Here is a 229,499-nt window from a genome sequence, read left to right on the forward strand (position 1 = left end):
CAACGACAGCAACACGTACACCTACCAGTTCTACCTGTGCCGTGAGTCGAGCTACAGCGCCGCCGGCGGGTACGTCCTGATCAACGACCGCGCCACCCTCCGCGCCTCCTACAGCTTGAACTATGGGAACACCGACATAGCCGAGTGCAAATACCCGGCCCAGCTGTACGGCACGACGGATTACGTCGGCAGCACCGTCAGGAACGTCACGGTCGAGGTGGAGGGCGTCAACTTCAACGGCCAGAACCAGGCCACCTGGAGGAGGAACTCCTCCATCTACGACAACCCCTTCAACTGACGATCCTCTCGCCCACCGATCCGCGCACCACGATGTGCGTGCCCAGGATGACGTGCTGCGGCTGGCCGAGGTCCAGGGCCAGCCGCACGGCGGTACGGCCCAGCTCCTCGGTGGGAATGTGCACCGTGGTGAGCCCGGGTACGAGGTCGGCGGCGAGCGGGATGTCGTCGTAGCCGGCGACCGACACGTCCTCGGGCACGCGCAGGCCCGCCTCGCGCAGCGCGGCCAGCACGCCGGCGGCGACCATGTCGGTGCCCGCGAAGATCGCGGTGAACTCCGTCCCCGTCGCCAGCAGCCGCCTGGTGCCCTCGTACCCGGCACTGCGGGAGAAGTCACCGGGCAGGACGAGGTCCGGATCGCAGGGGACGCCGTAGTCCTCGTGCGCGCGGCGGAAGCCGGCCACGCGGTCGATCTTGGTGGTGTTCTGGTCGTCGGCGGTGGCGGCGCCGAGGTAGACGATCCGGCGGTGGCCGCGTGAGAGCAGGTGGCCGGTCATCGCGTACGCGCCGGCCTCGTTGTCGTACTCGACGACGGTGGTCGGCACGTCGTCGCCGAGCGGCGGGCGCCCGCACAGCACGAGCCGGGAGCCCGCTTTGTCCAGGGCGTGCGCGAAGTGCGACATGCGCGCGCGGTAGGCGTCGTCGGCCGAGCCGCCGCCGACCAGGATGACCGCGTCGGCGCGCTGCTCGCGCATGGCCTCCACGACCGCCAGCTCGCGCGCCGGCTCGCCGTGCGTGGCGCACACCAGGCACAGCCGGCCCTCCTCGGTGGCCTGCTGCTCGACGCCCTTGGCGACATAGGCGAAGGAGGGGCCGGTGACGTCGTCGAGCACGAAGGCGACCATCTTGGTGCCGGCCCCGGACAGGGCGCGGGCGTGCACGTTGAGGACGTAGTCCAGCTCGCGCATGGCCCGCAGCACGCGGGCGCGGGTGGCCTGCGCGACCGGGTAGTCCCCCTTGAGCACCCGCGAGACGGTGGACGCGGAGACCCCGGCCCGGGCGGCGACGTCCCGGATGGTGGCCCGCTCGAGGTCATCCACGGGCGCGGCCCCCCGTGGCACCGCCTCCCGCGCGGGCTTCGGCGGCGTCATCTTTCGTGGCAAGGCGCACCTTTCGTCAGGCGGAGCAGCGCCGCGGAGTAGGGCTCGGGCAGCACGACGCTGAGCGTGCCCGCGTGCCAGCCGGCCTCGGCCGCGGCCGGGAAGAGCGGGGTCACCTGGCAGCCGGAGGGCCAGGGCAGCTCGATCGTCGCCGACGGCGCGCCCCTGCGCCACACGGCGAGGTAGGCGGTGTCCCCGCAGTCCACGGCCAGGGCGAGGCGGTCGTCCTGCCAGCCGGGCAGCCCGAGCGGCCAGCGCGGCAGGCCGTGCGCGAGCTCGCCGCGGTAGGACTTGTAGACGCCGATCGCCTCGGCGACCTCGGCCAGCCGTTCCGGGCTCAGCAGGTCGAGCCGGCCGCTGAGGTGGATGCGGCCGAGCATCGCGGTGACCATGGACCAGGTGACCCGCTCGGCGGGGTAGGCCCACATCGCGCCCTGCTCCGGCGGCACCGCGGCGGGCGCGGCGGCGGCGATGGCGGGCAGCAGCAGCTCGTCCTGCTGGTCGGTGAGCGAGGCGATGGAGTGCCTGGCCAGGGTGGCGCCGTCCAGCCGCATGCCGCCGGCCGCGCAGGACTCGATCACCAGGCCGGGGTGGCGCTCCAGCAGGCGCTCGACCCAGGCCAGGTAGGCGCGGTTGTGTTCGAGCAGCCGATCGGCCGGCCCGATGTCGATGTTGTAGTCGAACTTGAAGTAGCCGATGCCGTGCTCGTGGACCAGCCGGTCGACGACGGCGTCGAGGTGGGCGACGGCGGCCGGGTGGCTGAGGTCGAGCTGGTGGCGGCCCCACTCGGCCAGCCTGGTTCCGGCCCGCCGCAGGAACGCCTCCGCGGGCAGGACGACCCCGCTGCGTACGCCGATGACCTCGGGTTCCAGCCACAGCCCCGGGACCATGCCGTGGCCTCCGATCGCGTCGATGACCTCGCGGAGCCCGCCGGGGAAGCGCACACTGGACGGCTCCCACGCGCCGACCGTGTCCCACCAGCCCGGCACACCGCCGTCGCCGGGCCCGGCCAGCGAGTCGTCGTACCAGCCGGCGTCGATACAGAAGTACTCCGCGCCCACCCGGGAGGCCGCCTCGATCAGCGGCAGCAGGCGCTCGGTCGAGGGGTCGCCCATCAGGCAGTTCATGAAGTCGTTGAAGACCACCGGCAGCTCGGCGTTGTCGCGGTGCGGCCGGCGCACGGCCCGGCGGTAGGCGGTCATGGCGGCGACGGGGTCGCCGGCCACGGTGAACGCGGCGGTCGCGGTGGTGAAGCTCTCGCCCGGCGCCAGCCGCGCCGACCAGCCGTGCTCGCGCTGGGACGGCCCCGACAGCGCCAGGTAGACGTCGTCGAACCGGTCGGCCAGCTCGGCGTGCCAGGGGCCGTTGTGCTCGATCTGCCAGGCGAGCGTGCCGCCGGCGCACTCCAGCCAGCCCGTCGGCAGGTGCTCGGAGGAGGGCCACGAGCCGGTGCTGGTGAGCGCGACGCGGTTCTTCGTCCCGGTCTGGCCGAAACGCGTCATGCCGACGTCGTGCAGCTCCAGCGGCCGGCCCGACCAGCGGAACTCGCCGCTCCACGGATTGCGCGCGCTCCACACCGTCAGATCCCAGGGCAGTCCGGCGAACGCGAAGCTCGACACGTGCTCCAGGACCAGCTCGTCCACCGCGGTCACCGTCGACCAGCACCGGACGACCTGTCCGATCACTGGGCCGATCACTGGGCCGATCGCCTGGAACACGGTCGTCACGGAGACGCCGTCGCCGATGGAGCGGATCGTCAGGCGGTCGTCGTCGGCGCTGTGGCTCTCGTAGCGCAGCTTCAGCCCGTCCACGTGCCGCTCGCCCGCCGTGCCGCTCCTGCCCCGGCCGGTCACCTCGATCTGCACCACCGGCAGCGCCGAGCGGCCGTTGCCCTTGAACGGACCGATCGCCAGTAGCCGGGGCGGAGCGCCGGCGGTCAGGTCGAGGACGAGGTCGCGCCAGCTCACCTCCATCAGGCCACCCGGTCCAGGTCCTCGTGCGTCACTTGGTGCGCCAGCGGCAGCCCGGCGACGAGCCGTTCCAGCTCGTCCAGGGCGACGGCGCCCATCCGGGACAGCTCGTTGCCGTGCGAGCCGGCGATGTGCGGGGTGAGGAAGGCGTTGGGCAGGTCGAACAGGGGCGAGTCGGGCTGCAGCGGTTCGGGCTCGGTGACGTCAAGGACGGCCGACAGCCGCCCGGACTCCAGCTCGCCGATCAGCGCGTCGGTGTCGACCAGCGATCCGCGGGCGGTGTTGATCAGCATCGCGCCGTCCGGCATCAGCGCCAGCCGCGCCCGGTCGAGCATGTGCCTGGTCTCGGGGGTGGCGGGGGCGTGCAGGCTGACGATGTCGCTGCGGCGCAGCAGCTCCTCCAGCGAGACCTGCCGTACGCCGGGGACCCGGGTGTAGGGGTCGTACAGGCACAGGTCCAGGTCGTACGGCGCCAGCAGTTCGAGCACCTTGCGGCCGATGCGGGAGGCGCCCACGATGCCGACCGTGCGGCCGTTGTTGCCGATGCCGGACTCGATCTTGGCCAGGGTGAAGGAGCGGTCGCGCCGGTAGCGCTGGTTGAGGGCGAAGACCCCCTTGCCGGCCAGCAGGATCGCGCCGACGGTGTACTCGGCCACCGGGACGGCGTTGGCCTCGGCGGCCGAGGAGACCAGCAGGCCGCGTTCCCACCAGGCGGGGCTGATCATGCCCTTCACCGAGCCGGCCGCGTGCAGGACGGCGCGCAGGCGGGGGGCGGCGGCCAGCAGCGCCTCGTCGATCGGCGGGCAGCCCCAGCCGGTGATGAGGATCTCGACGTCGGCCAGGTCCAGGCGCGGGTCGTCGAACCGCTCGGCGACCAGGGCGACGTCGATGTCGGCCAGCGTGTCCAGCCGCCGCAGCAAGGGCGCGGGGAAGAGCAGAGCGAGATGTTCCTCGCGCATGGCGAACAGCGCCTTCGGGCGTGGGGACACGGGGGAAGCCCTCCATTCGATAGAGACCGGTTTCTAAAGTAGGAGCGCAGCCCCGCATGGTCAACGGGCAATCCCCGATTAACTTCGAAGGAGCTTCCTACCAGGATCTACCGGCTGGCCTGCGCCGATGTGTAACGTCTCTGTAACGCAGCCTTGAACGTGCTGGCCGCTCGGACGTAGCGTTCGCAGCGACCGGTTTCTATCAACCTTGACGAGCCACCTGCTGCCGCCTCAGACGGGACTTCGGTGATGAGCACGCTACAGACGAGGCCAGAGCCTCAGACGAGACCGCCTTCCGGGCCGCCGGACAGGCGCCGCGTCCGACGCAGGGCGGTCCGTACGAACTGGACGATCGGGCTGCTCGCACTGCCGGCCGTCGTCTTCTTCCTTGTCTTCAGCTACCTGCCGATGTCCGGCCTGGTGGTGGCGTTCAAGGAGTTCGACGTCAGCCTCGGGATCTTCGGCAGCCCGTGGAACGGGCTGGAGAACTTCACCTACTTCCTGGAGTCCGGGGACGCGGCGAGGATCCTGTTCAACACGCTCTTCCTGAACATCCTGTTCCTGGTCGCGACGCTGGCCGCCGGGATGGTTCTGGCGATCATGCTGAACGAGATCCGCAGCACCTTCTTCAAGCGGGTCTCCCAGTCCGTCGTCTTCTTCCCCTACTTCGTCTCCCCGGTCGTGATCAGCATCATCCTGCAGGTGCTGCTGGCCGGGGCCTCCGGTGGGGGCGGGGCGGTCAACGACGCCCTCGGGGGCCTCGGGTTCCCCTCGGTCGACTGGTACACGGAGCCGGGCCCGTGGCCGTGGATCCTCACCGTGGTGAAGATCTGGCAGCTCGGTGGCTACCTGAGCGTCATCTTCCTGGCCGCGATCACCGGCATCCCCGAGGAGGTCTACGAGGCCGGGATGATCGACGGGGCCTCGCGGGCCCAGATGGCCTGGCGCATCACCCTCCCGCTGCTGAAGCCCACCGCGGCGGTCCTGCTGGTGCTGGGGGTCGGCCGGATCTTCTACGGCGACTTCGGCACCATCTACGCGATCGTCGGGGACAACGGCACCCTGTTCGACAGCACGGACGTCATCGACACCTACGTCTTCCGCGCCCTGCGCCAGCTCGGCGACTTCGGCACCACCGCCGCGATCGGCCTGTTCCAGTCGGTGGTGGGTTTCGTCCTCGTGGTGATCGCGGTGCTGATCCAGCGCAAGTACTCGAAGGAGACCAGCATCCTATGAGCCGGAAGAAGCTGGAACCGTTCACGATCGTCAGCATCATCGGCGTCTCCCTCGCCGTGCTGGCCTGCGCGATCCCGTTCTGGATGATCATCTCGGGGTCGCTCACCAGCGAGTCCCAACTGGCCACGACGGGCTACAGCCTGTTCCCCGCGGCCTTCGACCTCACCGCGTACAAGATGATCTTCACGGGTCCCGCGGTGCTGGACGCCTACTTCGCCAGCGTCTTCATCACGGTCGTGGGCACGGCCCTGTCGCTGGCGGTGACCTCGGGGCTGAGCTGGGTGATCGCCCGCCGGTTGCCCGGCATCAGCCGCCCGCTGACCGTCTTCTCCTACCTGCCGATGCTGTTCTCCGGCGGTCTGGTGCCCCTCTACCTGCTGGTCACGCAGTACCTGAAGCTGCAGAACAGCTACTTCTCGGTGATCCTGCCGCTGCTGGTCATGCCGTTCCTGGTCTTCGTCCAGGTCAGCGCCTTCCGCCAGCTGCCGGAGTCGATCTTCGAGTCGGCCAAGATCGACGGTGCGGGGGAGCTGCGCATCTTCTTCACGATCGCGATCCCGCTGTCCAAGCCGATCCTCGCCGTCGTCGGCCTCTTCTACGCCGTGCACTACTGGAACGACTGGTTCATGGCGCTGCTGTTCATCGACGACGTGCACAAGTTCCCGCTGCCCCTCGTGCTGCAGAACCTCATCTCCAACATCTCGTTCACGCAGATGCTGCCGCAGCTGGCCGAGGCGGCCACCCCCGTCTACCAGCTCCGGCTGGCTCTCACCACCGTCGCCATCGGCCCGATCCTGCTCGCCTACCCCTTCGCCCAGCGCTACTTCGTCAAGGGCATCACCCTCGGTGCCACCAAGGGCTGATCCCGCTCCCCCCACCTCAGGAGTTACCGTGTCCCACCACCTCATGTCGCGGCGCCGCCTGCTGGCCACCGGAGGCGGCCTGTCCCTGGCCGCCCTCCTCGCCGCCTGCTCGGACGACTCCCAGAAGCCGCAGGCCACCGGCGGCGCCCAGAGCTCCGGCGCGCTCGCGCTGAGCCTGCTGCTCCCCGGCGACGTGCCGGCCGGCTGGGACGCCGTCCTGGCCGAGGCCAACAAGAAGCTGCAGGCTGACCTGGGCTTCACCATCAAGCCGCAGTTCATCCCGTGGACCAGCTACGGCCAGCAGGCGCTGCTGAAGTTCACCGCGGGGGAGAAGTTCGACACCGCGCTGCAGGCGCGCTGGCTCAACATGACCCAGCTGGCCGCCAGCGGCTCGATCGTCGAGCTGAGCAGCCTGCTGTCCAGCGGCAAGTACCCCAACCTGACCGCCACGATCGACCCGAAGATCATCGAGCTGAACCGGTGGAGCGGCAAGCTCTACGGCCTGCCCCAGATCAACTCGGTCGCCCGCTTCCACCACTTCAGCATCCGCCAGGACCTGGCGGAGAAGCTCGGCATGAGCGACATCACGGACTTCGCCGGGCTGGAGAAGTTCTGGTACGACGTCAAGCAGAAGAACAAGGACATCATCCCGATCGGGGTCAGCTCCCGGATGCCCAAGCTGCTGGTGGCGTGGAACCCGGTCGGCTGGCTCAACCCCTACATGTGGGACAACCCCACCATGAGCATCGCGTCCTTCACCGGCGACTCGCTCAACTTCGTCCTGGCCGCCGACGGCAAGCAGACCGGCTCGTCCAACCCGATCCCGTGGTGGGAGGCCCCGGGCATGGTGGACGCGCTGCGCAAGATCCGCAAGTACTACCAGGACGGACTGATCAACAAGAACGCCCTCACCCTGGACTCCAAGGCGCTGGACTCCCAGTTCAAGGCCGGCCGCGTCGCCACCGGCTGGGCCATGACCGACGGCCTGTCCTCCACGGCGCTGCCCGAGCTGACCAAGAACGTGCCGGGCGCGATGATCGCGAACGTGATGCCGCTCAAGGGCGGCGAGAGCGCCAAGCCGTACCAGACCTTCCAGAGTGACAACTTCGTCGTGCTCAACGCCAAGGGCGAGAGCAACGAGAAGGCCATGCAGCTGCAGGACTGGGTGTCGATCAAGGAGAACCACGACCTGCTCAACTACGGCCTCCCCGGCAAGGACTGGAACCCCGTCGGCGACGACAAGTACGAGAAGCTGTCCACCTACACCTTCCCCGGCTTCGCCCTCGCCTGGCGGGCCAAGCTGGAGCGCCGGGTCAAGGACATGACCGAGTCCGAGGCCAAGTGGTTCGACTGGGCGCAGGACATCGACAACTTCACCGTCGATCCCTACGCCAGCTTCGTCCCCGACCCGGAGCCGATCAAGCGGGAGAACACCCAGATCACCGCGGCCATGACGCAGTTCGCCAACCCGCTGTTCATCGGCGCCGTCGATGTCGACCAGGGGCTGGACAAGCTGAAGAAGGCGCTGGAGCGGGCGGGTCTGGCCAAGGTCCAGGCCGAGATGGCCAAGCAGGCCGACGCCTACCTGAAGGGCCAGTGACGATGGCGCTGCCCATCAGCCGGAGGACCGTGCTGGCGTCCTCCGGCGCCCTGGCCGCCGCCACGTGGTTATGGAACGGCGAGGCCGCCGCGACGAGTGGCCGCGAGGCCCCGCTGGACGTGGTGGTCTTCGGTGACGAGGCCTCCGAGAGCGCCCACGTGGTGACCGCCGACCGGTCGGCGGTCGTGGCCGGGGCGCTCGGCCGGTCCGCGCGCGTGCTCAACCCGCAGGAGCCCGCCGGGGTCTGGGGCGGCACGGTCTCCTTCACCGTCAAGTGCGCGCCGCACGGCACCACGTACGTCACGATCAAGCTGTGGGGCGGCGACCGGGCGGCGAGCGAGGCCGACCAGTCCCGGCTCCAGCTCTTCTGCGCGGGCGAGCAGGTCGGCCACTACCACCTGGGCGCGGTCGACCCGCTGGACATCCTCAGCCAGGACGCCCACTCGCCGGGCCGCTTCCACTACCACACGCTGCCGCTGCCCGAGGCGATGACCCGCGACCGCGAGCAGGTCACGCTGGAGATCCGATCGATGGGCCGGATCTGGGGCTACGGGCAGAACGCGGCCGAGTTCTACCGGTCGATGGACAAGCCCAGCCGCCCCTTCTACCGGATCTACACCCATACCGAGCCGTACTTCCCCGGCGACGGCATCCAGGGGCCGGCGCCCGACGGGCCCGTCCGGCCCGCGCCCGGCCCCGAGGTGCTGGCCGGCATCAAGGCCAGGGTGCTGCGCGAGCACCGCAACTGGCTCGACGGCAACCCCGCCTCGCTCGACTCCTGGGCCTTCCAGGGGCTGGCCGAGGGCTACTTCTGGCCCGAGAGCCCCGCCCACCAGAATCCGGACGCGATCGACCAGGTGCTGGCCGCCATCGACGCCCGCTACACCAAGTGGCTCACCGACCCGACCGTGCTGACCGCCTCCGACCAGCAGTGGGAGGGCTTCGCCAAGGTCGGCATGGCGCTCCTGCTGCTCCGCGACGTCCTGGGCGACCGGCTGGAACGCCCGGTCGGCGGGCGGCCCGTGGGCGCGCCCAACCCGGGCTTCGAGCGCGGCGGCACGGCTCCCGCCTCCTGGAACACCGCCCGGTGGGCCGGCACGGCCACTTGGCTCTGGGACGACACGGTCAAGCGCGGCGGCTCGCGTTCGGTCAAGGTCACCACCGCCGCCGGAGCCGCCGCCGGCTGGAACACCGCCCAGAACCGCACCCTCATCGGCCAGGGCCGGCACCGCTACGGCGTCTGGGTCAGGACCGAGGACGTGGTGGCCCCGGGCGCCTACCTCGACGTGCTCTTCTACGACGCCGCCGGGAAGATCGTCGGCACCGACAACAAGTTCTACGCCCCGGCCGGCACCCGGGACTGGACGCAGATCACCGCCGAGCTGACCACCCCGGCCACCGCGGTCGAGCTCCGGCTCGACGTCCGCGTCGAGGGCGGCGGCACCGCCTGGTTCGACGACGTCGAGGTCACGCCGCTGGACGGGGCTACCCCGCCGGTCCAGGGCGATCTCCCGGTGCGGCGGGACGCGTACACCAGGATGCTGGCCGAGTCGATCTCGTACTGGCGCCGGCACATGCCGCACTACAGCAACCAGACGATGATCTGCGCGCTCGGCATCTACCGCTGCAACCGCGCCCTGATGCTGATAAATCCGGAAAAGGCGCCGCTCACCGAGGAGAAGGCCCGCGACTACATCCACCAGTCCGTCGGCCTGAAGCCCTTCCTGGGCAGGGAGGACGCCTCCGGCACCCCCAGCAAGATCCTGGGCGAGCACTTCCACCAGGTCACCCGGAAGGGCCTGACCAGGGAGCTGGGGTACGTCGGCAACTACGGCGAGGTGACCGACTGGCTGATCCTGCTCTACGAGGCCGTCACCCGCTTCGACGGCGTCGAGGACCCCGAGCTGAAGGCGCACCTGATCAAGATGATCAACGCGCGGGCCGTCTTCCGCTACCCCGAGGTCGACAACGACGGCTACCGCACCATGCGCATGGAGGCCGCCGTCGGCTGGCGCGACGACCACTATCCCGGCGACGTCGTCTACGCCCAGCGCCTGGCCTGGGACGGCCACCCCGCCATGGCCGCCGCCGTCCTCGGCGACCCCGCGACCGCCGGGCACGCCCAGCGGATGATCGCCGACAATCAGTTCTTCGGCCACCTCGACCTGCTGCTCACCAACACCTGGCCGCGCGTGGGACTCAACGCCCTACGCCTCGTCCAGCGTGACTGGCCCGCCTTCCAGGCGCTGCCCGCGGGCGGCACGCGGTTCCCCATGGACTGGGACGCCCCCACCTTCGTCTTCTCCGACGAGGAGAACGGCGTCGTCGCGATCAAGAACGGCAAGGAGATCCTCTACGCCTCCCTCTACTGGCGCGCCCGGCAGGCCGTCAACAACCTGGCCCGCGTCCACCACATCACCCCGGACACCCACCGGGTCGCCACCGTACGGCAGCAGTGCCAGGTCACGCCCACCGGCGACACCTGGACCGAGGCCGACTGGGTCTGCTTCTCCTTCGCCATCAACGACCCCGCCGCCTCCCACATCCCGCCCGGCGGTTTCCCGCCGCCCGGTCCCCAGGTCCACCAGGCCTTCGCGGGCGAGGTCCTCAAGGTCGGGCCGCATCCCGCGGACGTCCCGGACCCCGCGCTCGGGGTGGACTTCCCGGGTGTGGAGAAGCTCTTCGTCGGGAAGGCACAGTTCTACCGCTGCTCCTACGGCCGCTACCTCATCGGCATGAACACCTCCGAAGACCGACCCCGCCGCCTGCACACCACCGGCCCCGGCCACGCCCGTGACCTCGTGACCGGCCGCCGCGTCCGCCTGGGAGAACCGATCGAGGTCGCGCCCCTCAGCACTGTGGTGCTCTTCCTGGAGGACTGATGCACTCCTTGCTCGGCCTGTCGCCCGCCCGTACGTGGGAAGACGCGTTCCTCTCCGGCAACGGCGAGGTCGGGATCATGGCGTACGGGGGCCCGCGGGAGGAACTGGTGGTCAACCACCACCGGTTCGTGCTGCCCAACGGCACCCGCGACCGCCGCCCGCCCGCCATCGCGCACCTCCTGCCCGAGATCCGCGCCCACGTGCTGGCCGGGCGGCCGGTCGAGGCCCAGGCGCTAGCGGCGGACGGCTGGTCGCACCGGGCGTTCGTCTCCCGCGCCGACGGGGTCGTCGTCCAGCGGCTCACCGGGGACGTCGCCCTCCGCCTGACCGGCGACCTGCCCGGGAAGCCGGACACAGTCCGGTACGAGACGGCGGCGGTCACGGGCGCGGCCGAGGTGCTGCTGCTCACGAAGGCGGTCCGCCACGAGCACCCCGCCTGGCCTGACGACGAGCGCATCCGGGCAGGAGACGAGCCGGACGGGCTCGCCGGGCTGCTCGGTCCGGCCGGGGCTGGGTACGACGGACTGCTGGACCGGCAGGTCGCCCGGCACCGCGGCCAGATCGACCACTGGCGCACCAACGCCAGGGAGATCTACGGCGCCAGGGGCATCCTCGCGCCCAGCCGCACGGACGGCGAGAACGGCCACCTGTTCCACCTCAACGCCGACTGGCCGTGGACGATGTGGCTGGCCGGGGCGGACTGGCTGCTGTATCCGCTCGTGGAGCACGCAGTGGTCACCGGCGAGCCGATCCCCGAGCTGGCGGGCCGGCTCGCGGAGAGCCGCCTGTTCTGGGAGGACTTCCTCGCCGGAACGGACGGGACCGTGGTGCCGTCGTTCTCGCCCGAGGTGGGGCCCGGCGGCGGGCCGTTCGCCTGCCACAACGCCACCATGGACGTCGCGGCGGCCAGGCACGCGCTCGGCGAAGAGGACCACCGGCACGTCAGCCACCTGTACCCAGTCCGCGCACGGCAGCCTGCATCGGGCGCTGGCGGCGGCGCGGTTGAAGGATGGCGAGCCGGCCTGGGCAAAGGGGATCGTCGAGCTGCTGCCCGCGCTCCCGCCGGCGCTGGCGAAGGACCGCGTGCGCGGCGTCCGCTGCCGGGGCCGGGTGACGGTCGAGGAGCTGTCCTGGGGCGACGGCGTCCGGGCCAGGCTCACCTCCCCGGTCGACCAGACCGTTACCGTTGTCCACCGTGCCTCGGGCCTGCGCCGAGAAGTTGAGCTGACTGCTGGAAAGAGTGTGGAGATCATATGATCCGCAATCCCGTCCTGCCCGGTTTCGACCCCGACCCCTCGATCCTGCGGGTGGGAGAGGACTACTACCTGGCCACCTCGACCTTCGAGTGGTGTCCGGGCGTCCGCGTGCACCACTCCCGTGACCTGGTGAACTGGCGTCCGCTGGGGGGCATCCTGACCGAGCGCAGGCTGCTCGACCTGTCCGGCGTGCCCGACTCCGGGGGCATCTGGGCGCCCGACCTGACCTATCACGACGGGTTGTTCCACCTGGTTTACGGCGTGATGGACAACTATGCCCTCGGCTACAAGGACATCGCCAACTACCTGATCACCGCGCCCTCGATCGAGGGGCCGTGGTCCGACCCGGTCCGGCTGCCGGGCCGCGGCTTCGACGCCTCCCTCTACCACGAGGACGGCCGGAGCTGGCTGCTCAACATGGTCTTCGACTCCCGGCCGGGCCGCGGGTTCGCCGGGATCGAGCTGCAGTCCCTCGACGGCGGCAAGCCCGAGCTGATCCTGCCCAACCGCAGCGTCACCGAGGGCCCGCACCTCTACAAGATCGACGGCTGGTACTACCTGATGGTGGCCGAGGGCGGCACCGGCTACGAGCACGGGGTCACGGTGCTGCGCTCCCGCTCGATGTCGGGGCCGTACGAGGAGGACCCGGCGGGGCCCATGCTCACCTCGCGCCACGACCGGAGCCTGGAGCTGCAGAAGGCCGGGCACGGCTGCCTGGTGCAGACGCAGACGGGGGAGTGGTACCTGTCCCACCTGATGGCCCGGCCGTACCACAACGACAGGTGCGTGCTCGGGCGCGAGACCGCGCTGCAGCGCGTGACCTGGGAGGACGGGTGGCCGCGCGTGGCGGGCGGCGTGCCCGCCGTGGAGGTGGCCGCGCCCGAGCTGCCCGCGCACCCGTGGCCGGCGACCGAGGGCTGGAACGGCTCGCCGGCCGCCGGCGGGCTCGGGCCTGACTGGAGCACGCTGCGCCGGCCCGCCTCGCCCGACTGGCTGGCCGCCGATGAGGGCGGGCTCACCGTCCAGGGCGGTCAGTCCCCGTACGGCCTGCGCACCCCGAGCCTGGTCGCCCGCCGGGTCACGGCTCAGAAGTGCTCCCTGGAAACGGTCATGCGGTTCGAGCCGGACAGCGTCCACCAGTGGGCGGGCATCGTCGCCTACTACAACTCGCGCAACTGGCACTACCTGGCCGTGACCGCCGACGGCCTGGTGCTGACCACCAGCGACCAGGGGACCCGCACCGAGCGCCTGCTCGGCCCCGCGGGAGGCGAGGTCGAGCTGCGCGTGGAGTTCGACGGGCCGGTCTTGCGCTTCAACCACGGCCCGGACCTGGACGCGACGATCCTGTCGGACGAGCACGCCGACGAGTTCATCGACGGGAAGGTGCGGGCCTTCGGCTTCACCGGCGCGTTCGTGGGGTTCTGGGTGCAGGACCTGGCGGGAGAGGGCTGCTCGGCACGCTTCGAGCAGATCCGCTACCGCGCATGAGCCACACCGGCCTCTTCAGCACCTCGGACAGTCCATGAGGGTGCACGTCGAGACCTGGGGCCACGGCGGTCCGCCGCTGCTCCTGGTGCACGGATGGGGCGGCGACCACCGGCTGTGGCGCTCCCTGGACTTCGGGGAACGCCGGGTGATCGCTCCCGACCTGCGCGGTCACGGCCGGTCCCCGGTTCCGGCGACCGGGTACCGGCCCGTCGACCTGGCCCGCGACCTGGTGCCGCTGCTGGACGAGCCGGTGCTGGCCATCGGGCACTCCATGGGCGCCCAGGTGGTCACCGCGCTGGCGGTCGAGCATCCGGAGCTGGTCAGCGGGCTGGTCGTGGTCGCTCCCGCCTACGGCGCCGACGAGGAGGAGGAACGGCTCATCCCCGGCCGCCTGGCGGCGTTGCGTGCCGACGGCGTGGCCGCCGCGCTGCGGCAGCTCGGGCCGCTGCCCGCGCCGATCACCGGGCAGTTGCTGGCCACGCCCGGTCACGTGCTGGCCGAGTGCTACGCCGGGATGTACACCGTGCCCGGTGCCTTCGGGGTGCGCCGGGAATCCGAGCGGTATCTGGCCAGACGGGCCTGCCCGGTGCTCGCCGTACACAATGTGCCGGAGGCCGCGCGGTGGGAGGCGGGCCTGCCCGGCCATCCGGGCTCCAGGACCGTGGTGTGGCCGGATGCCGGGCATTTCCTGCATGTGGAGCATCCGGCGAAGTTCGTGGAGCTGGTGGTCGGCTGGGACCGCTGAGCCTCCTGGGGTCCGCGTCGTCGCGGTGATTCCGGTCCTCACAACTCGGGTTCGGCAAAGGTGAAGCCCATCACATACACTTTGACCAGCGGTTACGCGGTGGCCGTTCGTGCCGTCGCCCGGTCTCAGCGCAGCGGCCGGGCGGTCACGGGTGCGTGTGGAGCGCGCCCGCCGCCCGCGTCGGTGCCCTTCCGCAGCGGGGCTGAGCCCAACGAGAAGAAGAATTATGCGAAGTCTCGTGTTCGTCATAGCCGGTGTCGCGCTGGCTGCGGCCGCCTGTGGTGCGCCCGCCAACGGCGACTCCGCGGAGGGCCTCACCATCGGCCTGGCGGTCTCGACGATGAGCAACCCGTACTTCGTCCAGTTCCGTGACGGGGCGGAGGCGGCCGCTCAGCGTTTCGGGGCCAAGCTGTCCGTCGCCGACGCCCAGAACGACGCCTCGCGGCAGGCGACGCAGGTCCACGGGTTCACCATCCGGAAGATGAAGGCGGTCATCATCAACCCGGTCGACTCCAACACGCTCGCCACGGAGGTCAGAGCCGCCAGCCTGGCCGGCATCCCGGTGATCGCGGCCGATCGCGCGATCAACAACGCCTCGGTGGCAGAGACGCTGACCTCGGACAACCTGGCTGGAGGCAGGCTCGGCGCGCAGGAACTGGCCAAGCAGATCGGCGGGAAGGGCCACGTGGTCGTGCTCCGCGGCACGGCCGGCACCTCCGCCTCCCGCGACCGCAGCAAGGGCTTCGCCGACGGCATCGCCGCGTACCCGAAGATCAAGGTCGTGGCCGCCCAGCGGGCCGACTTCGACCGGGCCAAGGGCCTGAACGTCATGACGAGCCTCATCCGGTCGCATCCCGACCTCGACGGGGTGTTCGCGGAGAACGACGAGATGGCGCTGGGCGCGATCCAGGCACTGGGGCCGAGGGCGGGCCACCACGTCAAGGTCGTCGGGTTCGACGGCACGCCGGACGGGATCAAGGCGGTGCGGGCTGGCAGCATGGCCGCCACGGTCACCCAGCAGCCGCGCCTGATCGGCTGGCAGGCGGTGCAGGACGCCATCAAGGCGGCCAAGGGCCAGACGGTCGCCAAGACGGTGGCGGTCCCGGTCAAGCTGGCGACCAAGGACAACGCGAACGAGTTCTGGACTTTCTGAGCCAGCGAGCGTAGTTAACGGTGCCTATCAGAGTGCGCTCAGCGTAGACGTGTGCCGGCGGGTCGACAAGAGGCGGAAAGCGCATTCCGTCATCGTGGATCGTCAATCATGTCTCTGAGCTGGTAAAACGTTCCTCTTGAGGCGAGCTTCTGTGTAACGCCTGGGTAACGGGTTCTTGTCGGGTGACTCACTGCGGCCTAATCTCCGGGGAGAACGTTTTCTATCGGGAGACCCGCCATGCTCGCTCGGCACCTGTTAGGCGGCCCGCTCGCCGCGATCCTGCTGCTGCCCTTCCTCGCCGCGCCCCCTGCGACGGCCGCCCCTTTGCCCGCCGGACACGTGGACGTGGTCACGTTCGGCGACACCGAGTCCGAGAGCGCGCACGCGCTGCAGGCGGCCTCCACCGCGGTGGTCGAAGGGGCGCTGGGGGAGCCCGCCCGAGTGGCCAGGCCGACCGCCCCGCCCACCGTCAAGGGCGGTGAGCTGCGGTTCAGGGTCGCGGTCGATCCGGTCGCGCAGAACTACTTCACGCTGAAGTTCTGGGGGAGCGACGTCTCGCCCTACAAGACGATCGCCTACGTCAACGGCGAGCAGATCGGCTACCGGCGCTCGGGCGACTACGAGGCGATCAACCTCGGCTCGAGCAAGGCGCTGCCCGGCCGGTTCTACTACAACACGATCATGCTGCCGCTCGGCCACACCCTGGGCCGGCGGGTCGTGGAGATGACGGTCCGGACGTACGACGCCGGGTTCAGCCAGCCCGTGACCGCCGACTCGCGCGGCTACTACCGGGCCTACACGCACACCACCGCGTACCTGGACGTCTCCGGCGAGAAGCAGGGGACGGTCACCCCGGACACCACGCCCGCCCCCGGGCCGACCGACGCCGAGAAGCAGGCGATGGTCGACCGCTACCGGAAGAGCCAGGTCGACCTGTTCAACCAGTACAGCGCGCAGCTCGACGCCTCGCCGACGGCGAAGCTGTCGGTCGTCCGCTACCAGGAGGACCTGCGCTTCTACGCCTCGGCGCTGCTGGAGCCCTGGGTGCCGGCGAACACGCCAGAGCTGAAGAAGGCGGCGCTGGGACGCCTGTTCAAGGCGATCGACAACCACGTCAAGGACTACTACGCCGACACCCGGCTGCTGCTGCGGGGCGGCCACCAGGGCGACTGGGGCGGCTACTACGGGGCCCTGGGCGAGGCGCTGTACATCGTGGAGAACCTGATCCCCGAGGTGTACGGCACGAAGGAGTTCGAGGCGTTCCTGGACGAGCCCTTCGTCACCGGCACGCAGGACGGGCCGTCCTCGCTCAAGGGCGTGGACTGGGACGGCGGGGAGCTGTCCCGGCGCGAGGCGTACGAGCGGGTGCTGAAGGCCAACTTCGACTTCGCCAGAGCGCGCCTGTCCTACATCTACAACCAGGTGATGTACACCTACGAGGGCGCGTGGGAGGCGCACGAGGGCCTGCGGGTGATCGGATCGCGCTTCTACGAGGGCAAGGCCAGGAGCCACCGGATCCTGCTGGAGGCGCTCGGCGTCGAGCCCTTCCTCGGCGAAGAGGTGCTGGTGGGGCCCGACGGCAAGGACCTGGACCTCTACCACTCGCTCTTCTACCACGACACCACCGCCCGCTTCACCGACGACTTCGCCCGGATCGTGGGCAAGGGCCTGGCCAGGAGCAAGCTCGGCGCCGACGGGAGGGTGGTGCGCCGCCTGCCGTACGGCGAGCACTACACCGGCATCACCAAAGCCGGGCTGACCAGGGAGAACACCTTCGTCGCCAACTACGGCGAGGCCACCAACTACCTGCCCGAGTACTTCTTCCGCACCTGGGGCCACAAGGGCGACGAGAAGCTCAACGACGAGATCCTCAAGCTGGCGCTGAAGAACCTGCACGCCCGCGGCTTCACCCGCTACACCGGCACGGACGACAACGGCAAGCGGGTGTCCCTGGCGGAGATGGCCGTCGACGAGCGCAACGCGGCCTACCCGGGCTGGCCCGCCTACGCCCTGCGCAACACCGAGGGCCGCACGATGGAGTACGTCACGCTGGACAAGCACATGGCCGAGCACGCCGAGCGTTACGCGAGCGCGGAGTGGGAGCCGTACCGGCGCTACGCGAACGAGGCGGCCGGGTTCGTCCAGCAGCAGATCGCCGACAACCAGTACTTCAACACGTTCTCCTCCGTGGAGGCGAAGCGGAAGTACGACATGTGGCTGCCCGAGACCTACGCCTACCTGCGCGCCCGCCCGGCGGCCGGGGCCGTGCTCCCGCAGACGGACTTCGCCGCGTACACGCCCGCGGAGCTCGCCGCCCTGGGCGTCGACCCGGCCCGCTACGAGCGGTTCGCGTTCGCGGACGTGGACGACATGTTCGTCTCCGTCCGCGACGGCGACACCCGGATCTTCGGCTCGCTGTTCGAACGGCAGCGCGGCGTCGCCGGGAACGGGCGGCTGCACGTCCTGGCCAAGGATCACCACAACGTCGTGCAGATCGCCACGGACACGCAGTTCGCCTACCGCGACTACAACGTGCGGATGGACAACATCGACGTCGACTTCATGGAGGACCAGCAGAAGGGCGACGGCGGCCTGCCGCAGGCGCTGGCCGGTGAGATCCTGCCCGCCGCCCACCAGCCGGGCGTCGGCACCGTGCGGCGGGAGAACTACGAGTTCGACACCCCCTACTCCGGATACGCGGACTTCCTGACCGCCCGCTACGGCGACTACGTGTTCGCCTTCAACACCACCCGGGACGACTACGGCAACAAGCGCTCGTTCTCCCTGGACGTGCCCGGCGACGCGGTGGACCTGGTCTCGGGCAGGCGGGTGGCCGGGGGCGCGGTGAGCGTGCCGCCCGAGACCGCGATGGTGCTGAGGCTGGACGGCGCCGCGGCCGAGCGGCCGAAGCCGCACCACGTGGACTTCGTCCAGGCGCTGCGCGACCGCGACGGCGTCACCCTCACCTGGAAGCCTGCCGCGGGCGCCGAGTCGTACACGATCAGGCGCGACGGCAAGGTGATCGCCGCCGGGGTCCGCGGCACGACGTTCGAGGCCGGCAAGCAGTCCGGCGCGTACACCGTGACCGGGGTGAACCGCCACGGTTCCGGCTGGGCCTCGCAGGCCGTCGAGCCGCCCGCCGCGCCGGTGGACCGCGTCGGAGAGGTCGCGGGCCGGGTCAAGGCGGACGGGCACCGCGTCGAGCTCACCGGGGGCGACGGCAAGGGCCTCGGCGAAGGCGACGACTACTACCTCGACAAGCGTGACATCCAGGACACCCTGCTCTTCTCGAACGAGGTGCTCACCGGCAGCGGGTCGGTCAGCGCCCGGATCGAGCAGGCAGGAGGCCCGGCCAGTGGCGTGATGCTCCGGGCCGACGCCCGCTACATCTACTTCGGCGCGGACGCCTCCGGCAGGCTCGTCCTGCGGAACCGCACCCGCGACTCCCGGCACGACTGGCAGGACGACCGGCGCAGCCCGATCGACGCCGGCATCCAGGGATACACCGCGGCCGAGTACCCGTTCGTCAAGCTCGTACGGGACGTCGACGCCCAGATCGTGCGGGCATGGGCGAGCAAGGACGGCCAGTCGTGGTCGTACGTGGCGGAGCTGTTCACGCCCTTCCCCGAAGGCGTGTACGCCGGGGTGGCGGCGGCCACGGCGGCCACGTTCACCCACGTCACGGTGTCGCCCGACCCCGAGGGGACGCTGTACGCCCGGGTGGAGCGGGCCAGGGACCAGGTGACGCTGCGCTGGAGCAAGCCGGACGCCGCCACCCGGTTCACCGTCTACCGCAAGGACGGCGCGAGCGCCGCCTGGCGCCCGGTGCTGTCGAACGCGCTGACCTTCGACTTCACCGACGAACCGCTGCGGCACGGCACCCGCTTCTACCGGATCGCGACGATCGGCGCGGACGGCGCCGAACGGCCGGGCTCGGGCCTGCTGATGGCGGCGGCCGAACCGCTCGCCACCGTGATCGCCGAGACGGAGAAGCTGCCCGCGGCCGACTACACCAAGGGCAGCTACTACCTGCTGACCAGGGCGATCGCCGAGGCGAAGGCGGGCGGCGACGAGGACGAGCTGATCGACCGGATCTACGCCGCCGTCGAGCAGCTCGTGCCGGTCGGCACGCTGCTGAAGAAGGTCACCGTCGAGCCGTCCATGGTGGAGGCGTCCACCGAGGCATGGGGAGGCGGCGGCACCAAGGCCCAGAACGGCTGGCGCGCCTTCGACGGCGACCTGGCCACCGCCACCGACACCACCACCTCGGCGGGCTGGATCGACGTGCGCCTGCCGGCGGCGGCGGCGCTGGACGCGATCCGCTACCACCCGCGCTCCACCCACGTCACGCGGCTGAACGGCGCCGTGTTCAGGGGATCCGCCGACGGTGGCGCCACCTGGACCGACCTGCACACGGTCAGCGGGGTCGACACGGCGCAGTGGTACTCCGTCCCGCTCCCGCGGACCGCGGCCTACCCGTGGCTGCGCGTCGCCTTCCCGTCGGGCAACGCCAACGTGGCCGAGATCGAGTTCCTGTTTATGGGCGACGACCGTACCCTGCTCGACCTGCTCATCGAGGAGGCCGAGGCCGTCGACCCGAGCCGCCGCACCCCCGAGCTGACCGCCGCGCTGGAGCACGCCCGCTCCGAGCCGGCCGGTCAGGAGCAGATCGACGCCGCGGCTGAGCGGCTGCGCGTCGCCCTCGCGAGCCTGTGACCCCCGCGGTACGGCTCGCGCCCGAGGAGCGAGCCGTACCGCACCCTCCAACACCCCCTAGGAGAGGTCATGTCCGCACGCACCCCCGTCGTCACCCGTCGCGGCGCCCTCAAGGTCGTGCTCGCCGCCGGCGCAGGCGCGGCCCTGCTGGGCCGCGCCGAGCCGGCCGCCGCGGCCAGCCACCCCGGCCTGCTGCACACGCAGGCCGACTTCGACCGCATGCGTTCGATGGTCAACGCCGGAGCCCAGCCCTGGAAGGCGGGCTGGGACCGGCTCGTGGCCAACTCCCACTCCCAGAGCACCTGGTCGCCCAATCCGCAGGCGACGATCATCCGCGGCGGCGACGGCCAGAACTACGGGATCCTCTACAACGACATCCACGCCGCCTACCAGAACGCGCTGCGCTGGAAGGTCAGCGGCAGCGCCGCGCACGGCGACAAGGCCCGCGACATCCTCAACGCCTGGTCCGCCACGCTCACCACGGTCACCGGCAACGCCGACCGGTTCCTCGCCGCGGGGATCTACGGCTACCAGTTCGCCAACGTCGCCGAGATCATGCGCGGTTACGGCGGCTTCGACCTGGCCCGCTTCCAGCGGATGATGCTCAACGTCTTCCACCCGCTCAACGAGAGCTTCCTGACCAACCACAACGACGCCTGCATCACCAACTACTGGGCCAACTGGGATCTGTGCACCATGAACTCGATCCTGGCCATCGGCGTGCTCTGCGACCGGCAGGACCTCATCGACCGGGCCGTCACGTACTTCAGGACGGGCGCGGGCAACGGCTCGATCGGGCACGCCATCCCGTTCCTGCACAGCGGCGGGCTGGCGCAGTGGCAGGAGAGCGGGCGCGACCAGGGCCACACCATGATGGGCGTCGGCCAGATGGGCGCCTTCTGCGAGATGGCCTGGAACCAGGGCATCGACCTGTACGGCTACGACGGCAACCGGTTCGCCAAGGCGTGCGAGTACATCGCCAAGTACAACCTGGGCGAGGACGTCCCGTTCACCGCCTACACCTGGGGCACCGGCCAGAACTGCGCCCAGCAGACGCACACCGCGATCTCCTCGGCGAGCCGCGGCGAGGTGCGGCCCGTCTGGGAGACGGTCTACAACCACTACGCCGTCAGGCGCGGCCTGGCCATGCCGTACTCGGCCGCGTTCGTCGCCAAGGTGCGGCCGGAGGGCGGCGGCGGCGACTACGGACCCAACAGCGGCGGCTTCGACCAGCTCGGGTTCGGGACGCTCACGCACGCCAGGGTCCCCGGCGCCGCCACCCTCCCGACGGGGACGACCCGGTCGCTGCGCTCGGTCAACTATCCCGCCCGCTTCGTCAGGCACCAGAACGACCTGGGCTACCTGCACGAGGTGAGCGCCTCCAGCGACGCCCAGACCCGTCAGGACGCCACCTTCACGATCGTGGCGGGGCTCGCCGCGCCGAACGGCTACTCCCTGCGCGCCGCCGACGGCCGGTATCTGCGCCACTCCGGCTGGCGGGCGCGCCTGGGCGCCGACGACGGCACCGCCCTGTTCAGGGCCGACGCCACCTTCTACGCCGGACCCGGCGCCGCGAGCGGCTCGGTGCGCCTCGAATCGAGCAACTACCCCGGCCGCTTCCTGCGCCACCGCGGCTTCGAGCTCTGGGTGGACGCCTACGACGGCACGGCCGGGTTCCGCGACGACAGCTCCTTCACGGCGGTCACGGCCTGGGCCTGACCCCGTCACGGGCGGGCGGCGTCACGGACCGGCGCACCACGGCATGCTGCTCCGAGGCGCTGCCCGCCCGGCCCTCCCTCAGCTCCAGCACCCTGGCGTATGGACAACGTTTTCTAGGGGCTACTGAAGGTGATCATGCCCCTCCTTTCCGGTTGTTTCCGGGAGATCAACGGATCTTCACCGCTACGATCCGGCTTTTCCGGCAGTCAACCCGAGAGAAAGAGAGACGGACCCCTATGTGGATCGCATTGGGCGTGATCGTCGCCCTGGTCGCCGGCGTGGCTCTGTGGTGGAAGTTCCGAGATCCGCTCAGAGGCGAGGACTTCTACAAGTTCCACGTCGAACGCAAGTGGGCCTGGGAGCTCATCCTCGACGACGAGCAGGAGCGGGCGTTCATGGCCGGGCTCGAGGCGTACGACGAGGAGAGCACGGTCTTCCTGCACCGCGAGGCCGGCGCGCTGCGCGTCTACGACCCGTCCATGATGATCTCGCTGTTCCTGCTCGCCGAGCAGTTCGCCGCGCTGGGCCCGCAGGCCCTGGGCGAACCGGCGGGCGCCGTACGCCACCTGATCGACCGCGCCGCGCAGAGCGAGACCGGCGGCGTGCTGCACCTCGACGACGACTGGATGGCCGAGCAGGTCGACGGCATGGACAAGTACGACTTCACCGGCGCGATGATGAGCGCCACGCACGCCCAGGGCGTGGACGGCGGCGTCGGCGGCTACGGCGACGAGGACGGCGGCTACGGCATGCTCACCGTGCTCGTGGAGATGCCGCAGCACGTGGCGCACATGTACGACGACGCCCACAGCCACGCCGCCCCCGGCGAGATCCGCAACCGGCTCGACGTCTACAAGGCCGTGATCGAGGAGCCGGAGCCCGAGTTCGTGGCGGGGCTGGAGAGCGCCGACGCCGAGCGCAGTCGCTTCACGAACACGCTGATGTACGACTACGGCCGGGTGCTCGCCGGATACCGGTCGATGCGCCCGCAGATGCCGCACGCGCAGCCGTCCGACGTCATGTCCATGGTCATGGCGCGCATGCTCTCGGACAGCCTGCCCGGCATGACCTGGACCCGGCAGCCGTCGACCGAGCAGTACCAGCGCGCCCTGGAGCTGATCTCAACGAGAGGCTGACCCGCTGCGGGCGAACCGGCCCGCGAAGGTCCGCACGTCCGCCGACCTGCCGGCCAGGTCGGCCGCCCACTTGACCGCCGTCTTCAGCGACGGCTCCGGGGCGTGGTAGGACCTGTCGACCGACCACCACCAGGCCCTCTCCCGGGGCGGCTCGGCGGCCAGTTCGGCCGCCGCCAGCCCCGCCGGATGGCCCGCCCGCTCCCAGAGCTCCTCCCACTGCGCGCGGCGCAGGCGCAGGTAGAGCAGGTTCTTCAGGTCGGCGAGCACGCCGAGGTCGTTGACGGCGGCCTGGGACAGGTCCAGCCCGTACAGGCGCGGGCACGACACGAGCGGCGCCAGGTCGACGGGGCTCGTGGTCCGCACCGTCAGCAGGCGGAGCGTGGCGTGGCCCGCCAGCGGCCACAGGTCGATCGCGTCCATGGACAGGTCGAGCAGCTCCACCGGCGTGTCGCGGAGCGGGCCCAGATCCGCTCCCGGCACGTTCTCCACGGTGATCTGCCACAACGTCGGCGTCCCGCGCAGGGGCCGGAAGTCGGCCCAGGGGGCGTTGAGCACCGTCAGGCGTTCGATCCCCGGGCGCATGCCGCGCATGGAGGCCGCGTCGGCGCCGGCGACGACCAGCGCGCGGGGCTCCTCCTCCGGCTCCTCGACGTCGATCCACAGCTCGCCCTCCTCGACCCGGTACGCGCCCGCCCGCAGCGCGGCGACGTGCCGCCGCAGCAGGGCGGTCACCGAGTCGGCGACGTAGACCGGGCCGTCGTCGTGGTGCACGCCCATGCGGATGACCTGGCCGGAGCGCCCGCCGGGGCCAGGCGCGAGGTCCACCGCCAGGAACTCGCCGCCGGTGCTGGTGGCGAACGGGATCCAGCCCGGGTGGTCCGATGCCCGGCGCACCGCCAGCCGCGGGCCGGTGCTGGTGATCAACGGGTTGAGCAGGTGGTCACGCCAGGCGCGTCCCGCAGTCCACCAGCGGTTCTCCGGGCGGCTCTGGCTCACCAGCCGCTCCAGGCCGAACCAGGGGTGCCGGTCCAGCAGCCCCTCGCCGCCGTCGCCGTCGATGTGCGCGTACAGGGCACGCAGGTCGTCGGGGAGCCCCATCGCGAGCTCGGCCCGGCGCGCCTCGGGCAGGGCGGGCGGCGGCGCGTACGTGTCCCGCCCCAGGATCCGGTCCCGCTCGCGTAAATAGGCGCCGAGCAGGGCGACCGCCTCCCGAGGGTCCCCCGCCTGCGTGGACTCCACCGGGCCCTGCTGGAACGCCGCCGGCTCGGCCGGGAGCGCGTGCCGATCGAGCACGTACAGGAAGCCGCCGTCGTGGGCACGCTCCAGCGACTCGCTGACCACCGCCTCGAACCGCCCCTTGGCCTCGACGACCAGCTCGACGGTCAGATGATCGCCGGTCGGCCCGGCCAGTGTGTGGACGGCGCACAGCTCGGCGTGCAGGTCGACGTCACCGTCGCCGGCGCCGGGCTCGTACGTCAGGCCGCTGTGCCCGGACCCGCCGCCGCCGGTCGCGAACCCCCGAAATTCGGCCCGGCGCCACTTCGGGGGCGCCGCGGCCGCGATCTTCTCGGCCATGGAACGGAGTACGTCGTCGATCACGTGGCCTTTCCAACACGACTCGATCTTGTGAACGGCCGGATCGGCACCCGGTCGCTTTGTCGGTGATGATCTCTAATCTCCCGCCCATGACACAAGTGACCCCCGTTACCCGTTTGGCAGGAGTTGCGCGACCTCGTCACCTAGGGCAGGACCGCGGACCTGGCCGGCCTCGTCCGCGTCGTCGTCTCCCGTCCCGTCGGGTGGCGGGCCGACGTGGTGGGACGGCGCCAGGCGCATCCGCACGCCCGATGACGTCCTCGTCCCGCCCGTGCCGGCGCTGCTGCGGGCCTGCGGCGGCGTGGCGGCCGCGCACGACCCGCTCGTGGCCGGCCGGCTGTCCGCCCGGGTGGTGGACGGTGACCCGCTGCTGCCGGGGATCTTCGAGGCGGAGGGAGCGGGCCGCGCGCTGTGCGGGGGCGCCCATGAGCGGCCCCGCTGGACGTCAGCCCTGAACGGCGTGGAAGCGGCGGGCATGGAGGTTGCATTTGCCTCCTGACGGCGATTACTGAACCGGATAAGCTTGGGTGGTGATCCTTGATCAAATCCTGATTTATCCGCTGAAATCGGGTCAGGGTTATGCGCTGTCCGAGGCGGTCGTACACCCCTGGGGTCTGGACGGGGACCGGCGGTGGGCGGTGGTCGACGAGCGCGGCGACAACCTGTGGCTGGGCGAGTTCCCGCGCCTGGCTTCCGTCGCCGCGCACCCCACCGCCGAGGGTGGTCTGCGGCTCGCGGCACGCGGGATGGAACCCCTGGCCGTGCCGCCCGCCGCCGGTGCGGCCACGCCGGTCGGCTTCACAGGTCTGGACAAGGCGGTGCTCGCCGACGACGCGGCGCACGCCTGGTTCAGCGAGCTGCTGGGGCGCCCGGCCAGGCTGGTGTGGCTGGACGACCCCGGGCGGCGGTCGATCGACCCGGCGCACGGCGGGTTGCCGGGTGAGGTGGTGAGCTTCGCGTGGGACGCGCCGCTCCTGCTCATCTCGGAGTCGTCCGCGCTCGCCCTGGACGGGTGGCTGGCCGAGGAGGCGGCCAGGTGCGGCGAGGATCCGCCCGGGCGGTTGTCGCGGGTACGGTTCCGTCCCAGCGCGATCGTCGAGGGCGCGGAGGCCTTCGCGGAGGACGGCTGGCGCGAGGTGCGGATCGGCGCCGTTCCCTTCCGGGTCTCGGAGATCTGCGACCGTTGCGCGGTGACGACGATCGATCCGGAGACCCAGGTGAAGGGCAAGGAGCCGCTGCGGACGCTGGCCCGGCACCGCAAGTGGGACGGCAAGACGTGGTTCGGCATCCGCCTCGTCCCCCGCGAACCGGGCACGATCCGGGTGGGCGATCCGGTCAGCGCCCGCTGATCGGATCGATCGCGCGCCGCGACCAGTGGACGCGCCCGGTCTCAGCAGTCGAGGTTCGGGCAGTTCACGGCCAGCACCAGGCGGTCGCTGTCGTAGATGGCGTCGTAATCGCCGCGGAACTCGTTGACCAGCCATAATTCTCCGCTGGCCGGCCAGTAGGCGACGTTCTGCGCGTTGCCCGGAGCGGTTGTCATGTAGTGGACGTCGAGCGTGTCGCGGTCGGCGGAGATCGTGACGCGGTGCAGGCAGGATTTCCGGAAATTTCCGTAGATGTTGGCCGTGCCGCCCGGCATGTAGGTGACGGCAGGCGCGCCGTCGGGGCACAACCCGACGAGGACGCCCTTGTCGCCGGTGAACACGCCGCCCTGCAGCTCCCAGACCGGGCTGGTCCAGCCCTCGGTGGGGTGTACGAGCCCGTCGGAGCCGGTCTTGAGCAGGGCGGTGGACGGGTCGAGGGGCCAGCGGAGGATCTTCCCGCCGGAGGCGTCCCTCTTGTATTCGACGGTGGTCAGGTGGTCGGCGCCGCTCCGGTCGAGCGAGACGCCGTTCAGGCAGGGCCTGGTCAGGTCGAGGCTGGCGCACACGGCGGGGGAGTTGAGCCGGTAGTAGCCGATCTGAGGCAGCGCGAAGCCGGAGTACGCCGCCGAACAGACACCGCCGACGCAGCCGACATTTCCTGACGTGGTGGAGTTCATCTGCCAGAAGTGGGTGAGGTCGAAGACGCGGACCAGCCGGTCGCCGCCGGACACGTTCGGGTCGCCGCCGGTGACGAGGAAGAGCTTGTTGCCGTACCACGAGATGCCGTCGGCGTGGGTGGCGATCTCGTGGAAGCCCTCGGTGGTGCCGTCGGGCTCGACCAGCACGACGTGGCGGTAGGGGGCGCCCGACAATCCGCCGGTGACGTCGACGAAGGTGACCCTGGCGAGCCGGTTGGCACCGTACTCGTGGGAGGCGCCGCTGCGCCAGCTCACGGCCACGATCTTCCGGCCGGCGCAGCCGTCGCAGGGCGGGTAGAGCACCGAGCCGTTCATGCCGTCGCCGCTGCCCGTGATCCCCTGCGGGAACCAGTTCGCGGTCGTGTCGTCGGTGGCGTTCCAGCAGAATCCGCTGACCTGGGCGGAGATGTGGAGGTCGGTGGGGTGGCAGATCGCGCGGGTGGTGTAGCCGCCGGCGATGACGGTGTCCATCCGCACCTTGGTCACCGGCAGCGTGGAGACCACCGCGTCACGCGCCGACATGGTCGAGGTGAACGCCAGCGGCCGGACCTGAGCCAGCTGCGCGGCCGTCAACGCGTGGCCGGTGGCCGCGTCGGCGGGCAGGGGGACGCCCAGCAATGCGGAGAGGAGCAGGACCAGTGCGGCTAATCGCGTGACCACAGGCGGCCTCCATCGTTATGAAGGTTTCCTGCATTACTAACATCAACTTGGGGGGTGGTCAACGAGATGACGCCGGAATCTGCGGCTACTTAGTGAGGGCTCCTCTTAATGTCAATATGGCCGGCGACGGCGGTGAGCCGGAGCTTGGTCTCGTCCTCGCTGCCCGGTACGGCGGTCATGATGACGATCTTGAGCTCGGAGTCGCCGTCGGTCAGGACGTCGCAGTCCACCGTGACCGGGCCCACCGACGGATGGTAGATCGTCTTGTGGTCCTCGCGGTGCGCGGCCACCTCTCCGGTCGCCCACAGCTCGGCGAACCTCCTGTTGCCCGCGTTCAGATCGCGGATCAGCGTGGCCAGGCGGCCGTCCTGGGGGAAGCGGCCGGTGGCGCGGCGCAGGTCGGAGACGACGGCGGCGTCGGTGGCGTCGCGGTCCCCCTCGGCCACCGGCCACAGAGCGAGGTACGCGGGGCCGGCGTCCACCGGAAACCTGTCGCGGGCGAAGTTGCGCAGCCGCGGCGGCGAGGCGGAGGGATCGCCCAGCAGGGCGGCCCACCCACGGTTCCACCACACCAGTTGCCAGTCCGCCGCGAACACGGCAACCGCCACGTCCCCGAGGCGGGCGAGCACCCGCTGCACGCCGGGCGGAAGGTGGTCGGAGATCGCGCCGCCCACCGGCGGTACGAGCTGGGCCCGCCGGTACAGGTGGTCCCGCTCGGCGGTGGACAGCTGCAGGGCGCGCGCCAGCGACGCCACCACCGACGCCGAGGGTGTCGTGGCCCGCCCCTGCTCCAGGCGCACGATGTAGTCGACCGATACGCCGGCCAGGTCGGCCAGTTCTTCGCGCCGCAGCCCGGTCGCCCGGCGCCCCCACGACCCCGGCCGGCCCGAGTCGCACGTCATCGCGCCGCTGTACACCTCCTCGAAGGCGGCGCTGACGATGTTGACCACGCAATACGCCAAGGGGCTCAAGGGCATCCGCGTCAACGCCGCTGATCCCGGCTACACCGCGACCGACCTCAACGGTCACAGCGGCCCCCAAACCGTTGCCGAGGGCACGGACGCGATCGTCGCCCTCGCCACCGAGGGGCCCGGCGCCGGCACCGGACGCTTCGTCTCCCGCCACGGCGAGATCGCCTGGTCCTGAGACCGGGCCATGCCGGAGTCACCCCGGCCTGCTGGCTCTTCTTTACGTGGCGCGAGCGCGACTGACGGACGAGGAGTGGGAGTTCGCCATCACCGCCCTGGAGAAGGTTGCCGCCGAGGAGGGCGGACGCTCCAGGGGTGGGCGGACCGGCGAGGTTCACCTCACCGCTGACCGCAAGCGCCGCCCGCCGGCCGCCCCCGCACCCGGCCGGACGCGGTCAGCCCGCCCGGGCCGCCGTGGTGACGGGCGGGCGGCCGGGGTGGGCGTTTCGACGGTGCTAGCGGGGGCGCGGGCCGGGTGGGGCGTTGAGCTGCTGGGTCACGTACTGGTGGGTGTTGGCGGGGTCCACGTTCTTCTCTGCGAACTTGGCGAGGACGGCGTTGTAGAACGCGGTCTCGCTGATGAGCTGGGGATTCTCATCCACGACCTCCTGCATCAGGTCGTCCCGCCTCGTGGTGAAGCTGGCGCCGCCCGCCTCGTCGGCCCAGGCGATGCCATGGGTGATCACCGAGTAGAAGGGGGCCAGCCTGGGGTCCGTCCGGTCCACCGGGATGGCGCCGGTGATCGCGTCGACGATCCGCTCTCCCACTCTGTCGGTGGCCGGGTCGGTGGCGTCGGTGGTGTAGTAGACGACGATCTTGTCACCCTTGGTGACCGGCTCCATCCGCTTGAAGCTCATGAGTACCTTGAATTTGGCGACGAACGGGCTGACGGTGGGGTCGTCGAATTGGGCGAGCAGGGCGTCGGCGATCTGGAGGGCTTGTTCCTGTGACCGGACGTTGACGACGATGCGCCGCCGCACGCCGTCCCGCAGGGACGGGTCCTTGCGGTTGTTGGTGAAGTGGAAGTAGTCGCCGCCGGCGAGCGCCTGGGGCCATTCGGAGTCCTGCGGTTCGAGATCGATGACTCCCTGCCTGGCCAGGTCGATGTAGGGATCCAGCATCGAGCGCCTGGACGGATTCATCATGTACGGGCTGTCGAAGTAGCTCATTTCAAAGTAATTCTCGGCCAGCGCGTCCTGGTAATCGTGTTTACGGGCTCCGGTGTTGTCGTAGAAATGCGAGTACTGGGCGGTGATGAACGCCTTGTCGGCTTTGAGTTTGTCGGCGAAGGGCGGTTCCGAAAGTTTTACCGCCCGTCTGAGCATCGGGGTCGCTCTGAAAGTCGGGGAGACGCCGACCTGCGTGGTCTGAGTCGGCTGGTTGGCGGTGTTCGTGGTGTTCGTGGTGGGTGGCGGGGTGCCGGTGTCCGGCGTGGGGGTGCGGGTCGATCCGGTGCCCTGGATCCGGTGGGTACCGATGCGGACCGGCTGGCGGGTCTGGGCGGCCGAACTGCCGCCTTTCTTTTTGCCGAACATGGCGAAACCTCCGATGTGATCCCCCGAACCGGCACCCATGGTTGCCCATGGTCCCGCCCGCTGAAAACTAACGAGGTGGACAGAGAAATGACTCCCGGCGGCCGGTCGCCGGCGGGCCGAATCAAATGGAGAGGTGCCGGGGGCCGGTCCTGATACATGCCCGCCTTTTTTGGACAGTCGCGTTGGATCTGTATCGATTTCCCGGGCGGCGGCTCCGCAAGAGTCGGCTCAGCAAAAGACCGACGGTATCCATCGGGGACCAAGCGAGGGGAGCGCCCCGTGTTCACAGACAAGTCCTTGCCCGACTACGAACTGCTCTTCGACGAAGAGGGTTCGCCCGTCTGGCAGGAGGACGAGGCCAGGTCGGTGTATTCGCCGGGCGCGTACCTGGCCGAACTGCTCGACCTGCTGGACGGCGTGTTCGAGCGGTCGTCGCTGCTCGACCCGGACCGCCGCCCGGACCTGGCCGGGATCCCGCTCGACGGCGAGAACACCTTCACCGCCGCGCCCTACCTCGACGTCGTCAACGAGGTGCTGGAGCGGCTCGTGGGCGACGACCCGTACGAGACGCTGAAGACCGAGCGGCACCCGCTGAACCTGCCGTTCTCACTGGACGAGACGCGGATCGCCACCTACCTGCGCCACCTCGGCGTCACCCCCGAGGAGTTCCACCGGCTCTTCACGCCGGAGCCCGACCCGGACGTCCTCGCCCGCGTGTGCCTGGGCCTGACCGCGAACGAGGCGGCACTGATCACGACGCCGGCCGACGGCGAGGCCGAGCTGGCGGCCCGCTACGGGCTCGCCGCCGACGAGCGGTTCGGCGTGCTGGAGGACGTCGAACGCTTCCTCGCCGCCACCGGGCTGACCGGGCTCGAACTGCACGACCTGCTGGAGAGGAGTGCGGTGGCGATCGGCGCGGACGGGACGCGGCTGGTGCCGCGCGACGGGGCGGCGGCGGTGGCGTTCGCCTGGTTCGAGCACGTCAACCGGCTCGTACGGCTGGCCCGCAGGACCGGGCTCACCCCGGCCGACCTCGACCACGTCCTGACCACGTGCTGTGCCGGCCGCCTGGACGGGGCGGCGCTGCGGATCGTCGCCGTGACCCTGCGCCTGCAGCGCGACTACGAGCTGCCCGTCGCCGACGTGTGCGCCCTGGCCGCGCCCGTCGAGACCACGGCGCCCGCCTTCTCCGGCGACCTGCTCGCCGCGCACAACAAGGAGCGGCTGCGCCTGCTGGCCCGCGCCATCGAGACGTCAGAGGGCGACATCACCGAGACGGTGCTGCGCTACCGCGCCCGCTACGCGTCGCTGGAGCCGAGCCCGTTCGACCGCGCCGGGTCCCCGCTGCCGGTGCCCATGCTGCTGCGGCGGGTCGGGCTGTACACGGCGGCGCTCGGCCTCACCGCCGGTGAGCTGTTCGACCTGCTGGAGGTGCTGGAGAGCGACCCCTCGCTGTGGCGGCACACCGCGTTCGCGGTCATGGTGCGGGCGCGGGTCCAGGACTGCTACCGGCTCCTGGCCGGTACGGACCCCGCCGACGGCCTGTGGCTGGCCCAGACCCTGCACACCGTGACGCGGTGGGCGCGCGACGGCGGGCTCGGCGGCAAGGACCTGCAGGAGATCCTGGGCGGCGAGGCGGCCGGGTACGGCGAGATCGCGCAGACGCTCGACGGCCTGAACCGCGGCTTCGCCCCCCTCGCGATGGCGCCGGACCTGTTCGTCTCCCAGCGGTTCGGCCCGCGGGCCTCGCGCGCCGTCCACGACGCGCTGAAGGCCCGCGGCGACGGGATCGTCTCCGCGCGCGACGGCCGGATCCTCCGCCTCGACCCGGCCAAGCTCCTCCCGGCCGCCTACGACGCGGTCACCGCGCTCGGCGTGCCCGTCAAGGCCGATTTCCGCGGGATCGGGCTCGGCGACCGGCCGGCCGGGAAGATCTTCGCCAACCTGGTCTTCGCCGGTCACCTGCGGCCCGACGGGACGCTCGTCACGCCGGTCCCGAAGGACCTGCGACCGGCCACGGACTTCGGCTCGTTCACCGAGCCGCTCTTCAAGCTGATCGCCGGCCTGCTCGACCGCGCCACCGCCTGCTACCCGTCCGACCTCGCCGCCCTCGACGGCGGCCTCACGGACGAGCTCCGGGCCGAGCTGTACGACAACCTGATCTACCTCGGGTACGTGGACGCCGAGGGCGAGGTGCTCGACCCCGGCTTCTTCGCCGACGAGACCAACGTGGAGCGGTTCACGACCGACGCCGGCCTCGGCGACCTCGCGGGACGCGTCCAGGCCGAACTGCTGCGCCGGGTCGAGCGCTTCAGGACGGCGCGGCCCGAGCTCGACCCGGGGATCTTCGCCGACCTGCGGCTGGACGCGGCCGAGCTGATCGAGAGCCTGCGCTTCAACGGCTACCTGGACGCCACCGGACGCTACACGGACATCGCGGCGCTGGCCGGGCTGCCGCTGGCGGAGTTCGGCCTGGCGCTGGAGTTCCACCCGCACCGCAAGGCCGTGCTGGAGGCGATGAAGGCGCAGATCGCGGCCTTCCGGACGGAGCTGTACACGTTCGTGCCGGCGGACTTCGCCGAGCTGGCCGACGACGCGACGGCGCAGCGCGTGATCGAGGCGCTGGCCACGGGGCTCCCGATCGGCGAGCGGTTCTCGGCCGAGGAGGCCGCGATCGTGACCGCCCGGCTGGAGGAGATCACCGAGGACGGGCGGCCGTACCGGATCGACAGGGAGGCGATCGCCGGGCTGGGCTTCACCGAGGAGGAACTCCCGCTGCTGATCGACCGGCTGGTAACGGCCGGGCACCTCTCGCCCGGCCTGGCCGTGCCGCGCGACAGGCTCGGCTACTTCCGCACCGTCACCAACGCGCTGGACTTCGCGCTGCCGGGGCTGGAGGACTACGAGCGGGACCTGTTCTTCCTGCTGAACGCCGTCGCGGTGGAGATCCACGCGGCGGTCGAGGAGATCGGCGCGACGCTGGAGCGGCGGGCGAGCGGGCAGCGGCAGGCCCTGTACGACGCGCTCGCGGACGCCTTCGGCGTGCCCGCGGCCACCGCGGAGGCCATCTGCGCGGCGGTGACGGGCAGCGCGGAGGAGGCCCTGGACGTGCTCGTCGCCCCCGTCCTCACCACGGTGAGCGGGAGCGGCGAGGAGCCGTCGGCGGGCGGGAGCGGCGAGGCCGCGGATCCGCGCCTGCGCCAGGCCTACCGGCGGATCCGCTCCTTCGCGCTGCTGGCCGGCCGGGTCGGCCTGGACGCCGCCGAGGTCACCGCCGTCTTCGACGACCAGGACCTGACCGGCAAATACCCCGAGCCGCTGGCGCTGCCGCCCGGCGTCGACCGGTTCGACGCGCTGCTGGAGAGCTCCGACGGCTCGGTCTACATGTTCGGGGAGGGCGGCTACTGGGTCTATTCGGCCGCCACCCACGCGCTGTCCGGCCCGCGTCCCAAGCCGCTGGCCGAGCTGTCGCCCCGCTTCACCGGGCTGACCGGCGTGGACGCCGCGTTCGCGCTGCCCGGCGGCGCCGAGTGGATCGTCGGGCGCGGCCGCGACGGCGCCTCCCGGGTGTTCGTCAAGGACGCGGGCAGCACCCGCTGGGCGGAACGGGAACAGGCCTGGGGCAAGGTGCGCAACGCCTTCGACCGCCCCCGGCGGATCGACGCCGCGTTCGTGGACGAGGACGGCCGCACGTACCTGTTCTGCGGCGACCAGTACGTCCGCTACACGGCCGGCGACCACACGGCCGTGGACGAGGGGTACCCGCGCGGCATCCACGAGTGGTGGGAGCGGGAGGGCCACGGCGCCCCGCTGCCCGCGGCCTTCCGCCGGTCGCCGGACGCGGTCTTCCAGGACACCGACGGGCGCGTGCACCTGTTCGCCGGCGACCGGTACCTGACGGCCGGCAAGGACTCGCAGCCCATCGACGGCACGTGGGGCAGGGTGCGCAACGCCTTCGAGGTGGCCCGCCGGATCGACGCCGCCTACGTCGACGCGGGCGGCGGCCTGTGCCTGCTCTCCGGGGACCAACTGGTCCGCTACTCCGACAGCGTCGAGAACGACGGCGTGTTCGTGGACGACGGCTATCCCCGGCTGCTGGCCACGGCCTTCCCCGCCGGGTTCACGCAGGACGTCGAGGCGGCGTTCGTGGACAGGTCCGGCGTCCTGCACGTGTTCAAGGGCGGCAGGACGGTCGCCGGCGACGGGGCCGCCGTGGCGACGGCCGAGCGGTGGGGCGCCCTGCCCCCGGCGTTGCCGAGCGGCGGCGTGGACGCGGCGTTCGTCGGGCTGGACGGCAAGACGTACCTGTTCAGCGGCGAGACCTACCTCAGGTACTCCAGCGCGGACTACTCGGTGGCCGACCTCGGCTACCCGCGGGTGATCGCCGGCGACTGGGGAGGGCTGCGGCGCGTGGACGCCTCCTTCGTCATGGACGGCAAGACGTACCTGTTCGGGACGGGCGGGCTGCTGTTCGAGCTGCCGCTGGAGCAGGCGGCAGAGCTGGACGCCGGGCGGCTGTCGCCCGCGCTGCGCCGCCGCTTCCAGGAGCACGGCCTGTCCTTCGCCGAGGACGCGGCCCCCTACGGCTCGTCGCCCGGGTGGCTGCTCGGCACCGAGCAGGGGATCACGGTCACGCTCCGACGCGACCCGGCGAGCATCAAGGTCCACGCCGACGGCGGCGCCTTCTACGTCCGCTACTCCGGCAGGGACTACACCACGCCCGACGCCGGCCACCCCCGCCCGCTGTCCGACAACTGGTGGAACCTGCCCGGCGGCCCCATCGCGGTCGACGCCGTCTTCACCGGCGGCGACGGCCGGACGTACCTCTTCTCCGGTGACCGTTTCGTCGTCTTCGACCACAAGAACCGCTGGTGGTCCGAGCCGCGCTCGACGCGCGAGCACTGGGACAGCATCCCCTTCGACCGGGTGGACGCCGCGTTCGTCGGCAAGGACGGCCGGACGTACGTCTTCAGCGGCGACCGGTACGTCAGGTACTCCACCTCCGACTACACGCGGGTCGACGACCGTTATCCGGCCGTCGTGTCCGCCTTCTGGGGCAACGTCGTCAGCAACGTGGCCAGGACGGGCCGGGTGGACGCCGTGCTCGTCATGGACGCCACCGAGACCGTGAACGGCGCCGAGGTGACGCGCGCCTACACGTACCTGTTCTCCGGCGACCAGTTCCTGCGCTACGAGGGCGACGACTTCTCCAGGCCGCAGCCCGGATACCCGCGCTCCCTGGCCGAGCTGTCCAAGGAGCCGCGGCTGGCGAGCCTGCCGGTCACGCTCGACGGCGTGGACGCGGCCGTCGCCGACCGGCGCAACGTCTACCTGTTCAGGGGCTCGTCGTGCTACGTCGTGTCCGACTCGCTGCACCGCGAGTACCACCTGGACGACGTGCGGTGCGCCTTCCTGGAGGACGGCTCGCTGCTGGTCGAGCACCAGGACGGCTGGCGCCGGCACGCCTCCGTCGAGGCCACCGTGCCCCGCTCCGCCCAGGCGAGCCCGCGCACGCTGCACGCGGCGCCCGAGCGGTTCAGGACCGGCCTCGACGCGGTGCTGGAAGGCGCGGACGAGCACACGTACCTGTTCAAGGGCCCGGCCTGCTTCGACACGCGGCTCGGCCGCGAGTACCCGCTGGCGGCCGAATGGGGCATGCCGCGCAACACGATCCAGCAGGAGAACACGGTCGACGCCGCCTTCACCGGCAGGGACGGCAGGACGTACCTGTTCAGCGGCGACCAGTTCGTGGTCTATTCGCCGGACGACCCGGCGCGGATCGAGGGCGACGCGCTGCCCATCGCGCCCCACTGGGGCGGGCTGACCGGCGTGGCGCTGGCGTACGTGCGGGGCGAGGAGACCTACCTGTTCGAGCCCCCCGGCCCGGACGGCTCGGTGCGCTACCTGCTCTGCTCCGGCGACGACTACCGCGTCCCCGGCCGCCTCCTGACCGCGGACGCGGGCTTCTGGGAGGTGCCCGACGGCTACCGCCCCGCGGGCGCGGGCCTGCCCGACGCGGTGCTGACCGAGGGCCAGACCCTGTTCCTGCTGTACGGCGAGCGCTGCGTGCGCTTCGACGAGACCACCCGCGAGTGGTCCTACCCGCGCCCCGCCGAGCGTATCTGGCCGGGCCTGACCGTCGAGACCGGCGACCGGCTCAAGACCGCCTTCACGGCCCCCGACGGCGCCACGTACTTCTTCTTCGAGCACCGCTACACCAGGTATGCCGAAGGATCCTGCTCCCCGCCGGCCCCCGTCAAGGACAGATGGGGCAGATCACGCAACCCCTTCGTGGCCGACGACGGCACGGCCAAGGTGGACGCGGCGTTCGTGGACGCCGACGAGCGCACGTTCCTGTTCTCCGGCGACCGGTACGTCCGCTACACCGGCTCCGAATACCGCTACATCGACGCCGGCTACCCCAAGAAGATCGTCGGCAACCTGCGGCGCGAGGAGGCGTTCGCGAACCTGCCGGAGTCGTTCGACGACGCGGTGGCCGACCGGATCGCGAGCGGCACCCGCAAGGTGATCGACGCGGTGGTGGGCAACCGGCGCACCGCGTACGTCTTCCTCGGCGGCGCCGTGCACGCCGTCTCCCGCACCAGGGCGGTCACCGACGACCTGGAGGGCTGCGGCCGGGTCCGCAACGAGCTCGCCGAGCGGCACAGGGTTGACGCGACCCTGGTCAGGGGCGGGCGCACGTACCTGTTCTGCGGCGACCAGTACGTGCGCTATACCGGCACCGCCTACGAGTACGCCGACGACGGCTACCCGCGCACCATCGAAGGCTCGCTGGCCGCCGAGTTCGACGTCCCCGCGCTGCCGGCGGACTTCGCCACCGGGCTCGACGCGGCCTTCCACGCCGCCGACGGCCGCACGTACCTGTTCAAGGGGGAGCAGTACCTGCTGGGAGACACGGTCGCGCCGATCGCCGGCACGTGGGGCAGGGTGAACAACGCCTTCACCGCCGCGCCCGCCATCGACGCCGCCTTCGCCACACCCGACGGGGACGTGTACGCCTTCAGGTCCGGCCAGTACGTCCGCTACCTGCCGGGCGAGCTGGAGTTCGTGGCGGAGGGCTACCCGCGCACGGTCGAGGACGACTGGGGCGACCTGCCCGCCGCCTTCGAGGAGGGGCCCGACGCGGCGTTCGTCCTGCGAGGCCGCACCTACCTCGGCAAGGGCGAGTCGTACGTGCGCTATTCGGGCGGCGGCCACGACGCGGTGGACCGCACGTTCCCGCAGCTGTTCCGAAACCGCTGGTCGGAGGCGGCCGACTACCGCCTCAGCGACGTGCACACGGTCATCAGGTTCGCCGCCCTGGCGCACTCCCGCCGCGACGGGCTCGCCGCGTTCCTCGCCGGCCCCGTCGAGGACCCCTACGGACGCCTGTCGGAGCTGTTCGGGTGGGACCCGGACGAGATCAGGTGGGCCAGGCGCAACGCCCACCTGCTGACGGCCGGCACGCCGGAGGAGGAGCGCTTCGAGATCGAGTTCCTGCTCAGGCTGGCCGACGTGTTCGCCGTCGCCGCCCGGATGGGAGCCGGGCCGTCCGCGATCCACGACGAGATCTGGTCCCGCGATCCGCGGCAGGCCGCCGACGGCCTGTATGCGCTGCTCGGACGCCGGCGCACCGACGAGGAGTGGACGGCGCTGTCGGGCCGGATCCACGACGAGCTCAACGTGCTCAAGCGCGACGCGCTCCTCGGGGCGGCGCTGCGGCGGGCGGGCGCGGCCACCTCGCGCGACCTGTACGAACGCTTCCTCGTCGACGTGGACATGGGCGGCGAGGGCCGCACGTCGCGCGTCCGCGAGGCCATCGCGGCCACGCAGCTCTACCTGCACCGCTACCTCCTCGACCTGGAGCCGGTCACCGTGCCGGCGAACCAGGACGCCGAGGAGATCAGGCGCCGGGTGAAGACCTGGTGGGCCTGGATGCGGAACTACCGGCTCTGGGAGGCCAACAGGAAGGTCTTCCTCTATCCGGAGAACTACCTGCGGCCCGAGCTGCGCTCCGCCAAGACCCCGGCCTTCGGGGCGCTGCAGAACGACCTGCTCCAGGGCGAGCTCACCGAGGAGTCGGCGCAGCGGGCCTACAAGCGCTACCTCGACGAGTACACCGAGGTGTCCCGGCTGGCGATCGCGGGCGGCTACGTCTACGAGGCCGACGGGGCGAAGCCGGGCGAGCGGCGGCTGGTGCTGTTCGGCCGCACCAGGACCGAGCCGCGGCGCTACTACTGCAGGCAGGCCGAGTTCAGGGACGGCGACCGGCTGTCGGCCACCTGGGAGCCGTGGCGCAAGGTCGACGTGCAGATCGACGCCGACAGGGTGCACCCGGTGCACGCCTTCGCCCGCGTGTTCGTGTTCTGGGCGGTCCCCGAGGCGGTCGCCCCGGACAACCCGGCCCAGACGGCCGCCGGCGAGTCGCCCCAGCCCGTCTACCAGATCAAGATCTTCTACTCGTTCCTCAACCTCAACCAGGAGTGGGTGCCCGCGCAGCAGCTCCCGCAGGGCGACCGGCACAACCAGCCGATCTCCGACATCACCCTCTACGTGCAGGCGTCCAGCACCGTGCCCGGCGGCGGCGACCACGACTCGATCGCCGTCACCTGCTCCTACCTGGCCGGCCAGGACCGGAAGGGGTACACCTTCACGCTCACCCCCGAGCTGTACGCCACCCGCGCGCCGGACACCGCCGAGCGGCCCAAGGTCGCCGACGTGCGCCGCATCTTCGACGAGCCGGTCGCCGAGTCCGGCGTGGTGCCCTTCAACATGCCGGTGAAGAGCCAGGACGGCCCGTGGATGAGCGTGGACCACAAGGGCGGCAGCTTCCTGTGCCGCCCGATCCTCCCGGACCAGCAGGAGGGGGCCGCTCTCACGCTCCGGAACAACGTGGACCGGCTGCCCACCACCTGGAGCCGCATCGACGCCGGCGTCCAGCTCCCCGACGGCACCCGCTACTTCTTCGACAACTCCCAGCAGCGCTACATCCTCACCCCTCCGGACGGGCAGAGCGCCGGCCAGACCCGCCGGGTCACCTCCGACCGGTGGGGCCTGCTGGACAACCCGCTCCACCGGACGGGACGGGTGGACGCCGCCCTGCTCCGCGGCAAGAAGATCTACCTGTTCTCCGGCACCGACTACTACTGCTACTCCGGCGAGCCGTTCGGGCCGCCCGACGCGGGCTACCCGAAGAAGATCGCGACGAACACCGAGGGCTTCCCCGCCTGGGACAAGGTGGACGCCGCCTTCGCCGGTCCCGACGGCAAGGAGTGGTTCGTCTCCTTCAGCCGGGGATACCAGCAGGGGGCCACCGGCCAGCTCAAGCCCATCCGCGACCGCTGGACGCTGCCCGACAAGACCGACATCGACGCGATCTTCTCCCTTGAAGGTCACGTCTACATCGTCTTCGGCGACCGCTACACCCGCTTCACCGGCGACCACGACCCGGACCGGCAGCCCCGGGGGCCCCAGCGCCCCGACAAGGACTATCCGCGGGCTCTGGCCGACAACGAGGACCGCCTGCCCGAGTCGGGGAACATCTCGGCCGCCGTGCCGTACGGCGACGGCGCCTACTTCTTCGACGGCTCCGCCAAGACCTACGCCTACCTCGGCAGGCCGGCCCGGCCGGGCGGCGACAGCAGGGACCTCGGCAGGGTCGGGACCGCCATCACCGCGGCGGGCGCGGTGGACGCCGCGTACGTGGCCGACGGCAGGCTCTACCTCACCAGGGACCGGGAGCTGGTCCGCTACACGCTGGGCGCCGGCTCGTCGGTGCCCGAGACGATCGACGAGGGCTACCCCAAGCGGCTGTCCGCCCCGATCAGGGCCGTCTTCGTCCGGGGCGGGCGGCGCTTCGTCCTGGGCGACGGCGGCTACGCCGTGCTGGCGGCGGGCGCGGAGCCGGACGCGAACCTCGTCCTCAGCCCGGTCGACGGCAACTGGGGCGGCCTGCCCGACGGCTTCCCCGGACGGTTCACGGGCGCGATGGACGACGGGTCACGGCTGTTCCTGTTCCTCGGCGCCCAGTACACGGTCTCGGACGAGCTGCCGTACGAGTACGCGACGCTGCCGCACGAGATCGTGCGCCTCACCTCCAGCACCGCGTACAAGCTCAACAGGCAGCTCCTCACGGCCGGGGTCGCCGGCCTGCTCGCCCCCGAGACGCAGGAGACCGACGAGCTGCCCGGCTTCAGCTCCGAGAGGTCCGGTCCCACCACCATCAAGGTCACCTCGCAGGTGCCCGAGACCGGCCGGCCGACGAGCTCGCACCTCGACTTCCAGAGCGCCAACGGCATCTACCACTGGGAGATCTTCTTCCACGCGCCGCTGCTCATCGCCGGGGCGCTCAACGAGGCCCAGCGCTTCGACGAGGCGCGCCGGTGGTACGAGTACGTCTTCGACCCCACCCAGCCGACCAGGTACTGGCGCTTCCTGCCGTTCCTGGCCGCCGACCTGCGCGCGCTGGCCGGGAGCTGCCGCGCCGACCTGCGGGAGCTGGCCGAGCGCGGGGTGGACGTGACGACGCTGACGGCCCGGTTCGGCCCGGTGCTGGACGCCCTGGGCACCCTGGCCCCGGCCTTCCTGCACGGCGGCAGGCTCACCGACGCCGAGGAGGCGGCCCTGACCGGTCTGGAGCGCGCGCTCCGCCCGGTCGAGGACGCGTTGAACGCCGTCCAGAACCAGCCCCAGGTGAACAACCTGCGCGAACGCGTCGCCATGATCGCCCGGCTGCGCGGCTGGCACGACCTCATGGGCGACCACGACGCGCTGCTCGACGCGTACCTGGAGGATCCGTTCGACCCGCACGCCATCGCCGGGCTGCGCCCCGCCGCCTACCGGCGGGCCGTCGTGATGGCGTACATCGACAACCTGCTCGACTGGGGCGACCTGCTCTTCCGCCAGTACACGGCCGAGAGCGTGGACGAGGCGCGCATGCTCTACGTCTTCGCCTACGACCTGCTCGGCCCCAGGCCGGAGGCGCTCGGCGCCCGGGCGTTGCCGCCGGCCCGCTCCTACCGCGAGCTCGACGGCGGCGGGAGCGAGCTGGCGGAGCTGACCGACGGCGGGGCGATGCTGGAGGGCCCCGGCGCGGTGCACGCCGGGGTCGAGAGCGGCTACTTCCACGTTCCGGCCAACGGCGTGTTCCTCGACTACTGGACACGGGTGGAGGACCGGCTGAGGAAGATCCGGCAGTCGCTGGACATCATGGGCATCAGCCGGCCGCTGCCGCTGTTCGAGCCGCCGGCCGACGTCATGGCGCTGGTCGCCAGCGTCGCCAGCGGCGCGTCGCTCGACCGGATCGCCGCCGCCCCGGCCGCCGTCATGCCGAACCACCGCTTCTCCTTCCTCTTCAGGCGCGCGGAGGAGCTGGTCGACAAGCTGCGGCAGCTCGGCAACGACCTGCTCGGCGTCCTGGAGCGGCGCGACTCCGAGGAGCTGGCGCTGCTGCAGAACCGGCAGGAAGGCGAGGTCCTCGGCATGACCCGGGCCATCAAGGAGGCGGAGGTCACGATCGCCGCCGAGCGGGTGCGGGAGCTCGAGTCCGGCCGCGACGGCGCGGTCGAGCGGGCCCGCCACTACGAGAAGCTCATCGCCGACGGGCTGTCCGCGCTGCAGAAGGCCCAGATCGACAGCATGGGGGACGCCGCGACGGCACACTTCGTGGCGGGCGGCCTCAAGATCGCCTCCGGGATCGCGATGGCGTTCCCGCAGGTCAAGCTGGGGCCGTTCATCATCGGCTCCGAGACCGGCGGCATCCAGGTCAGCGAGGCCCTCGACCGGGGCGCCGACACGGCGTCGATCATAGGTGAGGGGCTGAGCCTGCAGGGCGAGCTGTTCGGCGTGCAGGCCGAGCAGGAGCGCATGGAGCAGGACTGGCAGCTCCAGCTCGCCACCGCCCGCAACGACAAGGCGCAGCTCGACCACCAGGTGGCCGCCGCCGAGATCGGGCTGGCCAACGCGCGGCGCGAGCTCGACGTCGCCACCCGGCAGATCGCGCACCACGACGCCGTCACGACGTTCATGAAGGAGAAGTTCACCGGGGCCGAGCTGTACGGCTGGATGTCGGGGCGGATGTCCGCCCTCTACTACCAGGCCTACAACCTCGCCTATGAGCTGGCCAGGTCCGCCCAGCGCGCCTACCACTACGAGAAGGGAGCCGGCGAGGAGATCATCCGTCCGGCGTACTGGGAGAGCCGGCGCAACGGCCTGCTGGCCGGCGACGGCCTCTCCCTGGACCTGGAACGGCTGGGCCAGGCCTACCTCGGCCAGGACGCCCGCGGCCTGGAGATCATCAAGCGGGTGTCGCTGCGGGAGCTGGACCCGCTGGCCCTGCTGGCCCTGCGGGATGAGGGGCGGTGCGAGTTCGCGCTGACCGAGGCGCTGTTCGACCGCGACTTCCCGGGCCACTACCGGCGGCGCGTCAAGACGCTGTCGGTGACGTTCGAGGGCGCGGAGGGGCCGGTCGGGCTGAACGCCACGCTGACCCAGCTCGACAGCAAGACCGTGCTCGCGGCCGACCCCAAGGCCGTCAAGCACCTGCTCGACCCGAAGGGCTCGCCGCCGGACACGCTGCGCGCGGAATGGCGGCCCGGCCAGCAGATCGCGCTGTCGGACCTCGAACCGTACAAGGACAACAACGGGCTGTTCGAGCTGCGCTTCGACGACGACCGCTACCTGCCGTTCGAGGGCACCGGCGCCGTCTCGCGGTGGCGGCTGGAGCTGGCGGGGCGGCCGGCGCCCGAGCTCGCGGACGTGACCGTCGTGCTCAAGTACGTCGCCGAGCAGGGCGGGGAGACCTTCGCGGGCGCGGTGAAGGGGCTGCTCAAGCCGTATCCGGCGGCGCGGTTCTTCGACGTGGCCGCGACGTTCCCGCAGGAGTGGGCGCAGTTCATGGAGGGGCCGGACGACGTGCTGGTGCTGCCGTTCACGGCGGAGATGTTCCCCGGCATGAGCGGGCGCCAGATCACCGGCGTGCACGCCACGTACGGGTCGGCCAACGGCGGCGGTCCGGCCCGCTTCCTGCTCCACGGGGACCGGCGGCTCGCGCTCGACCAGGGCACGACGCTGGCCACGCCGGGGCTCACCGTCGGCGGCCAGGGCTGGGAGCTGGTCCTCGACGGGGACAAGACGGCGCTGACCGGCGTGGGCCTGGTGCTCACCTATCGGGCGAACGCCCGATAGGGCTCACTCGGGGCTGTTGCCGGCAGAGCCGTCGGCGCTGCCGCCGATGGTGAACCTGGTGGTGACTCCCTCGTACATCAGATGGGCCGTGAGCCCTTCGGAGGCATGGGGCAGGTTGTGGCAGTGGTCCATCCAGACGCCGGGGTTGTCGGCGACGAACGCGATCTCGTACGTCTGGCCGATCCCGACCTCGAGGGAGTCCACCCACCAGGGGCTGCCGGTGGCGGCCACGCCGTCGCGCGTGAGCACCACCGCGTGGTGGCCGTGCAGGTGCATGGGATGCGCCTCGCCGCTGTTGTTGGAGATGCGCATCCGCACCACGTCACCCTCGGTCACGTGGAACATGGGCACGTCGGGGTAGAGGTGGCCGTTGATCGTCCACCACACTCCGGGGACCCCGTCGAGGAAGCCGGGGCGGCGGCCCATGTCGTACTCGAAGCGCCGGTCGGGCTTGGCGGGGTCGAACCCGAGCGGCGCCCGGGTGCCGTACGTGAGCGGGTCGAGCGTCTTGGCCGGCCGCGGCCCTGGGGGCGCGTCGTACGACTTCGAGCCGAGCACGACGCCGGCGGGCCCGCCGAGGTGGATCCGCACGGGGGAGCCGTCCGCGGGCATGGTGACCTCGAGGTCGGCGCGTCCGCCCGCGGCCACCGCGACCGCCTGGTCCCGCACCGGCGCGGGCCCGTCGACCTCGGTGCCGTCCACGGCCACGAGCCGGTACGGCGCGCCGCTCACCCAGGCCGGCATGACGCCGTACTCGGTGTTGATCACGCGTACCCGCGCCCGCGCGCCGGGTGGCGCCTCGACGTGGAGGTCGCCCTCGCGCCCGTTGACGGTGCGGATGCCGCCGTACAGGTGCACCAGCGCCACGACGTCCTTCGCCTGCTCCGTCTTGGCCGGCGCGACGACCAGCGCTCCGAGCAGGCCGCCCCGGACCTGTTCGTGCGACATCTGGTGCGAGTGGTACCAGAAGGTGCCCGCGCGGTCGGCGACGAACCGGTAGGTGAACTCCTTGCCGATGCCGACCGCGTCCTGGGTGACGCCCGCGACGCCGTCCGCGGCGTTGGGCACGTCGACGCCGTGCCAGTGCAGCGTGATGCCGCCCGGCACGGACTCGTTGACCAGCCGGACCTGGACCAGCTGGCCCTGGACGGCCTTGATGACCGGGCCGGGCGACTGGCCGTTGAGCGTGTAGCCGTCGAAGTCGCGGCCGGAGGCCAGCCGGAACCGCTGCCTGCGGGCCACCACGGTCACCGTGACGTCGGCCGGGCGGTCCGCGTCGGCGATCAGTTCCGTCACGTCGCGCCCGCCGGTGTGGATCGAAGCGTGGGCCGAGGCGCCTCCCATCGAATGGCCTCCGTGGGAGCCCTGCGGCCCGCCGCCGTAGTCCGCGTACCCCATGTCCATGACGGAGTACGCGGACGGCAGCAGGCTGTCCTGCCAGAGCCAGATCAGCGGCCCGAGCACGGCCGCCGTCGCGGCGCACGCGACGGCGGTGCGGACCCGGCCGCGACCCGGGCGATTGCGACGCATGAGCCCTCCGTCAGCCGCGAACCGCGTGCTGCGACCCCGGCACGGCGGCCGGGCTCACGGCCGCGCCCCGGCGTGCCGCGTAGAGCGCCGCGGTGAACAGCAGCAGCGCGTTGAGGCCGTGCACGAGGCCCACCAGCGGGATGCTGTGGCCGACGAGGCCGAAGGCGACCTGCAGGACGACCAGCAGCAGCACCAGCCCGGCCGCCTTCACCGCTCCCGGGACCTTCGCCCAGAACGAGGAGACCAGCAGGAGCAGCGCGAGGACCGGGATGACCAACATCCCGTTCATGCCGTGGATCATGAGCCCGAGGGCCTCGGCGAACGGCGTCTCGCCGCTCTCCATGAGCGTCTTGTCGACCACGCCGCCCCCTTCGACCCACAGGCCGAGCCCGGCGTCGGCCCAGACCACCATCGCCGCCTGCACGGCCACCTCGATCGCCACCAGGTAGGCCAAGACCTTGTAGACGTTTCTCATCGCACCCTCCCTGTCCGGTGTTGTCGCGAGTCACGTTAGGGAGGGCGACTTGGGGGGGAATGGTGGCCGACTTGGGACGGACTGAGAAGGGGTCAGACCGGTCTTGCCAGTCGATACTGGGTGGGCGTGACGCCGTACGAGCGGGTGAACCAGCGGGTGAGATGGGCCTGGTCGGTGAACCCGGCCTCGACGGCCACCCGGGCCGCCGGGTGGCCCCGGGCGAGCAGGCGGCGGGCGGCGCGCAGCCGCAGCTGGCGCTGATACTCGCTGGGCGCGAGCCCGTAGGCCGCGCGGAAGGCCCGGTAGACGGCGTACCGGCTGGAGCCGGTCCAGGCCGCGAGGTCGTCGGCGCTGATCGGCTCGGCGTGGCGGTCGTGGATCAGCTCGCGCGCCCTGGCGGCCAGCCGCGTGACGGCGGGCGCGCGGAGGGCGGCGGGCGGTCCGGGCGGCCTGCGCGCGGCCAGGTGTACGAGGGCGGCGACGGTGGAGGAGAGCAGCTCGTCGCGTTCGAGCGGGCCGGCGCCGTGCTGCAGCGCGGTGTGCAGCCGGCGCAGCCGCTCCGCGAGCACGGGTGAGCCGAGGACCGGCGCGGCGAACAGGGGCAGCCCGACGGGCCGCCCGGCCATGTCCTGGAGCACGTCGGCGATCAGGTCCTGGCCGATGTGCACGATCCGGTACGTGAAGCCCAGCTCGTGGGCCGCGTGGCCGTCGTGCACCTCGTCGGGGTTGAACGCCATCACCATCCCGGCCGCGCTCGTGTGCCCGGCGCCACGGCAGGTGAAGGTCTGCGCGCCGTGCTCGGTGACGCCGAAGGAGTAGGTCTCGTGGCTGTGCCGGTGGTAGCGGTGGCGCAGGAAGCTCGCGTACATGGCCTCCAGCGGCATCCCGTCCGCGCGCCAGTAGCTGGCCCACTCCCGGGACTTGCGGCCCTCGCCCGCCGCCGCCGCGCACGAGCGTACAAGACCGGCGGTGGGCGCCGGGCCCAGGCTGATCGCTGCCGCCGCGCCCGTCTCCTCTGTTCTCCGGCGCGGAACGGCGTGTTGCGGAGGTGAAACCATGGCAAGCACTGTAACGAGCGGCACCCGGCCGTACCTCCTGCTGGTCACGACGATGCTGCTGTGGGGGAGCGGCTTCAGCGCCTCCAAGGTGATCGTCGACCACCTGCCCCACTCCGTGGTGGCGACCCTGCGGTTCGGCGGCGGGGCCCTGGCGCTGCTGGTCGCCCTGCGGCTCTCCCGGCAGGCCGGCGAACGCCGGCGCGCGTCGGCGCGTGACTGGGCGCGGGCGGCCGGGGCGGGCGTGCTGGGTGTCTTCGTCTACAACGTGCTGTTCTTCTGGGGGCTGTCGCTGGCTCCGGCGATCGACGGGAGCACCATCGTCCCGGTCATGAGCCCGGTGCTGACCACGTCCTTCCTGCTGGTCATGGGCCGGGAGCGGGCGTCGGTGGCACGGGTGGCGGGGCTGGCGATCGGTGCGATCGGCGCCGTGGTCTTCTTCGTGGGCTCGGGCGGGGAGGCGGGCGCGGGCCAGGGCCGGCTCGCCGGGGACCTGCTCTTCCTGCTGAGCGCCTGCTGCTGGGCGGCGTTCACGCTGACCGGCCGCCGCGTGCTCGCGGGCATCGACCCGCTCAAGGCGACGACGTACGCGACGGTGAGCGGGGCGGTGCTCCTGGCGATCTACAGCGCGCCCTCGGCCGCCGAGGTCGCCTGGCACGACGTGCCCGCCTACGTCTGGCTGAACGTGATCTTCGTGGCGCTCGGCCCGACCGCGGTCGCCAACCTGCTGTACTACCGGGGCATCCGCGATGTGGGGCCGGCGTCGGCGTCGATCATGATGTTCGTCGTGCCCGTCGTCGGGACCGCGTGCTCCGCCCTGTTCCTGGGCGAGTCGTTCGGCACCGTGCAGGCGGCGGGCGCGGCCGTGCTGCTCGCCGGCGCCGTCCTCGCCGTCACCCAGGGCAGGTTCCCGGTACGGCGGCGCGCTATCGTTCAAGAACCCGCCGGGGCCCGAACGTCGACGGGTCCGCCTGGCACGATTGAGGACGCATGACCATCTACCGGCTGCCCGCCAACACACCGCGCTCGTTCTACCGGGGCGAGGGGCGCATCGGCAGGTTCCGCGGCGTCCGTCCCGCCGATGATCCGTACTATCCGGAGGACTGGATCGCCTCGACCACGAGCCGGCACGGCGCGGCGCCCGCGGGGCTGACCACGCTGCCCGACGGCCGGTCACTGGCCGAGGCGGTCGCCGCCGATCCCCTGTGGTGGCTGGGGGAGCGGCACGTCGCGGAGCACGGCGCCGACCCGGCGATCCTGGTGAAGCTGCTCGACGCGGGCGAGCGCCTGCCGCTGCACGTGCACCCCGACCGCCGCTTCGCCGCCGCCCACCTGGCCTCGCCGTACGGGAAGACCGAGGCGTGGGTGATCGTCTCGGCCGAGCCGGGGGCGGCGGTGCACCTCGGCTTCGCCAGGGACGTCGAGCCGGGCGAGCTGGCCGGCTGGGTCGCGGACCAGCGCATCGACCGGATGCTCGACGCCACCAACCGGGTGCCGGTGCGGGCCGGCGACGCCATCGTGTGTCCCGCGGGCCTGCCGCACGCCATCGGGGCCGGGGTCCTCATGGTCGAGGTGCAGGAGCCGACCGACTTCTCCGTGCTGCTGGAGTGGGAGGGCTTCGACGTCGACGGCCCGGCCGTCGGGCACCTCGGGCTCGGCTACGACCAGGCGCTCGCCTGCGTCGACAGGAGCGGCTGGGGCGCCGAGCAGCTCGTCGAGCTGCGCCGCGACCGCCTTCCGGCGGCCGACGCCCGGCCCGGGGTCCACCGGCTCTTCGCCGACCTGGCCGACGAGTTCTTCGCGGCCGAGCGGCTGCGCCCCGATCCGGTCAGCGTGCTGGAGCCGGCGTACTCCGTCGTCGTGATCACGGCCGGTGCCGGCTCCGTCGAGTGCGAGCACGGCGCGCCGGTCCCGGTCGCCGCCGGTGACACGCTGCTGATCCCGTACGCGGCCGGGAAGTGCACGCTGCGCGGCGACGTCACGGCGGTGCGCTGCAAACCGGCGTGAACCGGCGGGAGTCAGGCGATCCGCGGCAGGTCGGCGAGGCGGACCTGCCCGTGCAGCGGCCGTCCCGTGACGAACCGTTCGACCTCGCCCACCGCGTACTCTCCCAGCGCGCGCAGCTCCCTGCCCCGGGCGCCGCTGACGTGCGGGGTCACCCAGACGCCGGGCGCGGCCAGCAGGGGATGGCCCGCCGGGAGGGGCTCAGGGTCGGTGACGTCGAGGATCGCGTTGAGCCTGCCGGACACGCACTCGCCGGTGAGCGCCTCGGTGTCGACGAGCGTGCCGCGGGCGGTGTTGATCAGCGTGGCGCCGTCCGGCATCAACCCGAGGCGGCGCTTGTCCAGCAGCCGGTACGTCTCGGGCAGGGCGGGCGCGTGCACCGTCACCAGGTCGGCGCGGCGGCACAGGTCGTCGAGGCCGACGGGCTCGCAGCCGAGCTCGCGGGCCTGGCGGGCGTCCAGGTAGGGGTCGTGGAGCAGCGGGGTCACGCCGTACGGTCTGAGCCGCTCGATCACCAGCCGGCCGACGCGTGAGGCGCCGATGACGCCGACGGTGGCGGCGCCGAGCCCCGCGCGTTCGCCGGGAGCCGGCACGCCGCCGGGGTGGGGGCCGTCCGGCCAGCCGCCCTTGGCGTAGGCGTGGATCCGGCGCGGCACCGACTTGGCGGCCAGGACCAGCATCGAGACCGTGTAGTCGGCCACCGGCACCGCGTTCGCCGCGGCGGCCGACGACACCACGATGCCCCGCCGGAACACCTCGGCGGTGACGTGCTCCTTGACGCTGCCGGCGGCGTGCGCGATGGCCCGCAGCCTGGGCGCGCGCTCCAGCACGGCCGCGTCGATGCGAGGGCATCCCCATCCGGTGATCAGCACGTCCACGTCGGCGAGCGTCCCCCCGAGGTGGGGCAGCACGGCGTCGGGGGCGTCGACCAGCCCGGCCAGCCGTTCGCGCACGTCATCGGGGAAGATCTCGCCGAACAACGCGCCGTGCATCGCGAAGGCGGCCCTCACCGCACGCTCCGCAGGCGCCCCACCGAACTCCTGACCACGATGTGGGTGCCGAGCGTGATCGGCGGCTCGGCCAGCGGGTCCTTGCCGGACAGGGCGAGGCGTACGGCGGCCCGGCCCAGCTCGGCGTGCGGCAGGTGGACGGTGGTCAGCCCGATGTCCTCGGCCGGGGGCACGTCGTCGTAGCCGACGATGGAGATGTCCTCGGGAACGCGCAGGCCGTGCTCGTGGATCGCCTGGACGGCCCCGGCGGCGATCACGTCGGTGGCGGCGAAGACCGCGGTGAAGTCGTCGTGCCCGGCGGCGAGCCGCCGCTTCATCGCCGCGTAGCCGCTGGCCCGGTCGAAGTCGCAGCGCACCTCGAGCGCCGGGTCGTGGCCGATCCCGTGGTCGGTGAGGGCCGCCCGGTAACCCGCCACCCGGCTGTCGGACGTGGTGTGGCCGGGGCGCAGCCCCAGATAGAGGATGCGCCGGTGCCCGGCCGACAGCAGGTGGGCGGTGACCGCGTGGGCTCCGCCCATGTTGTCGAAGCCGACGGTGAGCGCGGGGACCCCCTCGCCGAGCGGCGGCCGGCCGCACAGCACCAGGCGCGAGCCCGAGGAGGCCAGCCCGTGGGCGTAGCGCGTCATGCGTTCGCGGTAGTCGTCGTCCAGGATCACGCTGCCCACCAGGATCACCGCCTCGGCGCGCTGCTCGCGCATCATCTGGACGATGCTGAGCTCGCGTTCCATGTCGCCGCCGGTGGTGCAGATGAGCGACAGGCGCCCCTCGGCGGCGGCCTGCTCCTCCACGCCCTGGGCGATGTAGGCGTAATAAGGCATGGACACCGAGTTGACGACGATGGCCACGGCTCCGGGCGAGGCCACGGACAGCGCCCTGGCCTGGGCGTTCGGCACGTAGTCCAGCTCGCGCACCGCGCGCAGCACCTTGTGCCTGGTGCTCGGCTGCACCGGGTAGTCACCGGCCAGGGTGCGCGAGACGGTCGCCACCGAGACCCCGGCGTGCTTGGCGACGTCGCGGATGGTGACGCGTTTAGCCGGTCCAGACAACGCGCTCCCCCACGGGTCCGTTGCGGGTGTAGCCGGGCTCGCGGCCGAGCGCGACCGTGATCCGCGATCCAGCGGCATCATTCCACGAGACCCGGTCGCCCTCCACGTGGATATCCGGCGCCTGCGCAGAGGAGCCGCGGCCCAGCCGCACCGCCGAGACGTACACCACGGCGCCGCCCGGGTGGGCGCCGACCAGGTACGGCGTGGCGGAGTGCGGGCCGATCGCGTTCTCGTCCTGGCGCAGCGCCGCCTGGGCGGTGCGCCAGCCGTGCAGCCCGGCGATCTCGCTCACCAGGCCGGTCACCGGGCCGCTCACTGGGCCGGTCCCCACGGACGCGGTGAGCCCGGCCAGGGTGACCGCGCAGGGCTCGCCGGAGGCGAGGGCGTGACCGCCGTCGCGGACCACGCTGCCCGCCGGGGCGGTGACGCGGTGCACGCGTACCTCCCACGGGCCGTCGAGCACGGAGGCGGTCTCCACGACGACCTCGCCGTCGGCGTAGCGGGAGGCGGCGAAGCCGTGGGCGATGCCGATGCGCTCGATGCGGCGGCGGCGGGTGGCGCGCCCGTCGGGGAGGAGCACGGCGAGGTGGTTGTCGACGTTCTCGGCCCGGCCGCCGGGGCCGGTCTCGGGCGCGGTGTGGGTGGAGTAGCCGAGCTTGGCGTAGTGCGGGTCGTCCTTGGCGGAGTCGGGGTCGTTGCCGTCGCTGCCGTGGTTGACCAGGCGGGTGACGCCGTCGGTGCGGTGCAGGAGCCAGCCGGGCGCGGGCAGGGTCAGGGCGAGGTCGCCGTCGGCGGGCGCGGTGGCCGGAGCCGTCCAGACCGGGTGGTCCGGGCCGAGCAGCAGGCCCAGGAATCCCTTGCTCGCCCAGTACGGCGACGCCGGCCCCGAGTAGCCCTGGGTCGCCGGCAGGTGCGGCCGGTGCCATCCCAGGGTGAGCAGGCCGCGCTCGTCGGGCGCGCCGTGGGCGGCGAAGTGGTCGAGCGTGCGGCCCGCCATCAGGCGCGTGGTCCCCGGCTCGACGGGGGAGGCGTCGAAGATCGCGCCCAGCCAGAGCGGGGCCAGGCTCGCCATGCGGTACGTGAGCGACCGGCCCTGGTGCATCGGGGCGCCGTCGGGGGCGAAGAAGTGCCGGTAGCCCTCCAGGAACGTGCGCAGCCGCTGCTTGTGGACGGTGGCGTCGGCGCCCGACATCCTGGCCCACCACAGCGTGTAGAGGTGGATGGCCCAGCCGCAGTAGTAGTCGTAGTTCTGCCCGGCGCCGTCGGTGTACCAGCCGTCGCCGACGTACCAGCGCTCCACGTCCGCGAGGTGCCCGTCGATCTCGCCCTGGTCGTACGGCCCGCCGACCCCGGCCAGGAACTGCTCGACGATCACCTTGAACAGCACCCAGTTGCACGGCCAGGCGCGCTTGCCCACGATCCCGCCCAGCCAGGACACCACCCGCTCCTGGACACCGGGATCGAGCCGGTCGAACAGCAGCGGCCGGGTCTCGTGCAGCGCGATCGCGATCGAGGCGGCCTCCACGATCGTCTGGTTCAGATCGGTGATGGCCGGCCAGGCGTACTCGTGGCCGGGGTCCGTGCCGTGCGCGAGCCCGTCGGCGTAGCGCTCCAGCAGGCCGGCGGGCGCGTCGGCCGGGTCGCCCGCGAGGCGGAACGCGGCGAGCAGGAAGGTGCGCGCGAACCCTTCCAGCCCGTCGGAGGCGGCTCCCGACCAGCTCGTACGGCCCGGCAGCCGGTACTGCGCGAAGCCAGGGGAGGCGTACGGCACCACGGCGTCGAGCAGCCCGTCCGCCACCTTCACCCAGTGCTCGCGAGGGCGGTCAGCGCGCACGACTACCTCCTGGTAATCGGTTACTAGTCGGCTCCGGCCGAACATAAGCGTGCTCCACAACCGCCGTCAAGAGCCGTCCTCGGCGAAGGTAACGAGATGCTAACAACTCCACCGAGCCCTCCCGTGAAACCCCTGGTAAGCAGGGAATTTCCGGAACCGGCGCCACGTGGACGGGTCTTGACGGCCGTGTAATCGGCTCTTAGCGTTCAGCGCAACTTGTCGAGTAACCGGTTACCAAGCCATTCGCCCCCAGCCGTTCTTGGAGTCTCGACATGGCCTATCGAATCGATCCCTCCAGCCTCAGCCGTCGCGACCTGATCAGGCTCGGCGGCGGCGCCCTCCTCGTCACCACGTCGCTGTCGGCGTGCACCGGCGGCGGATCGCAGGGCGGCGCGCAGCCGTCCAGGAGCGCACCGCCGGCCGATCGCCCGCTGGAGGCCCCGGCGCTCGCCGAGCAGGTCAAGGCGGGCAAACTCCCCGCGCTCGCCGAACGGCTGCCCGAGATGGCGGACCGCCTGGTCGTGGACGGGCCCGAGGGCCTGGGCGGCTACGGCGGCACGTACCACGGCGCCTGTCTCGGCGAGGGCGACGACCCGTGGCTGGAGCGCCTGATCGCCTACGAGCCGATGCTGCGCGTGGACCCGGCCGGCAAGACGACGCTGCCCGGCACGTTCAAGGAGATCACCGCCAACGCCGACGGCACCGAGTACACCCTGCACATGCGCAAGGGCATGCGCTGGTCGGACGGCGAGCCGTTCACCGCGGACGACGTGATGTTCGCGATCGAGGACGTCTACTTCAACGAGAAGGTCACCGTGACGGGGCCGCCGCCGCTGCTGCACGTGAACGGCGAGCGGGCCAAGGCCGAGAAGGTCGACGACCACACCGTGAAGCTCACCTTCCCCAAGCCCAAGGGCGACTTCCTCGACGGCTGCCGCGGCGGCACCTGGTGGGCGACCAACTTCGGCTTCTTCCCCAAGCACTACCTGAAGGACTTCCATCCGACGTACAACAAGGACGTCGAGAAGGACATGAAGAAGAAGGGGTTCGGCGAGTTCGCGCCCTACTGGGAGGACAGGATCAAGTGGTGGAACAATCCTGACCGCCCGACCCTGCACGCGTGGGTGGTGACCGACCCGCTCAACACCGGGGACCGGGCGGTGGCCGAGCGCAACCCGTACTACTGGAAGGTCGACTCCGGCGGCGCCCAGCTGCCCTACATCGACAAGCTGGAGTTCGCGATCATCCAGGAGACCGAGGTGATGCTGCTCCAGGGCGTGGACGGCAAGCTCGACTTCCACGCCCGGCACATCAACTCCGACGTGAACAAGCCGGTGCTGGCCGAGGGACGCCAGAAGGGCGGCTACCACTTCATCAAGGTCGAGCCGACCACGATGAACCGGATGATCATCTCCCTGAACCTCTGCCACAAGAACAAGGAGCTGCGCGAGGTCTTCAGGAACAAGGACTTCCGCGTCGGCCTGTCCCACGCCATCGACCGGCAGAACATCATCAACACCGCCTACCAGCGCCAGGGCGAGCCCTGGCAGGCCGCGCCGCACCGCAACTCGGAGTTCTTCGACGAGCAGATGGCCAAGCAGTACACACAGTACGACGTGAACCTGGCCAACCAGCACCTCGACAAGGCCGGGCTGAGCAAGAAGGACGACGAGGGCTTCCGCCTGCTGCCGGGCGGCGACCGGCTGCGCTTCTCCCTCGACCTGATCACGCTGTTCCCCGAGTGGGCCAACGCGGCCGAGCTGGTCCGCCAGAACTGGGCGGCGGTCGGCGTCGAGATGAAGGTCAACCCGATCGAGCGCACCCTGTTCTACGACCGCAAGCTGGCCAAGACCAACGACCACGACGCGAACGTCTGGGCCGGGGACGGCGGCCTGCGCATCGAGATCGACGAGCCGCGCTGGTGGTTCCCCAACGGGGAGGAGTCCAACTACGCCACCCGCTGGGGCATGTACTTCCAGACCCGCGGCAAGAGCGAGGACGGGGAGAAGCCGCCCGCGGAGACGCTGCGCCAGATGGAGCTCTACTGGCAGATGCAGACCGAGCCGGACCAGGCCAAGCGCAAGGAGCTGTTCCGGCAGGTCCTCGCGATCGCCAAGGAGCAGTTCTACGCCATCGGGATCGTCCTGCCCACCGACGGCTACGCGATCGTCAGCAACAAGCTGAAGAACGTGCCGGCGAGCTACCCCGACGCGTTCCAGTTCCTCTCGCCCGGGCCCGTCAACGTGCCGACCTGGTACTTCGGGGCCTGAGACGATGCTGCGCTACATCGGCAGGCGCGTCCTCGTCCTCATCCCGACGCTGGTCGCCATCTCCGTCATCACGTTCGTGGTGATCCAGCTCCCGCCGGGCGACTACCTGACCACGCTGACCGCGCAGCGGGCCGCCCAGGGCGACGCCGTGCCCACGGGCGAGCTGGCCCGGCTGACCGAGCGCTACGGCCTGGACCAGCCGGTCATCGTGCAGTACTGGCAGTGGATCTCCAACATCCTGTTCCACGGCGACTTCGGCGAGTCCTTCGACTACGCCCGGCCGGTCACCGCGCTGCTCGCCGAACGGCTGCCGCTGACGATCACGCTGTCGCTGGTCACGCTCGTCTTCATCTGGGCGGTGTCGTTCCCCATCGGGGTCTACTCCGCGATCCGGCAGTACTCCGCGGGCGACTACACCTTCACCTTCCTCGGCTATCTCGGGCTCGCCGTGCCCAACTTCCTGATCGCGCTGGTGCTGATGTGGATCGGGCTCAAGTTCTTCGGCCTGAACGCGGGCGGGATCCTCTCGCCGGAGTACCGCGACGCCCCGTGGAGCCCGGCCAAGGTCGGCGACCTGATGGCCCATCTGTGGATCCCGATCGTGATCTGGGGCACGGCCGGCACCGCGGGCAACATCCGCGTGCTGCGCGCCAACCTGCTGGACGAGCTGCGCAAGCCGTACGTGGTCGCGGCCAGGGCGCGCGGCATGCCCGAACGGAAGATGACGATCATGTATCCGGTGCGGGTGGCGATGAACCCGTTCTTCTCCACCATCGGCTGGGTCCTGCCCGGACTGATCGCGGCCGACGCGATCACCTCCAAGGTGCTCAACCTGCAGACCACCGGGCCGCTGATGCTGCGCGCGCTGCTCGCCCAGGACATGTACCTGGCCGGGGCGATCCTGCTGATCAGCGCGGTGCTGGTGGTGGTGGGGACGCTGGTCTCCGACGTCGCGCTCGGCTGGCTGGACCCGCGCGTCCGGCTCAGGTATTAGGGAGGGCCCGAACGTGAAGGATGAGACCCTCGCCGTCGCGTCGCAGTGGAAGCTCGTCTGGTGGGGCTTCAAGCGGCATCGGGTCGCGCTGGTCTGCGGCTTCGTCACCGTCGCCATCTACCTGGTGGCGGTCTTCGCGCCGTTCCTCGCCCCCGGCTCCGGCCAGAAGACGAACGCCGACTACACCTACGCGCCGCCGCAGGCGCTGCGCTTCGACACCGGCACCGGGCTGTACGTCCACCCGTACACCTTCAAGCAGGACCCGGAGACGCTGGCGCTGTCGTTCGAGGCCGACGAGGGCAAGAAGGTGCCGGTCGGGTTCTTCGTCAAGGGCGAGCCGTACGAGCTGCTCGGGTTCATCCCCTGGGACCGGCACCTGATCGGCCCGGAGAACCCGGGCGGGCCGCCCATGTACCTGCTGGGCACCGACTCGGTGGGCCGCGACCTGCTGTCCAGGATCATCAGGGGCACCACGGTCTCCATGTCGATCGGGCTGGTCGGCGTGCTGCTCTCGCTGGTGCTGGGCGTCGTGCTCGGCGGCGTGTCGGGGTACGTGGGCGGCCGGACCGACACGGTGATCCAGCGCGTCATCGAGATCATCATGTCGATTCCGACGATCCCGCTGTGGATGGCGCTGTTCGCGGCCGTGCCGGCCTCGTGGAGCCAGCTCGAACGCTACTTCGCGCTCACCGTCGTCATCTCGCTGGTGGGCTGGACCGGCATGGCCAGGGAGGTGCGGGGCAAGTTCTTCGCGGTACGCGGCGAGGAGTACGTCATGGCCGCGACCGCCGACGGCGCCGGGCGCTTCCGCATCATGTTCCGGCACATGCTGCCGTCGTTCACCAGCCACATCATCGCCAACCTGTCGCTGTCGATCCCGTCGGTGATCCTGGCCGAGACCGCCCTGTCGTTCATCGGGCTCGGCCTGCAGACGCCGATGATCAGCTGGGGCGTGCTGCTGCAGGAGGCGCAGAACATCCGGGCGGTGTCCACCGCGCCCTGGATGCTGATCCCCGGCATCGCGGTCGTGGTGACCGTGCTGGCCATGAACTTCTTCGGCGACGGCCTGCGGGACGCGGCCGACCCGTACAAGCACTGACGCCCCTTTCGGGAGGACCTCGTGGAAGAGCCGCTGCTCAGGATCGAAGGGCTGCGCACCCACTTCTTCACCTCGGAAGGCGTGCTCAAGGCCGTGGACGGGGTGGACCTGTCGGTGCCGGCGGGCAGGACCGTCTGCCTGGTCGGCGAGTCGGGGTGCGGCAAGTCCGTCACCGCGCGCTCGATCCTGCAGCTCGTGGACCGGCCGGGCCGGATCGTCGAGGGCTCGATCCGCTGGAAGGGCGCGACCGACCTGGCCGGGCTCGACCCGGCCGGGGAGGAGCTCCGGCGGGTGCGCGGCGGCGAGATCGGCATGATCTTCCAGGAGCCGATGGCGTCCCTGTCGCCCATGTACACGGTGGGCGCGCAGCTCTCCCAGGCCCTGCGGCTGCATCGCGACCTGACCAGGCAGGAGGCCCGGCAGGAAGGCGTCGCGCTGCTGCGCAAGGTCGGCATCCCCAACGCCGAGCAGCGCTTCGACGCCTACCCGTTCCAGCTGTCGGGCGGCATGTGCCAGCGTGTCATGATCGCGATCGCGCTGTGCTGCGACCCGGCGCTGCTGATCGCCGACGAGCCGACCACCGCGCTCGACGTCACCACCCAGGCGCGCATCCTCGACCTGATGATGGACCTGCGCGCGCAGAACGACATGGCGATCCTGTTCATCACCCACGACCTCGGCGTGGTCGCGGAGATCGCCGACGAGGTCGCCGTGATGTACCTCGGCAAGGTCGTCGAGCACGGCACCGTGGAGGAGATCTTCTCCGACCCCCGCCACCCGTACACGCGTGCCCTGCTCCGCTCGATCCCGGAGCTGCGGGGCGGCGGCGCCCGCCGAAGGCTGACCGCGATCCGCGGCATGGTGCCGTCGCTGCACCGGGTGCCGGACGGGTGCCCGTTCCACACCCGCTGCGACCACGCGATCGACGGGCTCTGCGACAGCACGCCACCCCCGCTCAAGAGGTACGGCGAGGCGCACGTGGCCTCCTGCCACCTCGACGAGGTCCCGGCCGAGCCCCTGGCCCCGGCGCTCCAGGTCGCCGAGCGGGCCGCCCCCGCCGCCGAGGCGGCCGGACCCCTGCTCAGGGTCGAGGGGCTGGCCAAGCACTACCCGATCGGCGCCGGCCTGTTCCGCAAGCCGATCGGGGTCGTCCGCGCCGTGGACGGGGTCGATCTGACGATCCTGCCCGGACAGACGCTCGGCCTGGTGGGGGAGTCGGGCTGCGGGAAGACCACGCTCGGCCGCTGCGTCGCGCGGCTGGCCGACCCGACCGCGGGGCGGATCCTCTACCGGACCGCGCCGGGGGACGAGGTCGATCTCGCCACGGTGACCGGGTCCCGGCTGAAGGAGTTCAGGAGGCAGATCCGGGTGATCTTCCAGGACCCGTTCTCCTCGCTCAACCCCCGGATGACGCTCCAGCAGATCGTCGGCGAACCCCTCAGGACGCACGGCATCGCCTCCGGCGGCGAGCTGAGGGACCGGGTGGCGGACATGCTGGCCCGCGTCGGGCTCCGCCCGGAGTACATGCGGCGCTATCCGCACGCCTTCTCCGGCGGCCAGCGGCAGCGCATCAACATCGCGCGGGCCCTGATCACCGGGCCCCGGCTCGTGGTCGCCGACGAACCGGTCTCCGCGCTGGACGTGTCCGTCCGCGCCCAGATCCTGAACCTGCTCACCGACCTGCAGGAGGAGCTCGGGCTGACGTACCTGTTCATCTCGCACGACCTGTCCGTGGTGGAGCACATCAGCGACCGGGTCACCGTCATGTACCTGGGCAAGGTCGTGGAGGACGCCGACACGGCCGACCTCTACCGGGAGCCGCGCCACCCGTACACCGAGGCGCTGTTGCACGCCGTGCCGGTGCCCGACCCGGCGCGGCGGCGGGAGCGGCACGCGTACGAGATCGCCGACGACCTGCCCGACCCGGCAGCGCCGCCGCCCGGGTGCCGCTTCCACACCCGGTGCGCGCACGTCCGCGCCGGGTTGTGCCACACCGACGTGCCCGACCTGCGGGTGTACGGTGAGCGGCGGCGGGCGGCCTGCCACCACGCGGCCGAGCTCACCCTCGCCGGGGTGGGGTCAATGGCACGTGAAGCGGAGGTCGACGGCCGGATGGCCGGGCGGGACGCGTAGCCGCAGGCGGTGGACGGTGTCGGGGCGGCCGTAGTGGTCGCGCGTGTCGAGCGTCTCGACCGTCGCCGCGAACCCGGGATGGTCGAGGGTGACCAGGCCGTCCCAGCTCACCCGGCCGCCATGCGGTTCGGGCCGGATCCGGCTGATGAACACCTCCTCGACCGGGACCTCGCCGCTGAACTCGTCACGCAGGTCGAGCCGGCCGTCCCGGTGCCAGTGGAACCGGCGGACCACGGGCGCCGGGTAGGCGGAGCTGAGGTCGAGCGCGAAGGTCAGGCCGTCGGGCGTCTCGGCGTACTCCAGCACCTCGGCGCGCCCGCCGCGCTGCGGGACGCCGCCGACGACCGGGAGCGAGTGGCCCTCCGCCGAGGGGTGTAGGAAGGTGTGGCGCCTGTCGCCGAAGTAGTCCCGCGTGTACTCGCCGGCCCCCAGGTCGTCCAGCACGTTGCGGCCGCCGGCCCTGAGGACGAAGTGGCCGAGGTCGTCGTGGTTGTGCGGCTCGTCGTTGTGCCCGCCCTTGGCTGCGAAGCCGTAGCCGTGCTCCCCCCGGTCCACCACCCAGGCCAGGTCGGGCAGGTAGCTGGTGTTCTCCACCGGACGCGACCGCACCGGGCGGTACCAGGAGAGCGTCCTGGACAGGTGGGCCCACCGGTAGCAGTGGTCGGCGTGGAACGAGGGCACGCCGTCCGGCCCCGGCGTGCCGAAACGCTCGGCCAGCCGGGTCAGCAGCCCGGCCGGGAGGAACGGGTCGTCCGTCGTGTCCGAGAACGGCACGTGCCCGCCGTCGGCGAAGCGCACCCGGTGCGGGAACGCGGCCATCGCGGCCACCTTGGGATCGTCGAGCAGATCCTCCCCGGTGCGCTCGCGCAGCGCCTCGGCGAAGTAGACGAAGTAGCCGAACCCGTAGACCCAGTACGCGACGCCTTCGACGCATCCGCCGTCGTCCCCGTACCCGTCCAGGAAGCGCCGCATCGCGGCCCGGCACCGCGCCAGCACCGGCTCGGGGTCGTCCAGCACGGCGAGCGCCGCCATCCCGGCGGCGCCCCCGCACACCGCCTCCCAGTTGTTGCCGAACCCCTCCCACTCCATGGGACGCGGATCCAGGAACCGGTCGAGGACCCGTTTCATCACCTCTGCGCGGGCCCGTTCGCCGACCACCGGATCCACCTCCCCGGCGAGCTCGGCCAGCGTGTGGGCGGTCTCGCAGGCGAACAGGTCGACGGGCATCGACTGGTGGGCGGGCAGCACCCACGTGTACTCGTCGCAGGTCGCCCACACCACGTCGTCGAGCGCGTCCCCAGGGGGATCGAGCAGGGTGGGATCGAGCAGGCCGAGAGCCGCGAGCCTGGCGCGGCGGGCGAAGTAGCGCCGCTCGTAGCCCAGCCGCTCGCCCGTGCGCCCGAACTCGCGGAAGGCCGTGTAGGGCAGGCCGGGCAGCGGCTCGTCGCTCGCCGCGACCTCGCGGATCTCGCGTTCCAGACCGGACAGCACGGGTCCGATCATAAAGAAACGGGCGGTCCGGCATCTCGCCGGGCCGCCCGCTTTGCGGGATCAGCCGCTGGTGAGCGTGAAGCCCTGTTCGGTGCCGAAGGCGGTGATGCGGTCCTGCCAGGACTTCAGCGCGCTGGCCAGGTCGCCGTTGCCGTCGATGGCCTGGCCCACGGTGTCCTTGAAGACGCTGTTGGCGTACACCTGGAACGGCAGGTACTGCCAGTCGGGGCGGACGGCGGCCGAGGCGTCGCCCAGGACCTGGTTGATCTTCTGCCCGCCGAAGAAGTCCTGCGGCGCGTCACGGAAGGCCGGGTCGTCGAGCAGCGCCTTCGTGGCGGGGAACAGCCCGGCCTCGGTGTTCAGCGACTTGACGGCCTCCGGGTCGGAGTTGAGCCACTCGGCGAAGGCGACGGCGGCCGGGATGTTCTTGCTCTGCGGGATGACCGCGACCGACGAGCCGCCGTTCTCGGAGTTCATCGGCTTGGCCGCGTCGAACTGCGGCATCGGGGCGACCGCCCACTTGCCCTTCGTCTTGGGGATGGAGTTGATGATGCCGTTCGGGGCCCAGGCGCCGGTCAGCCAGGCCGCGTACTTGCCGGAGCCCATGCCCTTCCACCACTCGTCCGTCCAGCCGGGCTGCGGGTCGACCAGCTTGTCGCCGAGCAGGGTGCTCCAGGTGCTGACCCACTGCTTGGCGCCGGGGTCGGAGGACAGCGTGACGCTGACCGAGCTCTCGCCCGAGGTCTTGAACGGCGTGCCGCCCGCCTGCCAGATCATGCTGTCCACGCCGCCGGCGTCACCGGGGTCGATCGTGGTGATGAAGTTGTCCGGGTTGTCGGCCTTGATCTTCTTGGCCGCGTCCACGAACTCCGCCCACGTGGTCGGGGGCTTGATCTTCAGCTTGTCGAAGATGTCCTTGCGGTAGAACATCGCCATCGGTCCGGTGTCCTGCGGGATGCCGTAGACGCCGCCGTTGATCGCCACCTGGCCCCACGCCGCGGGGGCGAACTTGTCCTTCAACGAGGCGGCGCCGTAGTCCGCCAGGTTGACGACCTGCTTGGCCAGCGCGAACTGGGGAAGCGCGAAATACTCGACCTGCGCCACGTCGGGCGCGCCGGAGCCGGCCTTGATCGCGGTCTGCAACTTGGTGTACTGGTCGGCGGACTGCCCCGCGTTCACCACGTTGACCTTGATGTTCGGATATTTCGCCTGGAAACGGGCGACGGTCTTCTCGATCCCCGTGACCCAGGTCCAGAACGTCAGCTCGGCCGGCTTGCTCAGCGCGTCCTGGACGGCCGCCGTCGCGCTCGGGGCGGCGGCCGGTGCGGTGGCGCCCCCTCCAGAACCGCCACCGCACGCGGCCAGTGCCAGCGACAGGGCCGCGGCCACACCGGCGGTCATCGCATGTCTTCTCATGATGTTTCCTCACTCACGGGGGTTACTGCTTGACGCTTCCGGTGGCCAGGCCCGACTGCCAGTACCGCTGGAGCACCAGGAAGGCGACGATCAACGGCACGATCGACAGCAGGCTGCCGGTCAGGATGAGCTGGTAGCTGGCGTCGCCGGCGCCCGAGGTGCCGCTGTTGGCCTGGGCGTTCCACTGGTTGAGCCCCACGGTGAGCGGGAACCAGTCCGGCGTGTTCAGCACGATCAGCGGCAGGAAGTAGTTGTTCCAGGTCGCGACCAGCGCGAAGAGCAGGACCGTGACGAACCCGGGGGCCAGCAGCCGCAGGGCGATGGTGCGGAAGATCCTGAACTCGCCCGCGCCGTCGATGCGGGCCGACTCCAGGATCGAGTCGGGCACGGCGTCGGCCGCGTAGACCCGCATCAGATACAGGCCGAACGGGCTGCACAGCGCCGGGATGAGCACCGCCCACGGCGTGTCGACGAGGCCGACCTGGCTGAAGAGCAGGTACGTCGGCACCGCCAGGGCCGTGCCCGGGATGGAGATCGCGCCGAGCACCATCGCGAACAGCAGCTTGCGGCCCGGGAAGTCGTACTTCGCCAGGGCGTACCCGCCGAGGGTGGCCAGCAGGGCGGCACCGCCCGCGCCCACCACGGCGTAGAGCACGGTGTTGCCGAACCAGCGCAGGAAGATGCCGTTCTGGTAGCTCAGGGTGTCGCCGATGTTGGCGAACAGGTGGAAGTCCCCGCCGAACCAGAGCCCGAAGGTCGAGAACAGGTCGGCGCCGCTCTTGCTGGCGTTGGCCAGCAGCCAGAACAGCGGGAGCACCGCGTACCCGAACATCACCAGCATGATCACGGTGAGGGTGGCGCTCTTCCTGCGGCGCCTGGCGGCAGGGGATCGGTGCTGGCCGGGCCTGCGCGTGGCGACGCCGGCCACAGGGGCGGTCACAGGGTCTGCTCCCTTCTCGCCGTGATGAGCTGCACGGCGTACGCGACCACGACGGTGACGAGGCCGAGAAGCACGGCGACGGCGGCCGAGTAGTTGATCTGCTGGCCGTTGAAGGCGAGGTTGTAGGCGTACATGTTGGGCGTGTAGCCGGTCGAGATCACCGCGGGCGCGAGCTTCTGCAGGATGTTGGGCTCGTTGAAGAGCTGGAAGCTGCCGATGATCGAGAAGATCGTCGCCACGAGCAGCGCGGGGCGCAGGGCGGGCAGCTTGATGCTCCAGGCGACGCGGATGGCGCCCGCCCCGTCCATCTCGGCGGCCTCGTAGAGCTCCTCGGGGATGGCCCGGAGCGCGGCGTACAGGATGATCATGTTGTAGCCGACGTACTCCCAGGTCACCATGTTGCCGATGGAGGTCAGCATCCAGGAGCGCGACAGCAGGTCGGGGACCGCGACGCCGAGCGCGTCGCCGATCTGGCCCGTCAGGCCGAACTGGTCGCCGTACATGTAGCCCCACATGAGGGCCGCCACCACGGCCGGCACCGCGTACGGCATGAAGATCGAGATGCGGAACAGCGACGGCCAGCGCAGCCGGCCGCTGTCGATGGCGAGCGCGCACCCCAGGGCGATGAGCAGCATGATCGGCACCTGCACGACCAGGAAGAGCGCCACGCGGAGCAGGCCCGCTCCGAACAGCGCGTCGCCCAGGGCGCGGGTGTAGTTGGCCAGCCCGGAGAAGACCGTGCCGCCGATGAGGCGGTCCTGGAAGAAGCTGAGGTAGATCGCGTACACCAGCGGCGCGACCACCGCGACCAGGAAGATCACGAAGAACGGCAGGAAGAAGGCGTAGCCGGCGACCTGCAGACGCAGGAGCGGCCGACCGAGGCCGGGCCGCGCGGCCCGCGCGGTCATGTCGCGCTCCTCTGCGATGTTCGCGCTGCCACGAATACTGGCACTGAGCTCTCCTTGTCGGGGGCCATCTGCGGCGGGTGAGCCGCGCTGCTACCTGCGCCACCGTGGGCCTGCACGCTGCGGTAGCTGCGATGATCGTGTGTTTACGTAAACATGAAGAAGGTGTCCCGTAGTCTGAAGCCGCCGCAGGATCATGTCAATAGGTAACCGTCAGTTAACACATGTGGCGATTTAGTGGTGTTTTGTGTCGACCGCTCGCGGCCATTGACGAGTAGGGCATGTTTACGTAAACATCTGGCGAGAGCATCGGACGATCAGAGGTGGCAGTTGGACGGGACGACCCAGGAATCACCGGCGGGACGGCGCTCTCGCAGACGGCCGTCCATGGCCGACGTCGCCGCGATGGCCGGGGTGTCCAGCCAGACGGTCTCCCGGGTGGTCAACAACCGCAGCAACGTCGAGGAGGAGACCCGCCAGCGCGTGCTGTCGGCCATGCGGGTCCTCGGCTACCGGCCCAACACCGCCGCGCGTGCCCTGGTCACCGGCCAGTTCCGCACCCTGGGCCTGATCAGCTTCGGGCTCTCCAGCTTCGGCAACGCCCGCACCGTCGACGCCGTCACCCGGGCGGCGCAGCGCGCCGGCTACACCGTGAACATGATCGCCGTCGAGTCGCAGACCGAGCAGGCCGTGCACGAGGCGTTCGACCAGCTCACGCTGCAGGCGGTCGACGGCATCGTGCTCATCGAGGCGCAGATCCTCGACACCCCCTCGCTCCGGCTGCCGCCGGGCGTCCCGGTCGTGATGGCCGACGGCGACGTCAGCCACCGCCACCCCATGGTGGACACCGACCAGTCGCTCGGCGCCCGGCTCATCACCAGCCACCTGCTCGACCTCGGTCACGAGACCGTCTGGCACGTCGCCGGGCCCGAGGACTCCTACGCCGCGCGGCGCCGGGCCGAGTCCTGGCACGCCACCCTCAAGGAGGCGGGAGCCGCCACTCCCCAGTTACTCTTCGGCGACTGGAGCGCGGCCAGCGGATACAAGGCGGGACGCGAACTGGCGCGGCGGCCCGGCGTGACGGCCGTCTTCGCCGCCAACGACCAGATGGCCCTCGGCGTGATGCGCGCGATGATCGAGGCGGGCCACCGCATCCCCGACGACGTCAGCGTCGCCGGCTTCGACGACCTCGACGAGTCGGCCTATCTCTCCCCGCCGCTCACCACCGTCCGCCAGGACTTCGACGTGGTGGCCGAGAAGATCGTGTCGCTCATGATCGGCCAGATCGAGACCGGGGCGGCCCCCTCCGCCACCGCTTTCGTCGCCCCCGAGCTGATCGTCCGGCAGAGCACCGGCGCGCCGCCCCGCCCATGACGACGGGTTCGTAACCAGAAAGAAGGGAGGAGCGGCGGACCTCGCCAGACGAGGCCGCCGCGCCCGACGATGAACGCCGTACCTCGCGATGTCAGGCCGGTCTCCGGGACCGCCGGCGCCCCGTCCCCGGCCGACCGGCTCCGGCGCCGGCTCGGCGGCGTGGCCTTCGGCGGCGACTACAACCCCGAGCAGTGGCCGGCCGAGACCAGGGCGGAGGACCTGCGCCTCATGGCCGAGGCCCGGGTGAACCTCGTCACCGTCGGCGTGTTCGGCTGGGCCCGCGTGGAGCCGGCGCGCGGCGCGTACGACTTCTCCCTCTTCGACCAGGTCCTGGATGACCTGCACGCGCACGGGATCACCGCCGACCTCGCCACCATGACGGCCTCGCCGCCGCCCTGGCTGGTCCACGAGCACCCCGAGATCCTGCCGGTCACCGCTGACGGGACCGTGCTCGGCCCCGGCGGGCGGCAGCACTTCTGCCCGTCCAGCCCGGTCTACCGCGAACGCGCCGCGCTCCTGGCGGAGCGGCTGGCCGAGCACTATCGCGACCACCCGGCCCTCGGCCTGTGGCACGTCGGCAACGAGTACGGCTGCCACATCCCCGCCTGCTACTGCGAGGTGTCGGCGGACGACTTCCGCCGCTGGCTGCGCGAGCGGTACGGCGACGACATCGAGGCGCTGAACGACGCCTGGTCGACGGACTTCTGGGCGCAGCGCTACGCCACCTTCGACCACATCCGGCCGCCCCGGGTGGCTCCGACGTACCCCAATCCGGCCCAGCAGCTCGACTACCTGCGCTTCAGCAACGAGGCGCTGCGCGCCTGCTACGACTTGGAGGCCGCCATCCTGCGGCGCGTCACCCCCGACGTGCCGATCACCACGAACTTCCTGGCAGGTCTGAAGGCCGTGGACGTCTTCGACTGGGCGCCGGGCGTGGACGTCGTGGCGGTCGACTCCTACCCCGACCCCCACGACGAGCGGCCGCACCTCGCCCCCGGCCTGGTGTACGACACGATGCGCGGCGCCGGCGGCGGGGACCCGTGGATCCTCATGGAGCAGGCGCCGAGCGCGGTGAACTGGCGGGCCAGGAACGCCATCAAGCAGCCGGGCCAGATGCGGCTGTGGAGCTGGCAGGCGGTCGCGCACGGCGCCGACGCGATCCTCTACTTCCAGTGGCGGCAGTCACGGGGCGGCGCCGAGAAGTTCCACTCCGGGATGGTGCCGCACGCGGGCGCCGACAGCAGGGTCTACCGGGAGATCGTGGCGCTGGGCACGGAACTGGCCTCGGTGCCCGACCTGGCCGGCACCCGGGTGCGCAACCAGGTGGCGATCCTGCTCGACTGGAACAGCTGGTGGGCGCTCGAGCTCGACTCCCACCCCTCCGACGGCGTACGCCAGCAGGACCGCCTGCTCGACCACTACGGGCCCCTGTTCGAGCTCGGCGCGGGCATGGACGTGGTGCCGCCCTCCGCCGATCTGACCGGCTACAAGCTGGTCGTCGTGCCCAACCTGTACCTGCTGGCGGGCGAGGACGCGCGGCGCGTCTCGGCGTACGTCTCCGGCGGCGGCGCGCTGGTCGTCTCGTTCTTCAGCGGGATCGTGGACGAGCACGACCGGGTCCACCTGGGCGGCTATCCCGGGCCGCTGCGCGAGGTTCTCGGGGTGCGGGTCGAGGAGTTCTGGCCGGCGGCCGAGCACGAGACCTTCCCCGTCCGGGGCTGCGGGGAGCTGTCGCACCTCGAGGGGACGGCCGACCTGTGGCGCGAGGACCTGCGGCTCACCGGGGCCGAGCCCGAGCTGGTCTTCGACGGTCCCGACGGCCGCCCGGCCGTGACCAGGCACGAGTTCGGCGCGGGAACCGCCCGCTACCTGTCGACCCGCCTCGACGGGGCCGCCATGCGGGCGGTCCTCGCGCGGGCGCTCGACGAGGCGGGCGTCACCCCCGCCGTCGAAGGGCTGCCTCCCGGGGTCCAGGCGAGCGTGCGCGACGGAGCCGACCGCCGCTTCCTGATCCTGCTCAACCACACCGGCGAGAAGCACGACGTCACCCCCGGCGGAGAGTGGACCGACGCTCTCTCGGGCGAGGACGTCGAGTCCGTCACGCTGCCGCCCTCGGGCGTCGCCGTGCTCCGCTCCCCGGCGGGTCAGTAGACGAACGGCCAGCCCGCGCTGTCGTACCCGAGGAGGTTGATGCCCAGCAGGGGCGCGCCGTTGTCGGCGTAGTAGTGGTAGTAGAGCACCTCGGCGTCGCTGTCGGGGACCACCGCCTGGTGGCCCGGCCCGTGCACGCTCCCGTGCCCGGCCAGGACCTGGGTGCCGCCGCCCGAGGTCATGGCGACGCCGTTGCGGTCCACGTACGGGCCGGTGACGCTGGTCGAACGGCCGACCATGATCCGGTAGGTGCTGCTCGCCCCCTGGCAGCAGGCGTCGAACGACACCCACAGGTAGTAGTACGAGCCGTGCCGGAAGATGAACGGCGCCTCGATCGCGGTCGTGCCGCCGGTGCGCTGGGCCAGGCCGGTGATCGAGGTGCCGAGGCGCCTGCCGGTGGCGGGGTCGAGCTGGATGAGCTTGATCCCGGTCCAGAACGACCCGAAGGAGAGCCACCAGCGGCCCTGGGCGTCCACGACGAGGTTCGGGTCGATGGCGTTGTAGTTGCTCGACGAGGTGGTGGAGATGATCAGGCCCTGGTTCGTCCAGGAGCCTGACGCGCCCGTGGTGCTGGTGGCCAGGAAGATGGCCGAATTGCGCGAGCCGAACGTCGACGCCGAGTAGTAGAGGTAGTAACGCCCGTTGCGGTAGGAGATGTCGGGCGCCCACAGGCTGGCGCTGCCGCCGGTGTAGGACGTGGTCCACGGCGCGCCGCCGGGGAAGACCACGCCTGCGTTGTGCCAGGCGGTCCGGTCGGTCGAGGTCTTGATCGTGATGTTGTCGCCGGTGTGCACCAGCAGGTAGGAGCCGTCGGGTCGCTTGACCACGCTCGGGTCGTGCACGCCGATGTCACCCGTCACCCGCCCGGGGTTGGGATAGGACGACGGGGGAGTGGTCGGCGTGGCCAGGGGCACGGGCTCGGGCCGCACCGCGGCGGCGCCGAGCAGGAGGGCGACGAGAGCTCGTTTCCACATGACGTGACAGTCTCTGTGAGCACCAACACTTGACTGGCCAGAGTTACCGTTCACATGGGGGGTGTCAAGCACGCCTGCCGCCGCCGCAGGTCGGGTGCCTGAAACTTTCACACCCGACCTGCGCGCTCATGACGAGGGCGGCTCGGTGCGCTCGGTCAGCTCGCGCAGGCGGCGCAGCAGCGCGGCCTGGCGGGCATGCGCGCGTACGGCCAGCACGAGCGCCGCCGCGACGAACAGCACCCCGACCACCAGCGGCAGCCCCGGCCCGGTGCCGCGCTGGACGGCGACGGCGGCCAGCACTCCGGTGGTGGTGAGCGAGGCCGCCAGGCCAAGCCAGGCGGCGATCACCCGGTCGGCGGCGAACAGCGGCACCCGGCGCGTCACCAGCCAGCCGCCGTAGCCCGCCCAGGCCAGGCAGAACACGGTGAGCATCCCGAAGGCCAGGTGGGTACGCCCCGGCAGCGGCCCGGGCTCGCTCCACCACAGCGCGCCCGCGAACAGCGCCCCGGCCAGTCCGGCCAGCAGCGCCACCATTGCCCGGAGCCGCCGCTTCGGCGACAGGGCGGGCTCCAGCCGCTCGATCAACTCTCGCGCCGACAGGCGTGGTCCGTCCTCGGTCATGCCCGGGATCCCTTCTCCTCGAGGTGTTCACGCAGCAGGCGACGGGCACGGTTGAGCCGGGACTTGACCGTGCCTGCGGGGATCCGGCAGATCTGCGCGCAGTCCTCCACCGACAGGTCCTCCAGGTAGAACAGGACGAGGATCTCCCGCTCCAGCACCGGCAGCTCCGACAGGGCGCTCACCAGCTCGGCCCGGTCCGCGATGGCGTCCACCATGGCCTCCACCGGGTCCTCGGCGGCCACGGCGGGGGCCGCGAGCTCCTCCCGGGCGTACTGGCTGCGCAGGCGGTCGGTCACCGACCGGCGGGCGATCGTGAACAGCCAGGGCGCGAACCTGGCGGGCTCCCGCAGCCGGGGCAGGCCCCGGATCACGGCCAGCCACACCTCCTGGCTCACGTCGTCGGCCCGCTCGGCGTCCAGCATGCGCCGTACGTACGTCCACACCGGCACCCGCCAGCGGTCCACCAGCTCGGCCAGTGCCGCCCGCTCACCCAACTGGGCGCGGACCACCAGCAGCTCATCGGTCATTTCGTCCTCCCGTCACCCAGCACAGTCGGACGGGAAGCCGACGAGGTTCACGGTCCGCTCCCTCCCACGCGGCACAGCCGGTTCGACGGCCAAAAGTACTACCCCGCCGGCGGCCGAAAGGCGGAACGAGCACGAGCCCTTACGCCGATGAACCGGCCCCGCCCCCGTTGCCACCATCGAGCCATGACCCCCACGACGAAGGCGGGCCGGCTCATCCCGGCCGGACTGCTCGCCCTCAGCGCCGTCCCCGTGATCGCGGGCGCCGTCCGCGTGGCCGAGCTGACCGGCGGCGCCGCCGTCACCCCGGACAACGCCCGCTTCTTCGCCGCCCCCGCGCCCGTGCTGCTGCACATCGCCGGCGTCACCGTCTACACCGTCCTGGGCGCCTTCCAGTTCGCGCCCGGCTTCCGCCGCCGCAGGCCCGCCTGGCATCGGGCGGCCGGGCGGCTGCTGGTGCCGGCCGGCCTGGTCGCGGCGCTCGCCGGTCTCTGGATGACGCTGTTCTCCGACCTGCCCGCCGGCGACACCGGACTCCTGACCGTCTTCCGCCTCGCGGCCGGCTCGGCCATGGCCGGCTCCCTCGCCCTCGGCCTCGCCGCGATCCTGCGCCGCGACGTCGCCCGGCACCGCGCCTGGATGATCCGGGCGTACGCGCTCGGCATGGGCGCGGGCACGCAGGCGGTGCTCCTGTCCGCCTGGTACGCGGCCACGGGCGGCGACGCCCACACCGACGCCAGGGCACTGCTGCAGGCCGTAGGCTGGGGCCTCAACCTCGCCGTGGCCGAATGGGCCATCCGCAGGCGCCCCCGGAGGACGGCCGGCCGGTCGTCCGTGACCGGTTGAGCCTCCGGGGCCGGCGGCCAGGGGATCACCGCATCGGTGGTTCAATTGGCGGAAATGGTCGGGACGTTGGGTTTGCCGCGCGCCGGTGCCATCGACGCGGCCTCTCGCGCGCCGTTCGGGTGGGCGCCGCTGGTGGTCCTGTTCATCGTCGGATTCGTGGACCGGATCGAGCACAACCTCCTCTCCGGCGTGCTCCCGGCAGTCCAGGGCGAATGGGGCTTCAGCGACACCGCCGCCGGCTCGATCCCGACGGCCGCCGCCCTGGCCGCGGCGGTCGTGGCCCTACCCGCCGGGTATCTGGCGGACCGGCTCAGCCGTACCCGGATCATCGCGGTCGTCGTCCTCGTCTGGGCGGTCGCCACGCTCGGCTCCGGCCTGGCCACCGGCTTCCTGATGTTCTACCTGACGCGGGTGCTCCTGGCCGCGGCCGAGAACATCGACAACCCCGCCGCCGGCAGCCTCCTCGCCGACTACTACCCGCCGGTCAGCCGGGCGAAGGCGTACGGGCTCACGCGGGTCACCACGCACCTCGGGGGCATTGGGACGCTGCTCGGCGGGGTGCTGGCGGAGGCGTTCTCCTGGCGTACGGCGTTCCTCGTCATGGTCGTCCCCGGCGTGCTCACGGCCCTGCTCGTCTGGTTGCTCCGCGAGCCGCCCCGTGGCCGGCTGGACCGGCTGCTGGCCGCAGGCGACGCTGCCCCGGTCTCCGCGGTGCGTGGTGTCCTGGTCGTTCCCGCGCACGCTCGCGCCGCGTCCCCGGCGTCCGCGCCCATGTCTCCGGCCGTGGCGGAGTTGCCGTTCCGGCGGCGGTTGCGGCAGGTCCTCGCCATCCCCACCCTGGTCTTCGTCTGCGCCGGCCTCTGCCTCCTGACGCTCGGCCTGTCCGGGATCTTCTACTGGCTGCCCACGTTCATGGTGCGCAGCCTCGGCGCCGGCACGGGCACGGCAGGCTCGCTGGTCGGGCTCATCCCGGTCGTGGGCACGCTGACCGGCACCCTGGTCGGCTCGTGGCTGGGCCGGAGGTGGCACGGCACGCGCGAGGGCGGCCGGCTGCTGGCCGGTGGCAGCGGCCTGACGGCCGGCTCGCTGGTCCTGGCCGTGGCGCTGTCGATGGAGTCGCTCGGCGCGATGGCCGTGCTGGTCCTGCTGGCCTGCTCGCTGCTGGCGATCGCGATGCCCAACCTGACGGCGTCCCTGGCGGACGTGGTCCCGGCCGCCTCGCGCGGGCTCGGCTTCGCCGTCCTGCAGCTGCTGACCACGGGCGGCGGCGCCTTCGGCTCCCTGGTCGTCGGCATCGCCTCGGACCGGTTCGGGTCACTGCTGGCCGGGATGTACATCCTGGTGCCCCCGATGATCGCGGGCGGGCTCCTCACGCTCAGGGCCCGGACGTCGTACGAACGCGACGCACGCAAGGTCATGAGGGACGCCGCCCGAGGCTGAGCATCCGGTGGTTCAGTCGTTCGGCCGACCGGGATCGTACTTCCGGCCGATGATCTCCATTGACGCGGCCGGGAACCATGCCTTGGTGTGAAGCGATATGTGATGACCGGCCTCGCGGTGTCGGTCGCTGTACCGGTGCTGGCGGGCGGCGCGTCCGCCTCGGCCCGGGCCTTTGATTCCGGCGTGTCCTGGCATGCCTGCGCGGACCGGCCAGGCGCCGAGTGCGGCGTGGTGGAGGTGCCGCTGGACTGGGACGCCCCGTCGGGGGCCAAGATCAAGCTGTCGGTCGTGCGCCGGAAGGCCACGGATCCCTCGGTGCGGGTGGGCACCCTCTTCTACAACCCCGGTGGCCCGGGAGTGCCCGCCGCTCAGCTGGTGCGCGACTACGCCGCCGACACCTTCTCCGAACAGCTACGCCGCCGCTTCGACATCGTGGGCATCGACCCGCGTGGAGTGGGGGAAAGCACCCCGGCGCTGCGATGCGGGCAGCCCGTCCACAATCCTGAGATCAGCCAGTTCCCGAAGAACCAGGCCGGATACGACCGGCTCGTCGACTGGAACGTGGCCGTCGGCCGCAGTTGCCTCAAGTCCACCGGACCGTTGCCGGCCCACCTGGACACGGCGAACGTCGCGCGCGACTTCGACGCGGTGCGGGCCGCCCTCGGCGAGACGAAGATCAGTTTCTTCGGCAAGTCCTACGGCAGCATGCTCGGGGCACAGTACGCCCGCCTGTTCCCCGGCAGGGTACGCACGATGGCACTGGACGGCGTCGTCGATCGGGCCATACCCGCATCACGGCTGGTCACCGATGCCGCCATGGCCGTGGAGGACTCCTTCGACCGGTTCACCGCCTGGTGCGACCGCACCGCGACGTGCGCCCTGCACGGTCGCGACGTCAGCCAGGTGTGGGACCGCCTGGTCGCCGCGGCCGAGCGCGCGCCGATCGGCGTGTCGGGCGGCCGGCCACTGACCGCAGAGGAGCTGCGCTACTCCGCCTACGCCTTCCTCACCATGACTCCAGAGTTCGCCGGTGGCCTCGCCACCGCGATCACGCAGGCCGAGCAGGGCGACGCCCAACTCTTCGCGACCATCCGGGCCCAAGCGCTGGACGATCCGGTGAGCACGGCCGCCTACCGGTCGATCCTCTGCCAGGACATCGATCCCGGGATCCGCGGCTACGCTGACGTCCGCGAACGTATGCGGCAGATCCGCAGCGCAGCCCCTCATATGCTCGGTACGTCCGAATTCTGGGACATGACCGTGGGGTGCGCGGGCTGGCCGATCCCTCCGGCGCGCTCGCGGCGTCACAGCCCGATCAGGGACGTGCCGCCGATCCTCCTGATCGGCAACACCCACGACCCCGCCACCCCGCTCCGCTGGGCGCGCAGCCTTTCGGCACGCATCCAGGGTTCGGGCCTGCTGATCAACGACGGCGACGGCCACACCGCCTACCGGCGGTCCGCCTGCGCGACCGAGCACATCGACGCCTACCTCGTGACCGGCACGCTGCCCGCCACCGGATCGGTGTGCGCGCAACCCCGTTGAACCGCCCGTCGCCAGAACCCGCCGCATCTCCGCCCCCCAAGCCCTCCTGCGGCCCCGGTCCCGGGTGAGAGCACGGCCGCCGTCAGCCGATCGGTGGGGCCGGTCAGCCGTTCGGCGGGGCGGAGGGCTCAGCCGCCGATTCATGACATAGACGGATGTGCGGCTTGCTGCCGGATTGAGAGGCTGACGGCCTTCAGCGGGAAGGGAGCCAGACACATGCCAGAAGTGAGCGACGGGAGTACGAGCGCGGCGGTGAGCCGTCGTGGGGTGCTCGCCGGTGCGGGTGCCGCCGCGGTCACCCTGCTGGGCACAAGCGGGGCCGAGGCCGAGGCGGCACCGGCGGTGTTCGGGCCGGTGACCGTACGTCCGGGCGACATTCGTTACGACAACCTGTTGCGCGGCAACAACTTCCGCTTCGCCGGCCGCCCCGACGAGATCCGCGTGGTCGGGTCGACCGACCAGGTGGTGCGCGCGGTGCAGGAGGCGGTGCGGTCCGGCCGGCGGGTCGCGGTGCGCAGCGGCGGGCACTGCTTCGAGAACTTCACCGCCGACCCGGCGGTGCGGATGCTGCTGGACCTGTCACCGATGGACGCGGTCGGCTATGACGCCGGTCGGCGGGCGTTCGCCGTGCAACCCGGGGCCACCCTCGGTCACGTGTACCGGACGCTGCTCACCGGCTGGGGCGTGACCATCCCCGGGGGCAGCTGCCCGGAGGTGGGCGCCGGTGGGCACTTCGCGGGCGGCGGGTACGGGGCGCTGTCCCGGCGGTACGGCTCGGTGGTGGATCACCTGTACGGCGTGGAGGTCGTGGTGGTCGACCGCGACGGCACCGCCCGCGCGGTGGTCGCCACCCGCGAGCCGGACGACCCGCACCGCGACCTGTGGTGGGCGCACACCGGCGGTGGCGGCGGCAACTTCGGCGTGGTCACCCGGTACTGGCTGCGCTCGCCCGGCGTGACCGGCGCCGACCCGTCCCGGCTGCTGCCCCGGGCGCCGGGGCGGATGTTGCAGCACGTGGTCATCTGGTCCTGGGAGCACATGACCGAGCAGGCGCTCACCGGGCTGCTGCGTAACTTCGGGAACTGGCACGAGCGCAACAGCGCGCCCGGCTCCCCGTACGCTGGCTTGTACGGGATCCTCCTGGTTTCGCACCGCGCCGGCGGGACCGTCACGCTGGTCACGCAGATCGACGCGGACCTCCCCGGCGCCGACAGCATGGTGACCGGCTTCGTGTCCGCGGTGACCGCCGGCGTCGACCTCACACCGGCGCTCGACCTCCGGCGGACGATGCCGTGGTTGCACCGGATGACCTGGCCGGGCAGCGGCGAGCCGGGTGACGTGATCAACCGGCGGTACAAGATCAAGGCCGGCTACCTGCGGCGCTCGTTCACCGAGACCCAGCTCGCGGCGCTCTACCGCAACCTGACGAACTCCACCGGCGGGCCGGACGCCGGCATGCTGCTCATCGGCTACGGCGGCCAGGTCCGCGCGGTGGCGCCCGGCGCCACCGCGATCGCCCAGCGGGACGTGGTGATGAAGGCGGTCTACCAGACGATCTGGCGCGACGAGGCGGACGACGCGGCCAACCTCGCCTGGGTCCGCGAGCTCTACCGCGACGTGTACGCCGGCACCGGCGGCGTGCCCGTGCCGGGCGAGGTGAACGACGGCTCCTACATCAACTACCCGGACGCCGACCTGGCCGACCCGGCGTGGAACACCTCGGGCGTGCCCGCGCACACGCTCTACTACAAGGACAACTACCCGCGCCTCCAGCGGGTCAAGGCCCGGTGGGACCCGCGCAACGTCTTCCGGCACGCCCTGGCCGTCGAACCTCCCCAGGCCGGTTGACCGGCATCCGGGCTAGATTGTCGGCCGGGGGGAAGCGCCGGGGAGGAGGACGCGGATGAGCGATCCGGCGGCACGGTGGCCCGTGGCGTTGACCGCCGGGCCGTACGCGTTGCTGGCGCTTCTGACCGGTCTCACCGTGGCCGTCAAGAGCTCGGCGGGCGCGCCTCTGATCGTCGACCTGGTCCTTTGCGCACTGATGGCGGCGTGGATGCTGGGCGTCTTCACGCTCCGTCCCGCCTGGCGCGAGCGGGCACCGGTGATGGCGGTGTTCTTCGCGGTGCTGATCCTGCTCACGGCGATCCTGGTGATCAGAAACCCGTGGTTCGGATTCTTCACCCCCGCCGGTTACGTCTACGCCTTCCGGCTCCTGCGCTGGCCGTGGCAGCCGGTCGGCGTCGGCGCGGTGGCGGTGGTGGCGGGCACGGCGCAGGCGTACGCCGTGGACAGGACCACAGCCGTCGGCCTGCTCACCTACGGCGCCGTCGTGGCCGCGAACGTCCTGCCCATGTGCGCCTTCGCCTGGTTCGCCCGGCGCGCCGCCCGGCAGAACGAGGAGCGGGAGCGTGCGCTCCAGGAGGCCCGCGAGGCGAACCGCAGGCTGGCGGCGTCACTGGCGGAGAACGCGGCCCTGCACGAGCGGCTGCTGGCGCAGGCACGGAACGCCGGCGTGCAGGACGAGCGGCAGCGCATGGCGCGGGAGATCCACGACACCCTGGCGCAGGGGCTGACCGGCATCGTCAGCCAGCTGCGCGCGGCCGAGCACGCCGGCGACGAGCCGGCGGCCTGGCGCAGGCACGTCGCCGCGGCGACCAGGCTGGCCAGGGAGAGCCTGTCGGAGGCGCGGCGGTCGGTGCACGCGCTGCGTCCCGAGCCGCTGCGATCGGCCATGCTGAGCGAGGCGCTGGCGGGCGTCGCCGAGCGCTGGTCGGCGCTGCACGAGATCCCGGTCCAGGTCACGACGACCGGTACGGCGCGGCCGATCCGGCCCGAGGCGGAGGCCGCGCTGCTCAGGATCGCGCAGGAAGCCCTGGCCAACGTGGCCAAGCACGCTCGGGCGACCAGGGTGGGGGTGACGCTGTCGTACCTGGAGCACGAGGCGGCCCTGGACGTCCGCGACGACGGCGGCGGCTTCGACCCGGCCGGGCTCGATGCCGCCGCGATCGGTCCGCGGGCCGATCAGGGCGGGTTCGGCCTGATCGCGATGCGGCAGCGGATCGAGAGCCTGTCCGGCACGCTGCAGGTCGAGTCGGAGCCGGGCGCCGGCACGGGCATCTCGGCCCGCGTCCCCATCGAGCGGGCGGAGGCGTGCGCGTGAGCCGCCCCGCCCGTCCGATCGGGCTGCTGATCGTGGATGATCATCCGGTGGTCAGGGACGGGCTGGCCGGCATGTTCGCCCGCGACCCGGAGTTCGAGGTGCTCGGCGAGGCCGCCGACGGGGCCGAGGCGGTCCGGCTGGCCGAGGCATTGCGCCCGGACGTGATCCTCATGGACCTGCGGATGCCCGGCATGGACGGGGTGAGCGCGACCAGGGAGCTCGCCGAGCGGGGGAGCGAGGCCCGCGTGCTGGTGCTGACCACGTACGACACCGACAGCCACGTGCTCCCCGCGATCGAGGCCGGCGCCACCGGATACCTCCTCAAGGACGCTCCCCGCGACGAGCTGTTGCGCGCGGTCCGGGCGGCGGCCCGGGGCGAGGCGGTGCTCGCGCCGTCGGTGGCGGCCCTGCTGATGAGCCGGGTACGCCGGCCCGCCCCGGGGCCGCTCAGCCCGCGCGAGATCGAAGTGCTGCAACTGGTGGCGGCCGGAGCCACGAACCGGGAGGCGGCGGCCAGGCTGTTCCTCACCGAGGCCACCGTCAAGTCCCACATGCTGAACATCTACGCCAAGCTCGGGGTGAACGACCGCGCCGCCGCCGTCACCGAGGCGTTCAACCGAGGGCTGCTCGTCCCGCGAAATCCCGGGTCCTGACGGGCCATCGCCGGATACGGTCTGATCATGCGCGTTCATCGACCTGGATTCGTGGCACTCATCGTTTCGGCCGCGTTGTCCAGTGGGTGCGGTGGCGCCGCGCCGGCTCCGGGAGGGGCGGGGCTGCCCGCGCCGCCGGGCGCGGGCAAGGGGCCGCTGGCAGGCAAGGTCGTGGTGCTCGATCCCGGGCACAACGGCGGGAACGCCACGCACCCCAATGAGATCAACCGCCAGGTCGACATCATCACCAAGAGCAAAGCGTGCAACGCCGTCGGCTTCAAGACCGCCGACGGATACGAGGAGAACGCCTTCGCCTGGAGCGTCACCCAGCACCTCAGGCCGCTCCTGGAGGAGATGGGCGCCAAGGTCGTGCTGACCCGGCCCAACGACGAGGGCGTCGGCCCGTGCGTCACCGAGCGGGCGGCCATCGCGAACGACGCCAGGGCGGACGCGGTGGTGTCCATCCACGGCGACAGCGGCAAGCCGAGCGGGCACGGGTTCCACGTGATCGTCCCCGGGCTGATCCCCGGGCGCAACGACGAGGTCATCGAGCCGTCCCGCAAGCTCGGGCTGGCGATCCGCGACGCGTACCGGGCCGGCACCGGCATGCCGTACGCGAACTACAGAGGCGAGGAGGGCCTGCGCTCCCGCACCGACCTGGGCGGGCTCAACCTGTCGACGCGGCCGGTCGTGTTCATCCAGTGCGGCAACATGCGTAACGCGGGCGACGCCGCCAAGATGACCGACGTCGCCTTCCGCAAGCGCGTCGCCGGCTCGCTGGCGGACGGGATCAAGAACTATCTCACCGGCTCCTGACAGAGCCGCGCGGTGCCTGCGACGTCAGCCACCGAGGGCGCGGACCGGATGGTCGCCCAGGCTGCCCGCGCCGAGGGCCAGGCCGGTCAGTACGTGGCGGGCATCTGGGTGGTCAGGCCGGCGGTCACGGCGAACGGAACGGACGTGACGCTCGCGGTGGCGGCGGCCAGGCCGGTGGCGGTGGCGCGCAGGGCGATGGTGCCCGGCGTGCGGGAGGCCCGGATGAAGACCCGGTTCACGCCCGCCTCGGTGTCTAAATAGGGCTTGTGGACGCTGCCGGGTCTGCCCGGGTTGAAGCCGCCCAGGAAGGCGGCCGGACCGGTGAGGGTGAAGTCGACCCGGGCCTGGTGGGTGGGCATCCGGCGGCCCTGCGCGTCCACGGCCTCGACGTCGAAGAAGGCGATGTCGCTGCCGTCCGCGCGTAACCCGCCGGGCGCGGTGCGCGGCGTCAGCCGGAGCGCGGCGGCGGCGCCGGTGGTCGTCTTGGAGGTGCGAGTCCTGGGTCGCGGAGGTGTCGTCGCCCACCTGGGTGCCGTTGACGAGCAGCCGCACGCGGCGGACGTGGGAGGAGGCCATGACGTACTGGCGGCCGTGCTGGTTGGAGTCGGCCCAGCTGAGGGCGGCGGCGCCGGAGTAGCGGCGCTCGCCGGGCCCCTGGATGCGCTGCCCCCAGAACTCGTAGCGGGTGGCGGCGGCGTGCGGGCCGGCGAAGTCCTCGGAGGTCAGGTGGTACGCGGTCACATAGCCGAAGTCCGGGGGAGAGTAGTTGTCCCAGACGCGCCGCGGCGCCTCGTCTCGCGTGTACTCGCATGGTGGGAGCCGGGAGGCGGGCCTGCTGGGCCGGGGAATGCCCGCTGAAAATTTCATGCGGTGTGAAAGCGTTTCCGTGCTCAGGAGGCCCGGGGGTCGAGGGCGACGGAAGTTCGGACCATCGGCGGTTCCGACGCCATGCCGGGCACAGGAATGTGATCCAGCGCACTATTCCCGTTAACTTCTCTGACGGGCGAATGTCGGCTTTATCGACATACTGTCGGCGAGGCCGCACCCCCTCAAGGAGGTTTCGTCGATGGAACGCCGTAATTTCCTGCGCGCGACGGTGCTCGGTGCGAGCACCGTCGCCTTCTCCGGCAGCCTGTGGCAGGGCGCCGCCCTGGCCGCACCGGCCCAGAACGCCCCCGGCCCCTACGGCCCGTTGCAGGCCGCCGACGCCAACGGCATCCAGCTGCCGGCCGGCTTCACCAGCCAGGTGGTCGCCCGCTCCGGCCAGTCCGTCCCGGGCACGTCCTACACCTGGCACAACGCCCCTGACGGAGGCGCCTGCTTCGCCGACGGCAGCGGCTGGATCTACGTCTCCAACTCCGAGATCAACCCCGGCGGCGGCGCCTCGGCCATCCGTTTCGACGCCGGCGGGGCCGTCACCTCGGCCAACCGGATCCTGTCCGGCACCCGGCAGAACTGCGCGGGCGGGAAGACCCCCTGGAACACGTGGCTGTCGTGCGAGGAGGTCAGCCTGGGCTTCGTCTACGAGACCTACCCGTTCGGCGGCACCGCCGTGCAGCGCCCCGCGATGGGCCGCTTCAAGCACGAGGCGGCCGCCGCCGACCCCGTACGGCAGGTGATCTACCTCACCGAGGACGAGACCAACGGGCGTTTCTACCGGTTCGTCCCCACGACGTGGGGCGACCTGTCCTCCGGCACCCTTCAGGTGCTGGTGGCGGGATCCGCCACGTCGGGCTCGTTCACCTGGGCGAACGTCCCGGACCCGGACGGCTCGCCGACGGCGACGCGCAGCCAGGTGTCGGGCTCCAAGTCGTTCAACGGCGGCGAGGGCTGCCACTACGCCGACGACACGGTCTGGTTCACCACGAAGGGCGACAACCGGGTGTGGCAGGTCAACCTGAGCAACAACACCTACGAACTCGCCTACGACGACAGCCTCGTCAGCCCCGGCACCCCGCCGCTCACCGGCGTCGACAACGTCACCGGCTCCACTTACGGCGACCTCTACGTGGCCGAGGACGGCGGCAACATGGAGATCTGCCTGATCACTCCCGATGACAAGATCTCCCCGTTCCTGCGGATCAACGGCCAGAGCTCGTCGGAGATCACCGGCCCGGCCTTCAACCCCGCGGGCAACCGGCTGTACTTCTCCTCCCAGCGCGGCACCTCGGGGTCGTCGTCCGGCGGCATCACCTACTGCGTGACCGGCCCGTTCCGGACCTGATCCGACACGGCAGCGCGCCCGTCACGGCTCGTGCGTGACGGGCGCCAGCCACATCCCCACGAGCGCGTCGATCAGCCCGGTCGCGGCGTCGTGCCAGGTGGCACGGGGTGTGGGGGCGCCTTCGGCGAGCGCGCGCTCACGGTCGGCGCACGTGAGCACGATCAGCTGCCGGGCCATGTCGCCGCGCTCGGCCCGCACCTCGGCGGGCAGTTCGGGCAGGCACCGGTTGAATCCCTCGACGGTCTGCCGCAGCGAGGGGGAGGAGCGGGTCTCGTCACCCATGATCGCGCGGAGCGCGGGGTCGGTCACCACCTGGGCGACGAAGCGGGCGTACCAGGTGGGGGAGCCGAGGTCCGCCAGATGCTCGGTGACCGGGCGCACCATGCAGGCGACCCAGTCGCGAACGTCGGCGGAGTCGCCGAGCTCGGCCACCATCCGCTCGCGGATCTGCTCGATCGGCTCGGCGTGTTTGCGGGCGATCGCGCGTACGAGGTGGGTCTTGGTGCCGAAGTGGTAGCCGACGGCGGCGTTGTTGCCCTGCCCGGCGGCCTCGCTGACCTGGCGGTTGGAGACGGCGAGCACGCCGTGCTCGGCGAACAGCTGCTCCGCCGCCGCGAGGATCCGCTCGCGGGTCACTCCGGCGCGCTCGGCGCGTACGGTCTTGCCGGTCATCGGCACCACCGTACCGGAACGTCACGCCTGCTCACGATGGCCTCCTTCGGGGCCTGGACCGTCGGTTGTGCTCAGTAAATCGACGCTGTTAGCCTTAAGTCAAGCGACTGATTTACTAATACCTCGTCGTTTGCTTCCCCCAACCCCGCAACGGAGACCTCGCATGGCCAACATCCCCGCCCGCCGCGCCCACGCGGCCGATCCCCCGCGGTCGAGCACCTTCGTGGTGGTGCTCGCCTTCGCCGGGATCGTGGTGTCGTTGATGCAGACCCTGGTGATCCCGCTGGTCCCCGAGCTGCCCAAGCTCCTGGGAGCCCCGGCTTCCGACGCCACCTGGGCGGTCACCGCCACGCTGCTCGCCAGCGCGGTCGCCACGCCGGTGGTGGGACGGCTGGGCGACATGTACGGCAAGCGGCGGATGCTCCTGTTCAGCCTGATCCTGCTGGTCGCCGGGTCGGTCGTGTGCGCCCTCAGCGACTCCCTGACGCCCATGATCGTCGGGCGGGCCCTGCAGGGCCTGGCCTCCGGCGTGATCCCGCTCGGCATCAGCATCATGCGCGACGAACTGCCCGCCGAACGGCTCGGCTCCGCGACCGCGCTCATGAGCGCCTCGCTCGGCGTGGGCGGCGCCCTGGGCCTGCCCGCCGCCGCCCTCATCGCCGAGAACGCCGACTGGCACGCGCTGTTCTGGACCGCGGCCGGTCTCGGCGCCGCGGCCCTGGTCCTGGTGCTGACCCTCGTGCCCGAGTCCGCGGTGCGCAGCGGCGGGCGCTTCGACCTCGTCGGCGCCGCCGGGCTGTCGGCCGCGCTGGTGTGCCTGCTCCTGGCGATCTCCAAGGGCGCCGGCTGGGGCTGGGACGACCCGCTCACGATCGGCCTGTTCGCCGCGGCGGTCGTGGTGCTGCTGCTGTGGGGCTGGTGGGAGCTGAGCACCCGGGAGCCGATGGTGGACCTGCGCACCACCGCCCGGCGTCAGGTGCTGTTCACCAACCTCGCCTCCACCATGATGGGCTTCTCGATGTTCGCCATGTCCCTGGTGCTGCCGCAGTTGCTGCAGCTGCCGGAGGCCACCGGCTACGGACTGGGCCAGTCGATGCTGGCCGTGGGCCTGGTGATGGCGCCGTCCGGCCTGGTGATGATGGTGCTGGCGCCGCTGTCGGCCCGGCTGTCCGCGGCCAAGGGGCCCAAGGTGACCCTGATGATCGGCGCCGTCATCGTGGCCGCCGGTTACGCGCTCAACATCGGGCTGATGTCCGAGATCTGGCACCTCGTCCTGGTCTCCTGCATCATCGGGGCCGGCATCGGATTCGCCTACGCCTCCATGCCCGCCCTCGTCATGGGGGCCGTGCCGGTGTCCGAGACGGCCGCCGCCAACAGCCTCAACACCCTCATGCGCGCCGTCGGCACCTCCGTCTCCAGCGCCGTGGCGGGCGTCGTCCTGTCACAGCTGACCACCACGTTCGGCCCCGTCGCCCTCCCCTCCGAGGACGGTTTCCGCGTCGTCATGGGCATCGGCGCCGGCGCCGCCCTGCTCGCCTTCGTCCTGGCCGCCTTCCTCCCGCGCCGCAGCGCCGCCGCCACTACGGCGCACGCGGCCACTACGGCGCACGCGGCCGCCCCGGCGCCTTCCGCGCATGAGCCTGTGGACGAGCCGGTGAGGGGCTTCCGGGCGGACGCGCCGGACGGCGGCGTCGAGATCCGCGGCATCGTCAGTGGCGACGACGGCCGCGCGGTCGGTCACGCCACGCTGACGCTGATCGACGCGCGTGGACACCAGCTCTCCCGGGCCGTGACCCTGGCCGACGGCGGGTACGCCATCTGGACGCCCGGCATGGGCACCTACGTCCTGATCGCGTCGGCCGCCGAACGTGACCCGCAGGTGGCCACCCTCGTCGTGGGCGACCAGCCGGTCGACTTCAACCTGATCCTCACCGGCTCGAACAAGCTGAGCGGGGTGGTGCGCGACCTGGAGGGCAAGCCGGTGCCCGGGGCGGTCGTCGTGCTGACCGACGTCCGCGGCGAGGTCGTCACCACGGGCACGACCGACGCGGAGGGCTCCTACAGCCTGTCCGGCGTGAGCTCGGGCGGCTACACGCTCGCGGTCAGCGCGGACTCCTTCCGCCCGGCCGCCGTCCCGGTCGAGTTCGCCGGCGCCGGCCAGACCAGGCAGGACGTCGAGCTGCGGCCCGGCGCCCGGATCCGTGGCACCGTACGGGTGCGCGACGGCGGCCCGCTGAACGACGCGCGGGTGACGCTGCTGGACGCGGCCGGGAACGTGGTCGGCGCCACGACGACCGGCGAGGACGGCGCGTACGCCTTCGCCGACCTGACCGGCGGCCAGTACACGCTCATCGCCACCGGATACCCGCCCGTGGCCGACACCGTGAGCATCAACGGCCGCGACGACGACCGCGACCTGTGGCTGGTCCACGCCGACTGACAAAGGGACGAGCAGGGAGAGCAGGAGCACCATGTACACCAGCCAAGAGCAGGCCGAGCGGAGCACCACGGCGAGCCGGCCCGCGCAGCCGAGCGCCCCGGCCGGACGCCGGGGCCTGCACGCCCTGATCCGCACCAAGGACGGGTGGGCCGTGCGGCATGCGATCGTCACGGTGACCGACATGACCGGGCAGCAGGTCGCACGGGCCGAGGCCGACGACGACGGCGTCGTGTCGACCGGTCCGCTGGCGCCCGGCGTCTACACGGCCGTCGCCACCGCGGCCGGATACACGCCGGCCGCGATGACGGCCATCGCGACCGGATCCGGCGCCGCCGAACTGGGCACGGTGGTGCTGGCCCGGCAGGGCGGAGTCGACCTTCCCCCGCCCGGGATCTGGACGCTCGACCCGGCCCACTGCACGATCGCGGCGACGGCCCAGCATCTGGGGCTCAGCACCGTACGGGGCCGGTTCACCCAGTTCGCCGGGCGGATCGAGGTCGGCCCGGACCCCGAGACCTCATCGGTGGCCGCCGACATCGTGGCCGCGTCGATCGACACGGGGAACGGCACCCGGGACGACCATCTCCGCTCGGCCGACTTCCTGCACGCCGACGCGTACCGGATGATCTCCTACCGCAGCACCGGGCTCACGCCCGCGGGCCCCGACCGGTGGATCGTGCACGGGACGCTGACGCTCGCCGGGGTGAAGCGGCCCGTCGACCTCGACCTGGCCTACCTCGGCACCGGCCCCGACCCGTGGGGCGGCCTGCGGGCGGCGTTCCGGGCCGGGACGGAGTTGCGCCGCGAGGACTTCGCGATGACGTACAACCAGGTCGTGCGGGCCGGAGTCAACCTCATCGGCTCGACGCTGAAGGTGGAGCTGGACATCCAGGCCGTACAGGGGGCGTCCGCGCCTTAGGGCCTGTTCTGAGTGCCGCGACCTTTCTTCGGACGGCAGCGCAGGGACACCCCGAAGCGCGTCAACTTCGGCGCCAGCCGCCGCCTACACCAGGCCGAGGTCGTGCAGGCTCTGCGCCATCTGCACAATCGTCGTCTCGGCGGGCCGCGGACGCCAGCCGAGCTCGCTGCGGGCCCGGTCGTTGTGGATGATCGGCCGTGGCGGGTCCTCCCCCCGCACCTCCTGCGTGGGTACGCGTGCGCCCGCCGGGCCGAGTCGTCGGCGCAGAATCCGGGCCACCTCCAGGAAGCTCAGCGTCGGGCCGTCGGCGACGGCCAGGAAGCGCCTGCCCGCGGCTTTGGGCTCCGCCATGGCGCGAAGGTGCAGGTCGGCCACATCGCGCACGTCGACGACGCCGAAGCGCCGGCGGGGCGCGAGGCTCATCGTCCCGTCGAGCATCGCCTTGATCAGCTGCGTCGAGGAACGCAGGTCGGTCGTGAGGGTGGGCCCGAGGATGGCCGTCGGGTTGACCACGACGAGTTCGGTGTCGCCGCCGTCGCGTTCCATCAGATCCCATGCGGCCCGCTCGGCGATCGCCTTGGAACGCGGGTATGGCTCCAGGCCCGGCGTGTCGGGATCGGTCCAATCGTCTTCGGTGAACTCGCCGCCCGGCTTGGGCGTGTATCCGACCGCGGCGAAGGACGAGGTGAGCACGACGCGCCGGGCACCCGCGTCGCGCGCGGCACGCAGCACCCGCAACGTACCCTCCCGGGCGGGGACGATCAGCTCGTCGGGGTTGTCGGGCTGGGCGACCGGGATGGGCGAGGCGACGTGATGAACCTCCTCGCACCCGGCCACCGCGGCGGGCCAGCCGTCGTCGGCCATCAGGTCGGCGGCGACGATCTCCAGAGCGGCGTCGTCGGCGTCGCCGCGGCGCACCGCCGCGCGCAGCTCGGTTTCCTGAGCCGTCGAGCGCACCGTGGCGCGTACCGGTCTCCCGGCTCGCAGCAGTGCGGCGATCAGGTGCGTCCCCACGTAGCCGGCCCCGCCGGTGACCAGGACCCGGCTCATCACAGCACCCCCAAGCGACCGGCCGCATCGATGGAACGCCGCATCGCCTCGGACTCCGCGGCCGTGTCGCCGCGGTCGCGGGCGTCCCACAGCGCCGCTTTCTCCCGCAGATAGGCCAGCCGGGCATGCTGGGCGACGATCTCGGCCTCGATGCGCTCCGCGTGACGCAGCAGCAGATCGCGCTGTTCGGCCGCCGCCACCCGCCCGCGGGTGCGGTTGGCCAGGTAGGTGCGCATGTCCTCGATGCCCACGCCGACCGCGCGAAGGCAGGCCAGCGCCTCGATCACGTGAAGATCCTCGTCGCGGTAACGCCTGTGCCCGCTGTTCTCGTCACGGTCGATCGGGCCGACCAGCCCGACCTCCTCGTAGTAGCGCAGGGTCGGCTCGCTCAGCCCGCTGCGCCGGGACACCTCATGGATGGTCAAAACTGACATGCGGCCAGCGAAACACACCTCAAGCGCTTGAGGTCAAACGCGGGGTCTACCAGGGCATCGGCATCCCGTCCCAGCGGACGGACGCTGCGGCCTCGGCGTGCCGCCCGGTCCGGCGCACCGAGCGGAGAGCGACAGGGTCAACGTCGGGTCACACGGTCTCGGCGCGGGTCAGGTCGCTGATGGCGGCGAGACCTTCGCGTTGCAGTTCGAGCAGATCGCGGGTCTCATCGGGCGCGATCCACCGGGCGAAGGCCGTTTTGAACACCAGAACGCTCAGCTCACCGGCCAGGGAAGCGGTCACCTGGGCGACGCCGCGGGCGACGAGCGCGGAGGCCACGGCGTGGGAGAGCTTGGCCAGCTTGAGCAGCTCGCGCTCCCGCAACTGCTCGTTCGACGTGATGATCCCGTTCCGCATGCGGGAGAAATCCCGGCCCCGTACGTCCTGCAGGGCCCGGCCCCCGCCGTCGAGCGCCGCGGCGAGCAGGCCGGCCACGGACGCGTCCGCCGGGGCGGCGGCGATCGCGCCCACGAAGGCGGCTTCGAGCTGCTCCCCGCCGGCGAACAGCACCTCGCGCTTGTCCGCGAAATGCCGGAAGAACGTCCGCTCGGTCACCCCGGCCCGCCCGGCGATCCCGGCCACGGTCGTCGCCTCGAAGCCGTCCTCGGCGAACAGCTCCATCGCCGCCCGCTGCAGACGATCCGACGCTCCAGGTGCCCAACGTGCCATGTCCGGATCGTAGCCGGAATCGAGGTGATGACAGAGCCTGACATCACGGCTATGCTGCTGATGTCAGTCCCTGACATCAGAATGGGAAGCGAGCCCACCATGCACGTTTTCGTCACCGGAGCATCCGGATTCATCGGTCGCGCCGTCGTCGCCGAGCTCATCGCCGCCGGTCACGAGGTGACCGGCCTGGCCCGTTCCGAGGCATCGGCATCCGTCATCAAGGACCTCGGGGCGGACGTCCACCTCGGCGACCTCGACGACCTCGACCGGATCCGCCAGGGCGCGAACGCGGCCGACGGCGTCGTCCACCTCGCGAACAAGCACGACTGGGCCCACCCCGAGATCTCCAACCGCGCCGAGCGGGCCGCGGTCCAGACCGTCAGCGACACGCTCGCCGGGTCCGATCGGCCCTTCGTGCTCGCGGCCGGCCTCGCTCTGCCCGGTCTCGGACGTCCGTCGACAGAGCGGGATCCCAATCCCGCGGTCGGCCCGGACTCACCGCGCGGCGGCGCCGAGAACCTCGCCCTCACCTACGCCGACCGTGGCGTACGGGTGATTTCCGCACGCTTCGCCCCGACCGTCCACGGCGAAGGCGACCACGGCTTCATCTCCGTCATCGCCCAAGCCGCCCGACGGCGCGGAGCCTCCGTCTACCCCGGCGAGGGGCGCAACCGCTGGCCCGCCGTCCACCGCTCCGACGCCGCGCGCCTGGTCCGGCTCGGGCTCGAGAACGCCCCCGCCGGCACGATCCTGCACGTCGCCGCCGAAGAGGGCGTGCCCGTCCGGCGGATCGCCGAAGCGCTCGCCGACCGCCTCGGCGTGCCGGCGAAGTCCGCCCCGGCGGAGCAGATCGCCGACGAGATCCCGTTCATCGGCGGGTTCCTGGCGGCCGACTTCCCCGCCACGAGCACGATCACGCGCGACCTGCTCGGCTGGCGGCCCACCGGCCCCACCCTCCTGGAGGACATCGCCGCGGGCCACTACGACCAGCCCTGAACCGACCGTGATCACGGGCGGCAGCGGCGGGCGTGACGGTCTCCCGGGGTACTCCGGGATGGCCGGACGGCCTAACGTGCCCTGGGCACCGAGTCGAGCAGCAGCCTGGTGTAGGGATGCTCAGGCTCGGCCAGCACCCTCGCGACGGGCCCCCGCTCGACGACCACCCCTCTGTGCAGCACCAGCGTGTCCTCGCACAGGTGGCGAACGACGGCCAGGTCGTGGCTGACGAACAGCAGCGCGACGCCGGATTCGGCGCGCACCCGGTTGAGCAGTTCGAGAATCTGCGCCTGGATGGAGACGTCCAGTGCGGCCACGGCCTCGTCGAGCACGAGGACCGACGGTTCCACGGCCAGCGCCCTGGCGATGGCCAGGCGCTGCCGCTGCCCGCCGCTGAGCTGGTGCGGCCGGGCCCCGGCCTCGCGCGTGCCCAGCCCGACCTGGTCGAGCAGCTCGGCGACGCGCGAGCGGTCCCCGCCGTGCAGCCTGAGGGCCACCTGCAGGCATTCGGCGGCGGTGAGCCGCGGGTCGAGCGACAGGTAGGGGTCCTGGAAGACCATCTGGATCTCGCGGGCCCGCCGGAGCCGCGCCGCCCGGCCGCGCTCCTTGGCCGAGCGCGCCCGCCCGTCCACGGTGATCGTGCCGGAGTCGGGGGTGACGAGGCCGACGAGCATGCGCGCGATCGTCGTCTTCCCCGACCCGGACTCCCCGACCAGGCCCAGCGAGCCGCCCGGCGGCAGCTCGAAGGACACCTTGTCGGCGGCCACCGAGCCGTGGAAGGACTTGCACAGATCGTGTACGCCGAGCATCACGCCTCCACCAGACGGCAGGCGGCGGAGCCGCCGGACACGGGCACGGGCCGCGGCGACCACTCCTCGCAGGCGTCCGAGGCCCGCGGGCACCGCGGCGCGAACGGGCAGCCGGCGAACGTGTCGTCCAGCGAGGGCGGGCGCCCGGGGATGGGCCGGAGGGGACGGGGATCGTCCAGCTCCGGCGTGCAGGCCAGCAACCCGGCCGTGTAGGGGTGCCGGGGGTCCTCGAACAGCTCCTTGGCCGGTCGCGACTCGACCACCGTGCCCGCGTACAGCACGTGCACCCGGTCGCAGAAGGACGCCGCGAGGTGCAGGTCGTGGGTGATGAACAACATGCCGAGCTCCCGCTCCGCCTGGACCTCGCGCAGCAGGGCGAGCGTCTCGGCCTGGGTGGTGACGTCGAGCGCGCTCGTCGCCTCGTCGGCCAGCAGCAGCGCCGGGTCGGCGGCCAGCGCGGCGGCGACGACCACCCGTTGCAGAATGCCGCCGGACAACTCGTGCGGGTATTGCCGCATGCGCAGCTCGGGATCGCGCAGGCCGACGGCGGCCAGCAGCTCCACCGCCCGGGCACGGGCCTCGGCCTTGGGGCGGCCCAGCGTGTGCACCATGCGCTCGGTCAGGAAGTCGCCGACCCGGCGGACCGGGTTGAGCGAGGAGCGCGGGTCCTGGTAGATCATCGACACTTGCGAGGCCCGCAGGTGCCTGAGCGCGCCCGGGTCCATCGCGAGCACGTCCTCGCCCGAGACCAGCACCCTGCCGGAGGCCGCCGCCCCGGCGGGCAGCAGCCGCAACACCGCCCGGGCCAGAGTGGACTTGCCCGACCCCGACTCGCCGACCAGGCCCACGATCTCGCCCCTGCCGACGGCCAGCGACACCTCGCGCAGGATCGGCCGCCGGCCGCCCGCCGTGATCGTCAGCTCTTCCACGGAGAGCAGCATCAGGTCCCCCTCACGCCCATGCGGTCGGCCAGGCGTACGCCGATCACGTTGAACGACACGACCACCAGCGCGATGGCCGCGCCCGGCACCAGCACCGGCAGGAACGCGCCCTGCACGATCGCCGGTTGCCCCTCCTTGACCATGAGCCCCCAGTCGGACGACGGCGGCTGTGCCCCGAACCCGAGGAAGCTCAGCGTGGCCAGGCTCATCAGCCCCTCGCCGAACAGCACGACCAGGTAGCCCACGATCGAGCGCGCCATGTTGGGCACCAGGTGCCGCACGCAGATCGCGAACCCGCCCATGCCCTGGACCCGGTAGGCGTCGATGTACGGCTTGCCGCACTCGCCCAGCGCCACGCTCCTGGTGTAGCGGGCGATCGTCGGCGTGTACGCCAGCCCGAGCGCGACCACCGCCGTGGTCATCCCGTTGCCGGACACCGCGACGACCAGCACCACGAACAGCAGCCCGGGGAAGGCGTACATGACGTCGGTCAGCCTGGACACGACGGCGTCCACCCAGCCGCGGTGCCAGGCCGCCAGCGTGCCGAGCGCGACGCCGAGCACGGAGGCGATGGCCAGCAGCGTCAGGGGGCCGATCAGGGAGGTGCGGGCGCCGTACAGGACCCTGGTGAACAGGTCGCGGCCCGACTGGTCGGCGCCGAGCAGGTGCTCGGGCGACATCGGCGCGAGCGTGGCGGCGAAGTCGACCGCGTCCGGCTCGTACGGGGCCACCAGCGGCGCGACCACCGCCGCCACCACGACCAGCACCAGGAAGGCGCCGGCCAGCCGGTAGCCGAGCGGCCGGGCGGCCCTCGGCGAGAGAGTGGCGACCATCGTGGTCATGCGCGCCTCCGCACCCTGGGGTCGATCAGCGGCTGGGCGAGATCGACAAGCGTGGTCACGAGGATGTACGCGCTCACCATGAGCAACATCACCGCCTGCGTCACCGGGAAGTCGTGCGTGTTGATCGCGTTGACCAGCAGCGAGCCGACGCCGTTGAGCCCGAACGCGGTCTCCACGGTCACCGTGCCCGCCAGCATGCCCGCCGTGACCAGTCCGCACATGGTCACGATCGGCCCCAGCGCGCCCCTGAGCACGTGTCTGACCACGATCAGCCGTTCGGACAGCCCGGACGCGCGGGCCACGGTCACGTGGTCGAGCTCGCGCTGCTCCACCATGGACTGCCGGGTCACCCGGCTGATGATGGCCAGCGCGCCGAGTGCCAGCGTCACGGCCGGCAGCGTCAGGTGCCACAGCGACCCGCCGCCCATGACCGGGAACCAGCCGAGCTGCACGCCGAACAGCGAGATCAGCGCCGTGGCCACCACGAAGGGCGGCACCGAGGTGGCGAACGTCGTGCCCGCCACCACCGCCGAGTCGGTGCGCCCGCCGCGCACCGCGGCCAGCACCCCGAGCGCGACGCCGAACACCACGAACAGCACAGCGGCGTACGCCACCAGCCCGAGCGTGCTCGGCAGCCGCGCCATCAGCAGGTCGAAGACCTGGTCGTTGTACTGGGTCGAACGCCCGAGGTCGCCGGTCACCGCGTCGCCGAGCCATCGTGCGTACTGCACCGGGAACGGGTCGTCCAGGTGGTATTCGGCCCGGACGGCGGCCAGGTATTCGGGCGTGAGGTTCTCCTTGCCGCCCGCCAGGAACGTGACCGGGTCGCCGGGCGCCGCGTAGGACGCCCCGAAGATCACGAACGAGGTGGCGAGCAGCGTGACGAGCAGCCCGGCCAGCTTGCGCACCACGGGCTCAGCCCTTGGCCCCGAGGTCGGCCGCCCACGGGTAGCCCATGTTCACCTGCGAGGCCGGGGGGCCGGTCACCTTGCTGCCGAGCACGACCGCGTTGGGCACCTCGACCAGCGAGATCCACACCATGTCGGCGGTGAAGCGGCGCTGCAGCTCGATGACGTCCTTGGCGCGGGCCGCGTCGTCGGTGGCGCTCAGCGCCTTGGCGACGAGCTCGTCGTAGTCGGGCGAGCTGAACTTGACCCAGTTGTTCGCCGAGCCGGTCAGGCCGTTGTCGTAGAAGCCGATCGGGTCGGACTTGGTGATGTACCAGTCGTCGGGCACCAGGTCCACCTGCGCGCGCAGCGACTCGTCGGTGTAGAAGCTGCCGAACTCCGAGGCCGGGACCGTCTTGATCTGCGCGGTCAGCCCGATCTTCTTCGCCGCGTCGACCACCGCGTTGGCGATCACCGTACGGGCCTGCTCGCCGTTGGTCGCCACGATGATCGGCTCCTTCGGCGACCCGGCCTCCTGCACGAGCTTCTTGGCCTCCTCGAGCCGCGGCGATTCCGGCGCGCCCTGCAGCTGGTCGTAGGCCGCCTGGAACGCCTCCTTCTCGTAGGACCACGCCCCCGCCCCGACCGGCACCTTCCACGGCCTGGCCAGCCCCGCGAACCCGGACTTGGCGATGCCCGCCCGGTCGACCGCCAGCGACAGCGCTCGCCGGATCCGCGCGTCCTTCATCACGCCGCGGTCGGTTGGCAGCAGCACGAACACGCGCGTGGTCGCGCCGTAGGCCACGCTCACCGCCTGGTTGCTCTGCAGTGCCACCGCGGGCCCGGTGTCCGACAGGTACGCCCCCTGCGCCGCCCCCGTGACCAGGCTGTTGACCAGCGCCGTGTCGTCGGCCCACTGGAAGGTGACGGTCTTGGTGAGCGGTTTGACGTCCTTGTTCCAGTACGCGTCATAGCGCTCGATCGTCAGCCGGCTGCCGGACTTCCACTCCTTGAGCCGGTAGGGTCCGCTGCAGGCGTCTTCGTGCCCGGGTGTGCCGAAGTCCTTGCCGAGCTCGTCCACGATCTTCTTGTTCAGGACGATGCCCGCGCCGCCCGCGAGGGCCTGCACGAACAGCGCGTTGGGCCGCTTGAACGCGATCGTGACCTCGTGGTCGCCGGTCTTGGTGACGGACTGCACGTCCTCGAACTCGTCGGACTCGTCCTTGCCCTCACCCGAGTGCCGCTTGAGGCTCCACACGACGTCGTCGGCGGTGACCGGCGAGCCGTCGTGGAAGGTGGCGTCCTGGCGCAGCGTGAGGACCATGGTCTTGGGGTCGGGTCGCTCGGCCTTCTCGGCCAGCCACGGCTTGACCGTCATGTCGGGCTGGGTCTGCATGAGGCGCTCGCAGACGTTGGCCATGACCGTGCGGTTGTCGGTGCCGCCGTCGAGGTCGAGGTCGAGGGTGCCGGGCTCCTGCCCGAGCAGCCAGACGGCGTCGTCGAGCGGGCCTGCCGCCTTCGGCGTGCGGTCGACCAGCGTGAGCGTGGCCGGGTCGGGCGCCTTGGTGGTGGCCGCGGGTCCGCCGCAGGCCGCGGTGAGACCGGCGAGCCCGAGCAGGGCGAGTGTCTTCTTCACGGGGTCACTTCTCCATGCGGTCCGTCGTAGAGGTTCCAGGGCGCGCGCTCGTACTCGTGGTCGCAGGGCGTGCCGGCCGCGATCAAGTAGTCGCCCGTGGTGAGGTCGACGCAGCTCGACAGCAGGGTCGCCCACCGTTTGACGGCGGGCTGGGTCTCGTCGGGGTGGGTGCAGAGGGACTCGGGGTAGCCCAGGTGGTCGGACATGGCGAGCTTGATGCGCTTGCGGGCCTCGTCGGTGCCGGACGCCTCGGCCACGGTACGCAGCCCGCCCTCGGCCCTGGGCACCCGGAACAGCGAGTCGGCCGAGCCGGGCCGGTAGGTCGCGGCCAGCTGCGGCGGCACGAACGCCTGGTAGTGGTTGCCGTGCACGAGCAGCCCGTCGGTCGGGTACATCCAGCCGATCGCGCCGGGCGTGGTCTCCAGGTCGATGGCGAAGCCGTCGCGGTGGGTGACCAGGGCGTTGCTGGCGATGTGGGCCCGCGACTTGGTCAGCGCCTCCAGCGCGGAGTTGAGGTTGCCGCTGTCGAGCACCTTGCGCCTGATCAGCGTCTGCGGCACGCCCACCGAGTCGTCGAAGCGCCCGCCGAGCCCGTTGGCGTTGAGGGCGATGCCCGCCGAGTTGGCCCCCTGCCGCCCGACCTGCCCCGCCTCCACGTGCATGATGACCGTCGGCCGGCCGGGCTGCACCACCCTCAGCACCATCACCGTGTCGGAGACGCCGTCGCGCCAGTCCCAGTTCTGGCCCGCGTAGACGTGGCCGTCGCCGGAGGCCTCCGGCATCAGCGCGAACGACGTGCACCCGTCGGGCTCCATGGAGCCGAACGTGGTGTCGTAGATGATCTCGCCGCGGGCGTTGAGCGCCAGGATGTCGAGGAAGCCGACGCCGGCGCCCTCGGCGATGCCCTCCATCTCCTCGACCAGCTCCGGCGCGAACTCCTTGCTGGGCTCGACCCAGCGCGCCGCCCGCGCGCCGACCTGCTCCCACGACAGGCCGCTGGAGTGCGCGAACGCCTCGGCGTAGTAGGCCAGCGCGTGGTGCACGCGGTCGCGGGCCTGCTCGCCGTACTGGCGGCCACGCTCGCGCGGGGCGCCGGAGATCTCGACGAGGGGCAGGGATGTGAGGCTCAATGGTGCTCCTTGGACCGGCCGGCGTCCTGTAACGTTCATTTCAAGGGACGGCAAGTCTGTAGCGGTCGTTTCCAAGAAAGAGTAATGAGCGCTACACGGGAGTCAAGAGTCGTAATGGAAAATACACACAGCCCAATCGAGCAGCTCAGAGCCATGGTCAGGCAGCTGTGGGACGAGCTGTCACCGGCCGAGCGGGCCGTGTGCCACTATCTGATCTCGGCCTCGCCCGAGCAGATCCTCTTCGCCAGCGCCCAGGAGTTGGGCAGCGCGACCGGCACCAGCAACGCCACCGTGGTGCGCACCATGCAGCGGCTGGGCTTCGGCGGCCTGCCCGGGCTCAAGCGGGCGCTGGCGGCCGAGTTCACCTCGTCCGTGGCCCCCGACGTCCGGCTCAAGCGGCGCATCGGCCACGTGGGCCAGGACCTGCCGGCCATCTGGGAACGGGTCTTCGACGAGGCCCGCGAACGCATCGACCACTGCCGCCGCCTGCTCGACCCCGAGGCGTACAAGAAGGCCGTCGAGCTGCTGGTCAACGCGCCAGGAGTGCTCGTCTACGGCGCCGGCGCGTCCGACCCGGCGGCCCGCCACCTGGCGCTCAAGCTGGGCCGGCGCGGCCACCGCGCCCGCGCCACCTCGGCGACCGGCTTCGCGCTCGCCGACGACCTGCTCTCACTGGCCCACGACGAGGTGCTCGTCATCTTCCAGCCCGGCCGCCGGCTCAAGGAGATCACCGTGCTGATCGAGCGGGCCCACGCGGTGGGCGCGGGCATCGTGCTGATCTCCGACGAGCTCGGCGGCGAGTTCGCCGAGCGCGTCGACGCGGTGCTGGCCGCGCCGCACACCCCCACCGGCATCACCGGCGAGCCGCTGGCCGGCATCCTCGTGGCCGACGCGCTGCTGCTGGCGCTCGACTCGCTCGACGAGTCGCGCTCCGTCGAGCATTCCCACCAGCTCAACGCTCTGCGCGAGCAGCTGCTCGGTCCCCGTTTCCGCTAGCTAGCGGAGCCGCAGGCCCACGAGCAGCGTCCAGGCGGGGAACATCGTCCAGACGACGGCGCCCGGGATGCCGCCGGCGGCCCAGGCCCACGACACGCCGGACACGATCGTGACGAGGAAGCCGATGCCGAACGCCCCGACGGCGACCGGCAGCCCGATCACGATGGCCCGGCCGAGGCGGGTCACCGCCGCGGGCAGGGCGCCGGTACGCGCCCCCGCGGCGCTGATCGCGCCCGCCCAGCACATGGCGGCGACGCCGCTCAGGCTCACCGGGACGACCTGGTACCCGAACGGCATCAGGCCCGTGAGCAGCAACGCCTGCAGCACGACGACCAGGACGGCGGCGACCAGGCCGATCCTGGTCCACACGCGGACGCGGGCGTCGCCGTCCATGAGGCGTCCCAGGCCGAGGACCACCGGCACGAGCGCGAGGTACTGGAGCAGGATGAGGACGTCGTTTGCCGGGCCGAGCCAGCTGTCGCCGGGGTCGTCGGCCCAGGGCTGCGCGACGACGTAGAACAGGACCAGGAAGGCGTTCGCGATCAGGCCCGTGACGCCGCCGGCCACCGCCTGCCGGCGCAGCCGGAGCAGGTCTGTCTTCACCGGGGTTCTCCTTCACTCTCGTGAGTTGCCCGCCGGGCCGCCGATGAGGAACGGGGTCGTGACGTTCTCGTACATGAGGTGGACGAGCAGCCCCTCACGCGCGTGCGGCAGGTTGTGGCAGTGATCGACCCAGATGCCCGGGTTGTCGGCGAGGAAGGCGACGTCGTAGGACTCGCCGTCCTCGACGTTCAGGGAGTCGACCCACCAGGGGCTCCCGGTGGCGGGCACGCCGTCGCGGGAGAGCACCACCGCGCGATGGCCGTGCAGGTGCATGGGGTGGACCTCGCCGCTGTCGTTGACGATCGTCATGCGGACGACGTCGCCGTCGGCGACCGTGAACATCGGCACGTCCGGGTACATGTGGCCGTTGACGGTCCAGTAGAGCCCGGGGACGCCGTCGAGGAAGCCCGGCCGGCGGCCCATCTCGTAGCGGACGGCGCGGTCGGGGCGCGCCGCGTCGAAGCCGAGGGGCGCGGGAGTGCCGTAGGTCAGCAGGTCCAGGGTGGCGGCGGGCCGGGCGCTCGCGGGCACGCCGGACGGGCGGCCGAGCACCACCGACAGGGGCCCGCCGATCTGCACCCGTACGGAGCCGCCGCCGGACGGCATGGTCACCTCGATGTCGGCCCGGCCGCCCGCCGTCACGAGGACGGCGGCGCGCTCGACCGTCGTGGGGCCGTGCAGCTCGGTGCCGTCCACGGCGACCAGGCGCCACGCGGCGCCGGTGACCCATACCGGGGTGGGGCCGTTGTCGGTGTTGACCACGCGGACCCGGGCCGTGGCGCCGGGCCGGGCCGGGACGGTGACGTCGGATTCGGATCCGTTGAGGGTGCGGATCCCGTGGTAGAGGTGGGCCAGGGCGACGACGTCGAGCGCGGCCGGCGGGTGCGCGGGCCGTACGACCAGGGCGCCGAAGAGGCCGCCCGCGACCTGCTCGTGCGACAGCTGGTGGGAGTGGTACCAGAACGTCCCGGCCCGGCGGACCACGAACCGGTAGACGTAGTCCCGGCCGATCTGGACCGCGTCCTGGGTGACCCCGGCGACGCCGTCCTCGCCGCCCGGGACTTCCACGCCGTGCCAGTGCGCCGTGACCCCGCCGGGTACCGACTCGTTGACCAGCCGCACCTGTACGAGCTGGCCCGCCACGGCCGTGATCTGGGGGCCGGGGGAGCGGCCGTTGAAGGTGTACCCGTCGACCTCGCGGCCCGACGCCAGCCGCAGCCGCTGCTTGCGCGCGGTCAGCGTCACCTCGACGTCCGGCCTGCGCGCCGGGTCGGCGACCAGCGAGGTGATGTCGCGGGTTGCCCCGCTCTGGTGATGGTGCGGCCCGCCTGCCTCCCGGCCGCCGTCGGCGTACCCCATGTCCATGACGGAGTACGCCTGAGGCAGCCGGCTGGCCTGCCACAGCCAGGCCAGCGGGGCGACGACGGCGAGCGTCGCGGCGCAGGCCGCGACGAGCCGCACGCGACGGGTGAGGACCATGACCCTCACACCGCCGCCGAGGCGGGCGCCTCGGCGGCCACGGGCCGGGCGCGCCGGGCGGCGTGCAGCGCGACGGCGAACAGCGCCATCGCGTTGAGCCCGTGCAGCGCGCCCAGCCACGGCAGGTCGTGGCCCGAGTAGCCGAGCATCGCCTGGACGGCGACGAGGAGCAGCACGAACGCGGCGAACTTGACCCCGCCGGGGATCCGGGCGAAGAACGAGACGATCAGGAGGAGGAGGGCGACGGCGGGAATGACGATCCCGCCGTTGATGCCGTGCACGATGATGCCGATGACCTCCGGGAAGGGCAGGGCGTCGCTCTCCATGACGGCCTTCTCGAACACGTTGCCGTCCGAGACCCACTTGCCGAGCCCCGCGATGGCGAGGACGATCACCGCCGCCTGGACGGCGACCTCGACGGCGACGGCGTACGCCAAGATCTTGTAGACGATTCTCATGGTGTCTGTCCTTTCGACGGGGAGCGGAGCGCCTTGACGAGCAGGGCGGCGCCGAGCGGGCCGGCGCCGAGGAGGTAGGGGGCGGCGAGGTCGGCGGTGAGCGCGCCGAGCAGCGTGGCCACCGCCGCGATCCCGCCGGCGACCGGGTGCGCCAGCCCGGCCCGGGCCGCCGCGTACGACAGGCCCGCGAGCCCGCAGGCCGCACCGACGGCCAGCGCGGGCGGCAGGATCGGGCCGGCGACGTGGAGCGCCGCTTCGACCGTCGCCGCCGAGGCGACCACACCCAGCAGGGCCAGGACCACGGCGGCCGGCGCGCGGCCGGCGTGCCGGGGCCCCCACGCGGACAGGTCGCGGTAGACCAGCGAGACGGCCACGACGGCCAGCCACGCCCCGGTGCTCCGGACGAGCCCGAGAGCCGGCTCGCCCGCCAGGCACCCGGCCAGGCAGAGCGCCGACGACGCCATCAGGCACAGCCCGCCGGCCACCCGCGTCCTCATGACCGTCAGCGTCGGCGCGCTCGCGTCCCGTCGTCACGGGGCAGATGTCCCTGCCTGACCGGGAGGCCGCACCGGGAGACTGGGCCGGGAGCGCGGGGCCGGGCGACCTCAAGGCTGGGCGACCTCAGGGCCGGGCGACCTTCCGGCCGGGGTTACCGGGGCTCGCCGCCGAGCCCGGCCTCGCGGGCCCGGACGATGGCCGCCGACCGGTCGGCGACGTGCAGCTTCGTCAGGACGTTAGAGACGTAGTTGCGTACGGTCTTGCCGCTCACGCCGAGCCGCTGGGCGATCGCCGTGTTGTCCAGGCCGCGCGCGACGAGCCCCAGGACCTCGTGCTCGCGCTCGGTGAGCTGCGGGAACGGCGATGCCACCGCGGCGCGGGCGAAGTGCGCCAGGATGCGCGCGGCCACGCCGGCGCCGAAGACCGCCTCGCCGCGGGCGACCGCGCGCACCGCGGCCACGATCTCCTCGGGCCCGGCGCCCTTGAGCGCGTACCCGTGGGCGCCCGCGCGCAGGGCGGCCAGCACGTTCTCGTCGTCGTCGTACATGGTCAGGATCAGCGAACGGGTGGGCAGGCCGGCGGCGCGCATCCGCGCGGCGACCGTGAGCCCGTCGCCGCCGGGCATGTTCAGATCGAGCACGGCGACGTCGGGCCGGTGCTCGAGGGCCAGGCGCAGGGCGTCCGCGCCGGTGGCGGCGACGGCCAGCACGGTCATCCCGGCCTCGGCGTCGAGCAGCGCCCGCAGGCCGGACACGAAGACGGGATGGTCATCGGCGAGCATCAGCCTGATCATGGTCCCCTCCCAGGCTCGTCGGCAGAAAGGCGCGGATGTGGGTGCCGCCGCCGGGCGGGGAGCGCATCGACCAGACCCCGCCCACCTCGGCGGCCCGTTCGCGCATCGAGCGGATCCCCACACCGGCCGTCCGATCGGTGTCGAGCCCGCGGCCGTTGTCCCGCACCGTCACCTCCACGCCGCCGTCCGACGGCGTGACCGTCGCGGTGCAGTGGGTCGCCTCGCTGTGGCGGACCGCGTTCGTGATCGCCTCGACGGCGATCCGGTAGGCCGCCGTCTCGACCGCGGCCGGCAGCGCCGGAAGCTGCTCGGCGCCGACGACCTCGATGGACATGGCGCCCGACAGGGCCGCCGCCCGCGCCCGGATCGCGCCGACGACGCCGAGCTCGTCCAGGGCGGGCGGGCGCAGCGCCTCGACCAGACGCCGCACGTCGGTCAGCGACGCGGCGGCCTCCGCGGAGATCTCGTCGAGCAGCGGACGCGCCGCCGAGCCGGGCGGTACGTCCCGCGCGGCGAGGCCGGCCTTGATCCGGATCGCGGCCAGGGTCGGGCCCAGACCGTCGTGCAGGTCGCGCCGTAACCGGCGGCGCTCGTCCTCGCGCGAGGCCACGACCTCGGCGCGGGACCTGACCAGGTCGTCATGCAGCCGTACCGCCTGCACCGCGGTGCCCACCTGCTGCGCCAGGGAGGCGATCAGGCCGAGGTCGACGGGGTCGAGCGGATCGTCGCTGCCGCGGGCCGAGACGCGCAGGTGCCCGATGAGCGTCCCGTGGTAGCGCAGCGGCTCGACGTGCACCTCGCCGACGGGGACGCCGTACTGCGTGGCCAGGTGACCGGCGCCGGATCCGTCCACCAGGTCGATCGCCGCGTGCGGGACGCGCAGCGACCGGGCCACGGTCTCGACGATCGCGGGCAGCACGTCGGCGGGCAGCAGCACCGCCTGTAACCGGGTGCCGAGGCGGGTCAGCGCCGCGGACGGGTCGCGGCGGTCGCCATACATCACCCGGTTGACCGTACTCTGCGCCAGCGCGCGCAGCGGCGCCAGCGCGAGCGCCGCACCGGCCGCGGTGAGTGCCGAGGCCACCGGCTGCGACAACCCCAGCCCGCTGACCAGCAGCGCCACGACGGCCGCGTACCCGGCGACCAGGATCGCGACCACGCTGGCGTACACCAGCGACCGGTTCGCCAGCCGCTCGATGTCGAACAGGCGATGGCGGCGCAACGCCACCCCGATCCCGGCCACGAACGGCAACCCCGACAGCCCGAGGGCCCCCGGCGGCAGGGGACGCGCCGCGGCGAGCAGTTCGGGAAGATGCCAGCCGGCCAGGCCCAGCAGCGTCGCGACCGCGCCGCCCGCCACCAGCCAGCGCATCCTCGCGCGCGTCAGCGGATCGGGGTTGCGGCGATAGCCGACGAAGCCCCACACCGTGCTGGTGACCAGGACGGCCGCCACGACCGCCGTCTGGCCGCCGTGCACCAGTCCGAGCCGGCCGAGCGCGTTGGGCGCCAGCGGCGCGGCGAGCGCGCTCCAGAGCGCCATCGCGGCCGGCGGCGCGGCGTACGCGACGGCCATGGCCCGGCGGCTGCGGGCCGGCAGCGGGCGGGGCGCGATGAACGCGATCGTGAAGGCCAGCAGCCCTCCCCAGGAGATCGAGTACGCCACGATCGTGTTGAGGTGGAACAGCCACAGCTGGGCGCCGCCGGTGGCCAGGGCGAGGACGGGCAGCCCGGCGGTGACGGTCAGCGTGCTGCCCAGCAGGCCCGCCGCGAGCACGAGCAGCGGAGCCGTCGCGGGCTCCTCGGGCCGCCGCAGGTACAGCGCGACGGCCAGCCCGGCCAGCGCGAGGACGAAGACCAGGTCGCCCCAGCCCGCCATGAGCAGCGGGTACGGATCGGGGCGGCCGACCCGGACCGCCACCGTCGTCGCCTGCTCGCGGACCACGTCGTAGACCAGGGTCGTGCCCGGCCGCGGACGGGGGACGACGCCCAGGCCGTCGGCGAGCCGATGCCCGGACACGCCGGTCACCAGGTCACCGGTCCGCAACCCCGCCCCGCCAGGCGCGCCCGCTGCGCCTGCGGGGGTGCGCGGTGCGTCCACGGGGGCGCCTGGGACGTTCACCACCACGCCGTCGGCGCGCCACCCCAGCGGCACCACGCTGCCGTCCGACGGCGCGTCCAGCCCGGCGGCGGTTGCCACCACGCCCAGCACCACCAGGACGATCGCCACTCCCGCCGGAATCCGGCGCGACCGCCCTGACGGGGCCGGCCACAGTCGCCACATGGACACGCACACATCGTGACCGACACCCGGGCGGGAAAACCATCACCCGGACGCCTACGGTTTGGATGGAAAGCCGTGTCAACGGCCGGTCAGGGGCTAGCCCGACTTCCCGGACAACGTGAGAGCCCAGGCCAGCAGGCCGAACGCGGTCGTGGAGGCGACCACGCGGACGAGGTTCCAGCTCCGCCACCGCATCTCGCCGAACGCCTCGCGGACCGCGGCCACGTCGATGCGGCCGGGATCGCCCGCCGCCTTGATCGCGTCGTTGAGCGGCACGTTGACGGCCAGGGTGATGACGACGGTGATCGCGTACAGGACGAGCGCGGCGACGATCCACGGCAGGGCCGGGCGGCCGAGATAGGCCACCGCGGCGAGGATCGTGAACAGCAGGGCGCCGAAGAAGCCGCCCGCCATGAACCACGGATTGATGATCGCCCGGTCGATCGACTGGAACGCGCCCACGAAGGTGCGGTCGTCGGTCCGCCCGAGGCCCGGCATGATCGTGTGCGCGTAGAGGCCGAAGACCCCCGCCACCAGGCCCATCGACAACGTCGCGGCCATCAGCGCCGTGATCCGCATGCCTTCCACAGAGTCCTCCCGGCGGGCTCGGCGATGTCGTGCGGCCCTCACGATCCCATCGGCCCCTTTCGCGGGCCTGTCGTGAGCCTGTCGCGCGTGCCACGCCGAACCCGGCGGCACCGGCGAAAGGGGCCGGTCCGCGCGGCGCAAGGTTTGTGCAAGAACGACGACATCGCCGGTGGCTACCGTCGTTCGTGCGGAGAAAGGTTCGCGTGCCGGCGTCGCGTCTCCCCCCACATGCCTCTGGTGGATGCGAAGGAGGTCGATGTGATCGTTTTCAGGGTGCTCGGCGCGTTGGAGGTGGAGCGCGACGGGAGGACGCTCCCGATCGGCGCCGGCAAGCAGCGGATCGCACTGGCGACGCTGCTGCTGCACGCAAATCAGCACGTGTCGATGGACCGCCTGGCCGAACGGCTGTGGCACGACGACGCCCCGCTCGACCCGCGGGCCGCGGTCCACACCCACATGACCCGGCTCCGATCTGCCCTGAACGAGGGCCGGGGCAGATCGGGGCCGATCGAGACCGGTGGCGGCGGCTACCTGCTGCGTGCGGTCCCGGAGTCGGTGGACCTGCTCCGGTTCCGGCAGCTGGTGGCCGGGGCGGCGGAGGCGGACGGGGAGGCGAAGGGCGTCCTGCTTCGGCAGGCGCTCGGGCTGTGGCGCGGGCCGATGCTCTCCGACGTGCCGTCGGACGTGCTGCACCGTGACGACGTGCCGTCCGTGCTGGCGGAGCGGGCGCACGCCCAAGAGGAGTGGTTCGAGCTCGCGTGGCGTTCCGGGCAGGGCCCGCAGATCATCGGGGAGCTGCGGGCCGCGCTGACCGGCTTCCCGCTGAGCGAGCGGCTGGGCACCCGGCTCATGCTCTGCCTCTACCAGGCCGGCCGTCAGGCGGAGGCGCTGGAGGTCTACGAGACCGTACGCAAGGGGCTCCGGGACGAGTTCGGCCTGGAGCCGGGGTCGGAGATGCGGCGGGTGCAGGCGCTCGTCCTGCGCCAGGAACCGGTGGAGCCCCTCGCCGCCCCTGCGCTCACGACCGCCCCCGCGCCGCAGGAACCGGTGGAGCCCGTGAACGTCCCCGCGCAGAAGGCGAGGCCCGAGGCGGCCGCGGCCCCGGGCCTCGGCCGGCTGCCGGTGGACGTGCGCGCCTTCACCGGGCGGGCGGCGCAGGTGGAGGCACTGACGGCGACGTTGGAGCGGGCGGGGGTGGCGGCGATCGCCGGGACGGGCGGCATCGGGAAGTCCGCGCTGGCCGTCCACGTCGCCCACCGGGTCGCGGGCCGGTTCCCCGACGGGCAGCTGTACGTCGATCTGCGGGGCGCCACTCCCGACGTGCCCCCGCTGGGGCCGCGTGAGGCACTGGGGCGCATCCTGCACGCGATGGGCGTGCCGGCCTCGGCGGTGCCCGACGACGTGGAGGCGGCGGCGAGCCTGTTCCGTTCGATGACGGGGACCAGACGCCTGCTCCTGCTGCTGGACAACGCGCGGGACGCCGGCCAGGTGCGTCCGCTGCTGCCCGGCGGCAAGGGGTGCGGCGTGCTGGTGACCAGCCGCCGGATGCTCACCTCGCTCGACGGGGTCCGGCACCTGCAGCTGGACGTGCTGCCCGAGGCAGACGCGCACGCGCTGCTCGGCCGGCTCGCCGGCGTCCGGCGGCTCACGGCCGAGCCCGAGGCGAGCGCGGAGATCGTACGGCGCTGCGGCGGCCTGCCGCTGGCGCTGTCCATCGTGGCCGCCCGGCTGGCCGGCCGCCCTGACTGGCCGGTGGCGGCCATGGCCGCCCGCATGCGGCGCGCCGAACCGTCGCCGGACGGCGGGCTGGAGGAGGACGACGACCGGACCATCCGCGCGAGCTTCATGGTGAGTTACGAGGATCTGCTCTCCTCGCCGGCCGGCGAGGCCGCCGCGCGCATGTTCCGGCTGCTCGGGCTCTTCGACGGCCACGACATCGGCGTGCCGACCGCCGCCGCGCTGGCCGACGTGCCCGCCGAGCAGGCCGAACGGCTGCTGGAGCTGCTGGTGGACGCGCAGCTGGTGCGGACGTACGCGCCCGGCCGGTATCGCATGCACGACCTGCTGCGCCTGTTCGCCCGCGAACTCTCGGCGCAGGACCGCGACGCGGCCCGGGCGGTGCGGCGGATGCTGCACTTCTACCTGGCCACCGCGCGCCGCGCCGTGGGCGTGCTCAGCCTGCCGCAGCTGTGGCGGGCCGAGGTCGGTCCGGCCATCCCGGCGGGCAGCGGCCTCCTGCTGGACACGCGTGAGGCGACGCTGGCCTGGACCGACGACGAGGCGTACAACGCGGTGGCCGTGGTGCGGCAGGCGGCCGGGGGCGAGGACGACGATCTGACCGTCGGGCTGGCCACGGCGCTGTCGTACGTGCTGTTCACCCGCGGGCGGTGGCGGCAGGAGCTGCAGATCTGCCGGACCGCGCTCGTCGCGGCCATCCGATCGCGCAACGCGCTGTACCGGGCGATCATCCATCAGAACCTGGGCACCGCGCTGTCGGCCCGGGAGCGGATGGCCGACGCCGTACCCCATCTGGAGCAGGCCCTGCGGGCCTATCGAGAGGTGGGCGTGCCCCGCCACGAAGCGACCCTGCTCGACGATCTGGGCAGCGCCAGGTGCCGCGAGGGCCGTTACGCCGAGAGCGTCGACTATCACCGGCAGGCGCTGAAGGTCCACCGCAGTCTGGGCAACCGGCTCGGCGAGGGGATCACGCTGTCCAACCTCGGGCTCGCCCACCAGCGGATGGAACATTACCCGGAGGCCTTCCACCTGCACGGCAAGGCCATCGCCATCTTCCGCTCCAGCGGCAACGGCCGGCTCCACGCGGCCGCGCTGGGCAACCTCGCCGAGGCCTGCCGCCTGTCCGGCCGGGCGGAACGTGCCATCCGCCATTTCGAGCAGGCCCTCGACATCGACCGCCGCGCGGGGCACGGCGGCTCGTACGGGCACGCCGAACGCCTGTGGGGACTCGGCAGGGCCCTACACGATCTGGGCAAGTCGTACGACGCCCGCCTGTGCTGGGACGAGGCCGCCACGATCCTGCACGACCTCGACCTCATCTCCGCCGGCGAGAAGCGCCACATCCAGACGAGCACCACACCCGAGACGCCAGAGGTCATCCAACGACAGCTATGACCTGGCGGACGCGCCCACGGCGAGAAAGGGCAGCCATGGAACTCGACGACGAGCCGCGTTTCCGCGTGCTCGGCCAGCTGGAGGTCGTCAGGCGGGGGAGCCCGGTCACCGTCGCGGCCGCCAAGCAGCGGGTCGCGCTGGCCGCCCTGCTGCTCCAGGCCAATCACCTGGTCACCAGGGACGAGCTGATCGAGCGGATCTGGGGGAGCGAACCGCCCGCCAACCCGTTCGCCTCCCTGTACACGCACATGGCCCGGCTGAGACGCACCTTGCGTGGCGGCCGGGAGCTGATCAGGACGCACGACCTGGGCTATTCGATCCAGGTCACCCCGGAGACGCTCGACGTCCTGCGGTTCCGCCGGCTCACGGAGCTGGCGGCCGAGGCGCGGACGCGCGACGACGCCGCGCGGGAGACGCGGCTGCTCCGCGAGGCCCTGGCGATGTGGCGGGGGCCCGTGCTCGCCGACGTCGCGTCGGCGTCCCTGCACCGCGACGTCGTGCCGATCCTGGAGGAGGAACGGCTGCGGGCGCAGGAACGCTGGTTCGAGGTGTCGATCAGCCGGGGGGAGCCCGCCGAGGTGATCCCGGACCTGCAGGCGGCCGTGGACGCGCACCCGTCGCACGAACGCTTCTGGGCCCAGCTGATGGTCGCCCTGTCGCGGGCCGGACGCCAGTCGGAGGCGCTGCGTACGTACCGGAAGGTGCGTGATCTGCTGGGCGAGCTCGGCCTGGACCCCGGCCCGAGGATCCAGCAGGCCCGCCGGGACATCACCGCACCACCCGAACCCGCCCCCGACCCGCCACCGCGGCGGCCCGCCGACGCCGCCCCGAGGCCCGCCGCCGCGCCCGCTTTCGTGCCGGTTGAGCGGCCCGCCGAGCTGCCCGCCGACAACGGCGCGTTCACCGGCCGGGCCGCCGACGTGGAGTTCCTGCGCGATCACATGACGGCCGGCACCCGGCACCCGGCGATCGTCGCGATCACCGGCGCCGGCGGCGTGGGCAAGTCGGCGCTGGCCGTCCACGTCGCCCACCGCGTCGCCGGGCACTTCCCCGACGGCCAGCTGTACGCGGACCTGCGCGGCGCCACCCTCGACGGCGAGCCGCCGCGACCCGCCGAGGTGCTGCGGCGGTTCCTGCGTTCCCTGGGCGTGGCGGAACCTGCCGTCCCGGCCTCGGCCGAGGAAGCCGGGGCCCGCTACCGATCGCTCACCAGCGCCAGGCGCATCCTGGTCGTCCTGGACGACGCCCGCGACGCGGACCAGGTACGCCTGCTCATCCCCGGCGGGCTCGGCTGCGGCGTCGTCATCACGTCCCGGCGCCTGCTCGCGCCCATCGGCGGGGTCGTCCACCGCGACCTCGGCGTCCTGCCCGGCGAGGACGCGGGCCTCCTGCTGTCGCGGCTCGTCGGCACGGAGCGCATCGAGGCCGAGCCGCAGGCGGTGGCCGACGTGGTACGCCTCTGCGGCGGCATGCCCCTGGCCCTGACCATCGTCGCCGCGCGCCTGGCCGCCCGGCCGGCCTGGACCGTGACCGCGATGCGCGACCGGCTCGCGACCGAGCAGCGCCGGCTGGCCGAGCTGCGGGTGGACGGCCGGGCGGTCCGGGCCGGCTTCGAGGCGAGCTACCGGGACCTCGTGGCAGGCGGGGACGGCGCGGCCGCGCGGCTGTTCCGGCTGCTGGGCGCGCTCGGCTGTGCGGACGTCGGCGCCGAGGCCGCCGCGGCCCTGGCCGGCCTGTCCGCCGGCCGCGCCGACGAGCTCCTGGAGAGCCTGGTCGAGTGCCGGCTGCTCGACACCCCCGGCCCCGGCCGGTATCACATGCACGACCTGCTCCGCCTCTACGCCCGGGAGTGCGCGCAGGCGTGGGACGCCGGCCAGTCCGTCGACGCGGCCGTGCGCCGGGTCCTGCACTGCTACCTGGCGACCGGGCGCTGCGCGACGTCGCTGCTCGACCCCGCGGCCGGGTGGCGCGCCACCCTGGGGCCCGCGACCGACGGCGACCGGAGGATGGTCCTGACCGGCCGGCGGGACGTGCACGCCTGGGTGGACGCGGAGGCCGCCAACATGGTCACCGTCGTACGGCAGGCGGCCGGCCGGGACGACGACCTGACCGTCGCGCTGGTCGCCGCGCTCGGCTACCCGCTCCACGTACGCGGCCGCTGGCGCCAGGAGCTCCTGATCTCCCAGCTCGGCGTGGAGAGCGCGGAACGCACGGGGAACGTGGCCCACCAGGCGTTCGCCTACACCGGCCTGGGCGTCGCCAGGTCCCAGCTGGGCTACCTGGCGGAGGCGGACCAGTGTTTCGAGCGGGCTCTCGTCGACTACCGCCGCATCGGCGACACCCGGCGGGCGGCGGTCGTGCTCGACCACGCCGGGACCGTGTGCCGGCGCATGGGGATGCCCGATCGGGCCGTGGAGCGCCACCTGGAGGCACTGCGCCTGCATCGCGCCCATGCCGACCGCCGCCACGAAGGCGTCACGCTGACGAACCTCGGCCTGGCCCACCAGCGCGCCGGGCGGTTCGGCGCGGCATTCGACGCCCACCGCCAGGCCGTGGCCGCCCTCCGGACCGGCGACGCCCTCCGGCCGCTGGCCGGCGCCATCGGGAACCTGGCCGAGGCCCACCGGCTCACGGGAGACCCGGGCACGGCGGTGGAGCGGTACCGGGAGGCGCTGGCGCTCGACGGCACGGGCGGGCACAGCGGCTCCTACGGCGAGGCCGAACGCCTGTGGGGGCTCGGCCGGGCCTACCACGACCTGCGCCGGGCAGGCGAGGCACGCGAGTGCTGGCGCGAGTCCGCGGAGATGCTGCGGCGCCTCGGCCTCATCTCGCCCGCCGAGCAGCTCGCCATCCACGCGAGCGCCACCCCCCGCACGCCGGACGTCATCGAACGCCACCTTTGAGCCTGCAGGGGGGTGCCGTTCAGCTCACAGGAACGCTCGTGGAAGCGGGCGATTCGCGATTCATGTCGTACCACGACATCGCCGCCAGGGCAGGGGGCGGGCGCACCACGGTCTACCGTCACTTCCCCAGCGAGGAGGAGCTGCTGGCCGCGTGCGGCGGGCGGTACTTCGCGGGCCATCCGCTGCCCCACGTCTGGCGCCAGGACGCGGATCTCGCCCCGGCCGCCCGGCTGCGTTCGCCATCGGCGACGGGGCCCGTCGTCGCGTGATCCGCGCGGCCATCGCGCTGGCCCTGTCCTTCCACAGCTGGCACAAGCTGATCCGCGACTGCCGCCTCACGGACGGCCAAGCGGTGGACCTCTGCTCGCGGCTGCTCTGATCGTGGCCGCGCGTAGCCGAACGGCCCGCATAGGATGGATGTAGATCCAAGGCGCGACGGGGGAAACGCCGCCTCCCCACCCGCCCGTGCTGTCGTCCATCACTTCGCGACGTCAGGATGAATGTGGATATAAGGTCAGATGCCGGATTCCGGTTCGGGATTTTGGGACCGCTCGAAGTCTTACGTGACGGCCGGCCGATCTCCCTTCCGGCGGCCAAGCAGCGGATCGTGCTCGCCACGCTGCTCCTGCGCGCCAACCAGAACGTCTCGCCGGACGAGCTGATCGAGCGGGTCTGGGCCGACGCCGTCCCCCACAACGCCCGCAGCGCGTTGTACACCCATGTGGCGCGGTTGCGGCGCGCGCTGGGGGAGGACGCGGGCGGTGACGGGTCCCACCGGCTGATCCGCACGTCCAACGACGGCTACGTCATCCACCTGCCGGCCGAGGCACTGGACCTGTCGCGGTTCCGGGATCTGGTCGCGCGGGCCGGCGTCGGCACGGACGCCGCCGGTGAGGCGGATCTCCTCGGCCGCGCGCTGGGGCTGTGGCGCGGCCCCGTGCTGGCCGGCGTTCCGTCGGAGTCGCTGCACCGTGACGAGGTGCCGCTGATCGTGGAGGAGCGGCTGCGGGTCGTCGACCGGTGGTTCCAGCTCGGCCTGCGGCTCGGCCGCGACGACGAGATGGTCAAGGTCCTCAAGGAGGCGACCGCGGAGCATCCGTTCCACGAGCGGCTGTGGGCGCAGCTCCTGATCGCGCTGCATCGGTCCGGCCGCCGGGCGGAGGCGCTGGAGACCTACCGGAGCGTCGTCACCCTCCTGCGCGACGAGCTGGGCGTCGACCCCGGCCAGGAGCTGGTCCGCCTGCACTCCGCCATCCTGGCCGACGACGCCGAGCCCGCCCGCGCACTCGATGACGGCCACCTCCCGCCGGCCGCTCAGCCGCTCGTCGAGGAGCACGACTCTCCGCCGAGCCTGGTACGCCCCCAGCAGCTGCCCTCCGACCTCGCCTCCTTCACCGGACGCCGCGGCGAGTTGGCGGCCCTGGACGCTCTCCTCGACCGCGAGGACGCGCACGCGTCGCCGCCGATCGTGATCGCCGCCATCAGCGGGATGGGCGGAGTGGGCAAGACGGCGCTGGCCGTGCACTGGGCGCACTCGGTCGTCGACCGGTTCCCCGACGGCGTGCTCTATCTCAATTTGCGCGGCTTCGGGCCTGGCACGCCCGTCGAGCCCCATGCCGCGCTGGAGCTGCTGCTCAACGCGCTGGGCGTGGTCGGGCAGCGGGTTCCCGCGGAGACGGACGCCCGCTCGGCGCTGCTGCGCAGCGTGCTGGCCGGGCGGCGGGTCCTGATGCTGCTCGACAACGCCCGCGACGCGGCCCAGGTGCGTCCGCTGCTGCCGGGCTCGCGCTCGTTCGTGCTGGTCACCAGCCGTAACCAGCTGCGCGGCCTGGCCGTACGGGAGGGGGCGCGGCTCATGGTTCTCGGCGAGTTCTCGCCCGGCGAGTCGACCGCCCTGCTGGCCACGATCCTCGGCCCGGAACGGATCGGCGCCGAGCCGTGGGCCGCCGCCGAGCTGGCTCGGTCGTGCGTCCACCTGCCGCTGGCGCTGACGATCGCGGCCGAACACGCGATGTACCGCCCGCACAGCCCGCTGCACAGCCTGGCCGAGGAGGTGCGGGCCCAGCGGACCCGGCTGGACGCGCTGGTCACCTCTGACGACCACGAGGCGAGTGTGCGGGCGGTGCTCTCCTGGTCGTATCTGGCGCTGGAGCCGCCGGCGGCGCGCATGTTCCGGCTGCTGAGCCTGCATCCCGGCCCCGACGTCGGCCCGGGGGCGGCGGCCGCGCTGGCGGGCGTCCCGGTCGCCGAGGCGCGGCGGCTGCTCGACGTCCTGGCCGACCGGTCGCTGCTGGAGCGACCCGGGCAGGAACGGCACCGCTTCCACGACCTGCTCCACGCGTACGCCGCCGAGCAGAGCGCCCTCACGGACGGCGCGGCCGAACGGACGGCCGCCGTCCGTCGCCTGCTCAACTGGTACCTCCACACCGCGACCCGCGCCGCGGACCTGGTCGAACCCACCAGGAGACGCTTCCCCGACGTGACCGACCGCACCCCCGCCGAGCCGCCCGCGCTGGACGGCCCGCAGGACGCGCCGGTGTGGGTGGAGGAGGAACGGGCCGGCCTCGTGGCGGCCGTCGCGCTGTCGGCCGAGCACGGATGGGACGACTTCACCTGGCGGCTGGCGCACGCTCTCTGGCGGTTCTTCCTCATCCGGGGGCACGTACGCGACTGGATCGACACGCATCTGCGGGCGCTCGACGCCGCGCGGAACACCGGTGACCCCCGCGTCCTGGCCGAGACGATGAAGAACCTCGGCTTCGCGTACTGGCGGGCCGGGCACCTCTCCGAGGCACTCGACTACCACGGCCGGGCGCTCGTCCTCGACCAGGAGAGCGGCGACGGCTGGGGCGAGGCCAAGACGCGCAACCACCTGGGGTTCATCCACGACCGCGCGGGCCACTTCGCCGAGGCGCTGCGCCAGCAGCAGCGCTCCCTGGCCCGCTACCGGGAGGCGGGCGACCTGTGCGGCCAGGGCCGCGCGCTCGTCGGCATCGGCAACGCCTACCGCCAGCTCGGGCATCTCAGCGCGAGCATGGTCCACCTCAAGAGGGCGCTGGCCATCACCCGCGAGATCGGCGACCAGTGGGGCGAGAGCCTGGCCCTCATCGCCACCGGCTTCACCCGGCTGACCGGCGGCTGCGGCGCGGAAGCCACCCGCCCTCTCTACCGGGCCCTGACGATCTCCCGTGCGATCGGCGACCGTTGGGGGGAGGGCATGGCCCTCATCGTGATCGGCCTCGGCCAGCTGATCGACGGCGAGTACGGGGACCCGTCCCACCCGCTGTGCCAGGCGCTCACCATCTCCCGCGAGATCGGCGACCGCTGGAGCGAAAGCCTCGCGCTCACCGCCATGGGGTTCGCCAGCCTGGCCTCGGGGCGGAACGCGGAGACCACGCGCTACCTCCGGCGCGCCCTCACCGTCAGCCACGAGATCAGGTGCATCGCCGGCGCCGACGACCTGCTCCACGAGGCGTTCCGCACCGCCATGCCGCGGGCCGGCCACCAGACGCTCGTCTCCACGCTGTCCTTCCACACCCGCCTGCAACTCAGGCTGGCCGCCGTGGACGCCCCCCGCGCGCTCGGCCCCTCCCCACGATGAGCACGGCGATCAGGGCGCTTCGCGCTCCCACTGCCGGTAGGCGGCGACCGCGGTCGGGAGCGTGGGGAAGAGCCGCTGCTCGCCGACCGCGGCGGTCAGGCCGTAGGCGTCCAGGTACGTGCGCAGGTCCTGCTTGACCCTGGCCATGGCGAAGACGATGCCGCGCCGCTCCAGCTCCTGGCGCAGGGAGTCGACGGCGTCCAGGGCGGTGATGTCCACCTCGACGTTGGCCTCGACGTTCAGGACGAACCAGTGGACGGGGTCGTCCTGCTGGTCGACGGCGGCCAGGGCGCGGCGGTGGAAGTCCTGGGCGTTGGCGAAGAACAGCGGCGAGTCGTAGCGGTAGATCACCAGGCCGGGGATGGTGCGGGCGGCCGGATAGTCGTCGATGTCGTGCATGCCCGCCAGGCCCGGCACCACGCCCAGGATCGCGTCATGGGGGCGGGCCACCCGGGCGAGCATCTCGGCGACCGACAGGGCCACGGCGAGCAGGATGCCGTACAGGATGTCGAAGATCAGGACCCCGGCGAAGGCGCCGAGGGCGAGCATCAGCTCGGTGCGGCGGAAGCGGGCCAGCCGCACGAAGTCGGGCAGTGAGACGAGCCGGGTGGCGGCGTAGACGACGATCGCGCCGAGGGCGGCGGTGGGGAAGTCGGCCAGCAGCGGCCCGGCGAACATGAGCACCGCGACGACGGCGGCCAGGCAGGTGAGGGAGTACAGCTGGGTGCGGGCGCCGGCCGCGTCGGCGAGGGCAGTACGGCTGCCGCTGCTGCTGACCGGGAAGCCGTGCAGCGCGCCCGCGCCCAGGTTGGCCGCGCCCAGCGCGAGGAGCTCCTGGTTGGCGTCGACGTCCTGGTGGTGGCGGGCGGCGAAGGAGCGGGCGGTCAGCATGTTGTCGCTGTAGCCGACGAGGAAGACGCCGACGGCGGGCAGCAGCAGGTTCTCCAGCGGGGGCAGCGAGGGGGCGGGCAGCCCGGCGGGGATCTCGCCGACCACCTTGACGCCCTGGGCCTCCAGGTGGAACACCGTCACGCTCAGCGTGGCCAGCAGCACCGCGAGCAGGGGCGCCGGGGCCGCGGGCAGCCGCCACTGCAGCAGGAACAGGAAGGCCAGCACGGCGGCGGCCATGACGACGGTGGCAGGATGGGCGTGGGGCAGCAGGCGGACGAACGACGTCACCTGCTCGATGAGGGACTCGCCCGTCACCGGGGCGCCGATGAGCTTGCCGAGCTGGCCGGCGACCATGATGACGGCCACGCCGGCGAGGTAGCCGACCAGGATCGGCCTGGACAGCAGGTCCGCGACGAAGCCCAGCCGCAGCAGCCGGCAGCCCAGGCAGAGCAGCCCGACGATCAGGGCCAGCGAGGCGGCAAGGGAGGCGTATCCGGCCGGGTCCCCGGCGGCCAGAGGGCCGATGGCGGTGGCGGTCATCAGCGCGGTGGTCGACTCGGGCCCGACCGACAGCTGGCGGGAGGAGCCCAGCAGGGCGTACAGGGCCAGCGGGGCCAGGATGGCCCACAGCCCGGTCACCGGCGGCAGCCCGGCCACGGTCGCGTAGGCCATGACCTGGGGGACGAGGTAGGCGGCGACGGTCAGCCCGGCGAGCAGGTCGCCACGCAGCCATTCGCGCCGGTAGGCGGTCAGGGTGGCCAGGCCGGGCAGAAAACGGATCACGCCCGAGGATGGCGCATGATGGCACGCGGGCGCCAGCATCACGCGCCTTGACCGGTGGAAGGAGTCTGAAGGCCATGAGCTCTGACAGGTTGCGGCGCAAGTTTTATGAGAAGCGGCTGTTCCAGTTGCAGGGTGAGCTGGTGAAGCTGCAGGAGTGGGTGAAGGCGGAGGGCCAACGGGTCGTCGTGATCTTCGAAGGGAGGGACGCGGCGGGCAAAGGGGGCACGATCAAGCGGGTCGCCGAATACCTCAACCCGCGCGTGGCCAGGATCGCGGCGCTGCCCGCGCCCACCGAGCGGGAGCGGACGCAGTGGTACTTCCAGCGGTACGTGGAGCACCTGCCGGCGGCTGGGCAGATCGTGCTGTTCGACCGGAGCTGGTACAACCGGGCCGGGGTGGAGCGGGTCATGGGGTTCTGCACGCAGGAGGAGTACACCCGCTTCCTGCACCAGTGCCCGATCTTCGAGCGGTTGCTGGTGGAGGACGGGATCCTGCTGCGCAAGTACTGGTTCTCGGTGAGCGACGACGAGCAGGAGCGGCGGTTCCGGTCGCGGCTGGAGGATCCGATGCGGCGGTGGAAGCTGTCGGAGATGGACCTGGAGTCGATCACGCGGTGGGAGGAGTATTCGCGGGCCAAGGACGAGATGATGATCCACACCCACATCCCCGAGGCGCCGTGGTACGAGGTGGAGAGCGAGGACAAGCGGCGGGCCAGGATCAACATGATCTCCCACCTGCTGTCCACGATCCCGTACGGGGAGGTGCGGCGGCCGCCGCTGGAGATCCCGCCGCGGCCCGGCCCCAGCGGCTACCGGAGACTGCCGCGGGTGGAGACGCCGGTCCCGGACGTGACCGGGGAGCTCGCCTGACCCGCGGGGCGCTCCCTCCCGATGAGCATCGCCGTGCGGGCACCTGACCGATCAGGGGCCGGGTTCGCGCCCGGCCGCCCTGGAACGGAACCGCGACGGCGAGACGCCGGCCCACGCCACGAATGCCTGCCGTAAGGACTCGGCCGAGGTGAACCCGCACCGGCGGGCGATGGCCGCGACCGGCTCGCGCGATCCGGTGAGCAGCTGGGAGGCCGCCTCCAGCCGCGCGTCACGGACCAGCCGCGACGGGGTCCGGCCGACGTGCTCGACGAACAGCCTGCTCAGATGCCGCTCGCTCACCCCGGCGAGCGCGGCCAGCCGCGGGACGCTCAGATCGCCGTCGAGGTTGCTGATCACGTGGTCGACGACCCGCCGGACCAGGGCCTGGTCGGAGCGCGGGATCCGGTTGAACAGGCTCACCTGCGCCTGGTTGCCGGGGCGCTTCAGGTAGGCGACCATGCCCATGGCCACGCGGCGGGCGAGCTCGGCCCCGTGGTCCTCCTCGATGAAGGCCAGCGTGAGGTCGAGGGCGGCGGTGACCCCGCCCGACGTCGCGACCGCGCCGTCCCGGATGAAGATCGGCGCCGGGTCGACGTTGACCCGCGGGTAGCGCGCGGCGAGCTGCCCCGCGTAGTGCCAGTGCGTGGTGGCCCGGCGGTGGTCGAGCAGCCCGGCGGCGGCCAGCACGCTCGCCCCGGTGCACACCGACGCCACCCGCCGCGACAGACCGGCGAGCCGCAGGACCTGGCTGACGAACCGGGGATTGGCGGCGGCGGCCGCGTGTCCCCGCCCGCCGGAGATGACCAGGGTGTCGATCGGGCCGTCCATCCCGTCGATCCGGTGCTGCGCGGACAGCTCGAGCCCGGAGTCGCAGCGCACGGGCCGGCCCATCGGCGTCGCGAACACGACCTCGTACGCCGGGTCGGCGCCCTGCTGGTTGGCGTGGTCGAACCCGGTCGTCACGGACGCCACGTCAACGAGCTCGATGCCGTCGTAACCGATCATGACGATCAGCCGTGCCACCATGGCCACATCGTACGGGTGCGCCGCTCGCCACGGCGATCCCCGGACCTCCGGCCCACTACGATGATCATCAATTGTGGTCGTCACCTGGGGGCGGTAGAAGTTGTCAGGGCCAGAACGCGTTCGTGCCGTCCTGGAGAGCAAGCTCGTGCAGCGGGCCGTCATCGCCGTGATCGTCGTCAACGCGATCACCATCGGATGCGAGACGAGCGCGTACCTGATGGAGCAGGCCGGCGGGCTGCTGCACGCCGTCGACCGGATCGCGCTGGCGATCTTCGCGGTCGAGATCGCCGCCCGCCTGTACGCCTACCGCACGTCGTTCTTCGCCGACCCGTGGAACTGGTTCGACGCCGCCATCGTGGCCATCGCGCTCGTCCCGGCCTCCGGGCCCACGTCGGTGCTGCGTTCGCTGCGCATCCTGCGGGCGCTGCGGCTGGTCTCGGCGGTGCCCAGCATGCGGCGCGTGGTGGGCGCGCTGCTGACCGCGCTGCCCGGGATGGCCTCCATCATCGGCCTGCTGGTGCTGATGATCTACATTGCGGCGGTGATCTCCACGAAGCTGTTCGGGGAGCTCGTGCCCGACCGCTTCGCCGACCTGCCGCGCTCGCTGTTCACCCTGTTCCAGATCATGACCGGCGACGACTGGGGCAACGTCGCGCAGGAGGTGATGGAGCACAAGCCGTGGGCGTGGGTCTTCTTCATCGTCTACATCCTGATGTCCACCTTCGTCGCGCTGAACCTGTTCATCGCGGTGGTGGTCAACGCCATGCACGAGACGGAGCCGTCCCCGGCGGAGACCCGCGCGCAGTCGGAGCTGGAAGAGGTGAAGCAGGAGCTGGCGGCGGTCAACGCCAAGCTCGACCAGCTCCTGACGCGCGAGCCTGTGCCCGCGACCGGCAAGGGCCCCTGATCGGCCTTCCTGCCGCCGCTACCTTCTCCGCCGCTGCTTGCCGCCGTAGAGGCCGACCGTCAACGAGACGCCGAGGGCCGCCAGGGCGACCTGGATGGCGAGCTCGATCCAGTCGACGCCGCCGGTGTCGGCGACGCCCAGAACGGTGGCGATCGCGGTGCCGATGAGCGCCGCGACGACGCCGATCGCGATCGTGAGCCAGATGGGGATGCGCTGCCGCCCCGGGATGACCAGCCGCCCGAGGGCGCCGATCACGATGCCGATGATGAGTCCGGAAATGATGCCGGTGATCGCCATGCTGAACTCCCCGACGCTCGGTGGTCCGTCTGCCCCGCACAACGAACGCGCTCCGGGGCCGGTTCCTGCCGCTCACGCGGGGGCATGTCGCGGGCGCTCGCGGGGAACATATGGCCAGGTCAGCCCCGCGTAGACGGCTTGGGCTGACGTGCTGAAATCGGGGGGTTCAGCGGCGATGACCACAAAACCAGCGGCAGTGCACGGCGTCTCACTGGCCACGTCCTTGGCGGTGGGGGCGTTCGTCCTCGCCGCCTGCGGCAGTAGTCCGGTGAGGCGGGACACGACCATGATGTCCGGAGCCGCGCCGGTCGCGACGGCGAGCGCTCAGTCGAAAGTCGCTTTCGACGACGCCGACGTGATGTTCGCGCAGATGATGATCGCGCACCACCAGGAAGCCATCCAGATGGCCGAGCTGGCCACGGCGCGGACCACATACGAGGAGACCAAAGAACTGGCGGAGAAGATCAAGTCCGGGCAGCAGCCGGAGATCGAGACCCTGCAGGGCTGGTTGAAGGAGTGGGGCAAGACCACGCCGATCAGCGAGGTGGGACACGAGGCGCCGGCCGGCATATCCGACGCGAACGTCAAGACACTCCTGGACTCCCGGGGCTCGGTCTTCGACAAGGAGTTCCTCACGATGATGATCGATCATCACGAGGAGGCGGTCGCCATGGCGCGGGTCGAGCGGAAGCACGGGAAGAGTTCGAAGGCGAAGAAGCTGGCCGACCGCATCATGAAGGTACAGCAGGCCCAGGTGACGCAGATGAAGAAACTTGTCGCCCGGATTCCATGACGCGAGGGTCTCGACCGGGCGGGAGGTCACGGGGCCGGCCGGCCTCGCGCCCGGGCGGGGAACGCTTTTCGGGGCGCACGACGACATGTCCGGATATGGCGAGACCTGAGCCTGCGGCACGGATGCCGCTGAACGTGATGGCCGGACCCGGCGCCCCGCCGACGGCCTCGACTACGGCGGCCTCAACGCCCTCCTCCGGTGACCTCACGGCCCGCCGCTGGGCCGACGCCGCGCGGGTGCGGCCGTTGGGGGGTCACTTCTCGCAGGTGAGGCGGGGCTCGGGGTCGTAGACGGTGTGGAAGCGTTGCTTGCGCATCACCTTGCCGTCCTTCTTGAAGATGCGCCACACGTCGATGGCGAAGCCCTCCGCCCCGCTCATGGGGATGCAGTCGGCCCCCTTCTCGGTGAGGGTCTCGATCGGCTTGACGTTGTAGCGGTCCGAGCTCTGCGACTCGATGTCATAGCGCTTGGTGCTCCAGAACTGCACGGTGACCGAGGTGTTCGTGTACGAGGTCTTGATCAGCACGCCGTAGCGGGAGTCGTTGCGCCAGCGGAAGTCCGGCTGGGGGTAGGAGACCGTGGACTCGCGCCCGGCCGGGTAGCGGGTGATGTAGTACTGGTGGGCCCGGTGCTGGACGTCCTGGAAGCCGCCGAAGAAGACGGCGTTGAACATGGTGGTGGCGAACTGGGAGACCCCGCCGCCGACGTCGTTGACGAACCGGTTGTTGAGGATCATCGGCGCCTCGACGAAGCCGCGGGCCTTGTCGCGCTTGCCGACCACGTCGTTGAGGGAGAACGTCTCACCGGGCTGCACCACGTAGCCGTCCACGATGTCGGCGATGGTGTGGATGTTGGTCACGCGGGGCGCGCAGCACGGGTACTGCGTGGTGAACGAGCTGACCTGCTCCGTGACGCCGAGCTTCGCCGCCTCGGCCGTGGTCACCCGGGGCTGCCGCGCCGTGGCGGGCAGGTCGACGCGGCGGCTGCCCGCCGCCACGGCCTCGGCGATGGCCGGGCCGAGCTTCTTGATGTCGGCGCCGTGGCCGGCCCGGGAGGGGACGACCTTCGGCTTGCCCTTGACGATCGTGAAGGAGGCGTCCTTGGGGGGCGTGATCAGCAGCGACTTGGCCATGTCCGCGGAGATCTTGCCGGCGTCGTACGACGGGCGCAGGCCGCCCTTGCCGTCGGCGACGAAGCGGAGACCGGCGGCCAGCTGCTCCCTGGACACGGTGGCCTGCTTGCCGCCGCTGGCCAGCGTGAGCGGGGACGCGATCGCGGTGCGCGCGGTGGAGGCGGCGACCTCCTTGACCTGGGCGGCGGTGAGAGCGGGAGGCGTCACCTGCAGCTTCAGCTCGACGGATCTGCGCCCGGCCGCGAAGGCCGCCCGCACCGCCTGGGCCGCCCCGTCGCGGTCCAGCGTGCGTCCGGGCTTGGGCAGGACCGTGCGCGGCTCCAGCCCCTGGTACCGGACGCCGCCCTGCACCGGCTTGGTGTCCACGCTCTTGGCCAGGTCGGCGAGCCCGGAGGCCAGCCGCTGCTCGTCCACGAGGACCCGGGGCGGGAGCTGCCGGCTGCCGAAGAGGGAGCGGGCGATGCCGGCCGGGGTGGCGGCCCCGGCCATCGCGGCCTCGATCGTGGCCCGGGCGTCGAAGTCCAGCCCCAGCTCGGCGGGCGTGAGCTGGACCCGCTTGCCGCCCGCGACCAGCGTCATCGGCTGCCGTACGCGCTGGGCCAGCTGCCGGTCGAGGTGCGAGCGGGCGCTCTCGGGCGCCAGCCCGCCGATGTCCACGCCGTCCACGCGCGTGCCCGGGGGGACCTTGCCGGCGAGCGAGATGGCGGGCACGGCGTAGCCGAGCACCGCGACCAGGACGACGGCGGCGGTGATGATGAGCACGCGCCGCGAGCGACGGGCGCTCACGACGGCACCAAGGTGTGCATGAGGCCCGGGTGCGGGCCGCCGGCCGGGGAGGTCCCGGATCCGGTAACTGTGATGTCCATTTGGTCTTGGATACGGCTGGCGACCCGTTCAGAGTTCTCCGCCGACCTGACCTGCAGTGATGCCCGGGGGTCGCGCATAGTGACGGAGTGTACTAGCAGATGTAGTAGGGAAGTCACCGCCGGACGACGGGGACCGGCTGGTCACGGCGGGCGGCCTCCGCCTTGACCCGCTTCCTCAGCTCCTTCGCGTGCCGGAGGAACGACCACGTACGGCCCACCGGACCGCCGGTCAGGCTCCAGTCCGTCAGCGCCCGCTCCACCTCGACCTCCAGCAGGTCGCCCGAGCCCGTCGTCGATCCCAGCAGCACCACGTTCTCCTGCCCCCCGGTCCCCGAGGACCAGTGGAACGTCAGGCACACCGGCCCCGGCGTGCCCGTCACCCCGGCGGGCAGCAGCACCTCGAACCCGCGACCCGTACGGACGACCGAGCGGGCACGCACCGTCACCGGCAGGCCGTCGGACACCATCGACACGACGGGGGCGCCGAGCCGCATGGCCCGCGCGGCGAAGGGCCGCCAGTCCACCGGCGGCGCCGACCGGCTCGGCAGCCGGGCCCCCGACGGCGCCAGGTCGGACCGGGGGAACCTCGTCCCGTTGGGGCAGGCCCGGGTGCGGGGCGCGGCGGAGAGGTCGCCCTCCGGCCACCAGGTGACGCGTTCGGGGGTCACCTCCACGTAGATGCGGGCGAAATACCAGGTCAGCCCCCTGAGCAGGAACAACGGCGCGTCGGCGAGCCCGCTCCCGGCCTTGGCCAGCGCCTCGCGGACGTACCGGTCGGTGTTGGCCTGAGGTCGGCGTCGCGTACGGCGGCCCGCCCCTGGACGAGCACCACGGGCGGCCGGTCGAGGCCGCTGCCCGCCGGGTCGGAGTACAGCAGCGCCACCCGCGGATCGCGGCGGGCGCGTTCGGCCTTGTCGGGGTAGGACAGGCCGGTCGTGACGTCGAGCGTCCCGTCCCTGCCGGCGTACGGCGTGACGGGCCAGGTCACCGGGCGGCCGGCCCGGGTCAGCGAGGTGTACTCGCACACGAACGAGCGCTCGAACACCTGCCGCACCTCCGCGGGCAGGACGCCGCCGAGCCGGGGAGCAGGTCTGGCTACGGATTCCACCTGATGTTGGGGTTGACGCCGCCGGTCCAGTTGAAGGTGGCCATGTTGTCCCACTGGTCGCCGGTGCCGTTGATGTTGGCCGGGTCCCAGCCGTTGCCCTGGATGGCGTACCAGGTCGGCTCCCAGTAGAAGACGCCGATCGCCCCGGCGCCGCGCGCGGTGTTCTGGACGGCGGTGAAGTTGCTCGCCTGCCCCGACCAGGTGGCCGGGTAGCCGGAGCACGGCGCCGAGCCGCCGATCACGTTCGGCTCGCTGTCGGCGTTGTTCGCGGTGAACGGATAGGCGGTCTCCGCCACGATGACGGGCTTGCCGTAACGGGTCCGGGCGTCGTTGATCACGCTGGACAGGGTGGACAGCGAGCCGTGCCACATGCAGTAGTACGACAGGGCGGTGAGGTCCCACGGCACGCCCTTGGCGCGGATCCCGTCGTAGAACCAGCGGGCGTTCGCGAGGCTGTCGGCGTCCGCGGTGTGAATGATCACCTGGGTGCCGCTGTTGCACGCCTTGGTGGCGTTGTAACCGGCCTTGAGCAGCAGGCTCAGGTTGGTGAAGTCGTTGTTGACGACCTTGCCGTCGTTCCAGAGCATGCCGACGTTGATCTCGTTGCCGATCTGCACGCTGTCCGGCGTGGTGCCCTGGGCCTTGAGGCTGTTGCAGACGTCGTACGTGTAGTTGTAGACGTCCGTCTGGAGCTGGGCGATGCCGTGACTGGCCCACGCCGCCGGCTTGAACTGCTTGCCCGGGTCGGCCCAGGTGTCCGAATAGTGGAAGTCGATCATCAGGCCGAGGCCCTTGGCCTTGACCGTCCTGGCGTAGGCCAGCACCTTCGCCTTGTTGTTGTAGCCGCTCGCCGGGTTGTTCCAGATGCGCAGCCGGACGTAGTTCACCCCGGCGCCGGTGAGGATGTCCAGCGGGTCGGCGGCCGTCCCTGAAGCGTTGTAGTACTTGGCCCCCAGGTCCAGGCTCCGCTGGAGCGAGGAGACGTCGGCGCCGCGCATGCTCAGCGTGGCGGCCCGGGCGGGCGTGGCCGGTGCGAGCGCGATCAGCGCCGCGAGTGTCAGCAGGAGAGTGACCCGGAGCCTTCGTAAGTGGTACGTGGTCATGATCGGTCCCGTTGATAGAGCCGAAATCCGGACTGTGTGTGTACGTTCACGGACGCATGTGGCAACGAGCTACCTGAAAAATGCGCCTTTGGGGGGCGAAATCGGCCTTACGCGTACTGTGAACGTTCACAGACTGCTTGAGCATGAGGATAAAGAAGAATCCGGCACTCGGGAAGAGCGAGTTTTCCGGCATCCGGGAATCGTTGTTCCGCGCTCCGGGCGGCCGAGCCACCATCTTCACACCGGCCGCCGCACCACGAAGGAGTCGCCGTGTCGAGCATTCCCCGAGATCAGTGGTACGTCGCCGCGTACGGGCGCGAGATCGGCCAGGAGCTGTTCACCCGCACCATATGCGGCGAGTCCATCCTGTTCTGGCGCACCCGCGCCGGGACCGTCACCGCCATGTCCGACCGCTGCGTGCACCGCCGGTTCCCGCTGTCGCAGCCTCCCAGCCGGCTCGTCGACGACCAGGTGGTCTGCGGCTACCACGGCTTCACCTACGGCGCCGACGGCGGCTGCGTCGCCGTCCCCGGCCAGACCAGGGTGCCGCGCACCGCCCGGTTGAAGAGCTACCCGGTCGTCGAGCAGGACTCCTTCGTCTGGGTCTGGATCGGCGACCCCGCCCGGGCCGACGCGGCCCGCATCCCGCGCGCGCCCTGGCTGGACTCGCCCGCGTACACGACGGTGTCGGGGATGGAGCCGCTCCAGGCGCGGTTCGGGCTGCTGGTGGACAACCTCATGGACCTGTCGCACGAGACGTACCTGCACGGCGGGTACATCGGCACCCCCGAGGTGGCCGCCACCCCGATCACCACCACGGTGGACGAGGAGGCCGGGATCGTCCACGTCAGCCGCCACATGGACGACGCCGAATGCCCGCCGTTCTACGCCAAGTCCACCGGGCTGACCGGCCGCATCATGCGCTGGCAGGACATCGAGTACACCCCGCCGTGCCTGTACAAGCTGCACTCGCGCATCGCCCCGCTCGGCGTGCTGCCCAACGCCGACGGCAGCGACCCGGACGCCTTCCACGTCGAGGTCGTGTACGCGATCACGCCCGAGACCGAGCACTCCACGCACGACTTCTGGGCGGTGGCCCGCGACTTCGCCCTGGACGACCAGGACGTGTCCGACTTCCTGGCCGAACAGAACCGCACGGTGGTGCTGCAGGACGTGACCGCGCTCGACGTGCTGGAACAGGTGATCGCGACCGAGCCGGCGGGCTACCAGGAGCTGTCGATCAACATCGACACGGGCGGGCTGGCGGCCCGGCGCATGCTGGCCGGACTGGCGGGGCAGGGCGCCCCGGCCCGGCAGGCGTGACGAGCATGGAGTCCGGACGCCTGCCCGCCCGGCGTGGGCTGCTCCGCGTGGTGTGGCTGCCGGGGAGCGATCTGCTCGAGGGCACGTGCCACTGCGGCGCCGTGCACGTCGCCGAAGGGCCCGTCGAGGTCTGGCAATGGCTCCTCGGCCACCCGACCGGCCACGACGCCCCCACCGACCCGGCGCCCCCGGACGCTCCCACCGGCATGGCGCACCCCGGCGCGCTCACCGGCAGGGCCGACCCGGGCGCTCCCGCCGGGACCGCGCCCTCTGACGCGCTGTCGGGGACGGGAGCCGCCCGATGAGCACGGAACGCACGTCGCCTTCAGGCGCGGTGGCCGTCGAGGGCACGCCGGCTACGGGCGGCCCGATGGGCGGCGAGCGCAAGCTGGTCGTGCATGCCCGCGAGCCGGTCGCCGACGGGGTCGTCGCCCTCGACCTGCGCGACCCGGCAGGCGCCGAGCTGCCCGCGTGGGAGCCCGGCGCGCACATCGACCTCGTGCTCGGCGGCGACCGCGTCCGCCAGTACTCGCTCTGCGGCGACCCGGCCGACCGCACGGCCTGGCGCGTCGCCGTGCTGCGCGAGCCGGACGGCCGGGGCGGCTCGGCGTACGTGCACGAGGACCTCCACGCGGGCACGACGGTCCTCGCCCGGGGCCCGCGCAACCACTTCCCGCTCCACCCGGCGCCCCGCTACCTGTTCGTCGCCGGAGGCATCGGCATCACCCCCATCCTGCCGATGCTGCGGGCCGCCGACGCCGCCGGCGCCCACTGGCACCTCGCCTACGGCGGCCGTACGGCGGGCTCGATGGCGTTCGCCCGCGACCTCGAAGCCGCGCACGCAGACCGGGTGGAGCTGCGCCCGCAGGACGAGCATGGCCTGCTCGACCTCGACGCCCTCCTGGCGGGGGCCACGCCGGACACCCTCGTGTACTGCTGCGGCCCTGCCCCGCTGCTGGAGGCCGTCGAGCGCCGCTGCGCGGACCGGCCACCCGGCACGCTGCACGTGGAGCGCTTCGAGCCCAAGGAGGCGGCCGACCCCGTACGGACGGAGTCCTTCGAGATCGAACTGGCCGTCACGGGCGTCACCCTCACCGTGCCCCCGGACCGCTCGATCCTCGACGTCGTGCTGGAGGCCGGCGTACAGGTCCTATCCTCGTGCCATGAGGGGACCTGCGGCACCTGCGAGACCGCGGTGCTGGCCGGCGCGGTCGACCACCGCGACTCCCTCCTCACCTCCGAGGAGCGGGCGGTGAACGACACCATGTTCGTCTGCGTCTCCCGCGCCGCCTGCCCCAAGCTGGTCCTCGAACTCTGACCAGGGAGCCGCCGATGCCGATCCCAGCCCCCAGGCAAACGACCGAGCGCACCGGCCCGGTCGTGGCCCGCGCGCTGCAGATCCTCGGCGCGTTCACGCCCGACCGGCGCTCGCTCACCCTCAGCGAGCTGTCCAGGCACGCCCGCCTGCCGGTCTCCACGGTGCACCGGCTGGCCGCGGAGCTGCTGGCCTGGGGCGCGCTCGAACGGGATCCGGCCGGGAGCTACCACATCGGCCTGCGGCTGTGGGAGATCGGCTCGCTCGCCCCCCGCGGACTGGGCCTGCGCGAGGCCGCTCTGCCGTACCTGGAGGACCTGTCCCAGGTCACCCGCGAGAACGTGCAGCTGGCCGTCAGGGAGGGCACCGAGGTGGTGTTCGTCGAACGAATCGCCGGGAGCAAGGCCGTCCCGGTGCTGACCAGGGTCGGCGGCCGTTTCGCGCTCACGGCCACGGGGGTCGGGCTCGTGCTGCTCGCGTACGCCCCCGCCGAGGTGCAGGAGCAGGTCGTGGCGGGCCCCATGACCCGCTACACCGAACGGACCATGACCACCCCGCGGCAGATCCGCGCCGCGCTCGCCGACACCCGCGCCCGCGGCTACGCCGTCAGCGACCGGCAGGTCACCATGGACGCCCTGTCGGTCGCGGCGCCGATCCACGACGCCCGGGGCGACGTGGTGGCCGCGGTGTCCCTCGTGGTCCACCACGGCAGCACGTCTCCCCACGCCCTCGCCCCGCTCCTGCGCACCAGCGCCCGCGCCATCTCCCGCGCGCTGCCGCCGTCCACCCTCGGCTCGTGACGGGCCCGGTCAGCCGAGGCGGGCCAGTTCTTCCGCGCTGAGCTCCAGGTCGGCGGCGGCGATGGAGTCGAGGATCGTCTCCGGCCGGCTGGCGCCGGGGATGGGGATGACGACCGGGCTGCGGGCCAGCTCCCAGGCCAGGCAGACCTGCTGGGGGGACACGCCGCGCGCCTCGGCGATCTCGGTGAAGGCGTCCCTCTTGCTCAGCTCCCCGGTACGGCCGATGCCGCCCAGCGGCGACCAGGGCAGGAACGCCAGGCCGAGCTCGGCGCAGACGTCGATCTCGGGCTCGCTGGAGCGGAAGCGCGGAGAATACTCGTTCTGCACGCTCACCAGGCGCTCGCCGAGGATGTCGTGGGCGAGCCTGATCTGCTCGGGGTCGGCGTTCGAGATGCCGGCCATCTGGATCTTGCCGGCGTCGTGCAGGTCCTTCAGCGCGCCGATGGTCTCCGCGTACGGCACCTTCGGGTCGGGCCGGTGGTGCTGGTAGAGGCCGATGCTCTCCACGCCGAGGGCCTTGAGCGAGCGCTCGCAGGCCTCCTTGAGGTACGACGGGTCGCCGTTCACGGACCAGCCGCCGCCGGGGATGCGGGTGTGGCCGCCCTTGGTCGCGACGAGCACCGCGCCGGCGTCGCCGCCCCAGTGCGCCAGGGCGCGGGCGACCAGGCGCTCGTTGTGGCCGACGTCGTCGTGCGAAGGCGTGTAGGCGTCGGCCGTGTCGATCAGGGTGACACCGGCCTCCAGGGCCGCGACAAGAGTGCGGATCGACTGGTCCTCGTCGGGCATGTGCCCGGCCACAGACATGGGCATGGCGCCGAGCCCGACGGCCCCGACCTGGCGGTTTCCGATGGTTCGCGTTCGCATGGCGTTGTGCATGGGTCCACCCTGCCCGCTGGAGCGCACTCCAGGTCAACTCTCACGCCTGGGGCGTCCAGCGCATGGCCAGGAGCAGGGTGTCGTCGCTGTGCAGCACCTCGCGGCGCATCACCCGTACGAGGGTGTCGGTCAGCTCGTCGACCGGCAGCTCCCGATGCCGGCCCGCCAGCTCGGCCAGCTCGTCCAGCCCCGCGTTGAGGTCGCGCCGGGCCTCCACCAGCCCGTCGGTGTAGAAGAGCACCAGCGTGCCGGGCCCCAGCCGCCGCTCGGCCACGTGGTCGCTGCCCGGGTCCGGGTAGCCGAGGCCGCGCCCCCACGCCTCCAGGTACGTCGCCGGCTCGCCGGGCGCCACGATCAGCGGTGGCGGGTGGCCGCCGGTGGCCACCCGGAGCACCCCGGTACGGGGGTCGAAGCGGGCCACCAGTACGGTTCCCGCCAGATCGGGATAGACCGGCTGCAGGATGGCCGCGGCGCGCTCCACCACGTTCTCCAGCGGCAGCCCGGCCAGGGAGAGCACGCGGACGGCGTGGATGATGTTGAGCGCGGCACGGGTGCTGGCCACGCCGTGGCCGGCCGCGTCCACCACGACGACGTGCAGCTCGCCGCCCGGCATGACCACCACGTCGTAGAGGTCGCCGCCCGTCGGCGCGTCGTCCTCGGAGGAGGAGTAGTAGACCGCGAGCCGCGCCTGCTCCACGTGCGGGATCGGCGGGCGCAGGGCGTCCTCCAGCTCGCGGAAGATCGCCCGGTGGGCCCGCCTGAGCCGTTCGTCGCGCTCCTCCAGCTCCGCGACCAGGGCCAGCACGTCCTGACGGGCGTCGGCCAGCTCGTCCTCCAGCATGCGGATCCGCCGCGTCGGCGGTACGCGCTGCTCGATCACCAGGCCCCCTGTCGCCTCCGTGTACGTAGCAGTCGCGGGCCAGCTCGCTCACCGCCGTAATCAGCTTAATCCGGGAGGACGGGCCGGAGCCGCCTTCCGGGGCCGCGGCGCGTACGGCGTGCCGCGCGGCGAAGCAGACGCCTTGCGACAATGCGGCAATAAGCGCATTTGTCGGGCCGGATCCGCCCTATGATCCTGATGATCGACTCCGTGAGGAAGGGCACCCGTGGGCGAGAAGTCGGATGAGTGGAAGAGTGCGATCGACACGACCAGGCCCAGCATCGCCAGGGCCTATGACGTCGTCCTGCACGGCAAGGACAACTTCGAGGTCGATCGCGCTTTCGTCGCGGAGATCGTCAAGGTCATCCCGGAGATCTACGACGTGGCGGCCTACAACCGCCAGATCTTGGACCGCGGCGTCCGATTCATGATCGACCAGGGCATCACGCAGTTCCTCGACCTCGGCTCGGGGCTGCCGACCGTGGAGAACACCCACCAGGTCGCGCAGCGCGCGAACCCGGAGGCACGCGTGGTCTACGTCGACAACGACCCGATGGTGCTGGCCCACGGCAGGGCGCTCCTGGCGGAGAACGAGCGCACCGCGGTGGTCACGTCGGACCTGCGTGACCCGGCGGCGATCCTCAGTGACGAGGCCGTCAAGCGGCTCATCGATTTCAGCCGGCCGGTCGGCGTGATGCTGGTCGGCATCCTGCACCACCTGCACGACGACGAGGACCCGCAGGGGATCGTCGAGGCGTACATGGCCGCCGTCCCGCCGGGCAGCCACCTCTTCATCACCCACTTCTGCGACTCGAGCCAGGAGTCCCGCGACGCGGAGAAGCAGTACCTCGCGCTCCTCGGCACCGGCAGGTTCCGCACCGTCGCGGAGATCACCGCCTTCTTCCAGGGGTTCGAGCTGGTGGAGCCGGGTGTCGTGCCGCTGCCGTTGTGGCGCCCGGAGGCGGACGTCCCCGAGGAGCTGACCGTGGGCCAGCGCCTCATGTTCGGCGGCATCGCCCGTAAGCCCTGACCATGTCGTCGCGCCGGGGCACCGAGTTGAGCCGGGCGGCCATGGATCGGGCCCGGCGGCAGGGCGCGGCTCCCGAGCTGATGTACGTGGTGGACCTGCCCGGGTACGAGGTGGCCGAGCAGTCGGTGGGCGTGATCAACGACGAGGGTTTCGGGGCGGTCTACATCTCGCCCGACGGCAAGCATGTGGAGTTGCGGGTCGACCGCGGGCCGTACGTTCGCGCGGCGGCGTCCGAGCGCGACGGCGGCGGCTGGTACACCGTGAACGGGGACGACCAGGAGTACGTCGCCGTGCGCAAGGACCACCACGTCCGGCTGATCTGCCCGGTCGGCCAGGTGGACCGGGCGGTGCTGAAGCAGGCCGCGCAGGGCGCCCGCCCGGCGACCGGCACCGGCCCACCCGCCCCCTTGCCGCCGGCCCCGGTGGAGCGCGGCGATCTGCCCCCGAACGGGGAGGCCCCCGTCCAGCGAACGGGACCCGGCGGCTGAGAGCGGGGGCCCAGGGCCCCCGCTCCCGCGGTCACTTCACGAGGTAGGCGTCGGAGAGGATCTGCTGGACGGAGTTGCCGTCCTTGTCCTGCGCCTCCACCTTGATCGAGATGCTGCCGGGGCCCTTGGGGTTGAGCACCAGCACCTTGTCACCGGGCAGCACCGTGGCCCTGGTCCAGTGCGCGCCCTTGTCACCGGAGATCCAGGCTCCCCGCAGCGACGGCGAGCGCCCGCCCTCGGTCTTGACGGTGAAGGCGAACGGCCGACCGCCCTGGACCGTGTCGTTCTCCGGCAGCCCGAGCTCGTACCGCAGCCGGATCAGCGGCACCTGGGCGCAGGGCTGCTTGTCCTCCCACAGCACGGAGTCCAGGCAGGGATAAGGGTTGCTGTCGCCCGTGGGGCGGGCGGAGCGGAACGTCCAGCTGGTCTCGACGCCGGTGCCGGAGTGCTTCCCGGGGAACGCGTCCTTCCACGAGCTCGTCAGCCGGTACGTGCCGGACCCGGCGGGGACGCTGTAGTAGGGCACGCCCAGGTCGTCGTACTGCGGCTTGACCTCGGCGGCGCCGCTGAACAGCTTGATCTCCTCGGTCCCCGGCGCGCCCTGGTACATGTGGGTCGGGTCGGAGGCGTCGGAGTAGTAGCCGAAGCCGACCTGGCTGAGCGCGCGCAGCCGCAGCCGGTCGCCCTGGCGGCAGCCGTCGCAGTAGATGACGGGGCTGATCCAGTCCGGCAGGCCGGGGCCGGCCGCGAACTGCGAGGGCATGATGGCCTCGTTCCAGTCCTCCCGCTCCTTGGCGCCGCCGGTGAAGCCGCGGGCGGAGGAGGCGAAGCGCGCGCCGCCCGAGGTGGGGTCGAAGAAGACGAACTCACGCTCCCACAGCACGTCCCGCCCGGGCGCGTTGTAGTACTCGGTCCTGGCCGTGGGCCCGGCGAAGGCGTGCGAGCCGCGGATGCTGAAGCGCTGCTCGGGGATGTAGGTGTGGTTGACCTCGGTGAAGTTCGTGTACGGCCCCCACGTGCCGGGCTGGGGGGCGAACTGGGCGTGGTAGGTGGTGTCGATCTCGGTGAGCTCGCGCGCCTTCGGGGCGAAGTTCAGGCGGCCCGCCGTAGTGCCCTTCAGGTAGTAGGCCAGCTTGTACTCGTACGGGGTGGTCGGCGTGACGCGCAGCGCGGCGCTCGGGTACGGCTTGCGGGTCAGGGCCTTGCCGAGCCGGTCCGCCTCGCCGCTGTCGATCCACAGCACGGGGATCTTGTTGTGGTCCGCGAAGTTCGAGGCGCTGAGCAGCCAGGCGAACCGGTCGCTGGTGACCACGCCCGCGGCCCCCACCTTGATCGCCAGGTCCAGGTCGGCCGTGAAGAGCTCCAGCGAGTCCCTGGCCGGGAGGTAGACGAGCTTGCCGCGCGCGTCCGCGCCGCCGCGCAGGTCGTCGCCCGTGGTCAGGCTCAGGCGCCGGTCGGCGGCGAACTTCGGCACCAGCGGGTCGTGCTCGCTGACGTAGTGCGGGTTGAGCCGGAGCCCCGGCACGGCCAGCTCCACCTCGGGCGCGCGGCGGACCTGGTCGAACAGCACCGTGGAGGTGCCCACCGTGGGCGCCTTCCGCACCGGCGTGACCCAGAACCTGCCCCGGTTGACCGGCTCGTAGCTCAGCAGCGACGCGCCCCCGTACATCTGGCCCGAGGCGGTCGTGCGGACGACCATCACGTTCATGAACACCGGCTCCGACGCTCGCGGCGTGCTCACCTGGATCGGCTCGACGTCGGTGGCGTCCAGGGTCAGCGTGGTGTCGCCGTCGAGCTTGATCTCGGGGGCGAGCAGCAGGGCATTCTGGATCTGCCGGTCCGGCCTGGTGTACCACCAGGGCATGTCGCCGATGGAGTAGACGCCGCCGTGGGCGAGCTTGAGCTCGGTCTCCACCGTGCCGGGCGTGTCGGTGGTCCGCCAGTTGTCGGTGGCGATGGTCATCGGCTCGCCTTGGAGCAGCGGGTCGGTGTCGCTGACCCGGAGGGCGGACAGGATCCCCGGGTTGAGCGTCCACTCCGGCTTTCCGACCAGCCTGACGCGCAGGGTGTCCAGCTTCGCACCCTTGTGCAGGGCGATCGGCGCGGTCAGCCGGGTGGTGCCCGCGGTGGCCGTCAGGCGGCCCTCGTACCAGCCGGGGTCGCCGAGCGTGGGCTCGATGGTGAGGTCCGCGCTCGCGGTGCCGCCCGCGGGGACGGTCAGCGACGACGGGGTGAGCGTGGCCATCCCGGCGGGCGGCTGGGCGTCACCACGCTTCAGCGTCATCGACAGGGCCAGTGTGACGGGCTCCTTGCCGGTGTTGCGGAAGGTCACCTTCCGGCTCAGCGTCTGGCCGGTGTACGGGTCGGTGAACCCCGCGTGCACCGTCGCCAGGTCGTCGAAGACCTGCTGGGTGACGGCCTGCCCGATGTCCAGCCGGCCCGAGCCCTGGTCGTAGACCGTGGCGTCGATCGGCTTCGCGGTGCCCGTCAGCGCGGTCTTGAGCTGCTCGGGCGTCCAGTCGGGGTGCTGGGCGGCGAGGATGCCCGCGGAGGCGGCCACGTGCGGCGAGGCCATCGAGGTGCCGGACGCCGCGGTGTAGTTGTCGTCGACCGGGCCGCCGCCCGGGACGCTGCTGCCCTCGCCCAGCGAGGTGCCCGCCGCGCGCGCCGCGATGATGTTCACGCCGGGCGCGGTGATCTCCGGCTTGATCGCGAAGTCCTCGCTCAGGCGCGGGCCGCGGCTGGAGAACGAAGCGATCTTGTCGGCCGAGTCCACGGCGCCGACGGTGAGCGCCGAGGTTGCCGCGCCGGGGGAGGCGATGGTGTAGCGGCCGGGGCCCGAGTTGCCCGCCGCGACCACGAACAGCGTGCCGTACTGGGCGGTCAGCTCGTTGGCCGCCTGGCTCAGCGGGTCGGTGCCGTCGGTCGGGCTCTGGCTGCCCAGGCTCATGTTGACCACTCGTACGCGCTCGGTGGCCGCCTGCCACTGCATCGCCGCGATGATCTCGGAGTTGTTGCCGCTGCCCGTGTCGTCCAGGGCCTTGGCGATGGTCAGCTTGGCGCCGGGGGCGACGCCCTTGTACCTGCCGTTCGAGGCGGCGCCGCTGCCGGCGATGATGGACGCCACGTGGGTGCCGTGCCCGACCCGGTCGGTGACCTCGTCGGGGTTGCCGCCGCCCGGCTTGCCGGCCGGGACGAAGTTGCGGGACGCGACGATCCTGTCCTGCAGGTCGGGATGCGCCAGGTCGATGCCGCTGTCGATGACGCCGACCTTGGCGCCCGTGCCGTCGTAGCCGGCCGCCCAGGCCGTCGGGGCGCCGATCTGCGGGTTGCTGCGGTCGTCGAGCGCCTTGACCTTGCCGTCGAGCCACACCTTGCGCAGGCCGCTCGTCAGGGCCCTGGCGTCGTTGCGGGCGCCTCCCAGAGACTGCCAGAACGCGGCGGCCTGCTTCTTGTCCACCTTGATCGCGGCGCCGTCGATGCTCTCCAGCACCGTCGGCTCCGTGCCGCCCTTCAGAGACCTGGCCTTGCCCGCCAGGTCGGCGGCCTTGGTCTGCGGCTGGTACTGGACGATGAGCGGCAGCTGCGCGGTCTTCGCGTCGCCGTAGCCGTTGGCCGCCAGATAGTCGACGTTGAACAGCTCCTTGTCCAGCAGGCCCCTGCTGACGTAAGGGGCGGCGTCAGCGGGGATCACGTAGTAGCCGTGGTCGTCCTGCTGGGCCTGGTACGTCCGCGCCTCCTGTCCCTCGACGGGCTCCAGCGTGGCCGAGGCGCGGCCCGCGGCGTCCTTCGCGTAGGTGACGGTGTCCCCGGTGATCAGCGTGATCCTGACCGGCGGCAGGCCGGTCACCGGCGCGTTCGCCCCCGTGGTCGTGCTCGTGGCCGTGGTCGTGACGCTCGCCGCGGTGGCCGTCTCCGGCACCGCGGCGAGCGGCACGGCGAGTAAGGACGCGAATAAGGCCACGAGTCTGCGGCGCCGGGGGGTGGACAGCATACGCACACCTTTCTCCAGACCTGGGAAACACCGGAGATCGTTTCCTCGCTGACCTAATCTGGGAATCAGTCAGGGCACAAGTCCGCCGAACGGGCCAAAACCCGCCAGGTGGCGGTAACCCGCCATGCCTGGCGGCGGGAGAAAGGGCGTCGCCGATGCTCAAAGCGATCGGCCTGTCACCGGCCGAGAGCCGCCTGTACGCGACGCTCGTCGAGAACCCGCGATCATCCGCCGCCGAACTCGCCACGCACTGCGGCGTCTCGACCCCCCTGGCGGCGCGCACGCTGGCGGCCTTCGCCCGGCGCGGCCTGGCCAGCAGGCTGCCGGGGCGCCGCGCCCGTTACGTCGCCGTCGCCCCCGACATCGCCTTCAGGCCGCTGCTCACCCGGCAGGAGGAGGAGCTCCACCAGGTGCGCACGGCCATCCACGAGCTCACCACGTCGTTCCACCTGGCCTCCCGCTACGCGGCGCACCCGGCCGAGCAGGTCGAGGTCGTCACGGGGACCGACAACATCATCAGCAGGGCGTACGCGCTCCAGGACAGCGCGCAGACCATGTTCCGCAACATCGACAAGCCCCCGTACGTCATGCGCGGCCACGCCGACAACGTCGAGCGCGAGCGGCGCATGCTCAGGTCGGGCATCGACTACCGCAGCGTGTACGACCTGGAGTCGCTGGCGCTGCCCGGCAAGTTACGGCTCGTCCAGGACTCCATGGCCCACGGCGAGAAGGCCCGCGTGGTCGCCGGGGCGGCGGCCAAGATGTGGATCGCCGACGACGCGCTCGCGCTCATCCCCATCCGCAACGGGGCCTACTCCATCGACGCGGCGTTCATCCTGCACCGGTCCGCGCTGCTCGACGCGCTGATCGCGCTGTTCGAGCTCGAGTGGCAGCGGGGGTTCCCGCTGCGCGGGGCGCCCCGGCCCGCCGCCGGCCCCGGAGAGCCCGACGAGCTGACCCGGGATCTGCTCGCGCTGCTCGCGGGCGGCCTGACGGACGAGGCCATCGCACGGGCGCTGGGGCTCGGGCTGCGTACGGTTCAGCGCCGCATCCACGCCGTCATGCAGGAGCTGAACGCCATCACCCGCTTCCAGGCGGGGCTGGCCGCCCGGGAGCGCGGCTGGATCTAGACCCGGTCGTCACGCGTCCGGCCGGGTCAGGGTGAAGACCGACGCCCGCGACTGCGGGTAGAAGTCTGCCGGCAGCGGGCCCGCCTCCCGCCACCCGAGCTTGCGGTAGAGGCCGGCGGCAGGTGCGCCGGGGTTGGTGATGAGCCAGGCGGAGGGCAGGTCGGCGGTCATCCGGCCGAGCAGCCGCGCGCCGATGCCCTGGCCCTGGTGGTCCGGGTGGACGAAGAGCTCGGCGACCTCGAAGGCGCCGCGGGTCAGCGTGGTCGTGGCGGGCAGGCCGAACGCCGTGACGAGGGCGTCATAGACGGGGCTGCCGCTCAGGTCGTCCGGGGTCGGCCAGCCGTAGCAGACGCCGGTGAGCCGGCCGGCGCCGTCGCTCGCGGTCAGCGCGGCGAAACCCGGTTTGGCGGCGCCCGCGGCGAGCTTGGCGGGATAGCGGCCGAGCTGCTCGGGGGTCTCCGACCACGGCGGGGCGGCGTAGCAGCGCTGGTAGAGGTCGATGATCTGGGCGGAGATCGCGGTGATGCCAGGTCCGTCGTGATGCATGCACGCAGCCTAATTGCGAATAGTTCGCAAGAGCAATAGTTGTGCAGTTTGTTACCGGGCCGCGCACACGTCCTGGTACGGCACGTCCCCGAGGTAGCGGTCCCATTCGGCGGGCGTGAGCGTGCGCCCGGCCCGCGCGCACACCTTCCCGAGCATCAGCGCGTCGCCGACGGGCACCTCGCGCACGGCCCCGTCCTCCATGCCGTCCTGCATGCCGACGTACAGGACGCTCCCGTCGGCGCCGAAGGCCATGGACGAGGGGGCGAAGTCCCCGACCCGGTACGAGCTGCCGAGCCGGCGCTTGGACGGGACGTCCCAGAGTTCGAGCACGCCCTGGTCGGTGGCCGTGGCGAGGGTCCTGCCGTCCGGCGAGAAGACCATTTCGGCGCTGGCGCCGGCGGCGCGGGGCAGGACGGGACGCAGCGGGGTCGGGCCCTTGACGTCCCACAGCCCGATCCGGTGCGTGGCGGATTCCTGGACGGCCAGGAGCCCGTCACGGCTGACGGCCAGCGCGCCGGCGTCGCCGAGCCCGGGGCCGACGGCCTTGCCGGTCATCACGTCGACGAGCCTGCCGTCGGCCGAGACGAACACCTGCCGTCCCGGAAGGAAGGGGCCGACGCTCAGCCGGGTCTTGTACGCGGCCACCACGCGGCCGTCGGAGGCGTCCAGCACGACCACGCTCATCAACGGACTCTCGCCCAGCAGGAGGGTGATGGCGATCCTGCGCCCGTCGGGGGTGAAGTCGACGTACGCCGGCTGGTAGTCGCCGTCGCCCACCCGCTTGGACCAGAGTTTGCTCCTCGTCGCCAGGTCCCACAGGGTGATCGTGCGGTCCATGTCGGCGACGGCCAGCCGGGTGCCGGCGTCGTCCATGCCCTGGACGGCGCCCTCCTCCCTGACATGTATGCGCCCTGCCTCCTTACGCGTCCGCAGGTCGAACACGCTCAGCTCGGCACCGTTCGTCCAGGACACCGCCCAGTGGGCGTCGGGGCTGAGCATCGGGGTGTCGGGCAGGGTGACGGACGGGGTGCGCGGCGCGAGGTCCACGCTGATGACGGTGTCGTCGACGAGGTAGCGCAGCGTCCTGCCGTCGGGGTCGAATCGGACGTCGCCGAACTCGCCCTCGGCGCGGTAGCGCAGGACGGTCCGCTGGTCGCTGATGCGCATGACCTCCAGGTCGCGGCCGTGGAAGCCGGCGAGGTAGCGCCCGTCGGCGCTGAACCGGAGCCGCGCGGAGTCATGGCAGATCTCACAGTTCAGCGTCTCCTTCAGCTTGTGCTCGCGCCCGGTGACGGCGTCCACGAGGACGATGTCGCCCGCGACGTCGGCGCAGGCCAGGGTCTTGCCGTCCGCGCTGTACGCCGCCAGCACGTGGTTCCTCACGCAGGCGGGGAAGGGGCGCTCGGCGGTCCAGCCGGGCAGGGCGATCTGGTCGAACCGGTAGCCGGGCAGCAGCAGGTGCCTGCCCGTCGGATCCACGAGCGGCGCGGGAGTCTGCGCCCTCGTCCGGTCCGCATAGACCAGCCGGCCGAACTGCCTGCCGGTGGTCACGTCGATGAGGAAAGGGACGTCGTCGGCCATGGTGACCACGAGCGTCGTCTCGTGCTCGCCGAACACGACGCCGAAGCCGCCGTTCCCGGTCGCCGCGAGCGATCGCCTCACCAGCGTCCGGCCCGTCTTCAGGTCCCAGACGCCGAGCTCGTCCGAGGTGGTCTGGGCGAGCAGGCGACCGCTGCGGCTGAGCGCGGGGCCCTGGGTGATCGTGCCGTTCAAGGTCATGCCGGGCCAGCTCGCCGTCCGCCTGCCGGTGCGCACGTCGTACACGTTGACGCCGCCCTCGCTGAAGCTGACCAGTGTGCGCCCGTCGCGGCTCAGCGCCCGCCGGCCCGCGCCCTTGACCGGCGGGTCCTGGAAGGCCGCCGTCTCCTGCTGCTGGAGCGAGCCCATCAGGCTGGAGCGGGCCTCCGGTTGCGGCGAGACCCGGTACGCGGCCACGCTGAGCAGCATCGCGAGGCCCGGGTCGGCGGTGCGCATGCGGTCGGCCTCGGCCGCCACCTGCTTGGCGGTCAGGATGTCGAGCCGCTCGACGGCCTGCCCGCGCTGCCACACGGCCAGCCCGCCCGCCACCAGCGCCACCGCCAGCAGCCCCGCCAGCGCCGTCGTGACCAGCGTCCTGCGCCGGGCGCGCCTCCTGGTCAGGTCGGTGCCCGCACGCAGGAAGTCGCGCTCGAACGGGGTCAGCGTCAGGTGCCTGCGGCCGGTCGCCGCCCAGCTCAGCGCCTGCTCCAGGCGGCTGCCCTGCAGCACGTCGCCGTCGCGCCTGCCGTGCTCCTCCCAGTGCCGCGCCGCCCCGTTGATCTGGTCCAGCATCGCCAGCCCGGCGCGCTCGGCCTCCATCCACGTGCGCAGGCGCGGCCAGGCCCGCAGCAGGCCGGGACGCGCCAGCGCCACCGACCCGTCCCTGGTGGTGACCACGTACGAGAACGCCTCCAGGATCCGCCGGACGGCCGCCGCCTCGTGTTCCGGCCGGCCGCCGAACAGCTCCTCGCGGCCGGCCCGCCGCAGCGTCTCCTGGCCGTCGGCGTTCACCCCGACCAGCCGCAGGAACACCTCGGCCGCCAGGTCGCGCGCCTCCGGGCCGAGCGAGCCGTAGGCGTCCTCGGCGATCGCGCCCAGCGCGGGGTCGTCCCGGTCGGGCACCCGCATCCCCTCGGCGCGGCGGCTGCCGGCCGCCAGCAGCCCGCCCACGTCGGACCCGTCGCCGCTGACCAGCGCCAGCAGCAGGTCGCGGGCGGACGGCCGGGCCCGCGGATCCTTCTCCAGCGCGGCCTCGATCAGCGTGGCCAGCCCAGAGGGCAGCGCGCTCAGGTCGGGGTGGTGCGTCAGCACGCGGTGCATGACGCCGCCCAGGTTCTCGCCGCCGAACGGGTCCTGCCCGCCGGCCGCGAACACCATGATCGCGCCCCACGCGAAGACGTCGGCCGCCGTTCCCGCCCGCTGCCCGGTCAGCACCTCGGGCGCCATGTAGCCGGGCGTCCCCGCCAGCTCGCCGGTCCTGGTCAGCGACATCTCCGCCGTCCTGGCGATGCCGAAGTCGATCACACGTGGCCCGTCCGGGCCGAGCAGCACGTTGTCCGGCTTCAGGTCGCGGTGGACGACGCCCGCCTCGTGGATCGCGGTGAGCGCCGTGGCCACCGCCGTCGCCAGCCGGTGCAGGTCGTCGCCGGTGAAGCGGCGCCCCTCCCGTACGGCCTCGCGCAGGCTCGGACCCGGCACGTACTCCGAGACCAGGTACGGTTTGCCGCCGTCGAGATCGGCCGCCAGCAGCCGGGCGGTGCAGAACGAGGCCACCCGCTCCGCCGCGGCCGCCTCCTTGGCGAAGCGCCCGCGGTCTCCCGACGCGTGCAGCACCTTCACCGCCACCCGCCGGCCGTCGGGGTCGTAGGCGTCGTACACGACCCCCTGACCGCCCGCGCCGAGCCGCCCGGCCAGCCAGTAGTCCCCGATCCGCTGCGGATCCCCCGCGATCAGCGCCTCCACGGCGGATTAGATGCCCCCGGATCCGTCAAAGTTGCGGCGGGCACGCCGGCAGTCCGGCCTGCGCGTATCGTCGGTCCGTGATTTTGATGTGGGTCGCCGACGCTGTACCGGCGCTGGCCGCGGTCTCACTGACGGCGGCCACGTCGTTCCGCCCGCGGCTCAGGGCGCGCCTGCCCGCGCTGACGCTCCTGGCCGCGGCCGTCTCCCTGGCCGTCACGCTCGCCCACGTCGTGGGCGCGGTGGAGGCGGTGCCGGGCGCCGACGCGCTGGGGATGGCCGAGGGCCTGGCGCTCGCGGCGCTGGCCGGCCTGGTCGTCCGGTACGCGCCGCCCCGGCGGGCGGCCCCGGCCGCGTCGGCGGCGGGCCTGGCCGCGGCCGTCTGGCTGCTGCGGTTCTTCTTGCCGGTCTCGTTGCTGGAAGCGGTGGGCGCGTGCGCGTTCTGGGGCCTGGGCGCGCTCCTGGCCGCCGCCGTGGGCGGCTACCTGCGCTTCCTCGACGTACGGCAGGCACGCGCGACGGCCGACGCCCGGACCGCGCTGCGGCTGCGGCTGGCCCGGGACCTGCACGACTTCGTCGCCCACGACATCAGCGAGATGCTGGCGCACGCCCAGGCGGGCATGGTGGCGGGCGATCCGCTGCACGCCCTCGAACGCGTCGAGGCGGCCGGCCAGCGTGCCCTGTCGATGCTGGACCGGACCCTGGACACGCTGCACCACGACCGGCCGCTCACTCCGGCGGGCGATCTCGACGGGATCCGCGCCGCCGCCGAGCGCTTCTCCGCGGCGGGCCCCGCCGAGGTCCGCCTGCGCATGGAACCGCCGCCGGAGGTGCCCGCGAACACCGGCGCCCTGGCCTACCGGATCGTGATCGAGGGGCTGACCAACGTGCGGCGGCACGCGCCTCGGGCGGCCCGGGTCGACCTCGCCGTGACAGCGGGGTCCGGCGCGCTCGAGATCACCATGACCAACGACGGCGTGGCGGGTACGCGGGGCGGCCGGCGAGGCGGGTCCGGTCTGCCCGCGCTGGCCGCGCTCGTCGGGGAGCAGGGCGGCGACCTGGTGGCGCGGGCCGTACCGGACGGGTGGTCGCTGACCGCGCGGCTGCCGCTGGCACAATCGCCGGGGTGGCCATCCGCATCCTCATCGCCGACGACCAGGAAGGCATCCGTGCCGCCTTCCGGCTGATCCTCGACGCCCAGCCCGACATGACCGTCGTGGCCGAGGCCGCCGACGGCCGGGCCGCGATCGAGACCGCGAGGGCGATCGAGCCCGACGTCGTGCTCGCCGACATCCGCATGCCCGGGGCCGACGGCATCGAGGTGGCCCGCGCCCTGGCCGGCACCGGCATCCACGTCGTGATCGTCACCACGTTCGGGCTGGACGAGTACGTCGACGCGGCGCTGCGGCACGGCGCCTCCGGGTTCGTCCTCAAGCGCTCCGGCCCCGCGCTGCTCGTCGAGGCCATCCGGGCCGCGATGAACGGCGACATGCTCATCAGCCCCCAGCTCACCGTCCGGCTGCTCCGGCAGCGCGACCTGCCCGAGACACCCACCGGGACGCCCCACGTCGTCCTCACCGAGCGCGAGGACGAGATCGTGGCGATGGTGGCGCAGGGCAGGACCAACGCCGAGATCGCCGCGGAGCTCTTCCTCGCGCCCGGCACGGTCAAGAACCACATCGCCGCGATCCAGCGCAAGATCGAGGCCAGAAACCGGGTCGCCATCGCCGCGTGGGCCTGGGCCACCGGCCGGGCCGAGCCGTGATCCCTCAGGGCGAGTCGAGGCTGTGCCACTGCCGTAAGGCGTCGAGGTGCTCCGGCCTGCCGACGGCGGCGAGGTTGGAGCGGTAGAGGCCGATCGCGTGCGGGTCGTCGAGCTCGGCCCGCGTGCACGGCCGCAGGACGTTGTCCAGCTCGTCGATCACGAAGACCCAGGGGTAGCGGGCGAAGACGAGGTCGAGCAGCTCGCCCGCGGCGCAGCCGCAGTTCTCCTGGAGCTCGGGATGCACCTCGAACAGCAGCGCAGGCAGCGCGGTCAGGGTCTCGGCCGCGCCCCGCAGCACGAAGCCCTCGTACCCCTCGACGTCGATCTTGATGAGGTCGGGCGGGCCGAGCCCGCCGTCGGCGAGATAGGCGTCGATCGAGGTCATGGGCATGGTGAGGGTGCCCGCGGCGGTCCCGACGTTCGCCGCGGCGGCCGAGTGCTTGCCCGTCTGCTCGCCCGACAGGTGCACGGTCAGCCGGCCCGGTGCCGCCCCCACGGCCACGGGCTCGATGGTCACGCGGCCGGCGAGATCGTTGCGCTCCACGTTGCGCCGCAGGTAGCCGACGTTCTCCGGCACCGGCTCGAAGGCGATCAGGCTGCCGTCCTCGGGCAGGCGCGCCGCGCCGGTGCAGGTGTAGACGCCGATGTTCGCCCCCACGTCGAGGACGGAACGGCTGATCGAGGCCAGCCGCTCGAAGACGCCGACCTCGAACTCCTCGTAGTACCCCGCCGAGACCGAGGGCATGATCGTGGCGTCCCACGCCGGGCCGGTCAGCACGACGCCCCGGTAATGCGCCTCGGCGTCGCGCTCCCCGGTGGCCACGCCCAGCCGGAACACCGTGTGGTAGAGCCGGTTGACCAGGGGGAAGCGCCGGATGCTGCGACCGCGTAAGAGCCTGCGGGTCAGGGGGCTCCGGTTCGCCGCCCTGGCCGCCCGCATCACCCGGACGGCGAGCCCCTGCCGTAGCCGCTTGATCGAGGTGACCATGAAAGGGATTCTGCTCGAATGGCGGCCACATACACGAGAAATTCGCAGTAAATGCTGATTGTCAGGGACGTGGGAGGAGAATCCGGTATTCGTCGGGCAGCTGGGCCGTCACGTCGGCGTACTCCTCGCCGGCGATCGACTCGCGCATCGTGGCGAAGACCGCCTTGGCGTGCTCGCGAGCCCGCTCAGGGGAGACGCCCTCGCGCGCGCCGATCCGGCGGACGAACTCCTCCAGCGGCAGGTGCGCCTCCCGGCCGGGACCCGCGCCCACCCCCCGCTTGAGCGGCGCGTGCAGCTGGACGGGCAGCTGGCTGACCAGGTCCTCGACCTTGCCCGGGGCGATGTGCTCGGCGAGCGTCTCCAGCGCCGCCTCGGTGGCCCGGCGCGCGCCCGCGTAGTCGAGCCCGGCCCGTTCCGCGACTCCGGCCAGGAACTCCCTGGTCGGCACGATCTCGACGTACCGGCGCTCGGCCTCCGCGACCAGGGTCTCGAAGTCGTCGGGGAGATCGGCCGCCATGTCGGCGAACTCCTCGGGGCTCACGGCCTGCCCCATCGCCCAGAAGACGGCGCGGGCGTGCCGCCCGGCCGTCTCGACGTCGACCCCGGCGCGCTCGGCCACCCGCCGCAGGAACTCCTCGACGCCGAAGGTCTCGGGATCCCGTTCGGTGTAGAGCCAGGGCATCGCCTCCGGGGGCAGCTCCCTGAGCAGGTCGCGGCTCTCGTCCTTCGGGAGCCGTTCGGAGAGCGTACGAAGCGTGGCCTGCACGGCGCGTTCGGCGGCCTGGGGTCCCGCCCCGGTCTGCTGCTCCACGATCTTGAGCAACTGGTCGTAGTACATTGCCGCTCCCCGCGCCGAGCCTGTCGCGTTCCGCCTGCTCAGCTACCCCGGAAAGGGAGAGCGTCACCCGTCAGATGGTGCCGCCGCGCAGCAGTTCCTTGGAGTCGTGTTCCACCAGCACCGGGATGAAATCGCGCACCGGGCTGTTGGCGAATCGGTCATTAGAGCACTTTTTCGGTATAAATCAGTCACCATGGGCGGGCGGCCCATGCCCGATATCAGGCGACCTCCGACGCGGCGTGCTCCTTGATCGCCACGCTGGTCAGCGCCAGCAGCAGATCGAGGTCCGGCTCGGCCTCGACCCTCAGGGTCACCCACGCGTGGTCGGCACCCACCTGGACCTGATCGCAGTCCCGCAGGTACGGCTCCAGCCGCCCGATCGCAGGCTCCGTCAGGTGCAGGCGCACCTCGTCCGCGCCGGTCAGGCGCAGGATCTCGGTGCCGCGGACGGCGAAGGTCACGCCACGCCTGGTGTCGCTCATCTCCAGGGCCGGCCAGGACAGCAGCTGGGCCACCGCCCGGGCCACGTACGGCCCCCGGCGCCCGGTCGATCGCCGCCTGGCGGAAATGACTGTCACGCTTCCATGCTGCTGCACCGCACCACGGACCCGCCATCGTCCGTTCTTCAACTGTTATCCGCGTCGTGAGAAATCCGAACCCCGCCCGGCTCCCCGGAGCGACGGACCGGATCGGGTATTCATCCGGCGTTCATCATGCGGACTGCGGGCGGCGCGGCGGCCGTCTCCGTGGCATCGTTGGGTCGGCTGGTGTACAAGCGCCCAGACGCTAGAGGAGATGTCCCGTGTCCTCACCCGTTTCCCGTCGTTCCTTCCTCGGCCGCACGGCGGCCGGCAGCCTTGGCATCGCGTTAGCCGGCAGCATCGAGACCATCGCGGGCCCGGCCGCGCTCGCCGCCACCCGGCCCCCGCTCGGCTACGGCCCGCTGGTCCCCGACCCGGCCGGCATCCTGGCCCTGCCCGCGGGGTTCTCGTACCGCGTCGTCGCGGAGGCGGGGGTGACGCTGCTGGAGAGCGGCGAGCCGACCCCGAGCGACGCCGACGGCACCGCGAGCTTCCCGCGCGGGCGGGGTGCCACGCTGGTCAACAACCACGAGATCGGAGGCAGCGAGCCGTATCGGGTGCCGGCGCTGCCCGGCCTCACCTACGACCCCGGCGCCGGGGGCGGCACCACGAACATCGACGTGGACGCGCACGGCGAGCGGATCCGCGAATACGTCAGCCTGGCCGGCACCCACAACAACTGCGCCGGTGGCAAGACCCCCTGGAACACCTGGCTGACCTGCGAGGAGACCGAGCAGCGCGCCGGCGGGGCCTACCAGAAGGACCACGGCTACGTCTTCGAGGTCGACCCGTTCGACCGCGAGGCCAACCAGGACCCGGTGCCGCTGAAGTTCCTCGGCCGCTACTCGCACGAGGCCGTCGCCGTCGACCCGAGGACGTCGGCGATCTACCTGACCGAGGACGCCGGTGGGCCGAACGGGCTGTACTACCGGTGGACCCCGCCGAGGAGGTTCCACGGTCGTAAGGGCGCGCTGCGGGCGCTGGCGCTGTCCGAGGGCGGCGACACCGCGGGCAAGCTGGAGGCGCTGAGCTGCTACCGGGACGACACGCACGTCGCCGACCTGTCGGAGGCGACCGAGCCGGGCACGCGCTTCAAGGTCCGCTGGGTGGAGGTGCCCGACCGCGACGCGAAGACCCAGTCGGTACGCCTGCAGTTCGCCAACGACCAGGTCACCCGCAGCCGCAAGCTGGAGGGCGCCTGGTGGGGCGACGGGGGCGCGTACTTCGTGGCCAGCTACGCGCGGCACACCGACGGCAGCGTCAACGAGCACGACGGCCAGGTGTGGTTCTACGACCCGCGCACCGAGACGGTCACACTCAAGGTCATCTTCGGCGTCAACCCCGACCCCAGCCAGGACACCAACTACGACGGGCCCGACAACATCACGGTCTCCCCGTACGGCGGGGTGATCCTCGCGGAGGACGGCGAGGGCATCCAGCACCTGGTGGGCGTCAGCGCGCACGGCAAGTCGTACCCGCTGGCACGCAACGACCTCAACGACAGCGAGTTCACCGGCCCGACCTTCAGCGCCGACGGCCGCATCCTGTTCGCCAACATCCAGTCGCCCGGCCACGTCTTCGCCATCACCGGCCCGTGGCGGCGCTCCGCGCACGCCGACGACTGACGCCGGCCCGTCCTCCCGGCGCGACGCGCCGGGAGGACGGAGAAAACCGCTCGACGGCCCTGGGCGGCGCCCGCCACCATGGTCGTGATGTACCGAGCGTAGAAGCACCTCGATCACAGCAGGCGATGGTCCCGCGACCATCGCCTCTGTTCAGGCTGTTCGTCGTCGGCGGCGCCCCGGGCGCCGCCCACCGCCACATGTGATCGAGGTCGCGGGCGTCGAGGACGCCCAGAAAGAGGCTCTTCATGGAGCTCCACGAATACGCGAGGTATGACGCCGTCGGGATCCGGGACCTGATCAGGTCGGGCGAGGTCACCGCCGGCGAGGTCGAGGCCGCCGCCAGGCGGGCCCTGGCGCGGGCGGACGCGCAGGTGAACGGCCTGGCCCTGCCGGTGTTCGAGCCGGCGCTGGACCATGCCGGGGACGGGCCGTTCGCCGGGGTGCCGTTCCTGATCAAGGATCACGGGCCGGTGGCCGAGGGGGTGCCGTTCACCCTTGGCAGCCGCGCCCTGCCGGGCATCGTCGCCAGGCGCGACACCGGCCTGATGGCCCGCTTCCGGGCGGCCGGCCTGGTCACGCTGGGCCTGACCACCGTCCCGGAGCTGTGCCTCAGCTTCTCCACCGAATCACTCAGGTACGGGCCCACCCGCAACCCCTGGGACCTGGACCGGGGCGCGGGCGGGTCGAGCGGCGGCGCGGCCGCCCTGGTCGCCGCCGGCGCCGTGCCCGTCGCGCACGCCGGCGACGGGGCCGGGTCCATCCGCGTCCCGGCCTCCTGCTGCGGGCTGGTCGGGCTCAAGCCGAGCCGCGGCCGGATCACCTGCGGGCCCGACGCGGGCGAGGCGATGCTCGGCATGTCGTACGAGTTCGCGCTCACGCGGACCGTCCGCGACGCCGCGCACCTCCTGGACGCCGTCCAGGGACCCGGCATCGGTGACAAGTACACCGCGCCACCCCCACGCGGCCGGTACGCCGACGAGGTCGGGGCCGATCCCGGCCGGCTGAGGGTGGCGGTGACCACCAAGGCCTGGTCGGGGACCGAGGTGGACGCCCGGGTGGCCGAGGCGGCCCTCCGGGTGGGCCGGGCGCTGGAGCGGGCCGGGCACGACGTCACCGAGGCCGCCCCGGCCGTGGACGGGGAGGCGGTCATGCGGAGCTGGGTGGCCGAAAGCGTGGCGATCGCCTCCACGCTGCTCCTGGCCCCCAGGCAGCCCGACCCGGCCCGGATGGAGGCCGTCTCCCGGCGGGCTCTGCGGGTGGCGCGGGAGTACACCGGGCTGGACCTGCTGTCCGCCTTCGACGCCCAGAACCGGGTCACCCGCTCAGTGGGCGCGTTCTTCACCGAGCACGACCTGCTGGTCACCCCGACGCTGGCCCGCCTGCCCGCGCCGCACGGCACGCTGCGGTACGACGATCCCGAGCACACGCTGACGAGTTGGCTGGAGTCGCTCGACGGCTACGGGCCGTTCACGGTGCTGTTCAACATCACCGGGCAGCCCGCGATCAGCCTGCCGCTCGGCCACGCCGACGGGCTGCCCGTCGGCGTGCAGATCGTCGCCCCTTACGGCCGCGAGGATCTGCTGTTCCGGATCGCCGCCCACCTGGAACAGGCGATGCCCTGGAAGGACCGGACCCCTCCGATCTTCGTGGGAAACCGTTCCTAGGTGCCGAACGGCACGGTCGCCGGGGCCAAGAGGTGCCGAACGGCATCTGGCCCCGGCGACCGGGCCCCCGGAAGGCTTGATCGCATGGAAACCCTCACTTCTGGCCGGCGCGGCTACGCGGCGGCGCTGTGGGCGCTGGGCTACGGCCTGCTCGGGGCGGCGTGGGCGCTCGGGACGCCCGGCTTCCCCTGGGGCGCCTCGGACCCCGACCCGGACGGGGCGCTGTCCGTCCTGGCCGGCACGACGCCGAGCTTCGGCTGGTGGATCGCCGCTTTCGCGCTGCTCGCCCTGGTGACGGCGCTGGCGCTGGCCCGCGGCGACGGCGGTCGCGCCCCGCTCTACGTGGCCTGGCCGATCGCCGTGCTCCTGATCCTGGTCGTCCCCGACTCCCGGCTCATGATGGGCCTGGCCTACACGCCTCTCCTGCTGGTCGCGCCGCTGTTCGGCTGGAGCCTGGGCGGCGCCACCCTCGCCGACGCCTGGCCGTGGCCGGTGCTCAACCAGCTCGTCTGCGTGCTCGGCGGGCTGCTCCTGGCCGCCGCGGCGCTGGCGTACGGCCGCGGCCGGGGTGCCGCGCGCTGGTTCACCCCCGAGCGGGGGCGCCGGGCCGTGTACGTCGCGGTCGCGGTGCCGCTGGTGTACTGCCTGACCAGGTGGGCCTGGGCCCTGGGCATCCCGCTCGGCGTGAGCCCGGAGTTCCTCGCCCAGGGGGAGGACGGTCTGTGGCTGGCCGGCGCGTACCTGGCGACCTTCGGCGCGTTCGGCGGCGTCCTCACCCTCGGGCTGACCCAGCGGTGGGGCGAGGTCTTCCCGCGCTGGATCCCCGGCCTGCGCGGCAGGCGGGTGCCGCCCCTGCTGGCGGTCATCCCCGCCGGGTTCGTCTCGATCATCGTCACCGTGGCCGGGCTGACCTACATCAGGGCGACGATCGCCGGCCGGTTCACCCTGGACGAATGGGGCGCCTGGCTCCCGGAGTGCTTCTGGCCGATCTGGGGCGCCGCCCTGGCCACCGCCGCGATCTGCTACTTCCGGCGCCGCTCCTGACGGCGGGTCACTGCGGCCAGGTGGCGGTGCGGGCGGTCAGGGCCGGGGCCTCCTGGTAAAGGAGGTCGAGGAAGGCGTCCACGGGCTTCGTGGACACGCGTCCCGCCTTCCGGTAGACGCGGATCTCCCGCTGCCACAAGGGGGCCGGCAGCGGCCGGGTCACCACGTCGTCCCCGAACACCGCGACCTGCGCGGCGAACGCGCCCAGGATCGCCACCCCGAGACCGGCCCCCACCATGGCCGAGATCGTGGTGGCCTGCGCGATCACCATGATCTCGACGGGGTCGGCGCCGACCCGGTCGAGCCGGTCGCGGTAGTCGGCCCAGCCGCCGTACGGGTCACCGGTGACGATGACGGTCTCGTGGGACAGCAGCCTGAGGTCGACAGGCGAGGCCGTGGCCAAGGGGTGGCCCTTCGGGGCCACCAGCACGATCTTCTCGATCTGGCACGAGGGCTGGAAGGCCGTGGCCTACCACGAGCGCGGCACCTCCTACGTACCACAGCGCGGCCTCGCCCAGGAGGCGGCGGAGCTTCGTGCTTTACCCTGAGATGAGCCGCATCCCGGGCGGCGTCACTCCGCTGATCTACGACCGCTCGTACCGCATCGACGCCGAGGTGCGGCTGCGGGAGGGCGACGAAGGCGTGCTGATCTCACAGGGCGACGTGAACGGCGGTCATGTCCTGTACGTGGCCGAGGGCCGGCTGCCGCCCGCTACCTGATCGGCTGGCAGGGCCTGGTGCTGGGTCGCGACGCGCTGTCGCCGGTGAGCTGGGACTATCCGCGCGGTTTCCCCTTCACCGGCACGATCGAGCGGGTACGCGTCGAGCTGGACGGCGACGTCCCGGAAACCGTCCACGAGACGTTCGACTGACGGGGAGTAACCGGGCGCGCTCGTGACCTGCTCTTGGCGTCCGTCTCAGTACGCTCCCGTGCGTGATGGATGACAAGAGCCGGAGCAGGCGGCGGATCAGCATCGACGGAGCGGGCATCGAGAGGCGCAGGACGGCGATCCAGGTGCTGGTGGATCAGGCGCCGCCGCCGGCGGCCGAGCGGGTCCCGATGCCCCGCCCCATTTTCAGCGCGCGCTCGGACGGGCCGGAGTCGCCGCGATCGCCGTTGACTGGGCAGGTCCGGGAAGGGTGACGTACTTGCCGAGGAACTGCCGCGCCGAGGCGGAGTCCAGGCGGTAGTCGTAGTTGGTCTTCTTGCAGGCGTCGTCCGCACCGGAGATCGTCGTGGCGATGAGCAGGTGCGAGGTGAGCCCGCCCAGGAAGTTCGGGCCGCCCGAGTCGCCGAAGCAGGTGCTCCCGTCGCCCTTGGTGGACATCGAGAGGTTGAGCCATCTCGGGGTCATGCTCTTGTAGGAGATGGTCGCCTGGTGGCGCGTGTCGGTGTAGTGGAAGCGCTGGCCACGCGGCTTCTTCTTGGTGGGCTGGAGCGAGCCGTACCCGACAGGGGTGAAGCGTGCGGACTCCAGCTTGTTCTCGGCCTTGAGGACGTCGAGCAGGCCCGCGGCCGGCAGCTGGGCGGGCTTGATGTTCAGGACGGGCTTGTTGAAGATGACGACGGCCATGTCGTGCAGGTCGGACTTCTTCGAGAATCGTGGGTCCGGGATGTAACGGCCGCTGTAGACCTGGGACCCGCGCTTGTAGTGGTCGGCGAAGGAGACCGTGGCCGTCTTCTGCTTCGGCTCACCGCAGTGGGCGGCGGTGAGGAAGACGGTCGGCGAGATGAGCGTTCCGGTGCAGTACGCCCACGTGCCATCGGGATTCGGCTCATCGGAGATGAGAGCCCCTACTTCCGGGTGGGTGTCACCGTCGGTGGAGCCGTTGGTGATGGCCGCAGCGGGAGTCGCGGTGTACGCCAGCGTCGCGGCGGTAACCAGGACAAAAGGGACATAACGCATTCCCGAAGTTTAGGTGTCAGTGGGTGGTGAACGGCACATATGAGCAAAAGATCTACTCGTTTTCCGGGGGATGGCCAGTTTGGCCGCGTATTTCCCGGAGCGGGGGACATCGCGTATATAAGATCCCCTCGTGAATGCTCAGGCCCTGGCGCTCGGCGCGGTCGCCGGGTTGCCGGAGGGGTTACGGGAGCTCCGGTCGCGGGTCAGGCGGTTCCTCGAAGAGGAGATCGCTGCCGGCGGTTTCGCCCCCGAGGCCGACGCCTGGATGTCGGGCGTCGATCCGGCCTTCAGTGGCCGCCTGGCCGGGCGCGGCTGGGTGGGGATGACGATCCCCGCGGCGTACGGCGGGCACGGGCGGACCGCGCTGGAGCGATATGTGGTGACCGAGGAGCTTCTGGCCGCCGGGGCGCCGGTGGCCGCCCATTGGATAGCGGACCGGCAAATCGCACCCAGCATCCTGCGTAACGGCACAGAACAACAAAAACATAAGTATCTCCCGCATATCGCTCGCGCCCAGAGTTTCTTCGCGATCGGCATGTCCGAGCCCGACTCGGGTTCGGACCTGGCCTCGGTCCGGACCCGGGCCGCCGAGGTCGAGGACGGCTGGCGGCTGACGGGCGCCAAGGTGTGGACCAGCGTGGCGCACATCGCCACGGCGGTGGTCGTCCTGGCGCGCACCGACGACGCCGGCGACCGCCACGCCGGGCTCTCCCAGTTCATCGTGGACCTGCCGCATCCGGCGGTCTCGATCCGGCCGATCATCACCATCGACGGGGCGCATCACTTCAACGAGGTGGTCTTCGACGACGCGGTGATCCCGGCCGGCGGCCTGCTGGGCCGCCGGGGGGACGGCTGGCGCCAGGTCACCGCGGAGCTGGGCAACGAACGCTCCGGCCCCGAACGCATCCTCAGCACGCTGCCCCTGCTGCGGGAGTGGGCCCGCCCGGAGAACCTGGGAGACGACCCGGTCGCGCACGCCGAGCTGGGCCGGCTGGTCTCCCGGCTGGTGGCGCTGCGCCAGCTGTCCCTGTCGGTCGCCGAGCGGCTGTCCAGGGGAGAGAGCCCGGCAGTGGCGGCGGCCCTGGTCAAGGACCTGGGCACGGAGTTCGAGGGCGACGTCGTGGACGCCGTGCGGCGGCACGTCGGCCCGGAGCCGGGCGGCCGGGGGCTCGCGGCCATGCTGGCCAAGGCCGTCCTGCACGTCCCGGCCTTCACCCTGCGCGGCGGCGCCAGCGAGATCCTGCGCTCGATCGTGGCCAAGGAGCTGTCCTCATGACCGGCGACCATCTCCGCGACCTGGCAGGGGAGCTGCTCTCGTGACCGCCGACCATCTCCGCGACCTGGCCGAGGTGGTGCGGGCCCTGCTGGCCGCGGAGCCGCAGGGCCCGGAGCTCTGGACCCGGCTGGAGGAGCTCGGTTTCACCTCGCTGACGGTCCCCGAGGGTCAGGGCGGGAGCGGTGGCACGCTCTCGGACGCCGCCGTGGTGGTCCGCGAGGCCGGCGCGGCCGGGGCGGCGCTGCCCCTGGCCGAGGCCCTGTTCGTCGCGGGCCCGCTGCTCGCCGCGTCGGGGGCCGCCCTGCCGCCCGGGACGGTGACCGCGTACACGGGCGATCTCGTGGCGGAGCCGGGCCCCGGCGGCCGGTGGCGGGTCACCGGCCCGCTGGTCCGCGTGCCCTGGCTGCGATCCGCCGATCACCTGGTGGCCCTGGTCGGCACGCCGGACGGGCCGGGAACCGCCGTACTGCCCGCCCCCGCCGGGCTTTCCCCCGGCGAGAACCTGGCGGGGGAGGAGCGCGACAGCGCCGTGCTCGACGGCGCCGAGGCGGCGGTCACGCCCCTGCCGCCCGGCCCGTGGCGCCACGAGCTGGACCTGCACGGGGCCACGGCCCGGGCGCTGCAGCTGGCCGGCGCCGCCCGCGCCGTCCTGACGCTCACCACGCGGCACATCGCCGACCGGGTGCAGTTCGGCCGGCCGCTGGCCCGGTTCCAGGCGGTCCAGCAGCGGCTCGCGCGGCTGGCCGCCGACGTGGTCACCGTCGAGGTGATGGCGGACGCGGCGGTCGCGGCCCTGAGGCACGGCGCCCAGGACCGGGAGCTCGTCGTGGCCTCGGCCAAGGCCGAGGCGTCCGCGCTGGCGCGGTCGGTGGCCGCCGCGGGCCACCAGCTGCACGGCGCGATCGGGTTCACGGCGGAGCACCGGCTCGGCGCCTGCACCAGGAGGCTGTGGGCGTGGCGCGAGGAACACGGCAACGAGCTCCACTGGCAGCGCAGATGCGCCGATCTGGCGAGAGGATCGGGCGACGTGTGGGAGCTCGTCACCGGCGAGCCCGGGTCGAGGCCCCTTTGACGACAGGAGCAGCATCATGACCGCCGAACCGCCCGCCATCACGACCGTCGGCGACGGGATCGCCCGGCTCACCCTGAACAACCCCCGGCGCAAGAACGCCATCACGCTGGAGATGGCCGCCCTCATCGAGGACTTCTGCGCCCTCGTCCACGGCGACGACACCATCGGAGCCGTCCTCGTCGACGGCGCGGGCGGCTACTTCTGCAGTGGCGCCGACACCCGCGACCTGGCCGCCTCCTCCGCCGATCCCGCCGCGCCCGAGTCGATCGCGCGGACCTCCGCCGTGTACGCGGCGTTCGTCCAGGTCGGGCGGCTCCCGGTGCCCAGCGTGTCCCTGGTGACCGGCGGCGCGGTCGGCGCCGGGCTCAACCTCGCCCTGGCCACCGACCTGATGCTGGTCAGCCATGACGCGGTGCTCGACAGCGGGTTCGTGGCGCGCGGCATCCATCCGGGCGGCGGTCACCTGTCCCTGCTCGGCCGCGCGGCCGGGTATCAGCACGCCATCGCGCTCGGAGCCCTGGGCGCGGCGCTGTCCGGCGCCGAGGCCGTGCGCCGCGGGCTGGCCTGGGACGTGGCCGAGCCGCACGCCATGCTGGACACCGCCACCCGGCTCGTGGCCAGGGCCGCCGCCGACCCCCAGCTGGCCCGGCGGATCAAGCAGAGCGCCACCCTCGAACTCGGCCCGCCCGCGGTGTCCTGGCCGTCGGCGCTGGAGATCGAACGCGGGATGCAGATGTGGTCGCTGGGCCGCAAGGGCGGCCAGGGGTGGGACAGGAAGCCGCCCAAGCCGGTCGTGGAGTCCTGATCGTCAGGCTTGCCCGAGCGAGCGGGCCGCCTTCCACCGCGGGCTGTCGAGGAAGTGGTTGTCGTACAGCTCCTGCGAGTTCAGCAGCTCCTCTAGGCTGGCCTCGCCGGTGCGCAGGCGGGCCAGCAGGCGGAAATACTCGAAGCGCTCCACGCCCGGCGTGATGACGATCAGCAGGTCCGCCTCGGAGCCGGGGGCGGCGGCGAAGGCGTGGGCGACGTTCGGCGGCACCACGGCCATGTCGCCCTCCTCCAGGGTGAGCACCTCGTCGCCCGCCAGCACCTGGGCGGCGCCGCCGAGCACGTAGAACAGCTCGCTGGAGGAGGTGTGCAGGTGGGGCACCGCGCCGTCGGCGCCCGGGGTGAGGGTCATGCGGAGGCTGCTCAGGGCACCACCGGTGGAGCTGGAGTCGAGCAGGAGCCGGCCGGTGGCGGGGGCGTCGTCGCCGCCGATGATCTCGGCGCCGGCCGCCCGCACGACCGCGGTCTCGGGCGTGATGAGCGACATCGTGAGAAGTCCTTCCTGGGGAGTCAGAGGGCGCCGTCGAGGGCGGCGGCGACCAGGCGTTCGGCGTAGGCGCGATCCACCGGGCCGCCGGTGATCAGGACGCGGTAGTACAGGGCCCCGGCGAGCTGCTCCAGCAGCGTCATGGGGTCGACGTCGGGGCGGAGCCGGCCCTCGTCGCGGGCGCGTTCGATGAGCTGGCAGGCCAGCGCGTTGCGGCGGGCGTAGACGTCCCGCTCCAGCTCGCCGACATCGTCGTGACGCGCGGCGGCGGCGACCAGCTCGGCCACCGTCCCCGCCGAGCGGCTCTCCTGGCCGGGCGGCAGGCCCGCGATCCGCATCCGGTTGAGCCCGGCGGCGACCTTCTCCATGTAGTCGGTGAGGTCGCGCCGGATGTCGCCCGTGTCGGTGATCTCGTCGTGGTCCTGCAGCCTGGCCACGACGGCCAGGGCGAGGTGGTCCTTGGTGGGCCAGCGGCGGTACAGCGTGGTCTTGGCGATGCCTGCCTGCTCGGCCACCTCGTCGGTGGACAGGCCGGCGTACCCGCGCCGCAGCAGCAGCTCGGTGGCCGCCAGCAGGACGCGCTCGTCGACCTCGGTGTCACGTGGTCGCCCCCGTGGACTCATGCGGATCCCTCCATTTCGCTACTGGGGTAGCGAAATTCAAGGTACACGGGGGCCGACCATTTACGCAACAGCAGTTTCGTATATGCCCCTGCCGGGTCAGACGGTGAACTCGACTCCCTGGGCCAGCGGCAGCTTGCCGGAGTAGTTGATCGTGTTCGTCGCCCGGCGCATGTAGCCGCGCCACGCGTCCGAGCCCGACTCGCGCCCGCCGCCGGTCTCCTTCTCGCCGCCGAACGCGCCCCCGATCTCGGCCCCGGAGGTGCCGATGTTCACGTTGACGATCCCGCAGTCGGAGCCCTCCGCCGAGACGAACAGCTCGGCCTCGGCCTGGTCGCGGGTGAAGATGCTGGACGACAGGCCCTGGGGGACCGCGTTGTTGAGCGCGATGGCCTCCTCCAGGGTGTCGTACGGCAGGACGTAGAGGATCGGCGCGAACGTCTCCTGGGTCACGATCGGGGTCTGCTCCCCGATCCGCACCAGCGCGGGCTCGGCGTAGAAGGCGTCCGGCGCCTGGTCGGCGAGCCGGCGTCCGCCGCCGGCCACCAGCGTCCCGCCCTGCTCCACGGCGGCCTCCAGCGCGGCGCGCATGGCGGCGTGCGCGCGGCCGTTGACGAGCGGCCCGACCAGGGTGCCCGGCGCCATCGGGTTGCCGATCGGCAGCCGCGCGTAGGCGTCGGTGAGCCGCTCGACCAGCGCGTCGGCGACGTCGGCGTGGGCGATGACGCGGCGCATGGTCGTGCACCGCTGGCCCGCCGTCCCGGCGGCCGAGAACACGATGCCGCGCGTGGCCAGGCCGAGATCCGCGGACGGGCACACCACGGCCGCGTTGTTGCCGCCGAGCTCCAGCAGCGACCGCCCGAACCTGGCGGCGACCCGCGGCCCCACGGCGCGGCCCATGCGGGTCGAGCCGGTGGCGCTGACCAGGGCGACCCCGGGGTGGTCCACGAGCGCCTCGCCGACCTCGGGGCCGCCGATGAGGACCTGGCTCAGGTACGCGGGCGCGCCGTGCTCGGCGGCGGCCCGGTCGAGCAGGGCCGCGCAGGCCAGGGCGGTCAGCGGCGCCAGCTCCGACGGCTTCCAGACGACCGGGTCGCCGCACACCAGGGCGATGGCCGTGTTCCACGACCAGACGGCCGCCGGGAAGTTGAACGCGCTGATCACGCCGACGACGCCCAGGGGGTGCCAGGTCTCCATGAGCCGGTGACCGGGCCGTTCGGAGCTGATCGTGCGCCCGTACAGCTGGCGGGACAGGCCCACCGCGTAGTCGCAGATGTCGATCATCTCCTGGACCTCGCCGAGCGCCTCGGAGGTGATCTTCCCGACCTCCAGGCTGATCAGCGTGCCGAGGTCCGCCTTGTGCGCGGACAGCAGCTCGCCGAACCGCTTGACCAGCGCGCCCCGGGCCGGCGCGGGCACGGTCCGCCAGGCCAGGAACGCCTGCCTGGCCCGCTCCACGGCGGTGTCGACGGCGCCGGGGTCCACCCAGTCCACGGCGGACAGCGGCCCGCCGTTGATCGGTGAGGTCGTCGTGACGCCGCCGCCGAGCGCGTCCACGTCCACACCGCAGCGCTTGGCGGTCTCTCGCGCCATCGCGGCCAGCTCGTCGGCGCCGGGCAGCGTGGTCACCATTCAGGATCTCCTTGTCAGACGATGTTGATCTCGGGCCTGGCCCCGGACAGGGCGAAGCGGCCCGCGTCGAAGCCGGTGACGTCCACGAACGGCGTCCGGCCCAGGTAGAGGTCGCGGACCACCTCACCGACGGCCGGGCTCATCAGGAAGCCGTGGCCGGAGAAGCCGGTGGCGTAGATGAACCGGTCGACGCCGCGGGCGGTCCCGATGAGCGCGTTGTGGTCCGGCGTCACCTCGTACAGCCCGGCCCAGCCGGTGGCGATGCCGGTCTCCATCAGCGCCGGGGCGCGGCGGGCCATGGCCTCGCCGAGCCTGGGCAGCCAGGCTTCGGAGCGGTCGAGCTTGAACCCCGGCGTCTCGTCCGGGTCGGACATGCCGAGGAGCAGGCCGGGGCCCTCGCGGTGGAAGTAGAACGTGGTGCCGAAGTCGATGGTGAACGCCATCGGCGGCAGGTCCGCGACCGGTTCGGTGACCAGGATCTGCCGGCGCAGCGGGTTCACCGGCAGGTCGACGCCGGCCCACTCGCCGACCGGCCGCGACCAGGCGCCCGCCGCGCAGATCACCGTGTCGGTCTCGATGCGGCCGCCCTCGGTCCGGACGGCGACGATGCGGCCGTCCACGGTCTCGATGCCGGTCGCGGCGCAGTTCGGCAGCAGCCGCGCGCCCAGCCGCCGGGCCGCGCCCGCGTAGCCGAGCACCACGGACTCGGGCGTGCAGTGGCCGTCGGTGGGGGAGTAGGCGGCGGCCAGCAGCCCCTCGGTGTCGATCAGCGGCGACAGCTCCTTGGCCTCCCCGACAGAGATCAACCGGCTGGGGACGCCGAGGTCGTTCTGGATCGCCACGTTCTTCTCGAACTCCGCGACCGACTCGGGGGAGTCGAGCAGGAACAGGTAGCCCGGCTTGTGCAGGTCGATCTCCTGCCCGAAGCGCTCGGCGAAGGTCTCGAACGTCTCCAGGCTGCGTACGGCGAGCTCGATGTTGACCCGGTCGGAGAACTGCGCGCGCACGCCGCCGGCCGCCTTCGAGGTCGAGCCGGAGCCCAGCGGCCCCTTGTCGACGAGGACCACGTCGCTCACGCCGGCCGCGGCCAGCGCGTACGCCGAGCTGACGCCCATGGCGCCGCCTCCGATGATGACCACCGAAGCCCGCGGGGGCAGGACACGTCCCATTGATCGGCTTCCTTCCTCACGTACCGCATTCAGGATCGGGGATCGGACAGAGTCGGAGAAAGCGGTCAAGCACCGGCATCTGTGGGTGAGGCATAAGAAGTTCTTATGCTCTCGGGGAGGTCGTCCTCCAGCCGGGCCGCGGCCAGCCGCAGGGAGCAAACGGCGCCGGTCACCGCCGGGTTCGTGCCGGCCGTCCGGTGCACGGCGGCGATGCGCCGGCGGGCCTCGACGCCGCCGAGCCTGGTCGCGACCACGCCCTCGCCGGGAAGGTGCGCCAGCGCCGGGACGAGCGCGACCCCCAGGCCGGAGCGTACGAACCCGTGGATGACGCCGTAGTCGTTGCTGCGGTAGTCGACCTGCGGTTCGTAGCCCGCCCGCGCGCACAGCCGGCGCAGGCAGGAGGCCCCGGAGGTGCCCTCCCGGGTGGACACCCACGTCTCGTGCTTGAGGTCGTCGAGCGCGACCGTGCCGGCGGCGGCCAGCGAGTGCTCCCCGGGCAGCAGGAGCAGCAGCTCCTCCGCCAGGAGCGGGATCTCCCGCAGGTCACGCGGCCAGGCCCGGGGCACCAGGTCGTAGCGGTAGACCAGGGCCAGGTCGAGCTCGCCCGCCCGGACCAGCGGGATCAGCTCGTCGGGCTCCCCCTCGTCGAGCAGGGTCTCCACCGCCGGGTGCGTCTGCGCGTACGCGGCCAGGGCGATCGGCAGCAGCCGCTGGCTCGCGGTGGGGAAGCTGCCCAGCCTGAGCCGGCCGATCGTGCCCTCGGACATGCCGCGGACGTCCTCCTCCAGCGCGTCCAGGGCGGCCAGCACCTCGTACGCCCGAAGCACCAGATACCGGGCGGCCGGCGTGGGCGTGATCGTCTGGGCGCCGCGCTCGAACAGCGGCATCCTGACCGCCCGCTCCAGCGCCGAGATCTGCTGCGAGACCGCGGACCCCGTGTAGCCGAGCCGCCTGGCCGCGGCGGCGAACGAGCCCGCGTTCAGCACGGCGGTCAGCGTCCGCAGGTGGAGCGGGTTGAGCATAAGCAGACCTTACGGCAGCCGGTCGGCGAGGAGCTGGGCCAGGTGCGTGCCCGTCCGAGCCGACAGATCGGCGATCTGGGTGCGGCAGGAGAACCCGTCGGCGAGCACGGCCGTCCCCGGCCCGGCCTGCCGGATCGCCGGGAGCAGCTGGTGCTCCGCCACCGCCACGGACACGTCGTAGTGCCCCTTCTCGACGCCGAAGTTGCCCGCCAGCCCGCAGCACCCGCCCAGCCTGCTCACCTGCGCGCCCGCCTCCCGCAGCAGCCGCAGGTCCTGCTCCCAGCCCATGACGGCGTGGTGGTGGCAGTGCGGCTGGGCCACCACGGTCACCCCGTCGAGCGAGGGCGGCCGCCAGCCGGGCGTGCCGGACAGCAGCTCGGCCAGCGTGCGGGTCATGCGCGCCACCGGCCCGGCCACCGCCTCGTCCAGCAGCTCCAGCGCGTCCGATCGCAGCACGGCCGTGCACGACGGCTCCATCCCCACGATCGGCACGCCCTCCCCGGCGGCCTCGGCCAGCTCGGCGACCGTCCGGCCCAGGACGGTCCGGGCCGCGTCCAGCTGGCCGGTGGAGATCCATGTGAGCGCGCAGCACTGGCGGCGCTCGCTGATCCGCGGCCGGTAGCCGGCGGCCTCCAGCACCTTCACGGTCGCCCGGCCGATCTCCGGCGCGAAATGGTCGGTGAAGGTGTCGACGAACAGCATCACCGGCCTGCCCCCGGTGGGGCTGGACATCGGCCGCCGCCGCTCGAACCAGGCCCGGAACGTCTCCCGCGCGAACTCCGGGAGCGCGCGCCGCCGGTCCACGCCGGCCAGCGCCGGCAGCCCCGGCACCCGCATGAGCGCGTTCGCCGCCCGCGGCATCCTGCTCGCCAGCCGCGCCCAGCGCGGCAGCCGCCCCAGGGAGTAGTGCGCGAGCGGGCGGACGCGCCCCTTGTAGGTCTGGTGGAGCACCTCGGACTTGTACGCGGCCATGTCGATCCCCGTCGGGCAGTCCGAGGCGCAGCCCTTGCAGGACAGGCAGAGATCGAGGGCCTCGTGGACCTCGGGAGAGCGCCAGCCGCCCGTGACGCCGGAGCCGTTGATCATTTCCTGGAGCACGCGGGCGCGGCCCCGGGTGGAGTCCTTCTCCTCCTTGGTGGCCAGGTAGGAGGGGCACATCACCCCGCCGGTCGCGGTGTTGTCGGCCCGGCACTTGCCCACGCCCGTGCAGCGGTGCACGGCCTGGCCGAAGTCGCCGCCGTCGTGGCGGTAGGCCAGGGCCAGGCCCTCGCGCACCGGGCGGGCGGCCGGGATGCGCAGGTCGGCGTCGAGGGGGCGGGGCCGTACGAGCACGCCGGGGTTGAGCACGTCGCCCGGGTCGAAGATCGCCTTGACCCCGGCGAACAGGTCGATCGCCGCCTGCGAGTACATGAGCGGCAGCAGCTCGCTCCTGGCACGGCCGTCGCCGTGCTCGCCGGACAGCGAGCCGCCGTAGCCGGCGACCAGCGTGGCCGCGGCCACCAGGAAGTCCCTGAACTCCTTGGGCCCGCCCGGCCGGTCCAGCGGCACGTCGAGCCGGATGTGCAGGCACCCGTCGCCGAAGTGCCCGTACGGCAGGCCGGTCAGGCCGTGCCCGGCCAGCAGCGCCTCGAAGTCGCGCAGGTAGCGGCCCAGCATCTCGGGCGGCACGGCGGCGTCCTCCCAGCCCGCGTGCGCCGGACGCCCGGCGGGGCTGCGCCCCGACAGGCCCGCGCCGTCCTCACGGATGCGCCACAGCGCCGCGGCCTTGACCGGGTCGGTGACGACCAAAGCGTCCTCGCCGCCGGCCGCCACCCGCGCGGCCCGCTCCAGCACCTCGGCCTCGTCGTCGCCGGCGACCTCGGCGAACAGCCAGGCGGCGCCGCGGGGCAGCGGCGGGACCGCGCCGGGGCCCCGCCGCAGGCGCACCACGTCGACGATGCGCGCGTCGATGCCCTCGCAGGCCGTCGGCCGGTGCGCCAGCACTCCCGGTGCGGCGTCCCCGGCGGCGGCGATGTCGGCGTAGCCGAGCACGACCAGGGCGCGGTGCGCCGGATCGGTCACCAGCCGCACCGTCGCCTCCGTGAGCACCGCCAGCGTGCCCTCGCTGCCCACCAGCAGGCGGGCCACGTCGAATCCCCGCTCCGGCAGCAGGTGTTCCAGCGCGTATCCGGACATCTGCCGCCCGAACCGGCCGAACTCGGTCCTGATCGTGGCCAGGTTCGCCATCGCGAGGTCCCGCACCGCGGCCGGGATGCCCTGGCCGGGCAGGTCCGGCGCGGCGGGGGCGCTCTGGGAGGCCAGGTCCAGCGGCAGGTCCAGGGCGGTCCCGTCGCCGGCCACGGCCTTGAGCCCGGCGACGTTGTCGGACGTGCGGCCGTAGCCGAGCGTCCTGGAGCCGCAGGCGTTGTTGCCGATCATGCCGCCGATCGTGCAGCGGGTGTGGGTGGACGGGTCGGGGCCGAACCTGAGCCCGTACGGGGCCGCCGCCCGCTGCAGGGCCGCCTGGACCACGCCGGGCTGCACCACCGCCGTGCGGGCCTCGGCGTCGACGTGCAGCACCTGGTTCATGTGGCGGCTGAAGTCCAGCACCAGGCCGGGGCCGACCGCGTTACCGGCGACCGACGTGCCGCCGCCGCGCGCGGTGAGGGGGATCTCGTGGCGCGCGCACAGCTCGATCGCCGTGGCCACGTCCTCGGCGGACCTGGGCCGGGCCACCAGCAGCGGCGGCACCCGGTAGAGGGAGGCGTCGGAGGAGTGGAGCGCCCGCGACGTGGAGTCGTCCAGCACGTCGGTGAGCCCGCGACGGCGGAGGTCGGTCGCGAGAGCGGCTGCACGGTCCATGAGTAGCATGCTACATGCGACCCATGTAGCATGCTACTCGCTTCCGACCGGCGAGGAGAGAAGGCACGATGGTCGACGCGACCGCACTCCGGGCGGCTTTCGCCCGGCGCCTGTCAGCGATGTACGGCACCGAGGTCCCCGCGTACAACACGCTCGTCGACGTCGCGCAGGAGGTGAACCGCGAGGTGCTGGCCCGGATGGGCGCCGGCGCCGAACGCCTCGGCTCCATCGGCCGCGTCACCGCCGAGCGGCACGGCGCGATCCGCGTCGGCACCCCGGCCGAGCTGGCGCAGGTGGCGCGGATCTTCGGCGCGATGGGCATGTACCCCGTCGGCTACTACGACCTGCGCGAGGCGGCCAGCAGCTCCGTGCCCGTCGTCTCGACGGCCTTCCGCCCCGTGGACGAGGCCGAGCTGGCCGCCAACCCCTTCCGCGTGTTCACCTCCATGCTGGTGACGGGCGACCGGCGGTTCTTCGGCGCGGACCTGGAGCGCCGGCTCGGCGAGTTCCTGGGGGCGCGCCGCCTGTTCCCGCCGCGCCTGCTCGACCTGGCGGACCGCGCCGAGGCCGAGGGCGGCCTGGACGGCGAGGCGGCCGAGGAGTTCCTGACGCTCGCCACGCGGGCGTTCGAGCTGTCCGCGGAGCCGGTCTCCCGCAGCTGGTACGCCGAGCTCGAACGCGTGTCCGCCGTGGCCGCCGACATCGGCGGCGTGGCCTCCACGCACGTCAACCACCTGACCCCGCGCGTGCTCGACATCGACGCCCTCTACGCCCGCATGAGCGAGCGCGGCATCACCATGATCGACGCCATCCAGGGCCCGCCCCGCTGGGACGGCCCCGACCTCCTGCTGCGCCAGACCTCCTTCCGCGCGCTGGCCGAGCCGCGGCTGTTCAGGGAGGACGACGGCCGGGTCGTCCAGGACGACCTGCGGGTGCGGTTCGGGGAGGTGGAGGCGCGCGGCATCGCCGTGACGCCCGCGGGCCGCGCGCTCTACGACGAGCTGTCTGCCGAGCTGGACGCGGTGCTCGCCGGGCAGCGGGTCACCGCGGAGGAGCGCAACGCCGCCGGGGCCAAGCTGTGGGCGGACCGGGTGCCGGGAAGCGAGGCCGAGCTGGTCGCGGGCGACCTCGCGTACTTCACCTTCCACGTCCTCGACGCGCGCCCCGGCGGCGCCGCGCCCGCCGACCTCGCGACCCTCCTGGCCGACGGATGGGTCGGCGCCCGGCCCATCGTGTACGAGGACTTCCTGCCGCGCTCGGCCGCCGGCATCTTCCAGTCCAACCTGACCTCCGACGGCGCCAAGGACGCGACGGCGGCGGGCGCGGACTTCGGCCCCGAGGCGCTGGCCGGCGTGCTCGGGCGTGCACTGCACGACCCCTACGAGCTGTACGCGTCCATCCGGGCGGCGTCGCTGGCCCGCGTCCGCGACGAGCTCGGCCTGGCCCGGGAGATCACCCTGCCCCCGGTCCGTTAGCTCGGCCTGGCCGGGGAGATCGCCCTGCCCCCGGCTCGCTAGCCCGGCTGCGGCTCCTCGACGATGGACGCCCACAACGCGTCCACGTCGACGGGTTCGCCCTGTGCCCTGGCCGCCTGCCGGGCCAGGATGAGGCCGGTGTTGGTCAGGTGGGCCCGCATCGCGCGCACCGCGCCCTCGGCGTCCGCCGCCGCGACGGCCGCCACGATCGGCTCGTGCTCCTCGTGCACCTGCCGCAGCGTGCGGGAGCGGTCGTCCGTGGACGTGCCGAGGATGCGCATGGTGTCGCGCAGCCCGCCGACGATCGCGCGGGCCCTGCCGTTGCCCGCCGCGACCAGGATGTGGTCGTGCAGCGCCTGGTCGAGCTGGAAGAACAGCGCCTCGTCGGCCGCCTCGACCGCCGCCGCCATCTCCTCCATGGTCGCCCGCAGCGCAGCGCCGAGCCCGGCGGCGTCACCCCTGGCCGCCCGCCGCGCGGCGGGCAGCTCCAGAGCCAGCCGCACCCCGAAGATCTCGACGATCTCCCGTGGATGCGGCAGCACGACGCGGAACCCGCGGTTGCGCTCGACCTGCACCAGCCCCGCCTCGGCCAGGCGCAGCATCGCCTCGCGGACCGGGCTCCTGGAGACGTTGAGCTGCTCGGCCACCTGGTAGACGGAGTAGAGCCGGCCGGGGACCATCGCGCCCGTGTGCACCGCCCGGCGCACCTCGGAGATCACCTGCTCGGCCAGCGACCGGCCCGCGTGCGGCAACGGCTGCAGCTTCAGCTCGGCGTGTTCGCGGGTCGGCGGCATGTCGGCATGTTACCCGTACGGGGCCGGCGGCGATCATGCACCGCCCGGCGGGCGTTTAAGCGCCGTTTCAGCCCCCGGTGCCGAGCGCCGTCCGGGTACAGCGGCCCGTGGGCCGGATCCGGGGTGCCATGTCTCCGCTCGGGTCCCGCGGCGCCGTGTCTCCGCTCGGGGTCATGCCGCTCCGTGGTCACGGTAGGCGGGCAGGTCGCGTGGCTCGGGTCCCCGGTAGGCGGGCAGCAGCGGGGGCGGTATGGGGCCCTTGATGCGGCGGCCCTCCCCGTGCTCCTCCCACGCGTGCGCCAGGACGCCGACCGCGCGTGACACGACGAACAGGCCCCTGCCCAGCTCGGGCGCGAAGCCGAGCTCGCTGTAGACGATGGCGGTGGCGCCGTCGACGTTCATCGGCACCGGCGCCAGCTGCCGCTCGATCTCCAGCCCGATCCGCAGGTACGCGCCCTCGACGACGCCGTCGCGGACCGCGTCCTCGACCGCCCGCACGAGCGGGTCGCGGCGCGGATCGCGCGGGTGGAAGCGGTGGCCGAACCCGGGCACGTACCGCTTGCCGCCCCGATACCCGGCCAGCACCCCCGAGACCGCCTCTGAGACCGCCTCCGCCAGGCCGGCCTCCGTCAGATCGGCGCCCGTCAGATCGGCCCCCGTCAGATCGGCCCCCGTCAGATCAGCGGTGGCCGTTCGCTCGCGGAGGTCGGCGAGCACGGCCATGCACTCCTGGCCCGCGCCGCCGTGCACGTCGCCGAGCAGGCCGATGCCCGTGGCCACGGCGGTGTTGAGGCCGACGCCGCAGGTGGCGGCCATGCGGGCGGCGGCGATCGAGGGTGCCTGCGGCCCGTGGTCGACCCCGGCCACCAGCGCGGCCTCGAACAGCGCGGACTGTCCGGGCGACGGCACCTCGCCGCGCAGCATCAGCCAGATCGTGTCGGCGAACGACAGCCGGCCGATGAGCTGCTCGACGGGATAGCCGTGCAGCCGGATGACGCCGGGGGAGATGTCGGATATGGCGGTGGACCACCACCCGGTCACCTGCTCAGTCGTCGTGCTCATACGGCTCCTTCCTCGTGCAGGCGGGCGATGTCGGTGTCGGAGTAGCCGAGGGTGCGCAGCACCGCGTCGGTGTGCTCGCCGAGCCTCGGGGGCGGGCCGGCGGGGGTCAGGGGGCGGCCGTCCACGTGGGCGGCCCCGCCCAGCAGCACGAGCTCCCCGCCGCCGGAGGCGGGGGAGGGCAGCCGGTGCAGCAGGCCGCGGTGCTCGACCTGCGGCGAGCGCAGCGCCTGCGGGACGGTGACCACCGGCGCCGCGGGCACGCCGGTCGGCAGCAGGATCTCGTCCCACTCGGCCGCCGACCTGGTCTTCAACGTCTTCTCCAGTTCCTCGCGCAGGGCGTCGCGGTGGGCCTTGCGGTCGTCCCTGGTTCGGAAGCGGGGGTCGCTCATGAGCTCCGGCCGGCCCAGCACCCGGCAGAGGGTCTCGAACTGCTCCTGCTTGTTGGCGGCGATGTTGAGCTGGCCGTCGGCGGTCTCGAACGTGCCCGACGGCGCCGACGTACGGTTCTCGTTGGCCATGGCCACCGGCTCCCGCCCGGCGACGAGGTAGTCGGAGACCACCCAGCCCATCCCCGTCAGGGCGGCGTCCAGCATGGACACGTCCAGGTAGGCGCCCTGCCCGGTGCGGAGCTTGCGGTGCAGGGCGGCGGCCACGGCGAAGGCGGCGGTGATGCCCCCGGCGCTGTCGCACACCGGGTAGCCCACCCGCACGGGCGCGGTGTCCGGGGTGCCGGTGACGCTCATGATGCCCGCCAGCCCCTGGATCACCTGGTCGTAGGCGGGTCGCTCGCGCATGGGACCGGTGGCGCCGAAGCCGGACAGCGCGCAGTAGACCAGGCCGGGGTTGAGCTCGCGCAGCCGTTCCCAGCCGAAGCCGAGCTTGTCCAGCACGCCGGGGCGGAAGTTCTCCAGCAGCACGTCGGCCTCGCCGACCAGCCTGGTGAAAACCTCCCGGCCGGAGGCGTGCTTGAGGTTGACGGTGACCGAGCGCTTGCCCGCGTTCTGCGCCAGGAAGGAGACGCCGAGGTTCTCGCCGCTGAGGCGGGGGTCGGCGCCGAGCTGGCGGGCCAGGTCTCCGGTGCCGGGGATCTCCAGCTTGATCACGTCGGCGCCCATGAGGGCGAGCTGGTAGCCGGCGTACGGGCCGGACAGGACGTTCGTCATGTCGAGCACGCGTACGCCGTCGAGCAGCCGCGGTGGCGAGTTGTCGGTCATCGAACCCCTGTCCGTACCGCTATGTGGTCCAAAAATACCGTACAGCGGTTCACGCGGGCGTGTCGATGACCGGTTCGCATGCTTGACACGCCCAGGGAGCGGCCATAGCGTCGCCATTGAATTGGACGGCTCCATCCAAAAAGCCGGAGACTGTGATGCGAGCTCAAGCCGCGATCCTGCGCGACCCGGGCAAGCCGTTCACCGTCGAGGACGTCTCGCTCGCCGCGCCCGGTCCCGGCGAGGCGCTGGTCCGTGTGGCGGGCGCGGGCATGTGCCACACCGACGCGCTGTTCCGGGGCCGGGCGGAGCTGCCGATGCCGATGGTCTTCGGGCACGAGGGCTCGGGGGTCGTCGAGACGGTCGGCCCCGGCGTGACCCGCGTGGCGCCCGGCGACCACGTCGTGATGAGCTACGACTCCTGCGGCTGGTGCGGGCGGTGCGTGACCGGCGCGGCCTCGTACTGCGACGAGTTCATGGCGCGCAACCTCAGCGGAGTGCGCGCCGACGGGTCGGCCGGGGCCACCTCGACCGGGCCGCCCAGGTGGCGGCCGAGCTGGACTGCGGCCAGGTCTCGATCAACGCCCACGGCCGCGGCGTCCGCCCCGACCTGCCCTTCGGCGGCCACAAGTGGAGCGGCCTGGGCGTCGAGAACGGCCCCTGGGGCCTGTACGGCTACACCGAGCTCCAAGTCCTGGTAGGGAATCAATCATGAACATGACCATCGAGCAGGCGGGGCTCATGCTGGCCGACCCCCTCGCCTACGCCGACGAGCCGCGGCTGCACCAGGCGCTCGCCCTGCTGCGCCGGGAGGCCCCGGTTCATCTCGTGGAGGCGCCCGAGTACACGCCCTTCTACGCCGTCACCCGGCACGCCGACATCATGCAGGTCGAACGCGACAACGCCCTCTGGCTCAGCGCGCCGCGCCCGGTCCTGGGCAAGAAGGCGTTCGAGGAGCACGCCAGGGCGCAGGCGGCGCAGGGCATCCAGCTGAAGACGCTGGTCCACATGGACGACCCGGACCACCGGGTGGTCCGGGCCATCGGCGCCGACTGGTTCCGCCCCAAGGCCATGCGCGCCATGGAGAACCGGATCCAGGAGCTCGCCCGCCGCTACGTGGACCGGCTGGCCGACTACGGCGGCGAATGCGACTTCGCCACCCAGATCGCGGTGCACTACCCGCTGTACGTGATCCTCTCCCTGCTCGGGCTCCCCGAGTCCGACTTCCCGCGCATGCTCAAGCTCACGCAGGAGCTGTTCGGCGGCGCGGACGCGGAGACCAGGCGCGGAGACAGCGCCGAGGACCAGTTCGCGGTGCTGCTGGACTTCTTCGCCTACTTCCAGCAGCTCACCGCCGCCCGCCGCGCCCACCCCACCGAGGACCTGGCCTCCGCCATCGCCAACGCCCAGGTGGACGGCAAGCCGCTCAACGACATGGAGACGGCCTCCTACTACGTCATCATCGCCTCCGCCGGCCACGACACCACCAGCTCCACCGTCGCCGGCGGCCTGCACGCCCTCCTCGAACACCCCGACCAGCTGGCCCGGCTGCGCGAGGACCCCGGCCTGCTGCCGCTCGCGGTCGACGAGATGATCCGCTGGGTCACCCCGGTCAAGGAGTTCATGCGCACGGCCTCGGCCGACACCACCCTCAACGGCGTGGACATCAAGGCGGGCGAGTCGGTCCTGCTGTCGTACCCGTCGGCCAACCGCGACGAGGAGGTGTTCACCGACCCGTTCACCTTCGACGCCGGCCGCGACCCCAACCGCCACCTGGCCTTCGGGTTCGGCGTGCACTACTGCCTCGGCGCCGCGCTGGCCCGCATGGAGCTGAAGGCGCTGTTCGCCGAGCTGCTGCCCCGCCTGGAGAGCGTCGAGCTCGCCGGCCGGCCCGAATGGACCGCCACGACCTTCGTCGGCGGCATCAAGCACCTGCCCATCCGGTACAAACTCCGCCGCTGATCAGCTGTCGCCGGACAGCAGGAACGCGGGCCGGGCCCGGCGCCACTCCGGGGCGTCCAGCGCGTTGAGCGCCGCGACGATCCGTTTCTCCTCGTAGACGAAGTGCGTCTCCATCAGCGCGGCGAGGCTGTCCAGCTCGCCGCGCACCCGGACCGGGTCGTGCTCCTGTCCGAGACCGTCGAGGAGCGCCTGCAACCGCCGCAGGGAGTCCTCCACCAGCAGGTGGTCGCGGCGCAGCTCCTCCAGCACCGGGCGCAGCTCGGGGAAGCCGCGGGCGAGCTCGGGGAAGGCGCCGCCGTCCTCGCCGGTGTGGTGCCGCTCCAGCGCGGAGCAGAAGGTCAGGCAATGGGTACGCAGGTCGCGGGGGAGCGCGCCGCCCCCGAGATAGGTTTCGACGTCCTCGCGTAGCGCGGTGAGCTGCTCGCGGAGCCAGAGGTGCACGTCGATCAACTGATTGCCGAACGCCGCCAGGCGCCCGTCGGGTGTCTCCATGGTCGTCCCATGTTCCGGCGCCTCCATGCCCTCGGCGATCTGCTTGCCGGGCGCACCGCGACGCTGGCACGTACCCCATCATCGTTCGGGGAGATCAGTCAAATAGGGTGAAGATCATGGACCCCGGGACTCCCGACCGCCGAAGCGCCGGGCGGTACCTGTGGTGGCTGGTCAGGAGCCAGCCCGGCCGCATCGCCGTCGGCGCGTTGCTGGGTTCCGCCTGGATGGTCTGCCTGACGCTGCCGCCGTACTTCCTGGCCCGCGCCATCGACGACGGCCTGGCTCCGGGCGACAAGCCCGCGCTGGCCGGCTGGACCGCCGCCGTGCTCGGCGTCGGGGCGCTGAACGCCTGGCTGGCCATCATGCGCCACCGCACGATGACCAGGGTCCGGATGGACGCCGCGTTCCGCACCGTACAGGTCGTGGTCCTGCACGCGACGCGGCTGGGTGCGGCGCTCCCGCGCAAGGTCACGGCCGGGGAGGTGGTGACGATCGGGTTCGGCGACGCGGCTGTGATCGCCGACGCGCTGACCATCACCGGCCCGGGTGTCGGCGCGGTGCTCGCCTACGTCGTCGTGGCCGGGCTGCTGCTGGCCGTCTCGCCGCTGCTCGCGGCGGTGGTGCTGCTGGGCGTGCCGCTGCTGGTCGTGCTACTCGGGCCGCTGCTGGGGCGGCTGCGCGGCGCCGAGACGGCGTACCGGCTGCGGCAGGGCGAGCTCGCGGCCCGGTTCGGGGACATCGCCGGAGGGCTGCGGGTCCTGAACGGCATCGGCGGCAAGGAGGTGTACGCCGAACGCTACCGGCGCGGTTCCCGGGAGCTGCGGGAGAAGGGCTACCAGGTGGGCGCGGTCACCAGCTGGATCCACGCCCTGGGGGTCGGCCTGCCCACGGTGTTCCTCGGCGCCGTGACGTGGCTGGCGGCCCGGATGGCCGCCCAGGGCGACATCACCACCGGCGAGCTGGTCGCGGTGTACGGGTACGCCGGCGTGCTGGTGGTGCCGGTCACGTGCCTGATCGAGGGCGGCTACGGCCTCAGCCGCGGCCTCGTGGCCGCCCGCAGGGTCATCCACTTCCTCACCCTGAAGCCGGACGTCACCGGCGGTGACGCGGATCCGCCCGCGTCGCCCGCGACGCTGCGCGACCCGGCCTCGGGCGTGGAGATCGCGCCGGGGAAGCTGACCGCGCTGGTCGGGGCCCGCCCGGGCGACTCGGCGGCGGTGCTCGACCGGCTGGGCGGGTTCACCGCGTCCGCCGTGACCTGGGGCGGGATCCGGCTCGACACCATCGACCCGGCACGGGTCCGCGAGCGGATCCTGCTGGCCGACAACGAGGCGGACCTGTTCGCCGGCACGCTGCGCGACGTCGTCGCGGGCAGGCACGACGCCGGTGACGAGGCCGTGGGCCGGGCGGTCCGCGCTGCCATGGCCGAGGACGTCGTGCGCGGGCTGCCGGACGGGCTGGACTCCGCCATCGACCCCCAGGCCCGCAACCTGTCCGGCGGGCAGCGCCAGCGCGTCCGCCTGGCCCGGGCCCTGCTGGCCGACCCCGAGATCCTGCTGGCGGCCGAGCCCACCTCCGCCGTGGACGCCCACACCGAGGCGACCATCGCCGCCCGCCTGCGCGACGCGCGAAGGGGGCGCGCCACGGTGGTCGCCACGACCTCGCCTCTGCTGCTGGACCGGGCGGACACGGTGTACTACCTCGTGGACGGCTCGGTCGCGGCGGCCGGCGACCATCGCGACCTGCTGCACGAGCACCCCGGCTACCGCCTGCTGGTCTCGCGCGACGACGAACCCAGCACACCGCCCGAGCGGGCCGCCCGATGACCGGGGTCCTGCCCGTGGCCGAGCCGTCCCGGGTGCGGCGGGCGGCGTGGCGCCTGATCCGTCTGGACGGCCGCGCCTTCGCCGCCATGATCGCCTTCAACGCCCTGGCCGCCGCCGTCGGCCTGGCCGGGCCGTGGCTGCTCGGCCGGATCATCGACGCGGTCAAGTCGGGTGCCGGGACCGCCACCGTGGACCGGCTGGCCCTGGCCATCCTGGCCGCCGCCGTGGTGCAGCTCGTCCTGTCCCGCTACGCGGGTTACATCGGCCACCGCTTCGGCGAGCGCACGCTGGCCCGCGTCCGGGAGCGGTTCACCGAACGCGCCCTCGACCTGCCCGTCTCGGTGGTCGAGCGGGCCGGCACGGGCGACCTGACCACCCGTGGCACCACCGACGTGGCCGCGCTGGGCGCCACGCTGCGCGACTCCGGCCCCGACGTCCTCATCGCCGCGGTCCAGGCGGCGTTCATCCTGGCCGCGGTCTTCGTGCTCGATCCGCTGCTGGGCGCCTGCGGGGTGCTCGGCCTGCTGGGCATCTGGTTCGCCGCCCGCTGGTATCTGCGCCGCGCGGTCCCGGCGTACCTGGCCGAGGGCGCGGCCAACTCCGCGCTGGCCGAGCAGCTCGCGGCCACCACCGCCGGCGCCCGCACCGTCGCGGCGCTCCGCCTCGAACACCGCCGCATCACGGCCTGCCAGGCGGCGATCGACGAGTGCCGCCGGACCCGCATCCGGACCCTGTTCCTGCGCAGCGTCCTCTTCCCCGTCGTCGACGTCTCGTACGCCATCCCGGTGGCCGGCGTGCTGCTGGTCGGCGGCTTCATGGCGAACGGCTCCATGACCCTCGGAACGGTCGTCGCCGCCGCCCTCTACCTGCGCCAGCTCGGGCAGCCCCTGGACACGATCCTCCTGCACCTGGAGGGCATGCAGAGCAGCGGAGCCTCGTTCGCCAGGGTCGAGGGCCTCGCCCTGGTCCCGCCGCCGGCGCCGGCCGCCGGGCCGGCACCCGTACCGGACGGCGACCGGCTCGTGGCCGCCGGCGTGCACTACGCCTACGACGGCGGCCCCGACGTCCTGCGCGGGGTTGACCTGACCGTCCGCCCCGGCGAGCGCCTGGCGATCGTCGGGCCCTCGGGCGCGGGCAAGACCACGCTGGGCAGGCTCCTCGCGGGCGTGGACGCCCCGCGGACCGGCACCGTCACCGTGGGCGGCGTCCCCGTCGCCGCCCTCGACCCCGGCCGCCTGCGTGAACGCGTCGTCCTGGTCACCCAGGAACATCACGTGTTCCTCGGCACGGTTCGCGACAACCTGCGCATCGCGGCCCCTTCCGCCACCGACGCCGAGCTGCGCGCGGCCCTCGCCACCGTCGGCGCCGACTGGATCGACGAACTCCCGGACGGCCTCGGCACCGCTCTCGGCCCCGGGGGCCACCGGCCCGACGGCGCGCAGGCCCAGCAGCTGGCTCTGGCGCGCGTCGTGCTGGCCGACCCCCACACGCTGATCCTCGACGAGGCCACCGCGCTCCTGGACCCGAGGACCGCCCGCCACACCGAGCGGGCCATGGCCGCCGTGCTCGACGGCCGTACCGTCATCGCCATCGCCCACCGCCTCCAGACGGCCCACGACGCCGACCGGGTGGCGGTCATGCAGGACGGCCGCCTCACCGAGCTCGGCACGCACCACGACCTCGTCGCGGCCGGGGGCACGTACGCCGAGCTCTGGCGCTCGTGGCACGGCGAGTGAACGGAACGCTCAGCGGCCGCTCAGTGGCCCTGGTGGTACTGGTGCGTCACCGCATGCCCCTTGCCCCGTGAGATGAGCCACTTGTTCACCGGGGTCGTCAGCACGAAGGCCACCAGCAGCGACCCGGCCAGGGCCACCCAGAACAGCCAGTTCGACAGGCCCGCGTCCATGGCGCCGGGCACGATCAGCATCACCGCGTTGTCCAGGATCTCCATCATCGCGATGGAGACGGTGTCGGCGGCCAGCGCCACCCGCAGCGCGGTGCGGAAGTCGACACCGGCCCGCAACACGCCCCGCATGGTCAGCGCGTAGCCGAACACGAAGGCCAGCGCGACCGCCAACACCACGGTGGTCAGGTTGGACAGGCCGGCGGCGGTGCCGATGACCATGCCCAGCACCTCGCCGATGGCGCAGCCGGTCAGACAGTGGAGGGTCGCCTGCGCGGCCATTCCCCACGTGGCCGCGGGGGGTGCCTCATGGTGGGCGTGGTGGTGCTCGCCGTGATCCATACGATGCTCCTTAGTAGAGGGGAGACACATTGTACGGGTATGGGGTATTCCGGACGTCAGGGGCGGGTGCCGGCGTGGATAAGCTTGCAGCTCATTGCCGACATGCCCGCTCAATCCGTATTCGAGGAGAACCTTGAGCCCTACCCAGCCACCTGGAGCCCACCGCTTTCCGTTCGCCGGAGGCGTCCGGTGACCGGCGCGCAGCTGATCGAGCGCGTATGCGGGCTGGCCGCGTCCGGCGAGCGTGTCGTGGTGGGCATCGCGGGATGTCCGGGCGCGGGCAAGTCCACGCTGGCCGGCTGGCTGGCCGAGAACCTCACCTCCGCCGGGCTGCCGGCGGTGTGGGTGCCGATGGACGGCTTCCACCTGGCTGATGTCGAGCTCGAACGCCTCGGGCGCCTGCGGCGCAAGGGCGCCATGGACACCTTCGACGCCCACGGCTACCTGGCGCTGCTCCACCGCATCCGCGCCGAGACCGGCTCCGTCGTCTACGCCCCGTCCTTCGACCGCGAGATCGAGCAGCCGATCGCCGGCGCCATCCCGGTGCCGCCGGCCGCGCGGGTCGTGGTCAGCGAGGGCAACTACCTCCTCGCCGACGACGACACGTGGCGCCGGGTGCGGGCGGCCATGACCGAGGTCTGGTACGCCGAGATCGACGACCGCGTCCGCCTGGACCGCCTCACCAGGCGGCACGTCCAGTTCGGCAAGACCCCCTCCCGCGCGGCCCGTTGGGTCGCCGAGGTCGACGAGCCCAACGCCGCCACCATCCGCACCACCCGCGACCGCGCCGACCTACTGGTCAACCCGGACACCCTCTCGCCGTCCCCCCACCCGTGACCTGCGGTCACGGCTGACCCGGCGGCACCCCGACCTGCCCGCACCCCTGATCCACCCCCAGCCCACCGCCTCAGAGCACCGGGCTGGGCGCCGTCCGTGTTGCGCCGATCCCCGCCACACCCCATCCGGCCGACCCGGCTGCGAAGGGCCGTGCGGCCCGTGCCTGATCGGCGCTGGGGCGTGCATCGCGGCAGGTCACCTCCAGGCCTGGCGGCGTGGGGGCCTGGTGGCTGAGGTCGACGTGCGTCCCGACCGTCTGCTCGCGCGGCCAGTCCAGGTACGGCACGACCGCCTGAACGCACGTCCACTCGATCAGCCCCACCAGGAAGCCGGTGGCGAAGACGGGCGGCATGACCGCGAACTCCGGCGACTCCGGATACAGCCCCGCCACGATCTTGCTCTCCGGCACGCGGAACCGGAAGGTGTGCTCCAGTCCGGGTTTCAGCTCACGCATGCCCCCCAGACTGACAGGTCTGTAAACCCGGGACAAGAGGATCAGAGCTCGCCGAGGCGGCGGGTGAGGAAGCGGCGCTCGGCCTCGGTCGTGGCCAGATCGAGGGCCCTCCGGTACGCGGCCCGTGCCCCCGCGGTGTCGTCCAGGCGCCGCAGCAGTTCGGCCCGGGTGGAGTGGAAGTAGCGGTAGCCGTCGAGGTCGAGCCCGTCCACGATCGCCAGCGCCGCCCGCGGCCCTTCGACCTCGGCGACCGCCACCGCGCGGTTGAGCTCCACCACGGCCGAGCCCGTCAGCTCCCGCAGCCGGTGGTAGAGCGCGGCGACGGCCGGCCAGTCGATCCGCTCCTCGGTCTGCAGCGCCGCGATGGCCGCCTGCACCACGTAGGCGCCGCGGGCGCCGAGCGCGAGGGCGCGGTCGAGCAGCGCCTGCCCCTCCTCGATCCGGGCGGAGTCCCACAGGCCGCGATCCTGCTCGCGCAGCAGGACGATCTCGCCGTCGCGGACCCGGGCGGCGCGCCGCGAGTCGTGCAGCAGCATCAGCGCCAGCAGCCCGGCGGCCTCGGGCTCGCCGGGCACCAGCTCGACCAGGATCCGGGTCAGCCGGACGGCCTCGGCCGCCAGGTCGGCGCGGCCGTCGCCGTACCCCTGGTTGAAGATGAGGTAGAGCACGGAGAGCACCGCCTCCAGGCGGGCGGGCAGCAGGTGCTCCCGGGGGATCCCGAACGGGATCCCGGCCGCCCGGATCTTGTTGCGCGCCCGGGAGAGCCGCCGCTTCATCGTCTCCTCGCTCACCAGGAACGCCCGGGCGATCTCCGGGGTGGACAGGCCGCCCAGGGCCCGCAGGGTGAGCGCGACCTGGGCCTCGTCCGCCAGCGCCGGATGGCAGCACATGAAGAACAGTTCGAGCCGCTCGTCCGGGACCGCCGACTCGTCCATGGTCACCTCCTCGCCCGGCTCCGGCCGGTCCAGCAGGCGGAGCTTGTCCGCATGAGTACGGCCCCGGCGCAGGCGGTCGATCGCCCGATGCCGCCCGGTCACCACGAGCCAGGCCCCGGGGTTGTCCGGGACCCCGTCGCGGCCCCAGCGCTCGGCCGCGACGGCGAACGCCTCCTGAGCGGCCTCCTCGGCGACGTCGATGTCGCCGGTGTAGCTCACCAGCGCGGCGAACACGCGGGCCCACTGGTCGCGGAAGATCTCCTCGAGCACCGGCTACAGCTCCACCAGGGGCCGCACCTCGACCGATCCACCCAGGCGGGCGGCGGGCATGCGGGCGGCGAGTTCCAGCGCGTCGTCGAGGTCGTCCGCCTCGACGATGTAGAACCCGCCGAAGATCTCCTTGGTGTCGGCGAACGGCCCGTCGGTCACCAGCGTCCGGCCGCCCTGGACCCGGACGGTGGTCGCGGTGTCGGCCGGTTGCAGCCGCTCGCCCGCGATCATGCGCTCGTCCTTCATCAGCGCGACGTACTCGGCGGTGATGGCGGCGCGCTCGTCGGCGCCGAGCCCGTCGTACGCCCCGGGCCGCTCGTTGATCAGCAGTGCGTATCTCATGATGGTCTCCTTCACGCCGCCGCGTCGCGGCCGTAGACGAGGCGGACGGCCTGCCCCACGCGCTCGGCGGACTCGAGAGCCAGGCCGACGGGCTGGTCGAACAGGCGGCGCCCCCGGCCCAGCACGATCGGGAACACCAGCAGCCGATACTGGTCGACCAGGTCGTGCGCCCCCAGCGCGGCGACGACGCTGCCGCTGCCGGCGACCACGATATCCCGGTCCCGCTTTCGCTCGGCCACCTCCTCGACCAGGTCGCCCCGCAGGAGGGAGGAGTTGCTCCACGCCTCGACGCCATCCGCTGATCGCGAGGCGACGAGCTTGGGGATGGCGTTCATCTTCCGGGAGAACTCGTCGTCCCTGGCGGGCCAGATGCGGGAAAAACGCTGCCAGGTGGCGCGGCCCAGCAGCATGGCCCCGGTGTCCAGCACCTCGCCGAGCGCGAACTTGTCGCCGGCCACCGATTCGGGCCCGTACCGGAAGGCCCAGCCTCCCCACGGCGTCCCGTCCGCCCCGTCCGGGTCCTCGACGACCATGTCGAGGGAGACGAACTCGATGACGATCAGCTTGCCCATGACCTTGAACCTTCCTCGTAGCCGGTTGCTCGGCCGGAGGACGGACAGGGCGGGCTCCAGGGGACAGGCGAACGATGTGACCCTGGTCACATCCGAGGCGGCCTTTACCTGTGAGCGGCCGCTCACATGTTTAAGCACATCGTAACGTGTCAACTACTGTGCGTATAAGATGCCTGGTTGGACGGTCAAGGTTTCGTACCGGTTCCCCCCGATCCGGGGCACCCCTCCATGCCCCGGGGCCGGTGCGGGCGCGCCCGGCCGCTCCAGCGCTGACGGTGAAAGGTTCGGTGAGACTCCGTCATGCACATCGAGCACGAAGACCACGTCTACGGCCTCCCGATCCCGCACGGCCACGCCGCCGGCGACGGCTTCGTCACCGTCCCGGCCCAGGCCGCCGGCCCCGGCCAGCTCACGCTGCTGACCCCCACCGCCGTGCATCACCAGGTCTTCACCGTGGTCAGGTTGCGGGCCGGCTACGACCTGGCCGAGGTGGACGCGTTCCTGTCCACCGTGGAGACCACGATCAGCCTGCTCTGGCAGGACAACGCCCACCTGCGCGAGCGCCTCGCCGCCGCCACCCCGGCCCCGGCCGACACGCTGGCGGCCGCGGAGGAGGGCGCGCGGGAGATCGTCGAGAACGCCCGGCAGGAGGCGTGGCAGATCCTGACCGAGGCGCGCGCCGACGCCGAACGGGTGCGGCTCGATGCCGCCGCCGCGGCCGAGGCGCTGACCAGGACCGCCCGCCTGGCCTATCAGGAGGCCATCGAGGAGCAGCTCGACCAGTTCGACACGGTCCTCGCCGAGCACGGCCGGCAGCTGCAGGACAGCCTGCGCAGCCAGCTCGGCCGGTTGCGCGGCGTCCTGGAGGACGTCGCGACGCCCGGCCACGGCGTGCACACCGGCCCTCTCGCGGCTCAGTGATCGATCACCGCACTCTCGCCAGAAAGGCCGTCACATGTCCTTGCCGCTCGGGGGGCCAGTACTGCAGTCGCCGGCGCACGACGCGGCCATGGGCGCCGCCATGCCGGTCTGGACGGTGTGGGCCGCCGTGGGCCTGGTGGCCCTGTCCACGCTGGCCGGCGCCCACCTGGCGCAGCGCAAGGCCGACAGGATCAGCGTCTGGCTGGCCGTCGCCTCGGCGCTCATGCTCATCACCACCCTGACCGACGTGATGCCCGACGCCTGGCGGGAGGCCGTCGCGACCCATGTGCCCGTGTGGCTGGTGGCGCTGGCCGGGCTGTTCGGGTACGCCGTCATCACGCACTTCACCCGCCACGGGTGCGCGCACCAGCACGACGTGGGGCGGCGCGCCCGGCACGCCCCCGGCATGCACCGGCGGGTCGGGCAGGCCGTCAGCGCCGCCGTGTACGGGGGAGTGGGCACCGCCGTCGCGCTGAGCCTGCACCGCATGATCGAGGGCGCCACCCTCGTGCTGGCCGCCTCGATCGTCGTCGTGGCCGCGCTCATGATCCACTCGGCCGGTGAAGGCGTGGCCCTGACGGCCATGCTCGACCTGGCCCGCAGACCGCTGGCTCCCTGGCTGGCGCTGGCCTGTCTCAGCCCGGCGGCCGGCGTCGTGCTGGCCGGCGTGGCGCCGCTGCCGCCGCAGAGCGTGCCGATCCTGCTGGGCGTGCTCACCGGCGTGCTGCTGCGTACCGCGATGGTCGGGCTGCAGATGGCCCGCGCCGGCGGCCGGCTGCCGCGCCGCCAGGTCGTCGTCGTGGCGACCGGCGTGCTGGCCGTGGGCGGCCTGCTGATCGTCGCCCAGACCATGCTCGCCGACGAGCTGCCCGCCCCGGCCGTACCCGTCGCCGCCGCCCGCCAGGCGGGCAGGCCGCCCACGCCGCAGCCGCGCCCGCCGTCCCCGCGGCCCAAGCCGTCGACCGGGCCCGAACCGATGACGGCCGGCGACCTGCGCGCCGCCGTCGCGGCCGGGCGGCTCGGCCTGGAGGCCCTGCTGTCGCGCACCGACCTGGCCACCATCGGGGCCGACGTGGAAACGGTGCTGCGGGCCCTGCCCGGGCGCAGCGCCGCCGAGATCACCCGCGTGCTGCGCAGGGGCAGGATCGTCAGCGGCGCCAGCATCGGGGACCTCACCCTGCGCCAGCGCCACTACCTCCTCCTCGCCCTGGGCGCCATCCCGGCGACCCCGACCGGACGAGCCACGGGGTCCATCTCAGGGCCGCCGACGCCGACAGAGCGTGGCTCGCGGGGGTGAGCGCCGCGCCCGTCAGGGGGCCCGGCCAGTGAGGTAGCGCTGCAGTGTCGGCGCCAGCCAGGCGATGAGCTCGTCGGGCGAGGACGAGACCAGTGCGTCCACCCGTACGGCGTAGCGGGTGATGGCCAGGCCCACGAGCTGGCCGGCCGCGAGCGCCGCGCGCAGCTCGGGCTGGTCCACGCCGAGCTTCCTGGCGACCTTGCCGAGCATGTCGTTGGCGAGGAACTCCCTGATCAGGGCGGCCGCGTGCGCGTTCGTGGCGGCCGAGCGCATCAGGCCCAGCACCGGGCCCGGCTGGTCCACCGCGCCGAGCAGGCCGAGGACGTATCCGGCCAGCCGCTCCCCGAGCTTGCCGCGGGGCCCGTCCAGCAGCATGGCCACAGCCTGCTCCGGCTGGAACACCGACGTCACGACCGCGCTGAACAGCTGCTCCTTGCCACCGAAGAACCGGCGCACGAGCGCCGGATCCACGCCGGCGTCCGCGGCGACCTGGCGCATGCTGGTGGCCTCGTAGCCGCCGGCGCTGAAGGCCCTGGCCGCCGCCGCGACGATCTCTTCCCTGGTGGTCGAGGCCCCCGGCCGCCGCCCGGTCCTACCTGTGCGTTCCTCCACGGCCGCCAAGTTATATCCCCGTACAGGGACTTGCTACCCCTATAAATCGGATGCTGACGGTTACAGCAGTCTGTTAGCGTCAGCATCGTGACGGCTGTCGAGTTCCCGATCCTCGGTACGGAACCTCTCGCGGTGGAGCTGGCCAACACCCTGTACGGCGCGGGGGAGGCGCGGATCGACTTCCTGCCGGACGCCCGGCGGGTCGGCGAGTGGTTCGCCCGGATCTCCGAGCGGCACGGCGTGACGGTCCCGATGGGACCCCACGCGGTCCGGGTGCGGCTGCTGCGCGACTGCGTGCACGCCCTGCTGTCGGCCGCCGTCGAGGGGCGCGTTCCCGACGCGGCGCTGGTCGAGCGGGTCAACCACTTCACGGCGGCGGCGCCGACGTACCTCCGGCTCGACTGGAGCGGCGGCGCGCCGGCCTCGCGCTGGGCCGACACCGTCACCGGCGCCGCGGCCGTGCTCGGGAGTATCGCCACCTGCTGCGTCGAGCTGCTGACCGGCCCTCAAGCGGACCGGGTACGCCGCTGCCAGGGCCCCGGCTGCTCCCTGTTCTTCGTCCAGAACCACTCGCGCCGGCGCTGGTGCCACCCCTCGTGCGGTCACCGCGACCGCCAGGCCCGCTATTACCGCCGGCAGCACACCCCCGGAGCGTCCTGATGATCACATGGCGTCGGCTCGGCCAGGAGGAATTCCCCCTGCTGCGCACGTGGCTGGAGCAGCCGCACGTGGCGCTGTGGTGGAACCACGAGACCTCGATGGAGGCGGTGACCCGCGACTTCGGCCCCGCCGCCCGCGGGGAGGAGCCGTCGGAGGACCTGCTCGTGTTCCTCGACGGCCGGCCGCTCGGCCTGGTCCAGCGGTCGCGGTACGCGGACTACCCCGCCTACCTGACCGAACTGGCGACGCTCACCCCCGTCCCCGACGGCGCGGTGAGCATCGACTACCTGATCGGCGATCCCGGCCAGGTGGGCCGGGGTCTGGGGCCGGAGATGATCCGCTCGGTGATCGAGCGGACCTGGGAGGAGATCCCCGGCGCGTCCTGCGTGCTGGTGCCCGTCTCGGCGGCCAACCGCGCCTCGTGGCGGGCGCTGGAGAAGGCCGGGATGCGCCGGGTGGCTGAAGGCGAGCTCGAGCCCGACAATCCGATCCACGGGCGCGCCCACTACGTGTACCGGATCGACCGGCCGGTCCACCCCGAGTAGACCAATCGCTTGGTTGGGAAGTATCCTTGGCCCCCGTCAGCAGCGCAACGAGGACATGAGGGCACCGTGGTTGAGCAGCAGCAGTCCAGCGGCGGTTTCATGGCACGCGTCAGCACCGCGCTCCGCCCGTTCTTCCAGTGGCTCGCGGGCACGAAGGGCTTCGCCCGGGTCGCGCCCAAGATCGTTCCGCCTCTTGATCGTTTCGTCAACCGGGTGACCGGCGGCCGCGTGCTCATGGGGGACCAGATGATCCCCCACCTGCTGCTCACCACGACCGGCAGCAAGTCCGGGCAGCAGCGCGAGAGCCCGCTGGCCTGCCTGCCCGAGGACGGCGGCACGTTCCTCGTGGTCGGCAGCAACTTCGGCAGGGAGCACCACCCGGCCTGGAGCGGCAACCTGCTCAAGACCCCGCAGGCGTCCGTGACCTTCCGCGGGCGGGTCATCCCCGTCACGGCTGCCCTGCTGGCCGGAGCCGATCGCGAGCAGGCTTGGCAGGCGCTCACCCGCTTCTGGCCGCTGTACGAGGGCTACACCGAGCGCTCCGGCCGCGAGCTGCGCGTCTTCCGCCTGTCACCGCGCTCCTGAACGCCCGGTCACTGCGGGTCTGATCGCTCTGTCGCCGCGTTCAGCCGGCCACGTCGCCGACGACCTGCGGGATCTCGAACAGGTTGGCGGTGTCGCCGGTGTGCAGGAACGCCACGTTCCGGCCCGGCTCGACCCTTCCCGAGCGCACGTGGTCGAGGAGCCCCGCGAAGCCCTTGCCCGTGTAGACCGGGCCGATGAACACGCCGTCCGACCGGGCCAGCTCCTTGATGGCGGCGACGCCTTCCGGCGAGGGCACCGCGTAGTCCTCGCCGATGAACCGTTCGTCGACGTCGATCTCGGCGCGGATGACCTCGTCGGCGGGGACCGGGACCTCGAGCAGCTTGAGGATGTGCTTCACGCGGTCGACGACGATCTCGACGTTGATCCAGTTCCCGGGCCGGTAGTCGCAGATCGCGATGGAGCGGACGACGACCGGGCTCCCCGTCACCAGCTTCGCCGCGATCAGCCCCGGCAGCGCCGTGCCCGTGCCCGCGGTGTGGTAGAGGTAATCGAGCCGGGCGCCGGAGGCCTCGGCCTGCTGGATCATCTCCGTGAACGTCAGCGTGTGCGCCACGAAGCCATAGGGATGCGCGCCGCCGGTGGGCACGATCAGCGCCTTGTGCCCCTGCGCCTCGAGTTCGGCCTTGCGGGCGTTCATCGCGTCGGCGATGCGCTGCTGCTCGTCGGCCGTGTCCCAGTAGGCGCCGCCCCGGGTGGGCAGGTAGTGCGTCTCCACGTCCATGATCTTGCTCAGCAGCAGGTTCCCGCGATACTCCGCGAGCTCGCCGTGGCGTCCCTCGTCCCGGGTGAGAAAGAGGATCGGCGTGAGCCCGGCGGCCCGGCAGGCGGCGGCGAACTGCATGCCGGAGTTCGTCAGGTAGACGCCCTGCGTGATGATGTGCGTGACGCCGTCCTCCAGGGCCTGGCCGATGATGAACTCGGCCAGGCGGGTCTTGCTCCCGCTGATGGTGCCGGGCCCCGCCAGGTCCTCCCGCTTGAGGAAGAAGCCGGTCCCGTAGGCGGCCGACAGATTGTCCAGGCGGTGGAAGGGCGTCGGGTAGAAGCCGATCCGCTTGCGGGGCAGCCGGTCGACCAGCGCGTCGAGGGCGGCGAGATCCATGGTGGGAAACCCTTCTTCAGGCGACGTGCCTCCCATGCTCCATCAGCCCGCGCATAAGCACCAGCAAAGTCTGCTAAGGCCAGCATTAGGTAGGCTAATGTTCGTGCCCGGACAACTGGAGCCCCGCCTCCTGGCCACGCTGGAGGCCGTCGTCAGGCTGGGCTCGTTCGCGGCGGCCGCCGAGGAGCTCGGCTACACGCAAGGGGCCGTCTCCCAGCAGATCGCCGACCTCGAACGGCGGGCCGGGCTGCGGCTCCTCGACCGCCGTCCCGTGCGCCCCACCGCCGCCGGCGCCGTCCTCCTGCAGGCCGAAGAGGCCGTCCGGACGGCGATGACCCGCGCCAGGACGGAGCTGGAGGCCCTGGACGCCGGGCTGTCGGGCGAGGTGCGGCTGGGCGCCTTCGTCTCCGCCGCGGCCGGCATCGTCCCCCCGGCCCTGGCCGCGTTCCGCCGGGGCTGCCCGGACGTGCGGGTCACGCTGAGCCAGTACGAGACCGAGGACGCCTACCAGCGGCTGCTCCGCGGCGACCTCGACCTCGCGGTCACCTTCGACTACGCCTGGTTCCCCCTGCCGCCGCCACCGGGCCTGCGGCGTTCGCTGATCGGCCGCGACCCGGTCATGGTCGCGCTCCCCGCCCGCCACGCCCTGGCCGGGCGCGCGTCGCTGAGCCTGGCCGACCTGGCCGGCGAGGCGTGGATCGGCACCCCCGTCACCGGCCCCCAGCTCGGCCCCCTCGCGGAGCTGGCCCGGTCCGCGGGCTTCCAGCCACGGCTCGCCTTCGTGGGCGACGACTTCAGGACGGTGCTGCAACTCGTCGCCCACGAGCTCGGCATCGCCGTGCTGCCCGCGCTGGCGCTCGCGGACACGGTGGACGGCGTCGTCGCCCGCCCCATCGCCGAGGAGCCCCTCGTACGCTTCCTGTACTGCTGCCGGATCGACACCGCCGGGGCGCCGGCCATCGTCACCCGGCTGGAGACGTGCCTGACCGAGGCCGCCGCCGGCCTCCCGCGCCCGTCGTGACGGGCGGTTCCGAGCCCCGGCCGCCCCGCCGCCCCGGCGACCGCTCCCGCGGCACGCCGCTCACCGCGTAGGCCGCGGCCCGCTGCGGCCCGAGCCGCGACCCCTGGCGGAACGCCGCCGCGAACGCCGACCGGCCCAGCGCCGCGCGGGCCTGCTCCGTGCAGCGCTCGTGCCAGGTCGCGTGGTAGCTCATCCACTCGGGCGAGGTCCCCACCGCCTGCCACATCGTGTGCGCCGCCCCCAGCAGCGCGGCGGCCCGGTCGTGCTCGCCCCGAGCACCCGCGAGCCACGCCAGCACCTCCAGGCACTGGGTCAGGCACCACCGGTCGTTGATCCCCCCGGTGAACTCGGTCGCCGCCGTCAGCAACGCCTCCGCGCGCCGGCGCTCGCCCAGATTCCAGTGCGCGACACCCAGCGCGAGCTGCGCGTACGCGCGGAAGACCAGGGCGCGCCGGCTCTCGCACAGGGTCAGGAGCCGCTCGCCGAACTCGCTCGCCTGACGGGGATCCTCGGTCGAGCCGTAGGCGGCCCCGACGTAGAGGTTGAACATGATGCCGTCCACGTCGCCCCTGGCCTCGTGGATGGCGAGGGACTTCCGGATCAGCGCCAGGCCGCGCCGGGCGTCGCCGGTGAAGAAAGCCGCGACGCCCGAGCTGCGGATGCCGTGCGCCACGAGACACTCGTCGCCTTCCCCGCGGGCGAAGGCGAGGAATTCCTCCAGCCCCCGCGTGGCCGCCGCGGTCTGGCCCTGGCGCAGGGCGAGCAGGCTGTCCGCCCAGAGCCCCATCGCACGGCACCGGTTCGCCTCCGGCACCCGTTCCAGGCCCCGTCCCAGCCAGTAGCGGCCCTCCGCGAACGAGCCGGCCAGCAGCCAGAAGCACCACATCGCCGCCGCGGCCTCCAGCTCCATCGGCGCCAGAGCCGGCTCGCTCAGGCACATCTCCAGGGCGACGCGGATGTTGGGCAGCTCCCGCTGCAGGAGCAGGTACCGGTCCACTTGCTCGGGCACCATCCGGTCGATCCGTTGCTCCGTCACCAGGTCCCGGTAGTGCTCGACGTAACGCCGGCGCAGCCGCCGCTCCTCGGGAGGCGGCAGTTGCTCGCAGCCGTACGCGCGCAGGGCCTCCGGCATGCGGTATCTGGACCCGTCCCTGACCAGGACCGACTTGTCCACCAGCCCGGTCAGGTGGTCGAGCACGTCGAGCCGGTCGATGCCGTCGCCCGAGCACACCGCCTCGGCCGTCTCCAGGTCGGCCCCCGAGGGGAACAGCCCCAGCCGCGCCCACAGTCGCCGCTCCCCGGCCGAGCAGAGGCGGAAGCTCCACTCCATGGTCGCGCGCATCGTCTGGTGGCGGGGCAGGGCGGCGGGCGTCTTGGCGACCAGCACGTCGAACCGCTCCTCCAGCTCCCGCGCCAGGCGTTCGAGCGGCATCGAGCGCAGCCGGACCGCGGCCAGCTCGATCGCCAGCGGGATGCCCTCCAGGCGCTGGACCAGCTGCGCCACGGGCGCCACGTTGCGCGCGTTCAGCCGGAAGCCGGGCACGGCGCCCGCCGCGCGCTCCACGAACAGCCGTACGGAGTCGTGGCGGCCGATCTCCCGGACCGTGTGGCTGCGACCGGGGCCGGAATCGGGAGTGGACAGGGGAGCGACCATCAGCACCTGCTCGCCGGGGACCCGCAGCGTCTGCCTGCTGGTCGCCAGGACCTGCAGCCGGGGCGCGGAGCGCAGCAGCCGGTCCACGAGCCGGGCGCAGACCGCGCTCAGATGCTCGCAGTTGTCCAGGACCAGCAGCATCCGCTTGCGGGACAGGTGGTCCACCAGCATGCCCATGGGGTCGCGGCGCACGTCGCGCAGCCCCAGGGCCATGGCGACCTCCGACTCCAGCAGATCGCCGGTCTCCAGGCGGGCCAGCTCGACCACCTCGACCCCGTCCTGGTACGTGTCCCGCAGCAGCTCCGCGGCCCTGAGCGCCAGCCGGGTCTTGCCGACGCCGCCCGCGCCCGTCAAGGTGAGCAGCCGCGACGTGCCCAGCAGCTTCCGCACCGTGGACAGCTCCCGGGCCCGCCCGACAAAGGTGGACTTGTCGGTCAGAACGCCGGCGCCGGACGTCATGGGGCGCCCCCGGGAAGCAGGCCCTGCTCGCCGACCCAGGCCGCGATCTGGGAGCGCGAGTTGAACCCGAGCTTGGTCAGGATGTGCTCGACGTGTCCCTCGGCCGTGCGCTGGGCGATCACCAGCGAGGAGGCGATGGCCTTGTTGGTCATGCCCTGGGCGACGAGCCGGGCGATCTCCATCTCCCTCCGGGTGAGCGGCGAGGTCTGGGCCGTGGCCGCCGCCGGCTTGGCCGGTTTCGGGCTCTCGCACATGGCGTACGCGATCGCGTCGGCCGGGGTGAGCTCGGTGCCCCTGCGGACGGCGGCCTCGAACTCCTGCTCTCCGAGGCGCTCGCGCGCCAGCGCCTCGGAGGCGTCATGGTGGCCGGACACGAAGCCGAACGGGGGAGCGCCGAACGCCCGCCAGCGCTCCTGCGAGGCGCCGAACAGCACGGCGGCGCGCTCGGGCGTGCCGTCGGCGGCCATCCACGCCAGCGCCTCGATGCACAGGGCGGTGCCCAGCCGGTCGTCGAAGGGCCGCTTGAGCCGGATGGCCTCGCGCTCCATCTCGACCGCCCCGGCCACGTCCCCCTGCCGCCACATCTCGATCCCGTACACCCACAGCGTGTACGACCTGAACCAGTGGTCCTCGCGGCCCTCGCAGATCTCCAGGCCCTCCTTGAACCGCGCGACGGCCTCGTCGGAACGGCCGAGGAGTGAGTAGGCGGTGCCCAGGTACAGCAGCGTGTTCACCACCCCCATCGGGGCGTCCGCCTCGCGGTAGGCCGCCACCGCCTCCTCCAGCAGGGCCGCCGCGCCGGTGATGTCGCGCTGGATCAGGGTCGTGAGGCCGGAGACGTAGGCGATCTCGGCGAGGACCATCGCGCTGTCGAGCTGCTTCGCCAGCTCACGGGCCTCCTCGAGCATGTCCGCCGCCAGCGCGAAGTCGCTCTGCAGCACCGCCAGCCGCGCGTTGACGCACAGCGCGTTGGCCCGGACGACCGTCGCCTCGTCACCCGCCGCTGACCCCGCCGCTGACCCCGCCGCCGGGCCGGTCGTCGGGTAGGTCGCGAGGAGGCGGTCGAGCCAGTCGCGCGGCTCCCGCAGCGACCCGGTCGCGATCCAGTAGAACCGCAGCGCCGTGGCGATGGCCAGGCCGCGCTCAGCCTCGCCCGGCGTCGTGAGGCAGTAGTCGAGGGCGCTGCGGATGTTGCCGTGCTCGGCGCGCAGGCGCCTGAACCAGGCCACCTGGTCGGGGCCGAACCACTCCCGCTGCCCGCGGCCGGCGAGGTCCTGGAACCAGTCGCGGTGCCGGGCCCTCAGCGTCGCCTCGTCGCCCGACTCGCGCAGCCGGTCGCGGCCGTACTGGCGGATCGTCTCCAGCAGCCGGTAGCGCACCGTGGTCTGGTCGCCCTCGCGGGCCAGCACCGACTTGCCCACCAGGCCGACCACCAGATCGACGATCTCGTCGGGCTCGATGCCGTCGCCGGAGCACACGTGCTCGGCCGCCTCCAGGTCCAGACCGCCGGAGAACACCGACAGCCGGGCCCAGAGCAGCCGCTCCTGCTCGGTGCAGAGGGCGTAGCTCCAGTCGATCAGCGCCCGCAGCGTCTGCTGGCGGGGCATCGCGGTGCGCGCCCCCATCGTGAGCAGCCGGAACCGGTCGTCCAGCCGGGCCAGCAGCTGCTCCACGGAGAGGGCCCGCAGCCGGACGGCCGCCAGCTCGATCGCCAGCGGGATGCCGTCCAGCCGCCGCACGATCCGCGCCACGCTGTCCTGGTTGTCGTCGGTGACCTCGAACCCCGGCAGCACGGACTGGGACCGGTCGGCGAACAGCCGGATCGCGTCGAACTGTTTCAGCGATTCCGTGGACGACCGCGGAACGTCGAAATCCGGCATGGGCAGCGGCGGAACGGGCATCGTCTGTTCGCCCACGACGCCGAGCGACTGCCGGCTGGTGGCCAGGATCCGCAGGCCGGGCGCGGCGCGCATGAGCGTCTCGGCCATCGCGGCGCATTCGTCCAGCAGGTGCTCGCAGTTGTCGAGGATGAGGAGCATTTTCTTGTCACGCAGATGATCCGTGAGCACCTCGATGGGGGGCCGCACCGAACGGTCCTGGATTTCCAGGCATTCCATCACCGACTGCACCAGCAATTCGGGGCTCTCCAGCGCCGCGAGCTCGACCAGCCACACGCCGTCGGAATAGCTGCGCCGCAGGTCGAACCCGACCCGCTGGGCCAGGCGGGTCTTGCCGACTCCGCCGACGCCGATCAGGGTCACCAGCCTGGCATCGGACAGCAGCCGCTTGACCTCGGCGATCTCGTGCCGCCTGCCGATGAAGCTGTTGAGCTCAGCGGGCAGGTGGCAGGAAACGATCGGTGCGGTCGTGGTCATGAATGCTCCAACGGCTCCGGCGCTCGGATCACCGCGCCATCGGTGGCCGAGCCTCCACTCCCAGATTATTCGGTGACGGTATCCCTCGCACTTTGTCGTTTCCGCCGGGGGGACGTCGGCCAAGCAAATCCCCATTTTCCGGAAAAATTGGGAAAAGTGGGAGGCTAAATGGCGGCGCTCTTTGCCGATGCGAGGACATAGCTTTGCCCGGCGGGATTTTATCTTTAGACATTTCGGGCATGGGTGCAGACGGCGACCCGGAGTTTCAACTTGCCGGGAAGGAGACGATCATGGCGACGTCAACGTCACCGTTCGCATTCCATCGTGGTGGCTATTCGGGCTGGCTCGGATTCGCCGGCACCCTCGCGATGGTGCTGGGCATCTTCAACATCATCGAGGGCGTCATAGCCCTGTTCAAGACGTACTTCTTCGTCACGCCCGGCGGCCAGCTGCTGGTGTGGAACTACACCGCCTGGGGCTGGGCCTGGCTGGCGATCGGCGTCCTGCAGGTCTTGGTGGGGCTCGGCGTGCTGGCCGGGCAGGGCTGGGCCCGCTGGACCGGGGTCGTCCTGGCCGGGCTTTCGATGATCGGCCACTTCGCCTTCATGGTGGCCTTCCCCGTCTGGTCGGTGATCTCGATCGCGCTCGGCGCCCTGGTCATGTACGGCCTGATCACGCCGCCCCGAGGGGCGACCGGCGTTCCCGGGTGACGATCACGAGATCTGTGGCGTCACCCGAAGGATGTACGCCGATCTCCTCAGCGGGCAGGAAGCCTTGCGGGCCGGGCCGTCGCTAGCGTTGCGGGAAACGGCCCTGATCGGAAGAGGTCCCCATGGCTCCTGCCCGCAAGACGTTCCTCACCGGACTGGCGGTCTTCGTCATCGGGCTGGCGCTGTGGCTGTTCGGGCTCGACGTCGAGATCGTCGTGTTCACCCCGTCGAAGGTCGGCGTGGTCATGATGGTGCTCGGGGCGATCGAGGCCGCGTACGGGCTCTACCGGATGGCCCGTGACGAGCGCGCCTGACGAGGTCGCCTCGCCGGTGCTCGGAAAGGGCGCGTCAGAGCCAGCCGGCCTCGGTGGCGATGCGGACCGCGTCCAGCCGGTTGCGGGCGTCGAGCTTGGTGACGATCGCCCCCAGGTAGTTGCGTACCGTGCCCTTGGTCAGGTGGAGCGCGGCGGCGATCTCCGGGAGGTCGTCGCCTCCGGCGGCCCGGCGCAGCACCTCCACCTCGCGCGGTGACAGCGGGTTCGCCCTGGCCGCGATGGTGGCCGCGGCGAGGGCGGGGTCGACCACCGTCTCGCCCGCGTGGACGCGGCGCACCGCCGCGGCGAGGTCGGCGGGAGGCGCGTCCTTCAGCATGAAGCCCCCGGCGCCGGCCGCCAGCGCCCTGCGCAGCACCTCCGGCCGGCCCAGCTGGGTGAGGACGAGCACGCGGCAGCCGGGGACCCGTTCGCGGAGTGCGGCGGCGGCCTCGATGCCGTCGATGCCGGGCATCTGCACGTCCAGCACGGCGACGTCGGGCCGGTGCGCCAGCGCCGCCGGCAGCACCGCGTCACCGTCCGGTGCCTCGGCGACGACCTCGATGTCGGGCTCCAGGCTCAGGAGCGAGGCGAGCGCCCCGCGGATGAGATGCATGTCCTCGGCCAGCAGCACCCGAATCACTCTCGACTCCCCCCGAAGCGTGGGGACCATGATATTTCGCCTGATGTCCGGTTCGTGTGTTTCACATGCCGGATCGAGGTGTCTGACACTGGTCCGGAAGCGGCCGAGTTCGCGATCTTGGGAGGCATGAAGAAAGCCCTGTTCCTCGGCCTGACGACCGTGCTGCTGGTGTGCGGCCTGTCCGGCGGAGCCGCCGCCGCCTCCACCGACCTGGAGGACGTCGGAACGCTGGTCGACCAGGTGGTGCCCGGGCAGCTCGCCGCGCACGGGATCCCCGGCGCGGCGGTCACGGTGGTGTCGGGCGGGCGGCAGGTCTTCTCCCGCGGCTACGGCTACGCCGACCTGGCCGGGCGTGTCCCGGTGGACGCGGCCCGCACGGGGTTCTTCACGGCCTCGACGGCCAAGACGTTCACCGCGATCGCCGCGCTCCAGCTCGTCGAGGAGGGCAAGCTCGACCTGCGCGCAGACGTCAACACGTACCTGAAGACCTTCAAGATCCCGAACACCTTCCCCGGGCGGCCGGTCACCCTGGAGCACCTGCTGACCCACACGGCCGGTTTCGCGGACAGAGTGCTCGGCTCGTCCTGGGAGGACCCCGGCGCCGCCGAGCCGCCGGCCGAGGTCGTCAAGAACGGCCGGCCGGAGCGGGTGCGCCCGCCGGGGACCGTGCTCGCCTACGACAACTACGCCTACAGCCTCGCGGGCTACCTGGTGGAGGTGGCCTCGGGCCGGCCGTTCGCCGAGTACGTGCGCTCGCGCATCCTGGCGCCGCTGGGCATGGCGGGCACGTCGTTCCAGGCGCCGCTGCCCACCGCCCTGACGGGCACCCTGGCCCAGGGGTACAACAGGGACGTTCCGTACAAGCGCTACTACGGGTCGCCCGCCTCCGGGACCGGGCCCGTCACCACCGCCGCCGACATGGGGCGCCTGATGATCGCGCTGCTGGGCGACGACCCCCGCCTGGGCGGGAACGTCGGCACGACCATGATGAGCCGCCACTACACGCAGGACGACCGGCTCCCCGGCATGGGGTACGGCCTGGAGGAGACCGTCAGGAACGGGCGCCGGATCTTCTCCAAGGGCGGCGACATCAACGGCTTCCACCACGTCCTGGCCCTGCTGCCCGACCAGAGGACCGGCGTGTACGCCGTCTTCAACGGCGAGGACTCCACGGCCGCCGCCAATGAGCTGGTCGACCGGATCGTCGACCGCTACTTCCCCGGCAGGCCGGAGGAGCCGGCGCCGGTGCGCGGGGACACCTCGGCGTACGCGGGCACGTACACCTCGACCCGGATCCGCGGCGACCTGCTGAGGTCGGGCGCGCTGTTCGGCAACGTGACCGTGGAGGCGGCGGGCGATGGGACGATCACCACGACGGGCCTGTCCCGCGACCCCGCCAGACCCGTGCAGACGTGGCAGCTCGTCGGGCCGGGGCTGTTCGCCGAGCGGGGCGGCCAGGAGCGCATCGCCTTCGACGGCCACGGCCTGCTCGCGGGCGGCCACCAGGAGGAGGCGGCCACGTTCGAACGCTCGGACGCCGGCCTGCACGTGTGGCTCGTCTACGCGGGCCTGGCCGCGTTCCTGTCGGCCGCGCTCGGGATGCCGGTCGCGGCGCTCGTCCGCAGGCTCCGGGGCAGGCCCGCCCGGCACCGGACCGCGTGGTGGCTCGCCTGGCTGACCGGCGTGCTCGTCCTGGTCTTCGCGTACGGCTTCGCCGCCACGATCGCCATCGCGCCCACCGACGCCATCTTCCTCGGGTCCCCGCTGCTCACGGCCGCCCTGATCGCCTCGTCCGCGGCGTTCGTGCTCAGCGGCGGGGTCGTGGCCTGCGCGGCGGGCGCCTGGTGGAAGGGCTGGTGGGGCCCGGCCGGGCGGATCTCCTACACGGCCTTCGCGCTCGTCTCTGCGGGCTTCATGGCCGTCGCGTACGCGTACAACATGGTCGGGGGCGTGTTCGGCTGATCCCGCCTGGGCCCCGGGCGCGGGCTGTGGGATGCTTGGCCGCGAAACGGTGAAGGTCGTCTCGCGGTGGGGATCGGGTGTCCACGCTCATCATCCTGGTGGTGCTGCTCCTCCTGGTCATCCCCCCGACCGCAGGACTGCCGGGCGCGCCGGCGCTGCTCTCCCTCGGCCTGCAACTGCTGTGCTCGCTGCCGCGGACCCGGCGGCTGCGGGGCTGGTGGCTGGTGGCGGGCCAGGCGGCGCTGTTCGCCTGGATGGGGCCGGTGCCGTTCGGCGGGCCGTCGGCGTTCTTCGCCGCCTCCGTCCTGCTGGTCGCGCGGGGGCCGCTGCGGTGGGTGCTCTTCGGCGGCGTGACGGCCGCCGCGGGCGTGGTGAACCTCGGCGCCGACGCCTACGTCTGGGTCAACGCGGTCGGCAACACGGCCACGCAGGGGCTGGTCGTGTTCGCCCTCACCCGGCTCAGCGATCTTCGCGACGAGCTCCACGCCACCCGGGCCGAGCTGGCCGCGCGGTCGGTGGCCGAGGAGCGCGAGCGGGCCGGTCACGACCTGGACGCGGTGCTCGGGTCCACGCTGTCACGCGTCATCGGGCTGGCCGCCGCCGGGCGGGCCGGGGAGATCCCGCCGCTGACCCGGCGGGCGGCGCAGCAGGTCAGGCAGCGTCCCGAGCCGCCGCCGATGCCGCCGCCCGGCGACCTGACCCCGCGGCTCGCGCTGCCCATCCTGACAGTGGTGTACCTGTGGTTCCCCGTCGCCGCGATCATCGTCGTCGCCCGCGCGCCGGTGCCGGTCGGGCTGCGGGTGGCGTACTGGGTCGCGGTCATCGCGGTGGTCGCGCTGCAGGCGTACCACGCGCTGCCGCGGCCCCCCGGCGCCCGGCCGAGACACGCCGCCTGGACGCTGCCCGCGCAGTTGCTGCTCGCGTGGCTGCCGCTGCTCGAACCGGACCGCCCCTACTACCAGCTCGTCGGCTGGGCCGCCGCCTCCCTGCTGATCGTGATCCCCACGCCGCGCCTGGCGTGGGCGCTATACGCGGCGACGGTGGCGAGCGTGCCCGCGGTGCTCCTGGCCCGGTCCGGCTCGGCCGCGGGCATCCCGGCCGCCCTGCTGGAGGTGGTCGGCATGTCGGCGATGTTCTACGGGCTGACCGCCGTGACGCGGCTGGTCTACCAGGTACGCGAGTCGCGGCTGGCGCTCGCCGGGCTGGCCGCGGCCAGGGAGCGGCGCAGGATCGCCCAGGACGTCCACGACCTGATCGGGTACGGCCTGTCCGCGATCACCGTCAAGGCCGAGCTGGCCGCCCGCGACCCCGCCCGCGCCGAGGCCGAGCTGGCCGGCGTCGTCACCGTGGCCCGCACCGCGCTCGCCGACCTGCGCGCCATCCCCGGGGACGGCGAACCCGGGCTCAGCCTGCGCGCCGAGCTGGCCTCGGCCCGCGAGGTCCTCGAGGCCGCCGGCGCGACCGTGGAGATCGACGCCGATCACGCGCCCCTTCCCGACGGCGTCGACGCCCTGCTCGCCGTCGTGGTCCGCGAGGCGGCCACCAACGTGCTGCGGCACAGCGAGGCCCGCCACGTGACGATCGCCCTGTCCACCGGCGACGACCTCGTACGGCTGCGCGTGGACAACGACGGCGTCACCGGCCGCCCCGCCGAGCCCGGCCAGGGCGTCGCCAACCTCACCGCCCGCCTCGCCGCCCGGGGCGGCGGCCTCACGACCGCCTCCCGCGACCACCGCTTCCGGCTCGACGCGACCGTGCCCGCGGAGGCGTCGTCAGGGCACTGACCGGATTGTCACATTCGCGGGCGCTAATTCGTCTTGTGGGTAGACGCGCCTTATCGGACAGCGAGGTGAGCCCCTTGATCCCCTACACCGATCCCAACGCCTGGCGGATCGCCATGGACGCCAGCGAGGCGACGCTCTCGGCCGGTCACCGGAGCGGCGACTTCGACGGCTCCTTCTACCTGAGCCCGGCTGGGTCGCTGGCGGGTTTCACGCTGCGGCTCTCCCTGCCCGGGGCGCCCGAGCTCCTCTGGGAGTCGGTGAGCCTGGAGGGCGGATCCGAGATCCGGGGGAGCAGCCGGCTGCTGCTGGGCGGACGGGCGGCCCGCGCCGACGTGTCGGGGTTCTGCGCGCATGTGCCTGTGGGTCAGACCGGGAGCTCCTACCTGAAGATCGTCCTGGCGGCGACCTTCTCGCCCCTGCGGCTGCGCTGGCCCAGGTGGCGGCTGCGGCCGGTGACGCTCCGCCTGTTCACCGAGATCCGCCCCACCGTGTCCGGGTGACTCCGGACGCTTCGCAAATGTACGAAGCGTCACGGCACAACGGGTGATCCCGGCTAACCTGCCGTCTCATGATGTACGGCCCGCAACAGCAGCCACAGCAGCAGTTCAACGCCCCCTACCCCCCGCAGCAGCAGCCCGCCTTCGCGCCGCCTCCCGTGGTGATCGACGTCGGCGGCGACGCCAAGGTGAAGGCGCTGATCGGCGGCTCCGTCGCGGGGGTCATCGGGCTCATGGCGGTCTTCTCGGCGCTCACCGGGCAGACGACGGGCGGCTCGGGCTCCGCGGTCGCCGTCCTGGTCCTCGGGTTGATCTTCCTGTTCATCGGGCTGCTGCCGATCATCACCTGGCGCAAGATCAGCCGGCCGCGCAAGCTCGTCTTCGACGTCTACGGCGTGCGCTGGGACGATCCCCAGGGCAGCCCGTGGGCGGTCCCGTGGGACGAGCTGTCCGCGGTGGGCATCTCGCGCACGCAGCAGCGCCGCGTCAAGCCGGCCGACTACATCATGCGCAAGACGATGGTCCGCCTCGACCTCTTCCCCGCCGACCCCGGCTTCCGCTCACGCCATCCGGACATGGAGCACCTGTGGGAGTTCCACACGGTCAAGAACGGCTACCGGCTCCCGCTGGGCTCCAACCCCAAGTACATCCCGGTCATCGAGCACGCCATGCGGCAGTACCGCCCGGCCATCTACCTGGGCATCCGCGACGAGGGCTTCATGGTCGGCCTGGTCTGAGGAGATCAGCCGAAGTCCAGGAAGACGGTCTCCTTGTCGCCCTGCAGGTGGATGTCGAACCGGAAGACGCCCGGCCGCTCCTCCACGGGCACCAGCGTCCGCGCGCGCTCGGGGGGCAGGGAGCCGAGGAAGGCGTCCTGGGCGAAGTAGATGCGGGTGTAGAGGTGGTGGAGCAGGCCGCGGGCGAACACGCAGACGCTGATGTAGCCGTTGCCGGGCGGGAGCGTGCGCAGGGCCCAGCCGCCGTCGGCGTCGGTGGCCACCCGGCCGAACCCGGTGAAGTCGACGCCGCGCCTGCCCAGCAGCGCGCCGCTGACCTGGTCGCGCCGGAGCGTGCCCGGCGCGCCCGCGAGGTTGCCGGACGGGTCGGCCTGCCAGAACTCCAGCAGCGCGTCCGGCACCGGCTCGCCCGCGCCGTCGTGGACGTGACCGTGGACGACGATGCCGCCTTCGGCGAGGTCGCCGCCGCGGGGGATCGGCAGCGCGTAGCCGTAGAACGGGCCCACGGTCTGGGAGGGGGTGGGGTTCATCGGCCCTCCTCCATCCAGGTCGCGGCGGGGCCGTCCAGCACGATGTCCCACCGGTAGCCCAGCGACCACTCCGGCACGGACAGGTCGTGCTCGTAGGCGGAGACCAGCCGCTGCCTGGCCCGCTCGTCGGTGACGGAGTTGAGCACGGGGTCGTACGGGAACAGCGGGTCGTTCGGGAAGTACATCTGGGTCACCAGCCGCTGCGTGAAGGCCGTGCCGAACACCGAGAAGTGGATGTGCGCGGGCCGCCAGGCGTTGACGTGGTTGCGCCACGGGTAAGCGCCCGGCTTGATCGTGGTGAACGCGTAGCGGCCCTCGTCGTCGGTCAGGCAGCGGCCCACGCCGGAGAAGTTGGGGTCGAGCGGCGCGGGATGGTCGTCACGCTGGTGGAGGTAGCGGCCCGAGGCGTTGGCCTGCCAGATCTCCACGAGCTGGCCGCGTACCGGGCGGCCGTCGCGGTCCAGCACCCGCCCCTGGACGGTGATCCGCTCGCCGAGCGGCTCGCCGGCGTGCTGCCTGGTCAGGTCCGAGTCGAACGGCGCGACGTCCGCCACGCCGAAGACCGGCCCGGCCAGCTCGGCCGCCTCCGGGTCCTTCAGCGCGACGAGCGGCTGCTTCGGGTGGCGCAGCACGCTGCTGCGGTAGGGGGCGAAGTCGCGATCGGGATGGTTCGCCTCCTCGCCCGCGCGGGCCTTGTGGACCTCGGCGATCTCGCGGTCGATGTCGGCTTGGGTGAGGGGTGGGGTCATCTGCGGCTACCTTTCCAGGACGACGGCCAGGCCCTGGCCGACGCCGATACAGAGGGACGCGAGCCCGATGCCGGAGCCGGCGGCGGCGAGCCGGTGGGCCAGGGTGCCGGTGATGCGGGCGCCGGAGGCCCCGAGCGGGTGGCCCAGGGCGATGGCGCCGCCGTCGGGGTTGACGATGGCGGGGTCGAGGTCGGGCAGCTCGGCCAGGCAGCCGAGCACCTGCGCGGCGAACGCCTCGTTCAGCTCGGCCGACGCCAGGTCGCCGAACCCCTTGCCCGCCCTGGCCAGGGCCCTGCGTGACGCCTCGACCGGGCCGAGCCCGAAGTAGCGGGGTTCGAGCGCGCTTGCCGCGCCGGCGACGATCCTGGCCAGGGGCTCGCGCCCGCGCAGCCCCGCCTCGTCGGTCAGCAGCAGGGCGGCCGCGCCGTCATTGAGCGGGGAGGAGTTGCCGGCGGTGACCGTGCCGCCCGCGCGGAAGACGGGCTTGAGCCGGGCGAGCTTGTCCAGACCGGTGTCCTCGCGGATGCCTTCGTCCCTGGTCAGGCCCTCGATGGGGACGATCTCGCGCTCGAAGGACGCCTTGGCCGCCTTCTGGTGGCTGGCCAGCGCGTACGCGTCCTGCTCCGCCCTGGCGATCCCGTGCCGGTCGGCGATCAGCTCGGCGCCCTCGCCCAGCGGCACGGTGTGCTCGGCGGGCATCCTCGGGTTGACCAGCCGCCAGCCGAGCGTCGTGGAGACCAGCTCCTGCCCGCCGGCGGGGAACGCCCTGTCCGGCTTGGGCAGCACCCACGGCGCGCGGGTCATCGACTCCACGCCGCCGGTGATCACGGTGGAGGCGTCACCGAGGGCGATCATGCGGTACGCCTGGATGACGGCCTCCATGCCGGAGCCGCACAGCCGGTTCACGGTCACGCCCGGGGTGGTCACGGGCAGTCCGGCGAGCAGCGCCGCCATGCGGGCGACGTTGCGGTTCTCCTCGCCCGCGCCGTTGGCGTTGCCGAGGATCACCTCGTCGGGGGCCTCCACGTCGTTGCGCTCGGCGACGGCCTTGACGACGTGGGCGGCCAGGTCGTCGGGGCGGACGCCGGACAGCGCCCCGCCGTGGCGGCCGAAGGGCGTGCGGACGGCGTCCACGATGTAGACGGTGTTCATACGGCTACCTCCGCTTCCGTGCGGTCGCGCAGGTCGGCCACGCTCACCCCGGGCGCGGTCTCGACCAGCCTCAGCCCGTCCCCGGTGACGTCGAGGACGCCCAGGTCGGTGATGATCCGGTGGACGCACTCCTTCCCCGTGAGGGGCAGCGAGCACTCCTTGACGATCTTCGGCGTGCCGTCCTTGGCGGTGTGATCCATGATCACGATGACCCGGCCCGCGCCGTGGACCAGGTCCATCGCCCCGCCCATGCCCTTGACCAGCTTCCCGGGCACCATCCAGTTGGCCAGGTCGCCCCGCGCCGAGACCTGCATCGCGCCCAGCACCGCCACGTCGATGTGCCCGCCCCGGATCATCCCGAACGACAGCGACGAGTCGAAGAACGACGCGCCCGTCAGCACGGTCACGGTCTCCTTGCCGGCGTTGATCAGATCGGGGTCCAGCGCGTCGGGGGAGGGGTAGGGGCCGACGCCGAGGACGCCGTTCTCCGAGTGCAGGATCACGTCGACGTCGGGCGGCAGGAACGACGGGATGCGGGTGGGCAGCCCGATGCCGAGGTTGACGTAGTCGCCGTCGCGCAGCTCGGCCGCCGCCCGCGCGACCATCTCGTCCCTGCTCCAGCTCATGAGGTGGTCCCTTCCCGTGCCGGAGGCGCGGAGATGGTGCGCCGTTCGATGCCCTTGTCGGTCGCCTGCTCGGGGGTCAGGACGAGGACGCGCTGGACGAACACGCCGGGCAGGTGCACCTCGTCCGGCTCCAGCTCGGTCAGCTCCTCGACCTCGGCGACCGTGACCCGGCCCGCCATCGCGGCAAGGGGGTTGAAGTTGCGGGCGGCCTTGTTGAAGACCAGGTTGCCGTAGCGGTCGCCCTTGGCGGCCCGCACCAGCGCGAAGTCGGTGGTGATGCTGCGCTCCAGCACGTAGGAGCGGCCGTCGAACTCGCGGACCTCCTTCGGCGGCGAGGCCACCGCGATCGAGCCGTCCGGGTGGTGGCGCAGCGGCAGGCCGCCGTCGGCGATCGGCGTGCCGACACCGGCGGGGGTGTAGAAGGCGGGGATGCCGGCGCCGCCCGCCCGCAGCCGCTCGGCCAGGCTGCCCTGCGGGGTCAGCTCCACCTCCAGCTCCCCGGCGAGGTACTGGCGGGCGAACTCCTTGTTGTCGCCGATGTAGGAGGCCGTCACGCGGGCGATGCGTCCGGCCGCCAGCAGGATGCCGAGGCCGCCGCCGTCCACCCCGCAGTTGTTCGACACCACGCCGATCCCCGTCACACCGGTGTTGTAGAGGGCCTGGATCAGGACGTTGGGGATGCCGCTGAGCCCGAAGCCGCCGACCGCGAACGACGCGCCGTCCGACACGCCGGCCAGCGCCTCCTCCGCGGTCGCGACCACCTTGTCTCTCCGCACGACGCTCCATTCATCGGGAGTGTTCGCATAGTGAACTTTAGTTCACTATTGTGATGTCGAGTATGCGTACGCCACCGCGCTCGTGTCAAAGGAGGGCCCGATGGAGCCTGCGGGGACCCTGGAACGCGGCCTGGCCGTGCTCCGGGCACTGACAGCGGATCCCGCCGGAGGGCGGGACGGGCGCTCGCGTCCCGCGCGGGTGCGCGCCACCGACCTCGTGCGCGCCACCGGCCTGGCCAGGTCCACGGTCGACCGCGTGCTGGCCACGCTGGTCCACCTCGGCTACGTCCGCGCCGAGGGGCGTGACCTGCTGCCCGCGCCGCGCCTGATGGAGCTGGGCGAGGCGTACCTCGCCTGCGGCGGGCTCCGCGACCTCCTCGCGGCGCCGGCCGAGCGGCTCGCGGAGGAGCTGGACGAGTCCGTGTCGCTGGCCGTCGAGGACGGCGACGGGGTGCGCTTCATCGGGCAGTTCACCCGCAGGCGCACCATGTCGGTCGCCTTCCGGGTCGGCGACCTGCTGCCCGCCGACCGCTGCGCGGCGGGCCTGGCCCTGCGCGACCCCGCCGCGCCGTGGGCCGAGGACGACCAGCTCATCGAGCCGGGCCTGGTCGCGGTCGCGGTGCCCGTACGCGACCCGCGGGGGGAGGCGGTCTGCGCGGTGAGCGTCGTCAGCCACACCAGCCGGCACACCGCCGCCAGCCTGCGCGACTACGCGCTGCCCCGGCTCCGCGAGACGGTCGCGGCCATGGAGGCGGCCCTGGCCGAGCCGGCGTCCCGGCCCACTCTGCCGCCGACGCCCCCAGATCTTTCTGGCGCCGCCAAGGAGGAGCTGGGCAGTGGATACCTGCAGTCGCTGGCCCGGGGTCTCGCTGTACTGGTGGCGCTCGGCTCGGCCCGCGGCGGGCTCAGCCTGGCCGACGCCGCCAAGACCACCGGGCTCCCGCGCGCCACCGTACGGCGATCGCTGCAGGTGCTGGCCCGGCTGGGCTACGTGGCCTGCCACGACTCCCGCTTCGCTGTGCTCCCCAAGGTGATGGAGCTGGGCTACGCCGCCCTGTCCGAGCGCACCTTCGGCGAGGTCGTCCAGCCGCACCTGGCCGACCTGGTGGCCCGCGTCCACGAGTCGGCCTCGGTCGGGGTGCTGTCGGGCGACGACGTCCTGTACGTGGCGCGCGTGCCCACCGTGAGCATCATGACCGTCAACATCACGGTCGGCACCCGCTTCCCCGCGTACGCCACCTCGATGGGCCGGGTGCTCCTGGCCGACCAGCCCGGGGAACGGCTGGCCGCCATCGCGCCCGAGCCGCTGACCCGCCACACCATCACGGCGCCCGACAGGCTGAGGGCCGCCGTCCGGCAGGCCGCCGAAGACGGCTACGCGCTGGTGGACCAGGAACTGGAGGAGGGGGTCCGGTCGATCGCCGTGCCGGTCCGGGGCCGGGACGGGCGGGTGGTCGCGGCCGTCAACGTCGCCACCCACGCCAGCCGGGCCACCCGCGCCGACCTGCTCCGCGACGTCCTGCCCGCCCTGGCCGAGACGGCCGCCAGGATGTCCGCCGACCTGCGGCACGTCCCCGCGGCCCCCTGAGCCGCCCGGCGCCCGTGTGGCGGCTTTGTAGCCGTTGTATGGCACGCCGGGGCACATTGGCTCCGTCGGAGGGTGGTCCGCAAGGTCGAGGCCATCAAGGCAACCCGGAACGGCTCCGTCTGACGGTGTGCCCCCGTGGGGGCGGCCCTTGGGCCCGCCACCACACCCTCACGGATCGAGGATTGACGATGCGGATCGTGCTGAAGGAATGCGCATGGGAGTCCTTGGGCGAGGAACTGCTCGTCCTCACCGACCCGCGCGAGGTGCTCACGCTCGGGGACGAGGACGGCCAGGTGGCGGCGCTCTTCGCGGCGCTCGGCCGGGGACCGTGCACGGTGCCCGAGCTCCAGGGCCGGCTGGCGGCGGCGGGCCTGTCCTTCAGTGAGGCGGACGTGCGCTCCGCCGTGGAGTCACTCGACGGGCTCGGCCTCGTCGAGTGCGAGTCCGACCGCACGCTCGGAGACCCCGACCTGGACGCCAGGCACCGCTCCAACCTCGCCTTCTTCGAGGCGTTCGCCCGGCTCGACCGGCCGCGGGCGGACTTCGTGAACAGCCTCAGGCGCTCGCACGTCCTCGTGCTCGGGGTCGGCGGCGCGGGCTCCTCGCTGGTGCAGTGCCTGGCGGGGCTCGGCGTGGGCCGGCTGACCCTGGTCGACAGGGACGACGTGGAGTCGCGCAACTTCGCCAGGCAGTTCCTCTACCACCACGCCGACATCGGCAGGTCCAAGGTGGAGTGCGCGGCCGAGTGGGTGCGAGCCTACGACCCGCGCATCGAGGTACGCGCCGTGGACCGCTGGATCACCTGCCCCGACGACCTGAAGGACCTCGTGGACGGGGCGGACCTGGTGGCCGGCGGCCTCGACGGGCACCCCGAGGCCCACCTGTGGGTGAACGAGGCGGCGGTGCGGGCCGGGGTCCCGCTCGTGGTGGGCGGGATGACCCGCTCGCAGGTCACGTACTACTCGGTGGACCCGGGGCGCAGCGCGTGCGTCCGGTGCGACTGGAGCGACCACCCGACGGCCGGCGAGGCGAGCCCCGGCGGCTTCGTCGAGCGCAACCGGGCCAAGCTGATGATCCAGAACGCGCTGATCGGCCCGCTGGCCATGCAGATGGGCTCGCTGGTCGCGTACGAGGCCATGCGTTACCTGACCCGCTTCGAGGAGCCCCAGGCGGCGGGCACGTTCGTCAAGCTCGACCTGCGCAACGGCCTGGCGCCCGAACGCCAGCCCTTCACCCGCGACCCCGACTGCCCGGTGTGCCCGCGATGACCGCGGGCACGGTGCGGCTACGACCGCCAGGCTGATCGAGGAAGCGTTACCGGACCTCCACCTCCGTGATGCGGGTGTAGTCGTTGGCGCCGTTCGAGGCCAGGGCGACGATGCGGACCGCGTCCGCCGTGACCGGGGCGAAGTCCGAGCGCACGCTGCCCGCGGTGTTGCCGCGGACCTGCGCGACCGTCTGCCACTGGCCGTTCAGCCCCGCCTGGACGTCCCAGTCCCGCAGCCCGTAGATCGAGGCCGGATAGCGCTCGGTGTGCAGGGTGTAGAGATCGACGCGGGAGATCTGCTTGGGGCCGCCCAGCGCGATCGACACCGTGTCCGGCCAGGCCCTGGCCGTGGCGTCGTTCCAGCCGTTGCCCCCGGCCCAGCCGTTCGAGCCGGGGTCGCCGTCGGCGACGCTGCACGGCGGGTAGTTCGCGTTGGTGTGCTGGGACGAGGCGGTGACGGGGCGGCGCAGGGCGAGATTGCCGCCGTTGTCGAGCTGGTCCAGGGTGACGACCTGGACGGGGACCGACAGCGTGCGGTCCGGCGTCTTCAGGCGCAGCGCGTACTCGCCTTGCGGCGTGGTGGGCGGCACGGCGATCAGCAGTTTCGCGCCGAGCTCGTAGCCGGGCGGCAGGTAGCTGGTCAGCATCGAGCGGGAGGCGGACAGCGGCGCTGTCACTTCGACGGACATGGTCGCGTACGACGGCTTCCTGGCGTCGCTGCGCATGCCGATCTCGAGCTTGGCCGGGCAGGCCGGGTCCACGCCGAGCGGGGCCACGACCCGGTCGGCGCCCGCGATGGGGGTCAGCTTGCCGGTGCCCTTGGAAGCGCCCGACCTGACGGTGAGCGACGGGTTCGACGCGGGCTCGGAGGGATCCTGCGCCCGGGCGGCGGCCGGGGTGGTCAGGACAACGGCGGTGGCGGCCAGCGCGGCGGTGAGGAGTCGCATGGTCGGTCCTTCCTGTCAGAGCGCGTGCAGGCCGGGCACGCCGTCGAGGGTCACGAGGCTGGCCCTGGTGGAGACCGGCGCGCCGGGCCGGTCCACGTACGGCACCACCTTGAAGTCCGCCCGCCACTGGCTCCTGGTGACCTCGCAGGAGACGTAGCCGCGCTGGTAGCTGGAGAAGCGGAGATGCGGGTTGACCGGGTCGGCGCCGCCGGGCGGCAGGCCGGTGTTCGGGTTGCCGTTGCCGCCGCTGGTGACAGAGGTGCCGACGAACTCCACGCCGACCGTGGGCGAGGAGGGGTCGTCGAAGTCGGCCTTGAGCTCCCCGGCCAGGTTGTAGTGGATGTCGCCGGTCAGCACGACGGGGTTGCCGACCTGCCGCTCCACCATGCCGTTCAGCACGCGGTCCTTGGCGGCCTTGTAGCCGTCCCAGAGATCCATGCTGAGCTTCTGCGCGGGCCCGGCGTCGTAGTCGAGCTGGATCATCGCGATCTGCTGGGCCAGCACGTTCCACTTGGCGCGGGAGGCGCCCAGGCCGTCGAGCAGCCACTTCTCCTGCTCGGCCCCGAGCATCTGCCGGGCCGGGTCGAGCCGCTCGGCGCAGTCGATCTGCTGCCCGTCGCCGCAGACCTGGTCGTCGCGGTACTGCCGGGTGTCCAGCACGTTGAACTCGGCCAGGTCGCCGAAGGAGAACCTGCGGTAGATCCGGGCGTCGGGCCCCTGCACGGCGGGCACCCTGATGGGCAGGTTCTCCCAGTACGCGCGGAAGGCGTTGGCGCGGATCACCAGGTAGTCCTGCTCGGACACCTCGCCGCCGGGGCCGAACCGGCCCGCCCAGTTGTCGAGCACCTCGTGGTCGTCCCAGGTGACGATCCACGGCGCCGCCTGGTGCGCGGCCTGCAGGTCGGGGTCGCTCTTGTAGAGGCCGTACTGGACGCGGTAGCGGTCGAGCGTGTCGCACTGCACCCTGAACTGCTCGGGCACAGGTGTGTTGCGGTTACCGCCCGAGGGCACGATGCCGTACTCGTAGATGTAGTCCCCGAGGTGGAAGACGACGTCGGGACGCTCCTCGGCGAGGTGGCGGTAGGCGGCGTAGTAGCCGTCCTGCCACGACGCGCACGAGGCGAAGGCCAGCCGCAGCGACTCGGGGCTGCTGCGCGGCGCGGGCGCCGTCCTGGTCCTGCCGACCGGGCTGAGCTCGCCGCCGGTGCGGAAGCGGTAGAAGTAGTCGCGGCCGGGGCGCAGCCCCTTCGCGTCCACGTGGACGGAGTGGCCGTACTCGGGGGTGGCCCACGTGGAGCCGTGCCCCGCGCGCCGGGTGAACGCCTCGTCCTCGGCGATCTCCCACTCCACCTTGATCTTGTTGTACGGCAGCCCGCCGAGCGGTTCGAGCGGCCTGACCGCCAGCCGGGTCCAGAGCATCACCCGGTCGGGCAGCGGATCACCGGACGCGACACCGAGCTGGAAGGGGTAGTCGCCTTTCACCGTGGCCGCCGCGGTCCACGGGTCGGCGAGGTCGGTGCTGAACGCCAGGGCTAATGCGCTGAGACCGAGGAACGAACGGCGCGTGTGCATGCTGCTTCCTCAGATGGGGGGCGAAAGCCCTCACTTTGTAGCAAGCAGGCAAGCTTGTAACAAGCCTGAAGTTAAAAATCACAGATCAGGGTGTTACAACTGGGCGACCTCGACCCGACGGTGCCGGTCGCGCAGGCGCTGCAGCATCTCGGCGGGGGCGTTGGAGTCGACCACGATGACGTCGAAGTCGTCGAGCGGCGCGACCCGGTGCAGCGCCACCCTGGCCAGCTTGGAGCCGTCCACGGCCAGGATCCGGCGGGTGCCCGAGCTCAGCATCGCCCGCTTGACCAGCACGATCTCCTGCTCCTGGTGGAAGGCGTACTGGTCGGAGACCGCCGAGGTGGAGACCACGACCACGTCGGTGCTGACCGCCTCGACCGCGTCCACGCAGCCGAGCCCGAGGAAGGAGTCGTGGGTGGCGTGGTACTCGCCGCCGAGCGCGATGAGCCGGATGTCGGGGGTGGCCGCGAGCAGCCTGATCGCCTCGAGGAAGTTCGTCAGCACGGTCAGCGGGGCGAGTTCGCCCAGGTGGCGGGCCACGGCCAGGGCCGTGGTGGAGTCGTCGAGCATCACGGAGCTGCCCGGTTCGATGAGCCCGGCCACCACTCTGGCGATCGCGTCCTTCTCCGCGGTGTGCGCCGTGAGCCGGTAGGCGATGTTGCTCTCCCAGACGTTGGAGGCCTGGGCGGTGGCACCGCCGCGGACCTTGCGCACCATGCCCTGGCGCTCCAGCTCGTCGAGGTCGCGGTGCACGGTCATCACGCTCACGTCGAAGCTCTCCGCGAGCTCCGTCACCGTGGCCGAGCCACGCCGCACGATGTGCTCGGCCATGTCCCGCCATCGGGCGGACTTGCCGGAGGTGTGCTGCCGCGAATTCAACCTGAGCCCTCACCCTCGCCTGGACGGTTGCGGATCCTACTCTTGACACCCTTCTCGGGCGACTCGTACCCTCCCGACATCCCTCATTTTTAACAAAATCCGCTGTTAACTTAACAGGCCCGTCATTAAAACGTTCGTATCGGCCACCCCCAGCGCCGGCGAGGAGACATGACATGACCGATCTGCGTGACGCCCGACTGAGCCGGGTCCAGTTCTTCCGCATGATGGGTGGCCTCGCCGTGGCGGCCGCGGCCACGGCCTGCTCGACCAAGCCCGAGACCACGGCCACCACGGGCGGCGGGTCCGCCGCCGGGGTCGACCTGAAGTTCCTCGGCGTGGCCGACCAGAAGGCGCCGATGGACGAGCTGCTGGCCGCCTACCAGAAGGTGAAGCCGGAGGTGCGGCTGACCGCCTCCTTCGCCCCCACCGACCAGGTGCAGACCTCGGTACGCACCCAGCTCGGCGCGGGCAACGCCCCCGACCTGCACGTGGTCTACCCGGGCAACGGCAGCGCCATGTCCATGAGCCAGATCGCCAAGGCCGGGCTGCTGGCCGACCTTTCCTCCCAGGCGTGGACGCAGACCATCCCCGCCGGCTTCAAGCCCGCCTTCCAGCTCGACGGCAAGACCTACATCTACTCCGCCGGTTCGTCGGTCATCGGCGCCGTCTACAACAAGAAGGCGTTCGAGAAGGCCGGTGTGGACGCCCCGCCGACCACCTGGACGGAGTTCCTCGCGGTCTGCGACAAGCTGAAGAAGGCCGGCATCACGCCGATCGCGCTGGGCGCGCAGACGCCGTGGGTCACCCAGCTCATCACGTACGCGCTGGTGCCCTCCACCGTCTACGCCAAGGACCCGACGTTCGACGACAAGCAGCTCGCCGGGCAGACCTCCTTCGCCCAGTCGGGCTGGCGCCAGGCCATGGAGATGTACCTGGAGCTGCAGAAGCGCGGCTTCTTCAACGACAAGCCGAACGGCACCACGTTCGAGCAGCAGATCTCCATGGTGGCCACCGGCAAGGCCGGCATGGCGGTCCAGGTGTCGGCCGTGCTGCCCGACTTCCGCAAGGCGGCCTCCTCGCCCGACGACCTGTCGATGTTCCCGGTGCCGGGCGCGGACGACGCCAACCAGGTGTGGATCCCCGCCGGCGTGGTCGTCGGCCTCGGCGCCAGCGCCAAAGGCAAGCACGTCGAGGAGGCCAAGGCGTTCATCGACTTCCTCGGCAAGCAGGAGAACATCAACGCCTGGGCCAAGGCCATCGCCGCCATCCCGCTCACCCAGGACTCCTCCTCGACCATCGACCCGGCCGTCCAGTCGTTCCTGCCGTTCACCAAGGACCGGGCGGTGCCGTTCATGGACCAGCGCTGGCCCAACGCCGAGGTGCAGCCGGTGCACTTCGCGGTGATCCAGGAGCTGCTGGCCGGCAAGTCGACCATCGACGAGGCGCTGAAGAAGATGGACGAGGCGTACAAGAAGTGACTTCCCTGACAGTCCAGCGGCGTTCGGCCGTCTCGCGGCGCAGGCGGCGCTTCAGCGCCACCTCGCCGTCCTGGCTGTTCGCCGCGCCCGCCCTCGTCGTCTACGCGCTGGTCGTGCTCTACCCGGCCGCGGCCGGCGTGGTGTACGCCTTCACGGACTGGAGCGGCATCGGCCAGGACATGTCCTTCGTCGGCCTGGCCAACTTCGGCGCGCTCCTGGACGACGAGCAGGCCATGGGCTCGATCGGCAACACGCTGCTGCTCACCGTGGCCATCGTGGCCGTCCAGAACGGCGTCGGCCTGCTGCTGGCCCTGGGCGTCAACGCCAAGCTGAAGAGCCGGGCGCTGCTGCGGGTGATCTTCTTCGCGCCCGTGGTCGTCAGCCCGGTCATGGTGGCGTTCCTGTGGAAGTACGTCTACAACCCCGACCCGTCGGCCGGGCTCAACGGCCTGCTCGGCCTGAGCGTGGACTGGCTGGGCGACCCGTCGGTGGCGCTGTGGTCGATCGCCGGCATGGTCGTGTGGCAGTACGCCGGCTACTCCATGGTCATCTTCCTGGCCGGGCTCGAAGGCGTGCCCAAGGAGCTGCACGAGGCGGCCATGATCGACGGGGCGGGCACCTTCCAGCGCTTCCGCTACGTCACCTGGCCGCTGCTGGCCCCCGCGGTGACGATCAACCTCATGCTCTCCACGATCGGCGGGCTCAAGCTCTTCGACCAGATCTTCGCCGCCACCAACGGCGGCCCGGGCTACGCCACGGAGACCCTGTCCACGGTGCTGTACAAGCAGGCGTTCGTGTTCGGCAAGTTCGGCTACAGCACCGCGATCGCGCTGGTGCTCGCCCTGTTCGTGGCGGCGGTCTCCCTCGTCCAGGTCTACTACCTGCGCAACCGGGAGGTGACCGCGTGAGAAGGACGTTCCTGCTGGAGATCGTGATGATCGCGGCGGCGGTCGCGTTCCTGTTCCCCGTCTACACGCTGATCTCGCTGTCGCTGAAGGACCCGGCGCAGATCTCCCAGACGCCGCTGGCGCTGCCCGACCCGCCCACGCTGGACAACTTCGGCAAGGCGTGGTCGGCCGCCGCGCTCGGCCCGTCGCTGGTGAACAGCACGGTGATCACGGTGGTCAGCCTGGTCCTGCTGATCGCGCTCGGCTCGTTCGCCTCCTACTTCCTGGCCCGCGTGCAGAGCAGGCTCGGCTACGGCCTGTACGTCCTCTTCCTGCTGGGCATCGTGCTGCCGTTCCAGCTCGGCATGATCCCGCTCTACGAGCTGGTGACCGACCTGGGGCTGATCGGCACGCACGCCGGGATGATCCTCTTCTACACCGGCATCCAGCTGCCCTTCACGGTCTTCCTCTACACCGGCTTCATCCGCGCGCTGCCCCGCGAGTACGCCAGCGCCGCCCAGATCGACGGCGCCTCCCACCTGACGGCGTTCACCCGGGTGGTCTTCCCGCTGCTGCGGCCCATCACCGGCACCGTGCTGATCCTCAACGCCGTCTTCATCTGGAACGACTTCTTCACCCCGCTGCTCTATCTGGGCGGCTCCGGGTTCGAGACGGTCCCGGTCAGCGTCTTCGCCTTCGTCGGCCAGTACGTCTCCGACCACGGACTCGTCTTCGCCGGGCTCGTCCTCGGGGCGCTGCCGATCGTGCTGGTCTTCCTGGTGCTGCAGCGCTACGTCATCAAGGGCTTCTCCAGCGGGCTCAAGGGATGAACCTGGCCGACGTGCTCCGCGAGCCGCCACGGGAGTTCTCCCCGGCGGCCATCTGGTGGTGGAGCGGCGAGCCGCTGCGCCGCGACCGGCTGCGCTGGCAGATGGAGCGGCTCGTCGCCGGGGGAGTGCGCAACCTCGTCATCCTCAACCTGGCGCCGTCGGGGCCGCTGTTCGGCTCCGACGCCGACGACCCGCCGTTCCTGTCCGAGGCGTGGTGGGAGCTGCTGGACGGCGTCTGCGCCGACGCCTTCGAGCTGGGCGCGTACCTGTGGTTCTACGACCAGCTCGGCTTCTCCGGCGCCGACCTGCAGGCCCGCCTTGTCCAGGAACGCCCGGAGTTCGCCGGGCAGTGGCTGGCCCCCGACGGGACGGTCTCGACGCGCGGCTTCGACTACCTGTCCCGCGAGGCGTGCGCGGTGCTGCTCGACCGGGTGCACGGCGAGTTCGAGCGGCGGGCCGGCCACTGGTTCGGCAAGGTGATCGCCGGGTCGTTCCAGGACGAGCTGCCGACCGTGCCCACGTGGTCGGCGACGTTCGCCGAGGAGTACGCCGCCCGGCGCGGCCGGCCGTTCACCCTCGACGCGCCCGACTGGCACGCCTACCAGCTCACCCGGGCCGAGCTGGCCGAGGAGGCGTTCTTCCGGCCGCTGGCCGACTGGCACGAGCGCCACGGCCTGCTCAACGGCTGCGATCAGCAGGACCCGGCCCGCGCCGGGCATCCCGTGGACGGGGTCCGGCTCTACGCCGACTACGCGCGCACCCATCGCTGGTTCAGCGCGCCCGGCTCCGACCACCACGGCGACGCGCGCCTGCACTCCTCCCTCGCCCACCTGTACGGCAGGCCGCGCACCTGGATCGAGGCGTTCCACTCCAGCGGCTGGGGCGGCACCCTGGAGGAGACCTTCGACTGGCTGCTGCCCTGGTTGCGCGCCGGTGCCAACCTCTACAACCCGCACGCCGTCTACTACACGACCCGGCGCGGCTGGTGGGAGTGGGCGCCGCCGTCCACCGACTGGCGCCAACCCTACTGGCGGCACCACCGGGTCTTCGCGGACGCGGTGACCCGCCTGTGCGCGGCCCTGTCCCTGGGCCGCCACGCCTGCGACGTCGCGGTGCTCCTGCCCACCGCGACGTCGCAGGCCGGAACCCGGCTGGACGGCGTCGGCGCGCAGGCCGCGCGGGCGCAGGAGGTCTACCGGGAGCTCGTGGGCGACATGGCGTGGTTCGCGACCGTGCCGGGGGCGCTCGACCGGCTCGGCCTCGACGCGGACGTGATCGACGAGGACTCGGTGCGGCGCGCGAGCGTGCGCGACGGGCGGCTGGCCGTCTCCACCGAGGCGTACCGGGCCGTCGTGCTGCCCGCCGTGACCGTGCTCGACGAGGACGTGGCGGCGCAGTTGAAGGAGTTCGCCGCCGCCGGCGGGCTGCTGGTCGCGGTGGGGACGGTCCCTGACGGGCTCCCGGCCGTGCTCGCGGAGAGCGCCGAAGGGCTCGGGGCGGCGCTGGCCGGGCTCGAACGGCGGGTCGAGGCGCCGGTGCCGCCGCTGGTGCGCGAGATCGGGGAGACCACGCTGGTGTTCCTGACCGCCGCGTTCCCCATGGCCAGCAGGATCGGCGTGGGGCGGCCCGAGGAGCGCGGCGTCGAGCTGGGCTGGCTGGACGCCGCCATCGACTTCGACCCGTCCCGGTACGCCCGCGAGATGCGGGTGAAGGTGCGGGGCGTCTCCGGTACGCCGCTGCTGGCCGGCCCGTTCGGCGGGGAGCCCCGGGCGCTGCCGTGCACGGTGGACGGGGACGCCGTGGAGGTCGTCGTGCCCTTCGACGACGGGCCCGCCGCCCTGCTGATCTTCGACGGCACCTCCCGGGTCCCGGAGGCGCGCCAGAGCTTCGGGCACGAGGTGGAGCTGGGCGAGGAGTGGGACGTCGAGCTCGTGCCGACGCTGGACGACACCTGGTCGGACTTCGGCAGCCGCGCCGTCGTCGAGCAATGGACGTTGCGCACGCCGGACGGCGAGCCGGTGCACGTCACGTTCGAGGCCCGGGGCGAGCAGCGGGTGGGCGCCGGACCGTGGACGCCCTCGGTGTGGTCGCCGTCGCGCGGGCTGCGCAAGGACCCGATCCACCGGGAGACCCTCGGCCCCAAGGGGCACGTGCCCGTGGAGTTCCTGGCGTTCGGGACGGTCGGGGCCGGGGAGGAGGCCCGCTTCCGCAGCCTGCTCACCGTGCCCCAGGCCGGTCTGCTGGCGATCGGGGCGGGGGCGGCCAAGACCGCCTGGCTGGACGGCGAGGAACTGCCGCTGGACGACGCGGGATACGCGGCGGTCTCGCGCACGCCGCTCGCACCCGGCACCTACCTCCTGGAGCTGCGGCTCGTCCCCGACGAGGAGCTCGACCTGCGCGCCTATGCCTGCCTGGTCGCCGACCCGCGCGACGCGGCCCTGCCCGAGTGGATCGGCGGGTCCATGGAGACCACCGTGCACGTCGGCGAACCTCCGTACGAGCTGCTGCAGGTCGCCTCGACCGCGTACTGCCGGGTGCTGGTGAACGGGGCGGAAGCGGGCAGGCAGGGCGGGTTCGACCCGTACGAGGAGGCGGACATCCCGCGGGTGCGCCGCTACGACGTGTCCGGCCTGCTCCGGCCCGGCGGCAACACGATCAGCGTGGAGTCGGACGGCTGGGTGCTGGTGGACGGGCTCGCGGTCTCCGGTCCCGGCTGGGCCTCGCGGCCCCGCGTACGGCGGCGCCAGCAGGGCGACCCCGCCGCGCTCCACCTGCGGCCCCGGCCGCATCCGCTGCCCGAGGCGGGCTGGCTCGACGGGCGCGTGACCGCGCTGCCCGCTGCGTTCGCGGTCCCGGGCGGACACCCCGGCCCCGCACGCCTCCTGCTGGACCCGCCGCCCGGCGTGACCGGCATCGAGGTCGACGCGACGGGTCCCGTACGGATCCGCGGAACGGAGCTGGAGGTCACCGGGTCGCTGACCGGCCCGGTCCGCTTCACCTGCGGCCCCGGCCGGATGCGGCTCGGCGACTGGGAGGAACGCGGCCTGTCCGGCTACAGCGGCGGCGTCCGCTACCGCACCACGGTCACCGCCACCGCCGGGCCCGGCGTGATCGACCTCGGCAGGGTCCGCGGCACCGCCGAAATCACCGTGAACGGCCGGTCCTGCGGGATCCGGGTGTGCTCGCCCTGCACCTTCGACGTACGGCTGGACGAGGGCGAGAACACGATCGAGATCCTGGTCCTGGGCACCCTCGGCCCGTTCATGGACGAGGTCAGCCCCACCCACTTCGTCTTCGCCGGCCAGCGCAGCACCGGCCTGTTCGGCCCCGTCCGCCTGCGCACGCCCTGACAGCGTGCTGACAGCCCTTTACCAGGGCGGCCGGAGACCGTGAGGTCATGGACATTCGACTCGGAGTGGTGCGAGGTCTCCAGTACGGCCTCGTCGACAAGACCGACACGTTCGCCCCGCAGGTCAGGGAGCTGGGCGCGGGGCTGGTGCGCGTGTTCCTCTACTGGTCGCAGCTCGAACCCGAGCCCGGCCGCCACGACTGGTCGGCGGTGGACGCCGTGCTCGACCAGTTCGACGACGACACCGAGCTCTGGTTCACGCTCGGCGCGGCCTCGCCCTGGGGCTCCACCCGCTCCACCGACCTGCTGCCCGCCTCGCCGCCCCTCGACCCGGCGGCCTACGCGGCCACGCTGCGCGCCCTCGTGACGCACTGCCGGGGCCGCGTGCGCTACTGGCAGTGCGAGAACGAGCCCTGCATCGCCCTGTTCTGGGCCGGCACGGCCGCCGACTACGTGGCCCACCTCGCGAACTTCCACCAGGCGGTCAAGAGCGCCGACCCGGAGGCCACCGTGGTGCTCGGCGGCTGCCCGCCCGGCGTCTTCCCCGCCCAGGACGACTCCGGCGGCGAACGGGACTTCTTCCTCCAGGTCATCGAGGAGGGCCGGGACGCCTACGACGTCTTCGACATCCACCTGTACGGGGACCCGTACCTGATCCCCGGCACGATCGAGGACGTGCGCGCGGTCGTCGGGGGCAAGACGGTCGTCGCGGGGGAGTACAACGGGCCGGTGCCGACGGAGTACCCCGAGGTGTTCGAGCACCTGGCGGAGGTGATCGAGGCCGGGGGCATCCAGCCGTGGCACCGCCTGACCGTCGAGGACCTCCACGAGGGGCGGCTCACCACCGAACCGGTGCGCGCCGCCATGAATCGGCTCTACGACCGGATGGCCGAGCTGCCGCCCACGCTCCAGATGTTCATGACCGGCTGCCCGGCGGAGCTGGAGGACCTGCGGCACCAGATCAACGCCGACGACCTCGTCATCAGGAACATGCTGGCCCTGTCGTCCGGCCTCCGGCTGACCGTCTGCTGGCAGCTCGGCCCCGACATGCCGGAGCCGCCCGATCCGTACAACCTCCTCCAGCTGATGTTCTCGAAGTTCCAGCTGATGACCTTCGAGGGCGGCACCATGTCCGTGCGGCATCCCGGCGCGGACGCGTTCGCCGAGCTGTCGTCGCGGCTCGCGGGCGCGACGGACGTGCGCCGGGTGGAGGTGCCGGGACGCCCGGACGCCCACGTCTTCGAGCTGGTCGGCACGGGGGTGGAGGTGGCCTGGCTGCGCCCCTCGTCCCCCGAGCCGCCGGCTCTGGTCCGGAACGGCACGGTCCTGGGCGCTCGGCCTCAGTTCACGTACGCCCACAGGTCGTAGGTGGGATATTGCGGGTTCTGCGGCTGGGTGGTGCTGCACCACCAGGTGCTCCACCGGCCGTTCTGCTGGCCGGACTGGCCGAAGGAGATGCAGACGTCGTAGGGCAGGTAGGAGTAGACCTTCTGCAGGGTCGGGTCGGCGTGCGCGGGCGTGGCCACGGTCAGGACGGGGGCGAGGGCCGTGGCCGCGAGCAGCGACAGGGCGGCGAGTCGGTGACGCACCAGGTCTCCCATCTCGAAGAGGGCGGATCACCGTAAATTGCACGACGCGGTGATCCGCCGCCGCAACGGCGCCACCCCCGCCCCCTTGGCGATCAGCGCTGATGCCCGTCGCCGTCGTGAAATTTTCAGGAGGCGATGGGCGGGTTGAGCCGGGCGAAACCCTCCTGGCGCCGGTACGGGAAGTACGGGTACGCCGCCGTGGTGGCGCCGGCCGCGTCCAGCCGGGCCACCTGGTCCGGCGTCAGCGTCCAGCCGATCGCCCCCAAGTTCTCCTGGAGCTGCGACTCGTCGCGGGCGCCGACGATGACCGAGGAGACGGTCGGGCGCCGGAGCAGCCAGTTGAGCGCGACCTGGGGGACCGACCTGCCGGTCTCCGCGGCGATCTCGTCCAGGGCGTCCACCACCGCGTACAGCAGGTCGTCGGCCACCGGCGGCCCGAAGGAGGCGGTCTTGTGCAGGCGGCTGCCCTCGGGAAGAGGCTGACCGCGCCGGATGCGGCCGGTGAGGCGGCCCCAGCCGAGCGGGCTCCACACCACGGCGCCGACGCCCTGGTCGTGGCCGAGCGGCATCAGCTCCCACTCGTAGTCGCGCCCGACCAGGGAGTAGTAGACCTGGTGCGCCACGTAGCGCGGGTAGCCGTACCGCTCGGCGGTCGCCAGCGACTTCATGAGCTGCCAGCCCGAGAAGTTCGAGACGCCCACGTAGCGCAGCTTGCCCGCCCTGACCAGGTCGTCGAGCGTGGACAGCACCTCCTCCACCGGGGTCGCCGCGTCGAAGGCGTGCAGCTGGAACAGGTCGATGTGGCCGGTGCCGAGGCGGCGCAGCGCGTCGTCGACCGCCTTGATCAGCCGGTGCCGGGACGTGCCCGCGTCGCCGGGGCCGTCGCCCATGGGCAGCCCGGCCTTTGTGGAGATGAGGGCTCGGTCCCGCCTCCCCTTGAGCGCCTGGCCCAGCACCTCCTCGGACGCGCCGTCGGAGTAGACGTCGGCCGTGTCGAACATCGTCACCCCCGCGTCGAGGCAGATGTCCACCAGCCGCCGGGCCTGCGCCACGTCGGTGTCGCCCCACGCGCCGAACAGCTCGCCCTTCCCGGCGAACGTGCCGGCGCCGAAGCTCAACGCCGGAACCTTGAGCCCGGACGCCCCCAACTGCCGATATTCCATGAAAAGTCACTCCTTAATGGGTCTACCGTCCCCTTAAGGTAGCACGCTAACGGGAAAGCTGTTTCATTATGGAGTCGCGGCGTCGGTGGAAGGAGAGGGAGGTGAGGCAGAGCAGCACGGCCCACACCGCGCAGTAGCCACCGAAGAGAGCGCCGCCGCGCTCGGCGAACAGGGCGCCGGCGGTCATGCCGATCGCGCCCGCCGCGGCCATCGCCGCGCATGTCCACAGCAGCGCCGCCATCGTCCGGCGCGGCAGCGGCCGCCGGAAAGGAATGAGGGAGGCCAGCACGACGGCGGCCACGAGCAGACCGGCGGCGGCGTTGGCCCACTGGGCCCGCGCGACCTCGCCGGGTCCGTACTCCAGATAGGTCTCCGGGGCCACGCGCGGGCCGCCGGTCACGCCGATGCGCTCGGCGAGGGCGAAGTGAATTTTGGACGCGACGTAGAGCAGCGTCCAGGAGGCCGCTGCCCAGACGGCCCATCGTCCGGTCCGGGTGATCATGTCACGATCGTGCCGGTCGTCCGGGCAGCGGCGGATCCCCGTGACGAGCGAGCGCCCTCACTCTCACGGGGGAGACGGCTCCTTACGCCTCGATACCGGCCTCCTTGGCGGCGCGGTCGATGGCGGCCAGCTCGTCGTCGGTGAAGTCGAGCCGGTCGACGGCGGCCACGTTCGCCTCGAGCTGCTCGGGGCTGGAGGCGCCGACCAGCACCGACGTGACGCGCGGGTCCCTGAGCGCCCAGGCCAGGGAGAGCTGTGCCACCGTCTGCCCGCGGGAGGCGGCCAGCTCCGACAGCGACCGCACGAACGTCAGCACCTCCGGCGTCACCCGGTCGGGGGTGAGGAAGCGCGCCTCGGCGGCCCGCGAGTCGGCGGGGATGCCGTCGAGGTAGCGGTCGGTGAGCAGGCCCTGGGCCAGCGGCGAGTAGACCACGCAGCCGACGCCCTCCTGCTCCAGCACGCCCAGCAGGCCGTGCTCGATCTTCCGGTTGAGCAGCGAGTACGACGGCTGGTGGATCAGCAGCGGCGTGCCCAGCTCGCGCAGCAGCCGGGCGGCCTCCGCGGTGCGCTCGGGCGAGAAGTTCGACACGCCCACGTACAGGGTGCGCCCCGTGCGGACCATGTAGTCCAGCGTGGCCACCTGCTCCTCCAGCGGCGTCTCCTCGTCGTCGCGGTGCAGGTAGAAGATGTCCACGAAGTCGAGGCCGAGCCGGGCCAGCGACCGGTCGAGCGTGGCGAGCAGGTGCTTGCGCGAGTTGCCCTTGCCGTACGGGCCGTCCCACATGGGGTTGCTGCCCTTGGTGGTGACGACCACCTCGTCGCGCAGCGACCGCGGCAGGAGCCGGTTGAACGTCGCCTCGGCGGCGCCGAACGGCGGGCCGTACCGGTCGGCGATGTCGAAGTGGGTGATGCCGAGATCGAGCGCCTTGTTGAAGATGGCGCGCTGGCTGTCGAGGGATTTGCCCCCGCCGAAGTTGTGCCACAGGCCGAGCGACACGGCGGGGAGGAGAAGACCGCTGCGGCCGCACCTTCTGTACGGCTGGCGTTCGTAGTCCAAGGATTACCTTCCTGCGATTCCGGTGAGCGTGACGCCCCGGATGAACGTCTTCTGCGCCAGGAAAAAGATGACGAGGATGGGCAGCATCGACACTAGCGCGACGGCCATCATCTGGTTGTACTGGGTCACGTACTGACCGTTGAACATGCCGAGCCCCTGCGCGAGGGTGATCTTCTCCATCGAGCGCAGGTAGATGGAGTTCTCCAGATACTGGTTCCAGTTGCCCACGAAGGAGAACAGGCAGATCGCCGCGATGGCGGGCTTGGCCAGCGGCAGCATGACGCTCCACAGGATGCGCAGCTCCGAGGCCCCGTCGATGCGGGCCGCGTCGATGAGCTCCTGCGGGATCGTGGTGAAGAACTGGCGCAGCAGGAAGATGTAGAGCGCGACGCCGAAGAACTCCGGCACGACGAGCGGCAGATACGTGTCGACCCAGCCGAGCTTGGAGAACATCACGAACTTCGGCACCAGCGTGATCTCGCGCGGGATCATCATGGTCGCCAGCAGCGCCGCGAACATGAAGCCCGCCGCCCGCGCCCGCAGCCGGGCGAACGCGTACGCCGGCAGGATGCACGAGACGAGGTTGCCCGCCATGGACAGCGCGGTGATCACGATCGTGTTCAGCAGGAACCTGGTGAACGGCAGCGACCCGCTCCAGCCCTTGGCGTAGTTGTCGAAGTTGAAGGAGTCGGGCAGCCACTGCGGCGGGAAGGCCAGGTTCTCGGCGTCCGACTTGAGCGAGGTCGTCACCATCCACAGGAACGGCAGCAGGAACACCGCCGAGCTGATGACCAGCAGGATGTACGCGCCGGAGCGCCGGATCCGTCTGACGCGCTCGGCCTGCTCCGAGCTCAGGGGCTTGCCACCCGGCCGGGAGGGGCGCGCGGGCTTGACCGCGGTCTCGACGAGCATCGGCGACCTCATTTGAACTCGTAGTGCACCCAGCGCCTGGCCAGGCCGAACTGGATCGCGGTCACGGCGATGACCAGCACGAACATCGCCCACGACAGCGTGGCCGCGTACCCCATGTCGAAGTAGACGAACGCGTGCCGGTAGATGTAGAGCCCCAGCACCATCGTGGCGTTGCCGGGCCCGCCCTCGGTCATGACCAGGATGAGCACGTAGCTCTGCAGCGCCGCGATGAACCCGGTCACCACGTTGAAGAAGATGACCGGAGACATCATCGGCACGGTCACGCTCCAGAACCGGCGCCACCACCCCGCGCCGTCGATCTCGGCGGCCTCGTAGAGCGTCTTCGGGATGCCCTGCAGCCCGGCCAGGTAGATGACGATCGTGTTGCCCGCGCCCCACACGCTCATCAGCACGAGCCCGGGGATGGCCCACTCCTGCGAGGCCAGCCAGCCCGGCCCCTCGATGCCGAACGACGCCAGCACCTTGTTGATCAGGCCGTAGTCGGGGTGCAGGATGTTCAGCCACAGCAGCGCCGTGGCCAGCCCCGACACCACCGACGGCAGGTACATCACGGTGCGGAACAGCCCCTGGAAGCGCAGCGGCTGGTTGAGCAGCAGCGCCAGCAGGAACGTGAACGACACGCCGAGCGCCACCGAGCCGAGGCCGTACTGCACGGTGTTCTCGATCGACTCCCAGAACTCGGGGTCGGTGAACATGCGCTCGTAGTTGGCGAAACCCACCCATGTCGGCGGCTTCAGCAGGTTCCAGTCCATGAAGCTCAGCACGATCGCGCCGAGGATCGGGCCCGCGCTGAAGAGCACGAACCCGATGACCCACGGCGAGACGAACAGGTGGAAGCGCCGCGCCTCGCGGCGCGCCAGCGTGCTGCGGGCGCTGACGGCGGTCATGCGATCTTGTTCTCGGCCAGTACGGGCGTGACCTTGTCGGCGATCTCCTTTAGCGCGTCGTCCACGCTGATCTTGCCGAGCATCGCGCGCTCCCAGATGGGCTTGGCCGTGTCGACGATCTTCTTGTTGGCCGGCAGCCGCAGCACGCCGTCGTCGGAGGCGTAGTCGGCCAGGACCTGCTTGACCAGCTTCGCCGTCTCGTCGGGGATGCCGATCGCCTTGGCGTTGGCGTCCCAGGCGGACTGCCGGGCGGGCGCGGTGATCTGGCGGAACTTGTAGCCGGAGGACGACAGGAACTCGTGCATGTAGATCCAGGCGGCGTCCTTGTTCTGGGAGGAGGCCGTCATCACCAGCGCGCTGCCCACGGCAGGGGTGAAGCGGCCGGCCGGGCCCTTGGGAATGTGCGTGGCGCCCCACTTGAACGCCGTCTGCTTGGACAGCTCCAGCATCAGCCAGGCGCCGTTGATGAGCATGGCCGCGTGCCCGGTCTTGAACGGGTCGACCTTCTCCAGCAATTGCAGCTCGGCCAGGCTCGGCACCGCCTTGTCCTTGACCAGCAGGTCCAGCCAGCGCCCCATGGCCTCCCTGGCCTTGGGCTCGTTGATCATCACCTTCGACTCGGTGGCGTCGAGGAAGCGGCCGCCGAACGGCATCAGGAAGACGGCGCTGAGGTCGGGGGCCGGAACCGGCATGGGGGAGAAGCCGTAGATCTTCTCCGCGCCCGACCCGCTGGTCATCTTCTTGGCCGTCTCGAAGAGCTTGTCGAACGTCCAGTTCTCGTCCGGGTGGTCGATCCCGGCCTTGTCGAACAGGTCCTTGTTGTAGAAGAGCAGCTTGGGCGCCATGTCGGTGGGCAGGCCGTACAGCTTGCCGTCGCGCTTGAAGTAGCCGAGCCCGCTCTGCGGGATGTCGTCCATGTCGAACTCGGGCGTCTTGGCGATGAACTCGTCCACCGGATGCAGCACCTGGTTGGAGATGAGGTTCTGCGTCCAGGAGTAGTGGTTGTAGAGCACGTCGGGCAGGGTGCCGCCGGCGGCCTGCGTCATGTACTTCGTCAGGAACTGGTCGAAGGGCGACGACTCGCGCTTGATCTCGATGTTCGGGTGGCGCTTCTTGAAGAAGAAGTCGAACTGGGCGTTGCGTACCTCGGTGACCGCGTCCGTGGTCATCGCCACCGTGATCGTCACCTTGGACGCCGGGTCGGGCACGTTCGTCTTCGGCCACGTCAGCGAGTTGTCGAGCTGCTCGGCCGCCTCGAACGGCCAGGCATCGCTGCCCGGCCGGTTGGGGTCGATCAGCTGCGCGCCGGACTTGACCGGAGCCGCGGCCTGCTTCTGCTGCCTGGTGTCCGCGCAGGCGGACAGCACGGGCGCGGTCGCGGCCGCCACCGCCAGGGCCAGCATCCGGCGACGGTTCATCTCCATGGTGGGCCTCTCAAAGGAAGAGCTCGATCGCCGGCACCGCCACGTCCGGGCGCTGCACCGGGAGCTGCTGGGTCAGGGGTCCGGGCGGCAGCGCGACCAGCCGGGCACCAGAGGTCGGATGTATCGACACGCCGATGGGCTGGACTTGCGGCTGTCCGTGAGGCATGGCCGTACCGTAGACCCGGTAATTAACTTCGTCAAGAATTGAATTGAAAGCGCTTGCAACCTAGGCTCTAGCGCACTGTGAGGAGATCCGGACGCCTTGACCGGTGGCCGTGCCAGGTGTGGGGACGGCCGGTAAGCCGCGATCGACTCCTCCTATCTCTTCATGACCCTGGAGGGCACGTGCCAAGCTGGACGTTCAGTGACGAGGACCTGGAAGCGGGGCTGACCCTCTCCGCCGAGGGCGTGCTCACGCTGGAGGTGCGCCACCACGGGCGGGCGGTGCTGCAGCCGTCCAGGCTGGGCATCAGGACCGCCCACGCCGACCTGAGCAAGGGGCTCACGCTGGCCGGGATGTCCGAGCGACGGGTCGAGGAGACCTACCGGACGGTCACCGGCAAGCGGCGCGAGCACGGCTACGGGGCCGAGGAGTGGACGCTGTCGTTCACCAAGGACGGGCACCGGCTCGACGTGCAGGTCCGCGTCGGCGGGCACGGCGTGGCCTATCGGTACGTGGTGCCGTGGACGGGGCCGGTCACCGTCGTGGAGGAGGCCTCCGAGTACGTCCTGCCGCCCGAGGCCCGCGCGGTGCTGCTCCCGTACGAGAACGGCCGCTGCGACTACGAGGAGATCCACCGCCACGGCAGCGTCGCCGACGCCGAGCCCATCCTGTACGGCTACCCCTCGCTCTTCGAGACCGGCGGCTCCTGGATGTTCGTCACCGAGTCGAACCTGGACAGCGGCTACGCCGGCTCCCGCCTGCTCCTCGACGGCAACACCTTCCGGCTCGACCTGCCCGACCCGTACGTGACCGCCGCCAGCCCGCTCACCACCCCCTGGCGCACGATGATCGTCGGCGACCTGGCCACGATCGTGGAGAGCGACCTGGTCACCAGCCTCGCCGAGCCGTCCAGGGTCGAGGACACCTCCTGGATCAGGCCCGGGGCCGCCGCCTGGTCGTGGTGGTCCGACGGGCCCTCGACGCGCGACCTCGACGCCCAGAAGCGCTGGGTCGACTTCGCCGCCGCGAACGGCTGGCCGTACGTGCTGGCCGACGCGGGCTGGAACAAGGAGTGGATGCCCGAGCTGATCGCCTACGCCACGGAGAAGGGTGTCGGCGTCTGGCTCTGGTCGCACTGGCAGCACGTGGACACCGAGCTGGAGCACCGCGAGAAGCTCGCACTCTGGAAGGAGTGGGGCGCGGTCGGCGTGAAAATCGACTTCACCGAGTCCGACGGCCAGGACCGGATGCGCTGGTTCGACGCCATCCTGGCCGCCACCGCCCGGCTCAAGCTCATGGTGGTCTTCCACGGCGGCACGATCCCGCGCGGCACCGAGCGGACGTGGCCGCAGTTCATGACCGCCGAAGCCGTCAAGGGCGCCGAGTGGATCAAGCCGAAACCCGGCAAGCAGCCGCTCTACCAGCCCACCCACTACCTGTCGCTGGCCTTCACCCGCAACGTGCAGGGCCCGATGGACTTCACGCCGTGCACGTTCACCGGCGTGCGCACGATCTCGGCCGGGTTCGAGCTCGCGCTGTCGGTGATCTTCGAGTCCGGCGTCCAGCACTTCGCCGACGGCATCGATGCCTATGAGGCCCGGCCGGAGGCCCTGCGGCTGCTGTCGGCCGTCCCCGCCGCGTGGGACGAGACGCGACTGCTGTCCGGCGACCCCGCCGACCACATCCTGCTGGCCAGGAGGAACGGTGCCGAATGGTACGTCGGCGCGGGCGTGTCGGGCGAGGCCCGCACGCTCACCGTGCCGCTCGACTTCCTCGAGCAGGGGGAGTGGAGGGCCGAGATCTACCGGGATGCCCCAGGCGACCGGATCCTCGCCGAGACGGTCACCGTCTCCGCCGGGGGCAAGCTCGACCTCGCCGTCCCCCCCAACGGCGGGTTCACGCTTCACCTCAGGAGAAATGAGGACAAATGAACAAGCGCATCGGCGGCGTCTTAGCCGCCCTGGCGGTCACCGCCGCCGCCGCACTGCCCGCCGCCACTCCCGCCGCGGCGGCCGCCTGGACGCTGCGCTGGAGCCCCGACCCGGCGGACGACACCGTCGCCGAGGCGTTCGAGGGCATCGAGGACGACCGCGCCGACTCGCACCCCGGCGTCACGCACATCTACGTCTCCGGCGGCGCCTACCGCTTCGACATGCACACCCAGGACCGCGACGGCGACGACCGCCAGCGCAACGAGGTCAAGGGCATGCGGACCGGCGGCAGCTCGTACCTCAAGATCCTCGAGAACGAGACCTGGCGCATCAGCTACCAGCTGTACATCCCGACCTCGCTGGACGCGACCAGCAGCTTCACCCACATCGCTCAGATGAAGGTGCCCGGCTCCGGCGCGCCCCTCTACACGATGTCGCTGCCGATCTCGGGCGGCACCCCCAAGATCAACGTCCGCTACTGGGACGAGGCCGAGCAGACCCACGAGGTCGGCAACACGAACCTGGAGCCGATCCAGGGCAAGTGGGTGGACACGACGTTCGAGTTCAAGGCCTCCGACAGCGGCTACCTGCGCTGGACGCTCAAGGACGGCTCCACCACGCTGGTCGACAAGCGCCTGGACGACACCGACCTGTGGCGGGGCGACGACGAGTACCTGCGGCCCAAGTGGGGCATCTACCGCAGCATCAACAGCTCCGGCCTGCAGAACACCTACCTCCTGGTCCGCAACCTGCAGGCCCACCAGCTCACCGGCGGCGGCAGCACCGACCCGTCCGCGTACGAGGCCGAGCAGGGCTCCTTCAGCGGCACCGCCCGCACCGCGTCCTGCTCCGGCTGCTCGGGCGGCACCAAGGTCGGCTGGATCGGCGGCGGCTCCGGCAACGCGGTCACGATCGACGTGCAGTCCGCCGCCGCCGGCGCCCGGCAGTTGACGGTGCACGGCCTGGTGAGCGGCACGCGCAGTTTCCAGGTCAGCGTGAACGGCGGCGCCGCCCAGACCGTCTCGCTGACCGGCACGGACTGGAGCACGCCCGTCTCCAGGACGGTCTCGGTGCAGCTCGGCGCGGGCGCCAACCGTGTCCGCTTCTTCAACGACGGCGCCAGCGCGCCCGACCTCGACAGGGTGACGATTCAGTGAGAAGGCACCTGGTGGGAGCCCTGGCGGCGATGGCGCTGCTCCTGCAGACGGCACCCGCCCACGCCGTCGGGGCTCCCCGATGGGAGACCCGGTGGAACCCCAGCCCGTGGCGCGACGGCGTCAACGCGTTCGAGGCCCTGGAGGACGACCGGCGCGGCTCCCATCCCGAGGGCCTGCCGCACGTGCGCGCCGAGAAGGGCGTGTGGCGGTTCGACGCCCACCTGGAGGACCGCGACGGCTCCGACCGCATGCGCAACGAGGTACGCGGCATGCGGGCCGCCGACGGCGGCCCGCTGGAGATCCGCAAGGACGAGACCTGGCTGATCACGTACCAGATGTACATTCCGGACACGCTCGACGCGACCACGAACTTCACCCACATCTGGCAGCTGAAGAACTCCGACGTCGGCACGCCGATCGCGCAGATCTCGCTGCCGGTCGTGAACGGCGTGCAGAAGATCGCGGCCCGCTACTGGACGCTCGAGGACAACAAGTCGCACGACTTCGCCACGGCCGACCTGGAGCCGATCCAGAACAAGTGGGTCACGACGACCATCGAGTTCAAGTCGGGCGACGCCGGATACATGCGGTGGGTGCTGCGCGACGGCCCGAAGAGCGGCTCGCGGACGATCGTGGACCAGAAGGTCGACAACATCGACCTGTGGTGGACGCAGGAGCAGTACAACCGGCCCAAGTGGGGCATCTACCGCAGCATCAAGAGCGCCGGGCTGCAGGAGACGTACCTGCTGGTCAAGGATCTGAAGGCGGAGCAGCTCGGGCCCGCGACGCCGCCGGTGAAGCTGCCGCCGCCGGATCGCGGCCCGGGGACGTACGAGGCCGAGCGGGTCGGGAACGTCTTCGAGGGCGCCGCCGAGCCGGCTTACTGCGCCGTCTGCTCCGGCGGGCGGAAGGTCATCCTCATCGGTGGCAACGTCTACGACTACGCCGTGGTCAGGGGCGTGCTCTCGGAGACCACCGGGACGCGGCAGCTGACCGTGCACGCGCTGGTGGACGGCTCCCAGTCGTTCTCGATCAGCGTCAACGGCGGCGACGCGATCCAGGTGCCGATGACCGGCGCCAAGGACACGGTGACCACCACGACGGTGCCGGTGGACCTGGTGGCCGGGGTCAACACGATCCGGTTCTTCGGTCTCACCGCCCGCGGGCCCGAGCTCGACAAGATCGTCATTAGGTAGGTGGACCATGGCACATGACCTCAGCAGGCGGGCCGTGCTCGCGGCGGGTGGCGCGCTGGCGCTGTCGGCCGCGGGTGCGGTACCCGCAGGCGCCTCGACGATCTGGCAGTCCCGCCTGGTGCGCTACGACCGGTGGGGGCGGCTGGCGTACGAGCAGGACGCGGAGGGCAACCGCATCCCCGACTTCAGCCACGCCGGCTACCGCAACGGCGAGCGGCCGATCCCGCACGTGCCCGTCGTCAAGACGATCCGCCCGATCGAGGGCGACAACACCGCCCACGTCCAGGCGGCGCTCGACGAGGTGGCCGCGCTGCCCCGCGCGCGGCGCGGCGCCCTGCTCCTGCTGCCCGGCGTCTACCCGGTGGCGGGCACCCTGTACGTACGGGCGAGCGGCACGGTCCTGCGCGGCTCCGGCGACGGCGAGGACCCGGCGGGCAACACGATCATCAAGGCCACCGGCAACAACCCGAAGGACCGCGACGTGATCGTGGCCGGCGGCGCGGCGGGCGGCGGCTGGACGGGCGAGGTCCCCGGCACCCGCACCGACATCACCACCGACTTCGTGCAGGTGGGCGCGCGCGAGTTCGCGGTGGCCGACCCGGGCTCGCTGCGGCCCGGGGACAACATCGTGATCACCCATCCGTGCACCGAGGAGTGGCTGAAGGCCATCGACTACGGCGGCCACGACGTGGGGCCGCCGTGGAAGGTGGGCGAGCACCCCATCATCTACAACCGGTACGTACGCGAAGTTTCCGGAAATGTCGTGAAAATCGATGTCCCGGTCTTCAACCACCTCAACCGCGCCCTGTCCCCGTCCTTCCTCTACAGGTGGGACCGGGCCGGCCTGGTCACCCAGGTGGGCGTGGAGCGGCTGCGCGTCGACATCGAGTACCACGGCGACCCGGAGCAGGACGAGGACCACGCCTACAACGCGATCGTCCTGCTGCGCACCGAGGACTCGTGGGTGCGCGACTGCACGATGCTCCACTTCACCCAGGCGGGGGTCGCCACCCAGGAGACCACCCGCGCGACGATCGAGAACTGCCGGGCCGTCGACCCGGTCAGCATCGTGACGGGGAGCAGGCGCTACAACTTCAACACCTACGTCTATTCGCAACAGGTGCTCTTCCGCGACTGCTACGCGTACAAGGCCAGGCACGCGTTCGTCTCCAACGGCCACAGCACGGTGTCGGGCGTGGTGTTCCTGCGCGGCACCTCGGAGTACGCGCTCAACTCCAGCGAGGGCCACCGCCGGTGGTCGCAGGGGCTGCTGTTCGACGGCCACAAGGACGTCGACCCGCACTACGACTACACGCTCGGGCTGTACAACCGGGGTCGGTACGGCACCTCGCACGGGTGGTCGGCGGCCCACTCGGTGGCATGGAACTGCGACGTGTCGACCAGCCGGCTCATCGTGCAGAAGCCGCCGACCGCCCAGAACTACGCGATCGGCTGCCACGGCACGATCACCGGCGACGGGCCGTTCGCGCAGCCGGCCGGGTACATCGAGGGCGCCAACCAGCCCGGCCTCCTGCCGCCCTCGCTCTACCAGGCCCAGCTGCTGGACCGCCTACGCCGCTGACCCACAGACCAGGCGCAGCCGCCGACTCTCCGGGCGCTAGAGCGGCTGCGCCTACAACCCCCGCCCACCCGGCCCTCGCCCGATCACGACGACCGCCACGTCTGACCCATCACCGACCGGCTCCTCGACGGGTGGCATCGACTGCGGTTTTGTGCCCGACTTTCCTGACGCGCGGGCGCCAGCCTATAGCGGTCCAGGACCACACCTGGCGGTCATGAAAGACGCGGGATCGGAGAGGCGCCAACCTCTCGTCTACACGCCCTTTGCCGTGGCTTCGCTGCCGATGAAGTGGACAACGCAGGATCCCAAGACGTTGGATGAGGATCCGACGCGGGCGCAGCTGGTCATCTGTATGAAAGAGGTGCGGAAGCGGAGCAGCACGCCGATGGTCGGTCGATGCACATACCCCGCCCTCGTAGCAGCCGTGTATCCAGCGACGTACACCTTCGAGGTATATGAAGCCTGCGCGAGCGGCTTCTCCTACCCCGTCGGCTCAGAGGTGGAAATCGCGCAGGACATCAAGGAAAAGACCTTGCATCGCCGACTGCGCCCGCTGATCATGGGGCCTGTCCGTTGACGAGGAAGTGCTGTTCCGCGAGGTACAGGGTTAGGCCAGGAGCCGGCAACTGTGCTTTACACTCGCGCTCCTCCGCTGTTTGTGGCGCCGTGGTCGTGGCGGCGATGCTGATCATGACGGAATGAGGGGCGCCGCCGCTGTCGGCGACTCATCGGCCGTACGTGCTTGCGCCCAGAGCCTCCTGCGCGCGGCGCGCCTCGCGTGAGGGCACCCCCTTCGAGCTGGGGTGAGGCTTATTGACACGCACGAGGTTCCAGGCAGGGGTACCAGGAGAACTCGCCGTGGATGGCGCGGCTGGAGACGTCCGGGTCCCAGCCGGTCACTGCTGCTGAAGTTCTACATGCAGCACGGACGCTTCCCGCGCGGCAGGGATGGATCGTGCGTGGCTCGTTCAGCACGAACCACGATCGGTGCCGAACGTGCGCGCGTTGTCGGCCGCATGTCACGGTTTCTCGTCGGCGCGGGCGTCGGCGCGATCGTGACACAGCCATGACAGGGCGCGGACGAGGCGCGCACACGGCCGGTCGACAGTGGATGGGTTGATGGCGGGCGAGTTACGGAGCGTGCTGTGGAACCCGGGGCGTGTCGCGAGGGTTGTCGATCGGGGATGACCCGGCCGTGTGGGAGGGACTGGAGCCGGCCCTGACCCGAACCTTCCACAGTGGACTGCGGCACGGTGGCCGTACCGGTCGGCTGGTCGAAGCCGTGCGGGCCAGCCATCCAAGTGGCCCCGGCACTGGCCGGCGCGAGGCCACCGATCCGGCCGCCCGCCTCAGGACGATGCCGTGCGGCCTGGGTGACCCCGGCGACTCCGGCGTCGCCCTCGGCAAGCGGGGTGAGATGAGCTGGCCGGAGCTGCTGTGACCGCCGGTCGGACAGAACGTCACGGCGAAGACGATCACGAAAAAGGAGAAGACATGGCTGATGACAGGCAATGGGACCGGCGTTCGCTGTTGCGGGGCGCCGCCGTGCTGACCGGTGCCGCCGCGGCCGCGCCGCTGCTGGGCAAGGCAGCCACGGCGGCCACGGCGCTGGCCGGCAGCGGTGACGCGGACGCGCTGTTCAAGGCCGGGGAGTTCGAGCAGGCCGGGCGCGCGTATGAGGAGGTCCTGAAAAAGGATCCCAAGAACGTGCACGCGGCCCGCCGGCGCGGTTTTGTCGGGCTGCTGTCCAACCGGTTCCCGGACGCCGAGAAATACCTCAAGATGGCCATCGAGCTGGCGCCCGACGACAAGGACGCCAACCGGTTCCTGGCCGACTGGCTACATCCGGCAGGACAAATTCGCCCTCTCCGCACCCCACTGGCAAGCGGCCGGCGACGAAGGCTCGGCCAAATTGTTCGCGGCATTCCGCGGCGAGCCGTATCAGATCCACGGCGACATCGCGCAGGTGCGCTGGCTGCAGACGGACCCCCAGCCGCTGGTGGAGGCCTCGGTCAACGGCGGACCGCTGAAGCGCTTCACGTTCTACACCGGTGCCCCGTCGCTGAGCGTGTCCGCGACGGTAGCCAAGGAAGCCGGGCTGAGCCCCGTCGCCAGTTCGAAGATCGATTACTTGAACGGCAAAGCATGGCGGCACGGGGGAGTGCTGGAGTCGTTCAAGCTGGGCGGCATCGAACTGCGCAACCTCCCCGTGTCGTGGATGGAGTGGGAGTCGGGCGGAGATCTCACCACCGAGAACGACGGCATGATCGGCACGTGGGTCTTCTACCACTTGCTGACCACCTTCGACTACGCGGGCCGGCAACTGATCCTGCGGCGCAGCACTCCCGAAACGGTCGGCAAGACACGCGCGGCCGCCCAACGGGCGGGCGCCGAGCCCCTACCGCTGTGGCTGGCCCGTGAGCACATGGTCTACAGCAGAGGCAGCATCGCCGGCTCCGGCCCACGGGTGGTGGCCGTGCCCATCGGCGGAGGCAGCGAGCCCGCCGCGGTCGCGCACGGGGAAACGGCCGAGCAGTTGCAGATCCGCACCGACTACGACCGCCCGATCGGGACTTTCGCCCACAGCCACCCGGCCGTCGCCTACCCCTGCTACCCGAAGGAGATCCGCCTCGGCAACGCCACCGCCAAGGACATCTACTGCTACACGAACCCACAGTCCGCGCTCGCCCCCCTCGGGTTCGACGTGCCGGCCACCTTCTTCCACAGCTTCTACAAGCCCTACAACATCACCCTCGACTTCACCCACATGAACCTCTACATCGCCCGCGGCCAGGCCACCTGATCACTGCGACCGCACGGGCGTCATAGGAGCTGCCGGCTCCTACGGGCGACGGGGAAGGGCGAACCAGGTAGTGTCCCGGGCGCCGCAGTAGCCGTGCGCGGCCGGAGCCCAGCGAGTCGTGTCCCAGCTCAGGCACGGTTTGGCGGTTCATCGCATGGTTCTTGACGGGCACCCCTAGTTACGAGCTGCACGAGTGCTGCCCCTCCACGTCTTATTGGGGGCACCAGCGGCCGTACCCACTGATCAACCCCGGTGGCGGCTCGCCGCAGCTGTAGGAGCTCTGGGCCGATCCGGATCCGGATACGGCTGTGGGCCGACGATGAGCGCACATCGATGCCCACAGCATCCGCATCAGTAGCATAGGCACCGTTCGTTGCGCCCTTCCCCTGCGAGGTGCCCGAGGCGCTTGCGGTCGGCACCGCGCCGTCGCCACGAGCCTGCGGGTGGGGGCGGCCCTCCTGGCCGGCGCGGCAGGGCTATGCCGAGTTGGTGTCCCGGTGGCTGTGGTCCTACGGCCCCGGCACCGTCGACGACCTCGCGTGGTGGCTCGGCGACACCAAGTCCGCAGTCCGCACCGCGCTGGACGACATCGGCGCGCAGCGGGTGTCCCTGGACGACGGCTCGGTCGGGTGGCTGCGCGAGGACGATCTAGCCCCGGTCGTCGCCGCCGAGCCGTGGGTCGCGCTCCTGCCGTTGCTCGATCCGACCGTGATGGGCTGGAAGGCACGCGCCTTCTACCTCGGTGCGCACGTACCCCAGTTATTCGACAGTGCGGGCAACGCCGGGACTACCGCCTGGGTCGACGGACGCGTCGTCGGTGCATGGGTGCAGGATCCCGGCGGTGTGGTCGAGCCGCGCCCGCTTGATGACGATGTCTCCGCGCAGGCCTGCGAGGCGTTGGCGGCCGAAGCGCGGCGGCTCAGCGCGTGGCTCGACGGCCAGCGGGTGTTCACCGTCTACCCCTCACCGGCCATGCAGCCTGGCGCCGGGCGCTGACGCAGAGGGGCCGCGGGTGGGCCGGGGGCGGTGCGTGTTTCCTCCGTGTCCGCTGCTCCGGGTCGGCACCGCCCGGTTCTGCGCCCCTGAAGACCGTTGCACGGGTCAAGGGGGCTCTTGGGTGCCGGCGGTGAGGCGTCGTCCCCAGGCGCGCATGTAGGCGATGGCTTCCGGTGGGCCGTGGACCACAACAGGGGCGTCGAGCGCTCCGATGCAGAAGGTGGCCCAGTCCAGGGAGTCGGTGGCGATCTCCACCCGGCACGAAGTGTCGTCGATGGGTTCCACCGTCCCGTAGTGCGCGATCTCCTCCCGCACCATTTCGGCGGGGGCCCCGACCGTGGCGCGGACGGGATACCTGGCGGGCATCGCCCTGATCCGGGCGCGCACGTACTCGACGGGATCGTCGGCGGGGAGGGGGCGGGGGGCGAACGTCGTGCCGGTGCGGCTCGCATCACCGATGCGGTCGACGCGGAAGGTGCGCCAGTCGGCCCGGTCGAGGTCCCAGGCGATGAGGTACAGGCGGTTCTCGACGCGGACGATGTGGTGCGGGTGGACTGTCCTGGCCGCGGAATGACCGGTGCGGGTGCGGTAAGCGAACTCCACCGTCTCGGTGTCGCGGCAGGCCAGGGCGAGGGTCGTCAACGAGGCGACATCGGTGATGTCCACGCGTGCCTCGGGGTTTCGCGCCGGGACGGCGACGGCGCGGAGGCTGTCGATGCGGCGTCGGATCCGCACGGGCAGCACTTGGACGATCTTGGCCATGGCGCTCAGCGCGGCGTCGGCTGACGTCGGGGAGGGGCCGGAGGTGATCTCTTGGAGCCCCATGACGATGGCGGCGGCCTCGTCCTCGCTGAGTACCAGGGGCGGGAGCGAGGCGCCGGGGCTGAGTTGGTAGCCGCCGCCGGTGCCCCGTGTGGCGGTGATCGGATACCCGAGCTCCTGGAGGCTGTCGATGTCGCGGCGGAGCGTGCGCTGGCTGACGCTGAGGCGGCGCGCGAGCTCGTGGCTGGGCCAATGGCGCCGGTTCTGCAGCAGTCCGAGGAGTTCGAGGACGCGGGTGCCGGTCGACATGAGCCCACTCTAGGCCGACTTGTGGACATATAGCGGCCACAAGCCCAGTGATGATGGGAACCGCCATCGAAGCGGGAATGGAGCGTACGCCGACACATGATCAGCACTGCCAATCTGTCCCGGAGTTTTCGGGCTCCCGACGGCGATGAGGTCCGCGCTGTCCGTGGCATCGACCTCTCCGTGGCGCACGGGGAAATGGTCGCCGTTCTCGGCCCCAACGGCGCGGGCAAGAGCACGCTCATGCGGATGCTCTCGACGCTGCTCCCACCCACGGGCGGCACCGCGCGCGTCGCCGGCTTCGACGTGCGGACCCAGGCTCCGCTGGTGCGCGAACGCATCGGCTACGTCGGCCAGGGCAACGGCGCCGGGCACACCCAACGGGCCCTGGACGAGGTCGTCACCCAGGGCCGCATCTACGGCCTCGACCGGGCCACCGCCCGCGCCCGAGCCGCCGAACTGCTCTCGGCGCTCGGTCTGGAACAGTTGGCGCGCCGCAAGACGCAGGCGATGAGCGGCGGCCAGCGGCGGCGCCTCGACCTGGCGATCGGGCTGGTGCACCTCCCAGCGTTGATGTTCCTGGACGAGCCGACGACGGGCCTCGACCCGCAGAACCGCAACAACCTCTGGGACCACATCATCGGGATGCGGCGCCGCAGCGACATGACCGTCGTCTTCAGCACCCACTACCTGGAGGAGGCCGATCAACAGGCGGATCGGATCGTCATCATCGATCACGGGCGCATCATCGCCGAGGGCACGCCGACCCAGCTCAAACAGCGTCATGTCGGAGACCGGCTGACGCTGGAAACAACCGACCACGCTTCCGCCGAGCGCCTGCGTGGGCTCATTGCGGCGATGGACGGTGTCGGGACGGTGACCCGGCAGGGCGATGCGGTCACCGGGCAGGTCGCCGACGGCCGCGCGGCACTGCCGAGCGCGATCGCCGCCGCCCAGGACCAGGGGATCACCGTGGTCGCAGCCGACACCCGGCTCCCCACGCTCGACGACGTGTTCCTCGAACTCACCGGCCGGAGCCTGCGCGACGCCGGCGGGCGAACCGCCACCGGCACCGAGGACAGCGACCAGACACCGGAGAAGGCCGCATGAGCACCATCACCCCACCCCGCAGACGCAACGTCGCAGGCGACACCCTCATCGTGATGACCCGCGAGCTGCGCCCCGTGGCCGGTGACCCGTTCTCCCTGGTCGTCGGACTGATCCAGCCGCTGTTCTTCCTGCTCCTCTTCGGGCCCCTGGTCGTGCACGACACGACGACCGGGACCGCACACCAATCCCCGTGGGCGTGGTTCGTCCCGGGGATCCTCGTGATGACCTCGCTCTTCGGAACGGCGGGGACCGGATCCAATCTCCAGTACGACCTCCAGGGCGGCTCGCATGAACGGCTCCTGGTCACGCCGTTGGCGCGCTCGTCGCTGTTCATCGGACGCGCGCTCAAGGAGTTCGTGCCACTCGTCGTCCAGGCCGTCGTGGTCGTCCTGGTCATGGTCCCGTTCGGGTTCCGCCCCGATGTCGGCGGCGGCGTCCTGGGCCTGGTGCTCCTGGGCGTCCTCGGCGTCGGGATCGGGTCACTCAGCTACGCACTGGCCATCGCCGTGCGCGAGCAGGACTGGATGTTCTGGACCGTGCACCAGACGGTCCTCTTCCCGCTGATGATCCTCTCCGGGATGCTGCTCCCCCTCGATGAGGGACCGCAGTGGATGCGCGTCCTCGCGCAGTTCAACCCCCTCACCCACGTCGTCGAGGCCGAGCGCGACCTCTTCGCCGGACAGATCGCGACCCCCGACGTCGGCTACGGATTCCTCGCCGCCGGCACGACCGCCGTCCTCGGCTTCGTGCTCGGGCTTCGCGCCCTGCGCGCCAGCACCGACTGACAACACCCGCACGAAAGGACCCACGAACATGCGCATCCTCGTCACCGGAGCGACCGGCCAGGTCGGGCGGCACCTCGTCGCGCAACTCCACGAAGCCGGACACCACGTCCGCGCACTCTCCCGCACCCCCGCCAAAGCCGACCTCCCGACCGGTGTCGAGGTGGTGGCGGGCGACCTCACCGATGCCGCCACGCTCGGAGCAGCCTTCGAAGGGATCGACGCGATCCACCTGATCACTTTCGGCGGCGACGACGACCTGACCAACGGCCCCGAGATCATCGACCTCGCCGCACGCCACGGCATCGCTCGGGCCACAGTCCTCGGCGGCTGGTCGCCCACCAGCATCGAAAGCGCCCTGGAGTCCAGTGCGATCCGCTGGACCCTGCTGCAGCCGGCGGAGTTCATGTGCAACGCTCTCGAATGGGCCGATGAGATCCGTTCCCAGGGCACCGCGTCCATGCTCGCCACCTTCCCCAGCGCGGTGGTGCATGAGGCCGACATCGCCGCCGTGGCCGCCACCGCGCTCACCCACGAGGGCCACGAGGGTCGGAGCTACCCGATCACCGGGCCCGAAGCCCTTACCCCGGCGGAACGCACCCGGATCATCGCCGAGGCCACCGGGCAGGACATCGCCTTCGTGCACCTGAGCGAGGACGCGGAGCGCGCCCGGCTGCGCGGCTACGGATACGACGAGGACTATGTGGAGTTCGGAATCCAGCTGGCCACGAACCCGCCCGAGGCCAGCGGTGTGGTTCTGCCCACCGTCGAGGACGTCACCGGCACGCCCGCGCGAACCTTCGCCCAGTGGGCGCGGGAACACGCTGAACGGTTCCGCACCGCGCCCTGACCCGCACGGGCCGAACCCGGGGCGCCGCACAGCGGAGATTCGGGGGTTGGGCAGCATGCGAACGGTGATTCTTGACCTACGGCCCGGTTGGGCCTGCCACGCTCGACGCCGGCACTTGGTATGACCCGCATTGGCGCCCGGTACAGGGCCGCCCTGTTTTCGAGATGTCTACCAGGTGCCGACGTCGGCCCGGCTCACCCCGTTGGCTTGATCAGCAGCTCGTCCGCCGCTTGCGCGTGACTCGTCACAGTTCTGCCACCCGGTGATCCCATCCAGGCCGACGCCAAGTGCAGTCGCCCCTGGAAAGGAGGCAACCGCATGTCCACGCTGGCAGAGCAGATCGATGGCGTCATCGGGGTCGATACCCACCGCGACACCCTGGCCGCCGCCGCGGTCAGTGCACTGGGTGCTGTACTCGGCCACGTCGAAGCGGCCACTGACGCCCACGCTACCTTCAACTCCTGGAGTTCGCCCGCCAGCACGTCCCGGGCCGCCGCTGCTGGGCCCTTGAAGGAGCCGGCAGCTACGGCGCCGGCTTGGCTGCGTTCCTGGAGGCATCCGGCGAAAAGGTGGTGGAGGTCTGCCGCCCCAAGCGGCCGGCCCAACGTGGCGGTCGCAAGACCGACGCCCTCGACGCGATCCGCGCCGCTCATGAGGCGTTGACCAGTGAGCATCTCATTCAGCCCCGCCAACGCGGAGAACGTGAGGCATTCAGGGTGCTGCTCACCACCCGCCAAAGCGCCGTCAGCGCGACCACCGCGGCGATCAACCATCTGAAGGCCTTAATCGTCTCGGCGCCCGACGACCTGACGGAGGCCGCGCACGCGGCCGGGTTCGCTGACGCCGCCCACCTGACCAGGGTGGTCCGCCGGACGATGGGCCAGGCGCCCTCCACCCTCACTGCCGGCGTGCGGTGGCTGAAGGCCAGCAGTTCCTCCAGCTTCGGCCGGGCGGGGTCCTACCCGCCGCTTTGTCGGTGTGGCAACGGTTCCCGGATGGCCGGCCCGATATCCTGCGCGAAGTATGGACTGGAGGTTCCGGTCGGCGGCGGAGGGCCAACACCAATGATCACCGGAGTCACCAGGGAGCCCGCAGCATGACCGGCACCACGGAGGCCCTTGGCGGGTCGGCTGCAGCCGACAATGCAGCACGAAGTGTGGCGCGCCCGTTCTACGTGTACGCCGTGCTCACCAACACGCTATTCCAGCGCGGCGTATTCGTCCTCTTCCTTCAGCAGCGAGGCTTCTCCGCCGAGCAAGTGGCCCTACTGCAGACACTGCTCTACCTGGTCAGCGGACTTGCGGAGTTGCCGACGGGAGTCATCGCCGACCGAATCGGCAGGCGTGCCAGCATCGTGATCGGCCAGATGCTGATAGCTGGATGTCTGCTCGGTCAGGTGGCGTTCTCCGACTACTGGGTGTTCCTGGCGCTGTTCATCGGACAGGGCGTGGGCATGGCATGTGTGTCCGGTTCGGACACCGCCCTGCTGTACGACCTGCTCGTGCGTCGTGGTGCAACGGCCGGCTACGTCAAGATCAAGTCCCGGTTCACCATGCTCGGGACGGTCACCTCGGGAGCCGCCATCGTCCTCGGCGGCCAACTGCAGCAGATTTCCTGGGGAGTCGTCTACGTCGGTTCGGCGGCGTGCCTCGCCCTAGGAGCTGTTTGGGGTTCGGATCTTGGTGAGGGTCGGTGGCGGGCTGGTCGTGGCTGGTAGAACTCGGATGTGGCGCGCTTCGATGTGACCGA

General features: G+C 72.0%; 192 protein-coding genes and 4 pseudogenes (1 of these 196 running past the window's edge). 103 read left to right on the top strand and 93 right to left on the bottom strand.

The annotated features are described in order from the left end of the window. Positions 1–298: the 3' portion of a hypothetical protein gene (locus ACIBI9_RS36830; protein ID WP_397229118.1), read on the top strand. Its footprint begins 179 nt before the window's first position; only the last 298 of its 477 coding nucleotides appear in the window; the start codon falls outside the window, past its left edge; its stop codon occupies positions 296–298. Here ACIBI9_RS36830 and ACIBI9_RS36835 read toward each other — a convergent pair. The 3 genes from ACIBI9_RS36835 to ACIBI9_RS36845 are packed head-to-tail and all read right to left on the bottom strand — an operon-like array spanning position 291 to position 4,356. Continuing rightward, the gene (locus ACIBI9_RS36835) at positions 291–1,337 is read right to left on the bottom strand and encodes a LacI family DNA-binding transcriptional regulator (RefSeq protein WP_397229120.1); all 1,047 of its coding nucleotides are present in this window, start codon (positions 1,335–1,337) and stop codon (positions 291–293) included. The two genes, ACIBI9_RS36830 and ACIBI9_RS36835, sit on opposite strands and share 8 nt — an antisense overlap. Before the next feature lie 47 nt (positions 1,338–1,384). Continuing rightward, positions 1,385–3,370 (bottom strand): glycoside hydrolase family 36 protein, encoded by a 1,986-nt coding sequence (locus ACIBI9_RS36840; RefSeq protein WP_397229122.1) that lies wholly within the window; start codon positions 3,368–3,370, stop codon positions 1,385–1,387. Next, a complete protein-coding gene (locus ACIBI9_RS36845; RefSeq protein ID WP_397229124.1) occupies positions 3,370–4,356 on the bottom strand; it encodes a hydroxyacid dehydrogenase in 987 nt (328 codons plus the stop codon). The genes ACIBI9_RS36840 and ACIBI9_RS36845 overlap by 1 nt, the downstream gene beginning before the upstream one ends. Positions 4,357–4,605: 249 nt before the next feature. Here ACIBI9_RS36845 and ACIBI9_RS36850 point away from each other — a divergent pair, with 249 nt between their 5' ends. The 12 genes and pseudogenes from ACIBI9_RS36850 to ACIBI9_RS36905 all read left to right on the top strand — a co-directional run bounded on the left by ACIBI9_RS36850 (position 4,606) and on the right by ACIBI9_RS36905 (position 23,150). Further along, positions 4,606–5,592 (top strand): ABC transporter permease, encoded by a 987-nt coding sequence (locus tag ACIBI9_RS36850; RefSeq protein WP_397229126.1) that lies wholly within the window; start codon positions 4,606–4,608, stop codon positions 5,590–5,592. Continuing rightward, on the top strand, positions 5,589–6,455 hold the full coding sequence (locus ACIBI9_RS36855; protein WP_397229127.1) for a carbohydrate ABC transporter permease: 867 nt from the start codon (positions 5,589–5,591) through the stop codon (positions 6,453–6,455). The genes ACIBI9_RS36850 and ACIBI9_RS36855 overlap by 4 nt, the downstream gene beginning before the upstream one ends. A 28-nt stretch (positions 6,456–6,483) precedes the next feature. Further along, a complete protein-coding gene (locus tag ACIBI9_RS36860) occupies positions 6,484–8,055 on the top strand; it encodes a DUF3502 domain-containing protein (protein ID WP_397229129.1) in 1,572 nt (523 codons plus the stop codon). A gap of 2 nt (positions 8,056–8,057) precedes the next feature. Further along, positions 8,058–10,937 carry a hypothetical protein gene (locus ACIBI9_RS36865; RefSeq protein ID WP_397229131.1) on the top strand — a complete coding sequence of 960 codons (2,880 nt, stop codon included), beginning with the start codon at positions 8,058–8,060 and terminating at the stop codon, positions 10,935–10,937. Next, positions 10,937–11,179: pseudogene (locus ACIBI9_RS36870) on the top strand (glycoside hydrolase N-terminal domain-containing protein); the annotation flags it as partial. The gene ACIBI9_RS36865 and the pseudogene ACIBI9_RS36870, both read left to right, overlap by 1 nt. An 841-nt stretch (positions 11,180–12,020) precedes the next feature. Beyond that, a complete protein-coding gene (locus tag ACIBI9_RS36875) occupies positions 12,021–12,194 on the top strand; it encodes a hypothetical protein (protein ID WP_397229133.1) in 174 nt (57 codons plus the stop codon). Further along, positions 12,191–13,681, top strand: a complete 1,491-nt coding sequence (locus tag ACIBI9_RS36880; RefSeq protein WP_397229135.1) for a glycoside hydrolase family 43 protein — start codon at positions 12,191–12,193, stop codon at positions 13,679–13,681. The genes ACIBI9_RS36875 and ACIBI9_RS36880 overlap by 4 nt, the downstream gene beginning before the upstream one ends. A 34-nt stretch (positions 13,682–13,715) precedes the next feature. Further along, a complete protein-coding gene (locus ACIBI9_RS36885) occupies positions 13,716–14,426 on the top strand; it encodes an alpha/beta fold hydrolase (protein WP_397229137.1) in 711 nt (236 codons plus the stop codon). Positions 14,427–14,652: 226 nt separating this feature from the next. Beyond that, positions 14,653–15,579, top strand: coding sequence for a substrate-binding domain-containing protein (locus ACIBI9_RS36890; RefSeq protein ID WP_397229139.1), 927 nt, complete (start codon positions 14,653–14,655; stop codon positions 15,577–15,579). A gap of 237 nt (positions 15,580–15,816) precedes the next feature. Then, positions 15,817–20,295: a hypothetical protein gene (locus ACIBI9_RS36895; RefSeq protein ID WP_397229141.1), complete on the top strand. Its 4,479-nt coding sequence runs from the start codon at positions 15,817–15,819 to the stop codon at positions 20,293–20,295. Between the two features lie 69 nt (positions 20,296–20,364). Then, complete coding sequence (locus tag ACIBI9_RS36900; RefSeq protein ID WP_397229143.1) at positions 20,365–22,014, top strand: AbfB domain-containing protein; 1,650 nt, start codon at positions 20,365–20,367, stop codon at positions 22,012–22,014. A gap of 236 nt (positions 22,015–22,250) precedes the next feature. After that, positions 22,251–23,150: a hypothetical protein gene (locus ACIBI9_RS36905; RefSeq protein WP_397229145.1), complete on the top strand. Its 900-nt coding sequence runs from the start codon at positions 22,251–22,253 to the stop codon at positions 23,148–23,150. On the opposite strand, the gene ACIBI9_RS36910 is transcribed toward ACIBI9_RS36905, so the two are convergent. Beyond that, a complete protein-coding gene (locus tag ACIBI9_RS36910; RefSeq protein ID WP_397229147.1) occupies positions 23,136–24,749 on the bottom strand; it encodes an SMI1/KNR4 family protein in 1,614 nt (537 codons plus the stop codon). The genes ACIBI9_RS36905 and ACIBI9_RS36910 overlap by 15 nt on opposite strands. A gap of 268 nt (positions 24,750–25,017) precedes the next feature. Between ACIBI9_RS36910 and ACIBI9_RS36915 the strand changes: the two genes are divergently transcribed. Both ACIBI9_RS36915 and ACIBI9_RS36920 read left to right on the top strand, forming a co-directional pair. Beyond that, positions 25,018–25,245 carry a hypothetical protein gene (locus ACIBI9_RS36915; RefSeq protein WP_397229149.1) on the top strand — a complete coding sequence of 76 codons (228 nt, stop codon included), beginning with the start codon at positions 25,018–25,020 and terminating at the stop codon, positions 25,243–25,245. A gap of 31 nt (positions 25,246–25,276) precedes the next feature. Then, positions 25,277–26,095: an MOSC domain-containing protein gene (locus tag ACIBI9_RS36920; RefSeq protein ID WP_397229151.1), complete on the top strand. Its 819-nt coding sequence runs from the start codon at positions 25,277–25,279 to the stop codon at positions 26,093–26,095. Positions 26,096–26,136: 41 nt separating this feature from the next. Here the strand turns inward: ACIBI9_RS36920 and ACIBI9_RS36925 are convergent, their stop codons facing one another. After that, positions 26,137–27,471 (bottom strand): hypothetical protein, encoded by a 1,335-nt coding sequence (locus ACIBI9_RS36925; protein ID WP_397229153.1) that lies wholly within the window; start codon positions 27,469–27,471, stop codon positions 26,137–26,139. 89 nt (positions 27,472–27,560) lie between these two features. Next, positions 27,561–28,421, bottom strand: coding sequence for a helix-turn-helix transcriptional regulator (locus tag ACIBI9_RS36930; protein WP_397229155.1), 861 nt, complete (start codon positions 28,419–28,421; stop codon positions 27,561–27,563). Between ACIBI9_RS36930 and ACIBI9_RS36935 the strand changes: the two genes are divergently transcribed. Then, positions 28,411–28,617 carry a hypothetical protein gene (locus ACIBI9_RS36935; protein WP_397229157.1) on the top strand — a complete coding sequence of 69 codons (207 nt, stop codon included), beginning with the start codon at positions 28,411–28,413 and terminating at the stop codon, positions 28,615–28,617. The genes ACIBI9_RS36930 and ACIBI9_RS36935 overlap by 11 nt on opposite strands. A 277-nt stretch (positions 28,618–28,894) precedes the next feature. On the opposite strand, the gene ACIBI9_RS36940 is transcribed toward ACIBI9_RS36935, so the two are convergent. Then, positions 28,895–29,974, bottom strand: coding sequence for a hypothetical protein (locus ACIBI9_RS36940; RefSeq protein WP_397229159.1), 1,080 nt, complete (start codon positions 29,972–29,974; stop codon positions 28,895–28,897). A 156-nt stretch (positions 29,975–30,130) separates the two neighbouring features. Here ACIBI9_RS36940 and ACIBI9_RS36945 point away from each other — a divergent pair, with 156 nt between their 5' ends. Further along, positions 30,131–43,159, top strand: coding sequence for a hemopexin repeat-containing protein (locus tag ACIBI9_RS36945; RefSeq protein WP_397229161.1), 13,029 nt, complete (start codon positions 30,131–30,133; stop codon positions 43,157–43,159). A 3-nt stretch (positions 43,160–43,162) separates the two neighbouring features. Here ACIBI9_RS36945 and ACIBI9_RS36950 read toward each other — a convergent pair whose 3' ends face one another. From ACIBI9_RS36950 to ACIBI9_RS36960, 3 genes are all read right to left on the bottom strand, one after another. Further along, on the bottom strand, positions 43,163–44,689 hold the full coding sequence (locus tag ACIBI9_RS36950) for a multicopper oxidase family protein (RefSeq protein ID WP_397229163.1): 1,527 nt from the start codon (positions 44,687–44,689) through the stop codon (positions 43,163–43,165). A gap of 10 nt (positions 44,690–44,699) precedes the next feature. Beyond that, positions 44,700–45,164 carry a hypothetical protein gene (locus tag ACIBI9_RS36955; RefSeq protein ID WP_397229165.1) on the bottom strand — a complete coding sequence of 155 codons (465 nt, stop codon included), beginning with the start codon at positions 45,162–45,164 and terminating at the stop codon, positions 44,700–44,702. A gap of 92 nt (positions 45,165–45,256) precedes the next feature. Continuing rightward, positions 45,257–46,222, bottom strand: a complete 966-nt coding sequence (locus ACIBI9_RS36960; RefSeq protein WP_397229167.1) for an AraC family transcriptional regulator — start codon at positions 46,220–46,222, stop codon at positions 45,257–45,259. On the opposite strand from ACIBI9_RS36960, the gene ACIBI9_RS36965 reads away from it, so the two are divergent. Both ACIBI9_RS36965 and ACIBI9_RS36970 read left to right on the top strand, forming a co-directional pair. Next, positions 46,221–47,213 carry a DMT family transporter gene (locus ACIBI9_RS36965; protein WP_397229169.1) on the top strand — a complete coding sequence of 331 codons (993 nt, stop codon included), beginning with the start codon at positions 46,221–46,223 and terminating at the stop codon, positions 47,211–47,213. The genes ACIBI9_RS36960 and ACIBI9_RS36965 overlap by 2 nt on opposite strands. Then, positions 47,210–48,226 carry a class I mannose-6-phosphate isomerase gene (locus tag ACIBI9_RS36970; protein ID WP_397229171.1) on the top strand — a complete coding sequence of 339 codons (1,017 nt, stop codon included), beginning with the start codon at positions 47,210–47,212 and terminating at the stop codon, positions 48,224–48,226. Before ACIBI9_RS36965 ends, ACIBI9_RS36970 begins: the two co-directional genes overlap by 4 nt. A gap of 11 nt (positions 48,227–48,237) precedes the next feature. Here ACIBI9_RS36970 and ACIBI9_RS36975 read toward each other — a convergent pair whose 3' ends face one another. From ACIBI9_RS36975 to ACIBI9_RS36985, 3 genes are read right to left on the bottom strand one after another with little or no spacing between them, the layout of a single operon-like run. After that, on the bottom strand, positions 48,238–49,233 hold the full coding sequence (locus ACIBI9_RS36975) for a hydroxyacid dehydrogenase (RefSeq protein WP_397229173.1): 996 nt from the start codon (positions 49,231–49,233) through the stop codon (positions 48,238–48,240). Continuing rightward, entirely contained in the window at positions 49,230–50,279 is a 1,050-nt protein-coding gene (locus tag ACIBI9_RS36980; RefSeq protein ID WP_397229175.1) for a LacI family DNA-binding transcriptional regulator, read from the bottom strand. Before ACIBI9_RS36980 ends, ACIBI9_RS36975 begins: the two co-directional genes overlap by 4 nt. After that, positions 50,263–52,113 carry a DUF2264 domain-containing protein gene (locus ACIBI9_RS36985; RefSeq protein ID WP_397229177.1) on the bottom strand — a complete coding sequence of 617 codons (1,851 nt, stop codon included), beginning with the start codon at positions 52,111–52,113 and terminating at the stop codon, positions 50,263–50,265. Before ACIBI9_RS36985 ends, ACIBI9_RS36980 begins: the two co-directional genes overlap by 17 nt. A 272-nt stretch (positions 52,114–52,385) precedes the next feature. Between ACIBI9_RS36985 and ACIBI9_RS36990 the strand changes: the two genes are divergently transcribed. The 4 genes from ACIBI9_RS36990 to ACIBI9_RS37005 are packed head-to-tail and all read left to right on the top strand — an operon-like array spanning position 52,386 to position 58,609. Continuing rightward, positions 52,386–54,383, top strand: coding sequence for an ABC transporter substrate-binding protein (locus tag ACIBI9_RS36990; protein ID WP_397229179.1), 1,998 nt, complete (start codon positions 52,386–52,388; stop codon positions 54,381–54,383). Between the two features lie 4 nt (positions 54,384–54,387). Next, positions 54,388–55,377 carry an ABC transporter permease gene (locus tag ACIBI9_RS36995; RefSeq protein WP_397229181.1) on the top strand — a complete coding sequence of 330 codons (990 nt, stop codon included), beginning with the start codon at positions 54,388–54,390 and terminating at the stop codon, positions 55,375–55,377. Between the two features lie 13 nt (positions 55,378–55,390). Continuing rightward, positions 55,391–56,476 carry an ABC transporter permease gene (locus tag ACIBI9_RS37000; protein ID WP_394492674.1) on the top strand — a complete coding sequence of 362 codons (1,086 nt, stop codon included), beginning with the start codon at positions 55,391–55,393 and terminating at the stop codon, positions 56,474–56,476. A 21-nt stretch (positions 56,477–56,497) separates the two neighbouring features. After that, a complete protein-coding gene (locus ACIBI9_RS37005) occupies positions 56,498–58,609 on the top strand; it encodes a dipeptide ABC transporter ATP-binding protein (RefSeq protein ID WP_397229183.1) in 2,112 nt (703 codons plus the stop codon). Here ACIBI9_RS37005 and ACIBI9_RS37010 read toward each other — a convergent pair. From ACIBI9_RS37010 to ACIBI9_RS37025, 4 genes are read right to left on the bottom strand one after another with little or no spacing between them, the layout of a single operon-like run. Continuing rightward, the gene (locus tag ACIBI9_RS37010) at positions 58,556–60,100 is read right to left on the bottom strand and encodes a hypothetical protein (RefSeq protein WP_397229185.1); all 1,545 of its coding nucleotides are present in this window, start codon (positions 60,098–60,100) and stop codon (positions 58,556–58,558) included. The genes ACIBI9_RS37005 and ACIBI9_RS37010 overlap by 54 nt on opposite strands. A gap of 60 nt (positions 60,101–60,160) precedes the next feature. Further along, positions 60,161–61,516 (bottom strand): ABC transporter substrate-binding protein, encoded by a 1,356-nt coding sequence (locus tag ACIBI9_RS37015; protein WP_397229187.1) that lies wholly within the window; start codon positions 61,514–61,516, stop codon positions 60,161–60,163. 22 nt (positions 61,517–61,538) lie between these two features. After that, positions 61,539–62,456, bottom strand: coding sequence for a carbohydrate ABC transporter permease (locus ACIBI9_RS37020; protein ID WP_394492670.1), 918 nt, complete (start codon positions 62,454–62,456; stop codon positions 61,539–61,541). Beyond that, a complete protein-coding gene (locus tag ACIBI9_RS37025) occupies positions 62,453–63,364 on the bottom strand; it encodes a carbohydrate ABC transporter permease (RefSeq protein WP_397229189.1) in 912 nt (303 codons plus the stop codon). The genes ACIBI9_RS37020 and ACIBI9_RS37025 overlap by 4 nt, the downstream gene beginning before the upstream one ends. Positions 63,365–63,748: 384 nt before the next feature. On the opposite strand from ACIBI9_RS37025, the gene ACIBI9_RS37030 reads away from it, so the two are divergent. Both ACIBI9_RS37030 and ACIBI9_RS37035 read left to right on the top strand, forming a co-directional pair. After that, entirely contained in the window at positions 63,749–64,735 is a 987-nt protein-coding gene (locus ACIBI9_RS37030) for a LacI family DNA-binding transcriptional regulator (protein ID WP_397229191.1), read from the top strand. A 69-nt stretch (positions 64,736–64,804) separates the two neighbouring features. Continuing rightward, a complete protein-coding gene (locus ACIBI9_RS37035) occupies positions 64,805–66,886 on the top strand; it encodes a beta-galactosidase (RefSeq protein WP_397229193.1) in 2,082 nt (693 codons plus the stop codon). On the opposite strand, the gene ACIBI9_RS37040 is transcribed toward ACIBI9_RS37035, so the two are convergent. The 3 genes from ACIBI9_RS37040 to ACIBI9_RS37050 form a co-directional block, all read right to left on the bottom strand. Beyond that, positions 66,880–67,860 carry an arabinan endo-1,5-alpha-L-arabinosidase gene (locus ACIBI9_RS37040; protein WP_397229195.1) on the bottom strand — a complete coding sequence of 327 codons (981 nt, stop codon included), beginning with the start codon at positions 67,858–67,860 and terminating at the stop codon, positions 66,880–66,882. The genes ACIBI9_RS37035 and ACIBI9_RS37040 overlap by 7 nt on opposite strands. A gap of 126 nt (positions 67,861–67,986) precedes the next feature. Continuing rightward, a complete protein-coding gene (locus tag ACIBI9_RS37045; RefSeq protein ID WP_397229197.1) occupies positions 67,987–68,481 on the bottom strand; it encodes a hypothetical protein in 495 nt (164 codons plus the stop codon). Then, positions 68,478–69,008 carry an RNA polymerase sigma factor gene (locus ACIBI9_RS37050; protein WP_397229199.1) on the bottom strand — a complete coding sequence of 177 codons (531 nt, stop codon included), beginning with the start codon at positions 69,006–69,008 and terminating at the stop codon, positions 68,478–68,480. Before ACIBI9_RS37050 ends, ACIBI9_RS37045 begins: the two co-directional genes overlap by 4 nt. Before the next feature lie 183 nt (positions 69,009–69,191). Here ACIBI9_RS37050 and ACIBI9_RS37055 point away from each other — a divergent pair, with 183 nt between their 5' ends. From ACIBI9_RS37055 to ACIBI9_RS37085, 7 genes are all read left to right on the top strand, one after another. Next, positions 69,192–69,851: a DUF2306 domain-containing protein gene (locus ACIBI9_RS37055; RefSeq protein ID WP_397229201.1), complete on the top strand. Its 660-nt coding sequence runs from the start codon at positions 69,192–69,194 to the stop codon at positions 69,849–69,851. Between the two features lie 66 nt (positions 69,852–69,917). Further along, positions 69,918–71,291, top strand: a complete 1,374-nt coding sequence (locus ACIBI9_RS37060) for an MFS transporter (RefSeq protein WP_397229203.1) — start codon at positions 69,918–69,920, stop codon at positions 71,289–71,291. Between the two features lie 87 nt (positions 71,292–71,378). Further along, positions 71,379–72,836, top strand: a complete 1,458-nt coding sequence (locus ACIBI9_RS37065; RefSeq protein ID WP_397229205.1) for an alpha/beta hydrolase — start codon at positions 71,379–71,381, stop codon at positions 72,834–72,836. 216 nt (positions 72,837–73,052) lie between these two features. Continuing rightward, positions 73,053–74,684, top strand: coding sequence for an FAD-binding oxidoreductase (locus ACIBI9_RS37070; protein WP_397229207.1), 1,632 nt, complete (start codon positions 73,053–73,055; stop codon positions 74,682–74,684). Between the two features lie 55 nt (positions 74,685–74,739). Continuing rightward, positions 74,740–75,999 carry a sensor histidine kinase gene (locus ACIBI9_RS37075; protein ID WP_397229209.1) on the top strand — a complete coding sequence of 420 codons (1,260 nt, stop codon included), beginning with the start codon at positions 74,740–74,742 and terminating at the stop codon, positions 75,997–75,999. After that, entirely contained in the window at positions 75,996–76,652 is a 657-nt protein-coding gene (locus tag ACIBI9_RS37080; protein ID WP_397229211.1) for a response regulator, read from the top strand. Before ACIBI9_RS37075 ends, ACIBI9_RS37080 begins: the two co-directional genes overlap by 4 nt. 27 nt (positions 76,653–76,679) lie before the next feature. Continuing rightward, positions 76,680–77,468: an N-acetylmuramoyl-L-alanine amidase gene (locus ACIBI9_RS37085; protein WP_397229213.1), complete on the top strand. Its 789-nt coding sequence runs from the start codon at positions 76,680–76,682 to the stop codon at positions 77,466–77,468. A gap of 86 nt (positions 77,469–77,554) precedes the next feature. Here ACIBI9_RS37085 and ACIBI9_RS37090 read toward each other — a convergent pair whose 3' ends face one another. Beyond that, on the bottom strand, positions 77,555–77,920 hold the full coding sequence (locus ACIBI9_RS37090) for a hypothetical protein (protein ID WP_397229480.1): 366 nt from the start codon (positions 77,918–77,920) through the stop codon (positions 77,555–77,557). 614 nt (positions 77,921–78,534) lie between these two features. Between ACIBI9_RS37090 and ACIBI9_RS37095 the strand changes: the two genes are divergently transcribed. Beyond that, positions 78,535–79,692, top strand: a complete 1,158-nt coding sequence (locus tag ACIBI9_RS37095; protein ID WP_397229215.1) for an alkaline phosphatase PhoX — start codon at positions 78,535–78,537, stop codon at positions 79,690–79,692. Between the two features lie 21 nt (positions 79,693–79,713). Here the strand turns inward: ACIBI9_RS37095 and ACIBI9_RS37100 are convergent, their stop codons facing one another. Next, positions 79,714–80,364 (bottom strand): TetR/AcrR family transcriptional regulator, encoded by a 651-nt coding sequence (locus ACIBI9_RS37100; protein ID WP_397229217.1) that lies wholly within the window; start codon positions 80,362–80,364, stop codon positions 79,714–79,716. A 163-nt stretch (positions 80,365–80,527) separates the two neighbouring features. Here ACIBI9_RS37100 and ACIBI9_RS37105 point away from each other — a divergent pair. From ACIBI9_RS37105 to ACIBI9_RS37115, 3 genes and pseudogenes are all read left to right on the top strand, one after another. Further along, positions 80,528–81,967 (top strand): annotated as a pseudogene (locus tag ACIBI9_RS37105) (MFS transporter); the annotation flags it as partial. Between the two features lie 228 nt (positions 81,968–82,195). Further along, positions 82,196–82,804 carry a collagen binding domain-containing protein gene (locus ACIBI9_RS37110; RefSeq protein ID WP_397229482.1) on the top strand — a complete coding sequence of 203 codons (609 nt, stop codon included), beginning with the start codon at positions 82,196–82,198 and terminating at the stop codon, positions 82,802–82,804. A 31-nt stretch (positions 82,805–82,835) separates the two neighbouring features. Beyond that, on the top strand, positions 82,836–83,723 hold the full coding sequence (locus tag ACIBI9_RS37115; RefSeq protein ID WP_397229218.1) for a YceI family protein: 888 nt from the start codon (positions 82,836–82,838) through the stop codon (positions 83,721–83,723). 84 nt (positions 83,724–83,807) lie between these two features. Here the strand turns inward: ACIBI9_RS37115 and ACIBI9_RS37120 are convergent, their stop codons facing one another. The 3 genes from ACIBI9_RS37120 to ACIBI9_RS37130 all read right to left on the bottom strand — a co-directional run bounded on the left by ACIBI9_RS37120 (position 83,808) and on the right by ACIBI9_RS37130 (position 85,934). Continuing rightward, complete coding sequence (locus ACIBI9_RS37120) at positions 83,808–84,773, bottom strand: NAD-dependent epimerase/dehydratase family protein (RefSeq protein WP_397229220.1); 966 nt, start codon at positions 84,771–84,773, stop codon at positions 83,808–83,810. Then, on the bottom strand, positions 84,773–85,207 hold the full coding sequence (locus ACIBI9_RS37125; protein WP_397229222.1) for a MerR family transcriptional regulator: 435 nt from the start codon (positions 85,205–85,207) through the stop codon (positions 84,773–84,775). The genes ACIBI9_RS37120 and ACIBI9_RS37125 overlap by 1 nt, the downstream gene beginning before the upstream one ends. A 148-nt stretch (positions 85,208–85,355) precedes the next feature. Then, complete coding sequence (locus ACIBI9_RS37130) at positions 85,356–85,934, bottom strand: helix-turn-helix domain-containing protein (RefSeq protein WP_397229224.1); 579 nt, start codon at positions 85,932–85,934, stop codon at positions 85,356–85,358. A 99-nt stretch (positions 85,935–86,033) separates the two neighbouring features. On the opposite strand from ACIBI9_RS37130, the gene ACIBI9_RS37135 reads away from it, so the two are divergent. Next, complete coding sequence (locus tag ACIBI9_RS37135) at positions 86,034–86,930, top strand: SDR family oxidoreductase (RefSeq protein WP_397229226.1); 897 nt, start codon at positions 86,034–86,036, stop codon at positions 86,928–86,930. Between the two features lie 71 nt (positions 86,931–87,001). On the opposite strand, the gene ACIBI9_RS37140 is transcribed toward ACIBI9_RS37135, so the two are convergent. The 6 genes from ACIBI9_RS37140 to ACIBI9_RS37165 are packed head-to-tail and all read right to left on the bottom strand — an operon-like array spanning position 87,002 to position 93,175. After that, positions 87,002–87,739, bottom strand: coding sequence for an ABC transporter ATP-binding protein (locus ACIBI9_RS37140; protein ID WP_397229228.1), 738 nt, complete (start codon positions 87,737–87,739; stop codon positions 87,002–87,004). Then, positions 87,739–88,680: an ABC transporter ATP-binding protein gene (locus ACIBI9_RS37145; RefSeq protein ID WP_397229230.1), complete on the bottom strand. Its 942-nt coding sequence runs from the start codon at positions 88,678–88,680 to the stop codon at positions 87,739–87,741. The genes ACIBI9_RS37140 and ACIBI9_RS37145 overlap by 1 nt, the downstream gene beginning before the upstream one ends. Beyond that, a complete protein-coding gene (locus tag ACIBI9_RS37150) occupies positions 88,680–89,522 on the bottom strand; it encodes an ABC transporter permease (protein WP_397229232.1) in 843 nt (280 codons plus the stop codon). The genes ACIBI9_RS37145 and ACIBI9_RS37150 overlap by 1 nt, the downstream gene beginning before the upstream one ends. Then, a complete protein-coding gene (locus ACIBI9_RS37155; RefSeq protein WP_397229234.1) occupies positions 89,519–90,433 on the bottom strand; it encodes an ABC transporter permease in 915 nt (304 codons plus the stop codon). Before ACIBI9_RS37155 ends, ACIBI9_RS37150 begins: the two co-directional genes overlap by 4 nt. A 4-nt stretch (positions 90,434–90,437) precedes the next feature. Further along, a complete protein-coding gene (locus tag ACIBI9_RS37160; RefSeq protein ID WP_397229236.1) occupies positions 90,438–92,045 on the bottom strand; it encodes an ABC transporter substrate-binding protein in 1,608 nt (535 codons plus the stop codon). After that, positions 92,042–93,175, bottom strand: coding sequence for a C45 family autoproteolytic acyltransferase/hydolase (locus ACIBI9_RS37165; RefSeq protein ID WP_397229238.1), 1,134 nt, complete (start codon positions 93,173–93,175; stop codon positions 92,042–92,044). Before ACIBI9_RS37165 ends, ACIBI9_RS37160 begins: the two co-directional genes overlap by 4 nt. Before the next feature lie 153 nt (positions 93,176–93,328). On the opposite strand from ACIBI9_RS37165, the gene ACIBI9_RS37170 reads away from it, so the two are divergent. Further along, positions 93,329–94,171, top strand: coding sequence for a MurR/RpiR family transcriptional regulator (locus ACIBI9_RS37170; protein ID WP_397229240.1), 843 nt, complete (start codon positions 93,329–93,331; stop codon positions 94,169–94,171). On the opposite strand, the gene ACIBI9_RS37175 is transcribed toward ACIBI9_RS37170, so the two are convergent. The 7 genes from ACIBI9_RS37175 to ACIBI9_RS37205 all read right to left on the bottom strand — a co-directional run bounded on the left by ACIBI9_RS37175 (position 94,172) and on the right by ACIBI9_RS37205 (position 100,862). Next, on the bottom strand, positions 94,172–94,774 hold the full coding sequence (locus ACIBI9_RS37175) for a hypothetical protein (protein WP_397229242.1): 603 nt from the start codon (positions 94,772–94,774) through the stop codon (positions 94,172–94,174). It abuts the gene before it with no gap. Positions 94,775–94,786: 12 nt separating this feature from the next. Next, the gene (locus ACIBI9_RS37180; protein WP_397229244.1) at positions 94,787–96,253 is read right to left on the bottom strand and encodes a multicopper oxidase family protein; all 1,467 of its coding nucleotides are present in this window, start codon (positions 96,251–96,253) and stop codon (positions 94,787–94,789) included. 5 nt (positions 96,254–96,258) lie between these two features. Continuing rightward, the gene (locus ACIBI9_RS37185) at positions 96,259–96,711 is read right to left on the bottom strand and encodes a hypothetical protein (protein WP_397229246.1); all 453 of its coding nucleotides are present in this window, start codon (positions 96,709–96,711) and stop codon (positions 96,259–96,261) included. Next, positions 96,708–97,208: a hypothetical protein gene (locus tag ACIBI9_RS37190; protein WP_397229248.1), complete on the bottom strand. Its 501-nt coding sequence runs from the start codon at positions 97,206–97,208 to the stop codon at positions 96,708–96,710. Before ACIBI9_RS37190 ends, ACIBI9_RS37185 begins: the two co-directional genes overlap by 4 nt. Before the next feature lie 152 nt (positions 97,209–97,360). Then, positions 97,361–98,002: a response regulator gene (locus ACIBI9_RS37195; RefSeq protein WP_397229250.1), complete on the bottom strand. Its 642-nt coding sequence runs from the start codon at positions 98,000–98,002 to the stop codon at positions 97,361–97,363. Further along, on the bottom strand, positions 97,977–100,283 hold the full coding sequence (locus tag ACIBI9_RS37200) for a GAF domain-containing sensor histidine kinase (RefSeq protein WP_397229484.1): 2,307 nt from the start codon (positions 100,281–100,283) through the stop codon (positions 97,977–97,979). The genes ACIBI9_RS37195 and ACIBI9_RS37200 overlap by 26 nt, the downstream gene beginning before the upstream one ends. Before the next feature lie 96 nt (positions 100,284–100,379). Then, entirely contained in the window at positions 100,380–100,862 is a 483-nt protein-coding gene (locus ACIBI9_RS37205; protein ID WP_397229486.1) for a DUF1772 domain-containing protein, read from the bottom strand. A gap of 267 nt (positions 100,863–101,129) precedes the next feature. On the opposite strand from ACIBI9_RS37205, the gene ACIBI9_RS37210 reads away from it, so the two are divergent. The 4 genes from ACIBI9_RS37210 to ACIBI9_RS37225 all read left to right on the top strand — a co-directional run bounded on the left by ACIBI9_RS37210 (position 101,130) and on the right by ACIBI9_RS37225 (position 110,507). Beyond that, positions 101,130–104,003 (top strand): AfsR/SARP family transcriptional regulator, encoded by a 2,874-nt coding sequence (locus tag ACIBI9_RS37210; RefSeq protein ID WP_397229252.1) that lies wholly within the window; start codon positions 101,130–101,132, stop codon positions 104,001–104,003. A gap of 35 nt (positions 104,004–104,038) precedes the next feature. Continuing rightward, positions 104,039–106,906, top strand: a complete 2,868-nt coding sequence (locus ACIBI9_RS37215) for an AfsR/SARP family transcriptional regulator (protein ID WP_397229254.1) — start codon at positions 104,039–104,041, stop codon at positions 106,904–106,906. 38 nt (positions 106,907–106,944) lie between these two features. Further along, positions 106,945–107,175 carry a TetR/AcrR family transcriptional regulator gene (locus ACIBI9_RS37220; protein WP_397229256.1) on the top strand — a complete coding sequence of 77 codons (231 nt, stop codon included), beginning with the start codon at positions 106,945–106,947 and terminating at the stop codon, positions 107,173–107,175. 272 nt (positions 107,176–107,447) lie between these two features. After that, on the top strand, positions 107,448–110,507 hold the full coding sequence (locus tag ACIBI9_RS37225) for an AfsR/SARP family transcriptional regulator (protein WP_397229258.1): 3,060 nt from the start codon (positions 107,448–107,450) through the stop codon (positions 110,505–110,507). Between the two features lie 9 nt (positions 110,508–110,516). Here ACIBI9_RS37225 and sulP read toward each other — a convergent pair whose 3' ends face one another. Continuing rightward, positions 110,517–112,181 (bottom strand): sulfate permease, encoded by a 1,665-nt coding sequence (gene sulP / locus ACIBI9_RS37230; RefSeq protein ID WP_397229260.1) that lies wholly within the window; start codon positions 112,179–112,181, stop codon positions 110,517–110,519. A gap of 74 nt (positions 112,182–112,255) precedes the next feature. Here sulP and ppk2 point away from each other — a divergent pair, with 74 nt between their 5' ends. Continuing rightward, positions 112,256–113,050 carry a polyphosphate kinase 2 gene (ppk2, locus tag ACIBI9_RS37235; protein ID WP_397229262.1) on the top strand — a complete coding sequence of 265 codons (795 nt, stop codon included), beginning with the start codon at positions 112,256–112,258 and terminating at the stop codon, positions 113,048–113,050. A gap of 51 nt (positions 113,051–113,101) precedes the next feature. Here ppk2 and ACIBI9_RS37240 read toward each other — a convergent pair whose 3' ends face one another. Continuing rightward, positions 113,102–114,076 (bottom strand): GlxA family transcriptional regulator, encoded by a 975-nt coding sequence (locus tag ACIBI9_RS37240; protein WP_397229264.1) that lies wholly within the window; start codon positions 114,074–114,076, stop codon positions 113,102–113,104. A 145-nt stretch (positions 114,077–114,221) separates the two neighbouring features. Between ACIBI9_RS37240 and ACIBI9_RS37245 the strand changes: the two genes are divergently transcribed. After that, positions 114,222–114,983 carry an ion transporter gene (locus ACIBI9_RS37245; RefSeq protein ID WP_397229266.1) on the top strand — a complete coding sequence of 254 codons (762 nt, stop codon included), beginning with the start codon at positions 114,222–114,224 and terminating at the stop codon, positions 114,981–114,983. A gap of 18 nt (positions 114,984–115,001) precedes the next feature. On the opposite strand, the gene ACIBI9_RS37250 is transcribed toward ACIBI9_RS37245, so the two are convergent. Then, positions 115,002–115,280 carry a GlsB/YeaQ/YmgE family stress response membrane protein gene (locus ACIBI9_RS37250; protein WP_397229268.1) on the bottom strand — a complete coding sequence of 93 codons (279 nt, stop codon included), beginning with the start codon at positions 115,278–115,280 and terminating at the stop codon, positions 115,002–115,004. Between the two features lie 175 nt (positions 115,281–115,455). Between ACIBI9_RS37250 and ACIBI9_RS37255 the strand changes: the two genes are divergently transcribed. Continuing rightward, positions 115,456–116,073: a DUF305 domain-containing protein gene (locus ACIBI9_RS37255; protein WP_397229270.1), complete on the top strand. Its 618-nt coding sequence runs from the start codon at positions 115,456–115,458 to the stop codon at positions 116,071–116,073. Positions 116,074–116,326: 253 nt separating this feature from the next. On the opposite strand, the gene ACIBI9_RS37260 is transcribed toward ACIBI9_RS37255, so the two are convergent. From ACIBI9_RS37260 to ACIBI9_RS37275, 4 genes are all read right to left on the bottom strand, one after another. Beyond that, entirely contained in the window at positions 116,327–117,991 is a 1,665-nt protein-coding gene (locus tag ACIBI9_RS37260) for a VanW family protein (protein WP_397229272.1), read from the bottom strand. A 193-nt stretch (positions 117,992–118,184) separates the two neighbouring features. Beyond that, positions 118,185–118,790 carry a hypothetical protein gene (locus ACIBI9_RS37265; protein ID WP_397229274.1) on the bottom strand — a complete coding sequence of 202 codons (606 nt, stop codon included), beginning with the start codon at positions 118,788–118,790 and terminating at the stop codon, positions 118,185–118,187. Further along, positions 118,769–119,179: a pyridoxamine 5'-phosphate oxidase family protein gene (locus tag ACIBI9_RS37270; RefSeq protein ID WP_397229276.1), complete on the bottom strand. Its 411-nt coding sequence runs from the start codon at positions 119,177–119,179 to the stop codon at positions 118,769–118,771. The genes ACIBI9_RS37265 and ACIBI9_RS37270 overlap by 22 nt, the downstream gene beginning before the upstream one ends. Continuing rightward, positions 119,167–120,282: an arabinogalactan endo-beta-1,4-galactanase gene (locus ACIBI9_RS37275; protein ID WP_397229277.1), complete on the bottom strand. Its 1,116-nt coding sequence runs from the start codon at positions 120,280–120,282 to the stop codon at positions 119,167–119,169. The genes ACIBI9_RS37270 and ACIBI9_RS37275 overlap by 13 nt, the downstream gene beginning before the upstream one ends. 270 nt (positions 120,283–120,552) lie before the next feature. Between ACIBI9_RS37275 and ACIBI9_RS37280 the strand changes: the two genes are divergently transcribed. Genes ACIBI9_RS37280 through ACIBI9_RS37295 form a run of 4 tightly spaced genes read left to right on the top strand, consistent with a single transcriptional unit; the run spans position 120,553 to position 123,720 of the window. Continuing rightward, positions 120,553–121,605: a Rieske 2Fe-2S domain-containing protein gene (locus ACIBI9_RS37280; RefSeq protein ID WP_397229278.1), complete on the top strand. Its 1,053-nt coding sequence runs from the start codon at positions 120,553–120,555 to the stop codon at positions 121,603–121,605. 5 nt (positions 121,606–121,610) lie between these two features. After that, positions 121,611–121,910, top strand: coding sequence for a hypothetical protein (locus ACIBI9_RS37285; RefSeq protein WP_397229279.1), 300 nt, complete (start codon positions 121,611–121,613; stop codon positions 121,908–121,910). Next, complete coding sequence (locus ACIBI9_RS37290) at positions 121,907–122,923, top strand: PDR/VanB family oxidoreductase (protein WP_397229280.1); 1,017 nt, start codon at positions 121,907–121,909, stop codon at positions 122,921–122,923. The genes ACIBI9_RS37285 and ACIBI9_RS37290 overlap by 4 nt, the downstream gene beginning before the upstream one ends. Before the next feature lie 14 nt (positions 122,924–122,937). Continuing rightward, entirely contained in the window at positions 122,938–123,720 is a 783-nt protein-coding gene (locus tag ACIBI9_RS37295) for an IclR family transcriptional regulator (protein WP_397229281.1), read from the top strand. A 9-nt stretch (positions 123,721–123,729) separates the two neighbouring features. On the opposite strand, the gene ACIBI9_RS37300 is transcribed toward ACIBI9_RS37295, so the two are convergent. After that, positions 123,730–124,584 (bottom strand): aldo/keto reductase, encoded by an 855-nt coding sequence (locus ACIBI9_RS37300; RefSeq protein ID WP_397229282.1) that lies wholly within the window; start codon positions 124,582–124,584, stop codon positions 123,730–123,732. 52 nt (positions 124,585–124,636) lie between these two features. Further along, positions 124,637–125,476, bottom strand: coding sequence for a PP2C family protein-serine/threonine phosphatase (locus ACIBI9_RS37305; RefSeq protein WP_397229283.1), 840 nt, complete (start codon positions 125,474–125,476; stop codon positions 124,637–124,639). A 226-nt stretch (positions 125,477–125,702) separates the two neighbouring features. Between ACIBI9_RS37305 and ACIBI9_RS37310 the strand changes: the two genes are divergently transcribed. Together ACIBI9_RS37310 and ACIBI9_RS37315 are read left to right on the top strand one after the other, a co-directional pair. Further along, positions 125,703–126,506, top strand: a complete 804-nt coding sequence (locus ACIBI9_RS37310) for an SAM-dependent methyltransferase (protein WP_397229285.1) — start codon at positions 125,703–125,705, stop codon at positions 126,504–126,506. A gap of 2 nt (positions 126,507–126,508) precedes the next feature. Continuing rightward, positions 126,509–126,994 (top strand): hypothetical protein, encoded by a 486-nt coding sequence (locus tag ACIBI9_RS37315; RefSeq protein WP_397229287.1) that lies wholly within the window; start codon positions 126,509–126,511, stop codon positions 126,992–126,994. 31 nt (positions 126,995–127,025) lie between these two features. Here the strand turns inward: ACIBI9_RS37315 and ACIBI9_RS37320 are convergent, their stop codons facing one another. Beyond that, complete coding sequence (locus ACIBI9_RS37320; protein WP_397229289.1) at positions 127,026–130,988, bottom strand: S8 family peptidase; 3,963 nt, start codon at positions 130,986–130,988, stop codon at positions 127,026–127,028. 155 nt (positions 130,989–131,143) lie between these two features. Here ACIBI9_RS37320 and ACIBI9_RS37325 point away from each other — a divergent pair, with 155 nt between their 5' ends. Beyond that, the gene (locus ACIBI9_RS37325) at positions 131,144–132,118 is read left to right on the top strand and encodes a helix-turn-helix domain-containing protein (protein WP_397229291.1); all 975 of its coding nucleotides are present in this window, start codon (positions 131,144–131,146) and stop codon (positions 132,116–132,118) included. 9 nt (positions 132,119–132,127) lie between these two features. Here the strand turns inward: ACIBI9_RS37325 and ACIBI9_RS37330 are convergent, their stop codons facing one another. Both ACIBI9_RS37330 and ACIBI9_RS37335 read right to left on the bottom strand, forming a co-directional pair. Beyond that, positions 132,128–132,664, bottom strand: a complete 537-nt coding sequence (locus tag ACIBI9_RS37330) for a GNAT family N-acetyltransferase (protein WP_397229293.1) — start codon at positions 132,662–132,664, stop codon at positions 132,128–132,130. 51 nt (positions 132,665–132,715) lie between these two features. After that, entirely contained in the window at positions 132,716–136,204 is a 3,489-nt protein-coding gene (locus ACIBI9_RS37335) for a protein kinase (RefSeq protein WP_397229295.1), read from the bottom strand. A gap of 77 nt (positions 136,205–136,281) precedes the next feature. On the opposite strand from ACIBI9_RS37335, the gene ACIBI9_RS37340 reads away from it, so the two are divergent. Together ACIBI9_RS37340 and ACIBI9_RS37345 are read left to right on the top strand one after the other, a co-directional pair. Next, positions 136,282–137,388: a sensor histidine kinase gene (locus ACIBI9_RS37340; RefSeq protein ID WP_397229297.1), complete on the top strand. Its 1,107-nt coding sequence runs from the start codon at positions 136,282–136,284 to the stop codon at positions 137,386–137,388. Beyond that, the gene (locus ACIBI9_RS37345) at positions 137,328–137,966 is read left to right on the top strand and encodes a response regulator (RefSeq protein ID WP_397229299.1); all 639 of its coding nucleotides are present in this window, start codon (positions 137,328–137,330) and stop codon (positions 137,964–137,966) included. Before ACIBI9_RS37340 ends, ACIBI9_RS37345 begins: the two co-directional genes overlap by 61 nt. A gap of 4 nt (positions 137,967–137,970) precedes the next feature. Here ACIBI9_RS37345 and ACIBI9_RS37350 read toward each other — a convergent pair whose 3' ends face one another. From ACIBI9_RS37350 to ACIBI9_RS37365, 4 genes are all read right to left on the bottom strand, one after another. Next, positions 137,971–138,954, bottom strand: a complete 984-nt coding sequence (locus ACIBI9_RS37350) for an FkbM family methyltransferase (RefSeq protein WP_397229301.1) — start codon at positions 138,952–138,954, stop codon at positions 137,971–137,973. A 61-nt stretch (positions 138,955–139,015) separates the two neighbouring features. Next, entirely contained in the window at positions 139,016–139,792 is a 777-nt protein-coding gene (locus ACIBI9_RS37355; RefSeq protein ID WP_397229303.1) for a DUF2267 domain-containing protein, read from the bottom strand. A 70-nt stretch (positions 139,793–139,862) separates the two neighbouring features. After that, the gene (locus tag ACIBI9_RS37360; protein ID WP_397229488.1) at positions 139,863–139,973 is read right to left on the bottom strand and encodes a three-helix bundle dimerization domain-containing protein; all 111 of its coding nucleotides are present in this window, start codon (positions 139,971–139,973) and stop codon (positions 139,863–139,865) included. A gap of 37 nt (positions 139,974–140,010) precedes the next feature. After that, positions 140,011–140,370 carry a luciferase family protein gene (locus ACIBI9_RS37365; protein WP_397229305.1) on the bottom strand — a complete coding sequence of 120 codons (360 nt, stop codon included), beginning with the start codon at positions 140,368–140,370 and terminating at the stop codon, positions 140,011–140,013. A gap of 224 nt (positions 140,371–140,594) precedes the next feature. Between ACIBI9_RS37365 and ACIBI9_RS37370 the strand changes: the two genes are divergently transcribed. The 3 genes from ACIBI9_RS37370 to ACIBI9_RS37380 all read left to right on the top strand — a co-directional run bounded on the left by ACIBI9_RS37370 (position 140,595) and on the right by ACIBI9_RS37380 (position 144,706). Next, a complete protein-coding gene (locus ACIBI9_RS37370; protein WP_397229307.1) occupies positions 140,595–141,998 on the top strand; it encodes an alkaline phosphatase PhoX in 1,404 nt (467 codons plus the stop codon). Positions 141,999–142,243: 245 nt separating this feature from the next. Continuing rightward, positions 142,244–143,662: an amidase gene (locus tag ACIBI9_RS37375; RefSeq protein WP_397229309.1), complete on the top strand. Its 1,419-nt coding sequence runs from the start codon at positions 142,244–142,246 to the stop codon at positions 143,660–143,662. Between the two features lie 84 nt (positions 143,663–143,746). Next, the gene (locus tag ACIBI9_RS37380) at positions 143,747–144,706 is read left to right on the top strand and encodes a hypothetical protein (protein ID WP_397229311.1); all 960 of its coding nucleotides are present in this window, start codon (positions 143,747–143,749) and stop codon (positions 144,704–144,706) included. A 7-nt stretch (positions 144,707–144,713) separates the two neighbouring features. Here the strand turns inward: ACIBI9_RS37380 and ACIBI9_RS37385 are convergent, their stop codons facing one another. Beyond that, positions 144,714–145,109, bottom strand: a complete 396-nt coding sequence (locus ACIBI9_RS37385; protein ID WP_397229313.1) for a substrate-binding domain-containing protein — start codon at positions 145,107–145,109, stop codon at positions 144,714–144,716. Between ACIBI9_RS37385 and ACIBI9_RS37390 the strand changes: the two genes are divergently transcribed. The 3 genes from ACIBI9_RS37390 to ACIBI9_RS37400 are packed head-to-tail and all read left to right on the top strand — an operon-like array spanning position 145,102 to position 145,578. Beyond that, a complete protein-coding gene (locus tag ACIBI9_RS37390) occupies positions 145,102–145,254 on the top strand; it encodes a hypothetical protein (protein WP_397229315.1) in 153 nt (50 codons plus the stop codon). The genes ACIBI9_RS37385 and ACIBI9_RS37390 overlap by 8 nt on opposite strands. Continuing rightward, positions 145,241–145,426: a hypothetical protein gene (locus ACIBI9_RS37395; RefSeq protein WP_397229317.1), complete on the top strand. Its 186-nt coding sequence runs from the start codon at positions 145,241–145,243 to the stop codon at positions 145,424–145,426. Before ACIBI9_RS37390 ends, ACIBI9_RS37395 begins: the two co-directional genes overlap by 14 nt. A 17-nt stretch (positions 145,427–145,443) precedes the next feature. Further along, positions 145,444–145,578: a hypothetical protein gene (locus ACIBI9_RS37400; RefSeq protein WP_397229319.1), complete on the top strand. Its 135-nt coding sequence runs from the start codon at positions 145,444–145,446 to the stop codon at positions 145,576–145,578. A gap of 204 nt (positions 145,579–145,782) precedes the next feature. Here ACIBI9_RS37400 and ACIBI9_RS37405 read toward each other — a convergent pair whose 3' ends face one another. Continuing rightward, positions 145,783–146,613: a trypsin-like serine protease gene (locus ACIBI9_RS37405; protein ID WP_397229321.1), complete on the bottom strand. Its 831-nt coding sequence runs from the start codon at positions 146,611–146,613 to the stop codon at positions 145,783–145,785. Between the two features lie 130 nt (positions 146,614–146,743). Between ACIBI9_RS37405 and ACIBI9_RS37410 the strand changes: the two genes are divergently transcribed. Genes ACIBI9_RS37410 through ACIBI9_RS37420 form a run of 3 tightly spaced genes read left to right on the top strand, consistent with a single transcriptional unit; the run spans position 146,744 to position 149,766 of the window. Continuing rightward, positions 146,744–147,889 carry an acyl-CoA dehydrogenase family protein gene (locus tag ACIBI9_RS37410; RefSeq protein ID WP_397229323.1) on the top strand — a complete coding sequence of 382 codons (1,146 nt, stop codon included), beginning with the start codon at positions 146,744–146,746 and terminating at the stop codon, positions 147,887–147,889. Between the two features lie 40 nt (positions 147,890–147,929). Beyond that, positions 147,930–148,961 (top strand): acyl-CoA dehydrogenase family protein, encoded by a 1,032-nt coding sequence (locus tag ACIBI9_RS37415; RefSeq protein ID WP_397229325.1) that lies wholly within the window; start codon positions 147,930–147,932, stop codon positions 148,959–148,961. Positions 148,962–148,977: 16 nt separating this feature from the next. Continuing rightward, on the top strand, positions 148,978–149,766 hold the full coding sequence (locus ACIBI9_RS37420) for an enoyl-CoA hydratase-related protein (protein ID WP_397229327.1): 789 nt from the start codon (positions 148,978–148,980) through the stop codon (positions 149,764–149,766). Positions 149,767–149,769: 3 nt separating this feature from the next. Here the strand turns inward: ACIBI9_RS37420 and ACIBI9_RS37425 are convergent, their stop codons facing one another. The 6 genes from ACIBI9_RS37425 to ACIBI9_RS37450 form a co-directional block, all read right to left on the bottom strand. Continuing rightward, entirely contained in the window at positions 149,770–150,273 is a 504-nt protein-coding gene (locus ACIBI9_RS37425) for a cupin domain-containing protein (RefSeq protein ID WP_397229329.1), read from the bottom strand. 23 nt (positions 150,274–150,296) lie between these two features. Continuing rightward, complete coding sequence (locus ACIBI9_RS37430) at positions 150,297–150,896, bottom strand: TetR/AcrR family transcriptional regulator (protein WP_397229331.1); 600 nt, start codon at positions 150,894–150,896, stop codon at positions 150,297–150,299. A 96-nt stretch (positions 150,897–150,992) separates the two neighbouring features. Further along, positions 150,993–152,525, bottom strand: coding sequence for an aldehyde dehydrogenase family protein (locus ACIBI9_RS37435; protein ID WP_397229333.1), 1,533 nt, complete (start codon positions 152,523–152,525; stop codon positions 150,993–150,995). Between the two features lie 14 nt (positions 152,526–152,539). Continuing rightward, positions 152,540–153,694, bottom strand: coding sequence for an NAD(P)/FAD-dependent oxidoreductase (locus tag ACIBI9_RS37440; RefSeq protein ID WP_397229335.1), 1,155 nt, complete (start codon positions 153,692–153,694; stop codon positions 152,540–152,542). Between the two features lie 65 nt (positions 153,695–153,759). Then, on the bottom strand, positions 153,760–154,716 hold the full coding sequence (locus tag ACIBI9_RS37445) for a LysR family transcriptional regulator (RefSeq protein WP_397229337.1): 957 nt from the start codon (positions 154,714–154,716) through the stop codon (positions 153,760–153,762). Positions 154,717–154,725: 9 nt separating this feature from the next. Beyond that, entirely contained in the window at positions 154,726–157,557 is a 2,832-nt protein-coding gene (locus tag ACIBI9_RS37450) for an FAD-binding and (Fe-S)-binding domain-containing protein (protein ID WP_397229339.1), read from the bottom strand. A gap of 68 nt (positions 157,558–157,625) precedes the next feature. Between ACIBI9_RS37450 and ACIBI9_RS37455 the strand changes: the two genes are divergently transcribed. After that, positions 157,626–159,032 carry a 2-oxoadipate dioxygenase/decarboxylase family protein gene (locus ACIBI9_RS37455; RefSeq protein ID WP_397229341.1) on the top strand — a complete coding sequence of 469 codons (1,407 nt, stop codon included), beginning with the start codon at positions 157,626–157,628 and terminating at the stop codon, positions 159,030–159,032. Positions 159,033–159,070: 38 nt separating this feature from the next. Here ACIBI9_RS37455 and ACIBI9_RS37460 read toward each other — a convergent pair whose 3' ends face one another. The 3 genes from ACIBI9_RS37460 to ACIBI9_RS37470 all read right to left on the bottom strand — a co-directional run bounded on the left by ACIBI9_RS37460 (position 159,071) and on the right by ACIBI9_RS37470 (position 162,102). Next, complete coding sequence (locus ACIBI9_RS37460; RefSeq protein WP_397229343.1) at positions 159,071–159,826, bottom strand: GntR family transcriptional regulator; 756 nt, start codon at positions 159,824–159,826, stop codon at positions 159,071–159,073. Between the two features lie 171 nt (positions 159,827–159,997). Next, complete coding sequence (locus tag ACIBI9_RS37465; RefSeq protein WP_397229345.1) at positions 159,998–160,888, bottom strand: citryl-CoA lyase; 891 nt, start codon at positions 160,886–160,888, stop codon at positions 159,998–160,000. After that, a complete protein-coding gene (locus tag ACIBI9_RS37470) occupies positions 160,885–162,102 on the bottom strand; it encodes a CaiB/BaiF CoA transferase family protein (RefSeq protein WP_397229347.1) in 1,218 nt (405 codons plus the stop codon). Before ACIBI9_RS37470 ends, ACIBI9_RS37465 begins: the two co-directional genes overlap by 4 nt. Positions 162,103–162,257: 155 nt before the next feature. Between ACIBI9_RS37470 and ACIBI9_RS37475 the strand changes: the two are divergent. From ACIBI9_RS37475 to ACIBI9_RS37485, 3 genes and pseudogenes are all read left to right on the top strand, one after another. Next, positions 162,258–162,599, top strand: a pseudogene (locus tag ACIBI9_RS37475) (alcohol dehydrogenase catalytic domain-containing protein); the annotation flags it as partial. 44 nt (positions 162,600–162,643) lie between these two features. Next, positions 162,644–162,814, top strand: a complete 171-nt coding sequence (locus ACIBI9_RS37480; protein WP_397229349.1) for an aldehyde dehydrogenase family protein — start codon at positions 162,644–162,646, stop codon at positions 162,812–162,814. Then, positions 162,811–164,061 (top strand): cytochrome P450, encoded by a 1,251-nt coding sequence (locus tag ACIBI9_RS37485; protein ID WP_397229351.1) that lies wholly within the window; start codon positions 162,811–162,813, stop codon positions 164,059–164,061. The genes ACIBI9_RS37480 and ACIBI9_RS37485 overlap by 4 nt, the downstream gene beginning before the upstream one ends. On the opposite strand, the gene ACIBI9_RS37490 is transcribed toward ACIBI9_RS37485, so the two are convergent. Then, a complete protein-coding gene (locus tag ACIBI9_RS37490) occupies positions 164,062–164,553 on the bottom strand; it encodes a hemerythrin domain-containing protein (protein ID WP_397229352.1) in 492 nt (163 codons plus the stop codon). It lies immediately after the preceding gene. Positions 164,554–164,669: 116 nt separating this feature from the next. Here ACIBI9_RS37490 and ACIBI9_RS37495 point away from each other — a divergent pair, with 116 nt between their 5' ends. Both ACIBI9_RS37495 and ACIBI9_RS37500 read left to right on the top strand, forming a co-directional pair. Beyond that, a complete protein-coding gene (locus ACIBI9_RS37495) occupies positions 164,670–166,379 on the top strand; it encodes an ABC transporter transmembrane domain-containing protein (protein ID WP_397229354.1) in 1,710 nt (569 codons plus the stop codon). After that, positions 166,376–168,115 carry an ABC transporter ATP-binding protein gene (locus ACIBI9_RS37500; RefSeq protein ID WP_397229356.1) on the top strand — a complete coding sequence of 580 codons (1,740 nt, stop codon included), beginning with the start codon at positions 166,376–166,378 and terminating at the stop codon, positions 168,113–168,115. Before ACIBI9_RS37495 ends, ACIBI9_RS37500 begins: the two co-directional genes overlap by 4 nt. Before the next feature lie 20 nt (positions 168,116–168,135). Here the strand turns inward: ACIBI9_RS37500 and ACIBI9_RS37505 are convergent, their stop codons facing one another. Further along, complete coding sequence (locus ACIBI9_RS37505; protein WP_397229358.1) at positions 168,136–168,624, bottom strand: DUF4396 domain-containing protein; 489 nt, start codon at positions 168,622–168,624, stop codon at positions 168,136–168,138. A gap of 189 nt (positions 168,625–168,813) precedes the next feature. Here ACIBI9_RS37505 and ACIBI9_RS37510 point away from each other — a divergent pair, with 189 nt between their 5' ends. Then, positions 168,814–169,461 carry a nucleoside/nucleotide kinase family protein gene (locus ACIBI9_RS37510; RefSeq protein ID WP_397229360.1) on the top strand — a complete coding sequence of 216 codons (648 nt, stop codon included), beginning with the start codon at positions 168,814–168,816 and terminating at the stop codon, positions 169,459–169,461. 70 nt (positions 169,462–169,531) lie between these two features. On the opposite strand, the gene ACIBI9_RS37515 is transcribed toward ACIBI9_RS37510, so the two are convergent. Genes ACIBI9_RS37515 through ACIBI9_RS37530 form a run of 4 tightly spaced genes read right to left on the bottom strand, consistent with a single transcriptional unit; the run spans position 169,532 to position 172,034 of the window. After that, the gene (locus tag ACIBI9_RS37515; protein WP_397229362.1) at positions 169,532–169,915 is read right to left on the bottom strand and encodes a thioesterase family protein; all 384 of its coding nucleotides are present in this window, start codon (positions 169,913–169,915) and stop codon (positions 169,532–169,534) included. A 41-nt stretch (positions 169,916–169,956) separates the two neighbouring features. Continuing rightward, entirely contained in the window at positions 169,957–171,120 is a 1,164-nt protein-coding gene (locus ACIBI9_RS37520; protein ID WP_397229364.1) for an RNA polymerase sigma factor, read from the bottom strand. A gap of 3 nt (positions 171,121–171,123) precedes the next feature. Next, complete coding sequence (locus tag ACIBI9_RS37525) at positions 171,124–171,462, bottom strand: YciI family protein (protein ID WP_397229366.1); 339 nt, start codon at positions 171,460–171,462, stop codon at positions 171,124–171,126. A gap of 11 nt (positions 171,463–171,473) precedes the next feature. Continuing rightward, the gene (locus ACIBI9_RS37530; protein WP_397229367.1) at positions 171,474–172,034 is read right to left on the bottom strand and encodes a dihydrofolate reductase family protein; all 561 of its coding nucleotides are present in this window, start codon (positions 172,032–172,034) and stop codon (positions 171,474–171,476) included. 300 nt (positions 172,035–172,334) lie between these two features. Here ACIBI9_RS37530 and ACIBI9_RS37535 point away from each other — a divergent pair, with 300 nt between their 5' ends. Further along, entirely contained in the window at positions 172,335–172,955 is a 621-nt protein-coding gene (locus ACIBI9_RS37535; protein WP_397229369.1) for a DivIVA domain-containing protein, read from the top strand. A gap of 34 nt (positions 172,956–172,989) precedes the next feature. Further along, positions 172,990–174,252, top strand: a complete 1,263-nt coding sequence (locus tag ACIBI9_RS37540) for a hypothetical protein (RefSeq protein WP_397229371.1) — start codon at positions 172,990–172,992, stop codon at positions 174,250–174,252. Between the two features lie 12 nt (positions 174,253–174,264). Here ACIBI9_RS37540 and ACIBI9_RS37545 read toward each other — a convergent pair whose 3' ends face one another. After that, entirely contained in the window at positions 174,265–174,864 is a 600-nt protein-coding gene (locus tag ACIBI9_RS37545; RefSeq protein WP_397229373.1) for a TetR family transcriptional regulator, read from the bottom strand. Positions 174,865–174,951: 87 nt separating this feature from the next. Here ACIBI9_RS37545 and ACIBI9_RS37550 point away from each other — a divergent pair, with 87 nt between their 5' ends. From ACIBI9_RS37550 to ACIBI9_RS37560, 3 genes are all read left to right on the top strand, one after another. Next, complete coding sequence (locus ACIBI9_RS37550) at positions 174,952–175,524, top strand: CGNR zinc finger domain-containing protein (RefSeq protein WP_397229375.1); 573 nt, start codon at positions 174,952–174,954, stop codon at positions 175,522–175,524. Beyond that, on the top strand, positions 175,524–176,069 hold the full coding sequence (locus ACIBI9_RS37555) for a GNAT family N-acetyltransferase (protein WP_397229377.1): 546 nt from the start codon (positions 175,524–175,526) through the stop codon (positions 176,067–176,069). Before ACIBI9_RS37550 ends, ACIBI9_RS37555 begins: the two co-directional genes overlap by 1 nt. 66 nt (positions 176,070–176,135) lie before the next feature. Then, complete coding sequence (locus tag ACIBI9_RS37560) at positions 176,136–176,654, top strand: nitroreductase family deazaflavin-dependent oxidoreductase (RefSeq protein ID WP_397229379.1); 519 nt, start codon at positions 176,136–176,138, stop codon at positions 176,652–176,654. A 40-nt stretch (positions 176,655–176,694) separates the two neighbouring features. Here ACIBI9_RS37560 and ACIBI9_RS37565 read toward each other — a convergent pair whose 3' ends face one another. Beyond that, on the bottom strand, positions 176,695–177,774 hold the full coding sequence (locus ACIBI9_RS37565) for a 1-aminocyclopropane-1-carboxylate deaminase/D-cysteine desulfhydrase (protein ID WP_397229381.1): 1,080 nt from the start codon (positions 177,772–177,774) through the stop codon (positions 176,695–176,697). Between the two features lie 103 nt (positions 177,775–177,877). Between ACIBI9_RS37565 and ACIBI9_RS37570 the strand changes: the two genes are divergently transcribed. After that, the gene (locus ACIBI9_RS37570; RefSeq protein ID WP_397229383.1) at positions 177,878–178,795 is read left to right on the top strand and encodes a LysR family transcriptional regulator; all 918 of its coding nucleotides are present in this window, start codon (positions 177,878–177,880) and stop codon (positions 178,793–178,795) included. Here the strand turns inward: ACIBI9_RS37570 and ACIBI9_RS37575 are convergent. Beyond that, complete coding sequence (locus tag ACIBI9_RS37575; RefSeq protein ID WP_397229385.1) at positions 178,737–180,908, bottom strand: ATP-binding protein; 2,172 nt, start codon at positions 180,906–180,908, stop codon at positions 178,737–178,739. The two genes, ACIBI9_RS37570 and ACIBI9_RS37575, sit on opposite strands and share 59 nt — an antisense overlap. Further along, positions 180,905–183,283, bottom strand: coding sequence for an ATP-binding protein (locus ACIBI9_RS37580; RefSeq protein ID WP_397229387.1), 2,379 nt, complete (start codon positions 183,281–183,283; stop codon positions 180,905–180,907). Before ACIBI9_RS37580 ends, ACIBI9_RS37575 begins: the two co-directional genes overlap by 4 nt. A gap of 290 nt (positions 183,284–183,573) precedes the next feature. Here ACIBI9_RS37580 and ACIBI9_RS37585 point away from each other — a divergent pair, with 290 nt between their 5' ends. Together ACIBI9_RS37585 and ACIBI9_RS37590 are read left to right on the top strand one after the other, a co-directional pair. Further along, positions 183,574–183,993, top strand: coding sequence for a hypothetical protein (locus tag ACIBI9_RS37585; protein ID WP_397229389.1), 420 nt, complete (start codon positions 183,574–183,576; stop codon positions 183,991–183,993). 122 nt (positions 183,994–184,115) lie between these two features. Further along, entirely contained in the window at positions 184,116–184,307 is a 192-nt protein-coding gene (locus ACIBI9_RS37590) for a DUF5708 family protein (RefSeq protein ID WP_397229391.1), read from the top strand. 34 nt (positions 184,308–184,341) lie between these two features. On the opposite strand, the gene ACIBI9_RS37595 is transcribed toward ACIBI9_RS37590, so the two are convergent. After that, on the bottom strand, positions 184,342–184,947 hold the full coding sequence (locus tag ACIBI9_RS37595) for a DNA-binding response regulator (RefSeq protein ID WP_397229393.1): 606 nt from the start codon (positions 184,945–184,947) through the stop codon (positions 184,342–184,344). Positions 184,948–185,073: 126 nt separating this feature from the next. Between ACIBI9_RS37595 and ACIBI9_RS37600 the strand changes: the two genes are divergently transcribed. From ACIBI9_RS37600 to ACIBI9_RS37615, 4 genes are all read left to right on the top strand, one after another. Further along, positions 185,074–186,909: a serine hydrolase gene (locus tag ACIBI9_RS37600; protein WP_397229395.1), complete on the top strand. Its 1,836-nt coding sequence runs from the start codon at positions 185,074–185,076 to the stop codon at positions 186,907–186,909. A 77-nt stretch (positions 186,910–186,986) separates the two neighbouring features. Beyond that, positions 186,987–188,693 (top strand): sensor histidine kinase, encoded by a 1,707-nt coding sequence (locus ACIBI9_RS37605; protein WP_397229397.1) that lies wholly within the window; start codon positions 186,987–186,989, stop codon positions 188,691–188,693. A 74-nt stretch (positions 188,694–188,767) separates the two neighbouring features. Next, on the top strand, positions 188,768–189,193 hold the full coding sequence (locus ACIBI9_RS37610; protein WP_397229399.1) for a hypothetical protein: 426 nt from the start codon (positions 188,768–188,770) through the stop codon (positions 189,191–189,193). 68 nt (positions 189,194–189,261) lie between these two features. Continuing rightward, positions 189,262–189,927, top strand: coding sequence for a hypothetical protein (locus ACIBI9_RS37615; RefSeq protein WP_397229401.1), 666 nt, complete (start codon positions 189,262–189,264; stop codon positions 189,925–189,927). A 5-nt stretch (positions 189,928–189,932) separates the two neighbouring features. Here ACIBI9_RS37615 and pcaG read toward each other — a convergent pair whose 3' ends face one another. From pcaG to ACIBI9_RS37640, 5 genes are read right to left on the bottom strand one after another with little or no spacing between them, the layout of a single operon-like run. Next, on the bottom strand, positions 189,933–190,457 hold the full coding sequence (pcaG, locus tag ACIBI9_RS37620; RefSeq protein WP_397229403.1) for a protocatechuate 3,4-dioxygenase subunit alpha: 525 nt from the start codon (positions 190,455–190,457) through the stop codon (positions 189,933–189,935). After that, on the bottom strand, positions 190,454–191,206 hold the full coding sequence (pcaH, locus tag ACIBI9_RS37625; RefSeq protein WP_397229405.1) for a protocatechuate 3,4-dioxygenase subunit beta: 753 nt from the start codon (positions 191,204–191,206) through the stop codon (positions 190,454–190,456). Before pcaH ends, pcaG begins: the two co-directional genes overlap by 4 nt. A gap of 6 nt (positions 191,207–191,212) precedes the next feature. Then, a complete protein-coding gene (locus ACIBI9_RS37630; RefSeq protein WP_397229407.1) occupies positions 191,213–192,358 on the bottom strand; it encodes a thiolase family protein in 1,146 nt (381 codons plus the stop codon). After that, positions 192,355–192,984 (bottom strand): CoA transferase subunit B, encoded by a 630-nt coding sequence (locus tag ACIBI9_RS37635; protein WP_397229409.1) that lies wholly within the window; start codon positions 192,982–192,984, stop codon positions 192,355–192,357. The genes ACIBI9_RS37630 and ACIBI9_RS37635 overlap by 4 nt, the downstream gene beginning before the upstream one ends. Continuing rightward, positions 192,981–193,760, bottom strand: a complete 780-nt coding sequence (locus ACIBI9_RS37640) for a CoA transferase subunit A (RefSeq protein ID WP_397229411.1) — start codon at positions 193,758–193,760, stop codon at positions 192,981–192,983. Before ACIBI9_RS37640 ends, ACIBI9_RS37635 begins: the two co-directional genes overlap by 4 nt. Positions 193,761–193,860: 100 nt before the next feature. Here ACIBI9_RS37640 and ACIBI9_RS37645 point away from each other — a divergent pair, with 100 nt between their 5' ends. Both ACIBI9_RS37645 and ACIBI9_RS37650 read left to right on the top strand, forming a co-directional pair. Further along, complete coding sequence (locus tag ACIBI9_RS37645; RefSeq protein ID WP_397229413.1) at positions 193,861–195,348, top strand: IclR family transcriptional regulator C-terminal domain-containing protein; 1,488 nt, start codon at positions 193,861–193,863, stop codon at positions 195,346–195,348. 188 nt (positions 195,349–195,536) lie between these two features. After that, positions 195,537–196,616, top strand: coding sequence for a HesA/MoeB/ThiF family protein (locus tag ACIBI9_RS37650; protein WP_397229415.1), 1,080 nt, complete (start codon positions 195,537–195,539; stop codon positions 196,614–196,616). Between the two features lie 46 nt (positions 196,617–196,662). On the opposite strand, the gene ACIBI9_RS37655 is transcribed toward ACIBI9_RS37650, so the two are convergent. The 3 genes from ACIBI9_RS37655 to ACIBI9_RS37665 form a co-directional block, all read right to left on the bottom strand. Then, positions 196,663–197,562: a discoidin domain-containing protein gene (locus tag ACIBI9_RS37655; protein ID WP_397229417.1), complete on the bottom strand. Its 900-nt coding sequence runs from the start codon at positions 197,560–197,562 to the stop codon at positions 196,663–196,665. 15 nt (positions 197,563–197,577) lie between these two features. Next, positions 197,578–199,134 (bottom strand): alkaline phosphatase D family protein, encoded by a 1,557-nt coding sequence (locus ACIBI9_RS37660; RefSeq protein WP_397229419.1) that lies wholly within the window; start codon positions 199,132–199,134, stop codon positions 197,578–197,580. Between the two features lie 93 nt (positions 199,135–199,227). After that, positions 199,228–200,013, bottom strand: a complete 786-nt coding sequence (locus ACIBI9_RS37665; RefSeq protein ID WP_397229421.1) for a DeoR/GlpR family DNA-binding transcription regulator — start codon at positions 200,011–200,013, stop codon at positions 199,228–199,230. Between the two features lie 173 nt (positions 200,014–200,186). Here ACIBI9_RS37665 and ACIBI9_RS37670 point away from each other — a divergent pair, with 173 nt between their 5' ends. From ACIBI9_RS37670 to ACIBI9_RS37690, 5 genes are read left to right on the top strand one after another with little or no spacing between them, the layout of a single operon-like run. Next, entirely contained in the window at positions 200,187–201,491 is a 1,305-nt protein-coding gene (locus tag ACIBI9_RS37670; RefSeq protein WP_397229423.1) for an extracellular solute-binding protein, read from the top strand. Further along, the gene (locus ACIBI9_RS37675; RefSeq protein WP_397229425.1) at positions 201,488–202,399 is read left to right on the top strand and encodes a carbohydrate ABC transporter permease; all 912 of its coding nucleotides are present in this window, start codon (positions 201,488–201,490) and stop codon (positions 202,397–202,399) included. Before ACIBI9_RS37670 ends, ACIBI9_RS37675 begins: the two co-directional genes overlap by 4 nt. Next, the gene (locus tag ACIBI9_RS37680) at positions 202,396–203,208 is read left to right on the top strand and encodes a carbohydrate ABC transporter permease (RefSeq protein WP_397229427.1); all 813 of its coding nucleotides are present in this window, start codon (positions 202,396–202,398) and stop codon (positions 203,206–203,208) included. Before ACIBI9_RS37675 ends, ACIBI9_RS37680 begins: the two co-directional genes overlap by 4 nt. After that, positions 203,205–206,558 carry a hypothetical protein gene (locus ACIBI9_RS37685; RefSeq protein ID WP_397229429.1) on the top strand — a complete coding sequence of 1,118 codons (3,354 nt, stop codon included), beginning with the start codon at positions 203,205–203,207 and terminating at the stop codon, positions 206,556–206,558. The genes ACIBI9_RS37680 and ACIBI9_RS37685 overlap by 4 nt, the downstream gene beginning before the upstream one ends. Positions 206,559–206,605: 47 nt before the next feature. Continuing rightward, positions 206,606–207,925, top strand: coding sequence for a hypothetical protein (locus ACIBI9_RS37690; RefSeq protein WP_397229431.1), 1,320 nt, complete (start codon positions 206,606–206,608; stop codon positions 207,923–207,925). Here ACIBI9_RS37690 and ACIBI9_RS37695 read toward each other — a convergent pair. The 8 genes from ACIBI9_RS37695 to ACIBI9_RS37730 form a co-directional block, all read right to left on the bottom strand. Further along, positions 207,898–208,146, bottom strand: coding sequence for a hypothetical protein (locus ACIBI9_RS37695; protein ID WP_397229433.1), 249 nt, complete (start codon positions 208,144–208,146; stop codon positions 207,898–207,900). The genes ACIBI9_RS37690 and ACIBI9_RS37695 overlap by 28 nt on opposite strands. A gap of 125 nt (positions 208,147–208,271) precedes the next feature. Then, on the bottom strand, positions 208,272–209,309 hold the full coding sequence (locus tag ACIBI9_RS37700; RefSeq protein ID WP_397229435.1) for an aldo/keto reductase: 1,038 nt from the start codon (positions 209,307–209,309) through the stop codon (positions 208,272–208,274). Positions 209,310–209,355: 46 nt separating this feature from the next. Beyond that, positions 209,356–209,811 carry a hypothetical protein gene (locus tag ACIBI9_RS37705; RefSeq protein WP_397229437.1) on the bottom strand — a complete coding sequence of 152 codons (456 nt, stop codon included), beginning with the start codon at positions 209,809–209,811 and terminating at the stop codon, positions 209,356–209,358. A gap of 82 nt (positions 209,812–209,893) precedes the next feature. Then, complete coding sequence (locus ACIBI9_RS37710; protein ID WP_397229439.1) at positions 209,894–210,868, bottom strand: aldo/keto reductase; 975 nt, start codon at positions 210,866–210,868, stop codon at positions 209,894–209,896. A 3-nt stretch (positions 210,869–210,871) separates the two neighbouring features. After that, on the bottom strand, positions 210,872–211,780 hold the full coding sequence (locus ACIBI9_RS37715; RefSeq protein WP_397229441.1) for a carbohydrate ABC transporter permease: 909 nt from the start codon (positions 211,778–211,780) through the stop codon (positions 210,872–210,874). A gap of 8 nt (positions 211,781–211,788) precedes the next feature. Then, positions 211,789–212,688, bottom strand: coding sequence for a carbohydrate ABC transporter permease (locus ACIBI9_RS37720; protein ID WP_397229443.1), 900 nt, complete (start codon positions 212,686–212,688; stop codon positions 211,789–211,791). After that, positions 212,685–214,112: an ABC transporter substrate-binding protein gene (locus tag ACIBI9_RS37725; protein ID WP_397229445.1), complete on the bottom strand. Its 1,428-nt coding sequence runs from the start codon at positions 214,110–214,112 to the stop codon at positions 212,685–212,687. Before ACIBI9_RS37725 ends, ACIBI9_RS37720 begins: the two co-directional genes overlap by 4 nt. Before the next feature lie 10 nt (positions 214,113–214,122). Beyond that, positions 214,123–214,278 carry a hypothetical protein gene (locus ACIBI9_RS37730; RefSeq protein WP_397229447.1) on the bottom strand — a complete coding sequence of 52 codons (156 nt, stop codon included), beginning with the start codon at positions 214,276–214,278 and terminating at the stop codon, positions 214,123–214,125. A gap of 179 nt (positions 214,279–214,457) precedes the next feature. Between ACIBI9_RS37730 and ACIBI9_RS37735 the strand changes: the two genes are divergently transcribed. The 9 genes and pseudogenes from ACIBI9_RS37735 (at position 214,458) to ACIBI9_RS37775 (ending at position 223,940) form a co-directional block, all read left to right on the top strand. Further along, complete coding sequence (locus ACIBI9_RS37735) at positions 214,458–216,206, top strand: glycoside hydrolase family 97 catalytic domain-containing protein (protein WP_397229449.1); 1,749 nt, start codon at positions 214,458–214,460, stop codon at positions 216,204–216,206. Then, positions 216,203–217,363, top strand: coding sequence for a hypothetical protein (locus tag ACIBI9_RS37740; RefSeq protein WP_397229451.1), 1,161 nt, complete (start codon positions 216,203–216,205; stop codon positions 217,361–217,363). Before ACIBI9_RS37735 ends, ACIBI9_RS37740 begins: the two co-directional genes overlap by 4 nt. Further along, entirely contained in the window at positions 217,360–218,559 is a 1,200-nt protein-coding gene (locus ACIBI9_RS37745; RefSeq protein ID WP_397229453.1) for a hypothetical protein, read from the top strand. The genes ACIBI9_RS37740 and ACIBI9_RS37745 overlap by 4 nt, the downstream gene beginning before the upstream one ends. Before the next feature lie 7 nt (positions 218,560–218,566). Continuing rightward, positions 218,567–220,141 (top strand): hypothetical protein, encoded by a 1,575-nt coding sequence (locus tag ACIBI9_RS37750; RefSeq protein WP_397229455.1) that lies wholly within the window; start codon positions 218,567–218,569, stop codon positions 220,139–220,141. A gap of 214 nt (positions 220,142–220,355) precedes the next feature. Then, positions 220,356–220,718, top strand: a complete 363-nt coding sequence (locus ACIBI9_RS37755; RefSeq protein ID WP_397229457.1) for a hypothetical protein — start codon at positions 220,356–220,358, stop codon at positions 220,716–220,718. Positions 220,719–221,300: 582 nt separating this feature from the next. Further along, a complete protein-coding gene (locus tag ACIBI9_RS37760; protein ID WP_397229459.1) occupies positions 221,301–221,582 on the top strand; it encodes a hypothetical protein in 282 nt (93 codons plus the stop codon). Between the two features lie 53 nt (positions 221,583–221,635). After that, a pseudogene (locus ACIBI9_RS37765) lies at positions 221,636–221,962 on the top strand (tetratricopeptide repeat protein); the annotation flags it as partial. A 91-nt stretch (positions 221,963–222,053) separates the two neighbouring features. Continuing rightward, positions 222,054–222,944 carry a retropepsin-like aspartic protease gene (locus tag ACIBI9_RS37770; RefSeq protein WP_397229461.1) on the top strand — a complete coding sequence of 297 codons (891 nt, stop codon included), beginning with the start codon at positions 222,054–222,056 and terminating at the stop codon, positions 222,942–222,944. A 393-nt stretch (positions 222,945–223,337) separates the two neighbouring features. Then, the gene (locus tag ACIBI9_RS37775) at positions 223,338–223,940 is read left to right on the top strand and encodes a DNA glycosylase AlkZ-like family protein (protein ID WP_397229463.1); all 603 of its coding nucleotides are present in this window, start codon (positions 223,338–223,340) and stop codon (positions 223,938–223,940) included. A 105-nt stretch (positions 223,941–224,045) separates the two neighbouring features. Here the strand turns inward: ACIBI9_RS37775 and ACIBI9_RS37780 are convergent, their stop codons facing one another. Next, on the bottom strand, positions 224,046–225,011 hold the full coding sequence (locus tag ACIBI9_RS37780; RefSeq protein WP_397229465.1) for a helix-turn-helix transcriptional regulator: 966 nt from the start codon (positions 225,009–225,011) through the stop codon (positions 224,046–224,048). 96 nt (positions 225,012–225,107) lie between these two features. On the opposite strand from ACIBI9_RS37780, the gene ACIBI9_RS37785 reads away from it, so the two are divergent. The 5 genes from ACIBI9_RS37785 (at position 225,108) to ACIBI9_RS37805 (ending at position 229,467) form a co-directional block, all read left to right on the top strand. Beyond that, a complete protein-coding gene (locus ACIBI9_RS37785; protein WP_397229466.1) occupies positions 225,108–226,118 on the top strand; it encodes an ATP-binding cassette domain-containing protein in 1,011 nt (336 codons plus the stop codon). Then, positions 226,115–226,903, top strand: a complete 789-nt coding sequence (locus ACIBI9_RS37790; RefSeq protein WP_397229468.1) for an ABC transporter permease — start codon at positions 226,115–226,117, stop codon at positions 226,901–226,903. Before ACIBI9_RS37785 ends, ACIBI9_RS37790 begins: the two co-directional genes overlap by 4 nt. A 28-nt stretch (positions 226,904–226,931) precedes the next feature. Further along, complete coding sequence (locus tag ACIBI9_RS37795) at positions 226,932–227,750, top strand: NAD(P)H-binding protein (RefSeq protein ID WP_397229470.1); 819 nt, start codon at positions 226,932–226,934, stop codon at positions 227,748–227,750. Positions 227,751–228,211: 461 nt separating this feature from the next. Then, complete coding sequence (locus ACIBI9_RS37800) at positions 228,212–228,850, top strand: transposase (RefSeq protein ID WP_397229490.1); 639 nt, start codon at positions 228,212–228,214, stop codon at positions 228,848–228,850. Continuing rightward, complete coding sequence (locus ACIBI9_RS37805; RefSeq protein ID WP_397229472.1) at positions 228,847–229,467, top strand: MFS transporter; 621 nt, start codon at positions 228,847–228,849, stop codon at positions 229,465–229,467. Before ACIBI9_RS37800 ends, ACIBI9_RS37805 begins: the two co-directional genes overlap by 4 nt. Positions 229,468–229,499: the final 32 nt, after the last annotated feature.

Source organism: Nonomuraea sp. NPDC050451, from assembly GCF_044458585.1.

Coding starts and splice junctions, on each gene's coding strand:
- pcaH (WP_397229405.1), bottom strand. CDS start 191,206: ATGACCCCACCCCTCACCCAAGCCGACATCGACCGCGAGATCGCCGAG.
- ACIBI9_RS37035 (WP_397229193.1), top strand. CDS start 64,805: ATGAACGCCGTACCTCGCGATGTCAGGCCGGTCTCCGGGACCGCCGGC.
- ACIBI9_RS37285 (WP_397229279.1), top strand. CDS start 121,611: ATGGAGTCCGGACGCCTGCCCGCCCGGCGTGGGCTGCTCCGCGTGGTG.
- ACIBI9_RS37095 (WP_397229215.1), top strand. CDS start 78,535: ATGGAACGCCGTAATTTCCTGCGCGCGACGGTGCTCGGTGCGAGCACC.
- ACIBI9_RS37600 (WP_397229395.1), top strand. CDS start 185,074: ATGAAGAAAGCCCTGTTCCTCGGCCTGACGACCGTGCTGCTGGTGTGC.
- ACIBI9_RS37325 (WP_397229291.1), top strand. CDS start 131,144: ATGCTCAAAGCGATCGGCCTGTCACCGGCCGAGAGCCGCCTGTACGCG.
- ACIBI9_RS37755 (WP_397229457.1), top strand. CDS start 220,356: ATGAAAGACGCGGGATCGGAGAGGCGCCAACCTCTCGTCTACACGCCC.
- ACIBI9_RS37380 (WP_397229311.1), top strand. CDS start 143,747: ATGGAAACCCTCACTTCTGGCCGGCGCGGCTACGCGGCGGCGCTGTGG.
- ACIBI9_RS37215 (WP_397229254.1), top strand. CDS start 104,039: ATGGAACTCGACGACGAGCCGCGTTTCCGCGTGCTCGGCCAGCTGGAG.
- ACIBI9_RS37470 (WP_397229347.1), bottom strand. CDS start 162,102: ATGACCGACAACTCGCCACCGCGGCTGCTCGACGGCGTACGCGTGCTC.
- ACIBI9_RS37780 (WP_397229465.1), bottom strand. CDS start 225,011: ATGTCGACCGGCACCCGCGTCCTCGAACTCCTCGGACTGCTGCAGAAC.
- ACIBI9_RS37615 (WP_397229401.1), top strand. CDS start 189,262: ATGATGTACGGCCCGCAACAGCAGCCACAGCAGCAGTTCAACGCCCCC.
- ACIBI9_RS37670 (WP_397229423.1), top strand. CDS start 200,187: ATGACCGATCTGCGTGACGCCCGACTGAGCCGGGTCCAGTTCTTCCGC.
- ACIBI9_RS36905 (WP_397229145.1), top strand. CDS start 22,251: ATGTGGATCGCATTGGGCGTGATCGTCGCCCTGGTCGCCGGCGTGGCT.
- ACIBI9_RS37785 (WP_397229466.1), top strand. CDS start 225,108: ATGATCAGCACTGCCAATCTGTCCCGGAGTTTTCGGGCTCCCGACGGC.
- ACIBI9_RS37295 (WP_397229281.1), top strand. CDS start 122,938: ATGCCGATCCCAGCCCCCAGGCAAACGACCGAGCGCACCGGCCCGGTC.
- ACIBI9_RS37455 (WP_397229341.1), top strand. CDS start 157,626: ATGGTCGACGCGACCGCACTCCGGGCGGCTTTCGCCCGGCGCCTGTCA.
- ACIBI9_RS37205 (WP_397229486.1), bottom strand. CDS start 100,862: ATGCGGATCACGGCGCTGATGGCCGCGACGTTGTCGATGGGCCTGGTG.
- ACIBI9_RS37565 (WP_397229381.1), bottom strand. CDS start 177,774: ATGGATCTCGCCGCCCTCGACGCGCTGGTCGACCGGCTGCCCCGCAAG.
- ACIBI9_RS37100 (WP_397229217.1), bottom strand. CDS start 80,364: ATGACCGGCAAGACCGTACGCGCCGAGCGCGCCGGAGTGACCCGCGAG.
- ACIBI9_RS37140 (WP_397229228.1), bottom strand. CDS start 87,739: ATGCTCGGCGTACACGATCTGTGCAAGTCCTTCCACGGCTCGGTGGCC.
- ACIBI9_RS37645 (WP_397229413.1), top strand. CDS start 193,861: ATGGAGCCTGCGGGGACCCTGGAACGCGGCCTGGCCGTGCTCCGGGCA.
- ACIBI9_RS37490 (WP_397229352.1), bottom strand. CDS start 164,553: ATGGAGACACCCGACGGGCGCCTGGCGGCGTTCGGCAATCAGTTGATC.
- ACIBI9_RS37575 (WP_397229385.1), bottom strand. CDS start 180,908: ATGACGTCCGGCGCCGGCGTTCTGACCGACAAGTCCACCTTTGTCGGG.
- ACIBI9_RS37630 (WP_397229407.1), bottom strand. CDS start 192,358: ATGAACACCGTCTACATCGTGGACGCCGTCCGCACGCCCTTCGGCCGC.
- ACIBI9_RS37465 (WP_397229345.1), bottom strand. CDS start 160,888: ATGAGCACGACGACTGAGCAGGTGACCGGGTGGTGGTCCACCGCCATA.
- ACIBI9_RS37075 (WP_397229209.1), top strand. CDS start 74,740: ATGAGCGATCCGGCGGCACGGTGGCCCGTGGCGTTGACCGCCGGGCCG.
- ACIBI9_RS37180 (WP_397229244.1), bottom strand. CDS start 96,253: ATGGTCCTCACCCGTCGCGTGCGGCTCGTCGCGGCCTGCGCCGCGACG.
- ACIBI9_RS37050 (WP_397229199.1), bottom strand. CDS start 69,008: ATGACCGATGAGCTGCTGGTGGTCCGCGCCCAGTTGGGTGAGCGGGCG.
- ACIBI9_RS36890 (WP_397229139.1), top strand. CDS start 14,653: ATGCGAAGTCTCGTGTTCGTCATAGCCGGTGTCGCGCTGGCTGCGGCC.
- ACIBI9_RS37425 (WP_397229329.1), bottom strand. CDS start 150,273: ATGTCGCTCATCACGCCCGAGACCGCGGTCGTGCGGGCGGCCGGCGCC.
- ACIBI9_RS36955 (WP_397229165.1), bottom strand. CDS start 45,164: ATGAGAAACGTCTACAAGGTCTTGGCCTACCTGGTGGCGATCGAGGTG.
- ACIBI9_RS36895 (WP_397229141.1), top strand. CDS start 15,817: ATGCTCGCTCGGCACCTGTTAGGCGGCCCGCTCGCCGCGATCCTGCTG.
- ACIBI9_RS37790 (WP_397229468.1), top strand. CDS start 226,115: ATGAGCACCATCACCCCACCCCGCAGACGCAACGTCGCAGGCGACACC.
- ACIBI9_RS37540 (WP_397229371.1), top strand. CDS start 172,990: ATGTCCTTGCCGCTCGGGGGGCCAGTACTGCAGTCGCCGGCGCACGAC.
- ACIBI9_RS37635 (WP_397229409.1), bottom strand. CDS start 192,984: ATGAGCTGGAGCAGGGACGAGATGGTCGCGCGGGCGGCGGCCGAGCTG.
- ACIBI9_RS37195 (WP_397229250.1), bottom strand. CDS start 98,002: ATGATCAGGCTGATGCTCGCCGATGACCATCCCGTCTTCGTGTCCGGC.
- ACIBI9_RS37485 (WP_397229351.1), top strand. CDS start 162,811: ATGAACATGACCATCGAGCAGGCGGGGCTCATGCTGGCCGACCCCCTC.
- ACIBI9_RS37120 (WP_397229220.1), bottom strand. CDS start 84,773: ATGAGCCGGGTCCTGGTCACCGGCGGGGCCGGCTACGTGGGGACGCAC.
- ACIBI9_RS37440 (WP_397229335.1), bottom strand. CDS start 153,694: ATGGGACGTGTCCTGCCCCCGCGGGCTTCGGTGGTCATCATCGGAGGC.
- ACIBI9_RS37650 (WP_397229415.1), top strand. CDS start 195,537: ATGCGGATCGTGCTGAAGGAATGCGCATGGGAGTCCTTGGGCGAGGAA.
- ACIBI9_RS37150 (WP_397229232.1), bottom strand. CDS start 89,522: ATGACCACGATGGTCGCCACTCTCTCGCCGAGGGCCGCCCGGCCGCTC.
- ACIBI9_RS37495 (WP_397229354.1), top strand. CDS start 164,670: ATGGACCCCGGGACTCCCGACCGCCGAAGCGCCGGGCGGTACCTGTGG.
- pcaG (WP_397229403.1), bottom strand. CDS start 190,457: ATGAACCCCACCCCCTCCCAGACCGTGGGCCCGTTCTACGGCTACGCG.
- ACIBI9_RS36960 (WP_397229167.1), bottom strand. CDS start 46,222: ATGGTTTCACCTCCGCAACACGCCGTTCCGCGCCGGAGAACAGAGGAG.
- ACIBI9_RS37525 (WP_397229366.1), bottom strand. CDS start 171,462: ATGAGATACGCACTGCTGATCAACGAGCGGCCCGGGGCGTACGACGGG.
- ACIBI9_RS37300 (WP_397229282.1), bottom strand. CDS start 124,584: ATGCGAACGCGAACCATCGGAAACCGCCAGGTCGGGGCCGTCGGGCTC.
- ACIBI9_RS37720 (WP_397229443.1), bottom strand. CDS start 212,688: ATGACCGCCGTCAGCGCCCGCAGCACGCTGGCGCGCCGCGAGGCGCGG.
- ACIBI9_RS37275 (WP_397229277.1), bottom strand. CDS start 120,282: ATGACCACGTACCACTTACGAAGGCTCCGGGTCACTCTCCTGCTGACA.
- ACIBI9_RS37110 (WP_397229482.1), top strand. CDS start 82,196: ATGGGCACCTACGTCCTGATCGCGTCGGCCGCCGAACGTGACCCGCAG.
- ACIBI9_RS37125 (WP_397229222.1), bottom strand. CDS start 85,207: ATGTCAGTTTTGACCATCCATGAGGTGTCCCGGCGCAGCGGGCTGAGC.
- ACIBI9_RS37655 (WP_397229417.1), bottom strand. CDS start 197,562: ATGCGACTCCTCACCGCCGCGCTGGCCGCCACCGCCGTTGTCCTGACC.
- ACIBI9_RS37045 (WP_397229197.1), bottom strand. CDS start 68,481: ATGACCGAGGACGGACCACGCCTGTCGGCGCGAGAGTTGATCGAGCGG.
- ACIBI9_RS37055 (WP_397229201.1), top strand. CDS start 69,192: ATGACCCCCACGACGAAGGCGGGCCGGCTCATCCCGGCCGGACTGCTC.
- ACIBI9_RS37435 (WP_397229333.1), bottom strand. CDS start 152,525: ATGGTGACCACGCTGCCCGGCGCCGACGAGCTGGCCGCGATGGCGCGA.
- ACIBI9_RS37255 (WP_397229270.1), top strand. CDS start 115,456: ATGACCACAAAACCAGCGGCAGTGCACGGCGTCTCACTGGCCACGTCC.
- ppk2 (WP_397229262.1), top strand. CDS start 112,256: ATGAGCTCTGACAGGTTGCGGCGCAAGTTTTATGAGAAGCGGCTGTTC.
- ACIBI9_RS37145 (WP_397229230.1), bottom strand. CDS start 88,680: ATGCTGCTCTCCGTGGAAGAGCTGACGATCACGGCGGGCGGCCGGCGG.
- ACIBI9_RS37590 (WP_397229391.1), top strand. CDS start 184,116: ATGGCTCCTGCCCGCAAGACGTTCCTCACCGGACTGGCGGTCTTCGTC.
- ACIBI9_RS36885 (WP_397229137.1), top strand. CDS start 13,716: ATGAGGGTGCACGTCGAGACCTGGGGCCACGGCGGTCCGCCGCTGCTC.
- ACIBI9_RS36850 (WP_397229126.1), top strand. CDS start 4,606: ATGAGCACGCTACAGACGAGGCCAGAGCCTCAGACGAGACCGCCTTCC.
- ACIBI9_RS36900 (WP_397229143.1), top strand. CDS start 20,365: ATGTCCGCACGCACCCCCGTCGTCACCCGTCGCGGCGCCCTCAAGGTC.
- ACIBI9_RS37290 (WP_397229280.1), top strand. CDS start 121,907: ATGAGCACGGAACGCACGTCGCCTTCAGGCGCGGTGGCCGTCGAGGGC.
- ACIBI9_RS37115 (WP_397229218.1), top strand. CDS start 82,836: ATGTACACCAGCCAAGAGCAGGCCGAGCGGAGCACCACGGCGAGCCGG.
- ACIBI9_RS37530 (WP_397229367.1), bottom strand. CDS start 172,034: ATGGGCAAGCTGATCGTCATCGAGTTCGTCTCCCTCGACATGGTCGTC.
- ACIBI9_RS36840 (WP_397229122.1), bottom strand. CDS start 3,370: ATGGAGGTGAGCTGGCGCGACCTCGTCCTCGACCTGACCGCCGGCGCT.
- ACIBI9_RS37705 (WP_397229437.1), bottom strand. CDS start 209,811: ATGATCACCCGGACCGGACGATGGGCCGTCTGGGCAGCGGCCTCCTGG.
- ACIBI9_RS37085 (WP_397229213.1), top strand. CDS start 76,680: ATGCGCGTTCATCGACCTGGATTCGTGGCACTCATCGTTTCGGCCGCG.
- ACIBI9_RS37715 (WP_397229441.1), bottom strand. CDS start 211,780: ATGCTCGTCGAGACCGCGGTCAAGCCCGCGCGCCCCTCCCGGCCGGGT.
- ACIBI9_RS37460 (WP_397229343.1), bottom strand. CDS start 159,826: ATGCCGCCGACCCGCGAACACGCCGAGCTGAAGCTGCAGCCGTTGCCG.
- ACIBI9_RS37040 (WP_397229195.1), bottom strand. CDS start 67,860: ATGTGGAAACGAGCTCTCGTCGCCCTCCTGCTCGGCGCCGCCGCGGTG.
- ACIBI9_RS37250 (WP_397229268.1), bottom strand. CDS start 115,280: ATGGCGATCACCGGCATCATTTCCGGACTCATCATCGGCATCGTGATC.
- ACIBI9_RS37740 (WP_397229451.1), top strand. CDS start 216,203: ATGAACAAGCGCATCGGCGGCGTCTTAGCCGCCCTGGCGGTCACCGCC.
- ACIBI9_RS37430 (WP_397229331.1), bottom strand. CDS start 150,896: ATGAGTCCACGGGGGCGACCACGTGACACCGAGGTCGACGAGCGCGTC.
- ACIBI9_RS37500 (WP_397229356.1), top strand. CDS start 166,376: ATGACCGGGGTCCTGCCCGTGGCCGAGCCGTCCCGGGTGCGGCGGGCG.
- ACIBI9_RS37135 (WP_397229226.1), top strand. CDS start 86,034: ATGCACGTTTTCGTCACCGGAGCATCCGGATTCATCGGTCGCGCCGTC.
- ACIBI9_RS37330 (WP_397229293.1), bottom strand. CDS start 132,664: ATGCATCACGACGGACCTGGCATCACCGCGATCTCCGCCCAGATCATC.
- ACIBI9_RS37015 (WP_397229187.1), bottom strand. CDS start 61,516: ATGAGAAGACATGCGATGACCGCCGGTGTGGCCGCGGCCCTGTCGCTG.
- ACIBI9_RS36970 (WP_397229171.1), top strand. CDS start 47,210: ATGACCATCTACCGGCTGCCCGCCAACACACCGCGCTCGTTCTACCGG.
- ACIBI9_RS36945 (WP_397229161.1), top strand. CDS start 30,131: ATGCCCGCCTTTTTTGGACAGTCGCGTTGGATCTGTATCGATTTCCCG.
- ACIBI9_RS37240 (WP_397229264.1), bottom strand. CDS start 114,076: ATGGTGGCACGGCTGATCGTCATGATCGGTTACGACGGCATCGAGCTC.
- ACIBI9_RS37700 (WP_397229435.1), bottom strand. CDS start 209,309: ATGGAATATCGGCAGTTGGGGGCGTCCGGGCTCAAGGTTCCGGCGTTG.
- ACIBI9_RS36995 (WP_397229181.1), top strand. CDS start 54,388: ATGCTGCGCTACATCGGCAGGCGCGTCCTCGTCCTCATCCCGACGCTG.
- ACIBI9_RS36990 (WP_397229179.1), top strand. CDS start 52,386: ATGGCCTATCGAATCGATCCCTCCAGCCTCAGCCGTCGCGACCTGATC.
- ACIBI9_RS37405 (WP_397229321.1), bottom strand. CDS start 146,613: ATGCGTTATGTCCCTTTTGTCCTGGTTACCGCCGCGACGCTGGCGTAC.
- ACIBI9_RS37420 (WP_397229327.1), top strand. CDS start 148,978: ATGACCGCCGAACCGCCCGCCATCACGACCGTCGGCGACGGGATCGCC.
- ACIBI9_RS37190 (WP_397229248.1), bottom strand. CDS start 97,208: ATGAGGACGCGGGTGGCCGGCGGGCTGTGCCTGATGGCGTCGTCGGCG.
- ACIBI9_RS37795 (WP_397229470.1), top strand. CDS start 226,932: ATGCGCATCCTCGTCACCGGAGCGACCGGCCAGGTCGGGCGGCACCTC.
- ACIBI9_RS37585 (WP_397229389.1), top strand. CDS start 183,574: ATGGCGACGTCAACGTCACCGTTCGCATTCCATCGTGGTGGCTATTCG.
- ACIBI9_RS37450 (WP_397229339.1), bottom strand. CDS start 157,557: ATGGACCGTGCAGCCGCTCTCGCGACCGACCTCCGCCGTCGCGGGCTC.
- ACIBI9_RS37070 (WP_397229207.1), top strand. CDS start 73,053: ATGCCAGAAGTGAGCGACGGGAGTACGAGCGCGGCGGTGAGCCGTCGT.
- ACIBI9_RS37805 (WP_397229472.1), top strand. CDS start 228,847: ATGACCGGCACCACGGAGGCCCTTGGCGGGTCGGCTGCAGCCGACAAT.
- ACIBI9_RS36880 (WP_397229135.1), top strand. CDS start 12,191: ATGATCCGCAATCCCGTCCTGCCCGGTTTCGACCCCGACCCCTCGATC.
- ACIBI9_RS36950 (WP_397229163.1), bottom strand. CDS start 44,689: ATGCGTCGCAATCGCCCGGGTCGCGGCCGGGTCCGCACCGCCGTCGCG.
- ACIBI9_RS37445 (WP_397229337.1), bottom strand. CDS start 154,716: ATGCTCAACCCGCTCCACCTGCGGACGCTGACCGCCGTGCTGAACGCG.
- ACIBI9_RS37750 (WP_397229455.1), top strand. CDS start 218,567: ATGGCACATGACCTCAGCAGGCGGGCCGTGCTCGCGGCGGGTGGCGCG.
- ACIBI9_RS37725 (WP_397229445.1), bottom strand. CDS start 214,112: ATGGAGATGAACCGTCGCCGGATGCTGGCCCTGGCGGTGGCGGCCGCG.
- ACIBI9_RS37375 (WP_397229309.1), top strand. CDS start 142,244: ATGGAGCTCCACGAATACGCGAGGTATGACGCCGTCGGGATCCGGGAC.
- ACIBI9_RS36940 (WP_397229159.1), bottom strand. CDS start 29,974: ATGTTCGGCAAAAAGAAAGGCGGCAGTTCGGCCGCCCAGACCCGCCAG.
- ACIBI9_RS37685 (WP_397229429.1), top strand. CDS start 203,205: ATGAACCTGGCCGACGTGCTCCGCGAGCCGCCACGGGAGTTCTCCCCG.
- ACIBI9_RS37730 (WP_397229447.1), bottom strand. CDS start 214,278: ATGCCTCACGGACAGCCGCAAGTCCAGCCCATCGGCGTGTCGATACAT.
- ACIBI9_RS37515 (WP_397229362.1), bottom strand. CDS start 169,915: ATGCGTGAGCTGAAACCCGGACTGGAGCACACCTTCCGGTTCCGCGTG.
- ACIBI9_RS37200 (WP_397229484.1), bottom strand. CDS start 100,283: ATGTGGCGACTGTGGCCGGCCCCGTCAGGGCGGTCGCGCCGGATTCCG.
- ACIBI9_RS36865 (WP_397229131.1), top strand. CDS start 8,058: ATGGCGCTGCCCATCAGCCGGAGGACCGTGCTGGCGTCCTCCGGCGCC.
- ACIBI9_RS37185 (WP_397229246.1), bottom strand. CDS start 96,711: ATGAGAATCGTCTACAAGATCTTGGCGTACGCCGTCGCCGTCGAGGTC.
- ACIBI9_RS37580 (WP_397229387.1), bottom strand. CDS start 183,283: ATGACCACGACCGCACCGATCGTTTCCTGCCACCTGCCCGCTGAGCTC.
- ACIBI9_RS37170 (WP_397229240.1), top strand. CDS start 93,329: ATGGTCAGGCAGCTGTGGGACGAGCTGTCACCGGCCGAGCGGGCCGTG.
- ACIBI9_RS37535 (WP_397229369.1), top strand. CDS start 172,335: ATGCACATCGAGCACGAAGACCACGTCTACGGCCTCCCGATCCCGCAC.
- ACIBI9_RS36965 (WP_397229169.1), top strand. CDS start 46,221: ATGGCAAGCACTGTAACGAGCGGCACCCGGCCGTACCTCCTGCTGGTC.
- ACIBI9_RS37130 (WP_397229224.1), bottom strand. CDS start 85,934: ATGGCACGTTGGGCACCTGGAGCGTCGGATCGTCTGCAGCGGGCGGCG.
- ACIBI9_RS37315 (WP_397229287.1), top strand. CDS start 126,509: ATGTCGTCGCGCCGGGGCACCGAGTTGAGCCGGGCGGCCATGGATCGG.
- ACIBI9_RS37660 (WP_397229419.1), bottom strand. CDS start 199,134: ATGCACACGCGCCGTTCGTTCCTCGGTCTCAGCGCATTAGCCCTGGCG.
- ACIBI9_RS36855 (WP_397229127.1), top strand. CDS start 5,589: ATGAGCCGGAAGAAGCTGGAACCGTTCACGATCGTCAGCATCATCGGC.
- ACIBI9_RS37030 (WP_397229191.1), top strand. CDS start 63,749: ATGGCCGACGTCGCCGCGATGGCCGGGGTGTCCAGCCAGACGGTCTCC.
- ACIBI9_RS37350 (WP_397229301.1), bottom strand. CDS start 138,954: ATGGTCACCTCGATCAAGCGGCTACGGCAGGGGCTCGCCGTCCGGGTG.
- ACIBI9_RS37320 (WP_397229289.1), bottom strand. CDS start 130,988: ATGCTGTCCACCCCCCGGCGCCGCAGACTCGTGGCCTTATTCGCGTCC.
- ACIBI9_RS37355 (WP_397229303.1), bottom strand. CDS start 139,792: ATGTACTACGACCAGTTGCTCAAGATCGTGGAGCAGCAGACCGGGGCG.
- ACIBI9_RS36935 (WP_397229157.1), top strand. CDS start 28,411: ATGTTGACCACGCAATACGCCAAGGGGCTCAAGGGCATCCGCGTCAAC.
- ACIBI9_RS37025 (WP_397229189.1), bottom strand. CDS start 63,364: ATGACCGCGCGGGCCGCGCGGCCCGGCCTCGGTCGGCCGCTCCTGCGT.
- ACIBI9_RS37690 (WP_397229431.1), top strand. CDS start 206,606: ATGGACATTCGACTCGGAGTGGTGCGAGGTCTCCAGTACGGCCTCGTC.
- ACIBI9_RS37505 (WP_397229358.1), bottom strand. CDS start 168,624: ATGGATCACGGCGAGCACCACCACGCCCACCATGAGGCACCCCCCGCG.
- ACIBI9_RS37555 (WP_397229377.1), top strand. CDS start 175,524: ATGATCACATGGCGTCGGCTCGGCCAGGAGGAATTCCCCCTGCTGCGC.